The sequence below is a fragment of the Sphingomonas sp. SORGH_AS_0950 genome, from assembly GCF_030818415.1.
Taxonomy (GTDB): Bacteria; Pseudomonadota; Alphaproteobacteria; order Sphingomonadales; family Sphingomonadaceae; genus Sphingomonas.
This window is the reverse complement of sequence record NZ_JAUTAE010000001.1, coordinates 2501-233186: the sequence shown is the minus strand read 5'-3', so window position 1 is coordinate 233186 and position 230686 is coordinate 2501. Positions and strand designations below refer to the sequence as shown.

Genomic DNA, 230686 nt, shown 5'->3' with positions numbered 1-230686 from the left:
AGCAAATGACGGCTATTCTGCTGGATGTCGTTCATGCTTGCCCGGCGGTAATGCAACACGCGGCTCCTATCGCATCGGACAGGAAGTCCATCACTGCTCGGACGGCATGAGAGCGTCGCAGGTCAGGATAGGTCGCTAACCACATATCCAGGGTCGGGGGCGGTGTGTCCGGCCGCAGCGGAACCAGGGTTGGATCGGGATCACCCATGAAGCGCGGCAGTACGACCGCCCCCAAGCCCGCTCGCGCCGCTTCCACTTGACCAAACAAGTCGCTCGCTTGAAAGACAATGGGGCGCCCCGCCAGCAGAGATCGCAGCCAGACTTGCTGGGTGGTATGTTCGAGGGCGGCATCGTAGCCGATGAAGGTCCATTCCGAGGCTGGCTTCACAGCAATCTCGGGCGTGGCATATAATCCAAAACGCATGACGCCGATCAGTTTGGTGACAAGGTCCGGGTCTCTGGGCCGTGCGAGGCGTACGGCGACATCCGCCTCGCCTCGATCCAGGGCAGAATGATGCGATACGCCGGCCAGGATGGGAATGACGTTCCGATGCATCTGGTGGAAACCGGCGATCCGCGGAGCGATCAGGCGTGCTGCGACGGCGGGGGGTGCGGTGATCCTGACAGAAACGACCGTCGCCTCCGAACGACCGCGCGCGCACCGTTCGATGGCATGACTTACCTCCTCCATCTTTGATGCCAGCGCAGCGATATCCTCGCCATGGGAGGTCAGGCCGATACGGCGAGGAAGACGCTCGACCAATGTCACGCCAAGGCTTTGTTCCAGCGACGCGATGCGACGACCAACGGTCACATGATCGACGCCCAATATACGGGCGGCCGCTGAAAGGCTCCCGGCGCGGGCGAGTATGGCGAAGGCATGGACGTCTTTCCAATCGAGCATGTGTGCGTTTTTACACATGAGAGGTGCGAAAACATCGGATTTCCGCGCAGGACGAGATGCGCTTTATCGCTGCCAAGGGAGATAGAGCATGTCGATATGCGTCATGATGAATGGCCCTGGGGCACCGGACGTATTGAACGCGGTGGACATTGATGTCCCTGCGCCTGGCCCCGGAGAGGTCCGCGTCCGCCAATCCGTGATCGGGGTGAATTTCGTCGACGTCTATTATCGGACGGGATTGTACCCGCTACCCCGATATCCCGCCGTGTTGGGCTTCGAGGGCGCGGGCGTGGTGGACGCCATCGGCCCCGACGTCACATCGGTTTCGCCCGGTGATCGCGCTGCTTATCACGGCATGCCACTCGGAGCTTATGCCGAGGTTCGGCTGCTCCCCGTCGACCGGCTCGTCAAATTGCCTGACGCCGTATCTGAACGCATCGCGGGCAGCACCATGTTGCGAGGACTGACCGCACACATGCTGTTGCACAAGGTGCACGCCGTCAGCCGCGGCGAATGGATACTTGTCCATGCGGCCGCCGGGGGGCTTGGTCAGTTGGTGACGCGCTGGGCCAAGCGCATGGGGGCGAACGTCATCGGAACAGTGGGGTCCGCAGCAAAGACCGCTGCGGCCATAGCCGCGGGAGCGGATGAAGTGCTGCTGCATGGTGATGACCAATGGCCGAAGCGCGCGATGCAGATCGCAGACGGCAAGGGCGTCCACCTCGCCATCGACGGCATTGGCGGTGACATGCTGGCGAAAACTTTGGGTTCCGTCCGCCCCTTCGGCATAGTGGCCAGCCTTGGCCAACCAGCAGGTCCCATTCCTCCGGTGAGGGTCGAGGATCTCGGCTTTGCCCGGTCGATCGGGTTGGTGCGGCCCAGTTCGATCGCCTATGCCAGTGACCCCGTGCTGTATCGGCGCGGCGTGGATGATCTGCTCGCTGCCCTGGGGAATGGCCTCGTGAACCCGATCGGTGCCGAATATCCGCTTCGTGAGGCGGCCCGCGCGCATGCCGATCTGGAATCTGGGCGAACGACGGGAAGCGTGATCCTGACGGTCTGAGGGCGAAACCGATGAGCCGGTGGTCCGGCTTGCACTGAACACCGCCAGGGGCACTGCGCTCGACTGGCAAGGACTGCGCGTGGACTGCGCGTGAGAAAAGTGGAGGAGGTTTCAGAATGACGGACGTGGGGACATGGCGGTGACGCCGGAACTCGAACTGATCGCGGACGCCGACGCGCGCGCCAGTGCTTATCTGGCGACGCTGCAACAACGCCCGCCCTTTCCGGATCAGACCGCCCACGATGGCCTGACCGTCTTCGCCGAACCCCTGCCGGAGCAGGGCCATGATGCGACCGACACGCTGCGTCTGCTCGACGTTCATGGCTCCCCCGCCACGACGGCGTCGAACGGGCCGCGCTACTTCGGATTCGTGATCGGCGCCGCATTGCCCGCAGCGGCCGCAGCCGAACGGCTGATGCTGGCCTGGGATCAATGTGCGTCGTCCTATGACAATTCCCCCGTGGCCGCGACGGTCGAAAAGGTAGCGGGCGCCTGGCTTCTCGATGTGCTCGACCTTCCTCGCGAGAGCGGCGTCGGGTTCGGCACCAGTGCGACGGCCTGCACGCTGACCTGCCTTTCGGCGGCACGGCGGTCGCTGCTGGCTCGCCACGGTTGGGACTTCGACCGTGACGGGCTTCACGGCGCGCCGCAGATCAGGGTGGTCGTCCCTGACACCGTCCATATCACCGTGAAGAAGGCGCTGCGGCTTTTGGGCTTCGGCATGGCCCACCTCGTCGTGGCGCCGACCGACCCGCAAGGACGCATCGATCCCGCCCGCCTTCCCGCACTGGACGACCGCACTATCCTCTGCCTTCAGGCCGGCGAGGTCAACACGGGCGAGTTCGACCCATTCATACCTCTCATCAAGGCCGCCCATGACGCGGGCGCATGGGTCCATGTCGATGGGGCGTTCGGCCTCTGGGCCCGCGCTTCTTCGCGCCGGGTGTTGACCGACGGCGTTGAGCAAGCCGATAGCTGGACCACGGACGGGCATAAGTGGCTGAACACACCCTATGACGGAGCGGTCGCCATTTGCCGGGATGCCGAGGCGCTTGCGGGCGCGATGAACGCGGATGCCGCCTATTCAATGGCCTCCAAAGATGCCCAGAAGAACCTGACGCTGGAGTTCTCGCGGCGGGCGCGCGGCATTCCGATCTGGGCTGCGCTTCGCACGTTGGGCCGCAAGGGTGTCGCCGAACTGGTGGATCGCCACTGTGACGAGGCCGCCTGGCTGGCAGATCGGCTACGCTCTACCGGCTTCGACGTTCTCAATCGCGTCGTGCTCAATCAGGTTCTCTTGCGATTTGAAGACGATGAAGTCACCATGCGCCTCCGCCAGCATGTCTTGGCCAGCGAGGCCGGTTGGTTTGGGACAACAATCTGGCAGGGGCGGTCGGCCTTCCGCATCAGTATCTCTTCCTGGCGGACTCAGCATGAGGACGTGGTTCGATTGGCCAACGCGTTCGGGCAGGCAGCAGAAGATCGCTCGCTTCGTTAGCCGACGATGCCCGCATAGACGAAGAACGAGCCGATCATCAGTCTCAAGGCAGATCTCATCATTAAGCGTCCGGGGTCGGCCGGGTGTCGAGAGCTAGAGGCTGTTATGGACTTGAGAGGTTTGCTGGTTCATCCAAGGTGGGATGAGCATTTGCGGCAAGCCGTATCCATCTGACGTGAGCGACGAGGAATGGTTTCTGGTTGCGCCGTACCTACTGCTGCAACGCGAGGATGCCGGGCAGCGGGAGCATGACCTGCGGGAGGTGTTCAACGGCCTTCGCTACATTGTTAAGACGGGCGCGCCATGGCGGTGGATGCCGAACGATCTGCCGCCCTGGGCAGCTGTGTACCAGCAGACACAGCGCTGGCTGGCGGCGGGCTGCTTCGAGGCGCTGGTGGACGACTTGCGCGCGGTGCTGCGGCTGTCAGCGGGGCACAAGGCCGAGCCGACCGCTGCGATCATCGACAGCCGGACGCTTCGATCGACGCCCGAGAGTGGCGAGCGGGCCGGCTATGACGGGGCCAAGCGCAAGAAGGGCTCGAAGATCCCCATGGCCGTCGATACGCTGGGCCATCTGCTGGCCCTCCATGTCACGCCAGCCAGCGCCGAGGATCGCGGCGAGGTGGAGCGGCTCGCCCGCACCGTACAGGCGGTCACCGGCGACACGGTCGAGCTGGCCTGGGTGGACCAGGGCTATACCGGCGGGCGGGCCGCCGATGCAGCAGACAAGCATGGTATCGCGCTCGAAGTCGTCAAACTGCCGCAGGCCAAGCGCGGCTTTGTCCTCCTGCCGCGCCGCTGGGTCGTCGAGCGGTCATTCGCCTGGGCAACCCGCTTCCGGCGTCTCGTCAAGGACTATGAACGCTATGCCCAAACACTCGCCGGACTTCACGTCGTCGCTTTCGCCTGCATCATGATGAAGCAGGCTGCCGCGATCGCCGCAGGTTCATAACAGCCTCTAGCGCACGGAAGAGACGTCGTCAACCAATGCGAGTACTTCTGACAATCTTTCGATCACCGCGCCGGGTGGGTGAGCTGCCCCCTTCTGAGTGGTCCATCGACTATGCCAGTCTGGATCAAGGTGAGCCTCACCCCGTCTTTGGTCCGGTCTTTATGAGAAAACCGGCTCTCTTTTCGTCAGGGCAGGCATGCCTGCCCTGACGAAAAAGCGCGCTCCATCGGGGTCTGGTTGCCGAGGGAGCTATGCGGACGGTGCTCGTTGTAATCGCGCCGCTACGCCTCACATTTTACCCGTGCGTCGTCCAGGCTCAAGAACCAGTATGCGTTGGGGCATTCGGCCCGCACCCGGCCGTTGAACGCCTCCGTGAACGCATTGTCAGTCGGCTTGCCGGGGCGGCTGAAGTCCAGCACTACATCATGCTGATAGGCCCACAGGTCGAGATCCTTCGAGATGAATTCCGGGCCATTGTCCAGGCGAATGCGCTTGGGACGACCATGTGCCACGGCAATGCGGTCGAGCGTCTCGACCACGTCAGAGCCGCGGTAGCTCATCCGTACGTCGAGCGCTGGCGACACGCGCGTGAAGTTGTCGACGATCGACAGCACGCGGATCTTGCGCCCGTCGAACAGCTGGTCCGACAAGAAATCCATCGACCAGCACTCGTTGGGGGCCCTCGCCGGTGTCCGGTCATCGCGCAGCTTCGCCTCCACCTTGCGCTTGGGCGTCTTGTTGCGCAACTGCAGCCCGAGTTCACGATACAGCCGATGAGTGCGCTTGTGGTTGATCTCCCAGCCCTCCCGCCGGAGCAGCACGTGGATGCGTCGATACCCGTGAGCCGAACACGGGCCGCAGCCAACTCCTTGATCCGCATCTTGAGGCCGGCCTGATCGAGGCGGCGGGACTGATAGCGCTGGGTCGATCGATTGATCGGAAAGGCACCGCAGGCTCGCCGTTCGCTGACCTGGTAGCTCGCCTGCCAATAGCCGACGATCTCCCGGGCTCGACCAGGCCCTACATTTTTCGGCGGATGACGTCCTGCAGCATCTCCTTGTCCAGGCTGAGGTTCGCCACCAGCCGCTTCAGCCGGACGTTCTCCTCCTCCAGCACCTTCAAGCGCTTCATCTCCGACGACATCAGACCTCCGTACTTGCTGCGCCATCGATAGTAGAGTCTGCCCCGGCGTAGGCCGGGGTCTGGATCGAGATGCCGGCCTTCCGACATACCTCCTCCACGGTTGTTCCATCCTCGGCCCGCTTGAGGATGAACGCTATCTGCTGCTCGCTGAACCTCGACTTCTTCATCGGCGGATCCCCTCGTCCGGCACCTGCAAAACCTAACCGGGAATTTCTCACAAAGAATGGACCAATCCGGAGGGCTCAGGTCAACCCAGAAGGCGACATTCGGCAACCCTTTCGCGAGGCCCAATTTCGGTCGTCGTCTAATAGCGGGTTGTGCAAGCGCTTTCGCGTGAGAGACGTTGTTTGCCGGGGCACGGTCGTCTTCGCGGTCTGCAGGTGCCGCCGCATCATGGGGCTTCGCGGGATGGCCCTTCCAATGTTCATTCCGCACGCATCGAGCTGGGGCTCGTGGTGCAACGGCCGAAACGGAATGGACCAGCCTACGTCCCGGCAGGGACGCCTCGTCACGCCATAGGCGCTGTCGAGCTCTTGGATCAGGCGGTAGCGGCCGTCCTGGTGAATAGTTCGCCGGAGCGCAGCATGGCGTGCATGATGACCGCGAGCTTGCGGGCAACAGCGACGGCGGCACGCTTGAAGCCGATCTTCTCGCGAAGCTTCATGCCCCAGCTACGTAGGTCGCTATCGGCGTGGCTATGGGTCAGGATCACGACGGCCGCCTCATACAGGAGCGAGCGGACGTGCGTGTCACCGCGCCGGGAGATGTGACCGTCATAGTCGACCTCGCCCGACTGGTATCGCCTAGTGGTTAGCCCAAGCCAAGCGCCGACCGAGCGGGATCGACTGAAGTTGGCGGGGTCCTCTACCGCGGTCAGGTAAGCGGTAGCGGTAATCGCGCCGACCCCGGGGATCGACATCCGCAGCTGACATTGCTGGCTCCAGCGTGCCTCGGCAAGGAGTTGGCGCCCCAGTTCGGTCGCCTGGACGCGCAGACTCCGCCACGCCTCGAGGAGGGGCAGGATGATCCGGGCGAGTTCGGCATTGTCGACAAGCAGGGAACGAACGTTCGTCTCGAACTTGCCGCCGATGCCACGCGGTACGAGGAGTCCGAACGCCTTCATCAGCCCGCGAATCTGCCTGCTATGTCCAGCGTCGCGCGGACGAACTTCGTGCGCGCCGCAATCAGCGTGCGCGAGAGCATACTGTCGAATCCTTTTACCCGCACCTCGCGATAGAACCCCACCTCGGCAAGGTGAGCCAGGCCGTCGGCGTCGTTGGCGTCCGTTTTGTTCGCCGCCATGTCGAGTGCCGCCTTGGCATGGCGCGCATCAATGCAGATCGCTGGCAGCCCCTCCGCCGTCAGCGCGTGGTAGAACCACACCGACAGTGACCCTGTCTCGAACACCACCCGCTCCACCCCAGGGGCGTGCTTGCGGATCAGAGCTGCAATGACCTGCGGGTCTGACAAACACTTGCCGCGCCAAACACGCTTGCCGCCGCACCGGATCGAAACAGCTGTCTCTTTCAATGATACGTCGAGCCCGATATACTCACCCATGGCTGTTCTCCGTCCGATGTATGGGCCCGGCTGCCAGTCGTGAGCCCGCACCTTCATCTACATCGTCGCTGATCGAGGTAGCTCGCTCCCGCGATTACCCCATGTCCATTCACCTCCCAGTCGCTCTGCAAAAAAATTCCGACAAGTGCGGCTTGTCCGCTATTGATCAGCATACGCCGAAAGACGGATTATTCGTTGCTTTCCTGCGGCCGCCAGGCATTTTATGGCATGGCGTCCTACCATCCTCCCACGTGATCGCACTTGCGGTCATTTGCACCTACCGGACCGGCGCCGCTAACATATCTTCACGACCGCAACACAACCCTCATGATATCGTCGATAAAAGTCTCAGTTCCATCGCCGCGTGCCATGGCCTGATAATTGACGATGACCCGGTGCCGCAGAACAGGACGCGCGACGGCCGCGATGTCGTCGCAACTAACGGCGAAGCGATCGTCCAGCAGGCATTGAACCTTGGCCGCGAGGATCAGGCTCTGGACACCGCGTGGAGACGCGCCCAGCGCCACGCCGCGTTGTACCGATTCCGGCGCATAGGCACTGCCCGGCTGGGTCGCCATCACGAGGCGGATGGCATAGCTTTTCGCAACTTCGGGCACCGGCACTTGGCGCACCACGTCGCGCAACCGGCATAGCGTGGCGGCGTCCGTCACCGGGTCGATCGCCACCGCCTCGCCGCCGGTCGTTCGGTCGATGATCGCGTGATACTCCGCCTCGGTCGGATAGCCCACGAGCAGCTTGAAAAGGAAGCGATCGAGCTGCGCCTCGGGCAGCGGATAGGTGCCTTCCTGGTCGACCGGGTTCTGGGTCGCCATGACGCAGAACGGCTCCGGCATCTTCAGCGTGCGGCGGCCGACCGTGACCTGCCGCTCCTGCATGACTTCGAGCAGCGCCGACTGAGTCTTGGGCGTGGCGCGGTTGATCTCGTCGGCCAGCACCAGATTGGCGACGATCGGCCCCTGCTGGAAGGTCAGTTCATGGCCGCCTCCCTCGGCCTCGGTCAACATGGTGGTGCCGATGATGTCGGCGGGCATCATGTCGGGCGTGAACTGGATACGCGAAAATGGCAGGTCGACCGCCCGGCTGATCGAGTTGATGAGCATCGTCTTGCCCAGCCCCGGCACGCCTTCGAGCAGGACATGCCCCCCCGCCATCAGGGCGGTCAGGACGCCGTCGATCACGTCCTGCTGCCCCACCATCATCCGACGAACCTGGTCACGGATGGCCCGGAACACCGTCCGAAACTCCTCCGCCTGTTCGCGGGCGACCTGGGCCTGATCGATCATCTGCATGGATAAGGGGCTCAAATGAGAGAGATAGGCCCAAGGGGTGACACGCCCGGCTTGCACCAGCCTTGCATGTCAGTCGCCTTCGACCAGTTGATAGCCGACACCGCGGACCGACAGGATCTTCACCGCGCCGGTCTTGGCGGCGAGTGCCTTGCGCAACCGCGAGATGATCGATTCCAGCGAGTTGCCGTTGACGAACTTGTCATAGCCATAGACGCGCGTTTCCAGCGTCTCGCGCCGGACCAGCGCGCCGTCGCGCATCATCAGCGCGGCCAGGACCAGCGCCTCCGACCGCCGCAGCGACATGGGCGCATCGTTGACGAAGAAACCGCCGCCCTCGACATCGTGCAGGATCGGGCCGAACTGACGCATCTCACGCGTTTTGTGCAGGTCATGGCGCAATGCCGCGCGGATCCGCGCGACAAGCTCGCGCGGCTCGAACGGCTTGGCGATATAGTCATGCGCCCCGAGTTCCAACCCCGTCACCTTGTCGTCGATCCCGGCGAGCGCGGACAGGAGCAGGAAACGCTGCGGCCGCTTCTTCGCCTCGGCATAGCCGATCAGCGAGACGCCGTCCCCGTCGGGCAGCAGGCGATCGAGCAGAACCAGGTCGAAATCATTGTCCAGCAACGCATCCTGCGCCATCGCCAGCGTATCAGCCCGGTCGACGACGAAACCCTGCCGCTCCAGATAAGCGGTCAGGGTCTCGGCGACATCCCCATCATCTTCTACAAGCAGCAGTCTCATCGGGCGCGAACCTATACGACCGGATCGAGCGATGCGAGGGCGGCGGCCCAACAGGCAGACCGCCGCCCCGCCACGGTCAGAAGGTCAGTCGCCCGGTCAGCATCAGGCTGCGACCCTCCACGTTGTAGCGCGAGGTATCATAGGGCAGGTAGTCGACGACCGTGAAGGGCGCCGGTGCTTTGAAGATGTTGCGTCCCGCAAACTGTAGGCTGAAACGCTTCGATGCGATCCAGGACACCGACAGGTCGACGGTGGTCAACGGCTTCACGCGGGTGATCAACTCGGGATTGAGCTGCACCCCGGCCGCGTATATCGACATATAATCGTTCAGATAGCTGGGCGTGTGATACACATAGACGTTCGTACTCAGCTTGTCCCAGTTCCACTGGAGCGAGCCCACGATCTTATATTTGTCGACGCCCAGGATGCGACCCCGCTGGTCGATCTTCTGGCCATCGCTCAACCCCGTCGTTTCGGCGACGATATTGTCGACATACATGATCTTGGGCAGGAAAGTGCCGATATTGGTCGGGATCAGATAGCTCGCCTCATAGGTCAGCGAGTCGTAATTGGAACCGATGATGTTGTAGCGGACGTTGTTGAACGAGATGATCTTGTTGGTCGCCGGGTCGCGCGGATAGAAGAGCGGCAGCTTCAGGATGTCGACGGCGGGCATATAGTAGAAGAGCTCGCGCGTCGTCGCGAACTGATTGCGGATCCGGTTGCGGTTATAGGTCACGGCCAGGCTGAGGCCCGACAACGGACCGGTGGGCTGCCACGACAGGCTGTAGATCTGCTGGCGCGAGGTTTCGGGGCGAAGATCGGGGTTCGCCGCGATGACCATCGGGACGTTATAGGCCTTCTGGCCGTTGACCGGGCGAGCGCAATCGGTCGTGCAGCTATAAAGCGGATCGCCGACGATCGACGTCAGCGTCTGCTGCGTGCCCTGCACCGAATAGAGCTGGGTGGGCGGCGGCGCCTTGAAGCCGGTGGTGAATTTCGCGCGGAAGTCGATCGTGTTGGTCGGCGACCACAACATGCCCCAGGACGGCGTCGTGCGGCCGAACCGGTTCTTGCCATAGATAATCTGGCCGCCCTGATCGACCGGTACCTTGTTGACGGTGCCGATCGCGCCGACGCTGCTCGTCACGTCGCGGCGCATGGCGATGTTGAACAACAGGCGACGGGCGAATGGCAGGGTATAATCCTTGCCCAGGATCGGCAGATTGATCTCGCCGAAAAACGCATAGCGGTCCGTCGCCGGGTCGGGGCCGGCGATGCTGCTGATGAAGCTGTTCTTCAGCGTGTTGCGGGCATATTCCGCGCCGACGGCATAGCTGACCGAACCGGCGGGGAGCGCCAAGGCCTCGCCCGTGACGCGCCCTTCCAGATTGCTCAGCGAATTGCCTAGATCGTCCACGACATAGGGATAGAGGAAGGCCGTGACGCTGCTGCCGCCGCCGCTCGTCGTACTCTTCCATGGGTTGAACGCGATATTCGGATCGCTGCTGGTCAGCGCGGCGCACTGCGCCTGGAACGCCGCCTTATAGCCCGCCAGCTGATTGGCCGGAATACGATTGTTCGCCAGCTGGAAATTATAGCAGGGATAGGACACGACCCCGTTTGTGACCGTGCGTGCAAAGCTGACCAGACTGCCCAGCTGCGTTCCCGAACCCGCAGTCTCGGTGCCCGACCGGGTATAGATCAACTGCAGCTTGGCGGCCTTGCCGAAATCATAGCTGACCCCGCCATTGGCGGTCCAGCTGGTCGATGTATTGCGGATCTGCGCGGGCACCAGCGTGCCGTCCGCGATCTCGGCGCCGGGGAAATAATTGACCCGGCTGGAATAGGCCGACGACCCGAAGGTGAAGGCGGGGAACGGGTTGTAATATTGCCCCGGCGCCAGATCGACTGCCAGCCCGCCGAAGATCGCATTGGCCTGCGAATTGCGCGCCTTGGTGTAAAGGCCGGTGCCGAAGATGCTCAGGCGATCGGTGATCTTCTGCTCGAAATTGACGGTCGCACTGACCGTCCGGCTGCGCGGCCCGGCGAATTCGGGCACATAGTCGCGGCTGCTGCTCAGCGTCACGGGAATCAGATCGGACCGCTTGGGCGCGCCCGTGAAGCCCGGCGGCACGCTGAGGCCCGTGGAAGGAGAGACCTGGCCGGTGGCGGGATTATAGACGCCCGGCACAACCGTCGTCCCAGGCTGCGTCCCCGAATTGAAGGTACGCTTGTCATACGCGGCATTGCCGTTGAAAAAGGGCGCGTAGTTGTTCGTCACATAGCCGGTCTTGGCGTTCACGATCGGATCGACCCGCGCGAATTCCAGTGTGGCCGCGATGCTGCCGCTGCCCCAGGCACGGCCGGTATACAGGCTGATCCGCGTATCGTCCGCGCCGGAGCTGGTCTCGCGGTGCGAAGCAGAAATGGTCGTACCGACGTAATTCTTCTTCAGGATGAAGTTGATGACGCCGCCCATGGCATCGGCTCCATAGATCGCCGCTTGGCCGCCGGTGCTAATCTCGACCCGCTCGATCGCACTCAGCGGGATACCGTTGAGGTTAACATAGCCCTGCTCGACACCCGCCGCTCCGGCAATCCGCCGTCCGTTGACCAGGACGAGCGTGTTGCCCGCCCCGACCCCGCCCAAGTTGGCCGCCGCCAGACCCAGCCCGCCGACCTGGGAAACGATGTTCGAACCGCTGGGACCGACGTTGGAATTCAGCGGTCCCTTACCACGGCTGTTGGTGATCGCGCCGATGGTCGAGACGTTCTGCGGCAAGGTGCGCACCAGTTCTTCGACCGAGGTGACACCGCGATCGCGAATTTCCTTGGCGTCGATGACGATCAGACGGCTGGTCTTGTCGCCGTCGCGCAGACGGCTGCCCGTAACCAGCACGTCGTCATTGCCTTGGTGCTTCCTGATGACCGGGGTTCGCCCGCGGCGAAGCTCGGCCTCCTTGATCTCGGCCTCCGGGTCGCCGGCCCTGGCAGCGGGCGCGTCCTCGCGCTCGACATTCCGGCGTGCCTTCTCCTCTTCTACCGCGTCGCTGTTCTGCGGAACAGGAACCACGCCTTGCTGACTTTCAACTTGGTCGTTCGCGGCGGCACCCGGTGCCGTCGTTCGATCCTGCTGCGCGGCGGCTGCCCCGGTCGTGGCAAAATAGGCGATGAGCGAACATGCCCCCAGAAAGGCTGACTTCTTCATGATCGTACCCCCCATAGATACTATGATCGTCAACGTTCGTGATGCGATGCCTTGGCTTGTCGCTCGGTCATTCGGTCCACGAGACGCTGTTCTATGACGGAGCCATGCTGCGCGACGAGGCTTGCACCAACCTTGCAGCAAAGGATTTGGAATGTCGCAATTTGCGGCACTTGCGAAATACTATGTCCCCGGACCGCGACAGGAGACGAGGAAAAAGCTTTATGACGCAAACGTCAGGGTAAACTCGGCACCGCCGTCCTCGACGTTGCGCGCGCTCATTTCGCCGCCATGCAGACGAACGATGGCGGCCACGATCGCCAGCCCCAACCCATAGCCGCGCCGCGCCGACACGGGACGCGCAAAGGGCTCGAACAGGGCGACGGGATCGATATCGCCAAAACCGGGGCCATGGTCGCGCACCGTGATCCGTCCATCGGCGTCGATCGCCACGCGGACTGTCGTGCCCTGCGGCGCGAAGGAGATCGCGTTGTCGACCAGATTGGCGATGGCGGACTCGATCAGCGTCGCATCGCCGGGAATCTCGACCTCGTCTCTCACGCTGTCGAGCATCAGCATGACGCCCGCCTGTTCGGCAAGAAGCGCCCGCCCCCGGATGACCTTGGCGGCGGAGGCGGCCAGATCGGTAAAGCCCGTCACCTCCCGACGATTGCCGATGCTCATCAGGGTCAGCAGCTGGTTGACCAGCCGGGTCAGCCGCCGGACGTCGCCGACCAGCTTGTCCTTCTGCGCGCCGTCATCCATCAATTCCAGCCGGGTACGCAACACGGTCAGCGGGGTCCGCATCTCATGCGCCGCCGCCGACAGGAAGAAGGTCGCGCGCCGCTGGGCCGCATCGACCTGCCCGATCAGATGGTTGACCGCGCGGACGAGCGGCAGGATTTCGCTGGCCACGCCTTTTTCGGGCAGCAGGGCATCCAGGCGCTGCGGATCGATCGACCGGGCCAGCTGCGCGACGCGGCGGATCGACCACATGTGCAGCGAAAAGATAGTGGCGAAGATCAGGAAGACGCCGCCCGCCGCCAGCAGGAAGTTGCCGCTGAACGCCCATAGCCATTTGCCCCGCGCACCCATGGGCCTGGAGCGATCGATGATGACCGGGTGGCGCAGGTCGCGATACTCGAAATAGGTCAGTTCGTCGCACATGCGGAAGGACGCGTAGCCATCGCCGTCCTTGCCCTGCATGATCTTCTCGCCCTGGGTACAGATGCTGGGGTCGGCCAATGTCCGATGAACCCGCTCCAGCGCGGCGAAACCGAAATGCCGGAAGAAGGCGGGCGGCCCGTTGCCGAACGCCCGGTTGCCGACCCGCACATAGAAGCGGAAGTCGGGATTGCGCGCCTCGACCTCGCGGATAAGGCTGTCCTTGGTGATGTCGCCCGCATCCGACGGATCGTCACGGACGGTGATCATGAACTGGGCCAGGACGCTGCGGACCTCGGACTCCGTGGCCTGCAGGGGCGGCGCGACGTCGACCTGCACCGGCATGTCGGCCAGAGGCCGGATGACAAAGGCGTAAAGCCCCCAGCCGAGAAAGATCGACGTCAGCACCAGCATCTGCGCGAACATCGACTTGCGCCAGTCCCAGATGCGCCGCAGCCATCCCACCCCTGCCGTTCCCCGCCTCAGTGCGCCGCGCCCCCGTCGAGGGGCGGCATCGGCGGCAAGTCGCCCCCGTTCGGCCCCAGCTTCCGCTTTTCAAGGATTTGCGCAAGAGCGGCATAGACCCGCCGCTGATCCGCCGCGTCAGGCCACAAGCGGACTGTCGCGACCAGCCGCGCCATGGCGTCTGCCAGATCGTCGACATTATCGAGCGGCCCGGCGGGATAGAGCATCTGGAGGAAGGCGGCATCCAGCATCGCCTCCGCCTGGGGCAGCAGGCCGCTGCGCGCATAGACGCGGGCCGCCACGATCCTCCCCTCCGCCGCCATGACCGGCATCGCGCGCAGCCGCGCGTCAAGCGCGGCGCCGTCCTCCGCCGTCAACGGGGCCGCGATGCGGTCGGCTAGCGCGAGCAGGCGCGCCACCTCATCAGCATCCGCCTTCCCGGCGCGAAGATCGGCCAGCATCGTCGCCAATTGCGGCCCGCCCTCGCCACGCCGGGCAGGGCCATAGGTGATGACATCGTACAGCGTCTGCTGGCGCGCCTGGTCCTCGGGGGCCATCACGCCGGGATAAAGTTGCAACTCGACCGACATGGCTGGCTGCGCCAGCAGGGTCGCCGCTGCCCCCTGCCCCTTGGTCGCCGCCGCCAGCGTATAGACGAGCGCGCGGCGGCCTCGCCCGGTATCCCCCTCGGTGGCGATGGCATTGGAGTGGCGCCATAGCGCCCGCAGCACCCGCGATGGTGGCGTGGGATCGTCCTTGCGCGGCTGGAGCAAGGGCGCGAGGGTGGCGTCGTCGCCACGCATCACCGGCATGGCACTGCGCCCTTGCCGCGCCTCCACCGCGACCACCGCCGGGCGAGCCGGATCGTGGCGAAGATAGGCGTCATAAACACTGGCGAACAGCCCGGCGCTCCCGCCACCGCCCCCTCGCCCGCGCATCGCCCGCGCGCGGTTGAGCAGGGCGACCAGCCAATCGGGATCGTCCGCATCGACCTGCGCCGCCGTCGCCACCGCCGCCGCTTGGTCCGGCTTGTCGATCAGGCGATAGACCATCACCAGCATCGTCGCGGCGGACCGATCGTCGGGATGGCCCGTGACATAATCCCGAAGCGCAGGCGCAAGCTCGCGCCAGTCCGCCTTGTCGACATACAGCGCCAGCAAATGCTCGCGATAGGCCGGGTTGGTCGGATCGAGCGCGATCATCCGTCGGGTCAGCGCCAGCCGCTGGTCGGGCGTGGTCTGGCCTTCCTGAACGGCGAAGTGCTGATAGACCTGCGCCGCGTCCCGGGGATCGGGATGGGCATCGGCGAGGAAGGACTCGATCTGATCGCGACGGACATCGGGGAAGTGCCGGGCGATGGCGCGGTCCAGCCAGGGCGTCTGCTGCCCATTGGCGCGCATCGCCTCGCCCATCGTCGTCAGCTGGACGAACGCCTGTCGCTTGTCCCCGGCATACCAGCGCTCCAGCACGATCGGCAGCGCGGCGCTGTCGGGATAGCGCGCCGCGACAGCCTTGGCCGCGTCCAGCAGCACGTCCCGATTGGCGGCCAGCGCATCGAACTGGAGCAGCCGGGCCGCAAGCGGCGCACCGCTCCGAGCCTTGGAGTCGCGCACCACGGCTATGTCGCGGTCCAGCACCGCCGCGAGCCGCGCCTTTTGGCCTGCGTCCAGCGGATGCCGGAACAGGCCGTCCAGCGTTAGCTCGCTCAGCCCCGAATCCCCTTCGCCACGTTCCAGCTGGGTGACGAGGCCGTCGTAAAGCGTGACCAGCTGCTCGGCCGAAAACTGGTCGAGCCAGTCCATGCCCCCGCCGCCATGCCGCCGCGATACGGTCAGGCTGATGCCGAGCGGCCGATTGCTCTGCGTGATGGTCAGGCGGACCAGCGCATCGGGCGACAACAGCGTCTTGCCCACCGCCTTACCCAGCCGGGCATAACGCTCGGGTGACGCCCGGAACAGGTCGAACAGGATGCCGTCCCGCGCCGGGGACGCCTGAAGCGGCGGCCACACCCAGTCGCGGAACCGATCGGGCGGCAGCAGGTCCAGCGCGTCGCTCAGCAGCAACAGGTAGAGCGGACGACGGAAGCCCCCCTGCGGAGCGTTGAGGGCTTTTTCCTCCTCGACCAGCGACGCGCCCAACAGGCCCTGCGCCGTCGCCTGGTCCCCTCGCGAAAGGGCCAGCACCAGCGCCGCTTCGTCATTGCCGGTATCCCCCGCCTGCACGCGCAGCCCCGTCAACGGCCAATCGGGTGCGGCCGCCACCGGGTCCCCGCCGCGCCCCGTCAGATGATGGCGCAGCAGGCTCGGGCGGCGATAGGCCGGATCGCTGCCGAACCGGCCGCCCAGTGCGGCATCCCATGCCGACAGTGTGGCATCGCCGTGCCCGGCATCGATGATGCGATGCCCCAGATCGACCAGCAGCGCGAGGCGCGGATGATCAGCCAGCGCCCCCGGCTTCGCGGCATCGACCTGTCCCATCTCGGTGGTGAAGCGCTGCGCCAGATCGGCCAGCATCGGGTCGGCGGCACCCGCTTCCCCCGGCCAAGTCAGCAGCAGTCCTTCGACCATCGTGGGGTAATAACGGCGGACGTCCAGCCCCCGCTCGTCGCGCTCGCCCATCGGCGTCGCGGGCTGCCGCGCCAGCAGCGAGCGCAGGCCCCGCCAATACCAGCGCCGCGCCAGCGCGTCCTCGCCCGCGCGCTCCTGAAGGATCGCGGTCTTGACCAGCAGATCAAAATTCGACTGGTCCTGGAGCAGCGCGCGGGCATAGTTGGTCAGCGCCTGCGCCGGGCGTCCGGCGGCGGCATAGGCGTCGCCCTTGGCTTCGTCGACATTCACCAGCCCGCCCAAGCCGTTCATCATGGCAAAGGCGCGCTCGGCCCCCGCCTCGTCGCCCTGCGTCAACAAGGTGCGCGCCAGATCGGCGTAGAGGTCGGGCGGGAAGGACTTGCCAAGGGCCAGCAGGCGACGGGCATAAATCAGCTTGCGACGCGGATCGCCTATGATCGCCACCGCGCCCCCGTCGTTCGCGCCACCGCCGCTGAGCGTCGCCAGTTCGCGCAGCACGAACGCCCGCTGCTCGCCCGCCCCCGGCACCGTCGCCTCGATCGCGCGGATTTGCAGGTCGAGATCGGCATCCGCCGCCGCGATGTCGGACAACAGGCCGAGCAGCCGGGGCATGGCGCCCCCGTCGGCGATCCGCTCCAGCACGCGCCGCTCGGCCCAGTCGAGCACGCCGTTCGTGGCCGCATCGCCGTCGCCCCCGTCTGCGACCATGTCGATCAGCGCATCGATCGCGGGCAGGAACTGACGCGCATCGCCATGATCGGCGGCATATTGCAGCAGCCCGATCGCCTCGCCCCGCCGATGCTGACGCTTGAGCTCGGTGGCCAGCCGCGACAGTGCATCCGCGTCGTCGGGCCGCGCCGCCAGCCCCTCGCGCAGCTGCCGGATCGCCTGGGTATCGAGGTCGGCCTGCGCATAGACGGTGGCCTTGAACGCATGGGCGTCGCCTTCCCCGGTATCGCCCAATTGCGCCATCAGCCGGTCGAGATCCTGCTGCCGCTGCTCTGCCGAGACGCCCGCGTCTTGATGGCGCAACCGGGTCAGGATCAGCTGGCGGACGTGCGCGTCGCGATTGCCGGGGTCGAGCGCGATCAGCCGCGCCAGCGTCGTCTCCAGCCGATCATAGTCGCGGACCCGCGCATAGAGCTGCGCCAACTGGTTGAGGAGCGACACTTCGCTTTTGCCGCTTCGCGCGGCGAAACGGCGTACCGCTTCGGCAGCGGCCTCGGGCTTGTTCTGCGCCAGACGAAGCGCGACCAGCAGGTCGATCTCGCCGGGCCGGATCGTGCCCGCCTCCAGCCGCGCGGCAATGTCCTTCGCCATCGGCTCCAGCCGGTTCATCCGCTTGGCGAGCGTGACGATCTGCCGCTCGATGATGTTGCGGCGGGCGGGCAACGTCGTGTCGGCCCACAGCGCCCGCCAACGGGTCAGGGCCTCGTCGTCATGCCCGGCCTCGGCGGCGAGCTGCGCGATACGGGCGCGGACGTCGTAAGCGGGCGCGCCCTTCGCCTCCAACCGCTTCAGCAGCGCCAGCGCCTGATCGGGGCGACCCAGCCGCTCATAACCGTCGGCGACATCGGCGAGCAGCAGTCCACGGGTGTCGCCGCGCTCGACCGCCTGCAATTCGGCCAACGCCTTGGCCATCTCGCCGCGATCCAGATAGGTCTCGAACAGGAACAGATGCGTCGCCGTCGCCACCGCCGGGTCGCCTGCGCTGCCCGCCAGCATCGCGACCGCCTGTTCCTGAAGGCCCATGCCTATCATCGCGCGCGCGCCCGCCGTCAGCACGTCGGCCTGCCCGCGATTGGCGGTGAACATCTGCTGCCAGACCGCCACGGCCTGCGCCTCGTTGCCCTGCGTCAGATAGCTTCCGGCCAACCGGGCATAGAGGTCGACCTGATGCGGATCGGCCGCGATCAGGCGACGATATTCCGCCTGCGCCGCCGCCCGGTCGCCCGACAGGTCGAGCACCCCGGTCAGGCGGCGGCGCAATTCGGCGCTCTTCGCCCCCTCGATCGCCGCAATGGCGGCCTTGGTTCGACCGAGTTCGAGCAGCACGTCGACCTTCGCATTGGCGACCGGCTCGCTGGGCGGCAAGGTGTCGAGGAAGCTCAGCGCCCCGGCCAGGTCGCCCGTATCACGATACGCCTCGACCACCAGTGCCAGCGCATAGCGTCGATCGTCGGGGGTGGTCGCCGCCGCGAGCGCCGCCTTGGCCGCATCGCGGGCAGGCCCGGCCTCACCCGCCGCCAGCGCCCATTGCGCCGCCGTCAGCCGCTGCCCGACATCGCCGCCCGGTCCCGCCAGGGCCAGCGCCGCCTTGGGCCGCCCAAGCAGCGCCAGAATATCGGCAAGCCGCCGCGCCTGGGCAGGCGGCGCGCCCTTGGCATACCCTAGCAGCGTGTCGGGACGGCGGACCGCATCAATGATCGCCAGCCGCAGCGCGATCCGGCGCTTGGCCACCGGATCATGCTCCCGCTCCTCCGCCTGGCGATAGAGCGGCACCGCTTCCGCCACCCTGCCCAGCGCATCGAGCAGTTCGGCCTTGAGGCGATAGCCCTCGGCACTTGGCGCGCTCGCCAACGCCGCATCGACCGCGGCCAGCGCACCGCTGCGGTCGCCATCGCGCCAGAGGCGTTCGACGCGCCGGACATCGGTCGGGGCTGACGGGTTCGAGCCATCCGCCTGAACCGGACGAGCCATCGCCCAGGACGGGCCGGTCAGGCTGGTCGACAGCGACAGGGCCAGCAGCAGCGACCGGAAGGCCGATTGGCGGGGAGAGAAGCGCATCATCGAATTCCTGCGATGCGGCGCGAGGGCCAGCGCCGATAGCCAATGTCGAACAGATAGAGTCCCAGCGCCAGCAACGCGATCCAGGGCCAGAGGTCGATCGCGCGCAAGCCGCCGATCCGCTGCACGGCTCCCGGCGCGGTGGCGGGATCGTCGCGGTGCCATCCGCCGGTTCGCGACGACAGGCTGGCGAGCGGCAGCGCCATGAACTCCGGCATCGCATCGACCGGCCGGACATCGGACGAGGCCGGATCGGCGGTCCGGGCAAGATGGTCACCATCGCGCACCTCGATCCGGGCGGGCTCCCCGGCGGGCCACGCGATGTCCGACACGAACAGGCCCGGCGCGCGCTCCTCCAGACCGTCGATCCGGCGCTGGGGACGTCCGTTCGCGTCGACCAACGTGATCGCGGGCACGGTCCCGCTCATGGTGCCCGTCCCGTTGCGTCGCACGGTGATCGTCAGCCGATCGAAGCGCCGCAACGCCTCGACCGTCAGATCGGGTCGAGAGCGCGCGGTCATCGCCAGCAGCCGCGCCACCCAGCGGCCATAATCGGGCCAGCTCCGCCAATTCGCGGTCCCGGCCCCCAGCGGCTCGGTCATCATCGCCGTGACGCGCCCACTGCCCACGGGCCAGCTCGACACGATGGGATCGCCGCCATCGGTGCGAAGCAGGACCTGGGCGTCCGGCCGTGCGCGGGTCGGGACATAGCCGGACAGCGGTGGTGGGGCGCTTAGCGACGCGCCGTCCGACCAGCCGGGTCGCGTCTCCTCCCGCACCGCAACCGTCCCGCTGCGATAGCCGGGGTCGGGCCGGGTCTGCGGCTGTTTGAAGTCAAGTTCGACCAGGTTGAACTCGTCCGGCACTGAATAAAAGCGGCCGCGCCCCACCCGCGCCCAGTCGGCCATGCTCTTTTCGTCATCGACTTGCCCCCCGACCGCGACGGTCGAGACGTTGATCCGGTTCTCCGCGATATGGCGCAACAGCTGCTGATAGCGGTCCTCCGCCACGCCACCGTCCGAGAGGACCAAGATGTGCTTATAGCGCGCGTCCAGGTCCTTCAGCCCGTAAAACGCTTCTTGCAGCGCAGGAAACAGGACGCTCGCGCCCTGCGCCTGCATCCGCCCGATCGCTCGCTCGACATCGGGCAGGTCCGTCGCGTGGTGCATCGGCACCGACCATTGCCGCGCGCCATAGAATTCGACGACGCCGACCCAGTCATTGCCGTTCAGCTTGCGCACCGTCTGCCGCGCGACCTGCTTGGCCAGCTCCAGCCGATCCCCCTGCATCGAACCCGAACTGTCGATGACGATCGCCAGTGCGACGCTCGGGCGGACCTGTTTTTCCTGTCCGCGCGCGATGACGGGCAACGCTGCGCCGAGCGGCGTGTCGGCATAGCCGCCCGCGCCGAATGCGGCCATGCCGCCCGAGACGAACAGCCCGGTCCCATCCCGCGCCACCGCGCGGTTGAGGCTTTGCTGAGCGGCGACCGGTAGGTGCGCGGCGGGCAGATCGTCGATCATGACCAGCGGCCAGCGCGCCGGATCGAACCCTTGCGAAAGCGAGCCTGGTGCACGCTGGTCGACGACGAAGCTCGGCCCCAGCAGCCGCTGGAGCTGCCCAGCCGCGCCCTGTTGCCGCTCACCCAGATAGAGGAAATGGCGCGGCTCCTGAACCGCCGCCAGCGTCTCGAAGCCGCCGCGCCCGTCCAGCTCCACGCGCAGCGGCAGGAACCCGGCACGATCCGTCGGAATATCCACCGCGACATGGGTTTCGCCATCCGCGCGAAAAGACGGCCTGGTCACCAGCCGCCGGTCGCCGCTGAATACCGCCAGTCGATGCAGGGCGCCGTCCCCCTCGACCACGACATCCCCGCGCAACGTCTCACCGACCCGCGCCGGGGCCAGTCGCAGATCGGCGACAAAGGCGGGACGCGGGGCGATGGGAACGGCAATCGTATTGACCGGAATGCCCCGCGCGACGAACGCAGCGATACCGTCCCGCCAATGGTCGTCGGTCGACAACCCGCTCCCGATCAGCGTCACCGCCCCGCCCGAGCCGAGCGGGATCGCCTCCGCCGCCTTGCGCAACGCCAGCGACAGCGAGCCGTCCTGCACCACCACGCGCTCCTTGGCCGCCCCGCCCAGCTGGATCACCGACAGCCGGGCATCGGCGGGTGCCCTCGCCATCAGCCGGTCGAGGACGCGTCGCGCCGCCGCCTGTCCGCCCGCACCCAACACAGGCCGCTGATCGAGAATATAGACCTGTGCCCCCGCGCCATCGCGGCGCACCAGGCTGGGCTGCATCATCGCCAGGATCAGGCAGGCGAACACTCCGACCCGCACCGCCGCCTGCCGCCAATGCGGCCGCGCGCGCATCGGCCACCAGGTCACCGGCTGGACGAGCAGGAATAGCCAGGCGGCGACCGGAAAGAGGAAGGTGATGCTCACGACAGTCCGGCCCTCAAGGAATTACGCGACGCTGCACCAGCCACCACTCGATGCCGAGCAGGACGCCCGCCGCCAGCAGCAACAGCAGAAAGGGCAGGTCCGATGGCCAGATCCCAGCGCTGTTCGCCACCGCCGGATGCGCGCTGGTGTCGGCTACTGCCAGCGTGGTGGCGCGGTCGGTCAGGGATACCGTCGCTTCGCTCTTTTCCATTGGAACCGTCAGGGGATCGCCGCTGTCCCCGGCCTGCGCAAAGGAGCGCCAAGGCTGCCGCTGCCCGAGCCAGTGAATGCTCCGGCTGACGAAGACCGGCATGGCGGGGCTTTGGACGAAGGGCGAAGCGGGCGCGAAGATCGTACGCCATGCCGTGATCCGGCGCTGGCGGGCGTCGCGGACATCCACGCCGACCGGCCGGTGCAGCGCATCCGCCAGCGCCCCGGCATCGAGCTGCGCCAACCCCAAAGCATCGAGCCGCGCGGCGAGCGGCCCACGCTGACTTTCGTCGGGTCCGGCAAAGGTAAAGGTCTGCGCCGACGCATCCGACAGCATGAGGCCCGGCCGCCCGGCCACGCGAACCGCGACCGGGTTCCCCACAACGACCTGCGCCTCGGCAGCGGGCACGACGGTCAGGGACGGGTCCGCGGTCACCGCCGCACGAACGGCGGGCGGCGTACCGTCTAACAGCGCCACCTTGATCGGACGGCGATCGGCCACCCGTATCGCGGCCTTATCATCTGCCGCAAAGCCGTCGCCCTGCGCGAGTGCGACGCCGACCGCTTCACCGGCGGCGTTCATGTCTCGCGCCAGGAAGCGCCCGTCGCCCAATGCCTCGACCCGTGACGGCGTGATACGGCGCCCATTCTCGGTCCAGCGCAGACCGGCAGCGGTCGGCAAAGGCCGATCCGCCGCCGCGACCGTGACCAGCAGGTCCGCCTTGCCGACCTGCCCCGAAGCTGCCGGGGTGACGCCCAGCGCGACGATACCGCGATTGTCAGGCACGGGGTTGGCCAGATAGCCATAGCGCAGGCGCGCCGAATGTGGGGCCGCGCGTGCGGCGCCCCAGGCACCGTAATAATGAACCGTGGCAGCATCGGCCGTAGCCGCCCAGGTGGCGAAGGTCGATGGCCGGATTTCCGCCGACACCATGTCCAGTCGCCGGGACAGCAGGGACACGCTCTCCCCCGGCACCAGCAACCGCGTCCCGACCGCATCGCCCAGGATCACCTCGCGGCGGTCGGCCGGGGTCGTACGCACATCGGCCAGCAGCGCCCGCTTCGCCCGTGCGAGGTCTCCGCCGCCGGTCATCAGCGCCGAATTGTCGAGGTAGAAGCGCTGCAATCCACCACCGCTCGTCGCCGAGGCCACTTGCGGATGAGCCGCCGCGAACCATAGCAGAAGCGCGATCGCCAGGACCAACAGATAGGCCAGCCAGTAGCGGAACCGCCCCCCCAGCACACGAACCGGCGTATCGCGCAACGCCTGCGCCCACAGAGCGGCGGTGGGCAGGCGCAGCACACGCCTTTGCGCGCGCAGCCGTTGGAGCAGGAAGACGATCCCCGCCAGCGTGATCATCCCCGCAAGGGTCAGCGGCCAGCCGAACTGGGTGAAGCTCATGGCAGCACGCTCCCCGCCGTCAGCACCGGCACCAGCTGGTCGAGCACGTCGCCATCCGCGTCCATGCGAACCAGGGTCGCACCACGCCGCCGCGCGAAGGCGTCGAGACGATCGGTGAAATCCCGGTAGGCGGCGCGGTAGCGCGCGATCAGCTCGGGCGTCACGGTCATGCCTGCCCCCTCACGCTCGCCGTCCTCGATCACCACATCGCCGTCCAGATCGGCCAGCAGGGTCGGGTCCGCGTCGGAGGCGCGGACCATCTGCACCAGCAGCAGACGATGGGGCAGCGCCTCCAGCCCGGCGAGAACCCCCTCCAGCCCATCATCGTCGAAGAAATCGGACACCAGGATCACCAGACCGCGACGCAACCGCATCGACGCCAGCCTGGCGACCGCTCCGGCCAGTGCGCTGCGGCCCAGTGCCACCTGATCGGCCAGGGTATGCGCGACGCGGGCGATCCCGCCCTTGCCCGACACGCTCTTCATCGCGGTGCTCATATCGTCGCTGACCGTCATCAGGCTGACCGCGTCCTGCTGCCCCAGCGCGACGGCGGCCAGCGCCAGAACGGTGCGCATCGCCGGGCCGATGCGGGGAGGGCTTTCGACGAACATGCTGCGCGACACGTCGAGCAGGATATAGACCGGCAGGTCCTGCCGTTCCTCGAACACCCGGACGAACGCCTTGCCCAGCCGCCGATAGATGTTCCAGTCGATCGCGCGCAGATCGTCGCCCGCGACATAGGGTTTGAAATCGGCGAAGTCCGATCCCTGCCCGCGCGCCGATGTCCGCTGATCGGCCAGACGACCGCCCTTCTGCGCTGCCGCGATCCGCAGGGTGAGCGTATTGACCCGATCGAGGAAGACGGGATCGAAGAGTTCGTCGAAGCCGGGGGCGCTGGACAGGTTCACCGCCCTACTCCCGGTCGGGCGAAATAGCGTTCGAGCAGCCGATCCTCCTGCACGCTACGGGTGCGCTCGGGCAGCGATGCGTCCGGCCCCTGTCCGGCCCCGCGCGGCTGGGCCGCAACCGCGCCCGCCGTCATGGCGCGCGGAGAGGCGTTACGCGTCGTGCTGCTGACCGCCCCGGCATTGACCGTACCGATAACCCGATCCTCCATCGGTACCGCCAGCATCAGCGACGACGATCCGCGCGCCCGCTTGGCCCCTTCCAGACCATCGCCGCGATTGGAGCCTTGCTGCCCGTTATTGTTGGCTCGGCCCGAACTGCCCGAACCTTGCGATTGCTGGCCCGACTGTTGCCGGTTGCGCGAGCCCGAAGACTGCTGCCCCTGACTGCCACCCGGATTACGCGGCGCGGGCGGCGAACTGGCCGGGGCGGACACACCCGCCGCCGCGCCATTCTGCGCCCCTTGCGGCGGCATCGCACGGCTTTCGGCCGCCATGGCCTGACCATCACCGCGCGTCTTGGCATCCTCGGCGCGCTGGCCGTCCGGTCCCTTGCCCGACAGCCCGGTGCTGTCCGCCTCCGCCATGCGCCCGGTGCCCCCCACTCCGTTGCCCCGCCCGCTGCCCGACGATGGCGATGCGCCACTTCCGCCGCCTTGCGACTGACCGAGGGGCATGGCGGTATCGTCGGAACCGCCACCCGCTTTCGCCACGGCGGACGCCCCGACCGCGCTCGCGGACGAATCGCCCGCCGCGCCGCCACCCGTCGCACCCGCCGATGCATCCCGGCCGCTACCCTCCCCACCCCCGACGTTTCGGTCGACTTCGGCTCCTCGCCCATCCGGGCGAAGACCAAGGGCCATGGCGACCTGATGCAGGGCGGAGAATCCCCCCCCGCCCGACTGGACGGATAAAGGCGACCGAAGAGCCAAGGCCGCTATCAAGACGACCAACGCCAATACGGGCATGACCCATCGATACCGACCATATTGCGCAGACCGGGCTTCCCCATCGACCTGCGCCGACAGGGCACGATCCAGCCATGGCATCGCCTCCTGAAGGGCCGCTTGGCGGAAGCCGTCCGGCCGGTCATCCGCCAGGAATTCGGCCGTGATGACCGCCCGGTCCTTCAGCGCCAGCGCGCGGTCGACCGAGGCCAGCGCGGCGCGACGCTCCACCCGGAACCGCGCCATCCGCACGGCAACCACCAGCAGCATCACGACCAACGGCACGACGACAGAAAACACGATAGCCGGGAGAGCCGCCACGGGCCGTATCATCGCCCAGGCCAGCACCAGGACCGGCACGACGATCGAACTCCGCAGGGCCAGATCGCCCCCGTCACGCCAGGCCGCCCCGCGCGCGGCCGCGGCCAGCGTCGCGCGCCCCTTCTCCTCCAGCCTGTCGAGCCGCTGATGGAGCAGCCCGTCCGATCGATCGTCCATCCGCGTCCCCGCCCCCAATTCGGGACAAGCCCAAGGGTCTAAGGCGGCTGGCTTGCACCAACCTTGCCCCCTTGTCGCGCGATACCGACGAGCCCGGTTCCTGCAAGGCTGATGCAAGCAAATCATGGTTCCTGTGGGTCGTCGCCATGAACATGGGGCATGGGTCATGATGGGATCGTCGACGTGAAATCTGCCAAACGCGCTTTATGGCCTCTCTGGCTCGCCGGTACGGCGACCTGCCTGCCCGCACCCGCATGGTCCCAGACAAAGCCGACCACGCCCGTGGCCCAAGTGGCCAGCGTGGCCTTCGAGCGCTTCACCCTGCCCAATGGCCTGACCGCGCTGGTCCATACTGATCACAGCAGCCCGTCGGTCTTTGTCGGCCTGTGGTACAAGACCGGATCGCGCGACGAGCCGCCGGGCAAGACCGGCTTTGCGCATCTGTTCGAGCATTTGATGTTCCAGAGCACGGCGCATCGCCCCCAGGAATATATGGCCGCCCTGAAAGCGATCGGTGCGGTCGGTGCCAACGGCATGACCCGCACCGACGACACCGTCTATTTCGAAACGGTCCCGACCAACGCGCTCGATTCGGTGTTGTGGCTGGAGTCCGACCGCATGGGCTATCTGGACGGGGGCATCACCCAGGGTCTGCTCGACGAACAGCGTCGCGTGGTGCTGAACGAAAAGCGTCAGGGAGAACTTCGCCCCGAGGAGATGGCGTGGCGGCATTTCCTGACTGCCTTCTATCCCGCCGGTCATCCCTATGCCCACCCCACGATCGGCTCGACCGAGGATATCGAGGGCGCGACGCTGGATGACGTGAAGCGCTGGTTCCAGGGGCATTACGGCGCGGGCAATGCCGTGCTGGTCCTGTCCGGCGATATCGACGTCGCCACCGCGCGCGAGAAGATCACCCGCTATTTCGGCGCGATCCGCCCCGGCACGCCGATCAGCCGACCGCTGCAATGGACGCCGTCGCTGACCGAGACGCGGCGCGACCGCCTCTATGGCGATTTCGCGCAGACGGGCATTTCGCGCAGCTGGCCCATCCCGAACACCTCGCCGCGCGACACGACGCTGCTGCTCCTGGCCGCGCGCGCCATGGCGGGGCCGAAGGACGCGCCGCTCGTCCGGGCGCTGGTCACCGACGCAAAGGTCGCGACGGGCGTGACCGCGACCGTCAACGAAAGCGCGCTGGGCAGCATCCTGAACGTCGCGATCGCGCTGCGCCCCGGCGTTTCCCCCGAGGTCGCGGAACATGCGCTCGACGCCGCACTGGCGGATTACGCGGCCAAGGGACCGCCCCCTTCGCGGTTACAGAGCATCATCGCCGCCACGGACGCCTCCCTGCTTCGCTCTCTCGACGATCATGGCGCGGTCGGAAACCGATTGGGCGAGGGGGAAGTCGCGCATGGCGATCCCGCCTATTTCCTGAAGCAACGTACTTGGATCAACGAAGCGCGCCCCGACGATGTGCGGACGGTTGCCGCGAAATGGCTCGACCGCCCTTATTATGAGCTGGTCACGATGCCGGTCCCGGATCGGCAAGCCGCCAGCGCGGATGTCGACCGCAGCCATATGCCGCCGCCCGGCCCTTTCAAATCACAGATCGTCTTTCCTCCCGTCACCACCATGACGCTGGCCAACGGCCTCAAGCTGGTGGTCGCGCAGCGTACCGGAACCGCCACCGTAGACCTGAGCTTGCAATTCGCCGACGGCACGCTGACCGATCCGGGGGTTGCACCGACCATCGTCGCCAATGCCTTCCGACTGCTGGGGGCAGGCGCCAGGACCCGGTCGGGCGAGCCGGTCGAACAGCGACTGTCGCAACTTGGTATCCAGATGGGTGCCCAGGCTGGCCCATGGAGCAGCGCGGTTCGCTGGAGCGTGGCGAACAACCGGCTGGACGACTCCTTCGCGCTCGTCGCCGATCTGGTCCGGCATCCCAGCTACCCCCAAACCGCCGTCGAAGACGCGCGCGCCGATGCGATGCACGGGGTGGAGGCAAAGGCCCGCAATCCGTTCGCGGCCGGAATGCCGCTGCTGAACCGGGCGACCTGGGGCGACACCGATCCGCGCGGCCACATCCCCACGAAACAGGATGCCGATGCGGTTTCACGCCAGCGGCTGCTTGATTATCAAAGCGATCATATCGTGCCGGGCGATGCGACGCTCTATGTCGTCGGCGACGTTTCGCCCGAGCGGGCCAGGGCCTTGGTCGAGAAATATTTCGGCAATTGGGGCGGCCCGGCGCCGCATCCTCACCAGCCGATGCCGGTCGCGCCGTCCGAGGCCAAAGGCCCCCGCCTGATCCTGGTCGACGCGCCCGGCGCGCCGCAGAGCAGCATCACGGTCGGCACGCTCATCCCGCCCTTCGACAAGGATCGTTCGGCGGCCGAGAACCTCGCCGTCGCCGCGCTGGCCGATATCGGATCGGGGCGGCTCAACGCCAATCTGCGACAGGACAAGGGGTGGAGCTATGGCTTTGGCGGCGAAATCCAGGATGCCCCGAGCGGCAGTCGCCTCTTCGTGGCGCGCGGCACCGTGCAGGCGGATCGCACCGCCGCCAGCCTGGCCGAACTCCGCCGCGAGTTTCTGGAATTCGTCACGACGCGCCCGCCGACGGAGGCGGAACTGAATGCCCAGCGCGACACGATGATCCGCGCCGCGACGCTTCGCTATTCGCGGAACGCGGCGTTTCTGGATTCGCTGGAAACATCGGGCAGCTACCACTTGGCCTATGACCGTCCGACCACGCTGGCACAGCGGCTGGACGCGGTGACACCCCAGGCTATGCAGGACAGTGCACGCCGTCTTCTCCGGCCCGATGCACTGACCTGGGTCGTGATCGGCGACTTGGCGACCATCGAGCCGCAGATCCGCGCACTGGGCCTCGCTCCGGTCGAGGTTTGGGACGTTCACGGCCGCAAGCTACGCTGATCAACCCTTTCCCTTCTTATCGATCCTCAGGAACCGCCCATGTTTCTCCTCGCCGCCATCGCCCTGGCCCAAGCCAATCCCACCATGCGTGCATCGCCACAGCCGCCCGCCCCCGCAATGGCCCCGGCACAGGCACCGCTGCTGCACGATACGCGTGGTCGACCGGTCATGACCGTACAGATCAACGGCAAAGGCCCCTTCCCCATGGTGGTCGACACGGCGGCACAGACCAGCCTGATGAGCCGCGCCCTGGCCACGGAACTGGCGCTCAAGCCGTTGAACGGCGGCATCGGCGTGAACGGGGCGACGGGCAGCGAACAGGCGCGGCTTTATCCGGTCGACCGCATGACCAATGCACTGGTCGATGCGCGTTATGTCGCGATGGTCGAACTGGCCAATGGCAACGTGACGGATGCGCGCGGCATCATCGGCATGGAGTTCTTTACCAGCCGCAAGCTGCTGATCGACCGCAGCACGAACCGCATCGCCGCCGAACCCTCTGCCCCCGCAGGTCCCGGCTTCGCGACGATCGTGGGCAGCAGGACCGGCGAAGGTTTCGTCCAGATCCCATTGACGCTGGACGGCGTCCGCATCCCCGCCCTGATCGACACCGGCGCGGCTGTGACGATCGCCAACGCCGCCGCCTTCCGCCTGCTCGGCTGGGCCGATAATGATCCACGCCTGAGCGACGGCGGCGAAATCCGGGGTGTCTCCGCGGGTGGGCAAAAAATCCGGATCGCCCGGATCGGCACATTGTCGATCGGCAAGATCAGGCTGTCGAGCGTGCCAGTCATGATTTCGAATGACGATAATCCCAAACCATCAATTATTCTGGGCGACGACCTCCTTAATCTATTTCCTGGTTATTCAATTGATTTTCCGCGCGCCGAGCTGCACATCAAGGTACCTGCCAAAAAATTAATGCATAAAGGCTCCCTAAGTTCTGTCTGCATTTAGCGTATTCAGATCATGGCGCATGCGAGATGGACGAATCCCATGAAGGCGGAGATCGTCTTCTCGCAGCGCATGGCGATGCGACGGAAGCGTTTAAGTTTGTTGAAGAAGCACTCGATCTGGTGGCGCTCTTTATAGAGCCGCCAGTCGATTGCCGGCTTTCGGGTCCGGCTGGGATTAGAGCGTTTTCCGGCCGACCTGAGTCGAAGGGGGATTCCCATGGCCGAGCTGATCTGATTCACGGTGCTGGCTGGATGGAGGCCGGCATTGATGGGCAAGCCGTTGTCGATGGATCTACGATCGCGAGCGCTGGCCGCGGTTGACGAGGGGATGAGTTGCCGGGCTGCGGCGGTGCGGTTCGGTGTGGCGGCCGCGACGGTGATCCGGTGGCACGACCAGCGCCGCAGCACGGGCACCTATGCCGCCAAGCCGCAGGGCGGGGACACGCGGTCGCGGCGGATCGAAGCGCATGCGCCCACGATCCTGGCGCTGCACGAAGCGCGTCGCGACATCACGCTGGACGAGCTGCGTCGCGAGCTGGGTCAGGCGGGCGTGACGGTGGCGATCTCGACGCTGCACCGCTTCTTTGCCCGTCACGGGATCACGCGCAAAAAAAGACCGGGCATGCGATCGAGCAGGATCGCGCCGACGTCCTGAGTGCGCGTGAGGACTGGTTTGATGGCCAGCTCGACCTCGACCCTGCGCGGCTCGTCTTCATCGACGAGACCTGGACGGCGACCAATATGACCCGCAGCCACGGCCGCTGCCGGCGGGGCGAGCGGCTGCGGATGGGTTACCCACATGGTCATCGCAAGACGACCACGCTGGTCGCTGGCCTGCGCATGACCGGCATGATCGCGCCGATGGTGCTCGACGGCCCGATCAACGGCGACTGGTTCGAGGCCTACGTCCGACAGGTTCTCGTGCCCGACCTCGGACGCGGCGACGTGGTCATCATGGACAACCTGTCCAGCCACAAGCGTGCCGGCGTCCGTGAAGCCATCGAAGCCGCAGGCGCCCGCCTCATGTTTCTCCCGCCCTACAGTCCCGACTTCAACCCGATCGAGAAGGCCTTCGCCCGCCTCAAGGCTATGCTGCGCAGGGCCGGCGAACGCACCGTGTCGGGCTTGTGGTCCCTCATCGGCAGGTTGGTCGATCTGTTCCAACCACAGGAATGCGCCAACTACTTCACCTCCTGTGGTTATGATCCAGACTGATCAGAATCCGCTCTAGCCTTGATCTGCGCCGTTGCGCCGAGATCATCGGCAATGAAGATGCGCAGCGGATCGGCATCGTAGGCAGCATCGGCGATGACATGACCGACGCCACGCAGGCCTTTCAGCAGATCCAGCGCCTGGGGAGCGTCGCCACGTTGCCCCGGCGTCGGGTGAATACGGATCGGCAGTCCGATGGCGTCGGCAGCCGCGTGTAGCTTGGTCGTCAGTCCGCCACGCGAACGGCCAATCGCGGCAGCTTCAGCCCCCCCCTTTTGCGCCGCCTGCATCGGCATGGACCTTCGAGATCGTGCTGTCGATCAGAGACGTATTCGAAGTCCGGCGTGTCGGCCATCGCATGGAACAGCTTTTCCCAAACGCCAGCGTGCGACCAACGGCGAAAACCGTGCATGGACCCCGCTCCATTTGCCGAACGCCTCCGACAGATCACGCCAGCGTGCTGCATTGCCCGCCATCCACAAAATCGCATCCACGAACAGCCGATTATCGACCCCGCTGCGCCCACGCAGTGCATCCCGCCCAGGAGGATGTTCCGCAATCCGCTCCCATTGCTCGTCCGTCAGCGTGCGTCTGCTCATGATCTGGCTCTTTCGCCAGCCTTGAATCAGAACTCACCGACAATGGGAATCCTCAAATGCAGACAGGACCTAGGTGTTTGATCCCGCAGTGTGGTGGTACGTTGACCATCATGCATGGCGGGAGGAGCAATGGCGCAGGTTCTACACGGGAGCGCCCGCACGACGGAGGCAGTCCGTCGAGCGATACAGCGGAGTGAAGAGAGCGTAAGGGCGCTGGCGCGACGACACGGGATTAGCCCGACCACCGTGCATGATGGTCAAACGTACCACGACACTGCGGGATCAAACACCTAGCGCCTTCGCGAGAACCCCAGATCAGCGCCGCGCCGCCGCCGCCATTTCCCGATTGCGCCGTTCCGATGCCGCGAGCGTGTCGGCCATCAGCCGCTGGAGCGCATCCCCGGCATCCAAGACATTTAGCCCTTCGCGGGTCGAGCCGCCGGGACTGGCGACCCGATCGGCGAGGACGGCGGGTGACGCATCGGCACCGATCGCCATGGCCCCTGCCCCATCGACCGTCGCCAGCGCCAGTTGCCGGGCGAGATCGGGATCGAGCCCGAGCGCCACGCCCGCCTGCGCGATGGAATCGATGAAGCGGAACACGAAGGCCGGGCCACATCCGGCCAGCGCGGTGACCGCGTCGAACTGCCCCTCATCCTCGATCCATGGCGCCAGGCCGAGCGGCCGGGCGAGCGCCTCTGCCGCCGCGCGGACGGCCGGATCGTTCGAGCGGGTGAAGAACGCCGTGACCCCCTGCCCGATCGCCACCGGCAGATTGGGCATCATCCGGACGACCGCGTCCGCCGGAATGCGCTCGGCCAGCGCCCGTTCCTCGACCCCGGCCAGGATCGAGAGGAGCAGCCGGGGGCGCAGATGCGACAGGGTCGGCGCGATATCGTCAAGCTGCTGCGGCTTGAACCCCAGCATCAGGGTCGCCGGTCGCTCGTCAGTCGGTAGCGCGGTCAGCGAACGGACGCCTTCGGGCGCGCGCGTTCCGCTTCGGGTAATCACCGTGACCTGAGCGGGATCCAGCCCCTCGGAGAGCCAGCGGCGAAGCATCGCGCCCGCCATGTTGCCGCAACCGATCAGCCAGATCGGCCCGTCGGGAAAACCGCTCATGTCCCAGCTCCTCAGGCTTCGCCCTGCGTCTCGATCAGCGCGGCGGCCAATGCCTCGCGCGGGGTCTTGCCGCCCCAAAGGACGAACTGGAACACGGGATAGAAACGCTCGCATTCCTCGATGGCCGATTCGACCAGCAATTCGGTGGCGGATAGCGAGATGGTGCCCTCGTCCCCGCCATCGACCATCGCCGCGTGGCGGTAGAGCAGGATGCCGCTGTTCGACCAAAGCTCGAAATGGCCGATCCACAGCTGTTCGTTGACCAGCGCCAGCGCCTCATAGATGCTGGCGCGGCGATCCTCGGTCACCTTGATGTCGGGAAAAGCCAGGAATTGCAGCACGCTGTCGTCATCGCGCCACAGTGCGCGCAGCTCATAGCTGGCCCAGCTGCCCTTGACCGTCGCGACGATCTCTTCGTCATGGCGCTCATGCTCCCACCCATGCGCGGCGAAATACGCCTCCAGCATGTCGATGGGCGCCGATTCCTCGGTTTCGTGATCGTGCGATTCAAGCATCGTGGCTTCCTGCGAACAAAACCAGACCGTGACAGGGTGCACCCTGTCCGGCCCCGCCGCAAGCAGCGACCCCACGAAAACTGTGGATAGCTGCCCGCCCGCTGGGGACAGGCAGCGAACCGATGTTATCCGTCGGGATCAGGATTCCGCCCCGGTCACGGGCGCGCTCGCCAGCCGGGCTTCCAGCGCGTCGAGCCGTGCCTTCAGCGCATCGGCCTCGTCCCGCGCGGCGACGGCCATCGCCTTGGCGACCTCGAACTCCTCGCGGCTGACGAAGTCGAGCCCGCCGATCCATTCGCGCGCGCGCGAACGGGCGCTGGCTTCCGCCTCACGCCCCATGCCCGCCACGGTGCCGGCCAGGCCGTTCATCACCTTGGCGAAATCGTCGAACAGCTTGTTGTCGGCCTGCATGATCAAATTCCCAAAAATCGTTTCACAGCATTTGGGACGTCTGGGCGCGCGGCACAAGGCTTTCCGCATTCGGATTGAGCTGACCGATCCGCCAGTTGAGCACGCCCGCGAACGAAAGCCATACCAGATAGGGCAGCATCAGCCACGCCGCGCCGCGCCGGATACGGGCAAAGGCGAAGGTCGTGGCGATCGAGACGACCAGGATCGCGACGATCACGAACAATGCGACATCGACCAGATGTGCGCCGAAGAACAACGGCGTCCAGGCGAGGTTCAGCGCGAACTGGACGACGAACAGGCCGATCGCCACGCCCCGCCCCCGCGCGCCGCGCGCATGGACGATCATCGCCAGCGCCAGCCCGATCATGATGTAGAGCGTCGTCCAGACGACCGGAAAGACCCAGCCGGGCGGGTTGAGTTCGGGCTTGGTCAGCGTCTGATACCAGAGATTCTCGCTGCCCGAGGGCACCGCGCGGCCCGAGGCGAAGCCCAGCAGCAGGATCAGCGGCACGATCACGATGGCCCAGCGCAGGAACGACATCCGCAACTGTTCCTTTGATGCGATCGTGCCCAAGCGTGCCTCTCTTCCCATGATGGCGGTCGGTCTGCCGCAGTGCCACACAACAGTAAACGAAAAGCTGCCGCGAATGCGTCACAGCACCGTTCAATTTCGGGATGCGGCGACCAGAAACTCGATATTCCCCTCCGGCCCGGTGATCGGACTGGGCGTCACGCCGACCACCTGCCAGCCGATGCCGGTCAGCCAGGCGGCGACCGCCTCGCACACCCGCTGGTGCACCGCGGGATCGCGGACAACCCCGCCCTTGCCGACCTCGTCGCGCCCCGCCTCGAACTGCGGCTTGATCAGGGCGAGCAGCCGCGCCTCGGGTCCGGCAAAGCTCAGCGGGCGCTCCAGCACCTTGGCCAGGCCGATGAAGCTGGCGTCGCACACGATCATGTCGACCGGCTCGGGAATATGCGCCTCGGTCAGGATGCGCGCGCTGGTCTGTTCATGGACGATGACGCGCGGGTCCTGGCGCAGCGACCAGGCGAGCTGGTTGGTGCCGCTGTCCACCGCATAGACCTTTGCCGCGCCCTTTTGCAGCAGGACGTCGGTAAAGCCGCCGGTCGAGGAGCCGACGTCGATCGCCACCACGCCGCCCACGTCCCAGCCGAAATGGTCGAGGCCATGCGCCAGCTTGATGCCGCCGCGCGAGACCCAGGGGTGATCGCGGCCACGCACGTCGAGCGCGGCATCCTCGGGCAGTTGCTGGCCCGGCTTGGCGATCTTCGTTTCGCCCGAAAAGACCAGCCCGGCCATGATCATCGCTTGGGCGCGCGAACGCGATTCCACGAGTCCGCGATCCACGAGCATCTGGTCGACACGCTGCTTGGCCATAAGCGCCCCTATCCCGCGCCTCCGTCCGTCGCAAGCCGCGATCCGTCCGACGGAAAGCCTATTGCCTATTAGATTGATAGGAATATGTTGATGCCAAGGATCGGGAGTCGTGGGATCGATGCCCATCGCTCCACCGGCAACCCGGCCCTGAGCCAAGGAGATGCCATATGGGTTCGTTCGCATCCTATGAGGCGCGCAAGCCGACCGTCCTCACCGTCCCCGGCCTGGGTGGGTCGGGCCGATCGCACTGGCAGAGTTTGTGGGAAGAGGCGCGGCCCGACACGATCCGGGTCGAGCTGGGCATGTGGTCGACCCCGCACCGCAACGCCTGGGTGACGCGGCTGGACGAGGCGATCCGGCAGGCGCAGGCGCCAGTGATCCTGGCGGCGCATTCGCTGGGCTGTCTGGCGGTGGCGTGGTGGGCGGAATTGTCGCCGCAACCCTATGGCTGGCCGGTCGCCGGCGCGCTGCTGGTGGCGCCCGCCGATGTCGATCGGCCGGACGCGCCCGACAGCCTGAAGGGCTTCGCACCAAGCCCGCGCACCCCGCTTCCCTTCCCTTCGATCCTGGTCGCCAGCCAGGACGATCCCTGGATCTCGATCGAGCGGGCGCACAGCCTGGCGGTCGACTGGGGCAGCCATTTCGTCGATGCCGGGCATCAGGGGCATATTAATGCCGCCAGCGGCCTGGGTTGGTGGCAGGAAGGGCAGGAACTGCTCGGCCGGGTGATCGCGGCAAGCGGCATGGACCGGCCGACGCCTTCGGGCCCCCTACCCCCCTCCGAGGCGCGCGCGGTGCTGGCGGTGAATGCGACCGACGCGGCGCAGGCGCATTATCTGGGGCGGTCCTGACGCCGGGTGGCGGGGCGCACGCTTCGACTGCGCTCAGCGTGAACGGGTTGAAGGGATTGTGGCCACCCGCTCCCCCGCCCCGTTCAGTTACTCCCCCGCCCCGTTCAGCCTGAGCGAAGTCGAAGGCCAAGAAAGAACCTCACCACTCGGCGTACCCCGGCGAAGGCCGGGGCCCAGTTTCGATGAAGCCGAGAGGAAATAGAGACGGCGAGTGGGAGGCAAAGCCGATCGGTCGCATAGCCTCCCACGCTAATTTCCCGCGCCATCGCGGTGCCATGGAAACTGGGCCCCGGCCTTCGCCGGGGAACGGCTGCATTTATGGAATGTCCTCGGCCCTGGACTTGGATCGAACCGAACGGAGGTCCGGGTCAGGTCGAAGCGGGTTCGCCCCGATCAACCGTATCGCCTTCCCGCTCGGCATCCGCCTTCGCCGCCGCCGTGGCGGCTTTCATCCGACGCCACATGCGGACATTCACGCCCACCATCATGACCACCGCCAGCGTCGTGAAGACGATGACGGCGGTCCATCCCCGGATCACGCCCGCGCGCCTTCGGTGACATGGGTGCTGTTGTGGCGCAGCGCCTTCAGCACCGTCTCGACGATCGCATCGGCGTCGAGCCCGGCCTGCGCATATTGCACCTCGGGCTTGTCCTGATCCTGGAAGATATCGGGCAGGCGCATGGTGCGCAGCTTCAGACCGCCGTCGATCAGCCCCTCGTCCGATGCCATGGTCAGGACATGCGCGCCCAAGCCACCGATCGCATTCTCCTCGATCGTCACCGCCACCTCATGCGTGGTCAGCATCCGGCGGATCAGCGCCTCGTCGAGCGGCTTGGCGAAGCGCAGGTCGGCGACCGAGGTCGACAGCCCCTTGGCCTCCAGCGTGTCGGCGGCGCGCAGCGCCTCGGCCAAACGGGTGCCGAGCGACAGGATCGCGACCTTCTTGCCCTCGCGCACCACGCGGCCCTTGCCGATTTCCAGCCGTTCGGGCGTCTCGGGCAGCGCCACGCCGACGCCATTGCCGCGCGGATAGCGGACCGCGATCGGGCCGCTGTCGTGATGGACGCAGGTATGGACCATATGGACCAGCTCCGCCTCGTCGGCGGCGGCCATCACGACCATGTTGGGCAGGCTGGCGAGATAGGTGACGTCGAACGACCCCGCATGGGTCGCCCCGTCCGCCCCGACCAGTCCGGCCCGGTCGATCGCGAAGCGGACCGGCAGGTTCTGGATCGCGACGTCATGGACCACCTGGTCATAGGCGCGCTGGAGGAAGGTCGAATAGATGGCGCAGAAGGGCCGCATCCCCTGCGCCGCCAGTCCCGCCGCGAAGGTCACCGCATGCTGTTCGGCGATGCCGACATCGAAGAAGCGGTCGGGATAGGTAACGGCGAACTTGTCCAGCCCGGTGCCTGACGGCATGGCCGCGGTGATCGCGCAGATGGTCGGATCGGTCGCCGCCTCGCGGGCCAGCGCCTCGCCGAAGACGTTCTGATAGGCGGGCGGTCCCGGCGGCGCCTTGGCCTGGGCGCCGGTGATGACGTCGAACTTCTGGACGCCGTGATATTTGTCCGCCGCCGCCTCGGCCGGGGCATAGCCCTTGCCCTTCTTGGTGACGACATGGATCAGGATCGGGCCTTCCTCGGCGTCGCGGACATTCTCCAGCACCGGGATCAGGTGGTCGAGATTATGACCGTCGATCGGGCCGACATAGTAGAAGCCCAGCTCCTCGAACAGCGTGCCGCCCATGGTCATGCCGCGCGCGAATTCGTCGGTCTTGCGCGCCGCCTTCTGGATGGGACGCGGGAAACGCTTGGCGAGCTTCTTGAGCACGTCACGCACGCCCAGGAACTCGCGGCTCGACACCATGCGCGACAGATAAGCCGACAGGCCGCCGACGGGCGGCGCGATCGACATGTCGTTGTCGTTCAGGATGACGATCAGGCGATTGCCCGCCTGCTCGGCATTGTTCATCGCCTCATAGGCCATGCCCGCCGACATCGCGCCGTCGCCGATCACCGCGATGCCCTTGCCCGGCGTTCCCGCCAGCTTGTTCGCCACCGCAAAGCCCAGCGCCGCCGAGATCGAGGTCGAGCTGTGCGCCGCGCCGAACGGATCATATTCGCTCTCGGTCCGCTTGGTGAAACCCGACAGGCCACCACCCTGGCGGATGGTGCGGATACGCTCTCGCCGCCCGGTCAGGATCTTGTGCGGATAGCATTGGTGCCCGACGTCCCACACCAGCCGGTCGGCGGGCGTATCGAACACATAATGGAGCGCGACCGTCAGCTCGACCACGCCCAGCCCCGAGCCGAGATGCCCGCCGGTCGTGCCCACCGCCGAAATCGTCTCGGTTCGCAGCTCGTCGGCGAGTTGTCGCAACTGTTCGGGAGCCAGTCGACGCAGATCGTCGGGAGTGTGGACCGTGTCAAGCAACGGGGTCTGAGGAATATCTGCCATCACACCGGCTTATCGCAGCAAATCGGTGGTGTCGATTGCATCCGTCGGCCGGATCTTGATTGACGTCTGCGGTCATCGCGCCAGAAACGGGACATGTTTACCTTTCGCTGGGCCGAACCCAAGGACCTCGAACCCATTGCGGTCCTGATGGACCGCGCCATCGCAACGCTTCAGCACGGATTTCTTTCCCCGGCCGAAATCCGCGCCAGCCGCTCGGTCATGGGACTCGACACGCAATTGGTCGCCGACGGCACCTATCTGCTGGCCGAATGCGAGGGGCGGCTGGCGGGATGTGGCGGATGGAGCCGCCGCGCGACGCTTTATGGCGGCGACCACAGCCTGGGCCTGCGCGACGCCGCGCTGCTCGATCCGGCGACCCAGCCCGCGCGTATCCGCGCGATGTACACCGATCCCGATTTCGTTCGTCGGGGCCTGGGTCGGGCGATCCTGGCGCGGTGCGAGGAGGCCGCGCGGGCGGCGGGCTTCCGCTCGGTGGAGATGATGGCGACGCTGGCCGGCGAACCGCTCTACCGCGCCTGCGGCTATGCGGTGATCGCGCCCGTCCGGTCCGCACCGGTCGAGGGGGTCACGGTGCCGCTGATCCGCATGGAAAAATGGCTGTAATCCGCCGAGTCGCAGCCGATTCGACGCGCTGGACAAAAGGGGTACAAATGGGTAGCCGCTGCGGATGGCAGCCTCCCTGTTTCTTCTCCTGGCGGTAATCCTGGCGTTCGCCGGGGGAGGCGGGCCCTGGATCATGGTCGCGACGGTCGCGCTGGCGACGGCATCGGGCACGACCTTTCCCGATCTCGACAGCCCGTTGCGGCTCCAGCATCGCAGCGCGGTGGTGCACAGCGTGCTGCCGCTCTATATCGCGATGCTCGATCCCCGGACATGGCCGGTGGCGGCGGGGCTGGGTTTCGGGATCGGATTCCACCTGGCGGCCGACCTGTTTCCCACGACGATGCGCGGCTATGCCACCATCAAGATGCCGCTGCTGGGGTCGATCGGCGTGCTTCCGTCCTATCTGTGGATCGCCGTCCATGCGGGTGCCAATCTGGTCGGCGGGGTCCTGATCCTGGAGCGGATCGGCACGCGCCCGGCCACCACCTGCGCGCTGGCGGCGGCGGGGGTGCTGGGGGCGGCCTATCTGATGCGCACGCAGGGCGGGCTCTACGCGCTGGCGCTGCTGACCGGGCTGGGCTGGCTGATGCTGCGCTGAGCAGCGGGCCGGATCAGTCCTTGGCGCAGTCCGCGCAGCGACCGCGCACCTCGATCACCGGACGCTCGGGGCGGAACCCCGCGCCGCGCGCCGCATCGCGCACCGCGCCGGTCAGGTGATCGTCGTCGATATGCATCGTCTGCCCGCATTTGTCGCACACCAGGAAGATGCAGTCGTGCAGGCAGTCGGGATGCGCATTGGCGACATAGGCGTTGGCGCTTTCCACCCGGCGGGCGAGATTGGCGCCGACGAACAGGTCGAGGATGCGATAGACGCTGTTCGCGGCGACCCGCCGCCCCTGCGCCTTCGACATGGCATCGGCGATGTCATAGGCGCTGGCGGGCTTTTCGAACCCGGCCAGTGCCTCGAACACGCTGGCGCGCATCGACGTCCATTGTTCGCCCGCGCGTTCCAGCGTGGCTTTCGCGGCGACGGCCAGATCGGCGCCTTCGGGTTCCTGATGTTGATGCGCATGCGCCATGGCGTTGATTTAGGTGGTGGCGACACGGGGAGCAAGGTCCGCCGTCATGCCGGTGCGCGCATCCTTTCGCGAACAGGGCATTCGGTCCACTATCCGCCGCCGCCGCCGCTTCCTATGATGGCATCATGCTGCAGCCGAGCCCCGCCTTCATGATCACCGCCCGCCCCCGCGCCATTGCCCGCTGGCTGTTCGCCGTGGCGGGGCTGATCGTGACGATGGTGATCGTGGGCGGCATCACCCGCCTGACCAATAGCGGGCTGTCGATCACCGAATGGAAGCCGATCACCGGCATCGTCCCCCCGCTGACCGACGCGCAGTGGCAGGCGGAGTTCGCCAATTACAAGCGCATCCCCGAATATTGGACCTTCAACCGCGACATGACGCTGGCCGGGTTCAAGGCGATCTTCTTCTGGGAATATCTGCACCGCGTGCTGGGTCGGGTGATCGGCATGGCCTTTGCCCTGCCGCTGATCTGGTTCTGGGCGAGGAAGGCGATCCCGGCCGGGTACAAGCCGCGCCTAGTCGCGCTGCTGGCGCTGGGCGGGCTGCAGGGCGCGATCGGATGGTGGATGGTCGCGTCGGGCCTGGTCGAGCGGACCGATGTCAGCCATATCCGGTTGACCGTCCATCTGCTGACCGCATTGTTCATCCTGGCGGGGATCGTCTGGACCGCGCTCGATCTGGCGGCCCTCCATCGCAACCGGCTGGCGGCTCCGGCGCGACTGACGGCGCTGGGCGCGGGCGCGCTCGTCCTGCTGTTCGTGCAGCTGATGTTCGGCGCGCTGACCGCCGGCCTGGATGCGGGCTATGCCTTTTCCAGCTGGCCGCTGATGGGCGATGCCTGGTTCCCCGCGGGCACGCCGATGATGACGCCCGCCATCGCCAACGCCTTCGACAATCCGGTCGTCGTCCAGTTCATCCATCGCTGGTTCGCCTTTGCGGCGGCGGCGATGCTCGTGCTGATGGCGGCGCGCGCGATCCGTGCCGGCGCCCTTCGCGCAGGCTGGCTGGTGATCGTGCTGGTCGTCGTCCAGATCGGGCTGGGCATCGCCACGCTGCTGTCGGGTGTCCAGATCGACATCGCGGTGGCGCATCAGGCCAATGCCGCGCTGCTGCTGATCGCCGCGACCGCCGCCGCGCACCGGCTGGGCAGCCACCCCGACGCCCTCAAGGTATTATAATACCCGTCAGCAAAGCCGCGCTTTGCTTGACTTTTTGGGGCACCTCCAGCATTGGCCACTCGTCCGCGCCGCCCGAGACAAAGGGCGGCGTGTTGCATTTCAAACCGAAAGGTCTCACGCCCATGAAGGCGCTCATGAAGACCACCAAGGCGGCCAAGCCGCACGAGGTGGAGAAGAAGTGGCATATCGTCGACGCCGACGGCCTGGTTGTCGGCCGCGCCGCCACCATCATCGCGAACATCCTGCGCGGCAAGCACAAGCCGTCGTTCACCCCGCACGTCGATTGCGGTGACAATGTCATCGTCATCAACGCGGACAAGGTGCGCTTCACCGGCAACAAGCTGGGCCAGAAGGTGTATTACAAGCACACCGGTTACGCCGGTGGTATCAAGGGCATCACCGCCGCCAAGGTCCTGGAAGGCCGCTTCCCCGAGCGCGTCCTGGAAAAGGCCGTCGAGCGCATGATCCCCCGTGGTCCGCTGGGCCGCCAGCAGATGCGCAACCTGCGCATCTTCGCCGGCACCGAGCATCCGCACGCCGCGCAGAACCCCGAGGTGCTCGACATCGCGAGCATGAACCGCAAGAACAAGGTGGGCGCATAATGTCCGACAACCGCCAGTCGCTCGCCGATCTCGGCGCCACGCTGAACCAGCAGGCCGCCGCCGCTTCGGCGCAGCCCGCCGCCGTCACCGGTGAAGCCCCCGCCGCGCCCGTCGAGCGCGTCAACACCACCCCGCTGCGTCAGCAGGAACTGGACAAGTTCGGCCGCGCCTATGCGACCGGCCGTCGTAAGGACGCCGTCGCTCGCGTCTGGCTGAAGCCGGGTTCGGGCAAGATCACGATCAACGGTCGTGACCAGGAAGTCTATTTCGCGCGTCCGACGCTGCGTCTCGTCATCAACCAGGTGTTCGGCATCACCGAGCGCGAAGGTCAGTATGACGTCGTCTGCACCGTCAAGGGCGGTGGTCTGTCGGGCCAGGCCGGTGCGGTCAAGCACGGCATCAGCCAGGCGCTGACCAAGTACGAGCCGGTTCTGCGCGCTCCGGTCAAGGCCGCTGGCTTCCTGACCCGCGACAGCCGCGCCGTCGAGCGTAAGAAGTATGGCCGCGCGAAGGCGCGTCGCAGCTTCCAGTTCTCGAAGCGCTAATGGCGACTTGCCCTGGATGGCCCATGCCATCCGGGGACTTGCCACGGCACGAAGGGGCGGTCCGGCAACGGGCCGCCCTTTTGGCATTCCGGTCAGGTGATCCTCACCGCGACGGCCGCGCCTTGATCAGCGCCACGACCGGGATAACGCAGGCCAGGATCGCCAGGCCGAGGCCCGCCAGTGCCGCCCAGATGCCGATGGCGACACCACCATAATAGCCGCCGATCACGAAGCCGAGCAGCGGCAGGATGATCAGCGACAGGCATCCGATAACCATCATGATGCCCATCAACGACACCGCCCCCGCCCGCGTTCCGCGCGGGCCGGGCCGACAAACCCCTTCGCAGTCGCAACATGACCGCGTAGGAGCACTTCATGGCCAACCTGCTCTGGATCCCCGCCACCATCGCCGCCTCGGTCTTCCAGGTCGGCCGCAACGCGCTGCAACGCGGCGTCATGTCCTCCTCGGGGCCCTGGGGCGCGACGCTGGTGCGTTTCCTGTTCGGGTTGCCCTTCTCGTTGCTGTTCGTCGTGGTGGCGCACAGCGTGATGCCGGGCGTCGACCTGCATTGGGGCGGCGCCTTCTGGCTGTCGGCCACGGTCGGGGCCGCGTCGCAGGTGCTGGCGACCGCCGCGCTGCTCGCCGCCATGGACCGCGCCGGGTTCGCGGTGGGCACCGCGCTCCAGCAAAGCTCCTTGCCGCTCGCCGCGCTGCTCGGCCTGATCGTCTATCATGACCGGATCAGCGGCGTCGCCTGGGCCGGGGTCGCGATCACGACCGCCGGGCTGGTCGCCTTGTCCTGGCCCGCGCCCGACCAGCGGCGCGGGTCGCTGATCGGAGCGGCGCTGGGCCTGGCCTCGGGGCTGTTCTTCGGCTTCTCGCTCAACGCCTTTCGCCATGCTGCGCTGGCGCTCGACCCGGTGCATCCGATCTTCGCCGCGCTGGTGTGCGTCGCTGTGGTGCAGGCGATGCAGACGGTCGCGCTCGGCCTCTATCTGGCGTGGCGCGATCCGGCGGTGCTGGCGGAGGTGCTGCGCCGCTGGCGGCCCTCGCTGGGCGCGGGGCTGTGCGGGGCCTGCGCCTCGGCGGGATGGTTCGTCGCACTGGCCTTGTCCCCGGCGGCCCCGGTCCGCGCGCTGGGCATCATCGAAGCGCCGATCGCCGCCATGGCCGGACATCGCCTGTTCCGGGAGACGCTGAAACTGCGTCAGATCCTGGCGGGCATCGCGATCGTCGGCGGCGTGGTGCTGACCACCCTGTTCTGACGCGGACGCTATAGCCGGACGATGGCGGTGGCGATGCGCTCGGCCTCGTCCGGGTCGTGCGTCACCATCAGGATCGGGATGCCGGTGGTGTCCCGCACCGCCACCAGCGCATCCAGTATCTCGCCCCGCCGCCCCCGGTCGAGCGAGGAGAGCGGTTCGTCGAGCAGCAGGACGCGCGGCCCGCTGAGCAGCGCGCGCCCGATCGCCACGCGCCGCGCCTCGCCGCCCGACAGGGTGCGCGGCCAGCGGTCGAGCAGATGGCCGATGCCCAGCATCGCGACCACCCCGTCCCGGTCGCCGCCCGCCTGCCGCATGCCATAGCGCAGATTGGCCGCCACCCGCATGTGCGGGAACAGCCGGGGCTCCTGAAAGACATAGCCGATCCGCCGCCGCTCGGGCGGCACGTCGATCCGCGCCGCGCCGTCGAACAATGTCTCGCCATCGACGCGGACATGGCCGCTTTCGGGCCGCACCAGCCCGGCCACCATCTGCAGGATGCTGGTCTTGCCGACCCCCGATGGCCCGAACAACACGGTCGCGCCCGGCCCGGTGGCAAAGCGCGCCGCGATGACGCTCTCCCCGCGCCGGACCGAGACGTCGATATCAAAGGACATGCAGCCCCCGGCCCATCCGCCGCGCCAGCCATTCGGACGCGATCAATGCCACCAGCGACAGCGCGACCGACACCCCCGCCAGCCGCCACACCATCGCCTCGCCATCGGGCCGTTGCAGCGCGGAGTAGATGGCGAGCGGCAGCGTCGCGGTCTCGCCCGGCACGTTGGAGACGAAGGTGATGGTGGCGCCGAACTCGCCGATCGAGCGCGCAAAGCCCAGCACCAGCCCTGCCAGCACGCCCGGCGCGCACAGCGGCAGGGTGATGGTCGCGAAGACCCGCCACCGCCCCGCCCCCAGCGTCCGCGCGGCCTGCTCCAGCCGGGGATCGACCGCCTCGATCGACAGGCGGATGGCACGCACCACCAGCGGCAGGGCCATCACCCCCGCCGCGATCGCCGCGCCGGTCCAGCGGAACAGCACGCTCACCCCGAACCACGCCGCCAGCCGCGACCCGATCGGCCCGGCGGGGCCGAAGGCCAGAAGCAGCACCCAGCCCGTCACCACCGGCGGCACCACCAGCGGCAGGTGCACGATCCCGTCGAGCAGCACCCGCCCCGGAAACCGCCCCCGCGCCAGCGCCCAGGCGATGACGAAGGCGACCGGCACCGTGACCAGCATCGCCGATCCCCCGACCAGCAGCGACAGCCGGACGATCCCCCATTCCTCGGCCGACAGCATCATGCCGTCATCGCGTCGAAAAGCCGTAGCGTCGGAAGATCGCCTTGCCCTCGGCCGACAGCAGGAAGCGCCGGAACCCCTCGGCCTGCCGGTTGGTCGAGGATTTCAGCCGTGCGAGCGGATAGGTGATGGGCGGATGGCTGGCCGCCGGGAACATCCCCGCCACCCGGACGCGCGGTGCCGCCCTGGCATCGGTGGCATAGACGATGCCATAGGGGGCCGCGCCACGCTCCACGAGCGCCAGCGCGGCACGGACATTCTCGGCACGGACGACATGCGGGGCCACCATGGACCAGGCTCCTAGCCGCTCCAGCGCGGCCTTGCCATATTTGCCCGCAGGCACGCTGTCGGTGTCCGCCATGGCGAGCGGCCCGGCCGACAGCGTCCGGCCGAGCGTACGCGTCGTCACATGACCGCCCTGCCCGGCCGGGGCGATCACCACCAGCCGATTGCCCAGAAAGGCGCTCCGGGTCCGCGCGGCGAGCAGGCCACCGCGTTCCAGCACGTCCATCCATTCCTCGTCGGCGGAGGCGAACAGGTCGGCCTTGCCCCCCGCCTGAACCTGCCGCGCCAACGCCGAGGAGGCGGCGAAGGAGATGACAGGACGGACATGCCCGCGCCTGGCCCAGGCATCGGCGGCGGCGGTCATCGACTCCTGAAGACTGGCGGCCGCCAGTATCAACGGCGCGCGTTCCTGAGCCGCAGCGGGCACCGCGCCCAGTGACGCAATGAACGGCAAGACTTTGCACGCTACCAGAAGCAGCTTCTTTCGTCGGCTCGACATGTTCTTTCCTTGGTTATGTTGGCGCGGCAATTACGCGTCGACCTTGACTACAAAATGTCTGAATTTCAGACATTTGTCATTGTATCGCGCCATCTTCCCGAATAACTCCGTTATCGGAGCGGCGTAAGGACGACGCCGGACTACAGGGGAATGATAATGATGATGCAGGGACTCACTCTGCCCGCCACAGACCGGCTTCGCCGCGCGCTGATGACTTCGAGCGCGCTGCTGGCGCTGCCCGCCGCCGCACAGGCGCAAGCCGCGACCGAGACACCGCGCCCGCAGATCGCGCAGGACTATGCCAGCGCCGCCAACGTGATCGAAGCCGTACCCGGCCTGCGCGTCACCGACGAGCCGCAGATCGTGATCTCCCAGCCGGGCACCACGACCAGCGCGATCGACAATGCCGGGGGCGTCAACGGGGTCGGACAGATGTTCGTCTCCGCAGGTGGCGGCAGCCTCAGCCTGTGCACCGGCACGCTGATCAACCCGCGCACCGTTATCTTCGCCGCGCACTGCGTCAACACCCGCGCCGCCGCCGATTATGGCACGGCGCGCGGCGGTACGCCGATCTCGTTCGGGTTCAAGACCGACAATCTGACCGGCGTGCGCGAATGGCTGCTCGACACGCTGGGCGGTCGCGCCAATCCCGACCAGTTCAAGACCAAGGCCGCCAACGCGCTCTACAATGTCAACCAGGTCAGCTGGAATCCCGCGTCGCAGCGGACCGGCTTCCTGGAAGGCGATGTGGCACTCGCCACGCTCGATACGCCCGCGACCGGCATCCCGACCTGGGCGCTGCTGTTCTCCGCCCTGCCCGCCCCCACGTCCATCAGCAATGACAGCGGCACTGGCTATCACGTGACCGTCACCGGCTATGGCCGCAGCGGCGTCGGCAACCAGGGCGACACCAACGGCATCGATTTCCGCCGTCGCGTCGCGGAAAACTATATCGGCATGCTGGGCTCGCTCGACGACCGCAACCTGTGGCTGTTCGGCCAGGGCGCGAACCTGCCGCAGAATCTCTATCAGATCGACTTCGACGATCCCCGTCGCGGCACGTCCTCGGCCAGCCGGTTCGACTTCAACCTGTTCCGCGACAAGGCGCTGCCCAATGAGGGCACAACGGCGGGCGGCGATTCGGGCGGCCCGCTGATCCTCGATCGCACCTTTGCGCGGCAGGTCGTGATCGGCGTGCTGTCGGGCGGCAGCCGCTTCTATAACGCGCAGGCTTCGTCCAGCTACGGCACCTCGTCCTTCTACCAACCGCTCTACCTCTTCTGGGACTATATCGCCGCCAATAACCCCTATCGCTATGCTACCGCCAAGGCCGGCGACGGCGCCTGGGAGGATGGCACGCACTGGGTGACGACGACCGACCCGGCCTATCAGATCATCCAGAACGGCCAGCTGACGAATGGCGTTCCCACCTCGCCCGGCCTCGGCCTCGCGAACGACCCGACCAACAAGTTCGGCGACATTTGTGACGGCGTCGAATGCTATAATGTCAAGACCGGCGCGGTCACGCGGCAGGATGGCGACGGCACCGGACAGACCGGCACGGGCGAGGCCAATGCGGCGGGCAAGGCCATCCTGACCGAGGCCAGCCGCACCGCCACCGACGAAGCCCAGGCCTCGGGCAGCGCGACGGCGGCGGCGCTTCCGGCCGCGACCATCGCCAACGGCCTGCCGGGCGCGACCAACTTCGTGCCGAACAATGTCGACCCCAGCCGCACGGTCGCCGCGCGCTATTACGACGTCACCCTGTCGGCGGCGGGCAATACGACGTTGAGCTCCTCGGCGACGGTCGATCGCTTCACGCTGAACGGATCGGAGGCGCGGCTGACCGTGGCGAGCGGCGGCACCCTGTCCACGGTGGCCGAGTTCAACCATCTGGCGGGCATGGTCGCCAATAGCGGCACGATCAATGCGGGCGGCGACTATCTGATGCTCGCGGGCGGGCTTCAGGGCACGGGGCGGATCAACAGCCGCTTCTTCACCAGCGTGTCGGGCATGATCGCGCCGGGCACCACCGGCACGATCGGCACGCTGACCTTCGGCGGCAACGTCATCCTGGCCTCGGGCACGCAGTTGCTGATCGATGTCGGGCCGGGCGGCACGTCTGACAAGATCGCCGTCGTCGCCAACAATGGCAGCGGCGGGCAGCTGAACGTGGGCGGATCGGTCGGCTTCGCACCGGTCAGCGGGCAGGTGATCCGCGCGGGCGACGTCTATACCATCGCCACAGCCACCAACGGGATCAGCGGTCAGTTCAACAGCCCCGCCGCGCTGAGCGCCATCCTGACGCCGACGCTCAGCTATTCGGCCAATGCGATCACCGCGCGGATCGTCGCGGGCTCCTATGCCAATGTCGTCAACGCCACGCCGTACCAGACCGCCTATGCCCGGCTGCTCGACCAGAATCGCAGCAACCAGGCCAATCTGTCGAGCCTGTACGGCACGCTCGACCTGGCCTCGGCCGCGTCGATCCGCACCTCGCTGGAGGGGCTCGCCCCCTCGACCGAGGCGCTGAAGCGCGCGCAGGGCACGATGGCGCTCGACAACACCGCGCGCTTCTACCGCGAGCATCTCGCCACCCTGTCCCCGCGCGAGGGTCTGGGCGGCACGCTGACCATGGTCGGCCAGCCGGTGCAGGTCGCCAGCCTTGCGATGAGCAATCTTGCGGGCACCCAGCCGCAGATGGCGAGCGACAGCGGCGGCGTTTCGATGCGCGAGAATGTCCTGCCCGAAAATGTCGCGGTGTTCCTGGCGGGCGGCTATCTCGACGGCTGGTCCCGCGCTTTGCCGCAGACGACCAGCGCGAACATCCGCGACCGGTTCGACGGCTTCTATGTCGCGACCGGCATCGAGACCGAAGTGGACGAGGCGAGCATCATCGGCTTCGGCTTCTCCTACACCAAGACGACCGGCAACACCTCGTTCGGGCAATATGCGCGTGGCGACCTGTATCAGGGCACGCTGTACGGCAAGACCGAGCTGGGCGGCGTCTCGCTGGACAGCCAGTTCAGCGCGGGCGTGTTCCAGGCGCGGACGCAGCGCAACGTCTCGCTGGCGGGGGTCGCCTATGACCTGCGGTCGCGCGACAATGCCCTTGCGCTGTCGAGCGAGGTCGGGCTGGCCAAGACCTATAGTTTTGGCGGCCTGAAGATCGGCCCGCGCATCGCCGCGCGGGTCAGCCATCTGGGCTTCACCCCCACGGCCGAGACGGGCGGCGGGCCTGCCCTGCGTTATGATCGCCAGGATTATAACAGCGTGCAGGGGCGTGCCGGGCTGATGCTCAGTTCGGACGGGCCGTTCCGTCCCTATGCCTCGGCCTATTATGTCCATGACTTCCAGGATCGACCGGGCGTGTTCGGGGCGAATTTCGCAGGCGGCATCGGCCCCTCCGCGCTGTTCGCGCTGCCGGGCCAGGACAAGAACTGGGGCGAGGCGAGCATGGGCGTGTCCTATGTCGCGGGTCGGGTCCAGCTGTCGCTGGGCGCCGACACGACCTTCGAGCGCCGGGATGTCGAGAACCAGTCCTATCGCGGCACGATCAAGATCGCGTTCTGATCCGATCCCGCTGAACAGCGAAAGGCCCGTCCGGGAAACCGGGCGGGCCTTTCTTCATGAAATTGGTTTTCTGCCGACGCTGGGTATCACCGGATTTGTCTGCCTGACGCTGTTCAAGACCTGCGCGCTGATTTGGCCCCACCTGCGCGAACAGGATGTCCATCCGGTCTTCGTCCTATTGCTGATCGGCGCCACGCTGACCATTTTATGGTTCGCCGTCACGCAATCGCTCCGATCCGCATGGGTGCGGACGGTCTGCGCCTTCGCCCTCTCGGCGTATCTGGGCTATGCCATTTTCGTGAGTGTCGCCCGCGACGCCGACTATATCTGGGCCAGTGCTGCGCTGGGTGTGTTCGGCTTTTTTGCCTTTCGCTTCATCCGCTGGGCCCATGAGGCCGAAGACGAACTGGCCAGCGTGTTCTTCCTTTGAATACCGTTGAGCCGCCCCGATCCAATTCGGGGCGGCTTTCCGGATCTTACGCCTCGTCGCCCATGCGCAGCGCCGCGATAAAGGCTTCCTGCGGGATGCTGACCGAGCCGTATTCGCGCATCTTCGCCTTACCCTTTTTCTGCTTTTCCAGCAACTTGCGCTTACGCGTCGCGTCGCCGCCATAGCATTTGGCGGTCACGTCCTTGCGCATCGCGCTGATCGTCTCGCGCGCGATCACCTTGCCGCCGATCGCCGCTTGGATCGGGATCTTGAACAGGTGGCGTGGGATCAGTTCCTTCAGCCGCTCGCACATGCCGCGTCCGCGCGTTTCGGCGGTGCCGCGGTGGACGATCATCGACAGCGCGTCGACCGGCTCTTCATTGACCAAGATCGACATCTTCACGAGGTCGCCCTCGCGATAGCCGATCTGGTGATAGTCGAAGCTGGCATAGCCCTTGGACAGCGACTTCAGCCGGTCATAGAAATCGAACACGACTTCGTTGAGCGGCAGTTCATAGGTCGCCTGCGCGCGCCCGCCGACATAGGTCAGGTTCTTCTGGATGCCGCGCCGGTCCTGGCACAGCTTCAGGATCGAGCCCAGATATTCGTCGGGGACATAGATGGTCGCCTCGATCCACGGCTCGCTGATCGACTCGATCTTGTTGGGATCGGGCATGTCGGCCGGGTTGTGCAGGTCGATCTGCCCGCCGTCGTGCGTCAGTTCGATCTGATAGACCACCGACGGCGCGGTGGTGATCAGGTCGAGGTCGTATTCGCGGGTCAGCCGCTCCTGGATGATCTCCAGATGCAGCAGACCCAGGAAGCCGCAGCGGAAGCCGAAGCCCAGCGCCGCCGACGTCTCCATCTCGAAGCTGAACGAGGCGTCGTTCAGCCGCAGCTTGCTGATCGACTCGCGCAGCTTCTCGAAATCGTTGGCGTCGACCGGGAACAGGCCGCAGAACACCACCGGCTGGACTTCCTTGAAGCCCGGCAGCGCCTGCTCGGTCGGCTTCTTGGCGTCGGTCAGCGTGTCGCCGACGCGCGCCTGCGCCACGTCCTTGATCTGCGCGGTGATGAAGCCGATCTCGCCGACGCCCAGCTCGGTCAGCTGCTCGATCTTGGGGCGGAAACAGCCGACGCGGTCGATCAGGTGGGTGGTGCCCGCCTGCATGAACTTGATCTGCTGACCCTTTTTCAGCGTGCCTTCCATCACGCGGACCAGGATGACGACGCCCAGATAGGGGTCGTACCAGCTGTCGACCAGCATCGCCTTCAGCGGTGCGGCCGCGTCACCCTTGGGCGCGGGAATGTTCTTGACGATCGCTTCCAGGATGTCGCCGATGCCGATGCCCGACTTGGCGCTGGCCAGCACCGCACCCGAGGCGTCGATACCGATCACATCCTCGATCTCCGCGCGGACCTTTTCGGGTTCGGCGGCGGGCAGGTCGATCTTGTTGATGACGGGCACGATCTCATGGTCATGCTCGATCGACTGATAGACATTGGCCAGCGTCTGCGCCTCGACACCCTGGGCGGCGTCGACGACCAGCAGCGCGCCTTCGCACGCCGCCAGCGACCGGCTGACCTCATAGGCGAAGTCGACATGGCCCGGCGTGTCCATCAGGTTCAGCGTATAGGTCTCGCCGTCCTGCGCCTTGTACGCCAGGCGCACGGTCTGCGCCTTGATGGTGATGCCGCGTTCCTTCTCGATCTCCATATTGTCGAGAACCTGTTCGCTCATCTCGCGGTCGGTCAGGCCGCCGGTGAACTGGATCAGGCGATCGGCGAGCGTCGACTTGCCATGGTCGATATGCGCGATGATGGAAAAGTTGCGGATCTTGTCGAGCGGCGTGGACACGGGGGGAATGGTTTCCTGAAAAGCTATTCGATGACGCCGTTAGCAAAGATGCGGGCGGATGCCAAAGTGCTCTAGCGCGGCGATGCAATTTGCATAGCGGCTTTCGCCCTGCCCCTCGATCAACCGGTACGCCACGCCGTGCCGATCCAGTTCCGCGCGCGACAGGTCGAAGAAGCGTTGCCGCGCCGCGCGCGTACCGAACAGGCGGGTGCCGTCCTCGACCCAAGGCAAATCGGGGGCGAAGAGAAGATAGACGTCGGACAGCCGGTTCCACGTCGCGAACCAGGGATCGCGCGTGCCGAACAACATGTCGGCCCAGACGGCGGTCATCAGCGGATCGGTATCGGTCACCACCGGCCATGGCCCCTCCGCCATCGCGCGGACCAGCCGGGCATCATGCCCCTGCCCGATCGCCACCAGATCGGCCATGGTGAAGTCGGTGCCATGCGCCTCGGCATAGTCGCGGCCATATTCGCCCAGATAGCATCCGCCCAATGTCCGGGCCAGGCGCGGCCCGACGGTCGACTTGCCGGTGCTTTCGGGCCCATGCAGGCAGATGCTCGTCACGCCCGCCCCCGCCATTCGCGATAGCCCCACAGGCTCAGCCCCAGAAAGATGACATAGAGGATGGCGGTCAGCGTCAGCCCCTTCACCGCATAGAGCGCGATGGAGGAGAGATCGACGACGATCCAGAGGATCCAGTTCTCCAGCCGCCGCCGCGCCAGCAATATCTGCGCCGCGACGCTGGCAACGGCATTGGACGCATCCCAGAAGGGCATCGCCGCATCGGTCCAGTGCGCCATCGCGGCCCCCCAACCGAGCGAGGCGATCGCGATCCCCGCCAGCCACAGGCCACGCGCGCGCAAGGGCAGCGTGTCCACCCTCACCTCGCCCGCCTGCGCGACGCTGCGCCGCCAGACGATCCAGCCATAGAGGTTGAGCACGAAGAAGAAGAGTTGCAGCGCGGCGTCGCTGTACAGCCGCTCCCGCCAGAACAGCAGCGCATAGAGCGATACCATCACCAGCGCGACGGGATAGTTCCACAGGCTGCGCCGCACGACGAGCGTGACGTTCGCGACCCCGAGGACGAAGGCGATGGACTCAAGCCAGGTCATCGCACCGGGACAGGCCGGACCATCGTCAGCGGCGAATGTCCCTCGCCAGGAAGACCGGCGCTCTCCGACGCCTGCGGGCCGGAAGCGTCCTTGCCATTCCTCATCGCGGATCGGCCCGAAGTCGAAGGGTTACCATATTGGGATCGCCCGATAGGCCAGCTGCGTGCATCTGGGATAGTCACAATCGACCGCCGCGAGATCATGGCCGCAAGCCCCACCACGTGCGTTGCGCAACTCAGCATTGTGTCGGCTCTGTCGATCAATTCCGGGTCAACGGCACCGCCGCCGATCCCGTCGGTGGGGCTGCGACCTCCAACAGGCCCCCCTTCGGAAAGGGCAGGTCGGACAGAGGACGATCAGGGCGAAACTCGCGCCTTATTCCCGACATGCCATCAAGCCGTCGCCTCGCAATACCCCTTGAGAAACGCAAGATGGTCCGGGATCGACTGCAACTGCCGTGAAAGCTGCTGGTCCAGTCCGTCGAACGAATCCTTCAGCGCCTGACGGCTCAGCATTCCGGGAATGCGGTGATGGGCTTTCGGGACAAGCCCCTGCCCCAGCATCACCGAAACCCAGGAATCGATCCTGAACAGATCATCCTGCCCCTGCCACGCCCCCGCGCTTTCGGCGAACAATGCGATCCGTTCCGCGAGGGTCTCGGGGACGCGCATCGTCGAGCAGCGCTGCCAGAATGGCGAGTCCGTCCGCTCTGTCTGCGCATAATGCAGGATGATGAAGTCGCGGATATGCTCCCATTCGTGACGCGACTGGGCATTGAACCGCGTCCGCAGCGCCGCGCTGTCCTGGCCCTGAAAGGGAAAACCCTGGATCAGGCGCATGACCGCGATCATGACCAGATGGATGCTGGTCGACTCCAGCGGCTCGATGAACCCCGCCGCAAGCCCCAGCGCCACGCAGTTGCGGCTCCAGGCCCGACGACGCATCCCGGCGCGGAATTGCAGGGCGCGCGGCTCGGACAGCGGCATACCCTCGATCCCCGCCATCAGGGTGGCGGTCGCCTCGTCCTCACTCATATGGGCCGAGGCATAGACCAGGCCATTGCCCACCCGCGTCTGGAGCGGGATGCGCCAGCGCCAGCCCGCCCGGTGCGCGATCGCGCGGGTATAGGGGACCGGAGCCGCGACGGCCTCGGTCTGGACCGCGATCGCCCGGTCGCAGGCCAGCCATTCGCTCCAGTCCTCGAAACCCGTCTCCAGCGCACCCTCGATCAGCAGCGCGCGAAAGCCGGTGCAGTCGAGGAACAGGTCCCCCTCGATCCGGTCGCCCGACACCAGATGCAGCGCGGCGATGTCCCCGCCCTCGCCGTGGCGCTCGATGCTGGCGATGCGGCCCTCGACCCGGCGTACCCCGGCGGGTTCGGCGATACCGCGCAGGAAGCGGGCATAGGCGGTGGCATCGAGATGATAGGCATAGGCCAGGGTCCCGGCCTCGTCCCGGCCGAACCGGCCCGCCGCCGCCGCCCGCGCCTCGAGCGAATAGTCGGTATAGGCGCCGCCGAACCCGTGACGCCGCGCCTCCAGCCAGAAATGCTGGAAGTCGGCGATCGCCACGGATCGCCCCACGGTTCCGAACGGGTGGAAATAGCGGTCGCCGACCCGGCCCCAATTCTCGAACCCGATGCCCAGCTTGAAGGTCGCCTGGGTGGCGCGCATGAACGCCGCCTCGTCGATGCCGAGAAAGCCATGGAAGCTGCGCGCGGTGGGAATGGTGGACTCGCCCACTCCGACGGTGCCGATCTCGTCGGATTCGACCAGGACGACTTGGACGAGCGGCCCCAATTGCCGCACGAGCGCGGTGGCGGCCAGCCACCCGGCGGTCCCGCCCCCCGCGATGACGACCCGCGTCGGCGGACAGGGATCACTCATCGGTTCAACCTTTGCAGAAGATAGGCGCGAAGCCGCCGCGCCATCGCCTCGTCGAGCCGCGCGAGCGGACCGTGCGACGCCGGGGGCAGATGCGCGACGACCGCTTCGGGATCGCCAAAGACATAATGGTCGAAGATCGCGCGCCAGGCCCGCTTTTCCGCCGCCGGCCGATCGCGCAGCGACAGCATGGCGTGCATCACCGTATCCATCGGCGTGTCCAGATAAGCGGGGGCGGTGTTCCACCAGTAATTGACGAGGATGTTGAACGCCTCCAGCGCCTCGACATGATGCCACCACAGCGCCGGATAGACCAGCAGGTCGCCGGGTTCGAGTTCCGCCACCACGGCCTCGGCCATAGCGGAGGCGAAGCGGGGATAGCGATCGAGGTCGGGCCGGGCGAAGTCGACCATGCTGACGACCTGCCCCCCCGGCGTCGGGGCCAGCGGCCCGGGATAGAGGTTGGCGATCTGGTCGGGCGGGAACAGGGTGAAGCGACGCCGACCGACCGCGCAGATCGCCGCATTGTTCGCCATGTCGTAATGCGCCGAGGCGATGGTGCGATTGCCGATCCATATACTGGCCAGCGGCGGATGGCGGGCGAACAGGCCATCCGACGGCACGAGGTCGTTCTCGTCGCGAAAGCCGGGCAGATAGGCGTCGAGATCGGTCGATCCCATATAGAGCGCGGGCGCATCCCCTTCCCCGTCCGCCCCGTCGAGCAACCGTGCCAGCAGATCGCGCAGCGGCAGCGTCTGGCTCTTGAAGTTCAGTGCGGTGGCCGTCTCGTCATAATGAAAACGCCCCCGGATCGCCGCGTCGCCAACATAGCCCGTCACCGGCCGTCCGCGATCGAAGCGAAGGAGATAGTCGGCGGCCGCACTCTCGGAAATCCGCCCCGCACGGACCAGCGGCCAGTCGGCGGCATAGCCCCGCAGGATGACCGGCTCGTCCCGCTGAACCAGCGCGGCGAGATCGGGGGGCCGCATGCCGGTCATCTCGCGGGCGTGACGCGCGGCGGGCAGGCGATCAGCCATGCGCATCGCCGACCAGCTTGCGATCGATCAGATGGCGCAGATTGCCCAGCGAGGACACGATCCAGAATGCCGGGCGCAGATAATCCTGTGCATGAAGCTCGCCAAGCGCCCCGCCCTCCAGCGCCGCCAGCCGCGCGCTATCGATCGTCAGACAGTCCGGGACCTTGTATCGCCGCCCCTCGTCCAGATCGAGTTGCAGCACGGCGGGCGTCAGCAGGTCGAGCGCCGCCCAGGCCTCGTACATGGCCTGCTCGGTCTGCACGCCCTCGTAAATGCGTTGGAGCATGACCGAGACATGGTCGAGCAGCGGCGCGTTGCCGCCATGTTCGCGAAAGACGGGCATGCCGTCCGTGGTCAGTCGGGGATGCTCGGGATCGATGAAGATCATCGGTTCACCGGCGGGGTCGTGACCGATCGAAAAGGGCCCGCGCGCACGGGTCGCGGGGATGTAGCGGGCGTCCCAGCGATCGCCCTTCAGGAACAGGTTCTCGTCCGGGTCCAGGCCCAAAAGGATAGTCGCATATAGCGCACCCGCCTCGTCCCGGCGCAGCAAAATGGCGTATTCGCGCTGAAGCTCCTCGAACTCGGCAGGGAAGACGCGGGTCTGGTTGATGGCGTCGCCGAAGCGCGCATGATGCCCCATCGCGACGCGAAGGTCGCGATGGTCGATATTGTTGAGCAGGACAGGTGCGGCCATGATCGCCCCATGTACCCGGAAGACCGCGGAGGGGACAGCGGCCTTCCGGGTTTCCAAAATCAGAAGCGATACCGCGCGCCGACCAGATAGCGTGCCGAACCTTCGGCCAGATACCAGGTGTTCATGCGGTCGCGACCATAGGTCTGCACGCCTTCCTCGGTCAGGTTGATCGCCTCGAAGCCGAGCGCGAAGCGCGGCGTCAGGTCGAAGCTCATCGACAGGTCGAGCTGGCCATAGGGCGCGGTGAAGACCGGGTTGCGGTCGCCGCCACGGTTGATGTCGCTCAGGAACTTGTCGCGCCAATTGTACGACAGGCGCATCGATATGCCGTTCTTGTCGTAGATCAGCGTGGCATTGGCGGTATCCGACAGGCCGACCAGCGCGAAGGTGTTCACGCTGGGGTCCGCCGCGATATCGATGCCGATATTGCCCCGGACGAGCGTATAGCTGGCCGCGATGCCGAAGCCGGTCTCACCCAGGAAATACTGACCCGCCAGCTCGACGCCATAGATATGCGCGTCGCGATTGTTGATCGGCGTGTTGACCGCGAAATTGAACAACGGGTCGCTGGCATTGGGGCTGATGTCGACCTGGCTCAGGATCGAATCGACGAAGCCCTGGTTCAGCGCGCGGCTCTGCGTGTTGTAATTGGCCGCGAACTGCGCGTTCGCCGCCGCCACATTGCCCGCATTCTGTTGCAGCAGGGCGGTATAGGTGAACAGGTTGACGTCGGTGATGTCGGCGCCGAACGTGTTGGTCAGCTGCTCGCGCGCCGTGCCCGAGCGCGTGCCCGCTTGCCCCGAGGTCGCGTCGCGCAGCCCGAACAGGTTGCGGTTCACCACCGTGTTGCCGATGAAATTATGCACCCGCTTGTCGAAGAAGCCCGCCGACAGGAAGACGTCCTTGCGCGGATACCATTCGACCGACACGTCGATATTGTCCGACGACAGCGGCAGCAGGCCGGTATTGTTGGCCGAACCCGTCGCAATGCCGCCGATCGCGGTCGGCCGCCCCGGCGCGCCGACGCCCGTCGAGGCGAAGAGGTTGCCGTAGGGCGCCCGCGAGATCGTCTTGCTGTAGGACGCGCGCGCGAACAGATTGTCCATCACCTCGATCTTGGCGTCCACGGCGGGCAGCCAGTTGTTGTACGACCCCCGCGCCGTGATCGCCTGGCGATCGGTGCTGTTCTGGAGCACGAAGTCATTGTCCGCGGTCCACACGATCGCCAGCGGCACCGGCTGCAACGACACGGCGTGCACCTTGGTATTCTCATAGCGCAGGCCGGCCACGATCTGGGCGTTGCGGCCGAACACCTGCCCGTTCCAGCTCCCCTGGAGATAGCCCGACCAGATATTCTCGCGCACCGAATTGTCGCTGTTCGCATCGATATTGTTGCGATGGTCGACGCCGTCGTTCGTCACGCCGGAATAATAGTTGAACAGCGTGTTGTAGAGCTTGGTCGCATCCTGGGTGCGGAAGGCGATCTGGGTGTTCGGGTCGGCGTTCGGGTTGTTATGCTCGAACTTGCAGGTATTGCAGAACTGGAAAACCTGCCCCGGTGCCAGTCGCGCAATGTCGGGCGGCAGCGAGTTCCCCCAGTCGCCCAGCACCTGGCGCGTGTTGAACTGGGTCTGGCGGGTCGTCGTGGTGCGGTAATCGACACCTGCGTCGAGCCGGATCTGATCGGTGAAGTCCCAGGCGGCATCGGCACGCAGCTCGCGAATCCGCTGCGTCTGGTTCGAGGCGAATTGGCGCTGCACCGCGCTCGCCAGATCGCCGACGTCCAGCACGCCGTTGTTATTGCCCTTGATGAAGGGCTGGCCGGTCGGGGTCGTGCTCTGGGTGCCGTCGTTGATCGCCAGCGTCTGCTGTGGGAAGCCGTTCTCGGTCCAGCGCAGCGTGTGGCCGGTCACGACCGGCGCGTTGATCGCGACGGTGGTCGAGGTCTGGCCGTTGGGATTGTCGGGCAGGCTCTGCGCCTCGCCGATATGGCCGTCGACCGACAGGGTGAACCGATCGCTCGGCTTCCATTCGATGTTGCCGCCGACATCGTACAGCCGGTTCTTCTGCGCGCGATATGCCTGTTCGAAGGCCGCGTCCTTCACGCCGTTGATCGTCTCGGCCAGGAACTGGGTGGTGGCGACGCCGTTGCTGGCGTCATCGAACGTCACTTCGCTGAACGGCCGGTTGAACCAGTTGGACTGGCTCGAGCGGCGTTCCGACTGGCGCAGCTGGGCATAGAGACCATCGGCGGTGAAGGTCAGCGTATCGGTCGGGCGGAATTGCAGGATCGCCTGGCCGTTGATCCGCTCGCGGCTGGCCTCCGAGAAGTGATAACGGAAGTCGTTAGGCACCGATACCAGCGGATTGCCCGTCGGGCGGTTGTTGATCTTGGTCGCGCCGTTGACGAAGCCGTTGGCCGGGTTGAGGAAGTCGTTGAGCGAGCGGATATTCCAATTATCCGGCGCGACGCTCGCAAAGCTGAAATTGCGCTTCTGGTAGCTGCCGAACAGCGACACGCCGACGCGCTTCTCGCTGTCGGACCAGCTGACCGTGCCCGACGCCTCGGGCGTGACGCGCGCGCCGCAGTCGATGCAGTCGGCCGAGCTGTTGTCATAGCTGCCCTTGACGCCCAGCGACCCGACCAGCCCGGTATCGGCATTGTCGAGCGGACGGCGGCTGACCACGTTGACCGTTGCGCCGATGCCGCCCGACGGGATCGCGGCGCGGCCCGTCTTGTAGACCTCCAGCGTCTTCACCCCTTCCGAGGCGAGGTTCGAGAAGTCGAACGAGCGCCCGAAGCCGCCCGCACCGTCGCCGCCCTGGTCGCCGCCGACCGCGACGATATTGGACGTCGCCAGCTGGCGGCCGTTGAGCGTGACGAGATTATATTGCGCGCCGAAACCACGCACCGTGACGGTCGAGCCTTCGCCGTTGCGCCGATCGATCGACACGCCGGTGATACGCTGCAACGATTCCGCCAGATTGGTATTGGCGAACTTGCCGATATCCTCCGCGCTGATCGCATCGACGACGCCGTTGGAGTCGCGCTTGATCGCGATCGACCGCTCCAGCGAAGCGCGGACGCCGGTGACGACGATGTCGCTCGAATTGGTTTCGGGCTGGGGATTGGTCGGGCTCGCCTCGCCCGGCGGAGGCGTCTGGCTGCCGGTATCGGCCTGGGGCGTGCCTTGTTGCGGATCGGCCGGTGCCGTCTGCGCCTGGCCCTGGGAGGCCAGCAGCAATCCCGCCGTCAGCCCCAGAACCGATGTCGAGCGCACGAGCATGCGCGCAAGCGTCTTCCCCTTCATGTCACCTCTCCCTTTGCGACCTTCACGGACCGCGTTTCACCGATCGCGTCGGCGTATTATTTTGCCATATCACGCTATACGGCATGACATCGGTGTCAACAAAATTGACCGGCGCCGGGATCGCCCGGTGAATCAACCGGATGACTGTGGTTCCGCCGCCACACCCCCCTTGCCCTTCGCGACGGGAGCAGCGCGTTTCGCGGGGCGTGCCGTCGGCGTCCCGATGCTTTCCGGCTTTCGCGACGACGATATCGATCGCCCGTCTCCTATCGAGACTGCCCCTGGGGCACGGCATGATTGCGGGCCGCATCCGATTGCATAAGATGACGCCATATGGGACGCTTGCCCCCGGCGTGCCGCTCCTTGTCTTCCGGCCGGATGTTTCGATGAAGGCGCTTACCATCAAGGACGTGGCCCGGCAGGCCGGCGTTTCCCCCAAGACCGTCTCGCGCGTCATCAACGGCGAAGCGCATGTCCGCCCGGCGGTGCGCGAGGCCGTCGCGCGCGTCGTGGCGGAATTGAACTACCGGCCCAACACATTCGCCCGCAGCCTGTCGAGCACCCGCTCCTTCCTCATCGGGCTGTTCTTCGACGACCCGGCGTGCAGCTATGCCAATGACGTCCTGCTCGGCGCGCTCGAACGCGCGCGATCGCTCGGCCGCCATGTGGTCATCGAGACCGTCTCGCTCGACCGTTCCGACTGGCAGGCGAGGCTGGAGGACAGCCTGGTCGGGCTGAAACTGGGGGGTGCGATCCTGACCCCGCCCATTTGCGACTGCGCCGACCTGATCGCGATCTTCGAGCGGCATGCGGTGCCCGTGGTCCGCATCGCGCCGGGCAATGATGTCGACCGGACACCCTATGTCAGCATCGACGACCGCGCGGCGGCCCGCACCATGGCGGAGCATCTGATCGCGCTGGGCCACCGCGACATCGCTTTCATCAAGGGCAACCCGACCCATAGCGCGACCCATCGCCGCTGGCTTGGGTTTCGCGATGCCATGAACGCCGCGGGGATGCCGCCCGACGACCGGCTGGTGGTCCAAGGCGACTTCACCTTCCGGTCCGGCATCGTCGCGGCGGAGGCCCTGCTCCATGGCCCCCGCGCACCCGACGCGATCTTCGCGAGCAACGACGAGATGGCGCTGGGCGTGCTGGTGGCCGCGATGCGGGCGCAGATCGCCGTCCCGCAGAAATTGTCCATCGTCGGGTTCGATGACGCCCAGCTGGCCCGCATGGCCTGGCCACAGCTGACAACGATCCGACAACCCAATTGCGACATGGCGGCGGCCGCCGTGAGCCTGCTGGCAGACCGCAGCGATGGTCCGGAGAGCGCCCGATCCTCGATCGAGCTTCCCTATGAGCTGATCGTCAGGGCCAGTTCCTGCGGCTCTTGAGGGCGGATGGCGAATGCCAACGCCGCAAGGAACCGGGAGGGGTGAGCAGCGGAACAAGGATGCCCGCCATCATCGCGATGCAGGGCGCTATCGCACCAGCAAACGGCGTACGCGTCGGGTTTTCCCCGCAAGGGGTACGTCATGTTCGCGATGATGAAATGGTCGGGGAGAGAGGATTCGAACCTCCGGCCCCTGCCTCCCGAAGGCAGTGCTCTACCAGGCTGAGCTACTCCCCGACTAGAGAGTACGGATCGGTTTTCAGAGCCTTTCGGGAAGGCCGATCCGTGCTGGAGGCGCGCCAATAGCCAGCGGCTCGGATCGGTGCAAGAGGTTTTTTCACCGAAACGAAATTTCTCTTACAGGACCCGCTCCATCCGTCCCGCCAGATCGACGATATATTGCCAGGCGACGCGCCCCGAACGGCTGCCGCGCCGGGTCGCCCAGTGGACCGCTTCGGCTCCGTCGAACGGCAGGTCGTGGCGCTCGGTATAGGCGCGGACGATCGCCAGATAGCCGTCCTGATCGAGCGCGTGGAAGCCCAGGCTCAGGCCGAAACGGTCGGCGAGCGCCAGTTGGTCGTCCACCACGTCGCGCGGATTGATCGCGCTGTCCTGCTCGCTCAGGTCGCGGGGCAGCAGGTGGCGGCGATTGGCGGTGACCAGCAAGCGGACATGCGCGGGCCGCGCCTCCGCCCCGCCGTCGAGCAGCGAGCGCAGCTTGCGCGCCTCACCCGCCTCGTCGAAACCCAGATCGTCGATGAACAGCGCAAAGGCCCGGTCCACCCCTTCCAGCAGCGCGAACAGCGTGGGCAGGCTGTCGAGCGTATCGACCGACACCAGCGCCAGACGACCGGGCCGCGCCGCCTGTACCGCCGCGACGCTGGCCTTCACCAGCGCCGACTTGCCCGTGCCCCGCGCGCCCCAGAGCAGCACGTCCTGCGCCGCATGCCCCTCGGCCAGCCGGGTCAGATTGGTGAGCAGCGCCTCGCGCTGACGGTCCAGCCCCTGCAACAAGTCCAGCGGCAGCGGCGCGAAGCCGCGCACCGGCCGAAGCACGCCGTCACGCCACAGATAGGCGGGATGCGCCAGCGGATCGGCGGAGGCGGTGGGCGCGGGGGCCAGGCGTTCGAGCGCGGCGGCGATGCGCTCCAGCACGGAAACGGGAAGGTCGGTCATGCCCGCGCTTCTACGGCGCGGACACCCCGCTGCAAAGACCGGCGGGCGTCAGAGCGCGGCGCGATGCCCCGCAATGACCGGATTGCCGGGGGCGAGCGCCAGCGCCTTGTCGAACAGCTGACGCGCGCCATCCGCCTCGCCCGCCGCCGCCAGCGCCACGCCATAGGCATCCGCCGCCGCCGCGTTCATCGGCGCCAGCCCATAGGCCACGGCGCCGTAACGCCGCGCGACCAGCCCGTCCCCGGCCCCGGCATAGGCCAGGGCCAGATCGTGGAGCAGCGCGACGTCGTCCGGCCCCAGCTGCATCCGCAATCCTTCGAGCGTTTCGATCGCGGCATCCCATTCCCCGGCGGCCAGCTGCCACCGTCCGAGCAGACGGCGCGCGGGCACGCTCTGCGGGTTTTGCGAGAGATACAGGCCGAGGGCGACGGCGGCATCCCTGGCCCGCCCGGCTCGTCCATAGCCATCGACCAGCCGCAGCATCGTCGGCTCGTCGAAGGTCAGATCGGCCGCACGGGCATAGGGGCCCAGCGCCTCCGCCGGGCGGCCGATGGTCGCCAGCACATCGCCATAAGCCAGCAGCGCGGCCGGGGCGCCCGGCGTGGCGCGGACCAGCGCCTGCGCTTTGGCAAGCGCGCCTGCCCGGTCCCCCTGGCTGGCCAGCGCGCGAATGACCCCCAGCGCATAGGTCGGGTCGGTCGGCGAGGTTTCCGCCGCGATGGTCAGGTCGCCCAGCGGGCGGTCGGGGCGAAAGATCGCCGCTTCGCCGACATGCGCCTGCGCGATCCGGTCGACCAGGCCCGCCCCCTCCCCCGCCGGGGCCGCGAACGCCGCGAGACGCAGCGCATAGCCATCGGCATCCGCGCGGCTCAGGATCGGGCGAAGCGTCGCCAGCGCGGCCGGGCGATCCCCCGTCGCGATCTGCGCCGCCGCCAGCAGGCGACGGGCGGCAACGTTCATCGGCTGCATCGCGACCAGCCGCCCCCACACCCGCACCGCCCGCTGCGGTCGCCCCTGGGCATAGGCCAGCAAACCGTTGAGCAGCACGACGGCGGGACGATAGGACAAGGCGCCGCGCGTCTGCTCCAGCACGCCCTCCGCCAAGGCGAAACGCCCTGCCCGCGCGGCGATCACCGCCTGGAGGTAGAACGCCTCGGGACTGCCCGGCTCGGACACCAGCGCCCTGCGGGTCGCCGCCAGCGCGTCGCTCGAACGGCCGCTATCGCCCAGCGTCGCGGCATAACGGATCAGCGCCGGATGATAATAGGCATCGCGCCGCAACGCCGCCTCGAACCAGGGCAGGCTCGCCGCCAGACCATAGCGCGCGCGCACCACCTCGGCCTGCAGGGTCAGCGCCGCCGGATCGGCGGGGGCCAGCGCGGCGGCGCGTGTCGCGGCCTCGCTCGCGCCCAGCATGTCGCCCGCGCCGAACCGGCTGCGACCCAGATCGGTCCAGCTTCGCGCATCGTTCGGAAAGCGCGCCACGACCGCCTGCAACATCCGGCGAAGCGTCGCGCCACCGGCGCGGGCGGCACGAACCTGCGCGGCGGCGCGCATCATCGCGGCGTCCTGCTGCGCGGGCATGCGATCGACCGCCTCTTGCGCGCCCGCCAGATTGCCCAGCGACCAGCGCGCCTCCGCCCGTGCGGCCAGCGTCTCGACCTCCGGCACGCCGTCGGCCAGCGCGCGGTCCAGCGCCGCCTCCGCCGTCACCCCCTGCCCCAGCAACAGGCTGGTCCGGGCGAGCATCATCTGCGCCGGCGCCGAACGCGGCGCGGCGGCGGCGGCCTGGAGCGCCTGGTCGTGCGCGGCGTGATAATTGCCCGCCTCCAGCGCCACGCTCGCCTTGCGCAGCGCCAGCACGGGGTCGACCGGCGGCCTGGCGGTGAACAGCTGGACCAGCAGCGCCCCCACCACCAGCGCGATCACCGCCAACACGCCGATCAGCCGGACGCGAAGCGGCAACCGCCCCCGACGCCAGAGCCGCCGCTTGCGCCGCAGCATCGGATAGGGGCTGGCCGCCGGGGCCCCCGGCCCGGCCGCGTCGCTCACCGCGCGCCCGACGGCCACAGGATGACCCGCAGCGTCTGGAGCAGGATCAGCGCGTCGAGGAAGGGCGAATAATTCTTGGCGTAGTACAAGTCATATTCCAGCTTGTGCCGCGCATCGTCGATCGAGGCGCCATAGGGATAGTTGAGCTGCGCCCATCCGGTGATCCCCGGCTTTACCATATGCCGTTCGGCGTAAAAGGGAATTTGCTGTTCGAGCTGTTCCACGAATTGCGGGCGTTCGGGGCGCGGGCCGACAAAGCTCATCTCGCCCTTCAGCACCGACCAAATCTGCGGCAGTTCGTCGATCCGGACCTTGCGGATGAAGCGGCCGACGCGCGTGATGCGCGGATCGTCCTTTTCCGCCCAGACCGCCTGCCCGGCCAGCTCGGCATCCTGCCGCATCGAGCGCAGCTTGGGGATGTCGAACGCCTGGTTGAACAGGCCAACACGGCGCTGGCGATAGAAGACGGGCCCCTTCGACTCCAGCCGGATGGCGATGGCGGTGATCGCGATGATCGGCACCGCCGCGATCAGCAGCGCCAGGCTGACCGTGACGTCGAAAGCCCGCTTGAGGATCACCGAGCGGACGCGCCCCGACGAGAAGCCGTCGGAGAAGATCAGCCAGCTATGGCTGACCGAGGCCAGGTCGATCCGTCCGGTTTCGCGCTCCAGAAAGCTCGACAGCTCGAACACCTGCACGCCCGCCGTCCGGACACGCAACAGGTCCTGATAGGGCAAGGCGCGGCGGCGTTCCTCCAGCGCCAGCACGACCTCCACCACCTCGCGACCGACGACGAACGCCTGGAGATTGGGAATATCCTCGCGGTGGATGGCCTGTGGCAGCACCCTTTCGGCGTCAGACATGGCGATCACCCCGACGACCAGGAAATTGGCGCCCGGCCGCTTGGCCAGCTCGACGATCTGGGCGGCGCGGGGCCCCGCCCCCATCACGATCACCCGCCGCTTGAACCGGTCCCCGCCCAGCAGCCGCCCCAGCGAGCCATGCACGACGACCAGCAGAAGGATCGCGAACATCATCGCGAACAACAGGCTCGATCGCCAATAGGAGACCGCCGGAAAGAAGAAGAAGATCAGCGACAGGAAGATGACGCCCAGCGACACTGCGACCATCAACCGCGCCGCCGCGAAGCGCAGCGACAGGAAGGACGCGGTCGAATAGGCCCCCACCGCCAGCAGCGCGACCTGAAGCGGCGCGGCAAAGCTCAATATCTGCGGCCAGCGGTCGATCGCCGCACCGACCGGATAGCCGATCTGCCAGGCACGCAACCGCCACCCCAGCTCGGAGGCGAGCAGCAGCAGCGTGAAATCGACCAACCCGAGCAGCAGAACCGCATGGGGGACATAGTGTTTGAACACACGGATCATCGACCGGACGCTACTCGTCACCCCTTGAACGCACGACTGTCCCAATTTTTTTACACAGAATGACAAACGAAGCGTAAAAATATGCGTTATGGCCGCGCTATAGGCGAAACCGTCATCCGATCGGCGATGGCGAATCAATTAAAGGGGCATTCATGCACAATCCGATCGTTCCGGTCATCCTGTCTGGCGGCTCCGGCACGCGACTGTGGCCCATGTCCAAGCCGGAAATGCCCAAGCAACTGCTCGCGCTGACCTCGGACGAGACCATGTTGCAGCTGACCGCGCAACGCACCAACTCGGAAGACTTCGCGGCACCGATCATCGTCGCGGGTCAACGTCATGCCGATCTGGTCGAGAACCAGCTGGTCGCTGCGGGCACCCCGGCCCAGGCGCTGATCCTCGAGCCGGTGGCGCGGAACACCGCGCCCGCCATCGCACTCGCCGCGCTCGCCGCCAAGCCCGAGGACGTGCTGCTGGTCATGCCGTCCGACCATGTCATCGCTGATCTGGATGCGTTCCACGCCGCGATCCGTGCCGCGCTGCCGATGGTGTCGCAGGGCTGGCTCGCGACCTTCGGCATCTCGCCCGACAAGCCCGAGACCGGCTATGGCTGGATCCAGGTCGGCCGCGAGATCGCGCCGGGGGTCAACCAGGTCGCGCGCTTCGTCGAAAAGCCCCGCCTGGAACGTGCCGAAGCGATGCTGGCGCGCGGCGACTATGCGTGGAACGGCGGCATCTTCCTGTTCCGCGCCGACCGCTATCTGGAGGAACTGGGCCAGCACGCCCCCGAAATGCTCGTCGCCGCCGAAAAGGCGATGCGTGGCGCCACGCATGAGGGCAAGCGTATCTGCCCCAACGAGGCCGACTTCGCCGCCTGCCCCTCCGATTCGATCGACTATGCGGTCATGGAGCGCGCCGATCGCGTCGCGGTGGTGCCGGTCGCGATGGGCTGGAACGATGTCGGCAGCTGGGACGCGCTGCACGCGATCAGCGAGCTGGACGGGTTCGGCAATGCGCATCGCGGCGAAGTGCTGGCGATCGATACCAAGAACTGCCTGATCCGCACCGACCGGGTGCGCGTCGCGGCGGTCGATGTCGAGAATCTGATCGTCGTGGCGAGCGGCGACGACATCCTGATCCTGCCGCGCGGGCGCAGCCAGGACGTCAAGAAGCTGATCGAGGCGATGAAGCGCTGATCCCCGACCGACGGGCGGCCGTCTTGGTCGCCCGCCGGTGTCAGCCGGGGCGCCGGTCGAGCGCCGCGAGGATATCCGCGACCGTGGTGGGCAGGACGCCCCGCTCGGCCAGCCGGTCGAACACCGCATCCCACCACCGGTCGAACTGCACCCGGTCGCGCGCATCGCGGACATAGGGGGTATGCCCCGGCTCCAGCGTCGGGGAATGAAAGGAAAAGACCAGTAGGCGGACACCGCCCTGCAAGGACCGATCGATCCCCGCCAGCGCATCGGCGATGCCCACCCCTTCGGGCGTCAACGGTATCCGGTTGAGCAACCCCGCCCGTGCCAGCACTCCGCGACCATATGGGACCTGTCCCGCGCACCGATAGAGGCGCGGTCCGCATCGCCGCAAGAGCCCGTCGAACACACTGGTCAGCGGCAACTCGATCATCCCGTCACGGCGAAAGCCATGCGCCACGATGCCGCCGAAATCCATGCCACCTTCGTCGCCATAATCGTGCAGCGCGCGCATCGAGCTGTCGATCCGATAGCCCCGCTCCGCCAACAGGCCCAGCGAGGACGGCCCCAGTCCGTAGCGCCCCGACCGGAAGATGCGCGGCCCCGTGCCGAAACCCTGCGCCAGCGCCTCGGTCAGCATATCCAGCTTGGCCGCCTCCAGCGCGAGGGGCAGGTTGCCCGCATGGCTGGTGAAGGAGTCGACCACCTCCCGGTAGGGCGGGGTGACCCAGGCGTGAAGCTGCGCCCCGATTTCCGACCGCCCGTCGTTCCGGCACTCGGACAGGATCGCGACCGACGCCGGATCGACCGCGACCGGATAGTCGACCATGCAGGTCAGCCCGACGCCCGCCGCGGCAAAGCGCCGATGCGCCGCCGGGAAGGCCCGCATCGCCGTCGTCGCGCGGTGCCGCCGATCGAGCGGCGCGGACCAGTCGAATTCCTCCTCGACATCGACAGTAACGAGGAAGCGGTTGCCGAAATCGGCGGGCCAGTCGATCCGTTCCTCCGCGCTCGGCGGGTCGGGGCGCCAGGGCCGGGTCGGCATGGTCGGCTTCAGCGGCGGGACGCCTGTCCCGCGCGCTGCTCCCCGCCGAGCGGCAGCGCCAACACGACCCGGTGGAGCCCGATGGTCAGGCCGCCGCCCATCTCCGCGCCCAGCTTGTCGATCAGCCGCAGCGAAAAACCGGTGCCGAGCAGCGGCGCGCCGTCACGCTGATCCTCGTCGCCCGCCTCGCTGAGCAGCGCACCCTCGGTCTCGACGGTCAGGGCCAGCGGCCGGTCGACGCGCAGCACCGCCATGCCCTGATCGATCGCCAGCCCGGCGGCCAGCCGCTCGCCGACCACGCAATTGGACAGCAGGACCGAGAACAGCCGGGTAATCAGCCGCTCGCTCGCGCGGTCGTCCGCCAGGGCGGTGATCGCCTGCTCGGGCGCCTCGAACCGGATTTCCGCACGGCGCAACTCGGCCAGCGGGTGGAGTTCGGTCAGGATACGCCGGATCAGCGGCTCCAGCGGCACGACGGTCGGCCGCAGCTCCAGCACCCGTCCCTCGATCCGCGCCGCCGTATCGAGATCCTCGACCGAGGCGAGCAGGTCCGCCGCCATCGACCGGATGGCCGATGCCCGGTCGCGATAGACCGGCGCGACGGGGCCGAGCAGCTCGCTTTCGATCAGTTCGGCAAAGCCCGCCACCGCATTGGCGGGGGTACGGAGTTCGTGGACCAGCTGGCGCAGCGAATCGGACGAAGCCTTGTCCGACGCCGTGTCGGCGCCGACCGCATTGGCGATCTCGTCGCGCCGGGGCCGCCGCCCGCTGCCGCGATAGCCCAGAAACTGGCCGGTCAGCGGGTCGAAATAGGGCATGGCCGAAACCCGCCACGATCCCGCCGCTTCCGACGCGCCGCCAATCTCCAGCCGGGCGTCGCGGAAGGGCGAGCGGCGACGGAACGCCCCCATCGCCACGCCGTCGAACTGCGCCAGCCCCTGCATCACGGTTTCGGCGATGCTGACGCCGACCAGTGGCCCGCGCGCGACGCCATCGACGCCCAGGATCAGTCCGCGCGTGTCGGTCTCGAAATCGAAATGCGCCGGGCCCGCATGGCTCGGGGTCGCCCCCGCCACTTCTTCGCGGCGCTGGTTGAACGCGTCGATCCGGGCGACCAGATCGGCGATCTCATAGCGCGGGGGCGCGGAAGCGGGCTCGGCATGGCGCATCGCCTCGGCCATGAAGGGCAGGGTCCGGGCCACCTGCCCCAGCGCCACGAACGGCGTGGCGGGCTGGGTCGGCACGGGATCGAGCAGGATCGATAGCGGGGGCTGTTCGGCGACCGGCGGCTCCTGGGGAGGCAATGGCGCGGCGGCGGGCGGCGGCGGGGGCGTGTCGCGGGCGATCGGCCAGCTTTGCGGCTGGGATGGGGTCGGCGCCACGGTGACGGGTTCGGGCTCAGGCTCGGGATCGGCCACCGTTTCCGCGCCGAAGTGCGGCAGGACGAAATCGACCGCGCCGAAGCTCTCCAGTCCCCGCTGCACCGTTTCCGACAGGTCGCGGCGATGACGGAGGATCGATCGGATGCCGGGCGTCAGCCGGGGCAGGATCGCCAGCCAGTCCGCGTCCGCCAGGGTCACCGAGCGCAGGACCGGCCCCGCGACGGGCAGATCGTCCTGGGCGAAGAAGGCGACCAGCGCGACCGGTGCCGGGCCCTGACGCAGCATGCGGGCGCTGGCGGCGCGAACGGGCTCGGGCACGATATCGCGCAACGCCGCCAGTCGCGCCAGCATGGGCGGATCCGCGGGAACCCGCCCACGACTCATCAGGTCGACAAGCTGCCGCCAGGCAGTCTGCGCGCCGAATGGCGTCGCAGTGTCGGCCGAAAGAATCGTCGCCAGACTGTCGTCGAACCGCACAGAGCTCCCTTTACGCTTGGGCCATGGCCCCCGAGGACCCTGACGTAACGTCTTTATCCTTCCAACTGGTAACCTGCAAATATCACGCGACATGCCGTTGCAAAGTGAGACAATTGCGGTAGTGCGTAATTTTCTTATATCCAGCCGCAAACGAACATAGGGAATCGGCTTTTTATGTGGAGTATCGTGTAATGGCGCTCGATCGCATCGATCGGCAGATCCTGGCGCTGTTGCAGGCCGATGGCCGTATGACCAATGTCGAACTCGCCGAACGCGTCGGTTTGACCGCCCCGCCCTGCCTGCGTCGCGTCCGCGCGCTCGAGGAAGCGGGGGCGATCCGGGGCTATCACGCCGATCTGGACGCCGCGCGTCTGGGCTTTCCGATCACCGTCTTCGCGATGGTGTCGCTGCGCAGCCAGGCCGAGCATGACCTGGCCGCGTTCGAGGCGCATGTCGCCGGTATCCCCGAAGTGCGCGAATGCCACATGCTGAACGGCGAGATCGACTTCATCCTGAAGATCGTCGCGTCGGACCTCAAGAGCTTCCAGGAAATCCTGACCGGGCACCTGACACCGGCGCCCAACGTCGCCAGCGTCAAGACCTCGCTGACCATTCGCACCGCCAAACAGGTGTCGGGGATTCCGATCGAAGCGGACTGACCCACGGGTTTTCGGCAAGACAGGAAACCGGCTTTCCGCGAGGGGGGCCGGTTTTTTCTTGGGAGGCCCCCATTTGACGGGTGATTCCATTTTCAGGGATTCGCGTGGCCTTCGACTTCGCTCAGGCTGAACGGAGGGCGGGACGCGCGCGGCGCTTGAGGCTTCTGACCAGACAGCCGTTCGCGCTGAGCGAAGTCGAAGCGCACGCCCTGCGGCTTCCCTCTAGGCGAGCGCAATCCCGTGGCCTTCGACTTCGCTCAGGCCGAACGGAGGGCGGGACGCGCGCGGCGCTTGGGGCTGCTGACCCGACAGCCGTTCGCGCTGAGCGAAGTCGAAGCGCACGCCCTGCGGCTTCCTTCCCGGCAAGCACAATCCCGTGGCCTTCGACTTCGCTCAGGCCGAACGGAGGGCGGGACGCGCGCGGCGCTTGGGGCTGCTGACCCGACAGCCGTTCGCGCTGAGCGAAGTCGAAGCGCACGCCCTGCGGCCTCCCTCCCGGCTAGCCTATTCCCGTGGCCATCGACTTCGCTCAGGCTGAACGGCGGGTGGGAGGAAGTTTCGCACCTCTCCCCCAAACCGAAAAAGGCCCCGGCTTTCGCCGAGGCCTTTCCGCAGGACAGGACCGCGCCGACCGGATCGGCGCGGACGTTGACCTTATGCCTGGGTCGAGAGCCAGGCCTTCCAGAAGCCCGCCAGATCGGCGCGGGGGGCACCCTTCACCGCGTCGAAGGCGGCGGTGGCACCGGCCTTGTCGCCCTGCGCGGCGAGCGCGATGCCGAGGCGGGTGTTCACCTCGCCCGCATCGACACCGCCCTTTTGCAGCGCGGTGCGGTACAGCTCGGCCGCCTTGGCGTAATTGCCCTGGCCGTAATAGGCCTCGGCGGTCAGCGCGGCGAGCTTGCCGTCGCCGGCCGACTTGGCGCGCGCCTCGGTCGGGGCGAGCGAGCCTTCCTGGCGGCTCTTGGCGGCGGCGGCGGTCAGCATCGCCTTGGCGGTGGCGTTACCGGCGGGGATCTTGCCGGTCGCCATGCCTTCCTTCAGGACCGCTTCCGCTTCGGCGGGCAGGCCCTTGTCGGTCGCATATTGCGCATATTCCATATAGTCGTTCTGGTCGGCCAGCGACTTGGAGGCGCGCATCAGGCGGAACAGGTCCAGCTTCTGGTTCTTGTCCAGCGTCGCCAGCGAACCCGGCTGCAGGCCATAGATGACCAGCGCGTTGCGCCAGTTCTGCGGCGTCGGATAGGCGACGATCCACTTGCGCATCCAGGTCAGCGTTTCGGGGACCATCTTGCTCTTGTTGGCGCGACCGATGGCGTACTTGTAATAATCCTCCGGCGCCTTCTGGCCCGAGGCGTTCATCTGGTCGATGGTGGTGGCCAGCGCGGCGTTCGCGCCCGCGACGTCGCCGGTCTCCATCTTCGCCTTGACGATCAGCAGCGGCAGGTTGGGGTCGTTGTAACCCAGCTGCTGCGCCTGTTCGAAATATTTCAGCGCGATCGGATACTGCTTGCCGTTATAGGCCAGCGCGCCGCGACGATAGACATAGCGCGGCTTGTCCGTCACCGGGGTCGAGGGGCTGGCGATCAGCACGTCGAGCGGCTTGGCAAGCGGGGCCTCGTCGATCGGCGCGTTCGGGTTCGCCTGCTGCGCGGCGAACAGCTTGCCCGATTCGAGCTCGTAGCGCATCGCGGCCGCGATATACTTGTCGTCCTCGGTCTTGGCAGCGGCCTCGACCGCCGACACCAGCGGATCGGCGGCGGCATAATTCTTCTGCTGCAGCACCGGCTGTGCGGCCTGCGCTGCCTTCAGCGCCTCGGGGCTGAGCTTCAGGCCACCGGCTTCCTGCTCCTTGCCCTTCTTCTGCGCGACGGCCGGCGCGGTCAGCGCAACGCCACCTACGCCCGTCGCAAGCACCGCCGCCAGCGCGAGTTTCGGAATGATTTTCATGCGAATTCTCTCCAAGAATAGAGCCTGTCAGGTCCGGAACCGTCGATGGCGCGCTTGTAGGGACAGGTCTCGTCCCGTTCAAGCAAAGCGATGATGCGTGCCACCCTATCCGTCAGCCGCTGAACGCGGATTGAACGCGAACGCTCCGCCCGCTAGCGCGTGCGCCATCATGATTGCCGTCATTTCCCCCGCCAAGACGCTCGATTACAAGAGCCCCCTCCCCGATCTCGCCCCCACCCGCCCGCATTTCGCGGTCGAGGCGGACGCGCTGGCCGCCGCCGCCGCGGGCCTCGGCGAAGAGAAGCTGTCCGCGCTGATGCGCATCTCGCCCGCGCTCGCCAAGCTGAATGCCGAACGGTTCCGCGAGTTCGCCGACGCCCCCGAGCGGCCCGCGATGTTCGCCTTTGCGGGCGACGTCTATACCGGGCTGGAGGCCAAGACGCTGGACGAGCCCGCGATCCTGTTCGCGCAAGATCATCTGCGCATGCTGTCGGGGCTTTACGGGCTGCTCCGCCCGCTGGACGCGATGCGTCCCTATCGATTGGAAATGGGCACGCGCTGGGCGCCGCGCGGGGACAAGCTGACCGACTGGTGGGGCGACCGGATCGCCACGCGCCTGGCCGACGAGGTCGAGGCGGAGGGGACCGGCACCATCCTGAATCTGGCCAGCCAGGAATATTGGCATGCCGTCGACGGCAAGCTGCCCGCGTCCATCCGCGTGATCGGCGTCGATTTCCGCGAGGGCGACCGCTTCGTCAGCTTCCACGCCAAGAAGGCGCGCGGCGCCATGGCGCGCTGGATGGTCGAGCATGCCATCACCGACACCGATGCGATGCGCGGTTTCGATAGCGACGGCTATGCGTTCGACGCCGAGGCGAGCACGCCGACCCTATGGAGATTCGTGCGATGAGCGAGTGGAAACGGGCAATCGTCATCGGCGCCTCGGGCGGGATCGGCGGAGCCCTTGCCGACGCGCTGGAGGAAGAGGGGATCGCAGTCGCCCGCTTCGCCCGCTCGATGACCGGCGACGCGCATATCGACCTAGAGGACGAGGCCAGCATCGCCGCCGCCGCCGCGCGGATCGCCAGCGGCCCTGCCCCCGATCTGGTGATCGTCGCCACCGGCCTCCTGCATGACGGCGAACAGGGGCCCGAAAAGGCGATCGACCAGTTGTCGCCGGCATGGCTGGCGCGCAATTTCGCGGTCAACGCGATCGGCCCGGCGCTGGTCGCCAAGCATCTGCTGCCGCTGATGCCGCGCACCGGCAAGACGATCTTCGCGGCGCTGTCGGCGCGGGTGGGCTCGATCTCGGACAATCGGATGGGCGGCTGGTACGGCTATCGCGCGTCCAAGGCGGCGCTGAACCAGTTCATCCGCACGCTGGCGATCGAGCACAAGCGGCGCAACGACCGTTCGATCGTCGTCGCCCTTCATCCCGGCACCGTCGATACCGCGCTGTCCAGGCCGTTCCAGGGCAATGTCCGCCCCGGCGGCTTGTTCGCCGCCGATCGTGCCGCCGTACAACTGCTCGACGTCCTCGACGGATTGCGCGCGCCCGACAGCGGCAAGCTGTTCGACTGGGAGGGCAAGGAGGTCCAGCCCTGACCCGTCAAACCCCTTGTTACGACAACGTCTGTTACGACAACGTCATGACAGAATAGTAACATTTGCGACATGTCGCTGAAATTGCCGGGGCAGCACAAGACCCTGGCTGGTCGCCGTTTACTCCCGTCGGCGACCAGCGCCTCGAAAAGTCCCGCGATCCTGCTGCCGAGGGGGGGGAGCATAGGCGCCGGGCCCATCCCCGCCGACCCGCTCCGCGCCCGCCGTTCCTCCCGAACGGCCCCTCGCGAATGGGGTCGCGCGGGGGTGGTCAGGCGGCTCACGCTCGGCTAGTACCCTTGGTTCCCATCTGACCATCAAGCCGGAAAGCAACAGACTTTGGCCGACGAGACGACCCTCGCGGAACCTTCCGATATTTCGACGATCTCCATCGTCGACGAGATGAAGTCGAGCTATCTCGACTATGCGATGAGTGTGATCGTGGCGCGTGCGCTGCCCGATGTGCGCGACGGCCTGAAGCCCGTCCATCGCCGTATCCTCTATTCGGCCGCCGAGAGCGGCTTCGTCGCGGGCAAGCCGTACCGCAAGTCGGCGCGCATCGTCGGCGACGTCATGGGTAAATATCACCCGCACGGCGACAGCGCGATCTATGACGCGCTGGCCCGCATGGCGCAGGACTGGTCGATGCGCGTGCCGCTGATCGACGGTCAGGGCAATTTCGGCTCGATGGACCCCGATCCGCCCGCCGCGATGCGTTACACCGAAGCGCGTCTGGCCAAGGTCGCCAACTCGCTGCTCGACGATCTCGACAAGGACACGGTCGACTTCCAGCCCAACTATGACGGCTCGGAGCGCGAACCCTCGGTCCTGCCCGCGCAATACCCGAACCTGCTGGTCAATGGCGCCGGCGGTATCGCGGTCGGCATGGCGACCAACATCCCGCCGCACAATCTGGGCGAGGTGGTCAATGCCTGCCTCGCGTACATGGAAAACGGCGCGATCACGGTCGAGGAACTCAACGAGATCGTCCCCGCCCCCGACTTCCCCACCGGCGCGCTGATCCTGGGCCGTTCGGGCGCGCGCTCGGCCTATCAGACCGGGCGCGGGTCGATCATCGTGCGCTCGCGCCACGAGATCGAGGAGATGCGCGGCGACCGCCGGGCCATCGTCCTGACCGAAATCCCCTATCAGCAGGGCAAGAACGCGCTCGTTGAAAAGATCGCCGAGGCCGCCAAGGAAAAGCGGATCGAGGGGATCAGCGACATTCGCGACGAATCGAACCGCGAAGGCGTTCGCATCGTCATCGACCTGAAGCGGGATGCGACCCCCGAGGTCGTGCTCAACCAGCTTTGGCGGCACACCCCCGCCCAGACCAGCTTCCCGGCCAACATGCTCGCCATTCGCGGCGGGCGGCCCGAGCTGCTGAACCTGCGCGACATCATCCAGGCCTTCGTCCAGTTCCGCGAGCAGGTCATCACCCGCCGCTCCAAGTTCGAGCTGGCCAAGGCGCGCGAGCGGGCGCACATCTTGCTGGGCCTCGTCATCGCGGTGACGAACCTGGACGAAGTGGTGCGGATCATCCGGGGATCGGCCTCGCCGGTCGCCGCGCGTGAGGCGCTGCTCGCCCGCGAATGGCCGATCGCCGAGATCGCGCCGTACATCCGCCTGGTCGAGGCGGTCGAGAGCGAAGGCTTTGGCGACACCTATCGCCTGTCCGAGACCCAGGTCCGCGCCATCCTCGACCTGCGTCTGCACCGCCTGACGGCGCTCGGCCGTGACGAGATCGGCGACGAGCTGAAGGGTCTGGCGGACTCGATCACCGAGCTGCTCGAAATCCTCGCCAACCGCGTGAAGCTGTACGAGGTCATGCGCGGCGAGTTGGTGGCGATCCGCGACCAGTTCGCCACCCCGCGCCGCTCGGAAATCGCCGCCGCCGCCGATGGCATCGACGACGAGGACCTGATCGAACGCGAGGACATGGTCGTCACCGTGACCATGCAGGGCTATATCAAGCGCACCCCGCTCGATGCCTTCCGCGCGCAGAACCGGGGCGGCAAGGGCCGCTCGGGCATGGCGACCAAGGACGAGGACGTCGTCACCGAGCTGTTCGTGACCAGCACCCACACGCCGGTCCTGTTCTTCTCGAACCACGGCAAGGTCTATCGCTACAAGGTGTGGCGCCTGCCCGAAGGCGGCCCAGCCACGCGCGGACGGCCGATGGTCAACCTGTTACCGCTGGCACCGGGCGAGACCATCTCGACCGTGCTGCCGCTGCCCGAGGACGAGGCGGAGTGGGGCAAGCTCCACGTCATGTTCGCCACCGCCAAGGGCGCGGTGCGCCGCAACTCGATGGACGCGTTCACCAACGTCCCCTCGAACGGCAAGATCGCGATGCGCTTCGACGACGAGAGCGAGGACCGGCTGATCGGTGTCGCGCTGCTCGGTGCCCAGGACGACGTGCTGCTCGCGACCCGCTGCGGCCGGGCGATCCGCTTCGCCGCCGACGATGTGCGCGAGTTCCAGAGCCGCACCTCGACCGGCGTGCGCGGCATCGCGCTGAAGGGCGAGGACGAGGTCATCTCGCTCTCGGTCCTGCACCGCGTCGGCACCACCCAGGAGGAGCGCGAGGCGTATCTCCGCTTCGCCCCCTGGAAGGGCGAGAAGGAAGGCGAGCCCGAGCTGTCGGTGGAGCGGTACGAAGAGCTGCGCAACTCCGAGCAGTTCATCCTGACCGTCTGCGCGAACGGCTATGGCAAGCTGTCCTCGGCCTATGAATATCGCCGCACGGGCCGTGGCGGCCAGGGCATCACGAACATCGACAATATCGCCCGCAACGGCGATGTCGTCGCCAGCTTCCCTGCATCCAAGGGGCATCAGCTGATGCTCGTGACCGACCAGGCCAAGCTGATCCGCATGTCGCTGGCGTCGCTTCGCGTCATCGGGCGCGGCTCGGCGGGCCTGCGGCTCTTCAACGTGGCGGCGGGCGAGCATGTCGTCTCGGCCGCGCGCATCGAGGAGACCGAGGAGGATGCCGAGATGAACCTGGCCGACGGCACCCCCGAAATCGCCCCCGAGCCCGATGCCGAGGTGGGTGAAAACCTGGCGGCCGGACCGGAGGATGGCGAGTGAGCCATCCGGCGACCGCCTATAAGGTGCTGACCGCCGATCAGATGGCGGCGCTGGAACAGGAGGGCGCCTTTGCGGGCGCCCCGGTGGATCTGGCCGATGGCTATATCCATCTGTCCACCGCCGCCCAGCTGACCGAGACGGTCGACAAGCACTTCGCCGGCCAGGACGACCTGCACATCGCGGCGGTCGATCTGGCGGCGATGGGCGGGGCGGTGAAGTGGGAGGAGAGCCGGGGCGGCCAGCTCTTCCCGCATCTCTATGCGCCGCTGCCGCTGACGGCAGTGCTGGCCTATGGCCCGATGAAGCGCGACGAGGACGGAACGGTCCGGCTGCCTATCGCCGGGTAGTACCTCGGGAAGAACTATCGTTTCGTCACGGAAACGTCATCGATTCCTAACGGCACGTTTACCGATGGTGGCGTAGCCATGCCGCTCATGAAGCCGCCCGTCTTCTCCTCCGGGGTCGCCGTGCCCCAAGCCCCGGTGATCGACGCCGATGCGTCGTTGACGGCGGCGATCGGCCTGTTCCGGCAGCATCCCGACATGCGGCTGCTGCCGGTGCTGGACGCCGAGCGCCGCCCGGTCGGCGCGATCCGCGAGCGGGACGTGAAGGGGCTGCTCTATAATCCCTTTGGCCATGCGCTGCTGCAAAATCCCGATTTCGGCGCGACGCTGGATGGCTATGTCCGCGCCCATCCCTGTTGCGAGGTCGGGGCGAGCATCGCCGAAAAGCTGGCGCTCCATGCCGATTGGGGCGCCCCCGACGCGCTGATCCTGACGAAGAAGGGTGTTTTCGAAGGCACGCTGGATGCCGCCACGATCGCGCGGCAGGCGGCCGATGCGCAGATCGCGCTGGCGCAGGAGCGAATGGCGCGGGCGCGTCGGATCGACGGCGCGGCGCATGACTTCCTGGCCGATATCGCCATCCTGTCGGACACGCTGGCCCGCGCGACCGGGGATATGGGCCGCGTGGCGGGCGATCTGGCGCGCTATGCGGGCGAAACCCAGACGGGCGCGACATGCATGACCGAGGCGGTCGAGCAAAGCCGTTCGGCGCTGGGCGACACCGCGGCGCGCGGGCGGGGCCTGGCCGATGCCTTCGCCTCGATCACCCGCGACATGGACAAGGCGCGCGATATCCGCCGCACGGTCGGCGACCGGATCGCCGCCACCGGCCTCCGCGCCGATGCCCTGGCCGACAGCGCCACCGCGATCGACGCGCTGCTCGCGCTGATCGAGGCGGTATCGGCCCGCACCAACCTGCTCGCGCTGAACGCCGCGATCGAGGCCGCGCGCGCGGGCGAGGCCGGACGCGGCTTCGCGGTCGTCGCGCATGAGGTCAAGGCACTCGCCAGCCAGACCCGTGAAGCCGCACAGGACGCCGCGCGCAACATCGCCGAGGTCAAGACCAACCTCCACGCGCTCGTCGCCGAACAGGGCCAGCTTTGCGAGGCGGTCGGGGCGATCGGCGCCATCTCGCAGGCGATCGACCTGGCGGTGGCGGCGCAGGGCGTCGCGACCACGGCGATCGCGGGCAATGTCGAACAGTCGGTGACGGCCGCGCACCAGATCGGGCGACAGGTCGCGCAAATCCAGCAGGATGCCACCCGGATCGATCAGGAAGCGGGCGCGCTCCACGGGCTGGCGCAGGCTTTGGGCAAAACCATTGGCGCGCTGCGCGACCGCACGGCCAGCTTCGTGGACCTGGTCGCGGTCTGATCAGACATAGAGGTCGACCACCGTCATCCCCTGCCCCACCGCCTCCAGCAACAGGGTGCGATGACAATGGCAGGGATCGCGTTCGTAGCAGAGCAAGGCGGACGGCATCTCGCCCGCCAGATCGAGCATCCGCGCCGCCGCCGCCTGCGCCTCGGGCAGCGCCAGCTGGTCGTCATAGACGTCGCGCAGCGTGCCCACATCGCCCTTCTTGGCCGCATCCCGCCCGCGCTTCGGCGTGCCCAGATCCTTGAGGTGGACATAGTCGATCCCGACCTCGCGCAGGGCGGCGGCCAGCGGCGACTTGGAAAATCCGGGCCGCCGCGACAGGGGCAGCGCGCGGACGTCGATCAGCCGCGCGACCCCCGCCTGTTTCAGCGTCGCGAGGAACCCGTCGACGGTCACGCCCTCATAGCCGATGGTGAAGATGGTCGTCATGGTCCATGAGGTGGCGGCGGTGTCGCATCGGCGCAAGTGCTTCCACCCCGACGCTTCCGGGTCTAAGGCAACGCGATGACCTATGACATTCATGTGATCGGCGGCGGGCTGGCGGGCTCGGAAGCCGCGTGGCAGCTTGCGGAAGCGGGGCTGAAGGTGCGCCTGTCCGAAATGCGCGGCGGCGCGGACACCACGCCCGCCCATCATGGCGGCGATCTGGCCGAGCTGGTCTGTTCCAATTCCTTCCGCTCGGACGATGCGACCTCCAATGCGGTCGGCCTGCTCCATCAGGAGATGCGCGCGCTCGGCTCGATCATCATGGCGAAGGGCGACGTCCATGCCGTCCCCGCCGGTTCGGCGCTGGCGGTGGACCGCGACGGCTTTTCGGCCGGGGTCACGGCCGCGCTCGCGGCGCATCCCAACATCACCATCGTTCGCGAGCGGATCGATGCGCTGCCGGAGGGGCCCGCGATCATCGCCACCGGCCCGCTGACCGCGCCGTCGCTGGCGGGCGGCATCGGCGAGGCGACCGGCGCGGAGGCGCTGGCCTTTTTCGACGCGATCGCCCCCATCGTCCACCGCGAATCGATCGACATGGAGGTCGCCTGGTTCCAGAGCCGCTGGAACAAGGGCACGGGCAAGGATTACATCAACTGCCCGATGGACAAGGACCAGTATCTGGCTTTCCATCAGGCGCTGCTCGACGGCGAGAAAACCGAATTCCGCGAGTGGGAGAAGAACACCCCCTATTTCGACGGCTGCATGCCGGTCGAGGTCATGGCCGAGCGCGGGGTCGACACGCTGCGCTTCGGGCCGATGAAGGGCGTCGGGCTGGACGATCCGCGCACCGGACGCTGGCCCTATGCCGTCGTCCAGTTGCGCCAGGACAATGCGGCGGGCACGCTGTGGAACATCGTCGGTTTCCAGACCAAGCTGAAATATGCCGAGCAGATCCGCATCTTCCGCACCATTCCGGGGTTGGAAAAGGCCGAGTTCGCACGGCTGGGCGGGCTTCACCGCAACACCTTCATCCGTTCGCCCGAGCTGCTCGACGCGACGCTGCGGCTGAAGTCGCGTCCCAATCTGCGCTTCGCAGGCCAGATCACGGGGTGCGAGGGCTATATCGAGAGCGCGGCGATCGGCCTGCTCGCCGGGCGTTTCGCGGCGGCCGAGCTGACCGGCAAGACCATCGCGCCGCCGCCGGTCGAGACGGCGCTGGGCGCGCTGCTGGGTCACATCACCGGGCTGGCCGAGGCCGAGACCTATCAGCCGATGAACGTCAATTTCGGCCTGTTCCCGCCCATCCCCGGCCGGACCAAAAAGGCCGATCGCAAGAAGATGTACACCGATCGCGCGCGCGAGGCGCTGCCCGGCTGGCTCAACTCTCTTCCGCCGGGGCCGCCTCCGGTGCCTCAGCCGGTGCCGTTCGCGCCGGAGGACAGTTCGCCCGAGCCGGTCGACGCTTGACAGCAGTGGTGGCAAACTCGGCCGCGTTCATCGCGCCCGACTTGTCCCGGTCGGCGGTGGCGAACTTGGTCGTGGCCTTGATCGCCCATTCGTCGAAGGACAGCTTGCCGTCGCCGTCGCGGTCCAGCTTGGCGTAAGCCTTGCGCCGCGCGGCGAGATATTCCTCGCGCGTGATCGCACCGTCGCGGTCCTTGTCGTAGCGGTCGAAGCGTTTCTGCTCGCGGGTGCGGGCGGTGGCTTCGGGAAGCGGTGCGTCGTCCTCAGCGGTTTGCGGGGAGGGCGCCGTGGCGGCGCTCGCGGCGGGGAGCGGGGATGGCGTGTCGGGTCGGCTACCCCACAGGAACAGCCCTGCCCCCACCAGTACCAGCGTGCCCAACCCACCGGCCAGATAGCGCCACATCGGTCCCGTCTCCCCCCGTCAGACGGGCTTATGGTTAACCGGGGTTATAGGCAGGCGGCAAGGCGATTCCCTTGGCCTTCGACTTCGGTCAGGCTGAACGGGGTTTTGGTGAGCCGCCCCCACACTAGGCGTACCCCGGCGAAGGCCGGGGTCCAGTTTCTGTGCAGCCCGTGGAGCGCCAAGGATTGGCGGGGGAGGCAAAGGTCCCGCGCTGTCGATAGGGCAGTACAACTGGACCCCGGCCTTCGCCGGGGTACGGCTCCGTCCTGATGCGAACGGCTTCAGCGCCCCGTCAAACCATGCCACGCCAGCCGCACCGCGCGGAGGGGATGGCCCGGCAGGCGGTCCGGGTGGCGCAGACCTTCACGGGCCAGGACGCCCAGGCCGCTCAATCCCCGCGTCCCTCGCGCTCGCTTCGGCGACAGCGCGGTGTCCAGCTCGCCCAGGGCCTGTGCACCGATTCGATCCGCCAGCGGCTTGTCGCTGATATGCCCGGCCAGATCGGCCTTGGCCCAAGCTGTCCCGAGAGGCTCCCACCCCTCGCCACCCAGCAACCGCCCGATCGAGGCGAACAACACGCCCCCGCGCGCCTGCGCATGGCGGGCGACACGCTCGTCATCCAGCGCTTCGCCATCATCGAGCAGCGCTTCCCACCCCTCGATCATCGGCGCCAGATCCGCGCCCCGCACGCCTGCGGGCAGGACCGCCACCGCCAGCCGCTGCAAGACCGGATGCGCAGGCGCGGGCTCTCGGTCCAGCTTTTCCAGCGCCTCATACCACCAGGTCAGCCGCATCTGGCCGATCATCGGCTCGGTCGTGCTTTGCAGGATCGAGGCGAGTTGATGGTCGAGGTCCAGCAGCGCCGCGAATCCCTCACGCGTGGGGGCGGGCGCATAGCCCACCGCCAGCGCCTGTTCGCGCATCACCGCTTCGATGGCGGGCGGGGGCGTCGGGGTGACGGGGGCGTCGGTCATCCCCTGCCCTTCGCACGAATGAACCCCATGAAAAAGGGCCTCCCGGTCTCCCGGAAGGCCCCCTTCAATTCACGAAACACCCTACGGCTTAGCCGCGATAGGTGACCTTCTTGACCGCCGCGACGACCTTGTTCGCGTCAACCAGCGCCAGCTTTTCGAGGTTGGCGGCGTAAGGCAGCGGCACGTCCTCGTTGGTGACGCGCAGCACCGGCGCGTCGAGGTCGTCGAACCCTTCCTCCATCACGACGGCGGTGATTTCCGACGCGATCGAGCAGGTCGGCCAGCCTTCCTCGACCACGACCAGACGGTTGGTCTTGGCGAGCGACTTCAACACCGTCTTGGTGTCGAGCGGACGCAGCGTGCGCAGGTCGATGACCTCCGCGTCGATGCCTTCGGCGGCCAGCTTCTCGGCGGCTTCGAGCGCGACGCCCACGCCGATCGAGTAGGAGACGAGCGTGACGTCCTTGCCCTCGCGCATGATCCGCGCCTTGCCGATCGGCAGGACGAAATCGTCGAGCTTGGGCACGTCGAACGAACGGCCGTACATCAGCTCGTTCTCGAGGAACACGACCGGGTCTTCCGAACGGATCGCGGCCTTCAGCAGGCCCTTGGCATCGGCCGCGTCATAGGGCGCGATCACGATCAGGCCGGGGACCGACGCATACCACGGGCCATAGTTCTGCGAGTGCTGTGCACCGACGCGGCTGGCGGCGCCGTTGGGACCACGGAACACGATCGGGCAGCGCATCTGGCCACCGGACATATAGTTGGTCTTGGCAGCCGAGTTGATGATGTGGTCGATCGCCTGCATGGCGAAGTTGAACGTCATGAACTCGATTACGGGGCGCAGACCGCCCATCGCGGCACCGGTGCCGACACCGGCAAAGCCGTACTCGGTGATCGGCGTGTCGATGACGCGACGGTCGCCGAACTCGTCCAGCAACCCTTGCGTGACCTTGTACGCGCCCTGATACTGGGCGACTTCCTCGCCCATCACGAAGACGCGGTCGTCGGCGCGCATTTCCTCGGCCATCGCATCGCGCAGCGCTTCGCGGACGGTGAGCTTCACCATCTCGGTGCCTTCCGGGATTTCCGGCGAGGCGGGCGCATCCTGCTCGGCGGCAGCGACCAGCTTCTGCGTGCCGCTTTCCTGCTCGGCGGCGGCGGCACCTTCCGGCATCGGCGGCGAATTCGAGTCGGTCGCCTCGTTCTTCGGCGCGGCATTGGCGGCCTCGCCCGAACGGCTGCCCGAGGCAGCGGCGGTCGCGACGTCCTCGCCCTCTTCGGCCAGCAGCGCGATGGCGGTGCCGACCTTCACATTGTCGGTGCCCTCGGCGACGATGATCTTGGCGATCACGCCCTCATCGACGGCCTCGAACTCCATCGTCGCCTTGTCGGTCTCGATCTCGGCCATGATGTCGCCGGACTTGACCGTATCGCCTTCCTTCACGAGCCACTTGGCGAGCGTGCCCTCTTCCATGGTCGGCGAAAGGGCCGGCATCTTGATCTCGATCGCCATCTTAGTAACGCTCCACCAGCACTTCAGTGTAGAGTTCAGCCACATCGGGCTCGGGGGTCTGTTCGGCGAAATCGGCCGCTTCGTTGACCTGCTTGCGAATGTCCTGCTCCAGGACCTTCAGATCGGCCTCGGTCACGCCCTGCGCTTCGAGCAGCTTCTTGACGTGGTCGATCGGATCGGACTTGTCGCGCACGCCCTGCACTTCCTCGCGGCTGCGATATTTGGCGGGGTCGGACATGGAGTGACCGCGATAGCGATAGGTCTTCATCTCGAGGATGACCGGCCCCTTGCCCGCACGGACCCAGGCCAGCGCCTCTTCGGCCGCGCCACGGCACGCCAGCACGTCCATGCCGTCGACCTGGATGCCGGGGATGCGGAAGCTCTCGCCACGGCGATACAGCTGGTCCTCGGACGAGGCGCGGTTGACCGCCGTGCCCATGGCGTACTGGTTGTTCTCGATCACGAAGATGATCGGGAGCTTCCACAGCTCGGCCATGTTGAAGCTTTCGTACACCTGGCCCTGATTGGCCGCGCCGTCGCCAAAATAGGCGAGGCAGACGCCGCCGTCATTGCTGTACTTGTGCCCGAACGCCAGGCCGGTGCCCAGCGACACCTGCGCGCCCACGATGCCGTGGCCGCCATAGAATTTATGCTCGGTCGAGAACATGTGCATCGACCCGCCCTTGCCCTTGGAGATGCCGGCGGCACGCCCCGTGAGCTCGGCCATGATGACCTTGGGATCGATGCCGTACGCCAGCATGTGGCCATGGTCGCGGTAACCGGTGATCACCGAATCCTTGTCGCCGTCGAGCGCCGACTGCAGACCCACCGCCACGGCCTCCTGGCCGATATACAGGTGGCAGAAACCGCCGATCAGGCCGAGGCCGTAGAGCTGGCCCGCCTTTTCTTCGAAGCGGCGGATCAGGAGCATCTGCTTGTAGAAATCCAGCAACTGTTCCTTGGTAGCCTGGAACGGTTGCGGTTCGGCGGGACGCTCCCGATTGGGAATGGGGGGCTCGCTGGTACGGCTTGGAGCTTTTGCCACAGTCGGGAACACCTTTGTTTCCGTTAGGGAAGGATGGACGCCTATTGGCGTGCTTTGTCATGAAACTCAATTCCCCCTCTTAATTCCCATTCGGACAGAAGGAATTTAGCGGAGAATAGCTTTGCCTCGGTTGCCTTGACGGCGCGCCGCAGCCTACAACGCTCGCCGACCATGGATAGACCCAAACACCCGTTCCGCATCGCCAATTTCCGCAGCTACTGGCTGTCGCGGTTCAGCGGGACCATCGCGGTATCCGCCATGTCGATCGTCATCGGATGGCAGGTTTACAATCTGGCGCGCGAGACGATGGACGTCCGGCAGGCTGCCTTCATGCTGGGCATGATCGGCTTCGCGCAGTTCGTGCCGCTGTTCCTGCTGACCCCGATCACGGGCCTGGTCGCCGACAGCGTCGACCGGCGCTGGATCGTGCGGGCGACGACCGCGCTGCTGGTGTTGACCGCCGCGAGCCTCTGGTTCCTGACCTGGTCGGGGCATCTGACGCTGGGGGCGCTGTTCACCGCCGCCGTCGCCTTCGGCATCGCGCGGGCCTTTTCGGGACCGGCCTATTCCTCGCTCGCCCCCAATCTGGTCCCGCGCGAGAGCCTGCCCACCGCCATCGCGGTCAGCTCGATCGCGTGGCAGGTCGGCACCATCGCCGGGCCGAGCGTCGGCGGGCTGCTCTATGCGATCCATCCCGAATTCGCCTATGGCGTGGCCACCTTGTTGTTCGCCGTCGCGCTGCTGTGCATCTTCCTGATCGGCCCGGTGCCGCAGCCGCCCGCGCAGACCGACCGCCGCCCGCTGACCCGAATCGTCGAGGGGTTCAGCTATGTCCGCCGCAACCGGCTGGTCCAGGCGGCGATCACGCTCGACCTGTTCGCGGTGCTGCTGGCGGGCGCGACCTCGCTGCTGCCGGTCTATGCGCGCGACATATTGCATGTCGGGTCGCAGGGTCTGGGCGTGCTGGCGGCGGGCATGGGCATCGGCGCGGCGACCACCGCGATCTGGTTCTCGTTCAAGCCGATGACCAGCAATGTCGGCGTCAAGATGCTGATCGCCGTCGTGGTCTTCGGCCTGTCGATCCTGACCTTCGGCATCGCCAGCCATGTGACCGGCGCCCTGGGGCTCCAAAGCGGCACGGTGGCGCTGGGCGGCGTGAACCTGTTCGTCCATCCCGCCTTCCTGCTCAGCCTCGCCGCGCTGATCTGCGCGGGCGGTGCGGACATGGTGTCGGTCTATGTCCGCCAGTCGCTGATCCAGCTCCACACCCCCGATGCGATGCGCGGGCGGGTGAGCGCCGTGTCGCAGCTGACCATCTCCGCCTCCAACGAACTGGGCGAATTCGAGAGCGGGGTCATGGCCTCGATCCTCGGCCCCGTCGGCGCGGTGGTGTTCGGCGGGCTGGGCGCGATCGGCGTCACCCTGCTCTGGTCGCGGCTGTTCCCGGAACTCCGGCGTGCGCGAACCTTTGATCCGCCTGAAATCCTTGCAACCGAACCAACCCACGGAGAAGCCAAGCCATGAAGGCCAACACCATCCTGGAAACGATCGGCAACACGCCGCATGTGAAGATCCAGCGGCTGTTCCCCGGATCGGAGGTCTGGATCAAGTCGGAACGCTCCAATCCCGGCGGCTCGATCAAGGACCGTATCGCGCTCGCCATGATCGAAGCGGCGGAGGCCAGCGGCGAGCTGAAGCCCGGCGGCACCATCGTCGAGCCGACCAGCGGCAATACCGGCGTCGGCCTGGCGATGGTCGCGGCGGTCAAGGGCTATAAGCTGATCCTGGTCATGCCGGAGTCCATGTCGATCGAGCGTCGCCGCCTGATGCTGGCTTACGGCGCGACCTTCGACCTGACCCCGCGTGAAAAGGGCATGAAGGGCGCGATCGAGCGCGCGCTGGAGATCGTGCGCGAGACGCCGGGCGCCTGGATGCCGCAGCAGTTCGAGAACCCCGCGAACATCGACGTCCATGTCCGCACGACCGCGCAGGAAATTCTGAACGACTTCCGCGATTCGCCGATCGACGTCATTATCACCGGCGTCGGCACCGGCGGCCATATCACCGGCGTCGCCGAGACGCTGAAGAAGGAATGGCCGCAGCTGAAGGTCTATGCGGTCGAACCCGCAGCCTCGCCGGTCATCCAGGGCGGCCAGCCGGGCCCGCACCCGATCCAGGGCATCGGCGCAGGGTTCATCCCCGCCAACCTCCACACCCAGGCGATCGACGGGGTGATCGAGGTCGACGCCAATGTCGCCAAGGACATGGCCCGTCGCTCCGCCCGCGAAGAGGGGCTGCTGGTCGGCATCTCGTCGGGCGCGACGCTGGCCGCGATCCTGCAGAAGCTGCCCGACCTGCCCGAGGGCGTTCGCGTGCTCGGCTTCAACTATGACACGGGCGAGCGTTATCTGTCGGTGCCGGACTTCCTGCCCGAACAGTGAGCGATTTGTCCCGGCCGCGCGGCGGCATCCGCGCGGCGCTGTTCGTCATCGCCGGTACGGCCAGTGTCGTACCGGCTTTGCTCGTGGCGAACGCTCCCGCCATTCCGAAAACGCACCGCACCGCCACCGAGCGGCTGCGACAGACGCCGCGCGTCGTGCCGCCCGCCGAGCTTCCCCCAGTCGAGCCGGTGTCGTTCATCGACATGACGCCCGACGAGGCGCGTGCCTATAACGAAGGCGTCCCCTTCTCGACCGATCCCAACCCGGCCGCCCGCCCCTTCGTCTTTCGGGGCACGGCGGAGGACAAAGCGCGCGCGCTCGACTGTCTGGCGGCGGGCGTGCTGTACGAGGCGGGCGACGATGCCAAGGGCGAGCAGGCGGTGGCGCAGGTCGTGCTCAACCGGCTGCGTCACCCGGCCTTCCCCAAGACGGTCTGCGGCGTGGTGTTCGAGGGGCAGGAGCGCAGCACCGGCTGTCAGTTTACCTTCACCTGCGACGGCGCGCTGACCAAGTGGCAACCACCCGAGGCGGCCTGGACCCGCGCCCGCCAGATCGCCGCGATGGCGCTGAACGGCAAGGTCTTCCGTCCCGTGGGCCATGCCACCCATTACCATACCGACTGGGTCGTCCCCTATTGGCAAGCCAGCCTCGACAAGGTCGCACGGGTCGGATCGCATCTGTTCTTCCGCTGGGCGGGCTGGTGGGGCACCCCGCCCGCCTTCAACCGGCACCAGGTCGCGGGCGAGCCGGTCATCGAAGCCCTCGCCCCCTTCTCCCCACCGCATCGGGCGGGCACCGAAGCGACCGGCGAAGCAGGGGCCGCGCTGGCCGAGGGGGCGGTGGCAGGTGGAACGCTGGCCCCGCTGGCGAGCGACCCGGACATGTTCCTCGTCACCCTGCCCACCGGCCTGGCGCCCGAGGGCTTCGCCGCCTTCGCGCTGACCCTGTGCGGCGAGCGCAAGCATTGCACGGTCATGGCCTGGCGCGACGCCGCCGCCACCCCGCGCGCCGTGCCGCTGGCCCCGACGCAGTTGGAGACGATGGCGTTCAGCTATCTGCGCGATCCGACCACCGGACTGGAGCGGACGCTGTGGAACTGTACCCTCTATCCGGCGATGCGGGGGTCGCGCTGCATGAAGCGGCAGACGCTGACCGTCATACCCGTACCTGCGGCGACCCCGACGCCCCAGCCCGCCGCAACACCAGCACCGGGCGAACTCGGCGGCGTGAGACGCGCCAGTGCGCCATCGCCCGAGGGAAAGCCGTAGGACGCCAGGGCCCGTCCAGCCCCAACCCCGCTCCCCCCACCCCCGTTCAGCCTGAGCGAAGTCGAAGGCCAAGGGAAAACCTCTCCGACACCACCATGGGATGACGGCCCGCTTGTCGGGGCCACGTAAAATCGCTTGCGGCCAGCGCCGGGCGTGGCCTTCGACTTCGCTCAGGCTGAACGGAGGGTGGGGAATGGGGGATAGCCGCCGTATCGCGCCATCAATCGCGATGCATTTCCACCAGCGTCACGAACTCCGCCAGTTCCGCGATCGCGGCATCGATGTCGTGCTTCTGCGCCTGCAGGGCCTCGATCTTGGCGGTGCAGCGGGCGATCGTCACCTCGCGCTGCTGGCGGCGGCCGTCGCCCAGATCGTACAGGTCGATCATCTCGCGTATCTCGGCCAGGCTGAACCCCACCCGCTTGCCGCGTAGGATCCAGGCGAGGCGCGCCCGGTCGCGCGGCGAATAGATGCGCTGCGTCCCCCGCCGCTCGGGCGAGATCAGCCCCTCATCCTCATAGAAGCGCAGCGCGCGGGCGGTGACGCCGAACTCGCCGCACAATTCGGTGATGCTGTACGTGTCGCGGTCGGGTTCGGGCGGGGACACGGGATGGGCAGCGACCTTGGCCATGATGCAGGAGGCTAGGGTCCGTTTACGTCAACGTCAATCGTCGCAAAGCGCCGCGCCGTCCGCGCTGCGCAGCGTCCGCGCCTCCGCCACCGACCGGCTGATCCGTTCGACGATCAGCGCCGACAGGCTCGCGCGTCCCGTGCACAGCGAGGCGCAGGGCGCGGGCAGCGTCGCGGGAAACTGGATGTCGTCGCCGTCGAACCGCGCGGTGAAGCGACAGCCGCCCAGCGTCACGGCCAGGTCGCGCCCCGAGCGTTTGAGCGTACCGCGCGCGGTGCACCCCTGCCCCTCGCCATAATCCACCATCACGCCGATCCGCCATGATGCGTCCGACCCGCCATCGCCGGGCGGCAGGATGCACATCCGGTCCGAATCGCGCGCCCACATGCCCTCCAGCGGGACGACCGCCGGATCGGCGACGAGGCCCGCGGCGATGCTGGCGGCCTCCAGCTGCTCGCCCGCCGCATTGTCGGCATCGCCGGCGCCCGAACCGCAGGCCGCCAGCGCGGCGGCGAGCATCAGGCCCGCCCAGCCCCGTCTCACGCGACCGGCACCAGCCCGTCGCCCTCGATCCGCCGGAAGAAGCAACTGCGCGCGCCTGTGTGACAGGCCGGTCCGGCGGGGTCGCAGATCAGCCAGAGCGCATCCTGGTCGCAGTCGATCCGCATCTCCACGACGCGCAGGACATGGTTCGAGCTTTCGCCCTTCTTCCAAAGCCGTCCCCGGCTGCGCGACCAGAAATGCGCCTCGCCGGTGGTCCGGGTGGCTTCCAATGCCTCGGCATTCATATGCGCGACCATCAACAGGTCGCCGCTCACGCGGTCGGTGGCGATCGCGGTCAGCAATCCGTTGGCGTCGAATTTGGGGTCGAGCGTCAGCCCGGTGTCACGATGGTCGGCCATGACGGCATGATCTAGCCGCAACCGCGCCGCCTTCCAACCCGTCAGCCATGATCCCGAATCGCGGCGATCAGCGCCGCCTTGTCCATCTTCGACCGCCCCGCAATGCCGATCCTGCGGGCTTCTTTCAGCAGGTCGTCCTTGGTCCGGTCCTCCAGATGCGTCGCGCGGTGGTCCAGGCTGCCCTTTGCCTTGGCATTGGCGATTCTTGCCGCCTTTTCCTTGGATTGGCCCTGCTTGCGCAGCTCCTCGTACAGGGCGTCATCCTTGACCTGGGGTCCGTGGTCGCGCGCCATATGACATCTCCTGTTTTCGGTGCCGAAACGCAGCCTCCCCGAAAATGATCCCGTCAACCATGACAAACAGGCGACAAACGCGGATGACGTTCCTATATGCGCCCCGTCTGCCCCTTAGTTGCGAACGTTGCGAGCGCCTCTCCCATGCTGACCACCCATCCTTTCGACGACGACAAACTCCGCGAGGAATGCGGCATCTTCGGCGTGTCCGGCGCCAGCGGCGCGGCCGCGCTGACCGCGCTCGGCCTGCACGCGCTCCAGCATCGCGGGCAGGAAGCCGCGGGCATCACCAGCTTCGACGGCGCGCTGTTCCACACCCACCGCGCGATGGGTCATGTCGCGGGCAATTTCGACCGCGACGACGTGATCCGCGGCCTGCCGGGCGATGTCGCCTGCGGCCATGTCCGCTACTCGACCACCGGCGAGACCGCGCTGCGCAACGTCCAGCCGCTTTATGCCGACCTGTCGACCGGCGGCTTCGCCATCGCGCATAACGGCAATATCTCTAATGCGATGAAGCTGCGTCGCGAGCTCGTGCGTCGCGGTTCGATCTTCCAGTCGACCAGCGATACCGAGACGATCATCCATCTGGTCGCGACCTCGAACTATCGCACCCTGCTCGACCGCTTCATCGACGCGCTGAAGCAGGTCGAGGGCGCCTATTCGCTGATCGTCATGACGCCCGAGGGCATGATCGCCTGCCGCGATCCGCTGGGCATCCGGCCGCTGGTCATGGGTCGCCTGGACGGCGCGGTGATCTTCGCCTCGGAGACGGTCGCGCTCGACGTGTGCGGCGCGACCTTCGAACGCGCGGTCGAGCCGGGCGAGCTGGTCATCGTGCAGGGCACCGAAATCCGCTCGATCCGCCCCTTCCAGGCGGTCGATGCGCGCCCCTGCATCTTCGAGTGGGTCTATTTCAGCCGCCCCGATTCGATCGCGGGCGACCAGTCGGTCTATTCGGTGCGCAAGGAAATCGGCGCACAGCTCGCCATCGAGGCGCCGGTCGATGCCGATCTGGTCATCCCGGTCCCCGATTCGGGCGTCCCCGCCGCGATCGGCTATGCCCAGCAGTCGGGCATTCCGTTCGAACTGGGCATCATCCGCTCGCACTATGTCGGCCGCACCTTCATCCAGCCGGGCGACAAGGTCCGTCATCTGGGCGTCAAGCTGAAGCACAATGCCAATCGCGCGCTGATCCAGGGCAAGAAGATCGTGCTGATCGACGATTCGATCGTGCGTGGCACCACCAGCCTGAAGATCGTGCAGATGATGCGCGAGGCGGGCGCGGCCGAGGTGCATATGCGCATCGCGTCGCCCCCGACCCGCCACAGCTGCTTCTACGGCGTCGACACGCCCGAGCGGGCCAAGCTGCTGGCCGCCAAGCTCGACCTGGGCGGCATGACCGACTTCATTCACGCCGACAGCCTGTCCTTCGTGTCGATCGAGGGGCTGTACAAGGCGCTCAACGCGGCGCGCGACGGCAAGCCCAGCTATTGCGACGCCTGCTTCACCGGCGATTATCCCACCACGCTGACCGACCATGACGAGACGGCGCCGGTCGACCAGTTCCAGATGCTGGCCGAGCGGGTCGCCTGATGACGGGTGCGCTGTCGGGCAAGCTGGCGCTGGTCACCGGCGCCAGCCGGGGGATCGGTGCCGCCACGGCCATCGCGCTCGGCGCGCAAGGGGCCCATATCGTCCTGACCGCGCGCACCCCCAAGGGACTGGAAGAGGTCGAGGAGACCATCTTCAACGCGGGCGGATCGGCCACCATCGCGCCGCTCGACCTGACGGAGAATGAGTCGATCGGGCGGCTGGCCGGGGCGATCGGCGAGCGGTGGCAGGCGCTGGACATCCTCGTGCTGAATGCCGGGATGCTGGGATCGCTGGCCGCCGTGCCCGCCATCGATCCCAAGGAATTCGCCCGCGTCCTGACCCTGAACGTCAGCGCGCAGGCCGCGATGATCTCCGCCTTCGACCCGATGCTGCGCCGGTCGAAGGGCGCGCGGGTGATCGGCGTCACCTCTTCGGTCGGACGCCGCCCCCGTGCCTATTGGGGGGGCTATGGCGCCTCCAAGGCGGCGTTCGAGACGCTGCTCGGTGCCTATGGTGACGAGACGGCCGAGATCAGCGCGATCCGCACCGCCATCGTCGATCCGGGCGCGACCCGCACCCAGATGCGCGCCAAGGCCTATCCGGGCGAGGATCCGGCATCGGTCAAGGCACCCGAAATGGTGGCGGAGCGGATCACCGCGCTGGCGATCGACGGCTTCGCGCCGGGGCATTTCGAGCGGGTTGGTCTGTAACAGGCTATTTGGCTGGCGGTGATGCGTGGGCTTCGACTTCGCTCAGCCTGAACGGACGTAGAGGTACGCCTTTCCCACCAGCCGTTCAGGCTGAGCGAAGTCGAAGCCCAAGGGCAACCCTCACCGCAAGGTCGCGATGATCCCCGCCATCTCGAACACCGTGCCCTGCGCATCCAGCGACAGGCCGCGCGCCGCGCCCGCCAGATCCTGCGCGGCGGCATAGGCATCCAGCGCGACCTTCAGGGCAGGCCCCGACCGCGTCTGCGCCCGGCCCGCGATAAAGGCGGGCACCCGATCGAGAAACGCTTCGTAGCGCGCCTGTGCGGCCTTGCCCGCCAGCGCCTTGGCCAGCTTGACCCGCTCGGCATTGCCCGGATCGCCGCTCTCGGCAATGCGCGCGATCGTCGCGTCGAGCCCGGCAATGTCCAGCCCGGCAAAGCGCAGCGCACGGCCCGGCGCGCCATCGGCGGCGGCGACCAGCGCGGCGATCTCGTCCTCCTCGGCCTCGGGCAATTGCCCGCGCAGTACCGTGGCGACCTCGCCGTCCGACAGCCGCTCGAAACGTAGCAAGCGGCATCGCGACCGGATGGTGGGCAGCAACCGTCCCGGTGCATGGCTGACCAGCAGGAACAGGGTGCCCGCAGGCGGCTCCTCCAGATTCTTGAGCAGCGCATTGGCGCCGCCCCGCTCCAGATCGTCGATCGAGTCGATCAGGACGACCCGCGCCGGGCCCATGGCGGGCGCGGTCGCGAACATCGGCTGAAGCGTGCGGACCTGCGCGATGGTGATCGACCGCGCCAGATCCTGGTCGGGTTTGTCCGCATCCTTGGGCAGCCGCGCCAGCACGCAGAAATCGGGATGCGACCCCGCCTCCATCAGCCTGGCGGTCGGATGATCGTCGGGCACGGCGAGGCCGGGGGGCAAGCCCCCCTGCCCGCCCGCCCGAGCCAGGACGCGCCTGGCCGCCGCGCGCGCGAAGGCCGCCTTGCCCAAGCCCTCCGGCCCGGCCAGCAGCCAGGCATGGTGCAGCTTGGCGCCCCCCAGCGCGGCGGCAAAGGCGGCCTGCGCCGCCGCATTGCCGACCGGCAGGTTCATGCGATCACCCGAAGAACGAGGTCAGCCCGGCCCAGGCCCGTCCGAAGAACCCGGCTTCGCCGACATCCTTGTCCGCGACCAGCGGCAGGCGCTGCGCGGGCATGTCGGGCGAGCTGACGACCAGGTCGGCGATATGCTGGCCCGCCTTGATCGGGGCCTTGATCGGGCCCTGATAGACGACCTTGGCGCTCAGCTGCGGGTCGAGCCCGGCGGGCAGCGTCACGGTCAGCTGGCGCGGCGCGACCAGGCCGACACTGCTCGACGATCCCATCTGGACCTCGGCATCGGCGACCTTCTTGCCCTGCGCCACGACGGGCTTGGCCTGCCATGCGCGGAAGCCCCAGTTCATGAACTTCACCGATTCCTCGGCCCGCGCGCCGAAGCTGTTCAGCCCCGCGACGACCATCACCAGACGGCGGCCATTCTGCTCGGCCGAACCGGTGAAGCCGTAACCCGCCTCCTCGGTATGCCCGGTCTTCAGGCCGTCGGCCCCCGCGACGCGACCCAGCAGCGGATCGCGGTTCGCCTGGGTGATGGCGTTGCCGCCCATCGTCTTGCCCCAGGAGAAATCGCGGCGAGAATAGAATTGCTTGTAGAGCTTGGGGAAGTCTTCGATCGTGTGCTCGGCCAGGTTGGCCAGGTCGCGCGCGGTGACATAGGTCACGCCGCCGTCCGGCCAGCCGTTCGAGGTGCCGAAATGGCTGTTGGTCAGCCCGATCTGCTTGGCGGTCCGGTTCATCCGCTCGACGAAGTTCGGCTCGGTCCCCGCGATATGCTCGGCCAGCACGACGCAGGCGTCGTTGCCCGACAGGGTGACGATGCCATAGAGAAGGTTGGCGACACTGACCTGCTCGCCGGGCGACAGGAACATGGTCGACCCCGCCTGCGGGCCATGCCACTTCTTCCAGGTCTCGGGCTGGACCGTGACCATGTCGTCCAGCTTCAGCTGGCCCTTCTTCACCAGGTCGAAGGCGACATAGACCGTCATCATCTTCGCCATCGAGGCGGGCGGCATCCGGCGATCGGCGTCCCGCTGGAACAGCACCGCGCCCGACGACAGGTCCTTCATGAACGCGACCGGCGCGGGGGTATCGAACTGCGGCGCGGCCGCGATCGAGGGATAGGCCAGCGCGACGAGAGCGAGCGGGGCGGCGAGCGATGCGAACAGGGTCTTCATGGATGTTCCGTGACCAAAGGGAGGTAGGAGGTCAATCCTGATGCAGGATGCGGGCGTCGTCATAACCCGCCTGTGCCGCCGCGTCACGCAGGGCTTTGGCGGAATCGGCATTCAATGACGACCGTTCGACGCGCCAGACCCGGCCGACCCGGTGCGCCCGCGCCTCGAAGCGGCGGGCCAGCGCTTCGGCCCGAGGCTGGCTGGAGAAGCTGGCGATCTGAACGCGGTAGCGCGCCTGCGGATCGAGCGAGATGGGCTTGGCGACCGGCGGCACCGCGCTGGCCCCCGCCAGCACCAGGCCGGGATTGTCCGCGCCGGTCCGCAGCGCGCGCAGCCGGATATGGGCCACCGCCCGCCGGTTCGTCCCCAGCAGCCGCGCCGCGCCCAGCGACAGGTCGGCCAGCCGGTCGGCGCGGCCCGGCCCGCGATCGCCGACTCGCGCCACGATCGTCCGGCCGGTGTCGATGTCGGTCACCTCGACCATCGAATCCAGCGGGAGGCTGCGATGCGCGATCATCACGTCGTCGGGATCGAACCGCCGCCCCGTCGCGGTCCGCCGACCCGCCAGTTCATGGCCGTACCAGCTGGCATGGCCGCTCGCCTGGTAACCGCCGTAGCGCGGCGCCGACGCCTCCTCCGCCCGGACCGGCGCGGCAAAGCCGACCACCAGCGCCGCCAGGGCCAGGATCTCAGCCCGCAATCGCATCGGCCAGCAGGCCCACCGACAAGGCGTAGAAGTTGGAGCAGTTGTAATCCAGGATCACGCGGTAATTGCCGGTCAGCAGATAGGCGGTCCGCCCCGGCCCGTCGGGCTCCATCAGCGTGGCCAGCACCTGATCGCCGGGCCAGGCGGTGCCCTGCGGCACGATGCCCAGCGCGCGCCATTCGGCCATGGTCCGCCACCCGCTATGCCGCTCGAACACCCGCGGGCAGCGGGGGCTGACCAGCCGGTTGCGGACCTGCGACTGATCGAACCCGGCCGGCACCGTCACCGCAAAGCCCCAGGGCTGGCCCGCCCGCCAACCGGCATTGACGAAGTAGTTGCCGATCGAGGCCAGCGTATCGGCCTCGCTATTCCAGATGTCGGCGCGGCCATCGCCATCGCCGTCGCGCGCAAGGCGCAGATAGATGGACGGCAGGAATTGCGGATTGCCGGTCGCCCCGGCCCAGCTGCCCTTCAGCTGTTCGCGGCTGACGCCCCGGTCCATCATCTTGAGCGCGGCGATGAACTCGCCCTCGAACAAGGGACGCCGCCGCCCCTCATAGGCCAGGCTGGCGAGCGAGCGCAGCAGGTCGAAATTGCCGGTATAGGCGCCGTAATTGGTCTCATGGCCCCAGATCGCGACCATGATCGATTCGGGCACGCCCGTCTCGCGCTCGATCCGCGACAGGCGCGGGCGCTGCGCCAGATATTTGCTGCGCCCCCGGCCGATCCGCGCGGCATCGACATGCGCGGCCTTATAGGGCGCAAAGGGGCTGAAGCCGGTATTGCTCGGACCGCCCGGCTGACGGCGGTCGAGTTCGATGACACGGGTGTTGAGCGTCAGCGTCGGCAGCACGGCGTCCAGCGTCGCGCGGCTGACCCCCTGCGTGCTCGCGGTGCCGCGCACCTGTTGCAGATAGCGCTGGAAACCCGCCTCATCCTGCGCAAGCGCGGGCGTGCTGCCGACCAGCAGAGCCAGAGCCGAAGAAATGCCGAGGCGCCTCACGCGCCGGGTAATGTCCCCCCACATGCGGCCTGTTTGCCATAGCGACGGCGGAACCGGAACCTCGCGTCACCGCGCGCACGGCACGGATCACCCGCGGATGGCGGGATTGCCCCATCCTGGCGGACCCAAATCCAAGGGTGGATTCGCCGCCCGGCTTGGCGTACAGGCCCCTTCCGCCGATACGGAAGAGTGGCCGAGCGGTTTAAGGCACCGGTCTTGAAAACCGGCGATGGTGCAAGCCATCCGTGGGTTCGAATCCCACCTCTTCCGCCATAATCCTGCATCGGTACGCTCGTAACGTCTCAATCCCCTTGCAAACGCGGGGGTGTCGGGGATGCATGGCGGGGTATCATCACTCTGATCGACACGGCGGAGCGACACGGGAAGCCATACGGGATGGCCAATTCAGGTGGCCTATGCCCGCACCGGGTCGAAATGCTGACGCATGAAATTCCAGCTCGACGGCAAAGAGAAGCTGCTGACGTTCGTGGCGGCGGCAGGACAATGATCGCCCGCCCCCGGTCGGTGTAATCGCTCGCGCACCGCACCCTCAGCGAACCACAAGTCGTTGAAATAGTTCGACTCAATCTTCGACCAAAATCCCAGGCTTAAAACTCTCGGTCAAAACCGGGGCCATTTCACAACATTTCGCTCAGTTTCGGCGACTGTTAGCACAGCATATACCTTACGCATGCGAAACGAAGAACCTATTCCGAGTTCGTCACGGTGATTGCCCATGCCCTCCTCCCGCCGCACGCAATTTGATCTCCCTGTGGCGAAAATCCCAGACGAGCTTTCTGCGCCTATCGTCCTGGACCAGATTGCCGAGATCAAGAGCTGCGTCCGGGTCGCCATACCCGTCAATATGATGCTCGGCATGGTCAACCTCCTGGTCGCGATCAGGAGCGACCTCGCGCTCTACGGCATCGTCTGGTTCGTCGCCTCGCTCACCGTGAACCTCGTGCGTCTCTATCTTTGCTATCTGCCGGCCCCGGACGTGGGAAAGGTTTCCGGCCGAAGATCGCCGCTGCGATCGATCGCCGTGCAGAGATATCTGATGTGGACAGGAGCGCTGCTTTCGGGACTGGTATGGGCCTGGGTTCCGATCCTGTGCGCCGGTTACACCTCGCCGCAGTCGCTCTTCTATCTGACCGTCGTATGCGGCGTCACCGCAGGGGCCGTCACCCATGGCACGCCCGACGCCCGCACGCCCATGTGCTTCATCCTACCGGCTCTGGCATCCGTCGTCATCTGCCTGTTGGTGGCAGGAGGGTTCGAGCGGGCCTGCATCGCCTTCACCACGATCGTTTACATGGCCGCCCTATCGCGCAGTTCCATTCGCGCCGAAAGAACGTTCAAAGCGCTCAGCCGCGCCAAGCACGAAGCCACGACGAACGCCGCGGCCCTTTCGGCGGCGCACGATCATTCGCTGCACATCATCGACATCATGCGACATCGCGCAACGCATGACGACCTGACGGGCTTGCTCAACCGATCGGGTTTTCTCACCGAGGTCGAGGAACACATGAAGGCGGGGTCGGATGCCTATTGCCTGATGTTCATCGACCTTGACGGCTTCAAGGCCGTCAATGACGTCTATGGTCACCGCAAGGGCGACCAGGTGCTGATAGAGGCGGCCAGGCGCCTTCAGGCCCAGACCCACGGCAAAAGCCTTCTCGCGCGCATGGGCGGCGACGAGTTCGCCATCTTCCTCCCCGTCGCGGCATTTCAAGAGGCCACCGACCTCGCACAGACTGTCATTGGCGCCCTGTCGGTTCACATGGACGGCGTCGATACGGGCGCGCTGGGGGCCAGCATCGGGATCGTCATGAGCCTTCAGGCGGACCTGGCCGATGTCCTGGCCTGTGCCGACGAAGCCCTTTACGCCGCCAAGAATGGAGGCCGGAACCGCTATCACGTCTTCGACAACGAGTTGCGCGAGCGATTGGAGATGCGCCGCGACCTCGAACGCGACCTCCCACGCCATCTCGAGGACGGATCGCTGGATGTCTGGTTCCAGCCCATCTTCGCGCTCGGCCAAAGCTTGCCGAACACGATCGAAGCCCTGCTGCGCTGGCGGCATCCGCAGCACGGCTGGATCTCCCCGGAAAATGTGGTCCGCCTGGCCGCGATCAACGGACACGCCGAACCCCTGCTCCGTTTCGTGCTGCACCGTGCCAGCCAACTTCTGGAAGCCCTAGTCCAAGCCGGACTGAAGGAGATCAAGGTTGCGATCAACATATCGCCGCGCGAGATGGCGCAACTGTCGGTCGACACCATCATCCTCGAGCATTTCGAGGCGCTTGGCCTTGCGCCTCTCTTGCTCGACGTCGAAATCACGGAGGAGACCGCCTTCGAGACCAAGGCCATACAGCACAAGATACAAACGCTGTCGAAGGCGGGCGTGACGATCAGCCTGGATGATTTCGGCGTGGGCTATTCGTCGCTGGAGGCTCTGCGCCATCGCCGGGTCGATCGCATCAAGATCGATCGAAGCTTCGTATCCAACATCACCCGGTCGCCCGAGGACCAGCATCTGGTCAGCGCGATCATCGATTATGGTCGGAAATTCGACCTCGAAGTCGTCATCGAAGGCATCGAGACGCGTGAGGATTATGCGATGATACAGGGACTGGGCGGTCACCTCTTCCAGGGATATTATCTGGCGCGGCCCGTGCCTGAATCTGACTTGCTGGATTATCTCCTAGCCCGTGAGATCGAACCTTTCGGGTGATGGGTAGCCTCCCCTTCATACCGCAGGCGATACAGGCTGAGTTTCTACCGGGTTCGGGGGCGCAAAGATCAGATATTGGCGCGAGCCGATCATCTGTCCCTTGGTCGGATGCGATGATAGTATGACGAGGTCGCGGAAGGGAGCCTGTCCCCCGGCGAGGGTCTGGAACTCGACAGGGCGCAAGGGGCAGGAGCGCTCAATTGCGCCCGAATGGCGATCGCCGTTCGAAGCTTCGCTCCTGCCCGGAGCAGGTGGAACGCACAGCGCACCCCTCAAGTCATTGTCAAAACATAGATATTTCGAAAATCTTCGCAGCAAATATGCGATTATTCTGTCAGCCCGCGTCCAAGACAATTCGATGTATAGCCTGACACACTTCGCATATTTGGCGGACTGGAGGGATCATAAGCGGGAACATCTGATCGGAGCATTCGATGTTCTCCTTCCCGTCGTGCCGAAACGCCTGCCCCTCCCCCAACGGCGCCATACCCTTCCCATCGATCCGCCAAGGGCGGTCTCACGTCTTCCTCGCCATCGCGCTTGCCCTGTCCGCCTGCGGTGGCGGCAAATCCGGGTAGTCGCCGATGCGCGAGGCCGAGGAGGGTGTCATGACGCTCACGGCGCTGCCGGTAACCACCACCGTCGACTTGACCGGGAGCACGAACGCGACCAAGACCGCCGAGGTTCGCCTCTAGGTCGACGGCTTCATCAAGGCGCGACTGTTCGCACCGGACAGCCGCTCTATCAGATCGATCTCCGTGCCTACCGAGCCGCACGCAACCAGAGAGCCGCGTAACTGGCAAACGCCGAGGCCGCCGCCGCGCGGGAGGCGGAGGCGAGCGTCAAGCAATATCACCTCGCCCTGAACAGCGCGAGCGCCAATCCGGGCTTCACCCGCATCGTCGCCCCGATCAGCCGTTCGCTCTTTACGCAGGGGGCGCTGGTCACCACGGGCCAGAGCGACGCGCTGGCGACGATGCCCCACTCTACCCGATCGATCTATGCCGACATCCAGCAGTTCCTTCGCGATGCTCGACCTGCGTGCCAGCTTGGCCCGCGCCATCGATTGCCGCAATCAAACACCTAGGCCGACGAGCCCTACTCCGAAGTCGTGATCGCTGCCACCGTCATTCTTTGAACATATGCTTTAAAGCCGATGCCGCGCTTGCCGTAGTTTGAAAGCGACGCATTCACCTGACCCGGCGAAACACGATTTGCGGTGCGGACGGGCTGGTCGTTACCGCTCTTCCGGGCGGGTTCGTTCGCCATAGTCATCTGGAAACGCAAAACGTCGCGTTCGTGCCGCACGCGATTGAGGACGCGTCGCAGCCGACGATAGCGTTGTCGCGCCGCGAACCAATAGGTCATGATCCACAATCCAGGCACGGCGCCTCCCGCTGCGGCCAGCACGATCAGCCATGGGGACATGTTGTGCATCATTTCCACACCGTCGGGATGAATGCCCCCGCCCTGGTCGTGAAAGCCTGGAAAGCATGGTGAGTTGCGCCGATCCCCTCAAAGAAGTCAGGATGTGTCTCGGCGAAGGGCAGGGTCATAGGCCTGCCGTGGAAGAAGCCCTGCTGCCATATGCTTCCCGCCTCCTCGGCAATGGTTGCCTGCTCCCGGCTCTCAACCCCTTCCACGATGGTCAATGCGCCGAGGGACTTGGTTACGCCGACCAGATGCCAGAACAGGGACATCGCGGCGGCGCTTGTGCAAGCCTGTCGCACGAAGCTGCCGTCGATCTTGATGATCGCAGGCTTTAAAGCCAATGCGGTCGCTACCGACGAATGACCGACCCCAAAGTCGTCGAGGGCGATGCGCACACCGCAGGATTGCAGATGCGAACAGAATCGTGCCGACCTGTCCAGATCAGCGAACGGCGCGGTTTCGGTGATTTCGACGATCAGGCGGCTCGCAATCTCATGAGAGTTGCGCAACAGATGCAGCACATCCTCCCACCCGTCGGGGTCGGTGCTGGTGGCCGATATGTTGACGCCGAGGACCTTGAGCGGATTGGATTGCAACATATCGATTACGCGGCGGACAATGAGCCGATCGAAGGAAAGGCTTCCGCCGCAACGCTCGATCATCGCCAAGGTCGCGTGCGGGGCGGTATCCCAGCCATCGGTTTCCGGGAAACGTACCAGCGCCTCATGATACAGGATAGTGCCTCCTGGGCGGACATCTCGCACAGGCTGCCAAACTAGCGCCATCGGCACTGAAGCCGATGAGCCCTGCGGGACCAGCGGTCCAACGCACTTCCCTGCAACATAATCGGGCAAACCCTTGCCGTCGCCTTCGCCGTACTCACGCTTTGTCCATGCCGTATCGCTTGGATATCGCACCATAGTTTCATTCCTCTGTCGCGACCTCTCCGCAGATCGCCGCCGTGCGACGCAATAACCAAAACTGTATCAACCAAGGTTGTAAACCAATGGACAGCATGTGCACAGCAATCACACCGTCCGAAGCGCGGCCAAATCGTCAAGAGGTCTTTGAAATGCCTTGGTCCATGTACGATACATTCGGACAGCGTAAATATCTAACTAAAGAAGAAATGCATTCTTTCGTTATGCTATCCACAACTTTTTCAATAGACGTCGAGCTATTCTGCTCGGTCGTTGCTTATACCGGCTGCCGTATTTCAGAAGCTCTTTCACTAGGAAAAAACAACATTGACTTCCAACAACACTGCATTGTCATTAAATGCCTTAAAAAACGAAAAAGGTTAGTATTTCGCGCAATTCCGGTTAAATCCAACTTTATACTTAAGCTGAGGGATGGGCTGGATAGAGGGTTGCTCGCTCCTGATCGACTATTTCCATGGTCGAGAATGACTGGCTATCGTCGCATTCGCGAAGTGATGGAGGCTGCGGGAATTCGGGGTAGCTACGCAACTCCGAAAGGGTTGCGCCATGCGTTTGGCGTTAACGCTGTCCAATCGGGTGTCCCGCTCAACATGGTGCAGCGCTGGCTCGGTCATGCCGATATCAAGACGACCGCGATTTACACCAACGCGACGGGTGTCGAGGAGCGCAATTTGGCGATGCGCATGTGGCAGCAGAGTTAAGCCAGTCCGATTTTTACAATTACATAACTTTTTTTGCAAAACACGCCAGCTTAACGACTTGCGCTGCACCGCGACAACTTGCAAGTGATCAAAAATTACACTTTATTATCAGCCTGTTACCGTTTTTTATTGCACGCTGATACAGTTTTGGTTATTCTGTAACATAATAAACCTCGTATTATCAATGCCTTGAGTTAATTTCTAGCTGTATCATTTACCATTTTCTAGCTACGAAAAGTGCATCGGGCCCGGTTAGCCCCGACATGAGGAAGGACTTAACGCCCCGTCCGATATGTGGTTCATTACGAGTTTTTCCCATCAGCGCTACGGGATCAGTGCAGCGCCTGCTGTTCGGCGCGATGCTGGACCAACGCAAGTTGGCGCGGGCAACGCACCCTATGAGATGCCCGATTGAAAATTGAGCTTGGCGATCTCAGCCGTTGCGATTCACGAGGGTTGCGAAGACCACGGAGATCACACGGACTGGACTTAAACCGCTCGTCGCGAGCTGGACAGGAGACGGCTGCTGTACGCAAGTGACGGCACGGACGAGGAATGGGCGATCATAGCCCCGCTGCTGACACGAACCACAAAGGGGGGCGTCCACGCCTACATCGGGCAAGGGATCTTTGGAACGCGATCCAGTATCTTGCGGTGACAATTTGCCAGTGGGCGCAGCTACCCCGGGACTTCTCGCCGTTCACCGCCGTGCAGTACCTTTTCCTACCGGACGCGCGACAGCGGTATGCTCGATGCGATCAATACGGTGTTGGAGGCCTACACACGGGTCGCGGATGGCCGCGAGGCTGAACCGACCGCGGCTATTGTCGACAGTCCGTCGTCAAACCACCGAAGCCAACGGGCTGCGTGGCTATGATGCCACAAAAAAGGTCAAGGGTTGCAAGCGTCACATCATGACCGACACGGCCAGCAACCCCGCCGACATCCAAGACCGTGATGGAACGCCCGGCCTTATCGGGCGATACCGTGGCACCTACCCGTCGCTGGACCGCTTCTCCGCCGATGGCGGCTACGCCGGGCCAAGTTTGAGGGCCGCCATCGCGCATCTCTACCGCCTCCCATCGAGATCATCAGGCGTTCCGACGTCCGGCACTCGTCGCTCTGCCACGCCGCTGAGTCGTCGAGCGCACCTTCGCATGGCTCAAACGATGCCGTCGCTTCGCCAAGAGTCGGGCACCAAATGATGAAGGGCCGGCGCCCTGGCGGCCTCGCGCGAACATCGACGCCTCATGCCGTTCGCGGAAGCTTGGCCGACGCCGGTCCTTCCTATTGACACCATCGCGCCGCCGCTTTCTATCGACGGGCCGATAGGGCATTTTCGCCCCTCGCCCCCTATCCTCCAGGAAAGACCCGCTCGCGCATCATGGAAGCCTGGCTGCACGGCGGCATCGTGACGTTGCTCGGACTGGCGGTCGCGCTGTTTCTCAGCGAGGCGCCCACCCGGCCCAGTCGCTATGGCGCGGCGCTGGCCTTGGCCGCGCTGCTGGCGGAATTGGCCGGACTGCCTTTCGTGCAGGACCGGCCGATGCTCGCCACGGTGCTGCGGGTCGCGGGATCGGCCAGCCTGCCGCTATTCTGGCTCTTCGCCCGTTCGTGGTTCGACGACAATTTCCGGCCCGGCGTCGCGGAACTGGCATGTGCGCTGGGCTATCTCGGCCTGAGCGCGGCGGTGATCGGTGGCGAGCATGCGGCGCAGGCGGGGCTGCATCCGCTCGACGGCCTGCTCTACATCGCCGGGATCGCCCTTGCCGTCGATACGCTGCGTCATGCCTGGCGGAACCGGGCGAGCGATCTGGTGGAGGCGCGGCTGCGCGCGCGGGTCGCCTTCATCGTCATCGTCACGATGGTCATCCTCTGGACGATCGGTGCGGAGGTCATCGGACGGGCGCTGGGCGGTTTCGCCATGGCCGGTATCGTCGGCGCGATCGGCATGCTGACGGGGATATTCGGGCTGGCGCTGCTTCTGTTCGGGTTGCGCCACCCGGACATGTTCGCATCCGCATCGCCCGAGGACACGCCGTCCCTGCCGGTCGCCGCCGATCCCTCCCCGCCCCAGGATCTGGACGAGCCGCTCGCGCGTGCGCTGGACATGGCGATGACGCAGGAGCGGCTGTACCGCGCACCCGACCTGACCATCGGCGCCATCGCCACGCATCTGGGGGTGCCGGAATATCGGGTCCGGCGGCTGGTCAACGGCCGGTTCGGCCATCGCAACATCAGCGATTATCTAAACGGCCTGCGCGTGGCCGAGGTCTGCGCCGCGCTGGCCGACCCCGATCAGGCCGAGGTGCCGATCCTGACCATCGCGATGGATGCGGGCTTTGGCAGCCTGGCGGTCTTCAATCGCAGCTTCAAGGCGCGCCAGGGGGAGACGCCCAGCGCCTATCGCCGCCGCCATCTGGACACGACGCCCCCGTCCGACTGATCGATTTCGGAATCGATCGGTCGAAATCCGAAATCCGGGAGGCGCCGCGCCGCTTCCTCGCCATGCCCCCCCATTCCGATCCCAAGGGGGCCGCCATGCCATTTGCCCGCACGCATCGCATCGTCGCGATGCTGTTTCCCATATCCGCCCTGAATGCAGGAGGCTGTTCCTCGCCGCCGCCGCCCCAGCCCGATCGCAACGTGGCGATCGTCGATATAATCCCGGTCCATGCCGCAGGCGACGCGTTGCGCCAGTTCAGCGGCGTCGTGCGCCCCTATGGCGAGACGATGCTGGCGTTCAAGCGGCCGGGCCGGGTGCTGGCGCTGACGGTCCGGGTCGGCGATCGCGTCAGCGCCGGACAGGTGCTCGGTCGCCTGGGCCGCGCCGAAGCCGATGCCGGGGTGGCGCAAGCCTCGGCCGAGCTGACCGCCGCCACCGCCGATGCGCAAGGCGCGCGGGACGCGGCGAACCGTGCGCAGGGGCTGGACGGCCTGGGCGCGCTGTCGAGCGCCGAGGTCCGTCAGCGGGCTCTGACCGCCCGCGCCGCCGACGCCAAAATGGCGGTCGCCGCCGCCGCCGCGCGACGCAGCCGGGATATGCTGTCCGACGCCATGCTCGTCGCGCCGCAGGATGGGGTCGTCACCGCCAGGCTGGCCGAACCGGGCAGCGTCGTCGATGCGGGCACCACGGTCCTGAAGCTGGCGAGCGGCCCGTCCGAGGTGGAGATCCACGCCCCCGCCGATATCCGCCTGACGCCCGGCATGATGGCCGATGTCCACAGCCCCGGCCAGGCCATGGCGGTCACCGCCCGGTTGCGCCTCGTGTCGCCCGAGGGCGATCCGGCCTCGCATCTGCGCGACGCCCGCTTCAGGCTGAACGGAGCCGGGTCGCCACCCTATAACAGCATGGTGACGCTCAGCCTGCGAGCGTCGGTTCCGGCCCAGCGGATCCGCGTGCCCCTGTCCGCGATCGCCGATCGTGCCGGGCGACCCTATGTCTGGACGATCCTGCCGGACAGGCGCATCCGGCGGCAGCCGGTCCGGATCACCGAATGGATCGGGCAGGATGCGCTGGTCACCGGACTGCGCGACGGCCAGTCGGTCGTCGCCACCGCCGCCGATACGCTGGTCGAGGGACAGGGCGTGGTCGCGGCCGGTATCGAGCCGGGATTCCATTGATCCATGGACGGTTTCAACCTGTCCCGATGGGCCATCCGTCACCCCGCGCTGGTCGGCTTCCTGATCGCGTTGCTCTTCGTCGCGGGGGCGCTCCAATTCCTGTCGCTGGGCCGCAACGAGGACCCCGGCTTCACCCTGAAGGAGATGATCGTCTCCGCCCGCTGGGACGGCGCCAGCCCGGCGCAGATGCGGGCGCAGGTCGCCGATCCGGTCGAACAGACGCTGCGCGGGATCGACCATCTCGATTATCTCCAGACCTATTGCCTGGAGGGCGCCTGCCTCATCACCGTCGAACTGAAGGATTCCGCGCCGCCCGGCCAGGTGAAGGAAGTCTGGCGTCAGGTCCGGCGCAAGCTGAAGGACGTCGAGCCCGCCTTGCCCGGCGGCGCGTCGCTGACGGCGAGCGAGGACAATGCCGATGTCTATGGCTATGTCTTCGCGCTGACCGGAGCGGACAATGCCCGCCTGGTTCGCCTGGCCGAGCAGGCGCGCGACGCGATGCTGCGCGTGCCGGGGGCGGGCAAGGCCGAGATCATCGGCGAACTGCCCCGGCGTCTGTTCGTGGACGTCGATCCCCGGCGGCTTGCAGCCATGGGCCTGTCGCCGGGTCGCGTGGCGCAGGCGCTGGCCCAGCGCCAGGCGGTCGGCCCGGCGGGCGGGGTCCAGGGCGCGATGCAGACGCCGGTGCGGCTGGACGGGCAGGTGGACGATGTCCGCGATCTGGAGGGCGCCGGGATCCCGACCGCCGCCGGTGCGGTCCGACTGGGGGATATCGCGCAGGTGGCACGCGGCTATGCCGATCCGCCCGACGCGCTGGTGCGCCATGACGGACGCCGGGCGGTCATCCTCGCCGTGTCGATGACGCCGGGCGCGGACGGCCTGGGCTTCGGCGACGCCATCCGCGCGGCGGCCGAAGAGGTCCGCCGGACGCTGCCCGCCGGGGCGCGGCTGACACAGGTGGAGGATCAGAGCGCCAATATCCGCGAGGCGGTGAACACCTTCCTCGTCAAGTTCTTCTGCGCCTTGACCGTGGTGCTGGTCGTCGCCTTCGTCACGCTGGGCTGGCGGACGGGGATCGTCGTCGCGCTGTCGGTGCCACTGACGCTGGCGATCGTCGCCCTGTACATGGGGGTGGCCGGGATCGGGCTGGAGCGGATTTCGCTCGGTGCGCTGATCCTGTCGCTCGGCCTGCTGGTCGACGATGCGATCATCAGCGTCGAGGCGATGGTCGTCCAGATGGAACAGGGCGTCGACCGGCGCGAGGCCGCGGCCTATGCCTGGACCCACACCGCCTTTCCCATGCTGACCGGCACCCTGATCACCATCGTCGGGTTCCTGCCGGTCGGCCTCGCCCAGTCGACGACCAGCGAATATGCGGGGGGCATCTTCTGGGTGACGGGGTCGGCGTTGCTGGTCAGCTGGATCGTCGCGGTGGTCTTCACGCCGTTCCTGGGGGTGAAGCTGTTGCCGCAACCGGCGCGGGCCCATGGGCATGACGCCAGTCCTTCCGGGCCCTATCGATATCTGCGCGGCGCCATCGACTGGGCGCTCGACCGGTGCTGGCTGATCGTCGGCATCACGGTCGCGCTGCTGGCGGTCAGCCTGGCCGGGGCGATGCTCGTACGGCAGCAATTCTTCCCCAATTCCGACCGTCCCGAGGTGATGATCGACGTCGCGATGCGACCGGGAGCATCGATCGAGGCGACCGAAACCGCCGTGAAGCGGCTGGAGGACGTGCTGCGCGGCGATCCCCGTATCCGCAGCATGGACAGCTATATCGGGCGCGGTGCGGCGCGCTTCTATCTGCCTTATGGTCCGGCGCTGCCCAATCCGGCGAAGGCGACCGTGATGCTGGTCACGACCGACCTGGCCGCACGCGACGCGCTGATCCACAAGCTGGAGCGCATGCCGGGCATCGCCGGAGCCAGCCTGCATGTGCGTCGCCTGTCGCTCGGGCCGACCTTGGGTGCGCCGGTCCAGTACCGGGTGGTGGGGAGCGATCCGGCGCGGCTGCGTGCGATCTCGGAGCGGATCGCCGCCGTGCTGCGCGCCACCCCGTCGACCACCGCCGTTCAGATCAACTGGGGCATCGCCGCGCCCGTCGCGCGCTACGCGATCGATCCGGAACGGGCGGCGGCGCTGGGGGTGGACCGCGCGCAGGTGGCGGGCGACCTCGCCGCCATCCTGTCGGGCGCGCCGGGGGGCGCGGTGCTGAACGGGACCAAGCAGATCGGCATCATGGTGCGCGGCCGGGCCGAGGATCGGCACGATCTGGGCGGCCTGATCGACATGCCCGTCGCCACGTCCCATGGCATGGTGCCGCTGGGCGAGGTGGCGACGCTGCGCCCCGCCACCGAACAGCCGGTCGTCTGGACCCGCAATGCCGCGCCGACCATGACCGTGCAGGCCGACATGATCGGCGATGTCCAGGCGTCCGAGATCGTTCACGCCGCCGCGCCCCGGATCGCTGCGATCCGCGCCGCCCTGCCCCCCGGCTATCGGCTTGAGGAAGGCGGCGACGGCGAATTGTCCGCCGATGCCAACCGGGCGATCTATCGCCTGCTGCCGCTGACGATCGGGATCATGCTCGTGCTGCTGATGATCCAGTTGCAGAGCGTCTCGCGAACGCTGCTGGTGCTGGCGACCGCGCCGCTGGGCATCATCGGGGCGGTGGCGGCGCTGCTGCTGACCGGCGCGCCGTTCGGCTTCGTCGCGCTGCTGGGGCTGATCGCGCTGGCGGGGATGATCATGCGCAACACCATCATCTTGGTCGATCAGGTGCAATCATACCGCGCCGACGGGATGGCGGTGCGCGACGCCGTGGTGAACGCGACGACCGGCCGGGCACGCCCGGTCGTGCTGACCGCGCTGGCCGCCGTGCTGGCCTTCATCCCGCTGTGCTTCAACATCTTCTGGGGTCCGATGGCGATCGTGATGATCGGCGGGCTGATCGGCGCGACCATCCTGACGCTGGTCGCGCTGCCCGCCTTCTACCTGTTGCTGTTCGGGCGCGAAGACGCGTCCAGGGAGACCGCCCATGATTGACCGTCGCATCGTCGGCACGGGGTTGCTCGGCCTGTTGCTGGGCGGCTGTACGGTCGGCCCGGATTTCCATCCGCCCGTCGCCGATCTGCCCGCGCGGTGGCAGGGGGCGGCCGCATCGCAAACCTCTCCGTCCGAGCCCTGGTGGCGCCGTTTCGGCGATCCGGCGCTGGACGGGTTGGAGGCGCGCGCGCAGACCGCCAATCTCGACCTGCGCATGGCGGAGGAACGGCTGGTGGCGGCGCGGATCGCGCGCGATGCCAAACGGGGCGAAAGCCTGCCGCAGATCGGCGGGCAGCTCGGTTATAGTCGCAACCGCATCGGCACGGCGGGCCTGGCCGGGGTGCTGGCGCCGCTGCTGGGTCAGCCGCCCAGCGAGACGGAAGGCGCCATCCCGAAGGGCTATGCCTTCGATCTCTACCAGGCCGATATCAGCGCCACATGGGCCATCGATCTGTGGGGCAAGCATCGCCGCGAGGTGGAGGTCGCGACCGCCGGGATCGCGCAGGCCGACGCCGCCGCCCGCGCCGCCCGCCTGTCGGTCGAGGCGGCGGTGGCGCAGACCTATTGGCAATGGCGCGGGCTGATCGCGGAGCGCGGCCTCGCCGAGCGCGACCGCGCGCTGGGCGAGCGCAGGCTGGCCATCGCCGCCGCGCTCCGGGAACGGGGGCTGGCCAGCGGCATCGATGCCCGCGCGGTGGAAAGCGAGCAGCGGGCACGACAGGACGCCCTGATCGCGCTCGACACCGACATCGCCCGCGCCGCCCGCGCCCTGGCGATCCTGGTCGGCGACAATCCCGACACGCCGCCGCCGGACGGCGCAGGCCGACCCGCCGCGCCTGTATTGGCCAAGCCCGCGCCGGGGCTGCCCAGCGATCTCGCCCGTCGTCGCCCGGACATTCTGGACGCGGAAGCCACGCTCCACGCCGCGACCGCCGCGATCGGCGCCGCACAGGCCGACTTCTACCCCAGCCTGAACCTGTCCGGGCTGTTCGGGATCGACGTCCTGAACCTGGCCGATTTTGGATGGGACGCGCGCACCACCGGGGCGGGGCCGGTCCTGTCGATCCCGATCTTCGCGGGCGGGCGGCTGGAACGCCAATTGTCGCTGCGTCGATCCGAAGAGCGCAGCGCCGCGCTCGCCTATCAGCGGACGGTGCGCAATGCCTGGCGCGAGGTGGACGATGCGCTGGCCCTGGTCCGCGCGCTCGACCGGCGACGGGGCCTGGCGGCGGCGGACAGCGATGCGCGGCGGCAAACCGTCATGGCGGTCGAGGCGCGGTATCGGCGCGGCGACATCGCCGCCGGGCCGCTCATCGACGCGCAGGCCGCGCAGATCGCCGCCGAGCGCGCCCTTCTCCATCACACCACCGCCGGCGCGCTGGCGCGTATCCAGTTGCAGGTCGCCCTGGGCGGCTGATCGAAAGGACGATCGCATGTCGACATTCCGTATCATGGTCGCGGCGGCCGGGCTGATCGCAGCGCCGTTACCCGCGCAGGTCTCCGCCCAGTCCCGTTCCGAGCCCTCCCCCTTCGACCGGGACCGGGTCGCGGTGGGGGCCGGTCTGGCCGTCATTCCCGACTATGAGGGCTCGGATCATTACAGCCCGGTCGTCGCCCCGGCCGCGATCGGCTCGGTCGAGGGACATTCCTTCGTCCTTGCGGGCAACCAGTTGAGCATCGACCTGCTCCGCGACCGGCCGGGGCCGGGCTGGCGGTTTCAGGGCGGGCCCGTCGCCCAGGTCAATTTCAACCGCAGCACGCTAAGCGGCATCCACGATCCCCGCGTCCGCGCGCTCGGCGCGCTCGGCACCGCCATCGAACTGGGCGGCTATGTCGGGGTCCAGAAAACGGGCGTCGTGACCAGCCCCTATGACACGCTGTCCCTCACCCTGTCCTATCGGCACGATGTGGCTGGGATCCATGATGCGGGGCTGTGGCAACCCGGCCTGACCTATTTCACGCCGCTATCGCTTCATATGGCGGTGGCATTCACGGCGTCGGTCGACATGGCCGAGGATCGCTACGCGCGAACCTATTATAGCGTCTCAACCGCCCAAAGCCTCCGCAGCGGCCTGCCCGTCTACGATGCCAAGGGCGGGATCAAGAACTGGACGATCGGCCTTGTCGGGGTTCACACGTTGCACGGCGATCTGCTGCACGGCCTGCACCTCGTCGCGCTCGGCACCTTTGGCGGCATGACGGGCAGCATCGGCGACAGCCCGATCGTCGCACAGGCGGGGTCGCGCCGACAGTGGCTGGGGGCGCTGGGGCTGGCCTACAGCTTCTGATCCCCGTCGCCGCCGATCATTCCGGCCGCCCCGAAGCCCAGCGTGACCCGCAGGCCGGGTCGGGTGCTGACGATCTCCAGCGACGCATCGAGGCGCGATGCCGCAGAGCGGACGATGGCGAGGCCGAGGCCGCTGCCCTGGCTGTCGCGCGCGGTCGAAAGGCGGGTGAAGCGTTCGCCCAGACGGGCTAGGTCGTCATCCGGCAGGCCGGGGCCGTCATCCGCCACCACGATCCTGGTCCCCGCCCCTTGCTCGCCCGAGATGGTCATCATCACCTGGCCGCCGCGACGATTATAGCGGATCGCATTGTCGAGCAGGTTGGACAGGATCTCGAAAACCAGTGTGCGATGGCTGGCGATCACGAGATCGCCCGGGGCATCGAGATGGATTTCGACCCCCGCCTCGATCGCCTGCGCGATCCGGCGGTTGATGACGGCGACCGCGACTTCGCGCAGGTCGACCCGCTCGCGCGGGGGTGCGACGCCCGCTTCCTCGGCACGGGCGAGCGCCAGCAGTTGCGTCACCAGATGCTCCAGACGGTCGGCCGCATCGGCGATCTCGCCCATGGCGGTCGGGCTGCCCCGCCGGGCCAGCGCGACCTGCACCTTCAGCACCGCCAGCGGGGTGCGCATCTGGTGCGAGGCGTCGGCGGTAAAGCGCCGCATCCCCGCCGTCGCGCTGTCCAGCCGGGCGAGCAGATGGTTGAACGCATCGGCCAGCGAGCGAAGCTCGACCGGCAAGGGGCCGGTATCCAGCGGCGAAAGGTCCGGCGTCGCGCGCCGGTCGCGGGCCGACACCGCCCCCCGCAGGCCCGCCAGCGGGCGCAGGCTCCAGGCGAGCGCCGGGCGGATCAGCAGCATGGCAACGCCCACCAGCAGGATCTCGCCCAGCACCAGCGCGATCACCAACCGCCGTTGCAGCGCCCGCCGACCGTCAAGGGTCTCGGCCACCTGCACCACCACCGGCGCGTCGATGCGGGGCAGCGCGCGGCGCACCTCGGCGACGCGGATATCCTGGCCGCGATAGCGGGCGAAGCGGAAGCGCGGCGTGTCGAGCGCCAGTTCCGCGATATGCGGCGCGGGCAGGTCGCCATAGCCGGTCAGCAGGCGCCCACCCACCGCGATCCGGTAATAGACATTGTCGCGCTCGCTATTCTCCAGCATTCCGAATGCCGCGGCGGGCAGGTCGAGCGTCACCTCGCCCCGCTCCACCTGCACCGTCTCCGCCACCGCGCCCAGCGCCCCGCCGAGCACGCGGTCATTGGTGCGGCGGACGACATCGGCGATCAGCGTCGCCCCCGCCAGCCCCAGCAGCACCGCGATCGCCAGCATCGGCGCCAGCATCGCCGCGAGCAGCCGGGTGCGCAGCGCCAGCGCACCGCCGCGCGCGCGCTCAATCGGCATCGAGCATATAGCCGACCCCGCGCACCGTGCGGATCGCCGGGCCGTCGGGGGCCAGCTTGCCGCGCAGGCGGGTGATGTTCACCTCGATCGCATTGGGGCCGACCGGCTCGTCATAGCCGAACACCTCGGACTGCAACGTCTCGCGCGGCACGATCTGCCCGGCGCGGGTGGCGAGCGAGTCGAGCACCGCCCATTCGCGGCGGCGCAGGTCCAGCGCCCGCTCGCCGACCCGCGCCTCGCCGCGCGAACGGTCCAGCACTAGCGCGCCGACGACCAGCGCCGGGGTCGGATCGCCGCCGCGCCGCCGCCCCAGCGCGCGAATCCGCGCCTCCAGTTCGGCGGGGGCGAAGGGCTTGCGCAGATAATCGTCCGCCCCCAGGTCCAGCCCGCGCACCCGGTCGTCCAGCGCGTCGCGCGCGGTCAGCATCAGCACCGGCACGCGCGCGCCCCGCCGCCGCAACGTCTCCAGCACCGAGAAACCGTCCATCCCCGGCAACCCGACATCTAACACGACCAGCGCATAGGCCTCGTCCGCGATCACCATCAGCGCATCCTCGCCGCTGGCGACATGATCGACCGCATGGCCGGAGGCCCGCAGCAGCGCGACGATCCCGCGCGCCAGCGCTGCATCGTCCTCGACGATCAGAATCCGCATCGCACCACCCGGTGAAAGGTGGATGACAGCTTGCCGGCATAGTTCATGTCCATGAGCTTACCCGAACTCAGAGGCGGGAAGCGAGAGGACCTGAACGATGCGAATCCTGATTCTATCGATGCTGCTGCTGGGCGCTCCGGCGTTCGCGCAAGGCAGCGCGCCGCATCGCCCGGTCGGCTATCCCCGCTCCTATGACGCGCTGGTCGCCGATGCGCGCGCCGAGGGCGGCCTGCGCGTCTATGGCAATGCCGACACCGCCGCGATGCAGCCGCTGATCGCCGCCTTTCGCCGCACCTATCCCGGCGTCGCGGTCCGCTATGACGACCTGGAATCGAGCACCATCTACGACCGCGTCGTCGCCGAGGCGCGGCAGGGCGCGGCGGGAGCCGATCTGGTCTGGTCCTCGGCGATGGATCTCCAGGCCAAGCTGATCAACGACGGCTATGCGCAAGGCTATCTCAGCCCCGAAAAGCCCGCCTTACCCGCCACGGCCGTCTGGAAGAACATGGGTTACGGCGTCACCGCCGAGCCGGTCGCCTTCGTCGTCAACCGCCGCCTGATCCCGGCGGCACAGGTGCCCCGCACCCATGAGGCGTTCGAGCAATTGCTGCGCGGCCGTCGCGCCGCGCTGACGGGCAAGGTCGCCACCTATGACCCCGCCCGGTCCAATGTCGGCTATCTCTATCTGACCGAGGATCATGCGATCACCCGCGACACCCGTTCGCTGGTCCAGGCGATCGCGGCGACCCGGCCGATGCTGTCGCGCACCACCGAGCCGATGCTGGACGCGGTGGCGGCGGGGCGGATCGCCATCGCCTATAATGTCGTCGGCCCCTATGCGCTGACCCGCGCGCTGCGCGACCCGCGCATCCGGGTGGTGTTTCCGCGCGACTATACGATCATCGCCTCCCGCGTCGCCTTCATCACCCGCGATGCGCGGCATCCGGCGGCGGCGCGGCTGTTCCTCGACTTCCTGCTGTCGCGCACCGGGCAGACGCTCCTCGCGCGGCAATGGCTGTTGCCGGTGCGCGGCGATGTCCGCGCGCCCCGCCTGTCGTCCGAACAGCAACGCCCGATCCGCGTCGGGCCGCAGCTTCTCGTCAATCTCGATACGATCAAGCGCCGCCGCTTCCTGGCCGACTGGCGCGCCACTCTAGCCGAAGGGGCCCGAACCCGATGATCCCGTACCGAACCGCGACCGCGCTGGTCGCGTTGCTGGCCGCCACCCCCGCGCTGGCCCAGACGCCGAGCAACGACGACCTCGCCGCGCTGGTCCGCCAGCAGGCCGCCGAGATCGCGACGCTGCGCGCCCGGCTCGACCGGCTGGAGGGGACGCAGGCCCCCGCCACGGTCGCCCGCACCATGCCCGCCCCCACCACCCCGGCGGCAGCGGCGGCGACGCCCGCACCGCAACTGGCGCAGAACGACACGACCGGCCGCGACACCGTTACCCGCCCCTTCGCGCCGCAGCTCGTCCCCCCCGGCCCCGCCGAGCGCGACGTGGCACAGGCGCGGCAGGCCAATGCGGCGGGCGTGACGACCGAATGGGGGGCGGGCCTGCCCGTCTTCCACTCGGCGGACGGCATCTACACCTTCAAGCCGCGCGGCCGCATCCTGGCCGATGTCAGCTCCAGCTTCGGTTCGCGCTATGACGGGCGCAACATCACCACGACCGGCATGCGCGCGCTGCGCCTGGGCCTGGAAGGCGGGGTCGGCACCCATTTCTTCTACCAGTTCGAAACCGACTTTTCCGAAAATGACGTCGACATCGTCACCGCCTTCATCGGCTGGCGCAACCGTATCCGGCCGGGCCTGGATTACGACCTGCGCGCCGGGCATCTGTTCAACGATCGCGGGTTCGAGGGCTCGACCGGATCGGACTCGACGCCCTTCATGGAACGCACCGTCGTCGCCACCGCGATCATCCCGCAGCGCGGCTTCTACGGCGTCGGCATCATGCCGCGCCTGTTCTGGAAGACCGGCCACGCCTCGCTGACGCTGACCGGCGACCGGATCGACGGCAGCCAGGCCGCCAATGACAGCCGCACCGTGCTGGCCCGCGCGCACTGGAACCCGGTCAAGGGCGAGCGTTCGGTCCTCCATATCGGCCTGTGGGGCTTTGACGAGGCGCTGTCCTCGGCGGCGACCACGCTGACCCGCAACACGGTGATCGGCGGCCGCTTCAACGGCGCGTTGCGGGTGTCGACCGGCGCGCTGCTCGGCGGGCGCAGCACCACCGGCTATGGCGCGGAGCTGGGCGGCTATGTCGGCCCGGTCTGGGTCATGGCCGAGGCGGGCGAGCGGCGCGCGCGCCTGACCGGCGACCGCCCCGACTTTCTCAGCAAGGCGTGGAGCCTGTCGGGCGGCTGGTTCGTCACCGGCGACCTGCCTCCCTATAACCCGCGCCTGGGCAGCTTCGGCCAGCCCCGCGTGCTGAAACCGATCTTCGAGGGCGGGGCCGGCGCGATCGAGCTGACCGCGCGCTATGAAAATCTGGACTATACCAGCCTGTTGACCGGCGGGCGCGGCTGGGCCGCGACGGTCGGCGCCAACTGGTATCTCAACAGCTTCACCCGGCTCCAGTTCAACTGGGTCCATTGGGACACCGACAATCGCGCAGGCGCCTTCACCGGCGCCGACAGCGGCGAGACGATCGGCACGCGCATCGCCGTCACCTTCTAAGACACCCTCCTCCCTCACGGAGCATCCTTCGATGGATCTTGCCCTGCTTGGCTTCCTGATGGTCGCCACCTTCATGACGCTCATCATGACGAAGCGGATGACCCCGCTGGTCGCGCTGATCGTCGTGCCGACCGCCTTCGCGCTGATCGCCGGTTTCGCCTCCGGCCTGGGCGACATGATGATCGACGGCATCAAGAATCTCGCGCCGACCGGCGTCATGCTGCTCTTCGCGATCCTGTTCTTCTCGATCATGACCGATACCGGGCTGTTCGATCCGCTGGTCAACCGGCTGCTGCGCGTGGTGCACGGCGATCCGCTGGCCATCTTGATCGGCACGGTGGTGCTGTGCGCGATCGTCAGCCTGGATGGCGACGGGTCGACCACCTACATCATCACCATCGCCGCGCTGCTGCCGCTCTACAAGCGGTACGACATGAATCGGCTATATCTGTGCTGCCTGCTGATGAGCACCAGCGGGATCATGAACCTGACCCCCTGGGGCGGCCCGACCGCCCGCGCCGCGAGCGCGCTGAAGCTCGATCCCGCCACGCTGTTCCTGCCACTGATCCCGGGCATGATCGCGGGTCTCGCCTTCCTGATCGGGCTGGCGATCTGGTTCGGCCGCAAGGAGCGTCGCCGCATCGGCCATGTGAAGGCCAATGAGCCGACCGCCTTCACCGGCATGGCCGTGTCGCAATTCCCTGAGGCGCGCCGCCCGCACCTGCGCGGGTTCAACGCCGCGCTGACCATCGCGCTGATCGCGGGACTGGTCTCGGGCATCCTGCCGCTGTCGGTGCTGATGATGCTGGCCTTTGCGGTCGCCATGATCGTCAACTATCCGCAGGTCGCCGAGCAGAAGGAGCGGATCGCCGCCCATGCGGGCAATGTCCTGTCGGTCGTCTCGCTGATCTTCGCGGCGGGCATCTTCACCGGCATCCTGTCGGGCACCGGCATGGTCGAGGCGATGAGCAAGGAGGTCGTCGGCTGGATTCCTCCGGTGCTGGGGCCGTATATGGCGCCGATCACCGCCGCGCTCAGCCTGCCCTTCACCTTCTTCATCTCCAACGACGCCTTCTATTTCGGGATGCTGCCGATCCTGGCCGAGGCGGGGACGCATTATGGCGTGTCGCCGATGGCGATCGCCCGCGCCTCGCTGATGGGCCAGCCGGTCCATCTGCTCAGCCCGCTGGTGCCGTCGACCTATCTGCTGGTCAGCCTGGCGGGCGTCGACCTGGCCGATCACCAGCGTTTCACCCTGATCCCCGCCGCGATGGTCTGTGTGGTCATGACGCTGGTCGGGATGGCGGTGCTCGCCTTCCCGCTGATGGGCTGATCCGATGGAGACGCTCTGGCCGCATATCGTCGCCGACTTCGCCGCGATCGGCACGCCCGCAGCTCTGGCGGCCTTTGCCCAGGTCGTCCTGATCGACGTCCTGCTCGCCGCCGACAACGCCATCGTCGTCGGCGCGCTGGCGGCGGGGCTGCCCCCGGCGATGCGGCGCAAGGTGATCCTGGTCGGCGTGGTCGCCGCGTTGGTCCTGCGCATCGGTTTCGCGCTGGTCGTGACGCAGCTGCTCCAGATCGTCGGGCTGGTGTTGGCGGGCGGGCTGCTGCTGGTCTGGGTCGCGTGGAAGATGTGGCGCGAACTGCGCGGCGGCGATGGTGACGACGATGCGCTGGCGCACCGGGCCCCGCGCCGCTTCTGGGCCGCCGCCTGGGCGGTCGCGGTCGCCGACATATCGATGAGCCTCGACAATGTTCTGGCGGTCGCGGGGGCCGCGCGCGACCATCCCGGCATCCTAGCCATCGGCCTGATCCTGTCGGTCGCCTTGATGGGGCTGGCCGCCAATATCCTCGCCCGCGTGATCGAGCGCTATCGCTGGCTCGCCTATGTCGGGCTGCTCGTCATCCTGTGGGTCGCGGGCAAGATGATCTGGGAAGGCCTGACCGACCCGGCGCGCGGGCTGCTGACCCTGTTCACCTGACCCATCCCACCCTCACGCCCCCATCGGGAGACATTGCCATGATCCGCCACGCGCCGCCCCTCATCCTGCTGCCCGCCATGGGTTGCGACGGCCAACTCTGGGCCAGGCAGGTGATCGACCTGAGCGACGTCACCCATCCGATGCTCGGCGACCTGACCGTCGACGACACGCTGGAGGCGATGGCGGCGCGGGTGCTGGCCCATGCCCCGCCCCGCTTCGCGGTCGCCGGGGTCAGCCTGGGCGGCTATGTCGCGCTGGAGGTCATCCGCCAGGCGCCCGAGCGGGTGCAGCGGGTGGCGCTGTTCGGCACCCGCGCGTCGATGCGGATGCGACCGCGCACCGTCGCCGAGCAGGGCCTGCTCGCCACCGCACCCCATGCCGACCCGACGCTGACCCCGATCGTCAGCGGCCCCGTCCAGGCGATGGCCGAGCGCGTCGGCGCGGCCGTCTTCGAGCGCCAGCAGCGGGCCATGCTCGCCCGGCCGGATATCAGCGCGGCCATCGCGGCGGTGCGGGTGCCGACGCTGGTGGCGGTGGGCGAATATGACCGCATATGCCTGCCCGCCGAAGCGCGCGAGCTGTCCGACCAAATTCCCGGCGCGCTGCTCCACGAGATCCGCAATTGCGGGCATCTGGCCCCGCTAGAGCGCCCCGGCGAGGTCACCCAGTTGTTGCGGGACTGGCTGCAAGGCTGAACGGTCCGGAGCGCCGCCGGTGCGGCACGGCCGCGCGATCCGGACGACATGAAAAAGGGGCGCGGCGACCCGGACCTGAGTCCGGACACCGCGCCCCCTTCTCACCCTAAGGGTGGTTAGCTGGCCTGGTTGGCCGACACCGGCTTGGCGGTCACGTCGAAGCGATCGGCGTTCATCACCTTCACCCAGGCCCGCACGAAGTCGCGCACGAATTTCTCCTCGTGCCCGTTCTCGGCATAGACCTCGGCGGTCGCGCGCAGCTGCGAGTTCGAGCCGAAGATCAGGTCGGTCCGGGTCGCACGCCACTTTTCCTGGCGCCCGCCACGGTCGTAACCGATGAACTTCTCGTCGCTCGACGCATCGACCAGATCCCAGAAGGTATCATTGTCGAGCAGGTTGACGAAGAAGTCGTTGGTCAGCTGCCCCGGACGGTCGGTCAGCACGCCCTCCGGCGCATCGCCGAAGTTCGCGCCCAGCACGCGCAGGCCGCCGACCAGCACCGTCATTTCCGGCGCGGACAGCCCGAGCAGCGAGGCCCGGTCGAGCAGCAGCTCCTCGGTCTTCACCGGGTTGCGGGTCTTCAGATAGTTGCGGAAACCATCGGCCTGCGGCTCCATCCAGATGAAGCTCTCGACATCGGTCCATTCCTGCGTCGCGTCGCCGCGACCGCCCAGGAACGGGACCGCCACGTCGAACCCGGCATCGCGCGCGGCCTTCTCGACCGCCGCCGAACCCGCCAGCACGATCGCGTCGGCCAGCGACATGTCGCCGCGCAGTTCGTTCAGCTTGGCCAGGACCTGCTGGAGCTGTTCGGGTTCGTTGACCGCCCAGTCCTTCTGCGGGGCCAGCGCGATGCGCGCGCCGTTCGCGCCGCCGCGATGATCCGACCGGCGATAGGTCGAGGCCGAGGCCCAGGCGGTCTTGACCAGCTGTCCGACCGTCAACCCGCTGGAGAGCACCGCCTCCTTGAACGCCGCCACGGCCGCATCCGAGGGCACGGTGCCTTCGGGCACGGGGTCCTGCCAGATCAGCGTTTCTTCGGGCACTTCGGGGCCGAGATAGCGGATCTTGGGGCCCATGTCGCGATGAGTCAGCTTGAACCAGGCGCGGGCGAAGGCGTCGTCCAGCGCCGCCTGATCCTCGCGGAAGCGCAGCGCGATCTCGCGGAACTCGGGGTCCATCTTCAGCGCCATGTCGGCGGTGGTCATCATGGTCGGCACGCGCTTGTTGGGATCGCGCGCGTCGGGGGCCATGTCCTCGGGGTCGGGATTGACCGGAGTCCACTGCTTGGCGCCCGCCGGGCTCTGCGTCAGTTCATAGTCATATTTGAACAGCAGGCGCAGATAGTCGCCGGTCCACTTGGTCGGATTGTTCGACCATGCACCCTCGATGCCGGAGGTGGTGATATGCCCCTGGCCGATCTCCTCGCTGTCGGTCAGCCAGCCCAGCCCCTGCTGGTGCACCGCTTCCGCCGCCGGGTTCTTGAAGTGCGGGGCGGGCTTGGCGCCATGCGCCTTGCCGAACGCATGGCCACCCGCCGTCAGCGCCACCGTCTCCTCGGAATTCATCGCCATCCGCCGGAACGTCGCCTTCATGTCGCGCGCGGAGGTCAGCGGGTCGGGATTGCCGCCAGGTCCTTCGGGATTGACGTAGATGAGGCCCATCTGGATCGCGGCGAGCGGTCCTTCGAGCTCGGGCGTCTCCTCGGTGATGCGGGTCTGCGCGCCTTCATCGACCCACAGCTCCTCGGCGCCCCAGAAGGTATCGCCCTCCGACGCATAGACGTCCTTGCGGCCGCCCGCGAAGCCGAAGGTCGGCCCGCCCATGCTCTCGATCGCGACATTGCCCGCCAGGATGAACAGATCGGCCCAGCTGATATGCTTGCCGTATTTCTGCTTGATCGGCCACAACAGGCGCCGCGCCTTGTCGAGATTGCCATTGTCCGGCCATGAGTTCAGCGGCTCGAAACGCTGCTGCCCCGAGGACGAACCCCCGCGCCCATCGGTCACGCGATAGGTGCCAGCGGCGTGCCATGCCATGCGGATCATGAAAGGACCGTAATGACCGTAATCGGCGGGCCACCACGGCTTGCTGTCGGTCATCAGCGCGAGCAGGTCGGCCTTGACCGCCGCATAGTCGAGCGCGTTGAACGCCTCGGCATAGTCGAAGCCCTCGCCCATCGGGTCGGGCGAGATGCCGTGCTGGTGCAGCATGTCGATCGGCAGCGCGTCGGGCCACCAGTCCTTGTTGGTCCGTCCCAGCAGCGACCGGGCCTTGACCTCGCCGCCGCCCTTGCCACCCATCGGGCAACCGCCGCTCTTGGGCTTTTCGTAATCGGCCATCTCGGTGTCCTCTTCCTACCGATGTCACTTCACCACGGATAGTGCCGCGCCCGCAGGCAATCTGTCCAATCGATTATTCGGGATGGATAGATCATGATACTCGATCACTACCGGCATCGCGCCTCTCGGCTCAATGCCTGTCGCGGCCACCGGCTTCGACCCGCTGGAGCCGCTGCGGCATGGCGTGCAAAAGCATCGGCCAAATGCTTTTGCACGCGGGAATTCAGCTGGCGATACCAATCAGCGCGGTCGCATCGTAACCCGCCGTGACGTTGCCGCTGAACACCGGCGTCTGCTGGGCGACCTGCGCCGCGCTGTTGTCGCCGAAGATGCCGTCGCTCGACAGCGAAATACGCGCGAACTTCGCGGCGCTCGACGGATAGGTCGTGGCATCGGCATAGACGGCCGAGCAGACGGCGCTCGGCATCGCCAGCTGCGAGGTCAGGACTGCATAACGACCGCCCAGCGCGTTGGAGAGGCTGGAGAAGACCTCGAAATGCATATGCGGCCAGCGCCCGTCATAGCAGCCGGGGAAGATGGTGGTGAAGCTGACCTGGCCATTGGCATCGGTCACCTGGACCCCGCGCAGATAGCTTTCCGCCGGGGCGGTATAGAGCGAATAGAGACCCTGCCGGTCGCAATGCCACAGATAGACCGCATAACCCGCCAGCGGTGCGCAGGTGGCGTTGACGTCGACCAGGGTCAGCGTGATCTTCAGCAGGACGCCGGTCGCGACCGTGGTGGTCGAGAGGAAGCTGGGGCGGATGTCGCTGCGCACGACGCCGCTCACGGTGAGGATGTTGGATGTCCCCCCGGAGGCGGTGTTGGTGCCGTCGCCGGGATAGGGACCGGCGGTTTCGGCCGGGTCGGCGATACATGCGGCGCTCGTGCCGCTGGCGGTCGGCGTGGGGGTTGCGCTCGGCGTCGGTGTCGGCGTGGCGCTGGCGGTGGAGCCGCTTACCACCGCGACGCTGCCCGACGCCGTGTCGCTGCCGCCGCAACCCGCGACCAGCGCGGCGGTGCCCGCACCGGCAAACCACTTCAGCGCGCGACGGCGCGCCATCAGCGTCTCCATGACCTTCAGATCGTCGGCCAGGCTGTGGGCGTGGTCGGGATGGCGGTCGGACATGCACTCATACTCCTTCAGACAGAAGGAGCATGTCGGCGTGTAGGATTGCCCGGCTATGTCGGGATGCCGCCATGATGTTGCAGCGTGTGTCAGCTCGCCAGCGGCAGCACCACACGCGCCATCGCGCCGCGATCGCCATTTTCCAGCGTCGCCGCGCCGCCGTGCCGCGTCGCGATCGAACGGACGATGGCTAGGCCCAACCCGGTGCCGCCCGTGGCGCGGTTGCGTGAGGGGTCGCCGCGCACAAAGGGCTGGAACAGCCGTTCCGCCTGCGCCGGATCGATGCCGGGACCGTCGTCGGCCACCCATATGCCGACATTCCCGCCCGCAATCTCCCAGCCGATCGTCGCCCGCTCGCCATAGCGCACGGCATTCTCGATCAGATTGGAAAACAGCCGCCGCAACGCCGCCGTATCGCCGCGCACGACCGCACGCGGGCCGGGCATCAGCGTCACGGGCTGACCGGCATCGGCCATGTCTTGGACCAGACTGTCGAGCAGGCTGGCCAGGTCGAGGCGGCGCGCGTCGGTCTGGATCGCCTCGTCCCGGGTGAAGGCCAGCGTGGCGGCGATCATCGCGCGCATCTCGCCGATATCGGCGGCGGCACGGGCGCGGGCGTCCTCGGGCAGCTGTTCGACGCGAAAGGCGAGCCGCGACAGCGGTGTGCCGAGGTCATGCGCGATCCCCGCCAGCATCGCGGTGCGCGCCTCGGCATGATGCGCCAGACGGGCGTGCATCGTCGTCACCGCACGCGCCAGATCGCGCACCTCGCGACTGCCCCCCGGCAGCGCGGGCAGCGCGGCGCCGGTGCCTGCCTGATCGGCGGCGCTGGCGAGGCGGCGCAGGGGCCGGGTCAACGCGCGGGCAATGCACCATGCCGGCAGGGACAGCAGCAGGATCGCGACCAGCATCGCCAGCAGAGTGCGGACGTGCCAGCGCGTCAGATAGGGCGGCACATGGCTGCGCACGACCCACCAGCCCGCTCCCTCATGCCAGGCGAAGGTGAAGCTGCCGACAAAGGCATCGCGCTCCGTCTTGCCCGCCGTTTCGGTAAAGGCCAGGACAGCGGCGGGCGATACGCCCAACTCGGCGGCGAGGCGGCGGCGGGCGGTGGGATCGGCGACTTCCCCGCTACGGGCCATGGGCGCGGTCCGTTCCCGTCGACGCCGCGGCGGCCCCGGTCCGGGATCCTGGCCATCGGCCGCTTGCGCCACGCTGAAAGGCGGCCCGCCCCGGTCGAAGGGCGGCGGCCCCTTGCCTTCCAGCGTCATTGCGATCGAGCGCAGGCTGCTGGGAAAGTCGAAAGGGGGCGGCCCGGAAAAGGTGACCACGAACGAGATCGCCGTCGCCACCAGGACGGAGACGATGACCAGCAGGAAGATCGGCGCCGCGATCGAGGCCCCGCGCCGATCAGCGACGCTCGACATCGGCCGTGAACAGATAGCCTTCGTTGCGCACCGTGCGGACCAGATCGTCGCCGCCGCGCCCGTCGGATCGTTGCAGCTTGCGGCGCAACCGGCTGATCTGGACGTCGATCGCGCGGTCGAAATGCTCGGCATTGGCCCCGCGCGACTGGTCGAGCAGGAAGTCGCGGGTCAGGACGCGGCGGGGATGCTCGACCAGCACGATCAGCAGGCGGAACTCGCCATCGGACAGGTTGATGAGGACCTCGTCGGGATCGAACAGCTGCCGTCCCAGCGGATCGAGCCGCCAGCCCGCGAAGCGCAGATATGCACGCTCCGGCAATGCCGTCTGGGCCGAAGCGATCGCGGCCGGCCGCCCCTGGTTGCGACGCAGGACCGAGCGGATGCGGGCGAGCAGTTCGCGCGGATTGGCGGGCTTGGCGATATAATCGTCGGCGCCCATTTCCAGCCCGACGATCCGGTCGACCTCTTCGCCGATCACCGACAGAATGATGACCGGCGGCGCGGTCGTGCGGTCGAGGCTGCGAAGCACCGACAGCCCGTCCTCCCCCGGCATCATCACGTCGAGAACGACCAGCGCATAGGCATGGTGCACCAGCGCCGCCCGCATCGCCGCCGCATCCTCGGCGACATCGACGACATAGCCATGGTCGGCGAGGAACGCCGCCGTCAGCTCGCGAATGCCGGGATCGTCGTCGACGATGAGAAGGCGGGTTTCGAGGTCCATGGTCTCGATTGGTTCAGGACGGGCGACGGTCTGCATGACGCCCGGATGCCGTCCCGGTGTATCGCGCGGATTGCAGGGCTGCAACATCGGCAGAACTGGACCGGACTGTGGCCGGGACGCCACACCGGATCGGGCCGACCGAGGGCGGATCGACATTCACAATGGCGTCTTCTTCCCCTCTCCCCTGGACAGGGGAGAGGGTTAGCGGAGCTTGCCAGCCTGCTGGCTAGCGCAGCTTGGGTGAGGGGTTGAGCGAGCCCAAAGGCTCGCGCACTCGCTTCGCGAGCGCCCACCCCTCACCCAGCTCCGACTAAGCCTTTGCTCTCGCAAAGGCCAAGTCTGCGCAACCCTCTCCCCTCTGCGAGGGGCGAGGGAAGGATAAGGCATCGCTGAATGTCGATCGACCCTATGCCTTCGTCGCGGGACGCGGACCGGAGCGTTCGATCACCCTGTCGCCCGGATGGGGTAAGTGCTGGAGCCGCCCTGACCCGAATACCTCGTTCCGATCCGGGAACGAGATCGCCTTGCCCTTGTTTTCGTGGGCAAAGGAGATCGCATGAACGCCAATTCGCGCCTGACCGCCCTCACCCGGATCGGCTTTGCAACGCGCGGCCTGCTCTATCTCGTCATCGCCTTTCTCATCCTTCGCACCGGTAGGGCCGAGGACCCCAGCGGCGCCATCGAGTATCTCGGGCGGGGCGGCGGCCAGATCCTGCTGGGGATCATCGCCGTCGGTCTGGTGGCCTATGGCGTCTGGCGCCTGGCCGACGCCGCACTCGACATCGAGCGCCACGGCACCGACCGCAAGGGCGTGATGGAGCGGGTCGGCGCGGGGGTCAGCGGTGCGGTGCACCTTTTCCTGGCGTGGCAGGCCGTTGCGGTGATGCGGGGCGCGGCCCTGTCCGGGGACGGCACGCGCGAAGGGGCGCGAACGGCGCTCCAACTGCCCGGCGGCTGGGCGCTCGTGCTGGTCGGGGCGGTGGTGCTGGCGGCGCTGGGCGCGGTCCAGCTGGTCAAGGCGACCAAGGGATCCTTCCTGCGCTATCTGGACGCCTCGGTCGCGCGGCAACGCTGGGTGCAGTGGAGCGGTCGCGCGGGATATGCGGCACGCGGGCTGGTGTTCCTGGTCAGCGGCTATCTGCTCGCACGGGCCGGGATCGAGGAACAGGCGGGCGAGGCCGGCGGCATGGCGCGGGTCCTGTCATGGCTGACCAACCCGTTCGACCTGATCGTCGGCGCAGGCTTGCTGGCGTTCGGGCTCTTCAGCCTTGTCGAGGCGCGCTATCGGCGGCTGCATGACGTGCCCGTCGACGCGGCGATCCGGCGGGCGACCAGCTGGCATTGATCGGCCCGCGTCCCGCGCAGCGATGGGGGGATCAGGCCGCCACCGCCTCGGGCAGATCGTCATCGGTCAGGGTCGAGGACCGGCGGAACTGACCGGCATTCTCGTCCAGCCACGCCGCCGCCGTCGCCCGCCCCAGATCGCGCAGTTCCTGGATCTTGGACCAGCGGGTGTCGAGCTTGCTCGCCGATCCACGTTCGGCCAGCGCGGTCGGGGCCGCCATCATGTGCAGATTGGTCGCGGCCAGCGCCTGCATAGCGGGGTCGGACGAGCCTGCGCTGCGGGCGATGGCCTGCACCTCGGTCAGCGCCTTCAGGTCGCGCAACAGGCAGGCGTTGAAGCCGATATCGCTCATCCGCCCGATGATCCCGCCCAGCGAGGTCGGCGCCTCGTCCACCCCGAAGGGGGTGATCTGCACGATCAACAGGTCGGTCGCGCCATGATGGTCGAAGATCAGCGGCTCCAGCGCGGGGTTGGCGGAAAAGCCGCCGTCCCAATAGTCCTCGCCGTCGATCGTCACCGCCGCGAACAGATCGGGCAGGCAGGCGGACGCCATGATCGCATCGACCGTGATCTCGTCGTTGCGGAACAGACGCGCCGCACCGTTCGAAACTGCGGTGGCGGCGATATAGAGCGGCAGCGCCCCGTCGCGCGTCAGGGCGCTCAAATCGATGCTCGACGACACCACCTGGCGCAGCGCCCGCATCTCGCGCAGTTGCGGCGAAAGATGTGCCAGATAGCGGCTCATCATCTTCGACATTTCGAGCGAGCGCCGAAACCACGGCTCGAACAGCGGCCCGCCCCATGGATGATCGAAGGCGCGTAGCGGCGATCCGTGCGACACCGCCCTCCACAGCCGCTCCAGCCCCGCCAGCGCACCGTCCCGGCCGCCGATCGCCAGTCCCGCGACCAGCGCGGTGCCGTTCAACGCCCCCGCGCTCGCCCCGCTGACCGCGACGATGTCGATGTCCTCCTCCAACAGACGCTCGATCACGCCCCATCCATAGGCGCCGTGCGCCCCACCGCCCTGCAGGGCCAGCGCCAGCCGAGGACGAGCGGAAGAGGTCGAAGGCGATGCGGTGTCGATCATGGCGGGCTCCCGAAAGGCGTCCTCACGGGTCTGCGACGACCCATGGTCCGCTTGGGGATGCAACGAGCGCCGCCGGATTTGGATGCAGTGCAGCATAAAGCCGACCCATGGCCGGGTCGGTCACGCCCCGTTCCGCGTCAGTCGCGTGTCCTCCCGATCCGGACGTCCCGATAGCGCGGGTTGAGCAGGTGGAAGACTAAGAGCGCGACCAGATAGGCCAGGCCGCAGGCGATGAAGAAGGGCTGGTAGCTGCCCACCCGGTCGAGCAACATGCCCAGCGCCTTCGACGCGATGAAGCCGCCGGCCGCCCCGGCAAAGCCGCCCAGCCCGATCAGCGTACCTTGCGCATAACGGGGGAACTGGTCGCCGGGCAGCGCGAAGAGGTTGGTCGAAAAGCCCTGATGCGCCGCGCAGGCCAGGCCGATCATCGCCACCGCGATCCAGATGCTGCTCGCCTGCGCCGCGAACATCACCGGCAGCGCGAACAGCGCGCAGAAGAACATCGCCCGCTTGCGCGCGCGCCCGGTCGCCACCCCGGCCTTCAGCAATCGTGACGAATACCAGCCGCCGACGATCGCGCCGACATCCGCCATGATATAGATGGCGACAAGAGGCGGCCCGAAGCTCTTGAGATCATAGCCATAACGGCTGTGGAAGAAATCGGGCAACCAGAACAGGAAGGTCCACCAGACCGGATCGATCAGAAAGCGCCCGGTCATATAGGACCAGGCCTCGCGATGGCGCAGGACGGTGAGGAACCCGGCGCGGCCGCTCGTCTCGGCGGGCTCGGCCTCGATCCAGGCGCGCTCCTCGGGCGTGATGCGCGGATGGGCATGGGGCGGGTGATAGAGCCGCCACCAGGCCGCCAGCCAGACGAGGTTGAACAGCCCGGTGATGATGAACGCCCAGCGCCAGTCGAGCACCAGATCGGCGACGATGAAGCCGATCAGCAGCGGCGTCACCACCGCCCCGACATTGGCCCCGGCGTTGAAGATACCGATGGCCAGCGCCCGTTCCTTCTTGGGAAACCATTGCGACGCGGCGGCGAGCGCCGAGGGATAGGTTCCCGCCTCCCCGAAGGCGAGCGGGATGCGGGCGATCACGAAGCCGGTGGTCGAGGTGACGAGCGTCTGCGCGAAATGCCCGATGGTCCAGCTGCCCATCGCCAGCAGATACCCGGCGCGCGGCCCGATGCGGTCGATCAGCCAGCCGAACAACAGGAAGCCGATGCCATAGGCGACCTGGAAATAGCCGGTGATGTCGCCGTAACCGCTATTGGTCCAGCCATAGAGCGCGGTCAGCTGCGGCTTGAGCACGCCCAGCACCAGCCGGTCGATATAACTGAGCACCACGGCGGCGAAGAGCAGGCCGCAAATCACCCAGCGGACCCGCCCGCGCGGCGGCGGCACGGCGTGCGCGGCGGTTTCGGGGGCGGTCGCGGCGGCTTTGGCCATGTCGCTCATCTCACCAGCTCCACAGGGTGCCGTCCTCCAGCCGGTTCACCGGCAGATAGGCGCGTTGATAGGGATAGGTTTCCGCCAGTGTCTCGTCGATCTCGACGCCCAGCCCCGGAGCCTCGCCCGGATGCATCATCCCGTCCTCGAACCGGTAATGATGCGGGAAGACCGCGTCGGTCTCGTCCGTGTGCGGCATATGCTCCTGGATGCCGAAATTGGGCACCGACAGCCCGAAGTGCAGCGCCGCCGCCATGGTGACGGGCGACAGGTCAGTCGCGCCGTGGCAGCCGGTGCGGACCTGATACAGATCGGCGAGCGCGGCGATCCGTCGCAAATGGGTCACCCCCCCGGCATGGACGACGGTGGCGCGGACATAGTCGATCAGCTGGTTCTCGATCAGATGCTTGGCGTCCCAGATCGAGTTGAAGATCTCGCCCACCGCGATCGGCGTCGTCGTATGCTCGCGGATCAGGCGGAACGCATCCTGGTTCTCGGCCGGGGTCGCATCCTCGATCCAGAAGGGGCGATAGGGCTCCAGATCCTTGCCCAGCCGCGCCGCCTCGATCGGGGTCAGCCGGTGGTGGACGTCGTGGAGCAGATGCACGTCCCAGCCCAGCGCCTCGCGCGCGGCGGCGAACAGTTCGGGGACGATGCGCAGATATTTCTCGGTCGACCAGACGCTCTCGCTGGGCAGGTCGGCATCGGCGGGCTCGTAACGCTGCCCCGCCTTGGCGACGCCATAGGTCGAGGCCAGCCCCGGCACCCCGCATTGCAGGCGGATCGCGCGATAGCCTTCGTCGCGGTGGCGGATCGCGGTGGCGATCGTATCTTCGATGCTGGTGCCGTTGGCGTGGCAATAGACGAGGCAGGCGTCGCGCGCCGCGCCGCCCAGCAGCTGATAGACGGGCAGCCCGGCGATCTTGCCCTTGATGTCCCACAGCGCCATGTCGACCGCCGCGATCGCGGTCATCGTCACCGGGCCGCGCCGCCAATAGGCGCCCTTGTAGAGATATTGCCAGATATCCTCGATCCGGTGCGCGTCGCGCCCGATCAGGCAGGGGATGACGTGATCCTGCAGATAGCTGGCGACGCTGAGTTCGCGGCCGTTGAGCGTGGCGTCGCCTAGGCCGGTGGTGCCGTCGTCGCACTCGATCTTCAGCGTGACGAAGTTGCGTCCCGGAGAGGTCACGATCAGGCGGGCGGAAACGATCTTGGGCATGGCGGCGTCCTTCAGGCGACCAGAAGCGCGACAGAAGGATGGGTGCGCAAAACGGCATGGCGAATCATTCGATGCCTGCGGCTCATGACGGCCCTCTCCTGTCAGGCAGCCGGTCTGACCGGACTTGCCAATTGGTCTGATAGCGGTAACGTGCGGGTCAAGCGTCGGCTTGTCAATCGCCGACACATCGGGAGAGCATGGCATGAAACGGATTCGCGCATGGGCCACCGCGCTGTCCCTATCCTTGGTGGCGTTGCCCTTTCCGGCGATGGCGGACGATGGCTATGCGCTGTGGCTCCGCATCGCCGCACCGACGGTCGGGCAGGCCGATGTCAGGGTGTCGGGCACATCCCCGACGCTGGAACTGGCGGGCTCGGAACTGAAGCGCGCCCTGCCCTCGGGCATGCCGCCCGTCATGGTGGCGACCGTTTCGGACCCCGCCCTGCGCACGCTGCGGCTGAATTTCGGCGGGCTGGGCGAGGAAGGCTATATGGTCCGCCCGGTGACGTTGCAGGGCCGGACCATGCTTCTGGTCGCGGGCAACAGCGATCGCGGCGCGCTCTACGGTGCCTTCGCGCTGCTCCGCCATCTTGCCACCGGCGGAACGGCCGATCGGGTCGAGCTGCGGTCCGCGCCCAAGGTGAAGCTGCGCGTGCTGAACCATTGGGACAATCTCGATGGCTCGATCGAGCGCGGCTATGCGGGCCAGTCGCTCTGGGACTGGTGGACGCTGCCCGACTTCCGCGATCCGCGCTATACCGACTATGCCCGCGCCAACGCCTCGATCGGGATCAACGGCACCGTCCTGAACAACGTCAACGCCAAGGCCGACAGCCTGACCGCGCCCTATATCGCCAAGGCGGCGGCGCTGGCCGATGTGTTCCGCCCCTGGGGCATCCGCGTCTATCTATCGGTCAAATTCTCCGCGCCGATCGAGCTGGGCGGGCTGAAGACCGCCGACCCGCGCGATCCGGCGGTGGCGGCCTGGTGGAAGGCCAAGGCGGACGAGATCTATCGCGCCATCCCCGATTTCGGCGGCTTCCTGGTCAAGGCCAATAGCGAGGGGCAGCCGGGCCCGCGCGATTACGGGGCCAGCCATGCGGACGGCGCCAACATGCTGGCCGCCGCCGTCAAACCCCATGGCGGCATCGTGATGTGGCGCGCCTTCGTCTATGCCGAGACCGATCCCGAGGATCGCGCCAAACAGGCCTATACCGAGTTCAAGCCGCTGGACGGCAAGTTCGCCGACAATGTGCTGGTGCAGGTCAAGAACGGCGCGATCGACTTCCAGCCGCGCGAGCCCTTCCACCCGCTGTTCGGCGCGATGCCGCGCACGCCCCTGATGATCGAGTTCCAGATCACCAAGGAATATCTCGGCTTCGCGACCCATCTCGCCTATCTCGGCCCGCTGTTCACCGAGGTTCTCGACGCGAAGACCGGGTGGAAGCCCGGCGAGACGGTCGCCGATGTGGTCGACGGCGCGGCGGAGCATCGCGCGCTTTCGGGCATGGCGGGCGTCGCCAATATCGGGCGCGACCGCGACTGGAGCGGATCGACCTTCAACCAGGCCAATTGGTACGCCTTCGGCCGCCTCGCCTGGGACCCCGACCTGTCGGCCCAGGCGATTGCGCGCGACTGGACGGAGCAGACTTTCGGCACCGACCGTCAGGTGGTCGACACGGTCACCGCGATGATGATGGGATCGCGCGAGGCGGTGGTCGACTATACCGGCCCGCTCGGCCTCGCGCATCTGATGGCGACCGGCCATCATTATGGGCCGGGGCCATGGGTGGCCGATCTGGCGCGCCCCGAATGGAACCCGGCCTATTATCACCGCGCCGATGCGGGCGGCATCGGCTTCGACCGGACCGCGAAGGGCAGCAATGCGGTCGGCCAATATGCCGCCCCAGTCGCCAGGGCCTTCGCCGACCCGGCGACGACGCCCGAGTCGATGCTGCTCTGGTTCCACCATCTGCCCTGGGATCGCCGCATGACGAGCGGGCGCACTCTGTGGGACGAGATGGTCGCGCATTATGATCGCGGCGTCGCCTATGTCGTCCAGATGCAGCGGCAATGGGACACGCTGCGTCCCAAAATCGATGCCGAACGCTGGCAGAAGACCGCGACCTATCTCGCCATCCAGGAGAAGGAAGCCCGGTGGTGGCGCGACGCGAGCCTGGCCTATTGGATGTCGGTCAACCATCGCCCCCTCCCCGCCGGGGTCCGCGCGCCCGAGCATGACCTGGCCTGGTACAAGGCGCGGAGCTTTCCCTACGCGCCGGGCCAGGCGCACTGACCGGAGGCGGAGCGAGGCCGGACCATCGCGACGCCTTTGGTCCGGCCGCCTGTAGGGAGTCGGCGCGAGCGGACGGCATGACCGACCTGCCTTGCAGATCCCTGCGCCGACCGCACCGCGACCATGGCGCCCGCGAATGGCGGCCCGCAATCGATAACAGCTTGCAGACAAGCAAAATTCTTCGCCGGGATGCTTTGGTCTAGCCAATTTCATTTGACTTACAGACCAATAGGCCTGACGATACCGCTATCAACGAAGCCGCATCAGACGGTTGTGAGGGGAAGCGGAATGACATCCATGGCATCATCATGCCCGACCCGATCGGGCGTCACGCGGTCCGCATCATCGGCCGCCTTGCCGCACCGCTCGCCCGACGCCTGATCGCCCCGACCGCCATCAACATTCGAATAGCCGCATGTCCCGGCGAAGGGCAGCGGACCGACCGAGAGGACCTGACATGAGGACTGTGCCCCCCATCCGCCTGCGCCGCCTGGCCCTGCTGTGCGCGACCGCCGCCGGTGCCATGAGCGCGTCGACCGCGCTCGCCCAGGCGGTGCCGCCGCCGCAGGAACAGGTTCCCGCCGACGGCCAGGACAATGGCCCGTCGACGCCCCCCGCGCCGCAGACCGACCAGACCCAGGGCACGACGAGCGAGGACATCGTCGTCACCGGCTATCGCTCGAGCCTGGCCAAGTCGACCAACGCCAAGCGCGCCTCGACCGGCTTTACCGATTCGATCTTCGCGGAGGATATCGGCAAGTTCCCCGACACCAACATCGCCGAGTCCTTCAACCGCATTCCGGGCGTGACCATCACCCGCGACGTGACCGGCGAAGGCACCAACGTCGCCATTCGCGGCCTGGGGTCGAACTTCACCAACGTCACGCTGAACGGTGCGCCGATCGCCGTCGCCTCCTCGGGCGCGACCGACGCGCAAGGCACCGACCGCTCGGTCGACCTCAGCTTCTTCCCGACCGACCTGTTCACCAAGCTGACCGTGAACAAGAGCTATACCGCCGACCTGCTCGAAGGCGGTGCGGCGGGCAATATCGACCTGCGCTCGGCGCGGCCCTTCGATCGCCAGACCTCGTTCGTCGCCTATAACGTCCAGGCATCCAACCAGACGCCCGAGGACCGGATCGGGGCGCGCGGATCGCTGATCGGCAGCTGGCGCAACGACACCGTCGGCATCCTGGCGGGCGTCTCGGCGCAGCGGCTGTTCACCGACACGCGCGGCTTCGAGACGATCGGTTATACCAACCCCGCGCTGACCGCCGCGCAGTGCGGCGCGACCAGCGGATGCAACAGCACCGGCGGCGGCAACTGGACGATCCCATCGGTCGTGCCCGCAGGCGCGGGCGGCGGCCTGGTGGCAGGCACGACGATCGACCGCAACTTCCTGCTCGCCAACAATCCAGGCGCGACCATCCAGCAGATCGACAACGGCCTGCTGCCGCGCCTGGGCCGCGTCACCAGCATCCGCGGACCCCGCGACCGCATCAACGCGATCGTCAGCGCCGAATATCGCCCCACCGACCAGCTGCATTTCTACATTGACGGCCTGTACGGCTTCAAGAAGAACGAGCTGACGCGCGAGAACATGGCCTGGATCGTCCGCAACGGTGCGATCATCCCGACCAACCTGACCTTCGACAAGGCGGATTGCAGCGCGGGCTGCACCGTGACCGGCGGCACCTTCGCCAATGTCCAGTTCTTCAACGAATTCCGCCCCTATACCGAGACGACGCACCTGTTCAGCGTCAATCCCGGCGGCGAGTGGGAGATCAACGACAAGCTCAAGCTGAACATCCAGGGCAATTACGCGCGCTCGACCTTCCACCGCGAAAGCCCGACCGTCGGCATGACCACCCCGCTGGGCGCCGGCAACACCGTCACCTATTCGAACGACGGCGGCATCCCGACGATCACCAGCGCGCTCGACCTGAACGACCCGAAGAATTTCGGCTGGAATGCGGGCAGCCGCGTCAACCTTCAGGACGAGCGGCGGCTGTACATCAACAAGGGGATGCGCGGCGACCTGACCTGGGGCGACACCGCGCTCAACGTGAAGATCGGCGGCGCGTTCGACAATACCGCGCGGCGCATCCGGGGCTTCGACAACAGCCAATATTGGCAGAACGCGGTGTGCGGCAACAATCCCAACGTCGCGGTCCCCTCCCCCAATTCGCAGCCGCCCTGCGAGGGCCTGAACGCGCCCGGCGCGGCGCCCGCCGGCTATCCCACCTATCCGGGCTATGGCACCGGCTATACGGCGGGGATGAGCGGACCGGTCAGCTATGGCGGGTCGCTGATCCCTAACAGCGCCGCGTCGAGCTATCTGATGCCAGGGCCCGCCGGGTTCGTGACGGTCAACTGGCCCGCCTTCGCCAAGGCGAGCAACTATCAATTCTATCACGACAACGCCCCCGAAAATGGCGGCGCGAACACCGGCGCGAGCGCGGGCTATATCCGCGAGATCGTCAAGTCGGCCTTTGCGACCGTCAACGGCGCGCAGGAACTGGGCGGCAACACGCTGCGCTTCAATGTCGGCGTGCGCTACGTCAACACGATCCAGACGATCTCGGGCCGCGTCTCGCTGCCCGATCCGCGCAACACGACCGCCTCGGGCGCCTCGCTGCCCGATGGCAGCCGCTATCCCAGCATCGTGAACATCGCCAACACGCGCAACGTCTATTCGGAATGGCTGCCCGCCGCGACGCTGGCCTATGACATTGGCGAGCATGCGGTGGTGCGTGTCGCGGGCTCGCGGACGATGACCCGGCCCGACCCGTCGGCGCAGCTGCCGGGCGTCAACTTCGGCGCCCCCTCGGCCGACCAGGCCTCGATCGGCAATCCGGCGCTGGCGCCCTATCTGTCGACCAATCTGGACCTGGGCTTCGAATATTATACCGGGCGGGAGGGCGTGATCAGCTTCAACGCCTTCCGCAAGTCGATCGAGGGCTTCACGACGACCGCGATCTCGACGGTGCCCTTCTCGAACCTGGCGCAATATGGCATCACCTATGACACGCTGAACTCGACGCAGCAGATCGCGATCAACGCGCGCGGCGGGCCCAACCAGGCGCAGGTGCAGGTCACCTCGCAGGTCAACGTGCCCAACAAGCTGACCATCAACGGCCTGGAATTCCAGTGGGTCCAGCCGCTCGACTTCCTGACCCGCGCGATCGGCATCACCGGCTTCGGCTTCAACGCCAACGCCACCATCGTCGACCAGCGCAGCGACGGCCCCGCCGTGGCGTTCGGCGTCGCGCCCTTCACCTACAACATCACCGGCTATTACGAGAAGAACGGCGTGATGCTGCGCGTCGCCACCACCTCGCGTCAGGGCGCACAGAACAGCGGCGCGGCGCAGAACGGCATTCCCAATGCCGCACTGTTCGGCACCGACTTCACCACCTATGACTTCTCGTCGTCCTTCGACCTGGACAAGCTGTTCGGCATGCCCGGCGCGCCGCAGCTGACCATCAACGTCGCCAACTTCACCAACGCGACGCTGCGGTCCTATTTCCAGTTCGAGAACGCCACCTTCACCCAGTACAAGCCCGGCCGCCAGTTCCTGATCGGTCTGCGCGGAACGTTCTGACCCTCTGCTTCGGCAGGCCCGGCGGAGCCGATCGGCTCCGCCATCCTCTCCCGACAAACTTCGGGCTCCTTCCACATCGGTGGAAGGAGCCCGTTCTTATTCCGGCAAAGACGATCGTCAGAACTTGACGGTCGCCCCCACGAAGATGCGGCGGCCCAGCACGTCATAGACGCCCGGATAGGTGTTGCCGTTGCCGAACAGGTTCAGCACGCCCGAAGCGAGGGCGGGCGGGCTCTTGTCCAGCAGGTTGTTCGCACCGATACGCAGCGTCAGGTTGCGATTGACCTCGACCGCGCCGGTCAGGTCGAAATAGCTGTACGCCGGCAGGTGTGCGTCGATCGGATCTGACGACTTACTGTTCAGAAAGCTGTTGCTCGACGTCGCCGAATTGTTGGTCGGGCCGATATAACGCCAGTTGAGCGACAGGCTGGTCTTCCCGTCCGGCTTCCAGGTCATGCGCACATTGTGACGCCATACCGGGGTCGGCTGACCGCAGGCATAACCGAACAGGCCCTTGCAGTCATAGCTGTCGCCGCCGGGCAGCGGCTGATTCGCCTGCTGGAACAGATAGGTGCCAAGGAAGTCGCCATAGAGACGGCCCAGACCACCCAGCGGGATCATCACGTTGCTGGCGATGTCCAGGCCCGAGGTCTTCAGATAGCCGGTGTTGAGCTTGGTCGAGGTGACATAGCCGGTACCGAAGATCGAGCCGGTCACCGGATCGCGATGGAACAGCCCGCAATAATAGGGGCTGCCGGTCGAGAAGCACTGGCCGATGATCGTGTTCGTATCGATGCTGGCGATATAGTCCTTCACCTTGATGTTGAAGTAATCGACCGAGAAGGACAGGTTGCGGCCACCCTGCGGTGTCAGGATGATACCGGCGGTATAGGTATCGGCCGTTTCCGGCTTCAGGTTGCGATTGCCACCCGTTTGCCCCGTGCACTGACCGGACGGGCATTCGATGACCAGGCGGCTATTATACTGGGCGGCGGTGACGCCGGTCAGCTGACAGGCGCTGAGCGACGCGGTGGGCTTCGCACCGGCACAGGGGTCGACCGCGTTGACGTTGCCCAGCGACAGGTTGTCGAACAGTTCGCTGATATTGGGCGCTCGGATGGCGCGGTTGAAGCTGGCCCGCAGGCGGATCGGGTCGATCACCTGCCAGCTCAGCTCTCCCTTATAGGTGAAGGCGTTGTACCGCGACGAATAGCCGGTCGAACGCTGGTTGTTCTTATAGGCCGAATAGCGGAAACCGCCGTTGAGCGTCAGCGACTTGCCGATCGCGGAGTCCTGCGCGATCGGAACCTCGATCTCGCCGAAACCCTCATTGACCGCGATGATGCCGTCCGAGTCCTGCGTGCCCGCCTGCTTGGCCACCTCGTCGCCGGTGAAGTACAGCGTCTCGCGACGATGCTCGCCGCCCAGCACGATGTTGATGCCGTCCTTGGCCCAGGGGCTGGTGATGCCGAAAGTGCCCAGGTCTCCGGTGATAGCGCCCGAGATGACGTTCAGGCCGTAGCGCCCCCAGGTCGTCGTTGGCGCATAGAGATATTGCGCCTGCTGGCCGGTCAGCCCGCCCGCCTGGAAGACGTTGATCGGGGTACAGGCGGTATCGGTGCCGTTGAGTACCGACTGGCAGACCGCCCCACCCTTGCCGTCCGGCACGGCGAGCAGCGCGCGCTGCGCCTTCACGACATTGACGTCGTTCATATACTGCTCGTCATAATGCGCGACCGAGCGCAGCACGCTGACGTCATAGTTGAAGCCGTGGCCGATATCGCCGCGCACGCCGACCATCGAGCGGTAGTAATGATGCTGGAGATCGTCGCGACGCGGCAGGGTGCCGCTGCCGCCGAGGCGATAGCCGACCAGCGTATTCTGCGTCGTCGCGGTGCCGGCGGCGGCGCCGCACAGCGCCTGTTGCTGGCTGGCGCTCATCAGCGGGTTGTTGCAGGTCACGGCATAGGTCTGACCGAACCAGAGCGCGGAGGGAGCGACCTGCGAGAAGCTGCGGTCGTCCATGTACATGAAGCTGCCATAGATTTCCGCCGCCTTCGAAATGTCGAGGTGGAGGAACGCACCGGCATTGTACCGCTCGCCGCTGCGCTGGATATAGTTCAGCGGCGCGTAATTATAGGTGTAGCTGTTGTCATAGGGCACCCAGGTCTTGGTGCCGTCCTTGCTGTTGGTCAGCTTCTGCCCCGCCAGCGGACCGGCGAGCGGCGTGAAGGTACCATAGGGGGTGTTGCTCGACCCGCCGCAGCTGAAGGTCGTCAGTTCGCTGTTGAGCGCGCAGGCCGACACATCGCGGGTCGACTGGAGCACCGGCTCGGTATGGCGATAGCCGCCGAAGACGGTGATGTTGAGCCGCCCGTCGAGCATCGTCTTGCCGAACGCGGCGTTGATGTCCTGCTTCGCACCGTCGAACACATGTTCGGGTGCGGTCTGATAGCCGCGCGCCGACACGATCCCGCGCAGGAACTGGTTGTCGTTGGTGTGGTCGGCGATGCTGGTCTGCGCATCCAGGCGGAAGCCGTCGAGCTTGTCGCGCAGGATGAAGTTGACGACGCCCGACACCGCATCCGAACCATAGACGGCCGAGGCGCCGCCGGTAACGATATCGACCCGCTCCACGATGGCGGAGGGGATGAAGTTGAGGTCCATCGCCTGGGTCGGCAACAGGCGCTGGCCGTTGACCAGCGTCAGCACGCGGTTCGAGCCGAGGTTGCGCAGGTTGATCTGCGCGGTGCCGTTCGAGCTGTTCGAGACATTCTCGTTCGCGTCCGCCGTGAACTGCGGCAGGCGGTTCAGCGCGTTCTCGATATTGTTGGTGCCCTGAAGGGTCAGCTCCTGCGAGCTGACGCTGGTCAGCGGGCTGTTGCTGGTCAGGTCCGGGCGCTTGATGCGCGTGCCGGTGACGACGACGTCCTCGCCCGCCGCCGCGTCATCGGGATTGCTCAACCGCGTCTGCTGCGCCGCCGCGCCGTTCGCCGTCACCAATCCGGTCGCCAGCGCAACCAAAGCGGCCGATCGCCGCCAATTTCTGCCACATACCATGTTAGATGCCCCCTTCCGAGCAATTTTGCGTCTATTCTCCCGTTTCTGCCAACTACATTATACGATATTCAGTCAATCGAAAATTTCTTTATTTATTGGTGGATGCACGAAAAAAGCCGGACGGCGGACCGTCCGGCTTGGAAGAAACGCTGTCGGCGTTGCGGGGCGAGTCGATGGCAAAGGCCCGACCCGCTACTTCAGGTTCAGGGCTTGATCCCCCAGCGGGCATAGGTCGCATCGACCTGCGGATCGAGCAGCCGGGCGTCGCGCAGATCGGCGGCCGCCTCGCCCGCCTTGCCCAGCCGGGTCAGGACGACGCCGCGCATGAACAGGCTTTCCGCGCTCTCGGGACGCTGGTCGAGCGCGGCGTTCAGGTCGGTCAGCGCGCGCGCCTGATCGTTCTGGCGGAAATACACCATCGCCCGGCTGTCGAGCGCCATCGCGCTGATCTGTCCGCCCATCTCGATCGCGCGGTTGCAATTGGCGAGCGCGGTTTCCAGCCCGAAGTTCAGCGTCCCCGCCGTCCAGCAGCGTTCGTTGAGCAGGCGACCATTGTCGGGCTCGCGCTCCATCGCCTGGTCGATCGCGGCCAGCGCGGCCTCGCCCTTGCCCGTCGCCGCCAGCACCTCGGCCTTGGCCATCAGGACGCCGGTCAGGTTCTCGCCCCCTTCCTCGACCTGCGGCTCGATCATGGCAAGCGCGGCATCGCCCTGCCCCGCCCGCGCCATCACCAGGCCCAGACGCTGGAGATAACCGATATTGCCGGGGTCCAGATCGCGCGCCGCCTTCAGGTCGGCGATGGCCGCCGCCCGATCGCCCAGCGCCAGATGCACATTGGCGCGGTCATAGAGATAGGGCGCGCTCGCCTGGATGGCGATCGCCTTGTTCCAGTCGGCCAGCGCCTGCTGACGGTCGAGGATATGGCTCTGGAACTGTGCGCGGGCGGCATAGCGTTCGGGATCGTCGGGCCGCTCGGCGATCAGCGAGGCATAACGCTGGAGCACCGTGTCATACAGATGCGCGCGCCGTGCCGCCTCGATCCCGCGCCACGGGCCGGGATAGCCGGGCTGGGTCCGCACCATCATCCGCTTGTTGCGCAATTCCGCCAGCCGCGTCCGTTCGGCCGGGAAGTCGGCGGGTGCGATCTCGGCGCCGCTGGTCAGACGTTCGGTCCGCACCGTCAGCAAGGGGCCCGCCAGGGTCGTGGTCGTCTTGACCCGCCCACCGGGCAGCGCCGCGTCAAGCGTCGCGGGCCCTTCGATCTCGAAGCCCTGTCCATCGCCGGGCAGGCGGACCGAATAGGTGAGCAGCGCGTGGCCGGGATTGCCCGTCGCGACGGGAACATCCTTCCACGCCTCGCGCGAGCGGTCGGGCAGGCGGAGATTGGAGAAATTCTCGGTCTGGTCGCTATAGCGGCGCTGCGCATAATTCCAGGACGGGTTCGCGATCCCGCTCAGGGCCACCGTCGCCGTGCCCGCCGAATCGTCGAACGTGACGTTGCTGTCGGTCAGGACGATGTGGTCCTCCCCGACGCGCGGGGCGACATGGCCGAACAATTCGCGCAGCTTCTGCTTGTCCAGCCCGCTGGCCAGCGTCTTGATCTGCCCGGCGACACCGCCGCGAAAGGTCATGCGGATGTCGGCGGGGGCGGCGATGTTCAGGCCGCCGCGCTGGTCGATGTTGAGCGTCGCCTCCATTTCGGGCCGCGCGGGGGCGCGACTGGGCATTTCGACCAGCTGCGCGCCCTCGGCCCGCAACGGCAGGACCCAGCGGAACGGCAGGCTGTCGCCCAGATCCTCATATTGGGTGCCCGCGCCCGTCCCGTCGAGCCACAGCTTCTCGCCGCCGACCGTCGCGACGACGAAGATATGGTTGAACGCCGCGAACGACGGCAGCCGCCGCGACACCATATCGCCCCCCTCCATATTGGCGAGCGCGGGTTCCGCCTCGATCCCCAATTCGTGGAGCATGGCGAGCAGCAACAGCGTCTTGGCCTTGCAGTCGCCATAGCGAAGCGACCAGGTTTCGGTCGGTTTCTGCGGGACATAATTGCCGTTGTTCATGCCGTTGAACAGATAACGGACCTTGCCCTGCACCAGCGCCAGGGCGGCGGCGACACGGTGGCGGGGGTCCTTTTCAGCGGCGGCGATCCGGGCAACCTCGGCGGCGAGCGGGCTGCCCGCCGGGATCAGTCCGTCGGTCTTGTAGAGCGTGACCGCGACCTTCGACACGCTCGGCCAGTCGGCGAAGGTCGAAGCCTCGACAAAGCCGGGCCGTGCATAGCGTCCCGGCGCCTGCGGGGCGATGTCGGGCTGGCGCGGGAAAGGCTGGGCGAAGACCAGTTCATGCCAGCCATTGGCATCGCCGACCACGGGATCGGCCCCGGTCAGATAGGCGCGCCACTGGACCGCCGATTTCTGCGGCCAGAGCAGGCGCGCGCGTGAAAAGCCGATCTTGACCGGTTGCGCCAGCAGCGGCGCATTGCCCATGCTGTTGCCCATCAGGCTGGGGTCCTTGACGGTACGCGATGCGCGCACGTCGAGTATGTCGCCCTCCCGCAACCCCTCGACCGCCAGCGTCGCGGTGAGCATCCCGTCCATCGACATCCGCTCCAGCCCCTGTTCGCGGCGCAGGACGGTGAACTGCTTGCCTTTCAGCGCGTCGATCCGCTCCCCGTCGCGGATGATGTCGACGCCGTGGATGATCAGATCGCCATGCGCGGGTTGCCAGGACAGGCTGATCGTCCCCGCCTGCGACAGCGCCTGGACCGAATTGGCGCGCGTGGCCTGTTCGAAATAGGACCAGCTCATCCCGTCGCCCAGCCGCACCTGCGCGTCGGCGATCAGCGTCGCGGGACTGTCCGCCGTCAGACTCTTGGTATCGGGCGCGGGAGCCAGCTTCACCCAGTCCGGCACCGGCTGGTAAAGAGGTTTGTCGCTCGCCTGCACAACATTTGCCGACGACAACAGCATAGTCACCAGTAACGCACGTCCGAACATTATCGTCCCCACCCCAAGAAGGGGCCGAGCGTAGCGACTTTCCATGACGCCTCAATCGGCACAGGCAAATTTTTCTTGCCTGACGAAATTGTCATGCCGATACATATTTATAAGCCGCGCCGCCTGAACCGTCCGCGCGCCCGGCCAGGGTCAGCGATAGCGCCCCATGACGACCTTCAGGACGACGGGACGGTCGACGATGTTGATGCCGTAATCGGTCTGGTCGCCGTTCCACAGCCGGTCCATGACCCAGCGCCCCTCCGCGAAATGCCCCTCCTCGACCCGCAGCACCATCGCCCTGGGATCGGGGGTCGCAGGCTCGAAGCGGACGCGGACATGGTCGGCGGTCATCAGGAATTCGTCACGCGACAGCTGGATCACCGCCAGGCCGCCGACCGGCTCCTTGCCCCAGGGGGCGGGCTCGGACTTGAGCCAGCTCCAGCTCTTCTCGCCGAACTGCCACTGGCCGAAGCTGCCCTGGATCGACCAGTCGCCCATCACCGTCTTCACGTCGGCGCCGTCGTCGGGCTTGGACGCCCCCCAGGTCGGATGCTCGAACGCCAGCCGCGCCCAGTCGTGCATCACCCCCGCCACCGCGCCATAAGGCCCGGCAAAGGCATCGAGCGTCGCCGCGTCGAGCTTGGTCGCGCCCAGCGGATAGTTGAAGAAGCCGGTGTCATCCATGCCGAACGGCGCAAAGCCGATCGCCCCGCGCCCCAGCGCGTCGTAGAAATAGCGGCCGAACTCGCGCGCATTGCCGATCTCGGGCACCAGCAGCGGATTGTCGGGCCGGGCAAAGGCCTTGAGATACAGCGCGACATTGCCGCTGGCGCGGTCATAGATATCGGGCGCCTCGGCATCGATGGCGGGGGCCGCGACCTTCCAGATGTCGAGCACGTCCTGCTGCGGCCCGCCGCTCGCCACCCCGTCGGGGTCAGGCACGTTGGAGGGGCCCGCCAGCGCGGCGTTGACGTACATGGGCAGCGGCTTCACCGCCTTGCCCGCCGCCGCGATCTCGTCGATGAAACGCGCGGTGTACCAGGTGTTGAAGGCGCGGTCGGCCTGCGTCCCGAACACGGCGCTCCACGTCCCCGGCCGCTTGCCCAACTGGCGGACCAGCATGGCGGGGACCGGCCCGGCGAACAGCCGCTGCGCCTCCGGTCCATAGTCGCGCGGGTTGCGATAGCTGCCGACCTCGTTTTCCGGCTGGACCATGATGACCGTGTTCTGCGGATCATGGTCCTTCAGATAGGTCATCAGCCGGACGAAGGCGCGCTTGTCCGCCTCCAGCGTCGAACGGAACATCGGCGACAGAACGTAATGGTCCTTGCCGTCGCGCGTCTTCATCCGGGGAAAGCGGCGATTGTCCAGCTTGACCCAATCGGGGGTATAGCCGGGCGAGGTGTTCTTCCACGTCCCGAACCACAGCAGCACGACCCGCTTGTCATGCGCGCGCGCCTGGTCGAGCAGGGTCTGGACGAAGGAAAAGTCGAAACGCCCCTCCTCCGGCTCAACCTGTTGCCAAGCCACGGGAATCTCGACGGTATTGGCATGGATGCGGTCGAGCACCGGCCAGACCTGCGGCAGGGCGGCGGCATAGTTGCTCGAATTGTTGACCTGCCCGCCCAGCATCAGGAAAGGCCGTCCATCGACGATCAGCGCGTGGCGACCGTCGCGGGTCGCGATGCGGGGGATCTCGGTCGACCGGGCACCCGCCGGAGCCGCCGCCGCCAGCGCCAACAGAGCTGTAACCAGTTCACGGCGCATGACTTTTCCCTTCCCATCATCCGCGATCGATCGCGTTTGCGCGCTTGTGCACGGCTTGATGGTGGGGATCAACCAGCGGACACACCCTTTACGGGCAGATGGCGGTCACCGTCTGAACTCGCGCGTCGCGCGCGGCCTCGGTGCGGAGCGAGCGTTGCGCCATGGCGGACCAGGCCGCCTCCGCGCGTAGACAGCGTTCGCGCACATTGGCCAGGTCGGAGGCCGCCGCCTGGTCGCGGCAATCGGCCGCACGCTGCTGATAGAGTTCGGAATCACGCATGGCAGGATCCTTTCCGACACCAACATCAGGAACAGGCGGGACCGGAATATCGGGCCCCGCCATCGATATGCGTCAGTCGACCGGTTGCAGGTTGACCGCCGCCATCTTGCCGCGACGATCCTGCTCCAGCTCGTAACCGACACGCTGGTTCTGCTGGAGCGTGATCATCCCCGCACGCTCGACCGCCGAGATATGGACAAAGGCATCGGTGCCGCCATTATCGGGCGCGATGAAGCCATAGCCCTTGTCCATGTTGAAGAATTTGACGGTGCCGTTCTGGCTCATGATATTTCCTTCGGATCACGGTCTGCCGAGGATCGGCGGACCCGGATGCCCGGGCAGCAGGGAAAGAAGGAAAAGGGGGCCGCAAAGCGCCGAGAACCGTCGATATGCGACTAAAGCCCCGATGATATGGGGATCAGGCCGCCATTCCGCAACCATGCGCCATCCGGGGCGGCGGCGCGGCGAGCCGATAGTCCCCCGCGATCCGCAGGATTTCGGCAGGCGTATAGACCATCTCGGCGGCGCCCCGCGCGTCCTGCGGGGCTTCGCGCCAGCCGTCGATCTCGGTCATGCGGACCGGGCGGCGGGCGACCAGCCCGATCCAGTGCGCCAGCAGCACGTCGAGTTCGCGAAAGCCGTTGGCGGTCACCCGGTGGCGGACGATATGGTGGCGATCCGACAGCCCCCGGCGGTCGGCGCTCCATAGCGGCGCGATCCGTTCCTCCACCACGCGGATGCCGTCCATCAGCGCGCGATAGGCGCGGTCATGGTCTTCGATGCTCGAAGGGCGCCGGCTCATCGGCAACCCATCCGCCGCCAATAGCGCCGCCGAAGCCAGCGGGTCACGAAGCGTGCGATCATGCGCCGCCCGGTCCGTCGAGAAATAGGATCACCAGGTTGCTCCGACGCGACAAGCGGGAGCACAAGGTCTCTCAGCCGCCAGCGCTTGCGGTCGTCAAACCGGCGATGCCACCGACTAGCATGTCCGCCCCCACCCGTCGCGCTGTTTCTGCCGTCACACCGGCGTCCATGCGCCGGTCGCCACCACCGGCCCGGTGGGCAGCGGCCCCGGCGCACCGCCAACGGGCTCGATCGAGATGGCGATGGTCGCCCCGACCCGCATCCGGTCGCGAAGCGCGCGAGACAGGGCCAGCCGGGTCGCCCCCCGATCCGCCATCAGGCCCAGCGAATGCGGCACGCCGTCCGCCCCGATGATCCAGAGCTGCGCGCTTCGCCCCGCCCGGTGCTGGTTGGCGGCGTCCAGCGACAGGCGGCCGGTCCCGGGGTCATAGAGTGCGGCGATCGGCCCAGCCCCGTTGTTCGCGACGATCGTCGTCAACAGCGGGGACGGCGAAGCCACCTCGGGCCCGCGCAGGGCGACGAACAGTAACAGGCAGGCCGCGACCAGCCCCGACAGCGCCGCCAGCCCCTGCCACAGCCGGACCGACGACCGCTGCTGCGGCGGCGCGCCGAAGATCGTCGCTTCCAGCCGGGCGAGCCCGTCCGCCGGAGCGGCGACTTCGGGCCAGGCATCGAACCAGAGCGCGAAACGATCGCGCCACCGCGCCGCCTGGGCCGCGAAACCGGGATCGGCCAGCATCCGGCGGAGCGCCGTCGCCCGCTCCTCCCCCTCCAGCAGCCCCAGCGCCAGTTCGGCGGCCATCGCGTCGGGTTCGTCGCCCGTCATGGTCGGTGGCGGTGTCATCGCTCCATGCAGTCCTTCAGGCGGATCAGGCCGCGGCGGATCCAGGTCTTCATGGTGCTGAGCGGCACGGCCGACCGATCGGCCAGTTCGGCATAGGTGCAGCCGTCGAAAAAGGCGGTGCGGATCGCATCCCGCGACCGCCCTTCCAGTTCGTCGAGGCAGCGGCCCAGGCGATGCGATTCCTGCGCATCCTCGACGACCGTGCTGGCGATGGGGGCGTCGTCGACCAGCACCGGCTGTTCGTCGATCGGCGAGGCCCGGTGCCGCCCATGCGCCCGCCGCCAGTCGATCGCCCGGTTGCGCGCGATCGTCGCCAGCCAAGCCAGCGGGCTGGCGGGTCCGGGCTCATATCCGCCTGCGCGCTTCCAGACGGTCAGATAGACGTCCTGCAACACATCCTCGGCCGCCTGGCGTTCCCCGCAGATGCGCAGGCAGATGCCGAACAGCCGCGCCGACGACAGGCGATACACCTCCCGAAAGGCCGCGCGATCCTCCTGCGCGGTGCGGAGCAGCGCCTCGGCGAGACGCGAGCGGCTATCCTCTTCGATCACCATGATGCTGGTCCTTTGGCGGCAAACTATCCTATGATATTTTCGGACGCCACCAAAATGACTTAGGCGCGTTGTGTGACATGATGACCGCCAGCCGCGCTGGCCTGTCGACCGGGCCGGTTGCGTCCTGAGACCTTTTCGCGCGGATGACGGATGACCGGAATCCAAGGGAGCAGGACGGTGGCGGACAAAAGCGAATTTTCCGTGTCGCGACGCGGCGTCATGATCGGCGGCGCGGCAACCGCGATGGCGGCGCACAGCCCGGCCGAGGCGCAACCCCGAAAGGCGACCATGCCCCCCGAACCCACCACCATGCCCGTCACCCTGAAGGTCAACGGCAAGGACCGCGCGCTGTCGCTCGATCCGCGCACCACGCTGCTCGACACGCTTCGCGAGCATCTCCACCTGACCGGCACCAAGAAAGGGTGCGACCATGGCCAGTGCGGGGCCTGTACGGTGATCGTCAACGGCCAGCGGATCAACAGCTGCCTCTCGCTCGCGCTCCAGCATGACGGCGACGAGATCACCACCATCGAGGGGCTGGGCACGCCCGATCGGCTGCACCCGATGCAGGCGGCCTTCGTCAAGCATGACGGCTATCAATGCGGCTATTGCACACCCGGCCAAATCTGCTCGGCGGTCGGTGTGCTCGACGAGATCAAGCGCGGCGTGCCCAGCCATGTGCAGGCCGACATCACCGCGCGTCCGCAGGCGACCGGCGCCGAGATGCGCGAGCGGATGAGCGGCAATATCTGCCGCTGCGGCGCCTATTCCAACATCGCCGAGGCGATGACCGAGGTTGCGGGAGCCAAGGCATGAAGGCCTTTACCTATGAGCGCGCCAGGGACGCGGTCGCGGCGGCGCGCGCGGCGGCGCGACCGGGTGCGAAGTTCCTGGCGGGCGGCACCAATCTGCTCGACCTGATGAAGATCGAGGTGGAGACGCCGACCCACCTGATCGACGTCCAGGATCTGGGGCTCGACCGGATCGAGAAAACGAAGGAGGGTGGCCTGCGCATCGGCGCCTTCGCCACCAACACCGCGCTCGCCGCCGACGATCGGGTGCGGCGAGACTATGGCGTCCTGTCGCGCGCGATCGTCGCGGGGGCCAGCGGCCAGCTGCGCAACAAGGCGACGACCGCTGGCAATCTGCTCCAGCGGACGCGCTGCCCCTATTTCTACGATACCAACATGGCCTGCAACAAGCGCAAGCCCGGCACCGGGTGCAGTGCGATCGGCGGCTATTCGCGCCAGCTGGCGGTGGTGGGGGCGAGCAGCGACTGTATCGCCACCAACCCCAGCGACATGAACGTCGCGATGCGGGTGCTCGACGCCACGGTCGAGACGGTGAATGCGGACGGCCGGACCCGCGCCATCCCCATCGCCGACTTCCACCGCCTGCCCGGCAACACCCCGCATATCGAGACGGCGCTGCATCCGGGCGAGCTGATCACCGCGATCACCCTGCCCCGCCCGGTCGGCGGCACGCATATCTATGAGAAGGTGCGCGACCGCGCCTCCTATGCCTTCGCGCTCGTCTCGGTCGCGGCCGTCGTCCAGAAGGATGGCACCGGCCGGGTCGCGGTGGGCGGCGTCGCGCACAAGCCCTGGCGGGTCGAGGCGGCGGAGGCCGCCCTGCCGCAAGGGGCCAATGCGGTGACGGCGACCCTGCTCGCCGACGCCCGCCCTACCCCGGACAATGCCTATAAGGTGCCGCTCGTCGAACGGACGCTGGCGGCCGTCATCAGCCAGGCGAGGACCGCATGAAATTCACCGAGCCTGCGGGCGCCAACCCCATCGACCGCATGGCCGTGGTCGGCCGGGCGCATGACCGAATCGACGGCCCGAAAAAGGTCACCGGGACCGCCCCTTACGCCTATGAGCATCATGCCGAGGCGCCGAATGCCGCCTATGGCTGGATCATCGGTTCGGCCATCGCCAAGGGCCGCATCCGGTCGATGAACCTGGACGATGCACGCGGCGCGCCGGGCGTGCTGGGCATCGCCACCGCCGCCGATGCGGGCAAGCTGAACAAGGGCAATTTCAACACCGTCAAGCTGCTCGGCGGGCCCGAGATCGACCATTATCACCAGGCGATCGCCATCGTCGTCGCCGAGACCTTCGAACAGGCGCGCGCCGCCGCTGGCCTCGTCCGCATCGATTACGAACGCGCCAAGGGCCAATATGACCTGGACGATGCGCTGAAGACCGCGCCGCTGGCTGGCGGCGAAGAGGGCAAGCCCGGCAAGGCCGACCGGACCGGCAGTTTCGAGAGCGCCTTCGCCGCCGCGCCGGTCCAGCTCGACGCGACCTATACGACGCCCGATCACAGCCATGCGATGATGGAGCCGTTCGCGTCGATCGCATCCTGGGACGGCGACCAGCTCACCGTCTGGACCTCCAACCAGATGATCGCCTGGGGGCGCGGCGACCTTGCCAAGACGCTGGGGCTGCCCAAGGAGAAGGTGCGGCTGATCTCTCCCTATGTCGGCGGCGGGTTTGGCGGGAAGCTGTTCCTGCGCGCCGATGCGGTGATGGCGGCGCTGGGCGCCAGGGCGGTCGGGCGGCCGGTCAAGGTCGCGATGCAGCGGCCGCTGATGGCCAACAACGCCACCCACCGCCCCGCGACCACGCAGCGCATCCGGATCGGCGCGAGCAAGGACGGCAGCATCCAGGCGATCGCGCATGAAAGCGGATCGGGCGATCAGCCCGGCGGCGGCCCCGAAACGGCGGTCAACCAGACCAAGCTGCTCTATGCCGGTCCCAACCGCCTGACCTCGATGCGGCTCGCGGTGCTCAACCTGCCGGAGGGCAATGCGATGCGCGCGCCCGGCGAGGCGCCTGGCATGATGGCGCTGGAAATCGCCATGGACGAAATGGCCGAGAAGCTGGGGCTGGACCCGGTCGCCTTCCGCGTGAAGAACGACACCCAGGTCGACCCCGAAAAGCCCGAGCGCCGCTTTTCGCAGCGCCAGCTGGTGCGCTGCCTGGAGGAAGGCGCGCAGCGTTTCGGCTGGTCGCGGCGCAGCGCCAAGCCCGCCCAGGTCCGCGACGGCCGCTGGCTGGTCGGCATGGGCGTCGCCTCCGCCTTCCGCAATCATATGAACATGAAGTCGGCCGCGCGGGTCACGCTGGGCAAGGACGGTCGCCTCGTCGTCGAAACCGACATGACCGATATCGGCACCGGCAGCTATACGATCATCGCCCAGACCGCTGCCGAGATGATGGGCGTGCCGATGGACAGGGTCGATGTCCGGCTGGGCGACTCCGCCTATCCCGTATCGGCGGGCTCGGGCGGGCAGTTCGGCGCGGCCAATGCGACGGCCGGGGTCTATGCCGCGTGCGTGAAGCTGCGCGAGGCGATCGCGCAGCGGCTGGGCTTCAACTCGGCCGACCTCAGCTTTGCAGGGGGCAAGGTCACGGGCGGCAACCGATCGGTCGCGCTGCGCGATGCCGTCGCCGCCGGTCCGCTGTCCGCCGAGGACCGGATCGAGTTCGGCGAGCTCGACAAGACGTACCAGCTGTCGACCTTCGGCGCGCATTTCGTCGAGGTCGGGGTGGACGCCTATACCGGCGTCACCCGCCTGCGCCGGATGCTGGCGGTCTGCGCGGCGGGGCGCATCCTCAATCCCAAATCGGCACGCAGCCAGATGATCGGCGCGATGACCATGGGTGTCGGCTCGGCGCTGATGGAGGAACTGGCGGTCGACACGCGCTTCGGCTTCTTCGTCAACCACGACCTGGCCGGCTATGAGGTGCCGGTCCATGCCGACATCCCGCATCAGGAGGTCGTCTTCCTGGAGGAAGCCGATGACAAGGCCAATCCGATGAAGGCCAAGGGCGTGGGCGAGCTGGGCCTGTGCGGGGTCGGCGCGGCGGTGGCGAATGCGGTCTATAACGCGACCGGCGTGCGCATTCGTGACTATCCGCTGACGCTGGAAAAGCATCTCGACCGGCTGCCAGCCATGGCGTGATCGACCGTCGGCTTTCCCCTTCGCCTGATATCGTCAGGACCTATGCAGAGCATGGTCTGCCCCGCTAAGGTCATCATGATACCGCTCCCCAAAGGGGATCGGATGACAGGAGGGGGCTCGGCAGGGCGATATGAACGACGCGATCGACAGTTTCTGGCAGACGGCGGGGGGCATATTGTCGCCGCATGGCCCGGCGACCGCAGCGCAGGCGGCCAGCTATGCCCCCGGCGACTTCAGCATCCATTTCTTCCTGCAACTCGCCGTCATCCTGTTCGCCTGCCGCATCGTCGGATGGCTGGGGCAGCGCTTCCTGGCGCAACCGCCGGTCGTGGGGGAGATGATCGCGGGCGTGGTGCTGGGCCCCTCGCTGCTGGGACTGGCCTTTCCCGAGCTTCAGGCCGCGATCTTCCCCAAGGAGACGCGCAACATCCTCTATGCCGGGGCGCAGCTCGGGGTGGCGCTCTACATGTTCCTGGTCGGCCTGACGCTGCGGCTCGACCATTTCCAGTCCAAGGCGCGCAGCGCGTTGGCGGTGTCGGCCTCGGGCGTCATCGCGCCGTTCCTGATCGCGGCGGTCATCACGCCTGCGCTGCTGACCGTACCGGGGCTGTTCGCGCCGGGCATCAGCCAGGCCAATGCCACGCTGTTCATGGGCGCCTGCATCGCGCTGACCGCCTTTCCGATGCTGGCGCGGATCATCAACGAACGCGGGCTGGCCGACAGTCCGCTGGGCACCCTGTCGCTGGCGGCGGGGGCGTTCGATGACGCGACGTCCTGGTGCGTGCTGGCGGTGGTGCTGGCGACGTTCGGCGGGGGCAGCGGGGTCGCGATCCTCGCGATCGGCGGCGCGTTCCTGTATGTCGGTTTCCTGATCCTGTTCGGCCGCCGCATCCTCGCCCCGCTCGGCCGCGCGGTCGAGGCGCGGGGCGAGATGAGCATGAACGTGCTGGCGATCACGTTGATGGCCTTCTGCATCTCGGCCTTCATCATGGACGCGATCGGGGTCCACGGCATATTCGGCGGCTTCATCCTGGGCGTCTTCATGCCGCGCGGACTGTTCGTCGCCGAGCTGAAGAAGAAGGTCGAGCCGCTGGCCGTCGTCCTGCTGCTGCCGATGTTCTTCACCTATTCGGGGCTCAACACCCGGATGGACATGGTCAATTCCCTCCCGCTGCTGCTGATCGCGCTGGGCATCCTGGCCGCATCGATCGCGGCGAAGTTCGGCGCCTGCTATCTCGCGGCGCGGGTGTGCGGCGAGGACAACCGGACCGCGATGGGCATCGGCGCGCTGATGAACTCGCGCGGGCTGATGGAGCTGATCATCATCAATATCGGGTTGCAGAAGGGGATTATCGGCCCCGCGCTGTTCTCGATGCTGGTGCTGATGGCGATCGTCACGACGATGATGGCCAGCCCGCTGTTCGAGTTGGTCTATGGCCGCCGGGCGCGGGTGATGGGCGAGATGGAGACGCTGAAAAGCGCCCGCGTCTGACGGCGAAGGCTGTCACCGCATCGCCACGCCCCGTTTCGTTTACAGTCTGTCAACGGGATTGACCCAGAAGGGGCGCGGCCGACCCATTCCAACAGGATCCATCAGATGAAACGGGGCAAATTCTTCGTCATTGCGGGCATCGTGCTCGTGCTGGCCCTTCTGGCGTTCATCGCCATGGCGCTGCTGCGCCGCCCGGTCGACAAGGCCGAGCCCGCCCCCGTCTTCGTCGACCGCCCCGCCCCCGCCATAGCCCCCGCCGCCGCACAGGCCGCCGCGACCAAGGCGCCCGGCGATGCCGCCGCGCAGAAGCGCCTGGGCGATGCGATGCTCGCCGCCCGCCGCTTCGACGAGGCTGCCGCCGCCTATCGCGCCTCGCTGGCGATCGATCCCAACCAGTCGACCGCCTGGTCGGCGCTCGGCGAAGCGGTGATGCAGACGACCAAATCCAACTCCGCCGACCTCCCCGCCCCCGCCGCCGAAGCCTTTCGCAAGGCGCTGGCGCTCGATCCCCGCGACCCGCGCGCCCGTTTCTATTTCGCGATGGAAAAGGATCTGAAGGGCCAGCATGACGAAGCGGTGGGCGACTGGCTGGCGCTGTTGCGCGACGTGCCCGCCGGTTCGGATGCCGACGAAGCCGTGCGCGCGGCGCTGGCCGCCTCGATCAAGCGCAACATCGCGCTGATCCGCCAGGCCGCCGACGAGGCCGGACGCGCCCAGCCGCGCTACAAGTCGCAACCCTGATCCCCAGCCGTACGCCGCATCGCGGCGTCCGGCCCCCTCCTCGACACAAGGGCATGAGCGGCGATCCGTTCATGCCCTTTTTTTCGTGGCCTTGGGTCGTCCCATGCCCGATCATATGAGCGTTATACTCACGTCCCCTCCGGCCCCTTGCGTCGGCTGGGCAAGGCCCGTGCCGTCCCTTTGACTGATGCAGGATAACCATCCACTTTTCCGTTGTTTAATCCGGCAATCTGCCACAGATTGCCTGCGCCGCGAGGTCATAAAGGCCCCGGCATGCGGGACGCGGAATGCGGGACGGACTCTCCGTCCGGGCGCCGCTTCCGCGTTCATAAATGATAGCGCTACTAGGAGGGGATATGCTGAAACGGATGGGGATCGCCTTGTTGGCCTCGGCCAGCGTGATCGCGGGGGCCCAGGCGGTCCGGGCACAGTCGCTGGCCGTCACCCCGGCGGAGACGCTCGAGCGCCAGGGGCTGACCGTCATGGTCGACCAGAATCAGTTCAGCCCGATCTTCTTCGACGAGAAGAATGCCGGGCTCCAGATCGTCCTGCATGGCGAGCGGATCGCGACCGATGGCGCGGTGCGATTGAACCGCACGCCCGAACAATGGGACCCGGTCCCCGCCTTCATCAGCCGGACGCGCGGGACCGAGCCCAATCAGGTGGTGGTCCGATCCACCTATAAGGACGTCGATCTGGGTTATCGGGTGAAGGTGACGGCAGAGGGCGACGGGTTTCGCATCGCGGTCGACCTCGACAAGCCGCTGCCCGCGGCGCTGGCGGGCAAGGCGGGGTTCAACCTCGATTTCCTGCCGACCAGCTATTTCGGCAAGACCTATCTGATGGACAGCGCGCCGGGGCTCTTCCCGCGTCATGCCACGGGACCGATGCGCAAGGACGGGTCGGGCGATCCGATGCCGCTGGCCGCCGGGGGCAAGTCGATCACCCTGTCGCCCGAAGATCCGCTGACCCGCGTCACCATCACCTCGGACGCCGGGGCGCTGGAACTCTATGACGCGCGCAACCGGGCGCAGAATGGCTGGTTCGTCGTCCGCTCGCTGATCGCGGCCGGGGCCAGGGAGAATGCCGTCGTCTGGCATGTCCGCCCCAATGTCGTGAAGGACTGGGTCCGCGCGCCGGTCGTCTCGTTCAACCAGGCGGGCTATACGCCGGGCCGATCCAAGATCGCGCTGATCGAGACCGATCCGCACGGTTTCGCCCCCGCCGAGGCCGAACTCGTCCGCCTGGCCGCCGACGGAACCCGGCAATCGGTGCTGCGCAGCCGCGTCACCCCGCGCGGACGCTGGATGCGCTATAATTACGCCGCCTTCGACTTCTCGCAGGTCCGCGAACCGGGCGTCTATGCCATTTCCTATGGCGGCCAGGTGACCAACCCGTTCCGCATCGCGCCCGACGCCTATGACCGCATCTGGCAGACCTCGCTCGACACCTTCATCGCCGAGCAGATGGACCATGTCGGCATTCGCGAACAATATCGCGTCTGGTCCGCCCCCTCGCATCTGGACGATGCGCGCCAGGCGCCGCCCAATCACGTCCATTTCGACGGCTATAAAATGGGTCCGACCCTCGATTCGCCGTTCAAGCCGGGTGAGCATATTCCGGGGCTGGACGTCGGCGGCTTCCAGGATGCGGGCGATTACGACATCCAGACGCCGCAAAACGCCGCCGTGGTCCGCGATCTGGCCTGGGGGCGTGAGCTTTACGGGCTGGACTGGGACGAGACGAGCGTGGACGAGGCCGCCCGTGCGGTCGAAATCCGCAAGCCCGACGGCCAGCAGGACGCGGTCCAGCAGATCCGCCACGGCGCGCTGCAACTGCTCGCCCAGTACAAGGTGTTCGGCCATGCGATCGTTGGCATCATCGACCCCGTCCAGCGGCAATATGCTCATCTGGGCGATGCGGGGTCCCAGACCGACAATCTGACCTATGACGCCTCGCTGGGCGTGGCGGAGCGGCGCGGCGGATCGTCGGGCGCGCAGGACGATCGCTGGGCCTTCACCACCGATCTGCCCGCCAACAATCTGGCGGTGGCGGGCGCGCTGGCCGCCGCCTCGCGCGCGCTGGCCGACAGCGACCCGACCATGGCCGCCGAGGCGTGGGATGCCGCCAAGACGCTGTGGTCCCGCCAGCAAAAGGGCCCGGTCAAGGCGGGTGACGGGCGCGACGATTCGGGATCGCCCTGGTCGGCGGAGGGCGCCAATGTCGGCGCGACGGTGGAAATGCTGATCACCAGCAAGGGCGACCGCGTCTATGCCGATCGCCTCCGCGCGCTGATGCCGGTGGTGGCCAAGAGCTTCGAATGGGTCGGGGCCTCGGCGATCCGCGCCCTGCCCTTCATGGACGCCAAGTACCGGGCCGCACTGGTGCCGCTGGTCCGGCAGGCCAAGGCGACGCTCGACGCCGATCTGGCCAAAAACCCCTTCGGCGTACCGATCAGCGAAGCCAATTGGGCCGGATCGCATCAGGTCGTCGCGTTCGGATCGAACATGTACCTGATGCACAAGGCGTTCCCGGAGATCGTCGGGACCGAATACACGCTGAACGCGATCGACTATGTGCTGGGGCGGCACCCGGCGAACAACCTGTCGCTCGTCTCGACGGTGGGTACCGCGTCCAAGCTGATCGGCTATGGTCACAACCGCGCCGATTACGGCTTCATCCCCGGCGGGCTGGTGCCGGGCGTGCTGATCGTGAAGCCGGACTTCCCCGAGTTGAAGACCGACTGGCCGTTCCTGTGGTTCGAGAACGAATATACGGTCGCGACCACCTCGGCCTATATCCTCGCCGCCAATGCCGCGATCGCGGCGACCCGCGAAACCCACTGACCCGAACGGGGCGAGACGCGATCGTCTCGCCCCACCGCACCCGCTCGACCATGACAAATACGTCATGATGGCATCCATAAATTGACTGCCGTGGCAGCTATTGCCATGGCAGTCATATGGCTCACCAAGATACTGCCCATTTCGATCCCGAACGCTCGGTCGGTTATCTGACCAAGCGCGTGTTCCAGCTCGCCCGGATCGGGATGGAGCCGATCTTTCAGGATGAGGAAGTCACCCATGTCCAGTGGAGCGCGCTGATGACGCTGCTCTGCGGTTTCGGGGAGACGGCGGCGGAGATGTCGCGCCACCTGTGCCACGATACCGGCGCGACGACGCGGATCATCGACACGCTGGAGGAGCGCGGCCTGATCGCGCGCCGCCGCTGCACATCCGATCGCCGGGTCGTCCGCCTCGCGCTGACCGAGGCCGGGCGCATCGTCGCGGAACGCTGCAAGGTCAAGGTCGTCACCCTGTGGAACGACTGGATGGCCGACTGGTCGCAGGAGGATGCCGACCAGCTCGTCGCCCTTCTCCTCCGGCTCCGCGACCGTCTGGAGACACAGGCATGAAGCGGTCGGCATTCCTCACCGCCCTTTTGCTGGCGGGCTGTTCGGTGCCGCAGGCGCATCCCGCCATCGCCCCGGTCGCGACCGACACGCTGGGTCTGGGCACCGCGCAGGCGCCGCTGGTGGCGACCGAGTGGTGGCATGGGCTGGGCGATCCGCAGCTCGACCGGATCGTCGGCGATGCGCTGTCCGGCAATCCGTCGCTGGAGATCGCGATGGCGCGGCTGCGCCAGGCCGAGTCGGTGCTGGCCAGCCGCCGGGCGGAGGACGGCCCCGCCGTGTCGCTCGACGCGCAGGAGCAATATAGCCGCATCTCGGGCCGCTACACCATTCCGCCGCCCTATGCGGGGACGACCCAATGGCTGGGGCAGGCACAGGCCAGTCTCAACTGGACGATCGACCTGTTCGGGCGACAGGCCGCCGCGATTCAGGCGGCGCGCGCCTCCACCCGCGCGGCGATGCTCGACGTGACGGCGGCGCGGCTTGCGCTCGCAGGATCGGTCGCGCAGACCTATGTCGAACTCGCCCGTGCCGAGCGTCAAGCGGCGATCGCGCGCCGGACCATCGATACACGCACCCGCTCGCTGGGGCTGGTGCAGGCGCGCATCCGCAACCACCTCGCCAGCCAGCTCGACGCCAGCAGCGCGCAGACTTTGCTCGCCCAAGCGCGGGTCGCGCTGGCAAGGGCCGAGGCACAGGCGGCGCTGGCGCGCAACGCGCTGGCGGCGCTGGCCGGGCGGGGCCTCGACTATCCCGCGACGATCGCGCCGACGCGGATCGCGCTCGACACCGCGCTCCCCATGCCGGGCATCGTGCCCGCCGACCTGCTGTCCCGTCGCCCCGACATCGCCGCCGCGCTCGCCCGGATCGAGGCCGCGAAGGGCGGGCAGGAGGTCGCGCGCAAGGCGTTCCTGCCCAATGTCAATCTGATGGCGCTGGCGGGGTTCCAGGCGGTCGGGCTGGGCAATCTGTTCACCGCCGATGCCGGGACCGTCGGCGCCGGGCCCGCCATCCACCTGCCGATCTTCGACAGCGGGCGGCTTCGCGCGGGCCTGGCCGGCGCGACCGCCGCGCTCGACCTGGCGACCGCCGATTATAACGACCGGGTCGTCGGCGCGGTGCGCGAGGCCGCCGATGCGGTGACGCGCAGCCGCACCCTCGCCACCGAGCGCGCCCGCCAGAGCGAGGTCACGCGCGGACTGGCCGAGACGCGCCGCCTGAACGCCATTCGCGTATCGAGCGGGCTGCAATCGCAACTGGGGTTGATCGACCCCGATATCCGCCAGCTGGAGGCCGATCAGGCCGACGCCAATCTCGCCGCCGACGCGGTCCAGGCGCGGATCGCGCTGGCCGTCGCCCTGGGCGGCGGTTTCTCTCCTTCCACCGAAAGCACGCCCCGATGAGCGACACCGCCACCGCTGCCCCCTCCCCCGCGCCCGCTGGCAAGCCCAGGGCGCGCAAGACCGGCCTGACCATCCTGGCGGTCGTCGTGGTGATCGCCGCGATCGTCTGGGCCGTGTTCCACTTCCTGCTCGCCAAGCCCGAGGAAGAGACCGACGACGCCTATGTCGCGGGCGATGTGGTGGCGATCACCGCGCGCGATCCTGGCACGGTGCTCGCCATCCATGCCGACAACACCCAGACGGTGAAGCAGGGCGCGCCGCTGATCGACCTGGACCCCGCCACCGCCGATGTCGGCGTGGCCTCGGCCGCCGCCGAGCTGGCGCGCGCGGTCCGCGCGACGCGGGCGGACTTCACCAAGGTCAACCAAAGCGGCGCGGCCATCGTCCAGGCGCAGGCCGAGCTGACCCAGGCGCAGGCCGATTATGCCCGCCGCCGGGGTGCCGCCGCCGAGGGGGCCGTGTCGGGCGAGGAGCTGTCGCACGCCGCCGACGCGGTAAAGGTCGCGACCGCCAACCTGAACCTCGCCCGCGCCCAGGCGGCGCAGGCGCGCACCGCCGTGCAGGGGACCGAGGTATCGACCAACCCGTCGGTCCTCGCCGCGATCGCCGCCTATCGCCGCGCCGCCATCGCGCGCAGCCATATGCACGTCGTCGCCCCGATCACCGGCGTCGTCGCGCAGCGCACCGTGCAGGTCGGCCAGCAGGTCGCCGCCGGAACCCCGCTGATGGCGGTGGTGCCGCTCGACCGGCTCTGGGTCGACGCCAATTTCCGCGAGACCCAGTTGAAGGACCTGCGGATCGGCCAGCCCGCGACGATCGTCGCCGACATCTATGGCGGCAAGATCGTCTATCACGGCAAGGTTATCGGCCTGGGCGCGGGCAGCGGCAACGCCTTCGCGCTGCTGCCGCCGCAAAATGCCAGCGGCAACTGGATCAAGATCGTCCAGCGCGTGCCGGTGCGGATCGGGCTGGACGCCAATGAGCTTCGCCAGAACCCGCTGCGCGTCGGCCTGTCGGCGACCGTCACGGTCGATACCGCCGACCAGCGCGGCCCGCGCATCGGTGCCCCTGCAAGCCAGACCTATCGCACCCCCGCGACCGACGGCAACGATCCCGCGATCGAGGCGCGGATCGCGCAGATCATCGCGGCCAATCGCTGATGGCGGGCGCCCCTCCCCAGGCGGGCGCGGGGGACGGCCCCGCTCCGCTGAAAGGCGCCTCGCTGGCGCTGATCGCCTTCGCGCTGGCGCTGGGCACCTTCATGCAGGTGCTCGATTCGACCATCGCCAACGTCTCGCTGCCCACCATCGCGGGCAATCTGGGCGTCAGTTCGGACAACTCGACCTGGGTCGTCACCGCCTTCGCCGTCGCCAACGGCGTGGCGGTGCCGCTGACCGGCTGGCTGATGGGCAAGTTCGGGGTGGTGCGGACATTCTGCGTCTCGGTCTTCCTGTTCACCATCGCCTCGTTCCTGTGCGGCATCGCATGGGACCTGTCCTCGCTGATCGGTTTCCGCGTGCTTCAAGGCGCGGTATCGGGGCCGATGATCCCGGGCAGCCAGGCGCTGCTGATCTCGATCTTCCCGCCGCAGAAACGCTCGACCGCGCTCGGCATCTGGTCGATGACGACGCTGGTCGCGCCGATCATGGGGCCGATCCTGGGCGGCTACATCTCCGACAATTATCACTGGAGCTGGATCTTCCTGATCAACGTGCCGGTCGGCCTGTTCTGCGCCGGTGTCTGCTGGCGCGGCCTGTCGAGCCGGGAAACGCCGACCCGCAACCTGCCGATCGACAAGGTCGGGCTCATCATGCTGGTCGTCTGGGTCGGGGCGCTCCAGATGATGCTCGACCTGGGCAAGAATGATGACTGGTTCCATTCGACCCGGATCGTGGTGATGACGGTGATCGCCATCGTCGGCTTCGTCGCATGGCTGATCTGGGAGATGACCGACGCCAACCCGGCGGTCGACCTGTCGCTGTTCAAGGGGCGCAATTTCAGCATCGGGACGCTGGCCTTCTGCCTCGGCTATGCCGTGTTCTTCGCCAACACGCTGCTGCTGCCGCTCTGGCTCCAGACGCAGCTCGGCTATACCGCGACCTGGGCGGGGCTGGTCGCCGCGCCCAGCGGGGCGGTGGCGGTGGTCCTCACCCCCATCGTCGCGCGGCTGTCGGGCAAGGTCGATGCGCGGATCATGGCGACCATCGCCTTTGCCGCCTTCGGCCTGTCCTACTGGATGCGCTCGGGGCTCAACACCTCGGCCAGCTTCAGCGACTTCGTCCTGCCGCTGATGGTTCAGGGGATCGCGATGAGCACCTTCTTCCTCGCGATGCTGACCATCGCGCTGGACGGCGTGCCCCAGCATCGCATTCCGTCGGCGACCGGCATTTCCAATTTCGCGCGCATCACGGCGGGGAGTTTTGCCGCGTCGCTGACGACGACGATGTGGGACCGGCGCGAGGCGCTGCACCAGGCGCATCTGTCCGAGGCGATCGGCCAGAATCCGGTGTGGCAGATGGCGCGGACGGGTCTCAACCATCTGGGCCTGACCGATACCCAGGCCGCCGCCGCCGTCACCCGGCAGATGGTCGGCCAGGCCTATCTGCTGGCCTCGACCGACATCTTCTATGTGTCGGCCTGGCTGTGCATCGTGCTGGCGGCGCTGACCTGGTTCACCCGGCGACCCAAGCCGCATGACGGCCCGATCGCGGCGGATTGACGAAACGAGGCGCCCGGGGCTTTCAACCTCGGGCGCTTTGGCGTTAGGCTCCCGGAAAAGGGAGATGGATGATGCTGAAAACATGGGCGATCCTTGCCGCGCTGGCGACTGCGCAAGTCCCGGCCGATCCGCATCTGCCCGGCCGCGTGAACGACAGCATCGCCCCCACCCTGCCCGCCGGATTGCAGCGCGGCGTCCTGATCGTCTCCAAGACCAATGGATGGCGGCATATCGAGCATATCCCGCACTCCAATACCGTGCTGGCCGGGATCGCCAGCGAACTGGGCCGCGCCAGCTTCACCACCGAGAATGCCGCCATCTTCAACGACGACCAGCTATCGCGCTTCTCGGTCATCGTCCTCAACAGCGCCAGCGGCGATTTCCTGAGCGCCGAGCAGCAGGCGGCCTTTGCGCGCTTCGTCGCGCGCGGTGGCGGGGTCGTGGCGCTGCACGCGGCGGGCGACGACAGCCACAAGGCGCCCTGGTATGCCGATACGATCATCGGCACGACCTTTATCGGCCATCCGGGCGGCGCGGATCACATCCAGCCCGCGCGGGTCGTCGCGGTCCGGCCGGACCATCCCGTGCTTCGCGGCGTGACGATGCCCTGGGTCGCGCGCGACGAGTGGTACAGCTTCGACGCCAATCCGGCGGCGCGCGGCATGACCGTGCTCGCCCGCGTCGACGAGGGCAGCTATCGCCCCGGCGAGCGGCTGCGCATGGGCGCGGACCATCCCGTGCTGTGGATCAACCCGCGTAGCAGGGGGCGGGTCGTCTATTCCGCGCTGGGGCATGAGCCGCAGCTCTATGACGATCCCGCCTATCGCCGCATCCTGACCAACGCGATCCGCTGGGCGGCGCGCTGACCCGGCGGGTCAGCACTCGACGACGTTGACCGCCAGCCCGCCCAGGCTGGTTTCCTTATATTGCGACTTCATGTCCTCGCCGGTCTGGCGCATCGTCTCGATCACCTGATCCAGGCTGACGATGTGCCGCCCGTCGCCGTGCAGCGCGAGATAGGCGGCGTTGATCGCCTTGATCGCGCCCATCGTATTGCGCTCGATACACGGGATCTGGACGAGCCCGCCGATCGGGTCGCAGGTCAGCCCCAGATTATGCTCCATGCCGATCTCGGCGGCATTCTCGACCTGCGCGGGAGTGCCGCCCAGCGCCGCCGCCAGCCCCGCCGCCGCCATCGAGCAGGCGACGCCGACCTCGCCCTGGCAGCCCATCTCCGCCGCCGATATGGAGGCCCGCTTCTTGTAGAGCATCCCCACCGCCGCCGCCGTCAGCAACAGGGTACGAACCCCGTCGCGCGTCGCACCATGGACGAAGGCCTCGTAATAGCGCAGCACCGCCGGGATGACCCCGGCCGCGCCGTTGGTCGGGGCGGTCACGACCCGTCCGCCCGCCGCATTCTCCTCATTGACTGCCAGCGCCCACAGGCTGACCCATTCGAACACCAGGCTGGGATCGGTGCGCGGCCCCCGGTCGAGCAGCTTCTGCTTGATCGCCTGCGCACGGCGCTGGACCTTCAGCCCGCCGGGCAGGATGCCCGTCGCGGTACAGCCGCGATCGATCGCGCCCACCATCGCATCGCGAACCCGGTCGAGAAACGCGTCCGTCTCCGCATCCTCGCGCCACGCCGCCTCGTTGGCGCGGACGATCTGCGCGATCGACAAGCCGGTATCCCCGGTACGCTCGAGCAGTTCCGCACCGGAAGCGAAGGGATAGGCCAGTCGCCGGTTGGTCCGCGCCAGTTCGGCCCCCTCCATCCGGATCGCACCGCCGCCGATCGAGTAGAAGCGCCGCACCACCGAACTGCCGTCGGACAGGAAGGCGGTGAAGACCATCCCGTTGGGATGGGCGGGCAGGAAGCCGGGGCGGAACAGCAGATCGGCCTCGGGATCGAAATCCATCGCATGCCGCCCGTCGAGCGTGATCCGCCGCGTCTCGCCCGATCCGCGCGAGCAGTCCCTCAACGGCGTCGGGATCGATCGTCTCGGGCGTCTCCCCCGCCAGGCCCAGCAGGACGGCACGGTCGCTATGGTGCCCGCGCCCGGTCAGCGATAGCGATCCGAACAGCTCGGCCTGCACCCGCACCGGGATCAGCCCGGTGTCGAGCATCTCGACCGCAAAGGCCTTGGCGGCGCGCATGGGCCCGACCGTGTGCGAACTGGAAGGGCCGATACCGATCGTGAACAGCTCGGTCACGCTGACCGCGGCGACACTGTCTTCGCCACGCGGCAGCGCGGTCACGGGAGGGACTGGCAGGGTCAAGATCGTTCCATTTGTAACGAATAGACCCATGGACTAGCCCAGCCGGTCGCCCCTGGCCACCCCGCGATCAGGCGAGCGGCGCCAGCACCTCATAGGCGTCCTGCGCCAGCGGAGTCTGGAACTGGCACCCCGCCGCGAAATCGTCCGCCCAGACGATCCGGGCGATCACCTGCCCCACCTTGGGCAGCCGCAGCCAGATCGTCATCCCGCTGCGCAACTCGGTATAGGTTTCCAGCCGGGCGCCGTGGGTCGAAATGTCGAGGACGCGGCACAGCGCGCGGGCCAGGCCGTCGCCCTCATAATCGGCCTCCACCTTCACCTCCGTCCGCTTCGAGCGACGGCGGGCCGGGATTTTCAAGGGCTCGAATTCGGCGGCGAACATGCAGGCAATGCTAAAGCGAGGTGGTAAATACATCGCAAACGATTTGCCCGCCGCGCGCGGCGGATACAAAAAACCCGGCCCCTCCGCATGGGAGGCGCCGGGTCCTTTGCGACGGCACGGCCCCGCAGGGCCAGGCCATTACTTGCGGAGCGTGAGACCGCCACCGAAGCGCTTGTTGAAGCGCGCGACCTGACCGCCGGTGTCCAGCATCTGGCCACGACCGCCGGTCCAGGCCGGGTGCGCCAGCGGATCGATGTCGAGCTGCATCGTGTCGCCTTCCTTGCCCCAGGTGGAGCGGGTTTCGAACACGGTGCCGTCGGTCATCTGGACCTTGATCATGTGATAGTCGGGGTGCGTATCGGTCTTCATGATATTGCTCCGGAAAATGGCTGGTTCCGACCAGCCTTAAAGCTCAAGGCGCGGCCCATAGCGGACCGCGCCCCGATAGTCAAAAGCGACGTGAGCCCTTACGCCTCGGCGGGCGGATCGGCGATCATCGCGGTGAAATTGGCCTCCGCCACGGCGACGCCGTCGATCTTGGCGACACCCGCGAACTTGCACACGCGGGTCCGCTTCGACACGAACTCCACCTCCAGATGGAGGAGGACGCCGGGTTCCACGGGCTTGCGGAACTTCACGCCGTCGATCGACATGAAATAGACGAGCTTGCCCGAATTGGCGAGGCCCAGGCTTTCCACGCCCAGGACACCGGCGGCCTGCGCCAGCGCCTCGACGATCAGCACGCCGGGCATGATCGGACGGCCAGGATAATGGCCCTGGAAAAACGCCTCGTTGATCGTCACCGCCTTCACCGCGCGGATCGACGTGTCGAGGACCAGTTCCTCGACACGATCGACCAGCAACATCGGGTAACGGTGCGGGATCGCCGCCATGACCCGCGTGACGTCCAGCGGGCCGAGGACGGTCTTCGCCTCGTCGTTCACAACGTCGCTCACGAAGCGATTACCGGCCGCTGTTCTGGCGACGCGCGGGCGCCGGAGCCGGGGTGGCGGCCGGAGCGGCGGCGGGGGCGGCGCCCTGCTGGCCACCCTGCTGACCGGGCTGCCAGCCCGCCGGCGGGGTGATGCTGACGGTCGGGACCAGCTTGTCCAGCTCGGCCGTCACCGCCGAGGTGATGTCGGCGGTCGGCTGCATGAACAGCACCGCCTGCGGGCTGACCAGCAGACTGACATTCTTGGCGCGGACGGCGTTCTGCACCGCTTCGCCCAGCTTGGCCTGGAGCTGCTCGACGGCATAGGTCTGCGCGCGGACGGCGGGCTGGGTCAGGCGGGCCAGTTCCTGCTCGGCGGCCTGCTGCTTGGTCTGGATCGCCTGCGCCTGGGTGCGCAGCGCCGCTTCGTTGGCGTTGGGGGCCGAACGCGCGGTCTGGAACGCCTGGACCAGCGGGTTCAGCTCGGCAGCGAGCGCGGTGCGGCGGGTCTCGGCCTGGTCGAGCTGCGCCTTGTAGGTCGTCTCGATCTGCTGGCGGGCGGTCGCCCAGGCGCGCGAACCGGCGATCGCACCCTGCGGGTCGGCCACGGCGACGCCGTTCACCTGCGCACTCGCGGTCGTCGCGACGGTCGCGGCCGGGGCCACCAGGGCCGCCGCGAGGAGGAGCTTGGAAATCGTCTTCATCAGAACTGCGTCCCTACGTTGAAAGTGATGAGCTTGGGGTCGTCGCCCGGCTGCGTGACCAATGCCTTGGCCAGGTCGATGCGCAGCGGTCCAAATGGTGAATTCCAGTTCACACCGATGCCGATCGACACGCGCGGACGCCAGGTGCCGCCGTAGAACTGCTCTTCGGCATAGTTGGTATTCTGCGCGATCGTGTTGGTGCTGGTGCCCGAGCAGGTTCCGCCCGACGTCGCCGAGAAGCCGACCGAGCAGGTGGTGAACTGCCCCGCATTGTCCGACCCGGTCGGCACGACGTAGAGCTGCCGCCCCTGCCCGTCCTTGAGCAGCGAGGGGGCGAGCGTCTTCGACCCGTCCTTGTTGAACAGCAGATTGCCGTTGGCGTCGCGCGCCTGCGGGAAGTCGAGCGACGGCAACGGGCGGGTGATGCCCCACAGGCTGCCCGCCTGGACATAGATGCTGGGCCGCAGACCCATTTCGCGCGCACCCGAGCCCAGCGGAATCTCGAGTTCGGCGCGCGTCAGATAATAAGCGCGGCCGCCCAGCGCGTCGTCGACGATCTGGTCGCGATCGGTCTGACGCGACTGCGATCCGTCGGTGCCGATGACATAGGGCACGCGCAGCACGCGCGGACCGACGCCGCGAATGTCGAAGCCACGGAACTGCGGCTCGCCCAGATAGAAGCGGTCGACGATACGCACCGGGTCGATGCCGGGACCGCGGCTGTCCTCCAGCGAGTGGATATAGCCGCCCTCGCCCAGCACCGAGAAGACGAAGCCCTTGCCCAGACCCCAGAACTTCGCGCCTTCGCCACGGGTGCGGATATATTTCACGTCGCCGCCCAGACCGGCAAAGTCCTGGCTGAACGAGAAACGCTGACCCGCGGTCGGACGCAGACGGCTGTTCAGGCTGTCATAGATCAGCGAATAGCCGACCGACGAGGTCCAGCGATTGCCGATCGCGTCGCAAAGATAACGGCCCGCCGTCTGGAAGTTACAGCTGCCATCGGCGTTGAAGAAGGACGAGGCCAAACCGACCTCGTCATAGGTCAGGCCATAGCGACCCGACAGCGACCAATATTCGGTCAGCGGCACGCCCGCGCGCACCTGGAAGCCGGTCGACACCTGGCTATAGGTCGTCTGGCGGGTGGTGCCCAGATAGTTGAACGAGTTATAGTCGCGACGGAACACGTCGACGCCCAGCGCGACGTTCTTGTCGAACACATAAGGCTCGGTGAAGCCCAGCTCGATCGACTTGGAATAGGCCGAATAGTTCACGCCCGCGCGCAGTTCCTGGCCCTTGCCGCGGAAATTGCGCTGGGTGATGTTCGCCTGGATGATGAAGCGTTCCAGCGACGAATAGCCCGCCGACAGCTGGAGCGAGCCGGTGGACTGTTCCTCGGTGTTGGTTTCCAGCACGATTCGGTCGGGGGTCGAGCCGGGGTTCTGCTTGACCTCCAGCTTTTCCTGGAAATAGCCGAGCGAATTGATGCGGTCCTGGCTGCGGCGGACCTGGAAGCTGTTGAACGCATCGCCCTCGGCCACGCGGAACTCGCGGCGGACGACCTTGTCCTGGGTCTGCGTGTTGCCGTTGATGTCGATCCGCTCGATATAGGTCCGCTTCGCCTCGGCGATGTTGAACGTGATCGACATGGTCAGCGTGTCCTTGTCACGCTGGAACTCGGGGTTCACGTCGGTAAAGGCATAGCCGAACAGGCCCGCCGTCTGGCTGAGGCTGTCGATCGAATCCTCGATCAGCTTGGCATTGTACCAGTCGCCCTTCTTCATCGGCAGCGACTGGGCGAGCTTTTCATTGTCAAAGTCGCGGATCTGGCTGTCGACCTTGACGTCGCCGAACTTGTAGCGCGGGCCTTCCTCCACCACATAGGTGATGATGAAATCCTTCTTGTCCGGGGTCAGCTCGGCCACCGCGCTGGTCACGCGGAAATCGGCATAGCCGTTGGACAGATAGAAGGCGCGCAGCTTCTGCTGGTCGGCGGCCAGGCGATCCTGGTCGTAGCTGGTGGCCGAGGACAGGAAGCGAAACCAGCGCGACTGCTTGGTGTACATCGCACCGCGCAGCTCGTCGTCGGAGAATTTCTCGTTGCCGATGATGTTGATCTGGCGGACCTTGGACTTCGGCCCCTCGCTGATCTCGAACACCACATCGACGCGGTTCTGGTCCAGATTGACCATCTTGGGGTCCACCACCGCGCCGAACCGGCCCTGGCGGCGGTACAGCTCGACGATGCGCGCCACGTCCTGGCGGACGGCGGTGCGGGTGAAGATCTGCCGCGGCGCGAGCTTGATCTCCTTCTTGATCTTGTCTTCCTTCAGGCGCTTGTTGCCCTCCAGAATGACCCGGTTGATGATCGGGTTCTCGCGCACCCGCAGCACGATGTCACCGCTCTCGACGCCCGAGATCGAATAGTCGGCGAACAGCTCGGACGCCTGGAGATCCTTCAGCGCCTGGTCGAGCGTTTCGGCCGAATAGGGAATGCCCACGCGCAGCTTGGTGTAGGAGAGCACCGTTTCGGGCTCGATCCGCTGCGCGCCCTCGACCCGCAGCGTCTTGATGATCCGCTGCGGCGCGGGCGTGGCGGCGGGCGCCGCCGCCTGTGTCGTCGTCCCGGCGGGCGTCGCGGGCGCGACCTGCGCCATGACGGGGACGCCCGACAGCATCGTGCCCGCCAGCAATAAGGCGCCTGCGCGCACAGTCTTGATACCCGTCATTGCTGTCACCAAACCCACCCCAGAAAAGTCGAACCGACCCCTGTCGTCCTCGCGCCCTGCCCCATCGGCGTCAGCCGATCAAGCCAGCGATATTTTTCCAAAGCCCCAAATTGCCCAGATCGTTGAACGTCACGAAGAGCATCAGGGCCAGGATCGCCACCAAACCGCCACGGAATGCCCATTCCTGGGCCACCGGCTCCAGGGGGCGACGTCGCACCGCTTCGATCGCATAGAAGAGAAGATGACCGCCATCCAGCATCGGCACTGGCAAGAGGTTGATGAACCCCAGATTGATGGACACCAGCGCCACGAAGAAAACAAAGGCGTCGAGGCCCAGCGCCATCTGCTCGCCCGAGACCTTGGCGATCGACACCGGCCCGCCCAGTTCCTTGACCGAGCGGCGGCCGGAAATCACCTGCCCCAGCGTCTCGACCATCATGCGGACGATTTCGCCGGTGCGCTTTACCGCCACCACCGGCGCGCGGAGAAGACCGACCGGGCGGACATCGACCGTGCCGGTGCCGCGCACGCCCAGGCGGCCGATGCGATAGCGGTTGCCGAAGCGATCGCGCTGCTCGTCGGTGCCGACGGTGACGTCGGTCGTGAACGGCACGCCGCTGCGCGTCGCCTCGATCGTCACCCGCTGTCCGGCGCGGATCTGCACATAGCGCGCGATATCGGCGAAATCGGTGACGGTGCGCCCGTCGATCGCCGTCACCCGGTCGCCGGGGCGCAGCGCCGAAGAGGCGGCGGCGCTTCCCGTCACGACCTCACCCACCACCGGCGGGATCACCGCCTCGCCATAGGCACAGGCAAAGCCCGCCAGGATCAGGATCGCCGCGACGAAATTGATCGCGGGGCCCGCCGCGACGATGATCGCGCGCTGCCACACCGGCTTGGCCTGGAACGTCCGTGCGCGCTCCTCGGGCGGGAGCGAGAGCCAGGCCGCGTCGGGCTGGCTGGCGGGGTTCATGTCGCCGGCGAACTTCACATAGCCGCCCAGCGGCAGCCACCCGATCTTCCACCGCGTACCGCGCCGGTCGGTCAGCCCGAACACCTCGTGCCCGAAGCCGATCGCGAAGGTTTCCGCCTTCACCCCGAACCAGCGCCCGGCGAGGTAATGACCCATCTCGTGCACGAACACGAGCGGACCGATGGCGAGAACAAAGGCCAGGATGGTCAACAACAGGCCGGGGGTTTCGATCAAACGACGCAATCCTCAACGCGCTCGCCCGCCAGCTCCCGCGTCTCCGCATCGATCGCGATCACCGCGTCGAGCGTTTCCGGCGGGGCCGGGTCGTAGCGATGGAGAATATCCTCAACGATTGCGGCAATTTCGAGGAAGCCGATGCGACGGGCGAGAAAAGCCGCAACCGCGACCTCATTGGCCGCATTCAGAATAGCCGGAGCCGCCCCACCCGCCTCCAGCGCGGCACGCGCCAGTCGCAGCGCGGGAAAGCGCACAGGGTCGGGCGCGGCAAAGTCCATCCGGCCCAGCGCGACCAGGTCGAGCGGCGCCATCGGCGTCGGCATCCGGTCCGGCCAGGCCAGGCAATGCGCGATCGGCACCCGCATGTCGGACGGCCCAAGCTGCGCCAGCATCGAGCCGTCGACATAATCGACCGCCGAATGGATCACCGATTGGGGATGCAACACGATCTCGATCCGGTCGGAGGGGACCGGGAACAGCCGGGCCGCCTCGATCAGCTCCAGCCCCTTGTTCATCATCGTCGCCGAATCGACCGAGATCTTCGCGCCCATCGACCAGTTGGGATGCGCCACCGCCTGTTCGGGGGTGACCTGGCGCATGGCGTCGGTGGTCCAGGTGCGGAACGGGCCGCCGCTGGCGGTCAGGACGATCCGGCGCACCCGCTCGGGTCGCGCAAAGTCGAAACATTGGTAGATGGCGTTGTGCTCGCTGTCGGCGGGCAACAGCGTCGCCCCCGCCTTCGCGGCCGCTGCCAACACCACCTCACCCGCCGAGACGAGCGGCTCCTTGTTGGCCAGCACCACCGTGCCGCCCTGGGCGATCGCGGCCATGGCGGGCTCCAGCCCGGCGCACCCGACGATCGCCCCCATCGTCCAGTCCGCGCCGCTCGCCGCCGCCTCGATCACCGCGGCACGTCCGCCCGCCACCCGCGTCCCGGTCCCCGCCAGCGCCGCACGCAGATCGGGCAGGCAGCGTTCGTCGGCGACCACCGCCAGCTCGGCATGGGTCCGCTTCGCCGCCGCCGCCAGCTTGGCGACATCACCATTGGCGGTCAGCGCGCGGACGCGGTAGCGATCGGGCTCGCGCTCGATCAGGTCCAGCGTCGAGGTGCCGACCGAGCCGGTCGCGCCGAGAATCGTCACGCTTCGCATCAGAACAGGTCCGGCAGAAAGATCAGGAGAGCCGCGATCGGGGCCACGGGCACGATGCCGTCGAGCCGGTCCATGACGCCGCCATGGCCGGGCAGGACATTGCCGCTGTCCTTCACCCCCGCCCGCCGCTTCAGCCCGCTTTCGAACAGGTCGCCGATCTGCGCCAGCACCGCCAGCACCGGGGTCGCGATGACGAGGTGAAAAGGCAGGCCATGGTAGGCGCGCATCAGCACCGCCAGCAGGGTCGCCGCCGCCACGCCGCCGATCAGCCCCGACCAGGTCTTGGCCGGGCTGATGCTCGGTGCGAGCTTGGGTCCGCCAAACTGCCGCCCGACGAAGAACGCGCCGCTGTCGCAGGCCCAGACCAGCGCCATCGTCCACAGCGACAGCGCCAGCCCGTCGTCATGCAGACGGATCGCCAGCAGCGAGAAGACCGGCAGCCCGACATAAAAGGCACCGGCCCCGAATGCCGGCCGCCGCGACACGATGGTCAGGAAGAAGAAGGTTGCCGCGATCAGGCCCAGCGCGAAAAAGCCAGGCCCGGCCGCCAGTCCCGGCGCCATGATCGCGAGCGGCACCGACAGCGCGAACTGGGCCAGTCGCTTCTGCTTGGCGTCGACCTTCAACAGGTCGGACCATTCGGCCATCATGAACAGCCCGACGACCACCGCCAGCAGCCAGAAGGCCAGATCGCCCAGCGCCAGGCACAGGCTGGCCACCGCGATCATCACGATGCTGGCCAGCACCCGCTTGGTCAGATTGGACATGGGCTTGGCGGCGGGCTCGACCGGCCTTGCCGCGGGTTCTGAATCGCGATCGATCACAGGCCGCCGAAACGCCTGTGCCGTTGTCCGAAGGCGGCCACCGCATCGGCCAGCGCGGCCTCGTCGAAATCGGGCCAGAGCGTGTCGACGAACATCAACTCGGCATAGGCGGCCTGCCACAACAGGAAGTTGGACAGCCGCTGTTCGCCCGAGGTGCGAATGACCAGGTCGAGCGGCGGCAGGCCGTTCGTCTGCAACTCGCCCTCGATCGCCTCGGGCGTGATGGCGTCGGCGGTCATCTCGCCCGCCGCGACCTTCATCGCCAGCCGCTTCGTCGCCTCGACCAGCTCGGCCTGCGCGCCATAGTTCAGCGCGATGGCCAGGACCGGCCCGCTATTGACCGAGGTCCGGGCAATGGCGTCGTCGATCATCGCGACCAGATCGGGCGCGAAGCGGCGATAGTCGCCGATCACGCGCAGCCGGACATTGTCCGACACCAGCTCCGCCAGATCCTTGCGCAGGAAGATGCGGAGCAGCCCCATCAGGTCGCTGATCTCGGTTTCGGGCCGCCGCCAGTTTTCCGAGGAAAAGGCGTAGAGCGTCAGCGCCTCGATCCCCATTGCCCGCGCCGCGCGCGCGATGCGACGCACGGCATCCACCCCAGCCTTGTGACCGGCGAAGCGGGGCAGCAGACGGCGTTTGGCCCAGCGGCCATTGCCGTCCATGATGATCGCGACGTGACGCGGGACCGCACCCGTATCGGGCACGGCCACCAGCGACCCCAGAGCCGTCTGGGCCGAGGCGGCCGGAGGACTCACTTGCCCAGGATTTCCTTTTCCTTGGCCGCCGCCGCCGCATCCAGCTCGGCGACGGTGGCGTCGGTCAGCTTCTGGACCTCGGTCTCGTGACGCTTGCGCTCGTCCTCGCCGAAGACGCCCTTCTTCTCGTCGGTCTTCAGGCTGTCCATGCCGTCGCGACGCACGTTGCGCACCGCGATGCGCGCGCCCTCGGCATATTTGTTCGCCAGCTTGGCGAGCTCCTTGCGGCGCTCCTCGGTCAGGTCGGGGATCGGCAGGCGCAGCGTCTGGCCGTCGTTGATCGGATTCAGGCCCAGACCGGCAGAACGGATCGCCTTTTCCACCGACGACACGTTCGACTTGTCCCACACCTGCACCGACAGCATGCGCGGCTCGGGTGCCGAGACGGTCGCGACCTGGTTCAGCGGCATATGGCTGCCATAGACCTCGACCGTCACCGGATCGAGCAAGGCGGTCGACGCACGGCCGGTGCGCAGACCGTTCAGGTCGTGCTTCAGCGATTCGACCGCGCCCTGCATACGGCGCTCGAGATCGGACTTGTCATAGGCTGGCATGGGTTAAGCTCCTGCGTTCTGAACGACCGTCGACACACCCTGACCGGCGAGCACGGCACCGAAATTGCCATGTTCGCGGATGTTGAAGACGACGATCGGGATATTGTTGTCGCGGCACAGCGCGATGGCCGAGGCGTCCATGACCTTCAGGTCGTCGGACAGGACCTTGGAATAGCTGACGGTTTCGTAACGGGTGGCGGTCGGCACCTTCTTGGGATCGGCGTCATAGACACCGTCGACGCTGGTGCCCTTGAACAGCGCGTCGCACTTCATCTCGGCGGCGCGCAGCGCGGCACCGCTGTCGGTGGTGAAGAAGGGCGATCCGACGCCCGCCGCGAAGATCACCACCCGGCCCTTTTCCAGATGCCGCTCGGCGCGACGACGGATGAAGGGTTCGCAGACGCTGGCCATCGGAATCGCCGACTGGACGCGCGTGTCGACGCCGATCTGCTCCAGCGCGTTCTGCACCGCCAGCGCATTCATGACGGTCGCCAGCATGCCCATATAGTCCGCGGTCGCGCGTTCGAACCCCTTGGCCGCCGCCGACAGGCCGCGGAAGATATTGCCGCCACCGACCACGATGCACAGTTCATAACCCTGCGCCCGGACATCGGCGATCTCCTGCGCCACGCGCGCGGTGATCTCGGGGGAGATGGACAGCCCCCCCTCGCCCATCAGCACCTCGCCCGAGAGTTTCAATAGGATACGTTTGAAGCGCGGGCTGGTCATCGTTTCTCGGATCTTGATGGTGAAAGTGCCGCGGACCTTAGGCGGCGGGCGGGCGGCGGGCAACCGTGGAGCGGCGGATCGCGGGGATTTTCGTGGGCCTGTCGTGTCTCACAAAAGCGACTCGGCATTCGCCCCCCGCCCCGTTCAGGCTGTGCGACGTCGAAGCCCATGGGACTTCGCCGACCCCGCGCCCTTCGATTTCGCCCAGGGCGAACGAAGCTCGGGAGCGATCGTCTTCCCTCAAACGCAAAGGGAGCGACCACCTCGCGGCGACCGCTCCCCTTTGCCGTCACCGTCCCATCGAGGGACGGCACGGATCGTTACGCCTTCTGCGGAACGCCCGAGGCCGCGGCGACTTCGGCGGCGAAGTCCGACGCTTCCTTCTCGATGCCCTCGCCCAGCTGGAAGCGGACATAGTCCACCAGCTTGATCTCGGCACCGGCGTCCTTGGCGGCCTTGGCCACCACGTCGCTGATCTTGGTCTTGCCGTCCATCACGAACAGCTGGCTGACCAGCGCGTGCTCCTTGCGGTACTTGGCGATGCCGCCCTCGACCATCTTGGCGATGATGTCGGCGGGCTTGCCCGATTCGGCGGCCTTTTCGGTCGCGATCGCGCGCTCACGCTCGATCTCGGCCTCGTCCAGGTCTTCCTCGTTCAGCGCCTTGGGGAAGGCGGCCGCGACGTGCATGGCCAGGTCCTTGCCCAGCTTCTGCAGGACCTCGTCCGACGCGTCCGATTCGAGCGCGACGAGCACGCCGATCTTGCCCAGGCCCGGCGCCTGCTGGTTGTGGACATAGGACACGACCGCGCCCTTCGACACTTCGAGGCGCTTGGCGCGACGCAGCGACTGGTTCTCACCGATGGTCGCGACGTTGTTGGTCAGCACTTCGGCGACGGTGCCGCCCTGCGGCATCGCTTCGTTCTTCAGCGCCTCGACATCGTCGGTCGACTTCAGCGCGATCGCGGTGACGTCCTTCACGAACGACTGGAACTGGTCGTTCTTGGCGACGAAGTCGGTTTCCGAGTTCACTTCGACGGCCGCGCCGACGGTGCCGCTGGTGGCGACGCCGACCAGCCCCTCGGCTGCGGTACGGCTCGACTTCTTCTGCGCGGCCGCCAGGCCCTTCGTGCGCAGCCAGTCCAGCGCGGCGTCCATGTCGCCATTCGCCTCGGCCAGCGCCTTCTTGCAGTCCATCATGCCCGCGCCGCTCTTTTCACGCAGGTCCTTGACCATCGCTGCGGTGATATCGGCCATTGTCTGATTTCCTCTGTCTGAAAAGGGGGATGCGGGTAGGGCCGCCCCATCGGAGGCGGCCCTTAGCACGGCTTGCATGTCAAGCCGATGTCATCGACCGACGGGTTGCCCCATCCGGTCGATGATCGCCCCGCCCGCACCGCGGGGCTTTCTCACGCGATTACGCGTCGATCTGGCGCTCGGCCTCGACCGCCTGCTCGGCGACGTCCGCCGGGGCGACGGTCAGCGCTTCCTCGACGGGCGGCTCCGCCATCGCGCCGAAGTCCGCACCGCCACGGCGCTGCTGCTCGTGACCGCCACGGGTCGCGGCGATGGCAACGGCTTCGCAGTACAGACGGATCGCGCGGCTGGCGTCGTCATTCGCGGGAACCGGGAACGCGATGCCGTCGGGCGAGACGTTCGAATCGAGGATCGCGACGACGGGGATGCCCAGCGTGTTGGCTTCCTTGATCGCCAGCTCTTCCTTGTTGGCGTCGATCACGAACATCACGTCCGGGATGCCGCCCATGTCGCGGATGCCGCCCAGCGACAGCTCGAGCTTGTCGCGCTCGCGGGTCAGGTTCAGCACTTCCTTCTTGGTCAGGCCGTGCGTGTCGCCCGACAGCTGCTCCTCGAGGGTCTTAAGGCGCTTGATCGAGTTCGAGATCGTCTTCCAGTTGGTGAGCATGCCGCCCAGCCAGCGATGGTTGACGAAGTGCTGGCCCGCGCGGCGAGCGGCCTCGGCGACCGGCTCCTGCGCCTGGCGCTTGGTGCCGACGAACAGGACCTTGCCACCGCCCGCGACGGTCGAGCTGATGAACTCCAGAGCGCGCGCGAAGAGCGGCACGGTCTGCGACAGGTCGAGGATGTGGACGCCGTTGCGGTCGCCAAAGATGTAGGGCTTCATCTTCGGGTTCCAGCGGTGGGTCTGGTGGCCGAAGTGCGCGCCGGTCTCGACCAGCTGCTGCATGGTGACGACGGGTGCCGCCATAGTGATATTCCTTCCGGTTGGTCCTCTGGGAAGCGGATGACGCGGCGGGCAAAGCCCATGCGCACCGAAATATGATGCTTCCCATGCGGTGTTGAGGTGCGCGCCCTTAGACGATGGTCGACCGCTTGGCAAGCCACCCTTTGCGTTCACTTTTGTTCCGCCGCCGATTGACTCTGGAACATCGATGGAACATAAGATGACCACAACAGGGAAACGGGACGGATCGCCTTATCACGGATTCGCAACATCGGGGATTTGGCACGGCTCGCCCTGATGTTGCCGCGATGGCGACGGAACCGGACGAAAAAATCAACGGTTACGGTTCGGTTAATGGCCGCACCGTATGGGAACGGCAGGAGGCAGGCATCATGATTATCGTGGTGAGTGTTCTGGTTTTCATGGGCGCGCTGGTCGCCTCGCTCGGCACCATCGTCATGATGGTCGCCCCCCAATGGCGGCGTATTCTCCATCTGGCGACCGGACATGCCGAGCCGGCCTTCACGCCGCTCGCCACGCTGGTGGTGGCCGAGCGGCGGATCGCGGTCAGGCGCTGGGCGGCGAACTCGCCTGCCCCTTCGCTGGTGCGCCGCCGCGCGGCCGCTTGATGCGGGCATAGGCGAGCATGGTGAAGGGGATGCTCGCCAGATAGGCAAGGCATATCGCCGTCAGGGCATGCCAGGGCGCGGAGATCAGCGCCACGCCGACCAGGACGATGATGGCCAGTGCCTCGAACCTGATATGACGCCGCAACCGGAACGAGGTCCATGACAGAGTGGCGATGCTGGACACCATCAGCAGCGCGACAAAGGCCACCCATGGCGCGACGAGCAATGGCGAGGCGAAGATCGGCTCGCCGGTCCAGAACCAGAGATAGAGAGGCAGCATCGCCAGCCCCGCTCCGGCGGGTGCGGGAACGCCGGTGAAGAAACCCGCCGTCTTGCGCGGCTGGTCGATCACGTCGAGCTGGGAATTGAACCGCGCCAGGCGAAGCGCGCAGAAGACCGCCTGGAGCAGCGCGCAGATCCAGCCGATGCGAGGCAGGTTTTGCAGCGACCAGAGATAGAGGATGAGCGCAGGCGCGACGCCGAACGAAATCGCGTCCGAGAGCGAGTCCAGCTCGGCGCCGAACCGGCTCTCCCCGCGCAGCAGCCGCGCAATTCGACCGTCCAAGCCATCGAGCGCCGCCGCCACCATGATCATCGTGACCGCCGCTTCCCACGATCCCGCAATGGCGAACTTCACGCCGGTCAGGCCGGAGCAGAGCGCCAGCGCGGTGACGGCATTGGGCGCGATGGCCCGGAGCGGCAGGCCGCGCGGCGGGCCTCGACGGGCGAAGCGGGGGGAGATGGCCATCGGATCGGTTATTGCGCGATGCCGCTCATCGGCTTGCCGCCGACACGCCCCAGCACCGTCTCGCCCGCGACCGACCGCTGGCCCAGGCAAACCTGCGGCGTGACGTCGTCGGGCAGATACACGTCGACCCGGCTGCCGAACCGGATCAGGCCGACCCGCTGTCCGGCGGCGACCATGTCTCCGGGCTTCACGAAGCCGACGATGCGACGCGCGACGAGGCCGGCGATCTGGGTGAAGCCGATCTTGCGACCGTCCCGCCCCTCGACCACGAAATGCTGGCGCTCATTCTCGTCCGACGCCTTGTCGAGGTCGGCGTTGAGGAACTTGCCCGAGATATAGACGACCTGGCGGATAACGCCCGCGATCGGCGTGCGGTTGATGTGCACGTCGAACACCGACATGAAGATCGACACGCGGACCAGCGGCGCCTCGCCCAGTTCGCCGACCAGCTCGCGCGGGATCGCGACGCGCTGGATCATGGTGACCAAGCCATCGGCGGGCGCGACGATCAGGTCGTCGCCCTGCGGCGTGGTCCGGACGGGATCGCGGAAGAACGCGGCGATCCAGATGCACAGGCCGACGAACGGCCAGAACAGCACCTTGGTGATCAGCGTGGCGAGCAGGGTCAGGCCCGCCCCGATCAGCACATATTTGCGCCCTTCGGGATGGACGGCGGGAAAACGCCACTTGACCGTGGTGGTGGCGATGGGAGGCTTTTCAAGCGAAGGCATCGGGCCTGTCTACCTGTCCACCGGCCATCGCACAATCTTTTCGGTTCGCCCCGGCCCCTTCGCGGATCGCGCAGGGTGGTTGATCCGCCGCGCCCCCTCCCCTAGACGCGTTGCCAAACCTGCCAAATCTAAGGATGCGCATATGGCGAAGATCAAGGTGAACACGCCCGTCGTGGAGATCGACGGCGACGAAATGACCCGGATCATCTGGGAGTGGATTCGCGAACGCCTGATCAAGCCGTATCTCGACATCGAACTGGCCTATTACGACCTGTCGGTGCAGAATCGCGACGCGACCAGCGACCAGGTGACGATCGACAGCGCCCATGCGACCCAGAAGTACGGCGTCGCGATCAAGTGCGCGACCATCACCCCCGACGAGCAGCGCGTCGAGGAATTCGGCCTGAAGAAGATGTGGAAGTCGCCCAACGGCACGATCCGCAACATCCTGGGCGGCGTGGTCTTCCGCGAGCCGATCGTCATCAAGAACGTTCCCCGCCTGATCCCCGGCTGGACCCACCCGATCGTCGTCGGCCGTCACGCTTTCGGCGACCAGTATAAGGCGACCGACTTCAAGGTGCCCGGCAAGGGCAAGCTGACCATGAAGTGGGAAGGCGAGAATGGCGAGACGATCGAGGAGGAGGTGTTCAACTTCCCCAGCTCGGGCGTCGCCATGGGCATGTACAATCTGGACGAATCGATCCGCGACTTCGCGCGCGCCTCGATGAACTATGGCCTGGGTCGCGGCTGGCCGGTCTATCTGTCGACTAAGAACACCATCCTGAAGGCCTATGACGGCCGCTTCAAGGACATCTTCCAGGAGGTGTACGAGACCGAGTTCGCCGACCAGTTCAAGGCGGCGGGCATCGAATATCAGCACCGCCTGATTGACGACATGGTCGCCTCGGCGCTGAAGTGGCACGGCGAGTTCGTCTGGGCCTGCAAGAACTATGACGGCGACGTGCAGTCGGACCAGGTGGCGCAGGGCTTCGGCTCGCTGGGCCTGATGACCTCGGTGCTGATGACCCCGGACGGCAAGACGATCGAGGCGGAAGCGGCGCACGGCACCGTGACCCGTCACTATCGCCAGCACCAGCAGGGCAAGGCGACCTCGACCAACCCGATTGCGTCGATCTTCGCCTGGACCGGCGGCCTGAAGTATCGCGGCAAGTTCGACAACACCCCCGACGTCGTCCGCTTCGCCGAGACGCTGGAAAAGGTCTGCATCAAGACCGTCGAGAACGGCCAGATGACCAAGGACCTCGCCATCCTGATCGGCCCGGACCAGCCCTGGATGACCACCGAGCAGTTCTTCGAGGCGATCCGCGTCAACCTCGAAACCGAAATGGGCAACTGGCAGTAATCCTGCCGGCTGTTGCGTAGAAGGGGCTCGGAGGCATTGTCTCCGGGCCCTTTTTCGTTCCGCCCCAGCCGCGTGAAGTCGAAGGCCGAAGAGATAATCCTGTCTCGCGCAGAGGCGCGGAGGACGCAGAGAGGAAGCCCCCCCTACGAACCTCCTACCACCCGGACGCAGGCCGGAGTGGAGGGCGAGAGCAAAATCTTCTCTGCGCCCTCCGCGCCTCTGCGCGAACAACGTCACAGGTCTTCGCCCCGAATTCTATTCCGCGTGGCCAGCCAGAGGCTCAGGCTCAACAATGGGGATATAACCGAATACCCCCTTGACCGAACCTCCGTTCACGCCGAGCGAAGTCGAAGCGCACTTCCAGCCCTCGCTGCCTAGGGCCGATCGACATTCACGATTGCGTCTTCTTCCCTCTCCCCTGGACAGGGGAGAGGGTTAGCGGAGCTTGCCAGCCTGCTGGCTAGCGCAGCTTGGGTGAGGGTTTGAGCGAGCCCAGAGGCTCGCGCGCTCGCAAAGCGAGCGCCCACCCCTCACCCAGCTCCGACTAGGCCTTTGCTCTCGCAAAGACCAAGTCTGCGCAACCCTCTCCCCTCTGCGAGGGGCGAGGGAAGGAAGAGCATCGCCGAATGGCGATAGACCCTAGATCGGCCGTTACTCCCGCCCTTCCCGCTCCAGATAGGCAATCACATCCGCCCGCGCGAGCGGATCGGGCAGGCCCGCAAAGGTCATTCTGGTCCCCGGCGCGAAGCGTTGCGGCGAGGTGAGCCAGCGATCCATCGTCGCCCGGTCCCAGCGGCCGCCGACCCGCATCAGCGCCGCAGTATAGCCGAAGCGTTCGCTGCCGCCCGCCACCGGCTTGCCCATGATCCCGTGGAGATTGGGCCCGCCGCGATCGAGTTCGCCCTTGCCGATCGTGTGGCAGGCCAGGCACTGGCCGAACGTCTTCGCCCCCGCATCGGCATTGGCCACCCGCATCAGCGCATCGAGCGACGGGTTCGGACCCGCCGCTTTCAGCCGCGCCTCGCGGTCGCCATCCCCGCATCCCGTCAGGGCAAGCATCGACAAAAGAGGCAGGAAAGCGAAACGAAAGGCCATGGTCATCGCCGCCCCCTAGCCTCGGGAGACGCCCGCCGTCAGTGGACCGATCGTCCCATCACCGTTTCGCCCGATTAACGACCTGACAAGCGCGATCAACCCGGGTTAGGTTGCCGTCATGGCATTACGGCTCGACAATCAGGGTTTCTCCGACGCGCTCGTCATCCTCGGGTCGGCGGGGATCGTCATCCCGGCCTTCGCCCGTTTCCGGGTCAGCCCGGTCATCGGCTTCATCCTGGTCGGCCTGCTGGTCGGCCCCGCCGGGTTGGGATCGCTCGTGCCCCAAGCACCGTGGCTCTATTATCTGACCATCTCCAACCCGGAATCGATCGAGCCCTTTGCCGAGTTCGGTATCATATTATTGCTGTTTTCCATTGGGTTGGAACTATCTTTTCGCAGGCTTTGGGCAATGCGACGGCTGGTCTTCGGAACCGGCGTGGCCGAGTTGCTCGGATCGGCGGTGCTGATCGGAACGGCGTTGAACCTGCTGGGACAGGGCTGGGCCGGGGCGATCGGGCTGGGGCTGGCGCTGACTCTTTCCTCGACCGCCTTGGTGTTGCCGCTGGTTGGCACGACCAGCCCGGTCGGTCGCGGGGCGTTCGCGATGCTGTTGTTCGAGGATCTGGCGCTCGTGCCGATCATCTTCGCACTGGGCGCCATGGCACCGACCGCAAGCGACGAGGGATGGGTCGGGATTGCAGGTGTGGCGCTGCGCGGCGGGCTGACCGTGGTGGCGATGTATCTGGGCGGGAAATTCGTGCTGCCGCGCCTGTTTGCCCAGGCCGCACGGACCAAGAGCCCTGAGCTGTTCCTGGCCGCCTCGCTGCTCGTCGTCATCGTCGCGAGCGTCGCGACGACCGCCGCCGGACTGTCGCCGATCGTCGGCGCGCTGCTTGCCGGGCTGCTGATCGCCGAGACCGAATATCATTCGGAGGTCGAGGTGATGACGGCCCCCTTCAAGGGGCTGGCGCTGGGCGTGTTCCTGATTACCGTCGGCATGAGCCTGGACCTGCGGCTGATCGCGCGGAACTGGGATACGCTGCTGCTCGCGGTGATCGGGGTCGTCGCGGTCAAGGCGATTGTCACCTATCTGCTTCTCCGCGTCGCCCATGCGCGACGCGGGGTCGCGGCGGAGACCGGGCTGCTGATGGGCAGTCCGTCCGAAACCACGCTGATCGTGTTGGGCACCGCGGCACAGGCACAGTTGATCCTGCCCTCGACCGCCGCCTTCTGGCAGACCGTGACCGCGATCGGGCTGACCATCACGCCGCTGCTCGCCAAGGCGGGTCGCGTCATCTCCCGCCGGATCGAGGCCCGCAGCACCGATGGCCCCGCCCCGCCCGAACTGGAGCATGATGGCGGCCGGACCGTCATCATCGGCTTTGGCCGCGTCGGCAAGATGATCGCCGATATGCTGACCGTGCATGGCCAATCCTATGTCGCGGTCGAGGCCGATATCGATTCGGTCAGCGACGCCCGGCGTGCAGGCTATCCGGTGCTGTTCGGCGACGTCGCACGGGCGGAGCTGGTCGACCGGCTCAACCTGCCCGCCGCCCGCGCGCTGATCCTGACGATGGACGACCCCGTGCTAACGGTGCGGCTGGCACGGCGCATCCGCAAGGCGACGCCCGACCTGCCGATCATCGCCCGTGCGCGCGACATGGCGCACGCCACCGAACTCTACCGCGCGGGCGTCAGCGAGGCGGTGCCCGAAACGCTGGAAAGCTCGCTGCAATTGTCGGAGGCGGTGCTGGTCGACCTGGGCGTCGCGATGGGGCCGGTGATCGCATCGATCCATGAGAAGCGCGACGAACTGCGCCAGGTCATCCGGCGCGAGGCACAGCTGCAACGCGAACCGCGCATCCGGCGGCTGCGGCGGCTGGGGGAACAGGGGTAGGAGCCGATCCTCCCCAGGTCATGCCTGGGGAGGGAGACCGTCGCGGCGGCGCAGGGGCGAGACGGAGGCGCCTTGCCCCTCCACCACGCCCTGCGGGCGCGGTCCCCCTCCCCATGCTGCGCATGGGGAGGATCTTTCGGTCAGCCCAGGCGGCCTAGCGCGGCGTGCAACCGGGCGGCCTCGGCCATCTTGTCGGTATGGTCGGCGCGGGCCTTTTCGACCGCTTCGGGCTTGGCGCGTTCGACGAAGCTGGCATTGCTCAGCCGACTGCCCAGCGCGTCGCGTTCCTTTTCGACCGCCGCGATCGCCTTGGTCAGGCGCTGGCGTTCGGCGGCGAGATCGATCACGCCTTCCAGCGGCAGGACGAAGGTCGCCTCGTCCACCACCACCTGCGCCGCACCGCCCGACACTTCGCCATCGGCCGCGTCGACGCGCGCCAACCGCGCCAGCGCCGAGGCCTGGCGGACCAGCCGCGCCGTCGTCGCCTCATTCGCATCGCGGACATGCATCGGCAGACGCGCGCCCGGCGGCACGTTCAGTTCGGTCCGCGCGGCGCGGATCTCGCTGACCAGACGGATCAGCCAGTCGATCTCGCGCTCCGCCTCGGGGTCGAGCGCGCGGGCATCGGCCATCGGCCAATGCGCCACGATCAGGTCGTGATCGCGCGCGCCCATGGCGTGCCACAATTCCTCGGTAATGAACGGCATGAAGGGGTGGAGCAGGACCAGGATCTGGTCGAGCACCCAGCCCGCGACCGCGCGGGTTTCCTCGCCACCCGCTTCGCCGCCCTGGAGCACCGGCTTGATGAGTTCGAGATACCAGTCGCAGAAACGGCTCCACACGAACTGGTAGATCGCGTTCGCCGCGCCGTCGAAACGGTAATCGGCCAGTGCGAGGTCGACCGCCTGCACGGTCTTCACCGTCTCGGCGATGATCCACTTGTTGACCGCCAGCGTGGCGTTCGGCGCCTCCAGCGTCGCCGACGCACCGATGCCATTGGCCTGGGCGAAGCGCGCCGCATTCCACAGCTTGGTCGCGAAGTTGCGATAGCCTTCGACGCGGCGTTCATCCATCTTGATGTCGCGGCCCTGGCTCTCCATCGCCGCCATGAAGAAGCGCAGCGCGTCGGCACCGTACTGGTCGATCAGGCCCAGCGGATCGACCGTGTTGCCCTTCGACTTCGACATTTTCGAGCCGTCGGCGGCGCGAACAAGACCGTGAAGATACAAGGTCTTGAAGGGCACATCTTCCATGAAGTGCAGGCCCTGCATCATCATCCGCGCGTCCCAGAAGAACAGGATGTCAAAGCCGGAAATCAGGACGTCGTTCGGGTAACGCCCCGCCAGCGTCTTGTCGCCATTATCGGGCCAGCCGAGCGTCGCGAAGGGCCAGAGCGCCGAAGAGAACCAAGTGTCGAGCACGTCCGGGTCGCGGGTCAGGGTGACGCCCTCCCCCGCTTCCGCTTGCGCCTCTTCCTCGCTCTCGGCGACGAACACGCGGCCGTCCTCGGCGAACCAGGCCGGGATCTGGTGGCCCCACCAGAGCTGGCGGCTGACGCACCAGGGCTGGATATTCTCCATCCAGTTGAAGAAGGTCTTCTCCCACGCCTGCGGCACGATCTTGATATCGCCGCCGCGCACCGCCTGGATCGCGGGCTGGGCCAGCGTCTTGGCATCGACATACCATTGGTCGGTCAGCCACGGCTCGATCACGACGCCGGAGCGGTCGCCGAACGGGGTCTGGATCGTGCGCGGCTCGGCGTCATGCTCCTCGCCGTCCTTGTCGATATGCGGGATCAGGACGCCCTCGTCCTTCAGCCGCGCGACGACGGCCTTGCGCGCCTCGGCGGTCGACAGGCCCAGGAACGCGTCGGGGATCAGGCCGTCCGCCGTCTGGACGATGCACGCCTTGGCATCGAGCATGTTGAGCATGTCACGCGCTTCGATACCGGCGCGGCGGCCGACCTCGAAATCGTTGAAGTCATGGCCCGGCGTGATCTTGACCGCGCCCGATCCCAGTTCGGGGTCGGCATGTTCGTCGGCGACGATCGGGATCAGGCGACCGGTGATCGGCAGGCGGACCTGCTTGCCGATCAGCGCGGTGTAGCGCGCATCGTCCGGGTGCACCGCGACCGCCATATCGGCAAGCATCGTCTCTGGCCGGGTCGTCGCGACCTCGATAAAGCCCGAACCGTCGGCGAGCGGATAGCGCAGGCGCCAGAAGCTGCCCTTCACTTCGCGCGTCTCGACCTCCAGGTCGCTGATCGCGGTGCCGAGCCCGGCGTCCCAGTTGACCAGTCGCTTGTCGCGGTAGAGCAGGCCCTGACGGTACAGATCGACAAAGACCTTCAGCACCGCCTTGCTGAAGCCCTCGTCCATGGTGAAGCGCTCATTGGCCCAGTCCATCGAGCAGCCCAGGCGGCGCAGCTGGCCGGTGATCTGGCCTCCGCTCTCCGCCTTCCACGTCCAGACCTTTTCGAGGAACTGGTCGCGGGTGAAGTCGGTGCGCTTCTGCCCCTTCGCGTTCATCTGGCGCTCGACGACCATCTGGGTCGCGATGCCCGCATGGTCGGTGCCGACCACCCACAGCGCGTCCTTGCCCTTCAGCCGGGCATGGCGGACGAGGATGTCCTGCAACGTGTTGTCGAGCGCATGGCCGATATGCAGGTTGCCGGTGACGTTGGGCGGCGGGTTGACGATCGTCCATGGCTCGGCATTCGGGCGGTCGGGGCGGAACAGGCCCTTTTCCTCCCAATGGCCATACCAGCGGGCTTCGATTGCGGCGGGGTCGAACGTCTTGGGCAGCTCAGTCATGACGCTGCCTTAATCAGCCTGAGGCTGGGACGCCAGATGCTATCAGGTCCGCGCGCCAGGCCGGTCGAGCACCGCGCGGATCCGCTCGTTGAGTTCGGCGCGGCGATAAGGCTTGCGGATCAGCTCATAGGAGCGCGCGCCCTCGTCGATCGCCTCGTCGGCAAAGCCCGTGGTCAAGAGCACCGACAGGCGCGGATAATCGCGCCGCACCGCCTGCGCCAACGCCACCCCGTTCATCCCGCCAGGCATGAGGATATCGGTGAACAGTAGCGAAAAGTCGCTATCCTCGGCCAGATGGTCGAGCGCCTCGCGCGCGCTGCGGGTCAGGACCACGTCATAGCCCAGATCCTCGAGCATCGACTTGCCCAGATCGCCGACATCCTCCTGATCCTCGACCATCAGGACGCGTTCGATCCCGCCGCTGCGCGCGGGCTGGGTCGGCGAAGGCCGCCGCTCGGTCACGCCCGCCGCGCGCGGGAAATAGAGCGACAGCACCGCGCCGCCCTCCTCGCCCGCCTCCACCGAGGCCAGCCCACCCGACTGGCGCATGAAGCCATAGACCATCGCCAGGCCCAACCCGGCCCCCTTCCCCATCTCCTTGGTAGTGAAGAAGGGATCGAAGATCTTGTCGGCGATGGCCGGATCGATGCCGGGGCCATTGTCGCCGATGCGGACCATAACATATTCGCCGGGTTCCAGATTGGCCGGCCCCTCGGGCTGATCGGCGGACTGGATCATGTTGCGGGTGGACAGCATGATCTCGCCATGACCCTGGTTGCGCGCGATCGCCTCGCGCGCATTGGTCACGATATTGATCAGCGCCATTTCCGCCTGGACCGGATCGATCCGGCAATTCCAGAGATTTTCCTCCAGCTTCTGGCGGACCGCCAGCCCCTCGCCCGCTGTGCGGTTGATGATCGGCCGGAAATCCTCGATCAGCTGGTTGAAGTTGAGCAGCCGGTCGCGCAGCTCCTGCTTGCGGGCAAAGGCGAGCAACTGCTGGGTCAGCGTCGCGCCGCGTGCCGCCGCCGCCGCGATCGCCTCGACCGCGCGCCGCCCGCTGCGGTCGCCCTGATCGACGCGGGCCTCCAGAATATCGGCATATCCCAGAATGACTTGCAGCAAATTGTTGAAGTCATGCGCGATGCCGCCGGTCAACTTGCCGACCGCTTCCATCTTCTGCGCCTCGTGCAAGGCATCCTCGGCCTCACGACGGCGCGAGATGTCGAGTTGGCTGCTGAAGAAATAGACCAGCTCGCCCGCATCGTCATAGACCGGCGAGACGAACAGCGCGTTCCAGAAGGTCGAGCCGTTCTTGCGATAATTCAGCAGTTCGACCGCGATCTCATCGCGGCGTTCGACCGCCGCTCGGACCTGCGCCACCACGTCGCGGTCGGTTTCCGGCCCCTGCAGGAAACGACAATTGGTGCCGAGGATCTCATCCTCGGAGTAACCGGTCATGAAGCTGAAGGCTTCGTTGCAGAAGACGATCGGGTTGTCGGGCTGGCGCGGATCGGTGACGATCATCGGCATGCGCGTCGTCTTGACGGCCGCGAAGAAAATGTCCGACTGGCCCGTATGCGGCTGCCGCGCGTCCGAGATGGGTGGTGACGACACGAGCGAGCGCGGCGATTTTTCCATCTCGGGCGTCTCGTCTCTCGGGGCCATGCGCATCGAACCCGGTCAGGTCACGCGGGTTCCGCCCGCACAACGGCACGGGCGGAAATCGACGGGAATTGCGTGGCTCAGCGCCCTTCGCGGGTGATCCGGGCAATCTCACGCGCGACCATCGCCTCGACCATCTCGGGCAGGTTCGCGTCGAGCCAGTCGCGCAGCATCGGGCGCAACATGTCGCGGACCAGCCCCTCGAGGGTGCCGTCGCTGCTCGGTTCGGGCTTGACCATCATACGGCTGAGCGCCTCCAGGGAACCACGGCTGGCCTCCGCCGCGCGAGGGCTGACGATCGCTTCCTCACCGTCATCCGCCTCGATCCCGTTCTGTGCCGCCACGGGGGCTGCGGGTGCGGGAGCGGGGGCGACCGGCTCGGGCTTGGCCGCCGCCGGTTCGGGCGCGGGACGGGGGGCGAGTTCGGCGCGCAACGTCGATTCGGCGGCGCGCGCGGCGGCGGCCTCCACCTTCATGCGCAGCGGCATCGGGTCGCTGAGTTCGAGGACCTCGGGCGAATCCTCCTCGACGGCCGGTGACGGCACGGGGCGCGCAGGGCGACGCTGGCGCGTCGGGGCCTCCCCTTCTTCGGCGATGATGCGTTTGATCGAGGAGAGGATCTCCTCCATCGACGGTTCGGCGCTGATATCACCCATGACCGCAAACCCCATTTCAGCCCCCCAAGGCCCCCAAAGGCCGCAGCCGACCTTATTGCCGGCTTGGTGCCGATGCACCTGTGGTTAATGCGGGGCTTCTGTCAACAGGGGCGTTGACGTCGGGGTCGAGCGGACGGGTGATCACCGCCGTCTGCGCGGGCGTTCCGGCGGTGGTCGAGGCCACCGGCGCGGGCTCGCCATCGCCGCCCCAGTCGTTGATCTTGTTGCGCACCCGCTTGTAGTTGGCGACCGGGTCGTAGAGCGCCCCGCCGTCCAGCCCCAGGTCGCGCGCCTCGGCATTGCCCATCGCGGCGATCAGCGCGAAACCGGCGACATAGGCATCGCGGCGCGCGGTGACGAGCGTCACCTGGCTGTTCAGCAGTTCCTGCTCGGCATTCAGGATGTCGAGCACGGTGCGGGTACCCACGCTGTTCTCGGCGCGCACGCCCTCCAGCGACAGCGAGTTGGCGCGCACCGCCGATTCGGCCGACAGGATCACCTCCTGCGAGGATTGCCACACGGCATAGGCGGAGCGGACCTGCGCGACGACCTGCCGCTCGGTCGCGGTCGCATTCTCCAGCGCCTGCCCGCGCAGCGCCTCGGCCTGACGGACCTGCGCCGCCGGGCGGCCGCCCTGGAACAAAGGCATGGACAACTGCAGGCCGACCGTCGCGTTGACGCCCGAGGACGGCACGGTGGCGACGTTCAGCGAGCCCAGATAGTTGAAGTAGTTGCCGCTCGACACCGCCGACACGCGGGGCAGCCGGTTGGCGCGCGCGACGTCGATGTCATAGCGGGTGGCATCCGCGCTGCGACGCGCCGCGATCAGCTGCGGATTCTGGTCGAGCGCGATGCCGACCGCCGCATTGGGCGAGGCGGGCAGGCTGGGCAGCGCGGGCGGCTGTTCCAGCCCGACCGGCTCGACCCCGACGATGTTGATGTAATTCTCGCGGCTGGAGATCAGATTGGCCTGCGCCGATTGCAGCTGCGCGCGAGCCTGCGCCAGACGCGCCTCGGACTGGGCGACGTCGGTGCGGGTCAGGTCGCCGACCTGGAACCGGTCGCGCGAGGCGCGCAGGTTCGTTTCCAGCACATTGACGTTCCGGGTGTTGAGGTTGACGATCGCCTCGTCCCGGATGACGTTCATATAGGCGCCCACCACATTGGTGAACAGATTGGCCTCGACCCCGCGCAGCTGCGCCCGGCCCGCATCCACCCGCGTCTCGGCCGCGCGCACCGCATTCTTGACCGCCCCGCCCTGATAGAGCGGCACCGACAGCTGCACCGCGCCGGTCGCCGTCCGTTCGGGGTTCAGGAAGTTGTTGTTGGCGACCACGATATTGTCGGTGATCTGCCCGGTCGACTGGAGCGAGGGCAGTCCGCTGGCCCGTGCGATCGGGACATTCTCATCCGTCGCCCGCTGCGCCGCGCGCTGGCCGGTGATCGTCGGATTGCTTTGATACGCCCGTAGCATCGCCTCGCGCAACGTCTCCGCCGAAGCGGTGCTGCCGAGCAGCGCCGCCCCGATCAGGACACCAGAGGTCAGGCCAAGGTTAAGATACGGGCGCATAGACACTCAGAATTGGAAGGCGCGGGGACGGGCAAAGCCCGGCAGGATGGTGCATTCGGCATCCGCGAAGGGGCGCACGCCGTGGCCGCCCTCGGTCCGGCGACCGCTGGCCAGACGGGTGACGCCGTTTTCGACCAGGCCCGTGACGATGCGGCCATCGACCTTGACCTGCTCGACCAGGGCGGCGGGCAGTTCCTCGACCGCGCCGTCGACGATCAGCACGTCATAGGGCGCACCGGCGGCATGACCGGCCTTGAGCGATCCCTCGACCAGCGTGACCTTGCCCTGCCCGGCCAGCGCGGTGCGCGCGGCGGCGACCAGATCACCCTGTTCCTCGACCGCGACCACCTCGGCCACGATCTCGGCCAGCAGCGTGGCGGTATAGCCGGTCGCCGCGCCGATCAGCAGCACGCGGTCGCCCGCCTCCAGATAGGCCTCGGTCAGCAGGCGGCCGGTCGCCATCGGCAGGTTGATCGCGCGCCCCTGGCCCAGATCGAGCGTCCCGTCACGGTAAGCCACCGCGCGAAGCGCCTCGGGCACGAAGGTTTCGCGCGGCACGCGGGCCATCGCGGCGACGACGCGCTGGTCGCTGACCGCCGTGGTGCGCAGCTGGCTCACCACCATCGCGTGGCGCATCGCGTCGAAATTCGAGGAATCATTGCTGATCGTCATCATGGCCCATCCCTGTCGCACAACCGTTTTAGCCGTGCAATACACTAAATCAATCCTGCCGCTTCTATCGCGCGGGCCCGCCCTCGCCAAGCGGAGTACGCGATCAAGCGGGGTCATGACCTAGCGGGTTTTGCCAAGAATGCGACATTTGGATGAATGAGCGGTTGACGCCGCCCCAAAAGCTGCGCAAAGGGCGCGCCTCACCGCATCGAGGCGCGATGGCGGAGTGGTGACGCAGAGGACTGCAAATCCTTGCACCCGGGTTCGATTCCCGGTCGCGCCTCCAGTTTCCCCCGGAAATGGACGAATGATGCGGGCGGGCGACGATGCCTGCCCCGGACGGGGATATGCCGCCCCCCCCGCCCTGCCCCTCGCTCGCCATGCCGGTTCGGAAAAGCGATGGACCCCGTCGCCCCGCAGCGCCTAGATCGGGTTTCTCGACGCTTTGCAGGGGGATATATGCGCAACGTAACGATGGCCGCGACGATCGCGCTGGCGCTGGGCGGACTGTCACCCGCCACGGCCTGGGCACGCGACACGGCTGCGACGACCGCGACGCGCGCGCCGGTCGACTATGACATTGCCTTCCCCCATCCCGAGCATCACGAGGCGCAGGTCAGCGTCACTTATCGCGGTCTGGACAGCGCCCCCGTCCGCTTCCAGATGGCGCGCTCCTCGCCCGGCCGCTACGCGCTCCACGAATTCGCCAAGAACGTCTATGCGGTATCCGCCACCGACGGCGCGGGCCGCCCGCTGAGCGTGACGCGCACCGATCCCTATGGCTGGACGGTGGCGGGGCATGACGGGACGGTCACGGTCCGCTACACGCTGTTCGGCGATCGCGGCGACGGCACCTATGCGCAGATCGACCCGACCCATGCCCGGCTGAACATCCCCGCAACCTTCCTCTGGGCGACCGGACAGGACGACCGCCCGATCCGAGTCCGCTTCCACCCCCGGCCCGACTGGAAGATCGCGACCCAGCTCGCCCCGACCGACGATCCGGCCGTCTTCACCGCGCGCGACCTGCAATATTTCATGGACAGCCCGGTCGAGCTGTCCGCGCATGACGTGCGCAGCTGGACGGTGGCGGACGGAGCCAAGCGCTATACCATCCGGCTGACCGTGCATCACGACGGCAGCGCCGCCGATGTCGACCGCTTCGCCGCAATGGCCAAGAAGGTCGTCGCGCAGCAGATCGCGATCTTCGGCGCGCCGCCGCCCTTCGACTATGGCAGCTATACCTTCCTGGCCGACTATATGCCGCAGATCAGCGGCGACGGGATGGAGCATCGCAACTCGACCGTCATCAGCATGCCCCGCTCCCTGGCGGCCGCGAATTTCCAGCAGATCCAGACGCTCAGTCACGAATTCTTCCACGCCTGGAATGTCGAGCGCATCCGCCCCGCCGAACTGGAGCCGTTCGACTTCACCCGCGCCAACGCCACGCCGTCGCTCTGGCTGGCGGAGGGCTTCACCCAATATTACGGCCCGCTGGCGGTGCTGCGCGCGGGCGAGATGCCGCTGGCGGATTATATCCGGCAATTGTCGGGAACGCTGAACGGCCTGCTCAACACCCCCGCGCGCCGCTATGGCGGACCGCAGGAGATGAGCCTGCGCGCGCCCTTCGTCGATGCGGCGCAGTCGATCGACCCGACCAATCCCAATATCTTCGTTTCCTATTACCCCTACGGCGCGGTCATCGCGCTCGCGCTCGACCTGGAACTGCGCCAGGCCTTTCCGCGGCTGACGCTGGACGATTACATGCGCCAGCTCTGGCGGAACCACGGCCGGAACGAGCGTCCCTATCGCCCCGACGATCTCCGCCGGGCGCTGGCGCAGGTGACCGGCGACCAGGGATTTGCCGACCGCTTCTTCGCGCGCAGCGTGACGGCCAGCGGGCTGCCCGACTTCGCGCCGCTTCTGGCGCAGGCCGGACTGACCCTGCGCCCGGCCCATGCCGACGCCGCCTGGGCGGGCGCGACGCCGGTCGCGGGGGAAGACGGCCTGACCCTGGCCAGCGCCACCGCGCCGGGCACGCCGCTGTATGATGCTGGACTCGACAAGGGCGACCGGATCGTCAGCCTCGACGGCAAGCCGCTGGCCGATGCCGGGACATGGACCGCCCTGCTCGCCGCCCATGCGCCGGGCGACCGCCTGCCCATCGTCTATCGCCAGCGCGGCGCCGAGCGCCGCGCCATGCTGACGCTCGGCGCCGATCCCACGATGCAGATCGTGCCCGACGAGACGCTCGGCCGAACCCTGACGCCCGCGCAAGTCCGGTTCCGTCGATCCTGGCTGGGCGAGACGTCGGTCGGCACGACCCCCGCATCACTCGCCAAGACAACGGGATGATGTCGTTTCGGATCGGGAACGGATTTCCGATCCGGGAAGTTTATCCATGTGTCTTTTTTCGGGGCCAGCCGCGTTCACGGTCCTTGCGATGGGGCAGGCGCCATGCGAATGCGCGTTAGGGAGCCAGTTTTGCTGCACAATCTCGACATTCCGACCCAACTGGCCGCGTATCTGGACCAGTCCCCGATTGCCCTGGCACTGGCCGATGCGCGCGACGACAATCCGTTGATCTTCATCAATCACGGGTTTCGCGAACTGACCGGCTATACCAGCGAAGAGGTGATCGGCGAGAATTGCCGGATGCTGCAACGCCATGCCGACAATCGCGAGGCGCGCGACCGGATCCGCGAATTTCTGGCCAATGATCGTCAGGTCAATGTCCGCACGACGCTGATCAACTTCCGCAAGGACGGCTCGCCCTTCGTCAACCTTCTGTACATGTCGAAGCTGCGCCAATTGGGCGGCGACATGCCCTATATCTTCGCCTCGCAATTCGACATCAGCCGTTCGCATCCCGACCGGCTGTCCGCCTATGACGCCGAGCTGGGACGCACGCTGGGACGGCTGACCCCGATCCTGGCGGAAAGCGGCATGGTCCTGGAGGGATCGCTGACCGCGATCGCCAACACCGCAGCGACCATCGCCCAGGCCAAGCTGACGCTTTCGGACCTCGACCGAGCGCCCTTTCCGTGAGTGCGGGGCAGCCCGCCGCCGGGGATCACGACATGCCGGATCATGACAGCCTGAGCGTGCCGGTGGTCGGCATCGGCGCCTCGGCGGGCGGGCTTGAGGCGCTTCGCGAGATGCTGACCCCGGCGCGCGCGCCGACCGGCATGGCCTTTGTCGTCGTCCAGCATCTCGACCCCAATCATGAGAGCATGCTGGCGCAACTGCTCGACCGGCACACCAATCTGGCGGTGCGTCAGTGCGAGGGGTTGGAGCGGATCGAGCCCGATCACGTCTATATCATTCCGCCCGGCCGGGGGCTGGCGATACGCGGCGGCGTGCTGGAGTTGACCGACTTCATCCAGCCGCGCGGGCTGCGCCGCCCCATCGACGATTTCTTCCTGTCGCTGGCCAGCGACCAGCAGGCCAATGCCGCCTGCGTCATCCTGTCGGGCACCGGCGCGGACGGCACGACCGGGCTGCGCGCGATCAAGGAAAATGGCGGGGTCAGCGTCGTCCAGAAACCCGAAAGCGCCCGCTATGACGGCATGCCGCTTTCGGCGGTCGGCACCGGCTTGGTCGATTTCGTGAAGCCCGCAGGCGAGATACTGGATTGTCTCCACGCCTTTTTCGCGCGCCGTTCGGGCGACCCCAAGGAGGAAGAGGCCGAGGTCGTCGCCGATCATATCGACGATCTGTGCCGGGTGCTGCGCAACGCCATCGGCCACGATTTTTCGGGCTATAAGCGCACCACGCTGGTCCGCCGGGTCGAGCGGCGGATGCACGTTCTGGGCATCGCGACGGGCTCGGCCTATCTGGCGCGGGTCAAGAAGGATGCCGACGAGTGCGAGGCGCTGTTCCGCGACCTGCTGATCAACGTCACGCGCTTCTTCCGCGATGCCGAGCTGTTCGACACGCTGAAGGCCAAGGCGATCCTGCCGCTGACCCGCGCGCGCGATCCGGACGAAGATATCCGCATCTGGATTCCCGGCTGCTCCAGCGGCGAGGAAGCCTATAGCATCGCGATACTCTTCGCCGAGGCCGCGCGCGAAAGCGGACAGCCGCTGGCGGTGCAGATCTTCGCGACCGACATTGACGAGCAGATGCTCCAGATCGCGCGCGAGGGCAGCTATCCCGCCGCCGCGCTGGCCGACATTCCGGCGGCGCTGCGCGAACGCTACACGATGCCGCATGCCGAGCGGTTCACGATCAGCGCGCAGATCCGCGACATGATCCGCTTCTCCAACCACAGCCTGGTCAAGGACCCGCCCTTTTCGCGGATCGACCTGGTGTCGTGCCGCAACCTGCTGATCTATTTCGACGATCGGTTGCAGCAATCGGTGTTGCCGCTGCTGCATTATGCGCTGCGGCCGGGCGGCTATCTGTTCCTGGGTCCGTCCGAGAGCGTCGGGCGGTTCGACCATCTCTTCCCCGCGATCGACGGCCATGCCCGCCTGTTCGAACGCTCGCCGGGCTCCCCCTCCTATCCGATCGACCTGCCCGGCGGGACGAGCCGCAGCATCCGGCGGCGCGGCGAGCGCGGAGAGCGGGACCATGGCGCGCCGATGGGCGAGGAAAGCCTGGCGGCCCGCCGCATCGTCGATCGCTATGCCCCGCCCAGCATGGTGGTGGATCAGGACGGCGGCATCCTGGCCGCGTTCGGCAAGCTCAGCCGCTATTTCAACTTCCCCGTCACCCGCGCGGGCGGATCGAGCGCGGTGACGCTGGCGCGTACCGGCCTGCGCGAAGTGATCGGCCCGATGCTCCGCCAGGCGCGCGACGCCCGCAAGCGGATCGCCGCGCGCGACGTCGCGGTGACGACCGAATATGGCGTCCAGAAGGTCGAGGTGATCTGCGATCCGCTGACCGACGGATCGCTGCTGTTCCTGTTCCGTGATACCGAGCCGTTCAGCCCGATCGAGGCGAGCGACCTGGCCGATCTGGAACCCGGCGACGATCATATCGAGGCGCTGGAGGAGGAACTCCGCCTGACCCGCCACCGCCTGCGCTCGACGGTCGAGGAACTGGAGACGGCGAATGAGGAGCTGAAAAGCTCCAACGAAGAAATGATGTCGATGAACGAGGAGCTTCAATCGACCAACGAGGAATTGTCGACCGTCAATGACGAGCTGAAGACCAAGGTCGACCAGCTGACCATCGCCAATTCCGACCTGCGCAATTTCTTCGAATCGACCGACCTGGCGGTGGTGGTGCTCGACCGGCACCTGCGCGTGCGCAGCTATACCGAGGCGGCGCGCTCGATCTTCCCGCTGCAACCCAGTGACCGGGGGCGCCTGCTGGCCGATGTGTCGACCCGGCTGAGCAACACCGACTATCTCGACGGCGCGGCATCGGTCGCGGCGGGCGGATCCCCGTCGCAGCAGCGCGTTACCACCCGCGACGGCGCGCGAACGCTGTCGCTGCGCATCCTGCCCTATCGCACCCAGTCGGACGGGATCGAGGGGGCGACGCTGGTCCTGACCGACATCACCGAGGCGCTCGGCATGGAACGCGCGCTGGCCGCCGAGCGCGAGCGGCTGGACCTGGCGATCAAGGCGGGCGGCATCGGCGTCTGGGAATATCGCGGCGACACCGGCGAGACCTTTCTGGACGACACCGGCCGGGCGCTGTTCGGCCTGGGCGCGGAGGATGACGGGGCCCGGATGGGCCGCTGGCTGGAGCGGATCGTGCCTGAGGATCGCGCCGGGGTCGAACTGGGCATGGCCGAGGCGATGGCCGGGAACGGCGATTTCGAGATGACCTTCCGCCTCGACATCGACGGCACCCAGCGCTGGATCAAGGGCTTCGGCCGCCGCGTCACCACCAGTCCGCCGCACCGCATGGTCGGCGTGTCGATCGACGTGACCGCCGAATATGCCATCGCCGAGACGCGCGAGCTGATGCTGCGCGAGATGAACCACCGGGTGAAGAACCTGTTCGCGATCATCTCGGGGATCGTGTCGGCGGCGGCGCGTTCGCATGAGGATGTCACCGAGCTGGCCGACGATGTCCGCGAGCGCATCGCGACGCTGGGCCGCGCGCATTCGCTGGCCTCGCCCGCGGGCGAGCAGCAGGCGATCGAGCTGCGCGCCTTGGTGGAGGCGACGATCGCGCCCTATAGCGGCCAGTCGAAGATCGCCATCGACGGCCCGCGCCTGCTGGTCGACCGCCGTTGCCTGTCGCCGCTGGCGCTGATTCTGCACGAATGGGCGACCAACTCGGTCAAATATGGCGCGCTGGCGCATCGGCTGGGCGAGTTGTCCATCCATTGGACGCTGGCCGGGGGCACGCTGTCCATCGAATGGGTCGAAACCGGCGGTTCGCCGACCGACAGCGACGCGGCGCACGGTTTCGGGACACTTCTCGTCCAGACTTCCTCACGACAATTGGGTGCGCGGCTGGAGCGGAATTACGCCGATGGGCGTTTCATTCTTAACTTAGCTCTACCCGAAACGGTCCTCGCGCATGACTAAAACGATTTTGCTGGTCGAAGACGAATTTTTCGTAGCTCTGGACATCCAGAATATCATCGAAGATGGCGGCTATGAGGTCGACGGCCCTTATGTCAGCGTGGAAGAGGTTCTGGCGCATCTCGACGGCGATCGTCCCGACCTGGCCTGCGCGATCCTGGACGTCCGGCTGCGCGACGGAGAGGTCTTTCCGGCGGCGGAGCGGCTGCGCGAGGCGGGCGTGCCGTTGATCTTCCACTCGGGCCATGCCGACGAGCAGGCGCTGCAAAATCGCTATCCGGGCTCGGCGGTGTGCGGCAAGCCCTGCTCGCCCTCGCTGCTCCGCCGCACCCTGTCGATGGCGGTATCGGGCCCCAGCGAAGGCGACCGCGAAGCCAGTTGAGGCGGGTTCGCACTCAGTCGAACGCGCCCCGCCCCATCCGCCCGGTCGCGCGCAGCAGCGCGGCCTGCGCCGTCAGCACATCGACCTTCGCCCGCGCCACCGCCAGCTGCGCCGAGCGATAGCTCTGGTCGGCGACCAGAATGTCGATGGTCGATCGGAGCCCGAACCCATATTCTGCACGCACGCCCTTCAGCGCGAGGTCGGCGGCGGCCAACCCCTCGACACTGGCCTTCAGCCGTCCCTCGGCCGCGATCAGCGAAGCCCAGGCGGTATCCGCGCTCCGGACCGCATTGCGCGCCGCCGTCTCGACATCGAAACGCTCCGCCCGCCGCACGGCCTCCGCCTGCCGGACATGCGAGGCGACCAGCCCCCCGGTCAGCAGCGGCACCCGCAGGCCCAGCCCCGCGCTCGCGGCGCTGTCGAAGCCGGTCCAGCGGCCGCCCGCCACCTGCACCCCGCGCCCGTAATTTCCGGTCAGATCGAGCGCGGGCGCGCGTTCGGCGCGGGCCTGATCGACCCGCGCCGACGCCGCCTCCACCCGCTGTCGCTGTGCCAGCAGCAGCGGGTTGGCCGCCTCCGCCGCGCCGCGCGCATCGGCCAGGGTGCGGGGCAAGGCCGTGGGCGGCGCGATGGTCGCATCGAGCGCCCCCGCGTCGCGCCCCACGACCGCACGATAGCTCGCCGCCGCCGTCGCCGCCGCCCCTTCGGCATCGACGAGGTTGGAGACGACGCTGGCCCGCTGCGCCTCCAACTGGGCGATGTCGGTGCGCGTCGCCTGCCCCAGGCCATAGCGCGAGCGGGCCTCCGCCACCTGCCGGTCGAGCCGCTCGATCCCGACCCGCGCGATCTCCACCGCCTGTTGCGTATAGAGCAGGTCGGCATAGGCGCCGACGACACGCTCGAGCACATCGGCCTCGACATCGCGCAGCGCCTCGCCCCCCGCCGCGACATCGCCGTCCGCCGCACGCACCGCCGCGCGCACCCGTCCGCCGGTCCAGATCGGCAGGGTCGCCGTCACCGCGCCGGTCCCGCTCGACGCGCCCGAACGCCTGCCCGTATCGTCATAGCCCAACCGGTCATAACCCGCGCCGCCCGTCGCGGCTGCGGTCAGCCGCCCGGCCGCGCGCGCCTGGTTGGGCGTCTCGGCCAGCGCCTCCTGCCGGGCGCGCGCGGCGGCGAGTTGGGGATTGCCGTCCCATGCCGCAGCAATGGCATCGCGCAGGGTTTCACCCGACGCGGGCACCGCCAGGGCCAGCGCCGCCCCCGTCAGAAGCCACCGCTTAGTCATGACGCAGCGCCCAGGCCGGTGCCGCCCGGCTGGCCCGCAGCGACTGACCCAGCACGGTCAGCACCGCGATAGTCAGCGCCAGTGCGGTGGCGGCGAGGAAATAGAGCGGCGATAGGCTGATGCGATCCTCGAACCCAGCCAGCCATGTCCGCATCGCGACATAGGCGAGCGGCCAGGCGAGGAGATTGGCCAGGATGACGGGCCGCAGGAACTGCCCGACCAGCAGCTTCACGATCGCCGCCGACGATGCGCCAAGCGTCTTGCGGATCCCGATCTCCTTCACCCGCCGCTGGGTGTTGAACGAGGCCAGGCCCCAGAGACCGACGCAGCCGATCAGGACGGCGAGACTGGCACCGATGCCGAACAGACGGGTCGCCCGGTCGTCGGCCTCATAGAAGTCGGCAAGGCGGTCGTCGGCGGTCTTGGCATCGAATGGCACCTGCGGCACCATAAGCTGCCATAGGTCCCGCAGCCGCTTGAGCGTGACTCGTGGGTCGCCAGCCACACGAATAGTCACGACCGAGGTGCCGATGGTTTCCGCCGGTCGGCGCGTATAGACATAATAAGTTGCGGCTAAAGGATTACGGGGACTATCGAAACGCAAATCCTCGACCACGCCGATGATCGTGCGTGGACGGTCGCCCCCGAGCGTCTTACCAATCGCCTCCTGTGGCGTCCGAAAGCGCAACGGGGTCAGCGCGCGGCGATTGATGACGATGTTCGCACCATCCGCCGCTTTCCGGCCCGTTATGTCGTCGGCACCATGCGCATCGTCGAACCAGCGTCCCGCGAGCAAACGCGCACCATGGGTCTCGAAGAAACGCGGAGATACCATGACCCACGACAGCGATGGTCCTGGACCGACGACGCCGGGCAGGGGCACATTGGTGTTGTTGCTTTCTCCACTGCCGCCGATCGCAGCGTTGGCGATGGTCGCGTCCTTGACCTGCGGCAAGGCGCGGATGGCGGTGAGGATCGTACTCTTGCGGTCGTCGGGCACAGCCGAGTCCGCCATAGCGGGCAACACCAGCAGAGAAGTCCGCTCGAACCCCAGATCGGTCAGGCGGACATGCCGGGTCTGTGCGACCAATATTGCCGTCCCGATCATGAAGGCGATTGCCAGGCCGAACTGTCCAATTACCAACAGTTCGCGAGTGCGCGTCCCCGCGCGCCCGCCGCCGGGTGAGCGGGCAGAAGCCAATACGGCGGCAGCGGGAAAGCGCGACAGCAGGATTGCGGGATACACACCGGCCAGAAGCCCTACGATCACTGTCAGGAGCGCGAGCCCTGGGACCACCGTGCCATAAGGAATGGTCAGCGCGAGACCGCCTGCCGCGTTAATGATCGGCAGTCCCAGTTCCGCCAGGATCAATCCGCACAGCGCAGCAATAGCAACTGTCAACACTGCTTCGCCGAGGAATTGGCGGATCAAGACGCCCCGATCGGCACCCAAAACCTTGCGCATAGCCACTTCGCGGGCGCGGAGACCAGCTCGGGCGGTGGCAAGGTTCACATAATTAATGACAGCGATCAGCAGGGTCAGAACCCCGACCAGCCCTAATGTCACGATAGTCATCTTCGCATTGCTACTATCCTGCCCCTGTGGCTCGAGGTGCAGGTCAGCGAGCGGCAGCAATTGAAGATGCTGGACATCCGATGGTTTGCCACCGGGATCGGCCAGCTCCTTGCCACGCCGGTCGACGAAGGCGTTCAGCTTGCCTTCGAACGCGCGCGCGGCGGCGGGCGTGTCGAAGCGCAGGACGGTCCGAAGCGACGAACTGCCCCAATGATACCAGTATTGGTTGGCCATCTCACGCGTGAGAGGCATCAGCACCGATAGCTTGAAATCCGTATTCTTGGGCAAATCGCGGAACACCGCGCTGACACGATAGGTACGAACCTTGTCCATCGACACGACCAAGGTCTTTCCGATGGGGTTACGATCTCCGAAATATGTGCGTGCGGTTGTCTCATCGATCGCGACATTTCCCGGCTGCGCCAAGGCGCTCGCACGATCGCCTGCGACAAGCGGCAAAGGAACTACTTGAAAGAAGTTGGAGTCGACCTGTGCGGAATTCACGGTCGTCGCGCGGCCTTTGGCAAGGATCGTGCCGCCACGATCGCCACCGTTGATACGCGCACCGATCACGCCGGGAAAGTCCTCGCGCATCTGGTCGATCAACCCACCCATAGTCCATGCGTAGGTACCGTTTGCAGGACTGTCCTGCATGGTCCACACCGTCTGCACGACATAAACCTTGTCATAATCCGGCAGCCATTTCTCATACCCCGTCTCGAACCGGACATAGAGGCCCAGCACCAGGAACACGGCGATACCCACCGCCAGCCCCCCGATGTTGAGCGCGGCGTAAAGCTTGTGGCGCACAAGCGAGCGATAGAGCGAGAGAAGTGCGTAGCGGTTCATGATGACTGCCCCCCGATAATCCCGGCGTTCAGCCGCAGGTGACGCGGGCGAGCCCGCTCTTGCCCACCGTGCAGCGCGGATGGCCCGCGACGGTGACCTTAGCCATGCCGCTGGCATCGATCCGGGCCTGCTCGGCGTCCCCGGCCTGGATGCTCGCGGTGCCGCTGGCGGAGAGCGCCATGTCGGGCGCGGAAAGCGTACGGGTGTGGGCGCTGCTCGCCCCGCTGCCGCCGATCGTCAGACGGCCGACATCGCCCTCGGCCTGGAACTCGCTGGCCCCCGACAGGTCCAGGGTCAGTGCGTCGCCATGAACCGCGCGGACGGTCGCGTCGCTGGCCCCGGAGAGGTCGAACCTGGCCGATCCACCGCGCCAGGCGGCGATGCGCAGCACGCTCGCTCCGCTGGCGCGCGCCTCGAACAGGCGGACGTCGAGCGCTGGCAGGGTCAGCTCGGTCGCACCGCTGAGGCTGACGGCGGCCAGCGACGGCATGGTGATGGCGATCACGACACGGCGATCATGGCCGTTGCAGCTGTTGTTGCGGCGACCGATCCGCAGCGTCGACCCGATCGTCTCGACACGGACATTGTCGATATTCGCCGCCCGGCCCTGTACCGTCACCGCATAGGCAGCCCCCAACGTGACGGTTGCGACGTCGCAGCCGCCAAGGTCGATCCGGTCGAACCCGCGCACATCGAAGCTGCGCGAGGTCTGGGCAGTGTCCTGCGCGGAGGCGCCAACGGCGGCAAGCGACAGCAGGGCGATGGCGGGGATCATGGTCTTCATCACAAATCCTTTCAGATCGCGCGCATGGCGCTGGCGACGATGCGGCCGTCGAGCATGTCGATGCGGCGCTTGGCGAGGTCGGCATGGCTGGGCGAGTGGGTGACCATGACGATGGTCGCGCCCGCATCGTTCAGGCCGGTCAGGATGTTCATCACCTGCTCGCCATTGGCGGTGTCGAGATTGCCGGTCGGCTCGTCCGCCAGGATCAGCTTGGGATCGCCGACGATGGCGCGGGCGATGGCGGCGCGCTGCTGCTGGCCGCCCGACAGCTGGTGGGGAAAGTGGCGCGCGCGGTGGGCGATGCCGACCTTGTCCATCGCCGCCGCCACCCGGCCGCGACGATCCCCCGCATCGCTCCGGTACGCGAGGCCGAGCGCGACATTCTCCTCGATGGTCAGTTCGTCGATCAGGTTGAAGCTCTGGAAGACGAAGCCCAGCGTCTCGGCGCGGAACTTCGCCAGTTCCTTTTCGTCCATCGCCGCCAGATCGCGGTCGCCGAACAGATATCGCCCACCCGTCGGCCGGTCGACCGTGCCCAGCGTGTTGAGCAAGGTCGACTTGCCGCAGCCCGAGGGGCCCATGATGGCCAGGAACTCGCCCGCCGCGACATGCAGGTCGATATCGTGCAGCGCGGTCGTCTCCACCTCGTCGGAGACATAGCGGCGCTGAATGCCTTCCAGTCGGATCATCTGTCGGCCCCCCTTATCGGATGTTCAGTATGTCGCCCTTCACGGACGATGTGTTGCTGGTGACGATGCGCTCGCCGGGGTTCAGGCCGGACAGGATCTCCACCTGTTCGGGATTGCGGCGGCCGATGCGCACGGTGCGGCGACGGGCATGGGCGCCGTCGGGATCGAGGACGAAGGCCGAGCTGCCGCCCGCCTCCAGCCAACCGCCGACCGGGGCGACCAGCGCGCGGCTCGCGGCGCCCAGCGTGATGCGGATGTCGATCGTCTGCCCGCGATTGAGCCCGGCGGGCGCGCGGTCAAAGGTCAGCTCGACCTGGAACCGCCCGTCCTTCACGGCGGGCAGCACCTTCGACACGGTCAGCCCGACGCCGTCTGAGGTCGTCGCCTTCTGCCCCACCGCGACACGGCCCAGATAATATTCGTCGACCTGCGCGACGAGCTTCCACGACCCCTCGCTGTCGACCTGGCCCGCCGGATCGCCAGGCTTGAGCGTCTGGCCCGGCTGGATCGTGAAATTGGTCAGCCGTCCGCCCATCGGCGCGCGGATGGTCAGCGCCTCCAGCCCGGCGCGCACCGCCGCCAGATTGCCCGACAGGCGCGTCTGCGTGTCGGACAGCCGCGCGGATTGGGTCGCGGTGATCCGCGCCTCGGTTGCGCGGCCGGACCTGAGCTGGGCCAGGCGCTTTTCCTGATAGGCAGCCTCCTCCTCGAAGCTGCGGACGCCCGCATCCGACAGAAAGCCCTGATCGTGAAGCTGACGCCGGATACCCAGATCGCGCCGCGCCTTGATGAGGTCATATTCGGCCTGCGCCACCTGCCCCGCGCGGTCGAGCTTGTTGCGCTCGATCCCCAGCCCCTCGCTCGCCACGCCGCCCAGCTGGCTGGCGATCTGCGCCTCGCGGGTCAGCACGTCGAGCTTGAGCTGCGGATTGGCGAGGGTGGCGAGCGGCTGTCCCTCGCGGACCATGTCGCCGTCCTGCGCCAACAGCTTCTCAACCTGTCCGCCCGCCAGCACGCCGACCAGCGTGGTGACGCGCGGCGTCACCGTGGCGCGGACCGGCAGGTAATCGTCGAACGCGGCGCGCGTGACCTCGCCCGTGTCGACATTGGCGGCGGCGATGTCGGTCGATCCGGCGGCGGGCAGGAAGCGCCAGACCAGCCCCGCGCCGATCACCACCAGCATGGCGATCACGACCGCGCGGCGACGCCACCAGGGGACGGGCTTTCGCGCGATCCGCCGGTCCATCGCAGCCCCCGGCGGGGTCCCCGAAACGCCTCCGCCATCCCCGCTGGCGGAAGTGATTGCGCCTGTCATCTGTTCGGTCATCATGGGACGAATGTCACCCAGGACGGTCGAAAAACCTAAAGCCCTATGAAACCGCCACTTTCCCCGCCGACCGCCGAATCCGACCGTTCGCGTCCGGACAGCCTGTCCGGAAATGGACGGTGCGGGGCGTCGTCAAGCGCGCTGTCGATCCTGGTCATCGACGACAATCCGCGCATCGCCGAATCGCTGGGCATCGCGATCGAGCTGGCCGGACACCGGCTGGATATCGCATCGGGGCCGGAAGAGGGCTTTTCCCGTCTGGCGGCACAGCGGTACGACGCGATCCTGCTCGACCTCAATTATGCCGCCGGACGCACCGATGGCGCGGAGGGGCTGGCCATGCTCGCGCGGCTGCTCGCCGACGATCCGGCGGCCTGCATCATCGTCATCACCGCGCATAGCGGCATACGCCTGGCCGTCGCCGCGATGCAGGCGGGCGCGCGCGATTTCGTCATGAAGCCGTGGCGCAATGCCGAGCTGATCGCCAAGATCGAGGTCGCCGCCGCCCGCCCCGCCCCGCGCGCCGATCGTCCCCATGCCTATGGCGGCGAGGTTCCCGGCGGCGAGCCCGCCCGGCTGTTGGGCGACAGCCCCGCGATCGAGCAGGTGCGCGCGCTGATCCGCCGCGTCGGGCCGACCCGGGCGGGGATCGTCGTCACCGGCCCGTCGGGCGCGGGGCGGACGCTGATCGCCCAGGCGGTCCACGCCGCCTCCGGTGATGTGGACCGGCCGATGGCGCGGCTGGACCTACGCGATACGGCGGCGTGGGACCGGCTGGCCGGTGAAGAGGCCGGGACCTGGCTGTTGCGCCATCCCGACCGGCTGGACGAGGTCGCGCAGGCGCGGCTGCTCGATCGGCTGCCGATGGCGGCGCGCTTCATCGCGATCGCCGACGATCCGGGCGGGATCACCCCGGCGCTGGCGCGGCGGATCGCGACGGTGGAGATCGCCGCCCCCTCGCTCGTCCAGCGTCAGGCGGACATTCCCCTGCTCGCACGCCATTTCGCCCGGATCGCGGCCGAGCGGCATGGTCGCCCGGCCCCACGCTTCACCCCGGCGGCGGAGGCGCTGCTGATCTCGGCGCCATGGCCCGACGAGACGCGCGGCCTGTCCGCCGCGATCGAGCGGGCGCTGCTGCTGGGGGATGGCGGCGTGATCGAGGCGGCGTTGCTCGCCCCTGCCGCGCCGGTCGTCGCCGCCGCCGCCCCACGCTCCAGCTTCGACCTGGACGAAACCGAGCGGGGGATGATCGAGGCGGCGCTGATCGAGCATCATCACAACGTCACCCATGCCGCACAGGCGCTGGGGCTGAGCCGGGGCGCGCTGTATCGTCGCATGGCGCGCCATGGGCTTTGATGCGCCCACCCGGCGGGTCGTCGCCATCCTTCTGTCGGGACTGATGCTGACGCTGTTCGGCGGGCTGATGGTGGTGGCGTGGCAGAACGGCATGCTGGGGTCGATGCTGGGGCTGGGCCTGGGCACCGGCTGGCTGATCGGGGCGATCGGCTGGGCCGCCGCGCGGACGCCCCTCCTGCCCCCCGCCCCCGCGCCCGCCGACATGGCGCCGCGCGGGCCGCCGCTCCATGCGCTGTTCGACCAGATCCCCTTGCCGCTGCTGCGGATCGAGGGGCGATCGGCACGGGCGCTCAACCGCGCCGGCCGGACGCTGTTCGCGACCGACGACCGCCTGTCATCGCCGCCGCCCGCGCTGTTCGAGCCGCAGGAAAGCCGGTTGCGGCATGAGGGGCGAAGCTGGCGGATCGAACGGGTCGAGGCCGGGCCCGAGCGCGCGCTGGCCATGCTGATCGATGTCGAGGCGGAGCGCCGCACCGCCGAGGCGCATGCCGATAGCGAGATGATCGACATATTGGGGCATGAGCTGCTGAACGGCCTGTCGCCGATCGTGTCGCTGGCCGACAGCGCGGTGATGGCGGCGGAGCGGCAGGATGCGCGACTGCACGGCATCCTCGCCACCCTTGCCCGACGGATCGAGGGGTTGGAGCGGTTCACCCGCGCCTATCGCACGCTGGCCCGGCTGCCCGATCCGGTCCGCAACCCGTTCAAGGTCGCCGAGTTGGCCATGGATCTGGCGCGGTTGTTCGAGCAACGCTTCGCAAGCGAGGTCGCGCTCTCCATGGCGGTGCCGGACGGACTGATCGGGCGATGCGACCGCGATCAGATGACGCAGGCGCTCTGGGCGCTGCTGCAAAACGCGGCCGAGGCGGCGCTGGGCGGAGCGGTCGCGCCGCAGGTGACGCTGACCGCCGCGATGGACGGGCCTAGCCTGCGCTTCGCGATTACCGACAGCGGCGGCGGCGTAGCGGGGCCAGAGCGCGCGCGGATCTTCCGCCCCTTCCACACCACCAAGCCCGACGGGTCGGGCATCGGCCTGACCCTGGCCCGCCGTATCGCCCGCGCGCATGGCGGCGACCTGACGCTGTTGCCGGTGGCGACGACGACGTTCGCACTGGCCATACCCGGCAAATAGGGCGACCTTGCCGCTTTACTTGTAGGACATAATGATCGATCCTCGCCTGCAATCACAGCATCGGGGAGCGGGAATGTCGGGCAGGATACCGGGATTGGGGCGCGGGCAAGGGCTTTTGCTGGCGTTGGCCAGCGTCGCCATCACTCCGACATGGGCGATGCCCGCCGCACCCACGCTTCCGACGACAGCGCCCGCCGATCACGCGACGGCGCTGGCGCACCGGGTGGCCGATGCGATCCGTCGCGATCCCGCGCTGACCGCGCCCATCCGGGGCAGCATCACCCTGCCCGATACCGCCGCCGATCTTGCCGCCACGTCCGACGACCCGCAGGCGCGTCTCGTCACGATAGGCTGGCGTTCGTCGGACCCGGCGATCCTGTCGGACCGCGACCGGGGCCGGGGCGACGATCGGGTCCGCAAGGGCGTGGTCCATCGCGGCCGGACCGACCGCCGGGTTCGGCTGACCGCGACCGTGACCGCGCCGGGGGCCGCGCCGGTCATGGTCCCGCTCGACCTGACGGTCCTGGCCGCCGCCGCGCCGCGTCCCGCCGACATGAGCGCCTATATGTTCGTCTATTTCCATTCCGACACGGTCGAGGGTGAGAAGCTGCGCTTCGCGGTTTCGGACGGCAACAACGCGCTGCGATGGCGGGAGTTGAACGGCGCACGGCCGGTCCTGGAGTCGAGCAAGGGCACGATGGGCCTGCGCGATCCGTTCATCCTGCGATCGGCGGAGGGCGACCGCTTCTTCCTGCTGGCGACCGACCTGTCGGTGGGGCGCAGCGGCTGGGGCGGCGCGACCGACAAGGGCAGCCATTACCTGGAAATCTGGGAATCGACCGACCTCGTCCACTGGAGCGAGCAGCGTCATGTGAAGGTCAACCTTCCCCAAGCGGGCATGACCTGGGCGCCCGAGGCGACCTACGACCCGACGATCCAGGCCTATGTCGTCTATTGGACATCGACCCTGTTCACCGATGCCAGCCACCGGACCAGTGACGGCAACGGGCCGCAGATCCTGATCTCCACCACCCGCGACTTCCGCCATTTCACCCCGCCCCGCCCCTGGTTCAAGGCCGCCGACCTGCCCTTTCTGGTGAAGGACAAGGGCATGATCGATTCCACCGTGCTGAAGGACGGCGCGGACTATTACCGCTTCACCAAGGTGTCGGAGGTGTCGGGCTGTCCTTCGTCGGACATCATGGGCCAGCGTTCCCGCACGCTGCGCGCCACCGGCCATTCGGGTGCGTGGCGCACCATCGACCGCTGCATCGGCCGCAAGGCGGGGACGCCCGAGGTCGAGGGGCCGAGCGCCTTCGTCGCCAATCCGGGCGACACCAGCGGGTTCCGATATTTCCTCTGGGTCGATAATTATGGCGGCGTCGGTTACATCCCGCTCGCCACCCGGTCGCTGCGGGGCACCATCCGATGGACCTATCCCAAGGATTTCCGCCTGCCCGCCTCGCCGCGTCACGGCTCGGTCCTGTCGATCACCGCCAGGGAACGGGACGCGCTGGTCGCCCGCTGGAGCCCCACCGCGCCGACCAGCGGTGCGGCACGATGAGCGGGTTGCTTCGCGCCGCCGCCTGGCCGCTGATCGTCATGGTCGCCCCCGGCTTCGCCCAGCCGGTTGCGGCGCAAGCGGCCCCCTGGATCGTGCCGCCGGTCATGGCATCGGGCAGCCGCCTGCCCGTCTCGCCGGAGGGAGCGATACGCTGGTCCGCCGACCGACCGGTCCTGGATGGCGATCGCCTGGTCCTTCGCGGCGATCGGCCGGTTCGCGTCACGCTGACCGGGCGTCGCGTCATGGCCGGGGCGGGGACCGAGGAGAAGCCCTTCACCGTCACCCTGTTGCCCGGATCCGCGCCGCGCCTGTCGGCCTATGGTCGCAGCCCGACCGATGCGCATGACGCGAACCAGCCGATCATCGCCCGCTCGGTCCATCTGGCGCTTGCCACCGGCGTTGGCGCCGCAACCCCGCTCAACGGGAATTACGGCATCCTCTTTCCCATCGGCGAATATGTCGGGGTCGACCGGATCGAGCATCGCGGGATCGTCGCCCCTTCGCTGTTCCATTTCGCCGATGGCAGCCTGGGCGTCATCGCGACCCGGGTCGATCTGGCGGGAAAGCCGGATAAGTCGCAGCGGTCGAGCGCGCTGGTGTTCAAGAGCGATCCCGCCAGTCCCGCCGACTTCACCGAATTGGGGCTGATCGACCTTGGCACGACCGGCGGCGTCGTCGCGCCGCGCGCGATCTGGGACAGTGCCGCGCGGCGCTATCTGGTCGCCTGGCGTGACGATGCGGGCAAGCCGCATTGGGCCAGCGTGGCCGATCTGGCACGGACCGAGCGGGTGGCGACGCCCTTCTTCCCCGATCATGACGGACGCCGGATGCGCATCGTCGCGGCGGGCAATGTCGGCGCGGTGCAGGCGGGCGAGGTCACCGGAATGGCGGAGGACGACGCCGCCCTGCCGCTCGACAGCCGGACCGCCGCCGCGCTGGCCGATCGCTATGGCCGGATCGTCAACCTGCGAGCCATGGTCGACCCGCGCCGCATCACGATCGCGCAAATCCCACAGCTGGCGGAAACGCGGGCGCGCCTCACCTATTCGGACGGATCGTCCGCGACACGGGGCGTCGACTGGGACACCGCCGATCTGGCGCGGATCGCACGCGGCGGTCCGGGGCATTATGTCGTGCGGGGGACCGTCCGCCAGCCCGTCTATCCGGCCATCTTCGCCTATAATCGCGCCGATCCGGTCATCTATCGCTACGCACGGGACGGCCGGGTCCGCTATCTGTTCATCGCGACCGACGATACGAACAACGACAATGTCGGATCGGTCCATCTGCCGATCCGGGTCGCGGACAGCATCGCGGCGCTGGCCGACGACCATGGCGGGCGGGCGCGCGAGGTGGACCTGCTCAACCGCCTGACCCGGCGCGACCGTACCGCCGAGGGACGCGTGATCGCCGGATGCTATTGGGCGCCCGAACTGCACGAGATTGGCGGGCGACTGTCCATCCTGTTCGCGCCCTGCTTCAACCCCAGGGACGATCAGTCGAACAAGGATGGCGCCTGGGACCGGGTGGCCTCGCATATCATGCAGTTGCGGCCCGGCGGCGATCCCGCCGACCCCGCCGACTGGTCGCGCCCCGCCGCCATTCGGAAGGCGGACGGATCACCGCTGGGCCGCGCCGAATTCGCCCGCAACATCAGCCTCGACATGTCCTATGTCACGATCGGCGGGAAGGCCTATTACACCTGGTCGCAACGCTACCTGCCGGGCCAGGGCCCGCTGGGCGATCCGCTGACCTGGATCGCACGGGTCGATCCGGCGCATCCCACCCGCCTCACCTCCGCCCCGCGCCCGATCGTCGCGCCGACCCGGTCCTTCGAGGAAAATCTGTCCGAAGGGGCCTTTGCCCTCCATCATGGCGGACGCACCCATCTGATCTATTCCAGCTCGGGGGTCAGCCCGACCTATGTCGTCGGCGGCGCCTGGCTGCGCGACGGCGAGGACCCGACGCGGATCGACAACTGGCACAAATGGAGCGCCCCGCTCCAGCATAGCGAGCCGATGCCCAAGGGCGTCATCGACTATCGCCGGTACGAACAAGGCGTCGGCCACGGTGCGTTCACCACCGACGAGGACGGCAATCCGCTCTACGTCTATCACAGCTGGGGCGACGGGGTGGGCGGCAATGGTCGCGACACGCGCGTGCGCCGGGTCCATTGGGCCGCCGATGGTCGCCCCGTCCTCGACATGACCCGTGACGAGGAAGTCGCGCCGTCGCAGCGGAGCGTGACGATGCGGGTGACGGTCACGCGCGGCAAGGCCCGGCGATGACGCTTCGGTCCGCCCGCTTGCCGGACGACCGCTTTTCCCGCAAGCTACCGAAATCATGACACTCTCCCGCCGCTCCGTGCTTGCAGCCGGCCTCGCCATGCTCGCCGCGCCCGCCGGTGCGGAGACGCCCCCGCGCCTCCGCCGCCTGTCGCCGCGGCTCGACCGGATGATCGCGCCGGGGACCGAGCCGGAGGTGATCGCGACCGGCATACGCTGGGCCGAGGGGCCCTTATGGGTGCCGCATGGCGGCTATCTCCTCTTCTCCGATCCGCCCGCCAATATCGTCCGCCGGTGGCAGCGCGGCCGCGCGGTGTCGGTCGTGCTCGATCCGTCGGGCGCACCGGGCACCGATCCGGCGCTGGTCCGCGAACCCGGCGCCAACGGGCTGGCGCTGGACAGGGACGGTGCGCTGCTGATCGCCAATAGCGGCGGGCGCTCGATCGACCGGGTCGACCTGAGCACCGGCCGCCGCACCGTGCTGGCCGATCGCCATGCGGGCAAGCGCTTCAACAGCCCCAACGATCTGCATGTCGCGCGCGACGGGACGATCTGGTTCACCGATCCGCCCTATGGCCTGAAGGACGGAGACACCTCGCCGCTGAAGGAACAGGTGGTCAACGGCGTCTACCGCCGCCGCCCCGATGGCCGGATCGACCTGATCGACGGCGAGTTGACCCGCCCCAACGGCATCGCCTTGTCCCCCGACGAGCGCCGACTCTATGTCTCGGTTTCGGACGAAGCCGCGCCCCGGATCATGGTCTATGATCTGGACGCCAAGGGCATGGCGCGCGGGCCACGCATGCTGCTCGATGCGCGGCCGATGCTGGCGGCGGGCGGCGCCGGACTGCCCGACGGCATGAAGGTCGCGCGCGACGGCACGCTGGTCTGTTCGGTGCCAGGCGGCATGATGCTGATGACACCGGAGGCCGAGCCGCTCGGCCTGATCGAACAGGATGCGCCGATCGCCAACTGCGCCTTTGGCGAGGGCGGCCGCGCGTTGTTCCTGGCGGCGAACGACCGCATCCTGCGCGTGGCACTCCGCCCGGGCTGGCAGGGATAAAGCCGTCCGGCGCGGTCCGGCATCACCAGCACCGCGCCCTGCCCCCGGATCGCCGTCCGGCGTGTTTTCATGACCGGACGCCATGCCGAACGCGAACGGCCGACCGGGTCGACCGCGCCGCCGATTCGCGTCGTCGCGCCCCGGTGGCCCCGCCGTGTTATTTTGTCTGATGAAAACGCTGTAACGACTCATTCCCGTTTCAGCGGCGCTCGCAGATGCTCGGCAAGGACATCCACAACGCTCGCCGTCATGCGCAAGACACACCCGTTCTGACATTTTTTCCGTTGAAAAATGAGCAATTTGCCTCCCTGTTCTTGATCCGAGCAGGTGACGGGCCGCAACTTCCATTTGTCAGGCATTTACCGATATGACATGTTCCCAGTCGAGCCGCGAAGAGCGGCCGGACATTGGGGGAGGATATATGCGAGATTTGCAATCGCGCTGGCTGATCGGTGCATCCATGGCGGCTCTGGCCATTGCCGGGTTCAGCGGCGGCGCACAGGCGCAGACCGGCGACGCGACACCGATGCAGGGCGGCGGCCTGCGCGTCGAGGCGGGCCGCGACCCGACCAAGCCCACCGGCGCGCTGAACGCCACCCAGGTCGCGCAGGGCGTCTCCGACCAGGACATCGTCGTGACCGGCGTGCGCGAGTCCCTCCGTTCGGCGCAGGCGCTCAAGCGCAACGCCAATCAGATCGTCGACTCGGTGCAGGCGCAGGATATCGGCAAGCTGCCCGACGCCAACACGACCGAGGCGTTGCAGCGCATCACCGGTGTCCAGATCCAGCGCCGTTACGGCGAAGGCGCGACCGACTTCGACCACCGCACCTCGCCCGCCATCACCGTGCGCGGTTTGACCCAGGTGCAGAATTTCCTCGACGGCCGCGCCATCTATTCCGCCTCGGGCGGTCGCGCCTTCGACCTGGAGGGGATTCCGCCCGAATTGCTGGCGGGCATCGACGTGTACAAGAACGCCCCCGCCAACATCATCGAGGGCGGCGTGGGCGCCGCGGTGAACCTGCGCACCCGCCTGCCCTTCGACAAGCCCGGCCAGACGATCAGCGGCACCATTCGCGGCAATTACTATGACCGCGCGGACAAGTTCGGCTATTCCACCTCGGGCCTGTACAGCAACCGGTTCGACACCGGCATCGGCGAGATCGGCTTCCTGGTGAACGCGGTCTATTCGACCAGCTATTATCGTCAGGACGGCATCCTCGCCAATCCGCAGCAGCCGATCCCCGCCGGATCGATCGCGGGCGCGCCCGCCAATGCCAAGGCGCCGATGGGCATGCAGGTCTATGACGATCTGGGCGACCGCCGCCGCCTGGGCGTCGCGACCGCGATCCAGTGGCGCGCCGCCGACAATCTGCTGATCACCGGCCAGTATCAGCTCGCCAAATACTGGTTCAACCGGCGTGGCGCCTATTTCTACACCGTCAATGGCGGCAGCCAGTCGAGCCCGCTGCTCGGGTCCAATTTCACCTTCAACAAGGACGGCTACGCCACATCGGGGTCGCTCCAGGGGCAGAATTTCGAGTCGGGTCGCTTCGACCAGCAGCTGTGGAGCCAAAGCCAGAATTTCACGCTGGGCGCCGACTGGCAGGCGACCGACCGCGCCAAGGTGCATTTCGACGTCCAGTATCTGAAGAGCTATTACAACGCCGACCGCAACGGCCATGTCCTGACCCTGTTCACCGCGACCGGCCAGAATACGACGACCGGATCGCCGCATCCGTCGACCATCGATTTCGATCTGCGCGGCAGCCGTCCGCAATGGGATGTCCGCGACAAGGCGTTGCTGACCAACCCGGCCAATTACGCCACCCCCTATATCGCCGATGCGTTGCAGCGGAACGACGCCGACACGCTCGCACTGGCCTATGACATCGACTATGATCTGGAGGGCGGCTTCCTGCAGAAGCTGCGCGGCGGCGCGCGCTATTCGGACAATTCGATCAACCTGCGCGGTACCTGGAACGGCGTCTGCCTGTACGCCACCGGCCCCGACCCGTCCTGTTCGGCCCCCGACGGCACCGCGCTCATTCCGCTCAGCCGCAATCCGCAGCTGGCGATGCCGGGCCCGTCCAAGAATTTCTTCGACGGACGCACCGTCACCGGCGGGTTGCTCTATCCCGCCTTCCCGGCGGGCGACGGGGTCTGGGCGCAGACCAAGGCGCTCTATGCGCTGTTCGGCGCCAAGACCAAGGATGCGTTCACGCCGGGCGACCTGAATGCCCAGACCGAAAAGACCTATACGGTCTGGGGCGCGGGCGACTTCGCATTCACGGCGGGGGGCGTGCGCTTCGACGGCGGCGCGGGCGTCCGGCTGGTCAAGACCGACCTGACCTCGTTCGGGACGCAGTTCAATTCCAACGGCACCACCTCGCCGCTGGCGGTCCAGAAAAGCTATACCCGCGCGCTGCCCAGCGTGAATATCCGCGCCCGGCTGACCGACGAGTTCCAGATGCGCTTCGCCTATTCCAAGGGGCTGGCGCGGCCGAACTTCGACCAGCTGTCGACCAACCTGACGCTGAACAATCCCAACCAGGTCAACCCGATCACCGGCCGCCCCAGCGCCAGCTCGGGCAATCCGCGCCTGAACCCGATCTCCTCGGACAATTTCGACCTGACGGCGGAATGGTATTTCGCACCGACCGGCTCGCTGACCGGCGGCCTGTTCTACAAGAAGGTCGACGGCTTCCTGGCCAGCGGCGTGGTCGTCCAGAATTTCCAGGGGCGCGCCTATGACGTCAGCACGGTGCTGAATTCGGGCAAGGGCACGATTAAGGGCGCCGAGATCGGCTATCAGCAGTTCTTCGACTTCCTGCCGGGGCTGCTCAGCGGGTTCGGCGTGCAGGCCAACTATACCTATGTCGACTCCAACGTGACCAACCCGTTCGCGGTCGCCGGATCGGGCATGTCGACCCAGCTGCCGCTGGAGAAGCTGTCCAAGCATAATTACAACCTGATCGGCCTGTACGAAAAGGGGCCGCTGACCGCGCGCCTCGCCTATAACTGGCGGTCGAGCTATCTCGACCAGACCTTCGGCGCGGGCACCAACCAGCCGCAATATGCCAAGCCCTATGCCTCGCTCGACGCCTCGGTCAGCGTCAATGTGAACAGCCATATCGCGCTGTCGGCGGATGCGGTGAACCTGACCAACCGCATGAACGTCACCTATATCGGCACGATCGGCCAGCCGCTGCAATATCAGCTGAACGACCGCCGCTTCGGCCTGTCGCTGCGCGCGACCTATTGATCCCCGACTGCCGGCATGTCCTTATCGCAAGGACATGCCGGTATTTTTTGCGGGACGATCGCCATGGCAACCTTGCCGCCCCCGGCATTCTCCTTCTTCGGCGACGAGGCCGCCTTCACCCTGTTGCGGATCGGGCGGGAGCGCGAACCCGTGCTGATCGTCGACCGGGCGTCGGGGCAGATGGCGGCGCTGCGCGATTTCGCCGCCAGCCGCTCCGCCTTCGCCCCCGCCGCATCGGTGGGCAGCGGCTATCCCGGCCTGCTGGGGCCCGCGCCGGTCGCCTATATCGACGCGATGGTCCGCGCGGTGCTGCCGCTGATCGCCGCGCATTTCACCGGCGCGCCCGTTCGTCCGGCCCGTGCCCGCGGCAATTTCTCGCTCGTCACCACGCCCGCCGCCGATCTGAGCGAGGATCAGCGCGCGCCGCATGTCGACACCGCCGACCGCCTACAATTCGCGACCGTGCATTTCCTGTCGGCCGACCATGCGGACGGCACCGCCTTTTTCCGCCACCGCGCGACGGGGTTCGAGACCATCGATGCCGAGCGCCTGCCCGCCTATCAGGCGGCGCGGGCGGCGGACCCCGCCCCGCCGCCGGGCTATTGCACCGGCGATGATCCGGCCTTCGTGCGGATCGAGGCGATCCCCGCCCGGCCCGACCGGCTGATCCTCTACCGCGCGGCGCTGCTCCATTCGGGCCAGATCACCGCGCTGCCCGATAGGGCGGCGGACCCGCGCCATGGCCGGTTGACCGGCAATCTCTTCCTGCAATGCCGGATGGACGCATGAGCCGACACGACGACCAGGACGGACCGATCGCCCGGATCGCGATCATCGGCGGCGGGACCGCCGGATGGATGGCCGCCGCCGCGCTGGCCCGCGTGCTGGGGCCGCAGGGCCCCGCCATCACGCTGGTCGAGTCCGAGGAGATCGGCACCGTCGGTGTCGGCGAAGCGACCATCCCCCCGATCCAGGCGTTCAACGCGCTGCTCGGCATCGACGAGGACAACTTCGTCCGCGCCACGCAGGGCACGTTCAAGCTGGGCATCGAGTTCGTCGACTGGCTGCGTCCCGGCCATCGCTATTTCCACCCCTTCGGCGTGCACGGCGTCGACCGGGGCGCGGTGCCGTTCGAGGCGATGTGGCAGCGGTTGCGGCTGGCGGGCGAAGCCGCGCCGCTCGAGGCCTATTCGATCTGCGCGGCGGCGGCGCGAGCGGGGCGGTTCATGCGGCCGCAGCCGGGCAATACTCCGCTTGCGCATATCGGCTATGCCTTTCACTTCGACGCGGCGCTCTATGCGCGGTTCCTGCGCAGCCATGCCGAGGCGCAGGGCGTGGTCCGGCAAGAGGGGCGCGTGGTCGAGGTGGCGCGCGACGCCCGGCCGGAGCGTATCGCGGCGGTCGTGCTGGCCGACGGCACCCGCATCGCCGCCGACCTGTTCATCGACTGCACCGGCTTTCACGGCCTGCTGATCGGGGAGACGCTAGGCGCGGGGTTCGAGGATTGGGGCCATTGGCTGCCCAACGACCGCGCGGTGGCGGTGCCGACCGCTCCGGCGGGACCGCCTGTCCCCTTCACCCGCTCCACCGCGCATGGTGCGGGATGGCAGTGGCGCATCCCGCTTCAGCACCGGACCGGCAACGGCCATGTCTATGCCAGCCGTCATATCTCCGACGACGAGGCGACCGCGACGCTGCTCGCGCATCTGGACGGCGAGCCGCTGGCCGAACCGCGGTTGCTGCGGTTCCGCACCGGACGCCGCGACCGTTTCTGGATCGGCAATTGCGTGGCGCTGGGGCTGGCGAGCGGGTTCATGGAGCCGCTCGAGTCGACCAGTATCCATCTGATCCAGGCGGGGATCGCGCGGCTGCTGGAAATGCTGCCGACCCGCGCGTTCGAGGCGGCGGACACCCGCCGTTACAACCGGCTGATGGCGGCCGAGTTCGAAAGCATCCGCGACTTCCTGATCCTGCATTTCCACGCGACCGAACGGCGCGACACCCCCTATTGGCGGCAGCTGGCGGCGATGCCGATCCCGGACTCGCTGGCCGAGCGGATCGCGATCTACAACCGCACCGGGCGCGTGTTCCGCGAGGCGGACGAACTGTTCACCAAGACGAGCTGGCTGGCGGTGATGGATGGACAGGGACTTCACCCCCGCGCCTATGACCCGATCGCGGCAGGCATCCCGATCGAGGAACTGCGCGCCCGGCTGGATCGGATCGCGACCGTGACCCGCGCGGCGGTCGGCCATATCCCCGCCCATGCCGACTTCATCGCCCGACATTGCGCCGCCGGGCGGTAACGCGTCGGGTCGGGGCGGGACGATCAGGCATGACGCCTGTAACGGCGATCGGCCCTAGCGGTTGTACGCCACCATGTGACGCAGGAACGCATCCGCCTCCAGGGGGCGGGCGATCAGGTAACCTTGTGCCTGCGACCAGCCATGCGCGCGCAGCCATTCCAGCTGCTCGGGCGTCTGGACGCCCTCCGCCGTCATCGTCATCGCAAAGGCGCGTCCCATCTCGCACGCCGCGCGCACGATCGAATCCGACTGGGGCGATCGGCCGATGTCATCGACGAAGCAGCGATCGAGCTTCAGCTTGTCGAAACGGAAACGACGCAAATAGGAGAGCGAGGAATAGCCCGTCCCGAAATCGTCGAGTGCGATGCGAACGCCATGTCGGCGCAGGCGATGCAGCTTTTCCATGGTGCCGTCGCTGTCGCTCATCAGGATCGACTCGGTGATTTCCAGCTCCAGCCGCTCCGCCGCCAGCCCCGATCGCGACAGCGCGGACAGCACCCGCGACGGCAGCAGGTCGTCGCGCAACTGCACACCCGACAGATTGACCGCGACGGTCGCAGCGCCGGGCCAGTTCACGGCATCGCGGCATGCCGTCGCCACGACCCAGTCGCCGATCGCCACGATCTGGCCGGTCTCCTCGGCCAGCGGGACGAAATCGGCGGGCAGCACCTCGCCACGGGTCGGATGATGCCAGCGAAGCAGCGCCTCGGCCCCCGTGATCCGCCCGGATTTCAGGTCGAGCAGCGGTTGATAGACCAGCCGTAATTCGTCACGCGAAAGCGCCGCTTCCAGATCATATTTCATGACCTGGCGGTCGCGCACGCGCGCCGCCATCGGGCAGTCGAAGACGCGGATCGTTCCCCTTCCCGCCTCCTTGGCGCCGTAGAGCGCGATATCGGCCGATTTGAACAGCTCGTTCGCCGAGCCTTGCGCCTGGACCGAGGACGCCACGCCGATACTGGCCGCCAGCCGGATCGCTGTATCCTCCAGCGGGAAGGGCGCGGCGAAGCAGGCGAGCAGCCGATGCGCCAGCGCGATCGCGCTGCCCCCCGCCGGATCGGGCCAGTGGATGACCGCGAACTCGTCACCGCCCAGCCGCGCGAGCACGTCCCCCTCGCCCGTCACCGACCGAAACCGCTCCGCGACCGCGCACAATACCGCATCGCCGACCGGATGGCCCAGCGTGTCGTTGACCTCCTTGAACAAATCGAGGTCGAGCATGAGGACATCGACCGGCCGTTCGGTCCGCCCGGCAAAGGCGCTTTCCAGCACCTGGTTGAACAAGGTCCGGTTTGCCAATCCGGTCAGCGGGTCGCAATGCGCCAGCCGGACGAGCCGCTCGCGGTCGCGTATCCGCCTGGTGATGTTGCGAAAGAAGATCGCCAGCCCCTCGGCGACCGGACAGGCATGGATATGCAGCCAGATATCGGGGTCGGACAGGTGCATCTCGAACCGCTTGGGCTGGCCGGTGCCGATCGCCACCTTCAGGCGCTGGGCCAGGTCGCTCTTGCGAAACTCGGCGAAGCGATCCCAGACCGCATCGCCGACCGCCGCCGCGCGGAACGGGCGAAAGAATTTGGACGCCCGCGCATTGAGATAGGTGATCCGCCAGTCGCGATCGATGACTACCACGCAATCGGTCGTGCTTTCCAGCACGTTGCGGGTAAAGGCCGCGCTTTCGCTCAGCGCCTGCTCGGCCATGACGCGATCATGGATATCCTCGATCGTCCCGTACCAGCGATAGATCGAACCATCCTCCCCCAGACGCGGGGCGGAGCGGGTGTTGAACCAGCGATAGGCCCCGTCCTGCATCCGCACGCGCGCATCGACCCCCGTCGAGGCTCCGGTCGACAAAGCCCGCTGCCACGCCGCAGCGATGACGGGCAGGTCGTCGGGATGAACCGCACTGGTCCAGCCCTCGCCCAATATCTGTTCGGCCGTGCGCCCGGTCAGGGTCAGCCAGCGCGGGTCCACCTCGCGGATGCTGCCGTTCGGATCGGCGGTCCAGGGCATCTGGCGGTTCAACATGCGGGCATGCGCGCCATGATCCGCCAGTTCGTGCAGTTCCCGCCGCGTCTCGGCCAGCTGATCGCGGAGCCGGGCGGTGGTAGCGGCGCTCTCTGCCTCGCGCTGCCACAGGGCCGCCGCGTCCGCTGCCAGCCGTTCGAGCAGCGCCGACGACCGCGCGTCCCAACGCCGTGGCTGCCGGTCGCCGAGCGCCAGCACCCCCGCGCATCCGCCATCCGCGCGCATCAGCGGTGCCGCGGCCCGAAAGGTCGTGGTGCCGCCGTCTTCCTGCACTCCGACCGCCCTCGCCGCGTGACAACACATCACCTCGTCATGCAGAATGCGATCGTCATCCCGATCCTCGCCCCGCGATCCCGCGACGAGGTGGTACTCGCCCCCCTCTTCCAGCAGGACAAAGGCATGGGGCATGGCGAAAAGCTGCCGGGCCAGCGCGCAGAAGCGGGAAAGCACCGTGCCGCCGTCCACGTCCGATCCGTCCATAGAGCATGCAGCCAAGAGGCGATCCTGGTTCCAAGAAAAGCGGGAGAAAGGGTCAGATCCGCCCGAGGCCGGGCGCGACGGCCGCCTCCATAAACTATGTTAACGCAGAATACCGCATCGCCATTTGCGGCCGAAAGGGCCGGTCTGTCCCACTCGGGGGCAGCCCGCCCGCCATTCGGGCTTAGTGGTGGGCTGCCACCACCTGCGCCACGTCATTGGCCGCGGCCGGTCCGGCGGCCACGCGCAGGGAATCGGCCATCAGTCCGGGTGCGGGGCGTCCGTAGAGGAACCCCTGCCCCAGCTGACACCCCAGGTCGCGCAGGCACAGCGCCTGCGCCTCGCTCTCGATCCCTTCGGCGACGACGACCTTGCCCAGGCCGGTGCCCATGCCGACGATCGCCCGGACGATCGCCATCGTCCCTCCCTCGGACTGCTCGATGCTCGACACGAAGGAGCAGTCGATCTTGATCCGGTCCACCGGCAACTGGCGGAGATGCACCAGCGAGGCATAGCCGGTGCCGAAATCGTCGAGCGCGATCGTCACGCCCGCATCGTGCAGGATGCGGAGATTGGCCAATATCGTGTCCGCCGTCCGGTCGAGCATCACCCCCTCGGTCACCTCGACGCACAGCCGCGACGCCGCGATACCGTGATGCGCGAGCCGGTCGAGGACATTGCGCGCCGAGCGCGGGCCCGAGAGCTGGGCCGAGGTGAAATTCACGCTCAGCACGCCCATCCGCTCGCCATGCTCGCGCAGCTGGAGCAGCGCGAGTTCGAGGACATGTTCCTGGATGCGCAGGCCGATCCGCTCCGCCACCAGCACATCGGCGAAGCGATCGGGCGCCATCAGGCCGTAACGCGGGTGGTTCCAGCGGAGCAGGGCTTCATAGCCGCAGACCCGCGTGGTCTCCAGCGAGACGATCGGCTGGAGATAGAGCTGGAACTCGCCCCGCTGGAGCGCGGCCTCGACATCGCTGGTGAATTCCAGCTGCAGGTCGCGCAGGCTGCGCTGCAAGGGGTCGAACCGGATATAGCGCGCGCGCCCGAGCCGCTTGGCGGTATAGAGCGCCAGATCGGCATTCTGATACAGCATGTCTAGCGCGTCGGCATCGTCGGGATAGCGCGCCGCGCCGATGCTGAGCGACAGGGTGCAGTTGCTGTCGGTCGGGTGCCAGCGGTCGCCTTGGACGGTCATGATCGCCTCGGACAGCGCGGTTTCGGCCTCGACCGATCCGGGGCACAATATGGCGAATTCGTCACCGCCGATCCGCGCCACCCGGACGTCGGGCAACAGCCGGGTGGCCTGGGACAAAGCGGAACCAACGCTGAGCAGCAGGGCATCGCCGCTGGCATGGCCCAGCCGGTCGTTGACGTCCTTCAGATAATCGACGTCGATCAGGAACAGGCTGAACGGGACATGGCCCTTGATGAGGTCGTTGGCATGCTGCTGGAACGCGGCGCGGTTGCCCAGCGCGGTCAGGAAGTCGGTATGCGCGGCGATCCGCAGCGTCTTGGTCTCCGCCATGTCGACCTCGCGGCGCTGGCGCGCGAGTTCGAGCTGGTGGCGGATCAGGCGGAACCGGTCGGCGATCGCCAGCGACAGGACCAGCGCCTCGAAGGCCAGCGCGGCGAAGGTCGCCAGGTCGACCAGATCATTTTGCGGCGCGAAGCCCAGGTTGCGCGCGAGGCGCAGCAGGAACAGGCAGATGACCGGCCCCCAGCCGATCATGTAGAACCAGATGACCCGGCTGCCGCGCCGCACCGCGATGCCGCAGGACAGCGCGATGATCGCCGAGGTTCCCGCGATGACATAGTTGAGCAGGCGGTCGGTGAGGATGACCGGAAACCACATGTCCGCCGCCGCCACGAAGCCCATGACCGCCCCCGCCACGGCCAGCACGCGCCCCGCCCGGACGAAGCCGCGCGGCAATATCCCCTCCTCGATCACCGAGAAGAAGAACATGTTGCACGCCGCCACCATCAGGCCGACCAGCACATAATCCAGCCGGAACGCCACCGGGCCCACCAGTTGCGGCACCACAAAGGCCGCCGCATTGGTCCAGACCAGCCCATAAGCGAGCGAGACGGAGACCCAGAGCAGATACCAGCGCTGAAACGCCAGACGCCGCCCGGTATGGATGACGAGATTGTAGAGGAAGGCCGAGAGCAGCGTCCCGGTGAAGAGCCCGATCAGCAGCAGCCACTTCACCTCGCCCGTGGTCAGCGCCGAACCCGGCATCGCCACGACCTTGCGCATCAGCGACAGGTCGTCGATCCGCCGAAAGCCCAGATACAGGCCGCGAATGTCACGACCGGGCACCGTCATCGGGAATTTCAGCAGTCCCCCCGGCGCCCAGTTGCCCCCCAGCTCGGAGGACGACCAGCTCCGGCGCGTCATGCCCCGGTCGGTCACGGTCATCACCGCGATGCGGTCGAACCGCACCTGGTCGACCAGCAGGCTCCACGGCGAGGCCAGCCCCCCGAGATGCGACGGGTCCAGCCGCAGCCACAGCCACTGGTCGCTGTCGGTCGGGGCATCGGCGCCGCAGCGATAGGACGCGGCGGCGATCGCGGCATCGCCCGCCATGTCCGGCAGCGCCGCGCTACACACCGAGCGATGGAGATCGACGCCGGCGGCCGACGCGACTCCCGGCGCAAGGCCGATCAGGACGGCCAGCATGACCAGCCGCAGCGCTTTGAACATGGACAGCAATTTTTGCGGCCCCCACCGCCGATCGATAACGAACCGTCACTAAATTGGACATCTTAACAAAGATGAAAACGCGTCCTATCACGCGGCGTGCCAAGGTTGCTAGGCCGGATTGCCCGAAGAAAACCGGGACATACCGGGTGACCTTGCCCCATGGCGAGACTATCAGGCGCCCTGCGACGCGGCCGAGGACGGGCCGAGGCTGCTCGGCCATAACATGCCGCTCGAGACGGGCGAAGGACAGGACCAGACGTAATGACGACGACCATAGCGCTTCGCCCCGAGGCGCATTTGCGCACCGACTGGACCCGCGCCGAGATCGCCGCGCTGTTCGACCTGCCCTTCACCGAGCTGCTGTTCCGCGCGGCCGAGGTCCACCGCGCGCATCATGCCGCCGACGAGGTGCAGCTGTGCACCTTGTGCTCGATCAAGACCGGCGGCTGCCCCGAGGATTGCGGTTACTGCTCGCAAAGCGCCTCGGCGGAAAGCGACGTGAAGGCGGAAAAGCTGATGGACGTCGACGCGGTACTGGCGGCCGCCGCCGAGGCCAAGGCGGCGGGATCGCAGCGTTTCTGCATGGGGGCCGCTTGGCGTTCGCCGAAGGAGCGCGACATGGACAAGGTCGTCGCCATGGTCGAGGGCGTGAAGGCCATGGGGCTGGAGACCTGCATGACGCTGGGGATGCTCGACGCCCCCCAGGCGCAGCGGCTGGCCGCAGCGGGGCTCGACTATTACAACCACAATATCGACACCTCGCCGGAGAACTACGCCAACGTCATCACGACGCGCTGTTTCGAGGACCGGCTGGAGACGCTGTCGAACGTGCGCGAGGCGGGCATTTCGGTGTGCTGCGGCGGGATCGTCGGCATGGGCGAGACGCGCGGCGACCGGGTGGGCTTCGTCCATGCGCTCGCCACCTTGCCGCGCCACCCGGAAAGCGTGCCGGTCAATGCGCTGGTGCCGGTCAAGGGCACGGTGCTGGGCGACATGCTCGCCGACACGCCGCTCGCGCGGATCGATGACATCGAGTTCGTCCGCACCGTCGCGGTCGCGCGCATCACCATGCCGATGAGCATGGTCCGCCTGTCGGCGGGCCGTGAGAGCATGTCGGCGGCGACGCAGGCTTTGTGCTTCCTGGCGGGGGCGAATTCGATCTTCACCGGCGACAAGCTGCTGACCGCGGGCAATGCGGGCGACGATGCCGACACCGCGCTCTTCGCCAAGCTGGGCCTGAAGCCGATGGAAGGCGCCGAGCCCATGCGGGTCGCGGCGGAATAATCCTCGAGCCCCCCGGCGCGAACCGGGGGCCACCGCCGCTCACCCCTGACGCAGCGCCCAGGCCGGAGTCGCGCGGCTGGCGCGCAAGGCCTGCCCCAGCACCGTCGCCACGGCGATGACGACCGCCCCCAGGCTGGGCGCGGCGAAATGGAGCGGCGACAATGCGATCCGGTCGCCGAACCCCGCCAGCCACAGGCGCAGCGCCACATAGGCCAGCGGCCAGGCCAGCAGGTTCGCGATCAGGATCGGCCGGAGGAAGCGGAGCAGCAGCAACCGCACGATATCCGCCGACGACGCCCCCAGGGTCTTGCGGATACCGATCTCCCGCACCCGCCGCGCGGTGTCGAACGAGGCAAGGCCCCATAGGCCGACACAAGCGATCAGAACCGACATGGCCGCCCCGATCGCGAACAGGCGGGCCGCCTGATCGTCGCTCGTATAGAATTCCGCCAGCCGCTGGTCGGCGGTCCGCGCGTCCAGCGGTATCTGGGGCGCCAGCCGACGCCAGGTCGCCCGCACCCGCGCCAGCATGACCGACGCGTCCCCGGTGTAGCGGATGGCCGCGATCGCATTCGGCGGCCCGTCGCGATGATATTGATAGAAGGTGACCATGTCGGGCGCGCGGGGCGAGCCGAAGCGCAACTGGTCGATCACCCCGATGATCGTCCGGGGATTGCTGCGCCCGACCGTCTTACCGATCGCCTCCGCCGGCCTGCGGAAACCCAACGCGCGCGCGGCGGTCCGGTTGATGACGACGTTGCGTCCGTCCTTCCACCGGGTCCAGTCGCTGGCGTCGTCGGCGCGGTGAGCGTCGTCGAAGACGCGCCCGGCGAGCAATATGGGGGCATAGGTCCGGAAGAAATCGGGCCCGACGATCAGATTGCCGATCGTCAGCGGCGCTCGTCCCGGCAAGTCGAGCATGTCCACATTCTCCGATCCGCCCCCCGGTGCCGAGGAAGCGGCCCCGACCGAGACGACACCGGGCAGGCGGCGAAAGGCCGCCAGGATCGGGCGTGCCTGATCGGGGAAGATGCGCTTGTCGGCGAGCGAGGGAATAAGCATCAGCCCCTCGCGCCGAAAGCCCAGATCGGATCGCCGCACATGCAGCGTCTGCGCGACCAGAACCGTCGTGGCGATCAGGAAGGCGATGGTGAGCCCGAACTGGATCACCACCAGCGCCTCACGACCGCGCATCCCCGCCCGCCCACCCCCCGGCGCGTGCGCGGAGGCCAGGACCGCCGCCGCCGGGAAGCGCGACAGGACCATCGCCGGATAGACGCCCGCCATCCCCCCGACGGCCAGCGCCATGCCCGCCAGGATCGGCAGGGCCAGCGCATAGGGAAAGGCCAGCGACAATCCGCCCGCCGCATTGACCAGCGGCAGGCTCAGCTCGGCCAGGATCATGCCGGCCAGCGTCGCGACCGCCGCCATCGCCACCGCTTCGCCCAGGAACTGGCGGATCAGCCGGGCGCGATCCGCCCCCAGCACCTTGCGCATCGCCACTTCGCGCGCCCGAAGCCCCGCCTGCGCGGTCGCCAGATTCACATGGTTGATAATTGCGATCAGCAGGGTCAGCAGGCCGACCAGCCCCAGCGTCACCACGGTCAGCTTGCGCGCGCCGACCTCGGCACCGCCCGGCGGCTCGAGATGGAAGCGCGCGATGGGCAGCAGCGGCAGGGAAATCACCTTGGCGGGATCGGGGCCCAGATCCTGTCCGGCATGGCGCCGGATGAAGGCGGGCATCCGCGCCTCGAACGCGCGCGCGGCCGCGGCATCGGGAAAGCGCAGATAGGTCATCGCATCGACCGTGCCCCATTTGTACCAATCCCACCGCGCGGGCGGCGGCTTGCGCGGCATCGGGATCAGGATCGAGATTTGCAGGTCGCTGTTCCGGGGCAGATCCTCGAAGATTCCCGCGACCCGATAGCTTTCGGGGGTATCGACCGCGATGGTCAGGCTCTGCCCGATGGGGTCGGCATCCCCGAATAGCCTGCGCGCCTCGGTCCGGCTGAGCAGCGCGCCGGACGGGTCCTTCAGCGCGCGCCGCCCGTCGCCGCGCAGCATCGGCAGGTCGAAGACATCGAAAAAGCCCGGATCCACCTGCGCGACATCGGCGACGATCGCGTCGTCCTGTCGCACAATGCTGCCCCCCTGTCTGCCGCCCCGGATGCGCGTGCCGACCAGCGCCGGAAAATCCTGCCGCATTTGTTCGAACAGGCCCGCCATCGTCATCGGATAGGCACCGTTGAACGGACTGCCGGGCAGATGCAGCTCGGTCCGGACGAGATAGATATGCCGATGATCGGGAATCCATCGCTCGAAGCTGCATTCGAAACGGACATAGAGCCCCAACACCAGGAACACCGCGATCCCGACCGCCAGCCCGCCGATGTTGAGAAGGGCGTGCCCCATATGGCGGGTCGTCGCCCGGTAGAGCGCGGTCAGGGCCAAGCTGTTCATCGACGCCTCTCCGTTCGAAAGCCGATCCTTTCGCGGGCCGAGCGCGCCCTGTCGCCGCCCCTTGCACGTCCCGGATGATCGGTCATCATGGATGGAGTGTCACTGTCCAGCGCCGGAAACGCCAACCCCTTATGAACAAAGACTTCTCCTGTCCGGCGTCGACCCAGGCCCAAGCAGGACGGAACATTATGTCCGCCGACGGACAGTCGCCCGACCTGTCAAGCCCATGGACGATATTGCTGGTCGAGGACGATCCGGTCGTGGCGGGCGCGACCGATATCCTCTTTCGGCTGGCCGGACACCGGCTGGACATCGCCGCCGATCCCCAGGCGGCCTATTCGCTGCTCGCGCGGCGTCGCTATGACGCGATCCTGCTCGACATGAACTTCACCGCCGGTCGGACGAACGGCGAGGAAGGCCTGTCCTGCATCGCGCGGATCATGGCCGAGGACCCTGACGCGCGGATCATCGTCATCACCGCGCATAGCGGCATCCGGATCGCGGTCGCCGCGATGCAGGCGGGCGCGCGCGACTTCCTGATGAAACCGTGGCGCAAGGACGATCTGCTCGCGAAGTGCACGGCCGCGATCGGCGCGCGCGGTCCCGCCGCAAGTCCGTCTGTGGATCGATCGGGTGGCGGCCTCCTGCTGCTGGGCAATTCGGTCGCCATGGAAAGCATGCGCGCGACGATCCGGCGGGTCGGGCCGACCGTCGCCAATATCTGCGTCACCGGCCGATCCGGATCGGGCCGCACCCTGGCGGCCTTGGCGGTCCATACCGCGTCGCGCGAGGCGGACCGCCCGCCGCAGCGGATCGACCTTCGCGATCCGGACCAATGGCCGTCGCTCGACGGTGCGCACGGCACCCTCCTCCTACGCCACCCGGAGCGGCTGGACGCGGTGGCGCAGGCGCGGCTGCTCGACCGCCTGTCGCCCGGATTGCGGTGTATCAGCGTGGCGGACGGGCTGGGATCGCTGACCCCTGCGCTGCACCGGCGCCTTTGCACCCTGGAGATTGCGGTGCCGCCGCTCCAGGCGCGGCGGGACGATGCGGTCGTCCTGGCGCGTCATTTCGCCCAGGTCGCGGCAGAGGCCTATGGTCATGCCTCGGTCCGGCTGACGCCCGCCGCCGAAGCGGTCTTGGCCGCGACCGACTGGCCCGACGAGGTGCGCGGGCTGGCGGCGGCAGTCGAGCGCGCGGTCCTGCTGTCCGATGACGGGGTGATCGACGCAGCCGCGCTCCGCCCCGTCGGCCCCCTTTCGCCGTCGGTCGCGACCGACGCGGCGCCCGCTTTCCGCCTGGAGGATGCCGAACGATCGATGATCGAGGCCGCGTTGAAGGAGCATCGGCACAATATCTCGCGCGCGGCCTCGGCCCTGGGGATCAGCCGGGGCACGCTCTACCGACGCATGGCGCAGCATGGCCTCTAGCGCCGGGCGATCGGCGATCGCGACGGCGCTGTCCCTTGCCATGGCGGGGGCGGCGGCGGGCCTGGCATGGGCGCATGGATTGTGGCTGGCCATGGCCGGCGCGTTGCTCGTCATCGCATGGCTGACGCTGCGCAGCCTGCTGGCGACCGGGCGCCCCGCCATCGCCGCACCGCCGACCGCGAGCGAGGCGGATCGCGAGGCCCTGGTCCACGGCGCATTGCTCGACGCCTCCCCTACCCCCTTGCTGCTGGTCGATGGAGGGGATGCCCGCGCGCTCAATCGCGCCGCACGCCGCCTGTTCGATACCGATGACTGTATCCTGCCGCCCCCGCCATCCCTGTTCGATCGCGAGGCCACGCATCTCCGCCATGCCGGGCGAAGCTGGCGCGCCAACCGTGTCGAACTCGGCACGAGATCCGTCGTCGCGCTGGTCGATGTCGAGAGCGAGGAGCGGACGGCGGAGGCGCGTGCCGGGGCCGAGATGATCCAGGTGCTGGGCCATGAGCTGCTCAACGGCCTGGTGCCGATCGTCTCGCTCGCCGAATGCGGACTCGCCGCGATCGAGGCGAAGGGCGACGAGCGCCATCTCCTGCCGGAGATCCTGACGACCCTCGCGCGCCATGCCGAGGGGTTGCAGCGCTTTGCCGAGACCTATCGGTCGCTGGCCCGCCTGCCCCCACCGGTCAAGCAACCGGTCCGCCTGAATGACCTGATCGAGGATCTGGCGCGGCTCTTCGCCAGCCGCTGGCCCGACGCGGTCCTGACGATCGCGATCCCTGTGCCCCGGACCGGAATGGTCGACCGCGACCAGCTTGCCCAGGCGATCTGGGCACTTCTGCAAAATGCCGTGGAGGCGGTGGATGCCGACAGGGCGGCGGTGACCGTGTCGGTAAGCGGACAGGACGGGTTGGTCGCCATCGACGTCACCGACAATGGGCGAGGCGTTCCCCCCGACCAGGCCACCGCCATCTTCCGCCCCTTTGCCACGACCAAGACCCATGGCACCGGCATCGGCCTCAGCCTCGCGCGCCGGATCGCCCAGGCGCATGGCGGGTCGCTCGACCTTCTGGCCCTGACACCCGCCACCTTCCGCCTGCGGGTGCCGGGTGCGTAACCCCTACTGGCGATCATGCCGGGTCGGGTGATAGCCGACAGCGAATGTCCGCCGCGTTACGGCTCTCGAATATCGGGAAAGCTGTAAGCCGACGGTTCGTCCTCCGCCGTCCCGGTCGCGAACACCGCGACGTCGTCCTGCACCACCTCCAGCCGCGCCCAACGGTCCCACCCGATATGGATGAAGTCGGGCGGGCCGAAGACACGCACGGCGCGGACATATTCCTCACCGCGAAAGCCGACGAAGTGAAGCGCCATCGCTCGGGCTCAAGCGCCCTCGCGCCGTGCACCGGCGATCATGCGGCGTGCGATCGCCTGGACCGCCGCATCATCCTTGTCCACGCCGTCCGCCGGATCGCCGAGGTGTTCGAGGCTGCCCTCCAGGAAATCGAGTAGGCCGGGATGCTGTCGCTCGACATATTCCATCGTCTTGAACAGCAGATGTTCGGTCGCGATCTCGCGACGGCGGGTCTGGGTGGCAATATCGGTCATCCTGTCCTCCTGTCGGTCAGCGGTTCGGGCGGGCGAAGAGGCGGGACACGCCGAACCCGGCCAGCGCGCCGATGCCCGCAAGGCCACCGCCGACGCCCAGCTTGAGCAGATCGCGCTGCCGCGACGTGAAGAACTCGCGTCGATGGTCGATCGCTCGATCGGTCGAGTCGCCGTCGATCCGCGCAGGACCGGCGACCGGCTGATCGAGATTGCCCGGCTTGTTGCTGGCCGGGGCACCCAACTGGTCCTTGGCAAAGCCGCTCGCCTGCCGATCGGCGAAACCGGGAGCCAGCGACTGGGCGATCGCCATCTGGATGGTCGATCGGCCGACCCAGATCTCACGCTCCGGCCTGTCGATCGCCGACAGGATCGCCTCTGCACAGACACGCGGATCGAATAGCGGATCGGGCAGCACCTGCTCGCGCCCGGTATGATTGCGCGCCCAGCCGGGCTGCGGCGTGTTGACGGCGGGCAGATAGACGACGGTCAGCGTCACCGGCACCTTGTCGGCGATCAGCTCGGCGCGCAGCGCGTCGGTGAAGCCCGAGACGGCGAACTTGGCCGCGCAATAGGCGGCCTGAAGCGGCACCGCCCGGATGCCAAGCCCCGACGAAACCTGGATGATAGCCCCGCGCCGCCGCGGTTTCATATGCCGCAGCGCGGCCAGCGTGCCATAGACCTGACTGAGATAGGTGGTCGCGGTGACGCGCTGATATTCCTCCGCACTGATCCGGTCGGCGGGCGCGACGACCGTCGACATCGCGTTATTGACCCAGGCTTCGATGGGCCCCAACTCCCGCTCGATCCGGTCCGCCGCCGCATCGACCGCCGCCGCGTCGGCAACATCCGCGCTGATCGCCAGAACTCCGCCGCCATGCTTGACCAGCATGGCACGCGCCTCCTCCAGCCGCGCCGCATCCCGCGCGATGATCGCGACATTCCATCCAGCCTTCGCCAACGCCTCGGCCGTCGCCAAGCCGATGCCCGCGCTCCCACCCGTCACCACCGCCGTTCTCGTCATCGCCTGTCCTTCCCGTTGCGTGGGTGGGACGCGCGTGGAAAGGGTTGGTTGCCGCGAAAAATGCGCGAGGGTGATGCGGCATGGAGGCGGGGTGATCTACGGCTTAGACATCCCATTGCTATTAGGCGATTTTTATTCGCCTGAGCAGATAGACCGGACCATGGCGGACTAACGGCTATGTGAAGACCATCGGCCCGACTTCAGCCCCGTTCACCCATTACTGGCGGATCGTCGCGGATCTGGGCGGGGGCCGGACGGAGGTGTTCTGGGGTCACGCGAAATCGCGGAAAAAAGCCATGGTGCATGACGCGTCGCTGGCGGAAGCGGCACGCAAGCGCGGCTGGGTGGGGCACAGATTCGAGGTGGTGGAATTGGCGGAGAGCGAGGATCCGCCAGCGGCCCTGCCGCCGAGGAGGGGCGGGCGTCGTCGCTGAGGCGTGAACGCGCCAATCCGCCACCAGCTATGCCGTGGCGGTTTCGTATGGGATGATGTGGGGTGTGTATGGTTGCGGGGGCAGGATTTGAACCTGCGGCCTTCAGGTTATGAGCCTGACGAGCTACCGGGCTGCTCCACCCCGCGACTGAGCTGAGCCGCACGGCGGCACGCTTCATGCGTGGTGTCGTGGGGCTGAGCGCCCCGGGCTGAGTGCCCGAGGAAACAAGTGAATGGGTTTTGTGTATACGCGGACTATAATGCCTGGCGACGCCCTACTCTTCCACTGCTTGAGCAGTAGTACCATTGGCGCAGTCGGGTTTCACGGCCGAGTTCGGGATGGGATCGGGTGGGACACCGACGCTATGGCCACCAGGCAATAGAGTCCGCGAATACTGACCCCGCTTTGTGGGCGGGGTGATGGGTATAAAATCGATGCGTGCACTGGCTGTATTGATGACCGCACCCTGCCATCTAGCCCAGGGCTGATGGTGGGGGTGTGGAGCTCTCAAGCGCGAATAGGACAATTAGTATCGGTTAGCTCCATGCGTTACCGCACTTCCACATCCGATCTATCGAGGTCGTGGTCTTCGACCGTCCTGAGAAATCTTATCTTGAGGGAGGCTTCCCGCTTAGATGCTTTCAGCGGTTATCCCGTCCGTACATAGCTACCCTGCTGCGCCGTTGGCACGACGACAGGTACACCAGAGGTACGTTCAACCCGGTCCTCTCGTACTAGGGTCAACTCCTCTCAAATTTCGACGCCCACGGCAGATAGGGACCAAACTGTCTCGCGACGTTCTGAACCCAGCTCACGTACCACTTTAATTGGCGAACAGCCAAACCCTTGGGACCTGCTCCAGCCCCAGGATGTGATGAGCCGACATCGAGGTGCCAAACAACCCCGTCGATATGAGCTCTTGGGGGTTATCAGCCTGTTATCCCCGGCGTACCTTTTATCCGTTGAGCGATGGCCCTTCCACGAGGGACCACCGGATCACTATGACCGACTTTCGTCTCTGCTCGACTTGTCAGTCTCGCAGTCAGGCTGGCTTATGCCATTGCACTCTAACAGCCGGTTTCCAACCGGCCTGAGCCAACCTTCGCGCGCCTCCGTTACTCTTTAGGAGGCGACCGCCCCAGTCAAACTACCCGCCACAGAGGGTCCCTGTACCGGTTTCACGGTACGAGGTTAGACATTAAACAACAACAGGGTGGTATTTCACCTATGGCTCCACATCGGCTGGCGCCAATGCTTCAAAGCCTCCCACCTATGCTACACAGTTCTTGTCCAATGCCACTCTGAAGCTGCAGTAAAGGTGCACGGGGTCTTTCCGTCTAACCGCGGGTACTCCGCATCTTCACGGAGAATTCAATTTCGCTGAGCATGTCCTGGAGACAGTGGGGAAGTCGTTACGCCATTCGTGCAGGTCGGAACTTACCCGACAAGGAATTTCGCTACCTTAGGACCGTTATAGTTACGGCCGCCGTTTACCTGGGCTTCATTTCAGAGCTTGCACTCCTCCACTTAACCTTCAGGCACCGGGCAGGCGTCAGGCCCTATACGTCGTCTTGAAGCCGACTTAGCAGAGCCCTGTGTTTTTGCTAAACAGTCGCTACCCCCTGGCCTGTGCCCCCCATGAGAGCTTGCGCTTACATGGGGCCTCCTTCTTCCGAAGGTACGGAGGCAATTTGCCGAGTTCCTTCAGGACACTTCTCTCAAGCGCCTTGGTATACTCTACCTGACCACCTGTGTCGGTTTCGGGTACGGTCTATACGGTGGGGCTATTTCCCGGGACCTCTTCGAGGCACGTCCAATCCGATAAGGACGTACAACACACGAGATCCGTCACACACCACCAGGCCCACGAATATTAACGTGGTTCCCATCGACTACCCCCTTCGGGCTCGTCTTAGGGGCCGGCTCACCCTGCGCGGATTAGCCTTGCGCAGGAACCCTTGGTCTTTCGGCGAGAGGGCATCTCACCCTCTTTATCGCTACTCATGTCTGCATTCGCACTTCCGATACCTCCACGACCCATTACCAGATCGCTTCGCAGGCTTACGGAACGCTCCGCTACCGCGTACACAAAGTGTACACCCTAAGCTTCGGTGCGTGTCTTGAGCCCCGTTACATCTTCGCCGCAGAAACCCTTGTTTAGACCAGTGAGCTGTTACGCTTTCTTTAAAGGATGGCTGCTTCTAAGCCAACCTCCTGGTTGTTTTGGGATTTCCACATGCTTTCCCACTTAGACACGACTTGGGGACCTTAGCTGTAGGTCAGGGCTGTTTCCCTTTTGACGACGGACCTTAGCACCCGCCGTCTGTCTCCCGAGTATCACTCATAGGTATTCGGAGTTTGGTTAGTATTGGTAGATCTCGCGACCCCCGCAACCATCCAGTGCTCTACCCCCTATGGTGTCCGCTCGAGGCACTACCTCAATAGTTTTCGCGGAGAACCAGCTATTTCCCGGCTTGATTGGCCTTTCACCCCTAAGCACAACTCATCCGGTAACTTTTCAACGTTAATCGGTTCGGACCTCCAGTGCGTGTTACCGCACCTTCATCCTGGTCATGCATAGATCGCCGGGTTTCGGGTCTAATACTTCAAACTAAAGCGCCCTATTCAGACTCGCTTTCGCTGCGCCTACACCTATCGGCTTAAGCTTGCTTGAAACATTAAGTCACAGACCCATTATGCAAGAGGTACGCAGTCACCCCACGCTGTCCGAAGACTTGGGAGGCTCCTACTGCTTGTAGGCAATCCGTTTCAGGTACTGTTTCACTCCCCTCATCGGGGTGCTTTTCACCTTTCCCTCACGGTACTAGTTCGCTATCGGTCATGTACGAGTATTTAGGCTTGGAGGGTGGTCCCCCCATGTTCAGACAGGATTACACGTGTCCCGCCCTACTCGAGTCCTGACACATCACTTTCGCATACGGGGCTGTCACCCGCTATGGCCGAACTTTCCAGATCGTTCTGCTAGTTGAATGTCAGGCACTGGCCTGGTCCGCGTTCGCTCGCCACTACTAACGGAATCTCGGTTGATGTCTTTTCCTCCGGCTACTGAGATGTTTCAGTTCACCGGGTTCGCTTCTCGAAACCTATGTATTCAGTCTCAAGATACCTGAACCAACTAACCCTTACAGAGCCGAACGTCAGCACGCGTGAAGCGTGCCGCCGAGCGGCTCAGCTAAGGATTAATCGGATAGGTGGGTTTCCCCATTCGGAAATCGTCGGGTCAAAGGTTGCTCACACCTCACCGACGCTTATCGCAGCGTGCCACGTCCTTCATCGCCTGTACATGCCAAGGCATCCACGAATTGCCCTTACCTCACGCTTGAGAGCCCACACCACCACCATCAA

At 67.1% G+C, this 230686-nt stretch carries 175 protein-coding genes, 4 tRNA genes, 2 rRNA genes and 6 pseudogenes; 79 read left to right on the top strand and 108 right to left on the bottom strand.

All coding sequences use genetic code 11. The features are described 5' to 3' along the window. Positions 1-31: 31 nt before the first annotated feature. On the bottom strand, positions 32-904 hold the full coding sequence (locus QE385_RS00945; RefSeq protein ID WP_307098157.1) for a LysR family transcriptional regulator: 873 nt from the start codon (positions 902-904) through the stop codon (positions 32-34). Positions 905-992: 88 nt separating this feature from the next. Here QE385_RS00945 and QE385_RS00940 point away from each other — a divergent pair, with 88 nt between their 5' ends. The 3 genes from QE385_RS00940 to QE385_RS00930 all read left to right on the top strand — a co-directional run bounded on the left by QE385_RS00940 (position 993) and on the right by QE385_RS00930 (position 4417). Beyond that, positions 993-1967, top strand: a complete 975-nt coding sequence (locus QE385_RS00940; protein ID WP_307098154.1) for a quinone oxidoreductase — start codon at positions 993-995, stop codon at positions 1965-1967. 133 nt (positions 1968-2100) lie between these two features. After that, positions 2101-3465: a pyridoxal-dependent decarboxylase gene (locus QE385_RS00935; RefSeq protein WP_307098152.1), complete on the top strand. Its 1365-nt coding sequence runs from the start codon at positions 2101-2103 to the stop codon at positions 3463-3465. 142 nt (positions 3466-3607) lie between these two features. Continuing rightward, positions 3608-4417 carry an IS5 family transposase gene (locus QE385_RS00930; RefSeq protein ID WP_307098150.1) on the top strand — a complete coding sequence of 270 codons (810 nt, stop codon included), beginning with the start codon at positions 3608-3610 and terminating at the stop codon, positions 4415-4417. 185 nt (positions 4418-4602) lie between these two features. Here QE385_RS00930 and QE385_RS00925 read toward each other — a convergent pair. The 11 genes and pseudogenes from QE385_RS00925 to QE385_RS00875 all read right to left on the bottom strand — a co-directional run bounded on the left by QE385_RS00925 (position 4603) and on the right by QE385_RS00875 (position 25777). After that, positions 4603-5727: pseudogene (locus tag QE385_RS00925) on the bottom strand (IS3 family transposase). A gap of 371 nt (positions 5728-6098) precedes the next feature. Next, positions 6099-7120: pseudogene (locus tag QE385_RS00920) on the bottom strand (IS110 family transposase). Between the two features lie 305 nt (positions 7121-7425). Then, positions 7426-8430 carry a MoxR family ATPase gene (locus QE385_RS00915; RefSeq protein ID WP_307098149.1) on the bottom strand — a complete coding sequence of 335 codons (1005 nt, stop codon included), beginning with the start codon at positions 8428-8430 and terminating at the stop codon, positions 7426-7428. A 69-nt stretch (positions 8431-8499) separates the two neighbouring features. Beyond that, positions 8500-9174, bottom strand: coding sequence for a response regulator transcription factor (locus tag QE385_RS00910; protein ID WP_307098147.1), 675 nt, complete (start codon positions 9172-9174; stop codon positions 8500-8502). A 76-nt stretch (positions 9175-9250) separates the two neighbouring features. Beyond that, the gene (locus tag QE385_RS00905) at positions 9251-12385 is read right to left on the bottom strand and encodes a TonB-dependent receptor domain-containing protein (RefSeq protein ID WP_307098146.1); all 3135 of its coding nucleotides are present in this window, start codon (positions 12383-12385) and stop codon (positions 9251-9253) included. 219 nt (positions 12386-12604) lie between these two features. Further along, positions 12605-14011 (bottom strand): cell wall metabolism sensor histidine kinase WalK, encoded by a 1407-nt coding sequence (locus tag QE385_RS00900; RefSeq protein WP_307098144.1) that lies wholly within the window; start codon positions 14009-14011, stop codon positions 12605-12607. 17 nt (positions 14012-14028) lie between these two features. After that, on the bottom strand, positions 14029-19365 hold the full coding sequence (locus QE385_RS00895; protein ID WP_307098142.1) for a hypothetical protein: 5337 nt from the start codon (positions 19363-19365) through the stop codon (positions 14029-14031). Beyond that, a complete protein-coding gene (locus QE385_RS00890) occupies positions 19365-21815 on the bottom strand; it encodes a VWA domain-containing protein (RefSeq protein WP_307098140.1) in 2451 nt (816 codons plus the stop codon). Before QE385_RS00890 ends, QE385_RS00895 begins: the two co-directional genes overlap by 1 nt. A gap of 13 nt (positions 21816-21828) precedes the next feature. Continuing rightward, positions 21829-23427, bottom strand: coding sequence for a hypothetical protein (locus QE385_RS00885; RefSeq protein ID WP_307098137.1), 1599 nt, complete (start codon positions 23425-23427; stop codon positions 21829-21831). Continuing rightward, complete coding sequence (locus QE385_RS00880) at positions 23424-24335, bottom strand: DUF58 domain-containing protein (RefSeq protein ID WP_307098135.1); 912 nt, start codon at positions 24333-24335, stop codon at positions 23424-23426. The genes QE385_RS00885 and QE385_RS00880 overlap by 4 nt, the downstream gene beginning before the upstream one ends. Further along, on the bottom strand, positions 24332-25777 hold the full coding sequence (locus QE385_RS00875) for a hypothetical protein (RefSeq protein WP_307098133.1): 1446 nt from the start codon (positions 25775-25777) through the stop codon (positions 24332-24334). The genes QE385_RS00880 and QE385_RS00875 overlap by 4 nt, the downstream gene beginning before the upstream one ends. 183 nt (positions 25778-25960) lie before the next feature. On the opposite strand from QE385_RS00875, the gene QE385_RS00870 reads away from it, so the two are divergent. Further along, complete coding sequence (locus tag QE385_RS00870) at positions 25961-28720, top strand: pitrilysin family protein (RefSeq protein WP_307098130.1); 2760 nt, start codon at positions 25961-25963, stop codon at positions 28718-28720. Between the two features lie 39 nt (positions 28721-28759). Next, complete coding sequence (locus QE385_RS00865; protein ID WP_307098129.1) at positions 28760-29677, top strand: retroviral-like aspartic protease family protein; 918 nt, start codon at positions 28760-28762, stop codon at positions 29675-29677. Positions 29678-29682: 5 nt separating this feature from the next. Here the strand turns inward: QE385_RS00865 and QE385_RS00860 are convergent, their stop codons facing one another. Further along, a complete protein-coding gene (locus QE385_RS00860) occupies positions 29683-29895 on the bottom strand; it encodes a transposase (RefSeq protein ID WP_373424704.1) in 213 nt (70 codons plus the stop codon). Positions 29896-29944: 49 nt separating this feature from the next. On the opposite strand from QE385_RS00860, the gene QE385_RS00855 reads away from it, so the two are divergent. After that, positions 29945-30891, top strand: a protein-coding gene (locus tag QE385_RS00855) for an IS630 family transposase (RefSeq protein ID WP_307098127.1) whose coding sequence is annotated in 2 segments (ribosomal slippage) — positions 29945-30281 and positions 30281-30891 — 948 coding nt in all. Because the reading frame shifts where the segments join, the coding sequence is not laid out codon by codon here. Positions 30892-30908: 17 nt separating this feature from the next. Here the strand turns inward: QE385_RS00855 and QE385_RS00850 are convergent. Further along, positions 30909-31487 (bottom strand): annotated as a pseudogene (locus QE385_RS00850) (IS5 family transposase); the annotation flags it as partial. 129 nt (positions 31488-31616) lie between these two features. On the opposite strand from QE385_RS00850, the pseudogene QE385_RS00845 reads away from it, so the two are divergent. Further along, positions 31617-31736 (top strand): annotated as a pseudogene (locus QE385_RS00845) (IS481 family transposase); the annotation flags it as partial. Between the two features lie 66 nt (positions 31737-31802). Here QE385_RS00845 and proC read toward each other — a convergent pair. The 5 genes from proC to QE385_RS00820 all read right to left on the bottom strand — a co-directional run bounded on the left by proC (position 31803) and on the right by QE385_RS00820 (position 34931). Beyond that, positions 31803-32606 (bottom strand): pyrroline-5-carboxylate reductase, encoded by an 804-nt coding sequence (gene proC, locus QE385_RS00840; RefSeq protein WP_307098125.1) that lies wholly within the window; start codon positions 32604-32606, stop codon positions 31803-31805. A gap of 11 nt (positions 32607-32617) precedes the next feature. Continuing rightward, positions 32618-33121: a YbjN domain-containing protein gene (locus tag QE385_RS00835; protein WP_307098123.1), complete on the bottom strand. Its 504-nt coding sequence runs from the start codon at positions 33119-33121 to the stop codon at positions 32618-32620. 138 nt (positions 33122-33259) lie between these two features. Then, the gene (locus QE385_RS00830; protein WP_307098121.1) at positions 33260-33532 is read right to left on the bottom strand and encodes an accessory factor UbiK family protein; all 273 of its coding nucleotides are present in this window, start codon (positions 33530-33532) and stop codon (positions 33260-33262) included. Between the two features lie 22 nt (positions 33533-33554). Next, a complete protein-coding gene (locus QE385_RS00825; RefSeq protein WP_307098119.1) occupies positions 33555-34073 on the bottom strand; it encodes a TspO/MBR family protein in 519 nt (172 codons plus the stop codon). A gap of 123 nt (positions 34074-34196) precedes the next feature. Then, positions 34197-34931, bottom strand: a complete 735-nt coding sequence (locus QE385_RS00820; RefSeq protein ID WP_307098117.1) for a TlyA family RNA methyltransferase — start codon at positions 34929-34931, stop codon at positions 34197-34199. A 167-nt stretch (positions 34932-35098) separates the two neighbouring features. Here QE385_RS00820 and QE385_RS00815 point away from each other — a divergent pair, with 167 nt between their 5' ends. Beyond that, the gene (locus QE385_RS00815) at positions 35099-35782 is read left to right on the top strand and encodes an alpha/beta hydrolase (RefSeq protein WP_307098115.1); all 684 of its coding nucleotides are present in this window, start codon (positions 35099-35101) and stop codon (positions 35780-35782) included. A gap of 368 nt (positions 35783-36150) precedes the next feature. On the opposite strand, the gene QE385_RS00810 is transcribed toward QE385_RS00815, so the two are convergent. Next, complete coding sequence (locus tag QE385_RS00810) at positions 36151-36321, bottom strand: hypothetical protein (RefSeq protein ID WP_307098113.1); 171 nt, start codon at positions 36319-36321, stop codon at positions 36151-36153. Continuing rightward, entirely contained in the window at positions 36318-38243 is a 1926-nt protein-coding gene (gene dxs, locus QE385_RS00805) for a 1-deoxy-D-xylulose-5-phosphate synthase (protein ID WP_307098110.1), read from the bottom strand. Before dxs ends, QE385_RS00810 begins: the two co-directional genes overlap by 4 nt. A gap of 93 nt (positions 38244-38336) precedes the next feature. Here dxs and QE385_RS00800 point away from each other — a divergent pair, with 93 nt between their 5' ends. Then, entirely contained in the window at positions 38337-38867 is a 531-nt protein-coding gene (locus QE385_RS00800) for a GNAT family N-acetyltransferase (protein WP_307098108.1), read from the top strand. Positions 38868-38931: 64 nt separating this feature from the next. After that, entirely contained in the window at positions 38932-39465 is a 534-nt protein-coding gene (locus tag QE385_RS00795; RefSeq protein ID WP_307098106.1) for a hypothetical protein, read from the top strand. A 13-nt stretch (positions 39466-39478) separates the two neighbouring features. Here QE385_RS00795 and QE385_RS00790 read toward each other — a convergent pair whose 3' ends face one another. Beyond that, positions 39479-39946, bottom strand: coding sequence for a Fur family transcriptional regulator (locus tag QE385_RS00790; protein ID WP_307098104.1), 468 nt, complete (start codon positions 39944-39946; stop codon positions 39479-39481). A 125-nt stretch (positions 39947-40071) separates the two neighbouring features. On the opposite strand from QE385_RS00790, the gene QE385_RS00785 reads away from it, so the two are divergent. From QE385_RS00785 to rpsI, 3 genes are all read left to right on the top strand, one after another. Beyond that, a complete protein-coding gene (locus QE385_RS00785) occupies positions 40072-41127 on the top strand; it encodes a COX15/CtaA family protein (RefSeq protein ID WP_307098102.1) in 1056 nt (351 codons plus the stop codon). Positions 41128-41249: 122 nt separating this feature from the next. After that, on the top strand, positions 41250-41729 hold the full coding sequence (rplM, locus tag QE385_RS00780; protein WP_037568175.1) for a 50S ribosomal protein L13: 480 nt from the start codon (positions 41250-41252) through the stop codon (positions 41727-41729). Beyond that, on the top strand, positions 41729-42274 hold the full coding sequence (gene rpsI / locus QE385_RS00775; protein WP_307098100.1) for a 30S ribosomal protein S9: 546 nt from the start codon (positions 41729-41731) through the stop codon (positions 42272-42274). The genes rplM and rpsI overlap by 1 nt, the downstream gene beginning before the upstream one ends. A 103-nt stretch (positions 42275-42377) precedes the next feature. Here the strand turns inward: rpsI and QE385_RS00770 are convergent, their stop codons facing one another. After that, the gene (locus tag QE385_RS00770; protein WP_307098097.1) at positions 42378-42551 is read right to left on the bottom strand and encodes a hypothetical protein; all 174 of its coding nucleotides are present in this window, start codon (positions 42549-42551) and stop codon (positions 42378-42380) included. A gap of 98 nt (positions 42552-42649) precedes the next feature. Here QE385_RS00770 and QE385_RS00765 point away from each other — a divergent pair, with 98 nt between their 5' ends. Further along, positions 42650-43540 carry a DMT family transporter gene (locus QE385_RS00765; protein ID WP_307098095.1) on the top strand — a complete coding sequence of 297 codons (891 nt, stop codon included), beginning with the start codon at positions 42650-42652 and terminating at the stop codon, positions 43538-43540. An 8-nt stretch (positions 43541-43548) separates the two neighbouring features. Here the strand turns inward: QE385_RS00765 and QE385_RS00760 are convergent, their stop codons facing one another. The 3 genes from QE385_RS00760 to modA are packed head-to-tail and all read right to left on the bottom strand — an operon-like array spanning position 43549 to position 45617. After that, on the bottom strand, positions 43549-44154 hold the full coding sequence (locus QE385_RS00760) for an ATP-binding cassette domain-containing protein (RefSeq protein ID WP_307098093.1): 606 nt from the start codon (positions 44152-44154) through the stop codon (positions 43549-43551). Beyond that, positions 44144-44833 carry a molybdate ABC transporter permease subunit gene (gene modB, locus QE385_RS00755; protein ID WP_307104498.1) on the bottom strand — a complete coding sequence of 230 codons (690 nt, stop codon included), beginning with the start codon at positions 44831-44833 and terminating at the stop codon, positions 44144-44146. Before modB ends, QE385_RS00760 begins: the two co-directional genes overlap by 11 nt. A gap of 7 nt (positions 44834-44840) precedes the next feature. After that, positions 44841-45617, bottom strand: coding sequence for a molybdate ABC transporter substrate-binding protein (modA, locus tag QE385_RS00750; protein WP_307098091.1), 777 nt, complete (start codon positions 45615-45617; stop codon positions 44841-44843). Between the two features lie 162 nt (positions 45618-45779). Here modA and QE385_RS00745 point away from each other — a divergent pair, with 162 nt between their 5' ends. Both QE385_RS00745 and QE385_RS00740 read left to right on the top strand, forming a co-directional pair. Beyond that, on the top strand, positions 45780-49190 hold the full coding sequence (locus tag QE385_RS00745; RefSeq protein WP_307098089.1) for an autotransporter domain-containing protein: 3411 nt from the start codon (positions 45780-45782) through the stop codon (positions 49188-49190). Then, positions 49144-49620 carry a hypothetical protein gene (locus tag QE385_RS00740; protein WP_307098087.1) on the top strand — a complete coding sequence of 159 codons (477 nt, stop codon included), beginning with the start codon at positions 49144-49146 and terminating at the stop codon, positions 49618-49620. The genes QE385_RS00745 and QE385_RS00740 overlap by 47 nt, the downstream gene beginning before the upstream one ends. A 46-nt stretch (positions 49621-49666) precedes the next feature. Here the strand turns inward: QE385_RS00740 and lepA are convergent, their stop codons facing one another. From lepA to QE385_RS00705, 7 genes are all read right to left on the bottom strand, one after another. Continuing rightward, complete coding sequence (gene lepA, locus QE385_RS00735) at positions 49667-51478, bottom strand: translation elongation factor 4 (protein WP_307098085.1); 1812 nt, start codon at positions 51476-51478, stop codon at positions 49667-49669. 39 nt (positions 51479-51517) lie between these two features. Then, positions 51518-52045 carry an AAA family ATPase gene (locus QE385_RS00730; RefSeq protein WP_307098083.1) on the bottom strand — a complete coding sequence of 176 codons (528 nt, stop codon included), beginning with the start codon at positions 52043-52045 and terminating at the stop codon, positions 51518-51520. Next, the gene (gene pnuC, locus QE385_RS00725; RefSeq protein WP_307098081.1) at positions 52042-52593 is read right to left on the bottom strand and encodes a nicotinamide riboside transporter PnuC; all 552 of its coding nucleotides are present in this window, start codon (positions 52591-52593) and stop codon (positions 52042-52044) included. The genes QE385_RS00730 and pnuC overlap by 4 nt, the downstream gene beginning before the upstream one ends. Before the next feature lie 392 nt (positions 52594-52985). Beyond that, positions 52986-54479, bottom strand: a complete 1494-nt coding sequence (locus tag QE385_RS00720; protein ID WP_307098079.1) for a tryptophan halogenase family protein — start codon at positions 54477-54479, stop codon at positions 52986-52988. Next, complete coding sequence (locus QE385_RS00715) at positions 54476-55513, bottom strand: cupin-like domain-containing protein (RefSeq protein WP_307098078.1); 1038 nt, start codon at positions 55511-55513, stop codon at positions 54476-54478. Before QE385_RS00715 ends, QE385_RS00720 begins: the two co-directional genes overlap by 4 nt. Continuing rightward, on the bottom strand, positions 55506-56210 hold the full coding sequence (locus tag QE385_RS00710) for a SapC family protein (RefSeq protein ID WP_307098077.1): 705 nt from the start codon (positions 56208-56210) through the stop codon (positions 55506-55508). The genes QE385_RS00715 and QE385_RS00710 overlap by 8 nt, the downstream gene beginning before the upstream one ends. 59 nt (positions 56211-56269) lie before the next feature. Next, entirely contained in the window at positions 56270-59521 is a 3252-nt protein-coding gene (locus QE385_RS00705; RefSeq protein WP_307098075.1) for a TonB-dependent receptor, read from the bottom strand. Between the two features lie 386 nt (positions 59522-59907). Between QE385_RS00705 and QE385_RS00700 the strand changes: the two genes are divergently transcribed. Further along, positions 59908-60918, top strand: a complete 1011-nt coding sequence (locus tag QE385_RS00700) for a LacI family DNA-binding transcriptional regulator (RefSeq protein ID WP_307098073.1) — start codon at positions 59908-59910, stop codon at positions 60916-60918. Between the two features lie 159 nt (positions 60919-61077). On the opposite strand, the gene QE385_RS00695 is transcribed toward QE385_RS00700, so the two are convergent. From QE385_RS00695 to QE385_RS00680, 4 genes are all read right to left on the bottom strand, one after another. Continuing rightward, positions 61078-61154: transfer RNA gene (locus QE385_RS00695), tRNA-Pro, on the bottom strand. 120 nt (positions 61155-61274) lie between these two features. Continuing rightward, on the bottom strand, positions 61275-62093 hold the full coding sequence (locus QE385_RS00690) for an ATP-binding protein (protein WP_307098071.1): 819 nt from the start codon (positions 62091-62093) through the stop codon (positions 61275-61277). A 48-nt stretch (positions 62094-62141) separates the two neighbouring features. Continuing rightward, positions 62142-64145, bottom strand: a complete 2004-nt coding sequence (locus QE385_RS00685) for a tetratricopeptide repeat protein (RefSeq protein WP_307098070.1) — start codon at positions 64143-64145, stop codon at positions 62142-62144. Then, positions 64142-65530, bottom strand: coding sequence for a TIGR03013 family XrtA/PEP-CTERM system glycosyltransferase (locus tag QE385_RS00680; protein WP_307098068.1), 1389 nt, complete (start codon positions 65528-65530; stop codon positions 64142-64144). The genes QE385_RS00685 and QE385_RS00680 overlap by 4 nt, the downstream gene beginning before the upstream one ends. 152 nt (positions 65531-65682) lie before the next feature. Here QE385_RS00680 and QE385_RS00675 point away from each other — a divergent pair, with 152 nt between their 5' ends. Next, positions 65683-66726: a mannose-1-phosphate guanylyltransferase/mannose-6-phosphate isomerase gene (locus QE385_RS00675; protein ID WP_307098067.1), complete on the top strand. Its 1044-nt coding sequence runs from the start codon at positions 65683-65685 to the stop codon at positions 66724-66726. A gap of 40 nt (positions 66727-66766) precedes the next feature. Here QE385_RS00675 and QE385_RS00670 read toward each other — a convergent pair whose 3' ends face one another. After that, positions 66767-67771 (bottom strand): polysaccharide deacetylase family protein, encoded by a 1005-nt coding sequence (locus QE385_RS00670; protein ID WP_307098066.1) that lies wholly within the window; start codon positions 67769-67771, stop codon positions 66767-66769. A gap of 8 nt (positions 67772-67779) precedes the next feature. After that, a complete protein-coding gene (locus tag QE385_RS00665) occupies positions 67780-69504 on the bottom strand; it encodes a HAMP domain-containing sensor histidine kinase (RefSeq protein WP_307098065.1) in 1725 nt (574 codons plus the stop codon). Positions 69505-69821: 317 nt separating this feature from the next. On the opposite strand from QE385_RS00665, the gene QE385_RS00660 reads away from it, so the two are divergent. Then, positions 69822-70289, top strand: coding sequence for an Lrp/AsnC family transcriptional regulator (locus QE385_RS00660; RefSeq protein WP_042487895.1), 468 nt, complete (start codon positions 69822-69824; stop codon positions 70287-70289). A gap of 654 nt (positions 70290-70943) precedes the next feature. Here the strand turns inward: QE385_RS00660 and QE385_RS00655 are convergent. Next, positions 70944-72236 carry a tol-pal system YbgF family protein gene (locus QE385_RS00655; RefSeq protein ID WP_307098064.1) on the bottom strand — a complete coding sequence of 431 codons (1293 nt, stop codon included), beginning with the start codon at positions 72234-72236 and terminating at the stop codon, positions 70944-70946. A 169-nt stretch (positions 72237-72405) separates the two neighbouring features. On the opposite strand from QE385_RS00655, the gene QE385_RS00650 reads away from it, so the two are divergent. From QE385_RS00650 to QE385_RS00630, 5 genes are all read left to right on the top strand, one after another. After that, positions 72406-73146, top strand: a complete 741-nt coding sequence (locus QE385_RS00650) for a YaaA family protein (protein ID WP_307098063.1) — start codon at positions 72406-72408, stop codon at positions 73144-73146. Continuing rightward, a complete protein-coding gene (locus QE385_RS00645; protein WP_307098062.1) occupies positions 73143-73841 on the top strand; it encodes an SDR family NAD(P)-dependent oxidoreductase in 699 nt (232 codons plus the stop codon). The genes QE385_RS00650 and QE385_RS00645 overlap by 4 nt, the downstream gene beginning before the upstream one ends. A gap of 336 nt (positions 73842-74177) precedes the next feature. Then, positions 74178-76928 (top strand): DNA gyrase subunit A, encoded by a 2751-nt coding sequence (gyrA, locus tag QE385_RS00640; protein ID WP_307098061.1) that lies wholly within the window; start codon positions 74178-74180, stop codon positions 76926-76928. After that, positions 76925-77275 carry a DUF952 domain-containing protein gene (locus QE385_RS00635; RefSeq protein ID WP_373424602.1) on the top strand — a complete coding sequence of 117 codons (351 nt, stop codon included), beginning with the start codon at positions 76925-76927 and terminating at the stop codon, positions 77273-77275. The genes gyrA and QE385_RS00635 overlap by 4 nt, the downstream gene beginning before the upstream one ends. Positions 77276-77353: 78 nt before the next feature. Continuing rightward, positions 77354-78646, top strand: coding sequence for a methyl-accepting chemotaxis protein (locus QE385_RS00630; RefSeq protein ID WP_307098060.1), 1293 nt, complete (start codon positions 77354-77356; stop codon positions 78644-78646). Here the strand turns inward: QE385_RS00630 and QE385_RS00625 are convergent, their stop codons facing one another. Beyond that, a complete protein-coding gene (locus QE385_RS00625) occupies positions 78647-79081 on the bottom strand; it encodes a DUF488 family protein (RefSeq protein WP_307098059.1) in 435 nt (144 codons plus the stop codon). Between the two features lie 75 nt (positions 79082-79156). Here QE385_RS00625 and trmFO point away from each other — a divergent pair, with 75 nt between their 5' ends. Then, complete coding sequence (gene trmFO, locus QE385_RS00620; RefSeq protein WP_307098058.1) at positions 79157-80548, top strand: methylenetetrahydrofolate--tRNA-(uracil(54)-C(5))-methyltransferase (FADH(2)-oxidizing) TrmFO; 1392 nt, start codon at positions 79157-79159, stop codon at positions 80546-80548. On the opposite strand, the gene QE385_RS00615 is transcribed toward trmFO, so the two are convergent. The 4 genes from QE385_RS00615 to pdhA form a co-directional block, all read right to left on the bottom strand. Next, positions 80460-80948 carry an EF-hand domain-containing protein gene (locus QE385_RS00615; protein ID WP_307098057.1) on the bottom strand — a complete coding sequence of 163 codons (489 nt, stop codon included), beginning with the start codon at positions 80946-80948 and terminating at the stop codon, positions 80460-80462. The genes trmFO and QE385_RS00615 overlap by 89 nt on opposite strands. A 281-nt stretch (positions 80949-81229) precedes the next feature. Then, positions 81230-81922 carry a squalene/phytoene synthase family protein gene (locus QE385_RS00610; RefSeq protein ID WP_307098056.1) on the bottom strand — a complete coding sequence of 231 codons (693 nt, stop codon included), beginning with the start codon at positions 81920-81922 and terminating at the stop codon, positions 81230-81232. An 88-nt stretch (positions 81923-82010) separates the two neighbouring features. After that, positions 82011-83441, bottom strand: a complete 1431-nt coding sequence (locus tag QE385_RS00605; protein WP_307098055.1) for a pyruvate dehydrogenase complex E1 component subunit beta — start codon at positions 83439-83441, stop codon at positions 82011-82013. A gap of 1 nt (position 83442) precedes the next feature. Beyond that, complete coding sequence (pdhA, locus tag QE385_RS00600) at positions 83443-84486, bottom strand: pyruvate dehydrogenase (acetyl-transferring) E1 component subunit alpha (protein ID WP_294235726.1); 1044 nt, start codon at positions 84484-84486, stop codon at positions 83443-83445. Between the two features lie 171 nt (positions 84487-84657). On the opposite strand from pdhA, the gene QE385_RS00595 reads away from it, so the two are divergent. Genes QE385_RS00595 through QE385_RS00585 form a run of 3 tightly spaced genes read left to right on the top strand, consistent with a single transcriptional unit; the run spans position 84658 to position 88195 of the window. Further along, entirely contained in the window at positions 84658-86010 is a 1353-nt protein-coding gene (locus tag QE385_RS00595) for an MFS transporter (protein ID WP_307098054.1), read from the top strand. After that, a complete protein-coding gene (gene cysK, locus QE385_RS00590; protein WP_294235727.1) occupies positions 86007-86927 on the top strand; it encodes a cysteine synthase A in 921 nt (306 codons plus the stop codon). Before QE385_RS00595 ends, cysK begins: the two co-directional genes overlap by 4 nt. After that, positions 86924-88195 carry a cell wall hydrolase gene (locus QE385_RS00585; protein ID WP_307098053.1) on the top strand — a complete coding sequence of 424 codons (1272 nt, stop codon included), beginning with the start codon at positions 86924-86926 and terminating at the stop codon, positions 88193-88195. Before cysK ends, QE385_RS00585 begins: the two co-directional genes overlap by 4 nt. A 220-nt stretch (positions 88196-88415) precedes the next feature. Here QE385_RS00585 and QE385_RS00580 read toward each other — a convergent pair whose 3' ends face one another. From QE385_RS00580 to QE385_RS00565, 4 genes are read right to left on the bottom strand one after another with little or no spacing between them, the layout of a single operon-like run. Next, the gene (locus QE385_RS00580) at positions 88416-88826 is read right to left on the bottom strand and encodes a MerR family DNA-binding transcriptional regulator (RefSeq protein ID WP_307098052.1); all 411 of its coding nucleotides are present in this window, start codon (positions 88824-88826) and stop codon (positions 88416-88418) included. Between the two features lie 33 nt (positions 88827-88859). Beyond that, positions 88860-89369, bottom strand: coding sequence for a hypothetical protein (locus QE385_RS00575; RefSeq protein ID WP_307098051.1), 510 nt, complete (start codon positions 89367-89369; stop codon positions 88860-88862). Continuing rightward, positions 89366-89728 carry a phosphoribosyl-AMP cyclohydrolase gene (hisI, locus tag QE385_RS00570; RefSeq protein WP_307098050.1) on the bottom strand — a complete coding sequence of 121 codons (363 nt, stop codon included), beginning with the start codon at positions 89726-89728 and terminating at the stop codon, positions 89366-89368. The genes QE385_RS00575 and hisI overlap by 4 nt, the downstream gene beginning before the upstream one ends. A 41-nt stretch (positions 89729-89769) precedes the next feature. Further along, positions 89770-90021, bottom strand: a complete 252-nt coding sequence (locus QE385_RS00565) for a Rho termination factor (protein ID WP_307098049.1) — start codon at positions 90019-90021, stop codon at positions 89770-89772. A 144-nt stretch (positions 90022-90165) separates the two neighbouring features. Here QE385_RS00565 and purF point away from each other — a divergent pair, with 144 nt between their 5' ends. Together purF and QE385_RS00555 are read left to right on the top strand one after the other, a co-directional pair. Then, a complete protein-coding gene (purF, locus tag QE385_RS00560) occupies positions 90166-91617 on the top strand; it encodes an amidophosphoribosyltransferase (RefSeq protein ID WP_307098048.1) in 1452 nt (483 codons plus the stop codon). Continuing rightward, positions 91617-92327 (top strand): SDR family NAD(P)-dependent oxidoreductase, encoded by a 711-nt coding sequence (locus QE385_RS00555; protein ID WP_307098047.1) that lies wholly within the window; start codon positions 91617-91619, stop codon positions 92325-92327. Before purF ends, QE385_RS00555 begins: the two co-directional genes overlap by 1 nt. 120 nt (positions 92328-92447) lie before the next feature. Here the strand turns inward: QE385_RS00555 and QE385_RS00550 are convergent, their stop codons facing one another. Genes QE385_RS00550 through QE385_RS00535 form a run of 4 tightly spaced genes read right to left on the bottom strand, consistent with a single transcriptional unit; the run spans position 92448 to position 96332 of the window. Then, on the bottom strand, positions 92448-93422 hold the full coding sequence (locus QE385_RS00550) for an AAA family ATPase (RefSeq protein ID WP_307098046.1): 975 nt from the start codon (positions 93420-93422) through the stop codon (positions 92448-92450). Between the two features lie 4 nt (positions 93423-93426). After that, positions 93427-94599 carry a D-alanyl-D-alanine carboxypeptidase family protein gene (locus QE385_RS00545; RefSeq protein ID WP_307098045.1) on the bottom strand — a complete coding sequence of 391 codons (1173 nt, stop codon included), beginning with the start codon at positions 94597-94599 and terminating at the stop codon, positions 93427-93429. A gap of 31 nt (positions 94600-94630) precedes the next feature. Beyond that, entirely contained in the window at positions 94631-95305 is a 675-nt protein-coding gene (locus QE385_RS00540) for a septal ring lytic transglycosylase RlpA family protein (RefSeq protein WP_307098044.1), read from the bottom strand. Beyond that, the gene (locus tag QE385_RS00535; RefSeq protein ID WP_373424601.1) at positions 95289-96332 is read right to left on the bottom strand and encodes a lytic transglycosylase domain-containing protein; all 1044 of its coding nucleotides are present in this window, start codon (positions 96330-96332) and stop codon (positions 95289-95291) included. The genes QE385_RS00540 and QE385_RS00535 overlap by 17 nt, the downstream gene beginning before the upstream one ends. A gap of 159 nt (positions 96333-96491) precedes the next feature. On the opposite strand from QE385_RS00535, the gene QE385_RS00530 reads away from it, so the two are divergent. Both QE385_RS00530 and QE385_RS00525 read left to right on the top strand, forming a co-directional pair. Beyond that, positions 96492-96581, top strand: a tRNA-Ser gene (locus QE385_RS00530). Positions 96582-97044: 463 nt separating this feature from the next. Further along, positions 97045-99042, top strand: coding sequence for a bifunctional diguanylate cyclase/phosphodiesterase (locus QE385_RS00525; RefSeq protein ID WP_307098042.1), 1998 nt, complete (start codon positions 97045-97047; stop codon positions 99040-99042). A gap of 1098 nt (positions 99043-100140) precedes the next feature. Here the strand turns inward: QE385_RS00525 and QE385_RS00520 are convergent. After that, positions 100141-100470 (bottom strand): hypothetical protein, encoded by a 330-nt coding sequence (locus tag QE385_RS00520; protein WP_307098041.1) that lies wholly within the window; start codon positions 100468-100470, stop codon positions 100141-100143. Positions 100471-100478: 8 nt separating this feature from the next. Beyond that, a complete protein-coding gene (locus QE385_RS00515) occupies positions 100479-101393 on the bottom strand; it encodes an EAL domain-containing protein (protein ID WP_307098040.1) in 915 nt (304 codons plus the stop codon). Between the two features lie 164 nt (positions 101394-101557). Here QE385_RS00515 and QE385_RS00510 point away from each other — a divergent pair, with 164 nt between their 5' ends. The 7 genes and pseudogenes from QE385_RS00510 to QE385_RS00485 all read left to right on the top strand — a co-directional run bounded on the left by QE385_RS00510 (position 101558) and on the right by QE385_RS00485 (position 111072). Next, complete coding sequence (locus QE385_RS00510) at positions 101558-102115, top strand: site-specific integrase (protein WP_307098039.1); 558 nt, start codon at positions 101558-101560, stop codon at positions 102113-102115. Positions 102116-102623: 508 nt separating this feature from the next. Then, a pseudogene (locus tag QE385_RS19825) lies at positions 102624-103447 on the top strand (IS5 family transposase). A gap of 52 nt (positions 103448-103499) precedes the next feature. Next, the gene (locus QE385_RS00505) at positions 103500-104561 is read left to right on the top strand and encodes an AraC family transcriptional regulator (protein ID WP_307098038.1); all 1062 of its coding nucleotides are present in this window, start codon (positions 103500-103502) and stop codon (positions 104559-104561) included. 95 nt (positions 104562-104656) lie between these two features. Next, positions 104657-105739: an efflux RND transporter periplasmic adaptor subunit gene (locus QE385_RS00500; RefSeq protein WP_307098037.1), complete on the top strand. Its 1083-nt coding sequence runs from the start codon at positions 104657-104659 to the stop codon at positions 105737-105739. A gap of 3 nt (positions 105740-105742) precedes the next feature. Further along, positions 105743-108784: an efflux RND transporter permease subunit gene (locus tag QE385_RS00495; protein ID WP_307098036.1), complete on the top strand. Its 3042-nt coding sequence runs from the start codon at positions 105743-105745 to the stop codon at positions 108782-108784. Then, entirely contained in the window at positions 108777-110201 is a 1425-nt protein-coding gene (locus QE385_RS00490; RefSeq protein ID WP_307098035.1) for an efflux transporter outer membrane subunit, read from the top strand. Before QE385_RS00495 ends, QE385_RS00490 begins: the two co-directional genes overlap by 8 nt. A 16-nt stretch (positions 110202-110217) precedes the next feature. Further along, positions 110218-111072: a MipA/OmpV family protein gene (locus QE385_RS00485; protein WP_307098034.1), complete on the top strand. Its 855-nt coding sequence runs from the start codon at positions 110218-110220 to the stop codon at positions 111070-111072. Here QE385_RS00485 and QE385_RS00480 read toward each other — a convergent pair. Continuing rightward, entirely contained in the window at positions 111060-112475 is a 1416-nt protein-coding gene (locus tag QE385_RS00480; RefSeq protein ID WP_307098033.1) for a sensor histidine kinase, read from the bottom strand. The genes QE385_RS00485 and QE385_RS00480 overlap by 13 nt on opposite strands. Continuing rightward, on the bottom strand, positions 112465-113130 hold the full coding sequence (locus QE385_RS00475) for a response regulator transcription factor (RefSeq protein ID WP_307098032.1): 666 nt from the start codon (positions 113128-113130) through the stop codon (positions 112465-112467). Before QE385_RS00475 ends, QE385_RS00480 begins: the two co-directional genes overlap by 11 nt. 97 nt (positions 113131-113227) lie before the next feature. On the opposite strand from QE385_RS00475, the gene QE385_RS00470 reads away from it, so the two are divergent. The 5 genes from QE385_RS00470 to QE385_RS00450 are packed head-to-tail and all read left to right on the top strand — an operon-like array spanning position 113228 to position 118492. Continuing rightward, positions 113228-114310, top strand: coding sequence for an ABC transporter substrate-binding protein (locus QE385_RS00470; RefSeq protein ID WP_307098031.1), 1083 nt, complete (start codon positions 113228-113230; stop codon positions 114308-114310). Next, on the top strand, positions 114307-115812 hold the full coding sequence (locus QE385_RS00465) for an OprO/OprP family phosphate-selective porin (protein WP_307098030.1): 1506 nt from the start codon (positions 114307-114309) through the stop codon (positions 115810-115812). The genes QE385_RS00470 and QE385_RS00465 overlap by 4 nt, the downstream gene beginning before the upstream one ends. 31 nt (positions 115813-115843) lie before the next feature. Then, positions 115844-117145: a CitMHS family transporter gene (locus QE385_RS00460; RefSeq protein WP_307098029.1), complete on the top strand. Its 1302-nt coding sequence runs from the start codon at positions 115844-115846 to the stop codon at positions 117143-117145. Between the two features lie 4 nt (positions 117146-117149). Then, complete coding sequence (locus QE385_RS00455) at positions 117150-117797, top strand: YjbE family putative metal transport protein (protein ID WP_307098028.1); 648 nt, start codon at positions 117150-117152, stop codon at positions 117795-117797. A 38-nt stretch (positions 117798-117835) separates the two neighbouring features. After that, positions 117836-118492 carry an alpha/beta fold hydrolase gene (locus QE385_RS00450; protein WP_307098027.1) on the top strand — a complete coding sequence of 219 codons (657 nt, stop codon included), beginning with the start codon at positions 117836-117838 and terminating at the stop codon, positions 118490-118492. A gap of 116 nt (positions 118493-118608) precedes the next feature. Here QE385_RS00450 and katG read toward each other — a convergent pair whose 3' ends face one another. The 4 genes from katG to QE385_RS00430 all read right to left on the bottom strand — a co-directional run bounded on the left by katG (position 118609) and on the right by QE385_RS00430 (position 124114). Next, complete coding sequence (gene katG, locus QE385_RS00445) at positions 118609-120834, bottom strand: catalase/peroxidase HPI (RefSeq protein WP_307098026.1); 2226 nt, start codon at positions 120832-120834, stop codon at positions 118609-118611. A gap of 223 nt (positions 120835-121057) precedes the next feature. Further along, on the bottom strand, positions 121058-121963 hold the full coding sequence (locus QE385_RS00440) for an intradiol ring-cleavage dioxygenase (protein ID WP_307098025.1): 906 nt from the start codon (positions 121961-121963) through the stop codon (positions 121058-121060). A gap of 89 nt (positions 121964-122052) precedes the next feature. Then, positions 122053-123390 (bottom strand): ATP-binding protein, encoded by a 1338-nt coding sequence (locus tag QE385_RS00435; RefSeq protein ID WP_307098024.1) that lies wholly within the window; start codon positions 123388-123390, stop codon positions 122053-122055. Beyond that, the gene (locus QE385_RS00430; RefSeq protein ID WP_307098023.1) at positions 123374-124114 is read right to left on the bottom strand and encodes a response regulator; all 741 of its coding nucleotides are present in this window, start codon (positions 124112-124114) and stop codon (positions 123374-123376) included. Before QE385_RS00430 ends, QE385_RS00435 begins: the two co-directional genes overlap by 17 nt. 556 nt (positions 124115-124670) lie before the next feature. Here QE385_RS00430 and QE385_RS00425 point away from each other — a divergent pair. Then, positions 124671-125459, top strand: a complete 789-nt coding sequence (locus QE385_RS00425; RefSeq protein WP_307098022.1) for a DUF1206 domain-containing protein — start codon at positions 124671-124673, stop codon at positions 125457-125459. A 31-nt stretch (positions 125460-125490) separates the two neighbouring features. Here QE385_RS00425 and QE385_RS00420 read toward each other — a convergent pair whose 3' ends face one another. From QE385_RS00420 to manD, 3 genes are all read right to left on the bottom strand, one after another. Continuing rightward, positions 125491-126546 (bottom strand): patatin-like phospholipase family protein, encoded by a 1056-nt coding sequence (locus tag QE385_RS00420; protein ID WP_307098021.1) that lies wholly within the window; start codon positions 126544-126546, stop codon positions 125491-125493. Between the two features lie 137 nt (positions 126547-126683). After that, a complete protein-coding gene (locus tag QE385_RS00415; RefSeq protein ID WP_307104494.1) occupies positions 126684-128000 on the bottom strand; it encodes an MFS transporter in 1317 nt (438 codons plus the stop codon). A gap of 10 nt (positions 128001-128010) precedes the next feature. After that, positions 128011-129222 (bottom strand): D-mannonate dehydratase ManD, encoded by a 1212-nt coding sequence (manD, locus tag QE385_RS00410; protein WP_307098020.1) that lies wholly within the window; start codon positions 129220-129222, stop codon positions 128011-128013. 202 nt (positions 129223-129424) lie between these two features. Between manD and QE385_RS00405 the strand changes: the two genes are divergently transcribed. From QE385_RS00405 to QE385_RS00395, 3 genes are all read left to right on the top strand, one after another. Continuing rightward, entirely contained in the window at positions 129425-131518 is a 2094-nt protein-coding gene (locus tag QE385_RS00405; protein ID WP_307098019.1) for an alpha-glucuronidase family glycosyl hydrolase, read from the top strand. 308 nt (positions 131519-131826) lie between these two features. Then, positions 131827-131979: a hypothetical protein gene (locus QE385_RS00400; protein WP_307098018.1), complete on the top strand. Its 153-nt coding sequence runs from the start codon at positions 131827-131829 to the stop codon at positions 131977-131979. Continuing rightward, positions 131976-135122 (top strand): TonB-dependent receptor, encoded by a 3147-nt coding sequence (locus QE385_RS00395; RefSeq protein WP_307098017.1) that lies wholly within the window; start codon positions 131976-131978, stop codon positions 135120-135122. Before QE385_RS00400 ends, QE385_RS00395 begins: the two co-directional genes overlap by 4 nt. A gap of 117 nt (positions 135123-135239) precedes the next feature. On the opposite strand, the gene QE385_RS00390 is transcribed toward QE385_RS00395, so the two are convergent. The 8 genes from QE385_RS00390 to QE385_RS00355 all read right to left on the bottom strand — a co-directional run bounded on the left by QE385_RS00390 (position 135240) and on the right by QE385_RS00355 (position 145490). Next, the gene (locus tag QE385_RS00390; RefSeq protein ID WP_307098016.1) at positions 135240-138182 is read right to left on the bottom strand and encodes a TonB-dependent receptor domain-containing protein; all 2943 of its coding nucleotides are present in this window, start codon (positions 138180-138182) and stop codon (positions 135240-135242) included. Positions 138183-138385: 203 nt separating this feature from the next. Then, positions 138386-141085 carry a DUF3857 domain-containing protein gene (locus tag QE385_RS00385; protein ID WP_307098015.1) on the bottom strand — a complete coding sequence of 900 codons (2700 nt, stop codon included), beginning with the start codon at positions 141083-141085 and terminating at the stop codon, positions 138386-138388. Positions 141086-141331: 246 nt separating this feature from the next. Beyond that, positions 141332-142948, bottom strand: a complete 1617-nt coding sequence (locus QE385_RS00380; protein WP_307098014.1) for a DUF5597 domain-containing protein — start codon at positions 142946-142948, stop codon at positions 141332-141334. Between the two features lie 88 nt (positions 142949-143036). Then, on the bottom strand, positions 143037-143228 hold the full coding sequence (locus tag QE385_RS00375) for a hypothetical protein (RefSeq protein WP_307098013.1): 192 nt from the start codon (positions 143226-143228) through the stop codon (positions 143037-143039). Between the two features lie 72 nt (positions 143229-143300). After that, positions 143301-143513 carry a cold-shock protein gene (locus QE385_RS00370; RefSeq protein ID WP_307098012.1) on the bottom strand — a complete coding sequence of 71 codons (213 nt, stop codon included), beginning with the start codon at positions 143511-143513 and terminating at the stop codon, positions 143301-143303. A gap of 133 nt (positions 143514-143646) precedes the next feature. Then, on the bottom strand, positions 143647-144030 hold the full coding sequence (locus QE385_RS00365) for a hypothetical protein (protein ID WP_307098011.1): 384 nt from the start codon (positions 144028-144030) through the stop codon (positions 143647-143649). Positions 144031-144246: 216 nt separating this feature from the next. Continuing rightward, the gene (locus QE385_RS00360; RefSeq protein WP_307098010.1) at positions 144247-144936 is read right to left on the bottom strand and encodes an anti-sigma factor domain-containing protein; all 690 of its coding nucleotides are present in this window, start codon (positions 144934-144936) and stop codon (positions 144247-144249) included. After that, positions 144933-145490 (bottom strand): sigma-70 family RNA polymerase sigma factor, encoded by a 558-nt coding sequence (locus QE385_RS00355; RefSeq protein WP_307098009.1) that lies wholly within the window; start codon positions 145488-145490, stop codon positions 144933-144935. Before QE385_RS00355 ends, QE385_RS00360 begins: the two co-directional genes overlap by 4 nt. 177 nt (positions 145491-145667) lie before the next feature. On the opposite strand from QE385_RS00355, the gene paoA reads away from it, so the two are divergent. The 11 genes from paoA (at position 145668) to QE385_RS00300 (ending at position 160093) form a co-directional block, all read left to right on the top strand. Continuing rightward, entirely contained in the window at positions 145668-146306 is a 639-nt protein-coding gene (gene paoA, locus QE385_RS00350) for an aldehyde dehydrogenase iron-sulfur subunit PaoA (protein ID WP_307098008.1), read from the top strand. Then, positions 146303-147253, top strand: a complete 951-nt coding sequence (locus QE385_RS00345) for a xanthine dehydrogenase family protein subunit M (RefSeq protein ID WP_307098007.1) — start codon at positions 146303-146305, stop codon at positions 147251-147253. Before paoA ends, QE385_RS00345 begins: the two co-directional genes overlap by 4 nt. Then, positions 147250-149460 carry an aldehyde oxidoreductase molybdenum-binding subunit PaoC gene (gene paoC / locus QE385_RS00340; RefSeq protein WP_307098006.1) on the top strand — a complete coding sequence of 737 codons (2211 nt, stop codon included), beginning with the start codon at positions 147250-147252 and terminating at the stop codon, positions 149458-149460. The genes QE385_RS00345 and paoC overlap by 4 nt, the downstream gene beginning before the upstream one ends. Before the next feature lie 130 nt (positions 149461-149590). Beyond that, positions 149591-150952, top strand: coding sequence for a cation:proton antiporter (locus tag QE385_RS00335; RefSeq protein WP_307098005.1), 1362 nt, complete (start codon positions 149591-149593; stop codon positions 150950-150952). Between the two features lie 105 nt (positions 150953-151057). Further along, complete coding sequence (locus QE385_RS00330; protein ID WP_307098004.1) at positions 151058-151693, top strand: tetratricopeptide repeat protein; 636 nt, start codon at positions 151058-151060, stop codon at positions 151691-151693. A 356-nt stretch (positions 151694-152049) separates the two neighbouring features. Then, the gene (locus QE385_RS00325) at positions 152050-154539 is read left to right on the top strand and encodes a glycoside hydrolase family 9 protein (protein ID WP_307098003.1); all 2490 of its coding nucleotides are present in this window, start codon (positions 152050-152052) and stop codon (positions 154537-154539) included. Between the two features lie 116 nt (positions 154540-154655). After that, entirely contained in the window at positions 154656-155108 is a 453-nt protein-coding gene (locus QE385_RS00320; RefSeq protein ID WP_307098002.1) for a MarR family winged helix-turn-helix transcriptional regulator, read from the top strand. Further along, positions 155105-156508, top strand: coding sequence for an efflux transporter outer membrane subunit (locus QE385_RS00315; protein ID WP_307098001.1), 1404 nt, complete (start codon positions 155105-155107; stop codon positions 156506-156508). The genes QE385_RS00320 and QE385_RS00315 overlap by 4 nt, the downstream gene beginning before the upstream one ends. Further along, the gene (locus QE385_RS00310) at positions 156505-157668 is read left to right on the top strand and encodes an efflux RND transporter periplasmic adaptor subunit (protein ID WP_307098000.1); all 1164 of its coding nucleotides are present in this window, start codon (positions 156505-156507) and stop codon (positions 157666-157668) included. The genes QE385_RS00315 and QE385_RS00310 overlap by 4 nt, the downstream gene beginning before the upstream one ends. Further along, positions 157668-159227, top strand: a complete 1560-nt coding sequence (locus QE385_RS00305; protein ID WP_307097999.1) for a DHA2 family efflux MFS transporter permease subunit — start codon at positions 157668-157670, stop codon at positions 159225-159227. The genes QE385_RS00310 and QE385_RS00305 overlap by 1 nt, the downstream gene beginning before the upstream one ends. 68 nt (positions 159228-159295) lie before the next feature. After that, positions 159296-160093, top strand: a complete 798-nt coding sequence (locus QE385_RS00300) for a ThuA domain-containing protein (RefSeq protein ID WP_307097998.1) — start codon at positions 159296-159298, stop codon at positions 160091-160093. 9 nt (positions 160094-160102) lie between these two features. On the opposite strand, the pseudogene QE385_RS00295 reads toward QE385_RS00300, so the two are convergent. The 14 genes and pseudogenes from QE385_RS00295 to rpsB all read right to left on the bottom strand — a co-directional run bounded on the left by QE385_RS00295 (position 160103) and on the right by rpsB (position 173705). Then, positions 160103-161384, bottom strand: a pseudogene (locus QE385_RS00295) (L-serine ammonia-lyase). A 190-nt stretch (positions 161385-161574) separates the two neighbouring features. Next, positions 161575-161889 (bottom strand): PilZ domain-containing protein, encoded by a 315-nt coding sequence (locus tag QE385_RS00290; protein WP_307097997.1) that lies wholly within the window; start codon positions 161887-161889, stop codon positions 161575-161577. Positions 161890-162027: 138 nt separating this feature from the next. After that, positions 162028-162258 carry a 50S ribosomal protein L31 gene (rpmE, locus tag QE385_RS00285; RefSeq protein ID WP_007404343.1) on the bottom strand — a complete coding sequence of 77 codons (231 nt, stop codon included), beginning with the start codon at positions 162256-162258 and terminating at the stop codon, positions 162028-162030. Between the two features lie 98 nt (positions 162259-162356). Next, positions 162357-162845 (bottom strand): 3-hydroxyacyl-ACP dehydratase FabZ, encoded by a 489-nt coding sequence (gene fabZ / locus QE385_RS00280; RefSeq protein ID WP_307097996.1) that lies wholly within the window; start codon positions 162843-162845, stop codon positions 162357-162359. A 7-nt stretch (positions 162846-162852) separates the two neighbouring features. Next, positions 162853-163524: an OmpH family outer membrane protein gene (locus tag QE385_RS00275; RefSeq protein WP_307097995.1), complete on the bottom strand. Its 672-nt coding sequence runs from the start codon at positions 163522-163524 to the stop codon at positions 162853-162855. After that, the gene (bamA, locus tag QE385_RS00270; RefSeq protein ID WP_307097994.1) at positions 163524-166253 is read right to left on the bottom strand and encodes an outer membrane protein assembly factor BamA; all 2730 of its coding nucleotides are present in this window, start codon (positions 166251-166253) and stop codon (positions 163524-163526) included. Before bamA ends, QE385_RS00275 begins: the two co-directional genes overlap by 1 nt. A 70-nt stretch (positions 166254-166323) precedes the next feature. Then, positions 166324-167460, bottom strand: coding sequence for an RIP metalloprotease RseP (rseP, locus tag QE385_RS00265; RefSeq protein ID WP_307097993.1), 1137 nt, complete (start codon positions 167458-167460; stop codon positions 166324-166326). Beyond that, positions 167457-168614, bottom strand: coding sequence for a 1-deoxy-D-xylulose-5-phosphate reductoisomerase (dxr, locus tag QE385_RS00260; protein WP_307097992.1), 1158 nt, complete (start codon positions 168612-168614; stop codon positions 167457-167459). Before dxr ends, rseP begins: the two co-directional genes overlap by 4 nt. Further along, complete coding sequence (locus QE385_RS00255; RefSeq protein ID WP_307104492.1) at positions 168614-169381, bottom strand: phosphatidate cytidylyltransferase; 768 nt, start codon at positions 169379-169381, stop codon at positions 168614-168616. The genes dxr and QE385_RS00255 overlap by 1 nt, the downstream gene beginning before the upstream one ends. A gap of 53 nt (positions 169382-169434) precedes the next feature. After that, positions 169435-170103, bottom strand: coding sequence for a polyprenyl diphosphate synthase (gene uppS / locus QE385_RS00250; protein WP_373424703.1), 669 nt, complete (start codon positions 170101-170103; stop codon positions 169435-169437). 89 nt (positions 170104-170192) lie between these two features. Then, positions 170193-170750 (bottom strand): ribosome recycling factor, encoded by a 558-nt coding sequence (frr, locus tag QE385_RS00245; RefSeq protein ID WP_307097991.1) that lies wholly within the window; start codon positions 170748-170750, stop codon positions 170193-170195. A 3-nt stretch (positions 170751-170753) separates the two neighbouring features. Continuing rightward, complete coding sequence (gene pyrH / locus QE385_RS00240) at positions 170754-171479, bottom strand: UMP kinase (protein ID WP_307097990.1); 726 nt, start codon at positions 171477-171479, stop codon at positions 170754-170756. A gap of 320 nt (positions 171480-171799) precedes the next feature. Continuing rightward, positions 171800-172735 carry a translation elongation factor Ts gene (gene tsf, locus QE385_RS00235; RefSeq protein WP_307097989.1) on the bottom strand — a complete coding sequence of 312 codons (936 nt, stop codon included), beginning with the start codon at positions 172733-172735 and terminating at the stop codon, positions 171800-171802. Between the two features lie 160 nt (positions 172736-172895). Next, positions 172896-173705: a 30S ribosomal protein S2 gene (gene rpsB / locus QE385_RS00230; RefSeq protein WP_307097988.1), complete on the bottom strand. Its 810-nt coding sequence runs from the start codon at positions 173703-173705 to the stop codon at positions 172896-172898. A gap of 284 nt (positions 173706-173989) precedes the next feature. Here rpsB and QE385_RS00225 point away from each other — a divergent pair, with 284 nt between their 5' ends. Further along, on the top strand, positions 173990-174310 hold the full coding sequence (locus tag QE385_RS00225; RefSeq protein ID WP_307097987.1) for a hypothetical protein: 321 nt from the start codon (positions 173990-173992) through the stop codon (positions 174308-174310). Here the strand turns inward: QE385_RS00225 and pssA are convergent. Both pssA and QE385_RS00215 read right to left on the bottom strand, forming a co-directional pair. Next, positions 174249-175058, bottom strand: coding sequence for a CDP-diacylglycerol--serine O-phosphatidyltransferase (pssA, locus tag QE385_RS00220; RefSeq protein WP_307097986.1), 810 nt, complete (start codon positions 175056-175058; stop codon positions 174249-174251). The genes QE385_RS00225 and pssA overlap by 62 nt on opposite strands. Before the next feature lie 8 nt (positions 175059-175066). Further along, positions 175067-175789, bottom strand: coding sequence for a phosphatidylserine decarboxylase (locus tag QE385_RS00215; protein WP_307097985.1), 723 nt, complete (start codon positions 175787-175789; stop codon positions 175067-175069). A 142-nt stretch (positions 175790-175931) separates the two neighbouring features. On the opposite strand from QE385_RS00215, the gene QE385_RS00210 reads away from it, so the two are divergent. Then, the gene (locus tag QE385_RS00210) at positions 175932-177152 is read left to right on the top strand and encodes an NADP-dependent isocitrate dehydrogenase (protein WP_307097984.1); all 1221 of its coding nucleotides are present in this window, start codon (positions 175932-175934) and stop codon (positions 177150-177152) included. Between the two features lie 651 nt (positions 177153-177803). Here the strand turns inward: QE385_RS00210 and QE385_RS00205 are convergent. Further along, positions 177804-178247 carry a cytochrome c family protein gene (locus tag QE385_RS00205; protein WP_373424702.1) on the bottom strand — a complete coding sequence of 148 codons (444 nt, stop codon included), beginning with the start codon at positions 178245-178247 and terminating at the stop codon, positions 177804-177806. 118 nt (positions 178248-178365) lie between these two features. On the opposite strand from QE385_RS00205, the gene QE385_RS00200 reads away from it, so the two are divergent. Next, positions 178366-180144 (top strand): cation:proton antiporter, encoded by a 1779-nt coding sequence (locus tag QE385_RS00200; protein WP_307097982.1) that lies wholly within the window; start codon positions 178366-178368, stop codon positions 180142-180144. Positions 180145-180284: 140 nt separating this feature from the next. On the opposite strand, the gene QE385_RS00195 is transcribed toward QE385_RS00200, so the two are convergent. From QE385_RS00195 to QE385_RS00175, 5 genes are all read right to left on the bottom strand, one after another. After that, on the bottom strand, positions 180285-182957 hold the full coding sequence (locus tag QE385_RS00195) for a valine--tRNA ligase (protein WP_307097981.1): 2673 nt from the start codon (positions 182955-182957) through the stop codon (positions 180285-180287). Between the two features lie 42 nt (positions 182958-182999). Then, on the bottom strand, positions 183000-184598 hold the full coding sequence (locus QE385_RS00190) for a histidine kinase famiy protein (RefSeq protein WP_307097980.1): 1599 nt from the start codon (positions 184596-184598) through the stop codon (positions 183000-183002). A 104-nt stretch (positions 184599-184702) separates the two neighbouring features. Then, positions 184703-185278, bottom strand: coding sequence for a DUF2497 domain-containing protein (locus QE385_RS00185; RefSeq protein ID WP_307097979.1), 576 nt, complete (start codon positions 185276-185278; stop codon positions 184703-184705). 52 nt (positions 185279-185330) lie between these two features. Continuing rightward, positions 185331-186848, bottom strand: a complete 1518-nt coding sequence (locus QE385_RS00180) for a TolC family outer membrane protein (protein ID WP_307097978.1) — start codon at positions 186846-186848, stop codon at positions 185331-185333. 6 nt (positions 186849-186854) lie between these two features. After that, entirely contained in the window at positions 186855-187523 is a 669-nt protein-coding gene (locus QE385_RS00175; protein ID WP_307097977.1) for a protein-L-isoaspartate O-methyltransferase, read from the bottom strand. A 209-nt stretch (positions 187524-187732) separates the two neighbouring features. Here QE385_RS00175 and QE385_RS00170 point away from each other — a divergent pair. From QE385_RS00170 to QE385_RS00150, 5 genes are all read left to right on the top strand, one after another. Beyond that, a tRNA-Cys gene (locus QE385_RS00170) sits at positions 187733-187806 on the top strand. A gap of 173 nt (positions 187807-187979) precedes the next feature. Next, positions 187980-189875, top strand: coding sequence for a M61 family metallopeptidase (locus tag QE385_RS00165; RefSeq protein WP_307097976.1), 1896 nt, complete (start codon positions 187980-187982; stop codon positions 189873-189875). Between the two features lie 129 nt (positions 189876-190004). After that, on the top strand, positions 190005-190568 hold the full coding sequence (locus QE385_RS00160; protein ID WP_307097975.1) for a PAS domain-containing protein: 564 nt from the start codon (positions 190005-190007) through the stop codon (positions 190566-190568). Further along, positions 190565-194014, top strand: a complete 3450-nt coding sequence (locus QE385_RS00155; protein WP_307097974.1) for a CheR family methyltransferase — start codon at positions 190565-190567, stop codon at positions 194012-194014. The genes QE385_RS00160 and QE385_RS00155 overlap by 4 nt, the downstream gene beginning before the upstream one ends. Next, a complete protein-coding gene (locus tag QE385_RS00150; RefSeq protein ID WP_307097973.1) occupies positions 194007-194393 on the top strand; it encodes a response regulator in 387 nt (128 codons plus the stop codon). Before QE385_RS00155 ends, QE385_RS00150 begins: the two co-directional genes overlap by 8 nt. Before the next feature lie 13 nt (positions 194394-194406). Here QE385_RS00150 and QE385_RS00145 read toward each other — a convergent pair whose 3' ends face one another. Genes QE385_RS00145 through QE385_RS00125 form a run of 5 tightly spaced genes read right to left on the bottom strand, consistent with a single transcriptional unit; the run spans position 194407 to position 200825 of the window. Then, on the bottom strand, positions 194407-195681 hold the full coding sequence (locus tag QE385_RS00145; protein ID WP_307097972.1) for a TolC family outer membrane protein: 1275 nt from the start codon (positions 195679-195681) through the stop codon (positions 194407-194409). After that, positions 195674-198106 carry an ABC transporter permease gene (locus tag QE385_RS00140; RefSeq protein ID WP_307097971.1) on the bottom strand — a complete coding sequence of 811 codons (2433 nt, stop codon included), beginning with the start codon at positions 198104-198106 and terminating at the stop codon, positions 195674-195676. The genes QE385_RS00145 and QE385_RS00140 overlap by 8 nt, the downstream gene beginning before the upstream one ends. A gap of 28 nt (positions 198107-198134) precedes the next feature. Then, the gene (locus QE385_RS00135; protein WP_307097970.1) at positions 198135-198890 is read right to left on the bottom strand and encodes a GIN domain-containing protein; all 756 of its coding nucleotides are present in this window, start codon (positions 198888-198890) and stop codon (positions 198135-198137) included. 11 nt (positions 198891-198901) lie between these two features. Beyond that, on the bottom strand, positions 198902-199579 hold the full coding sequence (locus tag QE385_RS00130; protein ID WP_307097969.1) for an ABC transporter ATP-binding protein: 678 nt from the start codon (positions 199577-199579) through the stop codon (positions 198902-198904). A 13-nt stretch (positions 199580-199592) separates the two neighbouring features. Further along, positions 199593-200825, bottom strand: coding sequence for an efflux RND transporter periplasmic adaptor subunit (locus tag QE385_RS00125; RefSeq protein WP_307097968.1), 1233 nt, complete (start codon positions 200823-200825; stop codon positions 199593-199595). 126 nt (positions 200826-200951) lie between these two features. Here QE385_RS00125 and QE385_RS00120 point away from each other — a divergent pair, with 126 nt between their 5' ends. The 8 genes from QE385_RS00120 (at position 200952) to QE385_RS00085 (ending at position 213874) form a co-directional block, all read left to right on the top strand. Continuing rightward, positions 200952-202262 (top strand): sigma-54 dependent transcriptional regulator, encoded by a 1311-nt coding sequence (locus QE385_RS00120; RefSeq protein ID WP_307097967.1) that lies wholly within the window; start codon positions 200952-200954, stop codon positions 202260-202262. Then, positions 202252-203394 carry a PAS domain-containing sensor histidine kinase gene (locus QE385_RS00115; protein WP_307097966.1) on the top strand — a complete coding sequence of 381 codons (1143 nt, stop codon included), beginning with the start codon at positions 202252-202254 and terminating at the stop codon, positions 203392-203394. Before QE385_RS00120 ends, QE385_RS00115 begins: the two co-directional genes overlap by 11 nt. Positions 203395-203467: 73 nt before the next feature. Next, positions 203468-204958 carry a glycoside hydrolase family 43 protein gene (locus QE385_RS00110; RefSeq protein ID WP_307097965.1) on the top strand — a complete coding sequence of 497 codons (1491 nt, stop codon included), beginning with the start codon at positions 203468-203470 and terminating at the stop codon, positions 204956-204958. Further along, entirely contained in the window at positions 204955-207246 is a 2292-nt protein-coding gene (locus QE385_RS00105; protein ID WP_307097964.1) for a family 43 glycosylhydrolase, read from the top strand. The genes QE385_RS00110 and QE385_RS00105 overlap by 4 nt, the downstream gene beginning before the upstream one ends. A gap of 55 nt (positions 207247-207301) precedes the next feature. Further along, entirely contained in the window at positions 207302-208306 is a 1005-nt protein-coding gene (locus QE385_RS00100) for an SMP-30/gluconolactonase/LRE family protein (protein WP_307097963.1), read from the top strand. A gap of 421 nt (positions 208307-208727) precedes the next feature. Then, positions 208728-211568 (top strand): TonB-dependent receptor, encoded by a 2841-nt coding sequence (locus QE385_RS00095; protein ID WP_307097962.1) that lies wholly within the window; start codon positions 208728-208730, stop codon positions 211566-211568. Between the two features lie 63 nt (positions 211569-211631). Then, positions 211632-212357: a DUF6445 family protein gene (locus QE385_RS00090; protein ID WP_307097961.1), complete on the top strand. Its 726-nt coding sequence runs from the start codon at positions 211632-211634 to the stop codon at positions 212355-212357. Continuing rightward, complete coding sequence (locus tag QE385_RS00085) at positions 212354-213874, top strand: tryptophan halogenase family protein (protein ID WP_307097960.1); 1521 nt, start codon at positions 212354-212356, stop codon at positions 213872-213874. Before QE385_RS00090 ends, QE385_RS00085 begins: the two co-directional genes overlap by 4 nt. Positions 213875-213928: 54 nt before the next feature. Here QE385_RS00085 and QE385_RS00080 read toward each other — a convergent pair whose 3' ends face one another. Together QE385_RS00080 and QE385_RS00075 are read right to left on the bottom strand one after the other, a co-directional pair. Beyond that, a complete protein-coding gene (locus QE385_RS00080) occupies positions 213929-216397 on the bottom strand; it encodes a bifunctional diguanylate cyclase/phosphodiesterase (protein WP_307097959.1) in 2469 nt (822 codons plus the stop codon). A gap of 166 nt (positions 216398-216563) precedes the next feature. Further along, positions 216564-219086, bottom strand: coding sequence for a bifunctional diguanylate cyclase/phosphodiesterase (locus QE385_RS00075; protein ID WP_307097958.1), 2523 nt, complete (start codon positions 219084-219086; stop codon positions 216564-216566). Between the two features lie 261 nt (positions 219087-219347). Between QE385_RS00075 and bioB the strand changes: the two genes are divergently transcribed. Next, complete coding sequence (gene bioB, locus QE385_RS00070; RefSeq protein ID WP_307097957.1) at positions 219348-220370, top strand: biotin synthase BioB; 1023 nt, start codon at positions 219348-219350, stop codon at positions 220368-220370. Positions 220371-220409: 39 nt separating this feature from the next. On the opposite strand, the gene QE385_RS00065 is transcribed toward bioB, so the two are convergent. Then, a complete protein-coding gene (locus QE385_RS00065; protein WP_307097956.1) occupies positions 220410-222830 on the bottom strand; it encodes an ABC transporter permease in 2421 nt (806 codons plus the stop codon). Between the two features lie 188 nt (positions 222831-223018). On the opposite strand from QE385_RS00065, the gene QE385_RS00060 reads away from it, so the two are divergent. Beyond that, positions 223019-224260: a sigma-54 dependent transcriptional regulator gene (locus QE385_RS00060; protein ID WP_307097955.1), complete on the top strand. Its 1242-nt coding sequence runs from the start codon at positions 223019-223021 to the stop codon at positions 224258-224260. Then, positions 224250-225374 (top strand): PAS domain-containing sensor histidine kinase, encoded by a 1125-nt coding sequence (locus QE385_RS00055; protein WP_307097954.1) that lies wholly within the window; start codon positions 224250-224252, stop codon positions 225372-225374. The genes QE385_RS00060 and QE385_RS00055 overlap by 11 nt, the downstream gene beginning before the upstream one ends. Before the next feature lie 56 nt (positions 225375-225430). Here QE385_RS00055 and QE385_RS00050 read toward each other — a convergent pair whose 3' ends face one another. From QE385_RS00050 to QE385_RS00040, 3 genes are read right to left on the bottom strand one after another with little or no spacing between them, the layout of a single operon-like run. Continuing rightward, a complete protein-coding gene (locus QE385_RS00050) occupies positions 225431-225631 on the bottom strand; it encodes a hypothetical protein (RefSeq protein WP_307097953.1) in 201 nt (66 codons plus the stop codon). Between the two features lie 9 nt (positions 225632-225640). Further along, positions 225641-225865, bottom strand: a complete 225-nt coding sequence (locus QE385_RS00045) for a hypothetical protein (protein ID WP_307097952.1) — start codon at positions 225863-225865, stop codon at positions 225641-225643. A 16-nt stretch (positions 225866-225881) separates the two neighbouring features. Next, positions 225882-226886 carry an SDR family oxidoreductase gene (locus tag QE385_RS00040; RefSeq protein WP_307097951.1) on the bottom strand — a complete coding sequence of 335 codons (1005 nt, stop codon included), beginning with the start codon at positions 226884-226886 and terminating at the stop codon, positions 225882-225884. 179 nt (positions 226887-227065) lie between these two features. On the opposite strand from QE385_RS00040, the gene QE385_RS00035 reads away from it, so the two are divergent. Then, positions 227066-227320 (top strand): hypothetical protein, encoded by a 255-nt coding sequence (locus QE385_RS00035; RefSeq protein ID WP_307097950.1) that lies wholly within the window; start codon positions 227066-227068, stop codon positions 227318-227320. 69 nt (positions 227321-227389) lie between these two features. Here QE385_RS00035 and QE385_RS00030 read toward each other — a convergent pair. From QE385_RS00030 to QE385_RS00020, 3 genes are all read right to left on the bottom strand, one after another. Continuing rightward, a tRNA-Met gene (locus tag QE385_RS00030) sits at positions 227390-227466 on the bottom strand. Positions 227467-227581: 115 nt separating this feature from the next. Further along, positions 227582-227696 (bottom strand): 5S ribosomal RNA (gene rrf, locus QE385_RS00025). A gap of 130 nt (positions 227697-227826) precedes the next feature. After that, positions 227827-230663 (bottom strand): 23S ribosomal RNA (locus QE385_RS00020). Between the last annotated feature and the right edge of the window lie 23 nt (positions 230664-230686).

Excerpts from the sequence above, each read along its gene's own strand:
- QE385_RS00945 (WP_307098157.1), bottom strand. The coding sequence starts at position 904 with ATGCTCGATTGGAAAGACGTCCATGCCTTCGCCATACTCGCCCGCGCC.
- QE385_RS00940 (WP_307098154.1), top strand. The coding sequence starts at position 993 with ATGTCGATATGCGTCATGATGAATGGCCCTGGGGCACCGGACGTATTG.
- QE385_RS00935 (WP_307098152.1), top strand. The coding sequence starts at position 2,101 with ATGGCGGTGACGCCGGAACTCGAACTGATCGCGGACGCCGACGCGCGC.
- QE385_RS00930 (WP_307098150.1), top strand. The coding sequence starts at position 3,608 with ATGAGCATTTGCGGCAAGCCGTATCCATCTGACGTGAGCGACGAGGAA.
- QE385_RS00915 (WP_307098149.1), bottom strand. The coding sequence starts at position 8,430 with ATGCAGATGATCGATCAGGCCCAGGTCGCCCGCGAACAGGCGGAGGAG.
- QE385_RS00910 (WP_307098147.1), bottom strand. The coding sequence starts at position 9,174 with ATGAGACTGCTGCTTGTAGAAGATGATGGGGATGTCGCCGAGACCCTG.
- QE385_RS00905 (WP_307098146.1), bottom strand. The coding sequence starts at position 12,385 with ATGAAGAAGTCAGCCTTTCTGGGGGCATGTTCGCTCATCGCCTATTTT.
- QE385_RS00895 (WP_307098142.1), bottom strand. The coding sequence starts at position 19,365 with ATGCGCTTCTCTCCCCGCCAATCGGCCTTCCGGTCGCTGCTGCTGGCC.
- QE385_RS00885 (WP_307098137.1), bottom strand. The coding sequence starts at position 23,427 with ATGAGCTTCACCCAGTTCGGCTGGCCGCTGACCCTTGCGGGGATGATC.
- QE385_RS00875 (WP_307098133.1), bottom strand. The coding sequence starts at position 25,777 with ATGGACGATCGATCGGACGGGCTGCTCCATCAGCGGCTCGACAGGCTG.
- QE385_RS00865 (WP_307098129.1), top strand. The coding sequence starts at position 28,760 with ATGTTTCTCCTCGCCGCCATCGCCCTGGCCCAAGCCAATCCCACCATG.
- QE385_RS00860 (WP_373424704.1), bottom strand. The coding sequence starts at position 29,895 with ATGGGAATCCCCCTTCGACTCAGGTCGGCCGGAAAACGCTCTAATCCC.
- proC (WP_307098125.1), bottom strand. The coding sequence starts at position 32,606 with ATGAGCGGTTTTCCCGACGGGCCGATCTGGCTGATCGGTTGCGGCAAC.
- QE385_RS00835 (WP_307098123.1), bottom strand. The coding sequence starts at position 33,121 with ATGCTTGAATCGCACGATCACGAAACCGAGGAATCGGCGCCCATCGAC.
- QE385_RS00830 (WP_307098121.1), bottom strand. The coding sequence starts at position 33,532 with ATGCAGGCCGACAACAAGCTGTTCGACGATTTCGCCAAGGTGATGAAC.
- QE385_RS00825 (WP_307098119.1), bottom strand. The coding sequence starts at position 34,073 with ATGTCGTTCCTGCGCTGGGCCATCGTGATCGTGCCGCTGATCCTGCTG.
- QE385_RS00820 (WP_307098117.1), bottom strand. The coding sequence starts at position 34,931 with ATGGCCAAGCAGCGTGTCGACCAGATGCTCGTGGATCGCGGACTCGTG.
- QE385_RS00815 (WP_307098115.1), top strand. The coding sequence starts at position 35,099 with ATGGGTTCGTTCGCATCCTATGAGGCGCGCAAGCCGACCGTCCTCACC.
- dxs (WP_307098110.1), bottom strand. The coding sequence starts at position 38,243 with ATGGCAGATATTCCTCAGACCCCGTTGCTTGACACGGTCCACACTCCC.
- QE385_RS00800 (WP_307098108.1), top strand. The coding sequence starts at position 38,337 with ATGTTTACCTTTCGCTGGGCCGAACCCAAGGACCTCGAACCCATTGCG.
- QE385_RS00795 (WP_307098106.1), top strand. The coding sequence starts at position 38,932 with ATGGCAGCCTCCCTGTTTCTTCTCCTGGCGGTAATCCTGGCGTTCGCC.
- QE385_RS00790 (WP_307098104.1), bottom strand. The coding sequence starts at position 39,946 with ATGGCGCATGCGCATCAACATCAGGAACCCGAAGGCGCCGATCTGGCC.
- QE385_RS00785 (WP_307098102.1), top strand. The coding sequence starts at position 40,072 with ATGCTGCAGCCGAGCCCCGCCTTCATGATCACCGCCCGCCCCCGCGCC.
- rplM (WP_037568175.1), top strand. The coding sequence starts at position 41,250 with ATGAAGGCGCTCATGAAGACCACCAAGGCGGCCAAGCCGCACGAGGTG.
- rpsI (WP_307098100.1), top strand. The coding sequence starts at position 41,729 with ATGTCCGACAACCGCCAGTCGCTCGCCGATCTCGGCGCCACGCTGAAC.
- QE385_RS00770 (WP_307098097.1), bottom strand. The coding sequence starts at position 42,551 with ATGGTTATCGGATGCCTGTCGCTGATCATCCTGCCGCTGCTCGGCTTC.
- QE385_RS00765 (WP_307098095.1), top strand. The coding sequence starts at position 42,650 with ATGGCCAACCTGCTCTGGATCCCCGCCACCATCGCCGCCTCGGTCTTC.
- QE385_RS00760 (WP_307098093.1), bottom strand. The coding sequence starts at position 44,154 with ATGTCCTTTGATATCGACGTCTCGGTCCGGCGCGGGGAGAGCGTCATC.
- modB (WP_307104498.1), bottom strand. The coding sequence starts at position 44,833 with ATGCTGTCGGCCGAGGAATGGGGGATCGTCCGGCTGTCGCTGCTGGTC.
- modA (WP_307098091.1), bottom strand. The coding sequence starts at position 45,617 with ATGTCGAGCCGACGAAAGAAGCTGCTTCTGGTAGCGTGCAAAGTCTTG.
- QE385_RS00745 (WP_307098089.1), top strand. The coding sequence starts at position 45,780 with ATGCAGGGACTCACTCTGCCCGCCACAGACCGGCTTCGCCGCGCGCTG.
- QE385_RS00740 (WP_307098087.1), top strand. The coding sequence starts at position 49,144 with ATGTCGAGAACCAGTCCTATCGCGGCACGATCAAGATCGCGTTCTGAT.
- pnuC (WP_307098081.1), bottom strand. The coding sequence starts at position 52,593 with ATGACCTGGCTTGAGTCCATCGCCTTCGTCCTCGGGGTCGCGAACGTC.
- QE385_RS00720 (WP_307098079.1), bottom strand. The coding sequence starts at position 54,479 with ATGAGTGATCCCTGTCCGCCGACGCGGGTCGTCATCGCGGGGGGCGGG.
- QE385_RS00715 (WP_307098078.1), bottom strand. The coding sequence starts at position 55,513 with ATGGCTGATCGCCTGCCCGCCGCGCGTCACGCCCGCGAGATGACCGGC.
- QE385_RS00710 (WP_307098077.1), bottom strand. The coding sequence starts at position 56,210 with ATGGCCGCACCTGTCCTGCTCAACAATATCGACCATCGCGACCTTCGC.
- QE385_RS00705 (WP_307098075.1), bottom strand. The coding sequence starts at position 59,521 with ATGAAGGGGAAGACGCTTGCGCGCATGCTCGTGCGCTCGACATCGGTT.
- QE385_RS00700 (WP_307098073.1), top strand. The coding sequence starts at position 59,908 with ATGAAGGCGCTTACCATCAAGGACGTGGCCCGGCAGGCCGGCGTTTCC.
- QE385_RS00690 (WP_307098071.1), bottom strand. The coding sequence starts at position 62,093 with ATGACCGACCTTCCCGTTTCCGTGCTGGAGCGCATCGCCGCCGCGCTC.
- QE385_RS00680 (WP_307098068.1), bottom strand. The coding sequence starts at position 65,530 with ATGATCCGTGTGTTCAAACACTATGTCCCCCATGCGGTTCTGCTGCTC.
- QE385_RS00675 (WP_307098067.1), top strand. The coding sequence starts at position 65,683 with ATGCACAATCCGATCGTTCCGGTCATCCTGTCTGGCGGCTCCGGCACG.
- QE385_RS00670 (WP_307098066.1), bottom strand. The coding sequence starts at position 67,771 with ATGCCGACCCGGCCCTGGCGCCCCGACCCGCCGAGCGCGGAGGAACGG.
- QE385_RS00665 (WP_307098065.1), bottom strand. The coding sequence starts at position 69,504 with ATGCTGGCGCGACTGGCGGCGTTGCGCGATATCGTGCCCGAGCCCGTT.
- QE385_RS00660 (WP_042487895.1), top strand. The coding sequence starts at position 69,822 with ATGGCGCTCGATCGCATCGATCGGCAGATCCTGGCGCTGTTGCAGGCC.
- QE385_RS00655 (WP_307098064.1), bottom strand. The coding sequence starts at position 72,236 with ATGAAAATCATTCCGAAACTCGCGCTGGCGGCGGTGCTTGCGACGGGC.
- QE385_RS00650 (WP_307098063.1), top strand. The coding sequence starts at position 72,406 with ATGATTGCCGTCATTTCCCCCGCCAAGACGCTCGATTACAAGAGCCCC.
- QE385_RS00645 (WP_307098062.1), top strand. The coding sequence starts at position 73,143 with ATGAGCGAGTGGAAACGGGCAATCGTCATCGGCGCCTCGGGCGGGATC.
- QE385_RS00630 (WP_307098060.1), top strand. The coding sequence starts at position 77,354 with ATGCCGCTCATGAAGCCGCCCGTCTTCTCCTCCGGGGTCGCCGTGCCC.
- QE385_RS00625 (WP_307098059.1), bottom strand. The coding sequence starts at position 79,081 with ATGACGACCATCTTCACCATCGGCTATGAGGGCGTGACCGTCGACGGG.
- trmFO (WP_307098058.1), top strand. The coding sequence starts at position 79,157 with ATGACCTATGACATTCATGTGATCGGCGGCGGGCTGGCGGGCTCGGAA.
- QE385_RS00615 (WP_307098057.1), bottom strand. The coding sequence starts at position 80,948 with ATGTGGCGCTATCTGGCCGGTGGGTTGGGCACGCTGGTACTGGTGGGG.
- QE385_RS00610 (WP_307098056.1), bottom strand. The coding sequence starts at position 81,922 with ATGACCGACGCCCCCGTCACCCCGACGCCCCCGCCCGCCATCGAAGCG.
- QE385_RS00605 (WP_307098055.1), bottom strand. The coding sequence starts at position 83,441 with ATGGCGATCGAGATCAAGATGCCGGCCCTTTCGCCGACCATGGAAGAG.
- QE385_RS00595 (WP_307098054.1), top strand. The coding sequence starts at position 84,658 with ATGGATAGACCCAAACACCCGTTCCGCATCGCCAATTTCCGCAGCTAC.
- cysK (WP_294235727.1), top strand. The coding sequence starts at position 86,007 with ATGAAGGCCAACACCATCCTGGAAACGATCGGCAACACGCCGCATGTG.
- QE385_RS00580 (WP_307098052.1), bottom strand. The coding sequence starts at position 88,826 with ATGGCCAAGGTCGCTGCCCATCCCGTGTCCCCGCCCGAACCCGACCGC.
- hisI (WP_307098050.1), bottom strand. The coding sequence starts at position 89,728 with ATGGCCGACCATCGTGACACCGGGCTGACGCTCGACCCCAAATTCGAC.
- QE385_RS00565 (WP_307098049.1), bottom strand. The coding sequence starts at position 90,021 with ATGGCGCGCGACCACGGACCCCAGGTCAAGGATGACGCCCTGTACGAG.
- purF (WP_307098048.1), top strand. The coding sequence starts at position 90,166 with ATGCTGACCACCCATCCTTTCGACGACGACAAACTCCGCGAGGAATGC.
- QE385_RS00555 (WP_307098047.1), top strand. The coding sequence starts at position 91,617 with ATGACGGGTGCGCTGTCGGGCAAGCTGGCGCTGGTCACCGGCGCCAGC.
- QE385_RS00550 (WP_307098046.1), bottom strand. The coding sequence starts at position 93,422 with ATGAACCTGCCGGTCGGCAATGCGGCGGCGCAGGCCGCCTTTGCCGCC.
- QE385_RS00545 (WP_307098045.1), bottom strand. The coding sequence starts at position 94,599 with ATGAAGACCCTGTTCGCATCGCTCGCCGCCCCGCTCGCTCTCGTCGCG.
- QE385_RS00540 (WP_307098044.1), bottom strand. The coding sequence starts at position 95,305 with ATGCGATTGCGGGCTGAGATCCTGGCCCTGGCGGCGCTGGTGGTCGGC.
- QE385_RS00535 (WP_373424601.1), bottom strand. The coding sequence starts at position 96,332 with ATGTGGGGGGACATTACCCGGCGCGTGAGGCGCCTCGGCATTTCTTCG.
- QE385_RS00525 (WP_307098042.1), top strand. The coding sequence starts at position 97,045 with ATGCCCTCCTCCCGCCGCACGCAATTTGATCTCCCTGTGGCGAAAATC.
- QE385_RS00520 (WP_307098041.1), bottom strand. The coding sequence starts at position 100,470 with ATGTCCCCATGGCTGATCGTGCTGGCCGCAGCGGGAGGCGCCGTGCCT.
- QE385_RS00515 (WP_307098040.1), bottom strand. The coding sequence starts at position 101,393 with ATGGTGCGATATCCAAGCGATACGGCATGGACAAAGCGTGAGTACGGC.
- QE385_RS00510 (WP_307098039.1), top strand. The coding sequence starts at position 101,558 with ATGTACGATACATTCGGACAGCGTAAATATCTAACTAAAGAAGAAATG.
- QE385_RS00505 (WP_307098038.1), top strand. The coding sequence starts at position 103,500 with ATGGAAGCCTGGCTGCACGGCGGCATCGTGACGTTGCTCGGACTGGCG.
- QE385_RS00500 (WP_307098037.1), top strand. The coding sequence starts at position 104,657 with ATGCCATTTGCCCGCACGCATCGCATCGTCGCGATGCTGTTTCCCATA.
- QE385_RS00495 (WP_307098036.1), top strand. The coding sequence starts at position 105,743 with ATGGACGGTTTCAACCTGTCCCGATGGGCCATCCGTCACCCCGCGCTG.
- QE385_RS00490 (WP_307098035.1), top strand. The coding sequence starts at position 108,777 with ATGATTGACCGTCGCATCGTCGGCACGGGGTTGCTCGGCCTGTTGCTG.
- QE385_RS00485 (WP_307098034.1), top strand. The coding sequence starts at position 110,218 with ATGTCGACATTCCGTATCATGGTCGCGGCGGCCGGGCTGATCGCAGCG.
- QE385_RS00480 (WP_307098033.1), bottom strand. The coding sequence starts at position 112,475 with ATGCCGATTGAGCGCGCGCGCGGCGGTGCGCTGGCGCTGCGCACCCGG.
- QE385_RS00475 (WP_307098032.1), bottom strand. The coding sequence starts at position 113,130 with ATGCGGATTCTGATCGTCGAGGACGATGCAGCGCTGGCGCGCGGGATC.
- QE385_RS00470 (WP_307098031.1), top strand. The coding sequence starts at position 113,228 with ATGCGAATCCTGATTCTATCGATGCTGCTGCTGGGCGCTCCGGCGTTC.
- QE385_RS00465 (WP_307098030.1), top strand. The coding sequence starts at position 114,307 with ATGATCCCGTACCGAACCGCGACCGCGCTGGTCGCGTTGCTGGCCGCC.
- QE385_RS00460 (WP_307098029.1), top strand. The coding sequence starts at position 115,844 with ATGGATCTTGCCCTGCTTGGCTTCCTGATGGTCGCCACCTTCATGACG.
- QE385_RS00455 (WP_307098028.1), top strand. The coding sequence starts at position 117,150 with ATGGAGACGCTCTGGCCGCATATCGTCGCCGACTTCGCCGCGATCGGC.
- QE385_RS00450 (WP_307098027.1), top strand. The coding sequence starts at position 117,836 with ATGATCCGCCACGCGCCGCCCCTCATCCTGCTGCCCGCCATGGGTTGC.
- katG (WP_307098026.1), bottom strand. The coding sequence starts at position 120,834 with ATGGCCGATTACGAAAAGCCCAAGAGCGGCGGTTGCCCGATGGGTGGC.
- QE385_RS00440 (WP_307098025.1), bottom strand. The coding sequence starts at position 121,963 with ATGTCCGACCGCCATCCCGACCACGCCCACAGCCTGGCCGACGATCTG.
- QE385_RS00435 (WP_307098024.1), bottom strand. The coding sequence starts at position 123,390 with ATGTCGAGCGTCGCTGATCGGCGCGGGGCCTCGATCGCGGCGCCGATC.
- QE385_RS00430 (WP_307098023.1), bottom strand. The coding sequence starts at position 124,114 with ATGGACCTCGAAACCCGCCTTCTCATCGTCGACGACGATCCCGGCATT.
- QE385_RS00425 (WP_307098022.1), top strand. The coding sequence starts at position 124,671 with ATGAACGCCAATTCGCGCCTGACCGCCCTCACCCGGATCGGCTTTGCA.
- QE385_RS00420 (WP_307098021.1), bottom strand. The coding sequence starts at position 126,546 with ATGATCGACACCGCATCGCCTTCGACCTCTTCCGCTCGTCCTCGGCTG.
- QE385_RS00415 (WP_307104494.1), bottom strand. The coding sequence starts at position 128,000 with ATGGCCAAAGCCGCCGCGACCGCCCCCGAAACCGCCGCGCACGCCGTG.
- manD (WP_307098020.1), bottom strand. The coding sequence starts at position 129,222 with ATGCCCAAGATCGTTTCCGCCCGCCTGATCGTGACCTCTCCGGGACGC.
- QE385_RS00405 (WP_307098019.1), top strand. The coding sequence starts at position 129,425 with ATGAAACGGATTCGCGCATGGGCCACCGCGCTGTCCCTATCCTTGGTG.
- QE385_RS00400 (WP_307098018.1), top strand. The coding sequence starts at position 131,827 with ATGCCCGACCCGATCGGGCGTCACGCGGTCCGCATCATCGGCCGCCTT.
- QE385_RS00395 (WP_307098017.1), top strand. The coding sequence starts at position 131,976 with ATGAGGACTGTGCCCCCCATCCGCCTGCGCCGCCTGGCCCTGCTGTGC.
- QE385_RS00390 (WP_307098016.1), bottom strand. The coding sequence starts at position 138,182 with ATGGTATGTGGCAGAAATTGGCGGCGATCGGCCGCTTTGGTTGCGCTG.
- QE385_RS00380 (WP_307098014.1), bottom strand. The coding sequence starts at position 142,948 with ATGCGCCGTGAACTGGTTACAGCTCTGTTGGCGCTGGCGGCGGCGGCT.
- QE385_RS00375 (WP_307098013.1), bottom strand. The coding sequence starts at position 143,228 with ATGCGTGATTCCGAACTCTATCAGCAGCGTGCGGCCGATTGCCGCGAC.
- QE385_RS00370 (WP_307098012.1), bottom strand. The coding sequence starts at position 143,513 with ATGAGCCAGAACGGCACCGTCAAATTCTTCAACATGGACAAGGGCTAT.
- QE385_RS00365 (WP_307098011.1), bottom strand. The coding sequence starts at position 144,030 with ATGAGCCGGCGCCCTTCGAGCATCGAAGACCATGACCGCGCCTATCGC.
- QE385_RS00360 (WP_307098010.1), bottom strand. The coding sequence starts at position 144,936 with ATGACACCGCCACCGACCATGACGGGCGACGAACCCGACGCGATGGCC.
- QE385_RS00355 (WP_307098009.1), bottom strand. The coding sequence starts at position 145,490 with ATGGTGATCGAAGAGGATAGCCGCTCGCGTCTCGCCGAGGCGCTGCTC.
- QE385_RS00345 (WP_307098007.1), top strand. The coding sequence starts at position 146,303 with ATGAAGGCCTTTACCTATGAGCGCGCCAGGGACGCGGTCGCGGCGGCG.
- paoC (WP_307098006.1), top strand. The coding sequence starts at position 147,250 with ATGAAATTCACCGAGCCTGCGGGCGCCAACCCCATCGACCGCATGGCC.
- QE385_RS00335 (WP_307098005.1), top strand. The coding sequence starts at position 149,591 with ATGAACGACGCGATCGACAGTTTCTGGCAGACGGCGGGGGGCATATTG.
- QE385_RS00330 (WP_307098004.1), top strand. The coding sequence starts at position 151,058 with ATGAAACGGGGCAAATTCTTCGTCATTGCGGGCATCGTGCTCGTGCTG.
- QE385_RS00325 (WP_307098003.1), top strand. The coding sequence starts at position 152,050 with ATGCTGAAACGGATGGGGATCGCCTTGTTGGCCTCGGCCAGCGTGATC.
- QE385_RS00320 (WP_307098002.1), top strand. The coding sequence starts at position 154,656 with ATGGCTCACCAAGATACTGCCCATTTCGATCCCGAACGCTCGGTCGGT.
- QE385_RS00315 (WP_307098001.1), top strand. The coding sequence starts at position 155,105 with ATGAAGCGGTCGGCATTCCTCACCGCCCTTTTGCTGGCGGGCTGTTCG.
- QE385_RS00310 (WP_307098000.1), top strand. The coding sequence starts at position 156,505 with ATGAGCGACACCGCCACCGCTGCCCCCTCCCCCGCGCCCGCTGGCAAG.
- QE385_RS00305 (WP_307097999.1), top strand. The coding sequence starts at position 157,668 with ATGGCGGGCGCCCCTCCCCAGGCGGGCGCGGGGGACGGCCCCGCTCCG.
- QE385_RS00300 (WP_307097998.1), top strand. The coding sequence starts at position 159,296 with ATGATGCTGAAAACATGGGCGATCCTTGCCGCGCTGGCGACTGCGCAA.
- QE385_RS00290 (WP_307097997.1), bottom strand. The coding sequence starts at position 161,889 with ATGTTCGCCGCCGAATTCGAGCCCTTGAAAATCCCGGCCCGCCGTCGC.
- rpmE (WP_007404343.1), bottom strand. The coding sequence starts at position 162,258 with ATGAAGACCGATACGCACCCCGACTATCACATGATCAAGGTCCAGATG.
- QE385_RS00275 (WP_307097995.1), bottom strand. The coding sequence starts at position 163,524 with ATGAAGACGATTTCCAAGCTCCTCCTCGCGGCGGCCCTGGTGGCCCCG.
- bamA (WP_307097994.1), bottom strand. The coding sequence starts at position 166,253 with ATGACGGGTATCAAGACTGTGCGCGCAGGCGCCTTATTGCTGGCGGGC.
- dxr (WP_307097992.1), bottom strand. The coding sequence starts at position 168,614 with ATGCGAAGCGTGACGATTCTCGGCGCGACCGGCTCGGTCGGCACCTCG.
- QE385_RS00255 (WP_307104492.1), bottom strand. The coding sequence starts at position 169,381 with ATGTCCAATCTGACCAAGCGGGTGCTGGCCAGCATCGTGATGATCGCG.
- uppS (WP_373424703.1), bottom strand. The coding sequence starts at position 170,103 with ATGGACGGCAATGGCCGCTGGGCCAAACGCCGTCTGCTGCCCCGCTTC.
- frr (WP_307097991.1), bottom strand. The coding sequence starts at position 170,750 with ATGCCAGCCTATGACAAGTCCGATCTCGAGCGCCGTATGCAGGGCGCG.
- pyrH (WP_307097990.1), bottom strand. The coding sequence starts at position 171,479 with ATGACCAGCCCGCGCTTCAAACGTATCCTATTGAAACTCTCGGGCGAG.
- tsf (WP_307097989.1), bottom strand. The coding sequence starts at position 172,735 with ATGGCCGATATCACCGCAGCGATGGTCAAGGACCTGCGTGAAAAGAGC.
- rpsB (WP_307097988.1), bottom strand. The coding sequence starts at position 173,705 with ATGGCGGCACCCGTCGTCACCATGCAGCAGCTGGTCGAGACCGGCGCG.
- QE385_RS00225 (WP_307097987.1), top strand. The coding sequence starts at position 173,990 with ATGGCGACGGAACCGGACGAAAAAATCAACGGTTACGGTTCGGTTAAT.
- pssA (WP_307097986.1), bottom strand. The coding sequence starts at position 175,058 with ATGGCCATCTCCCCCCGCTTCGCCCGTCGAGGCCCGCCGCGCGGCCTG.
- QE385_RS00215 (WP_307097985.1), bottom strand. The coding sequence starts at position 175,789 with ATGCCTTCGCTTGAAAAGCCTCCCATCGCCACCACCACGGTCAAGTGG.
- QE385_RS00210 (WP_307097984.1), top strand. The coding sequence starts at position 175,932 with ATGGCGAAGATCAAGGTGAACACGCCCGTCGTGGAGATCGACGGCGAC.
- QE385_RS00205 (WP_373424702.1), bottom strand. The coding sequence starts at position 178,247 with ATGGCCTTTCGTTTCGCTTTCCTGCCTCTTTTGTCGATGCTTGCCCTG.
- QE385_RS00200 (WP_307097982.1), top strand. The coding sequence starts at position 178,366 with ATGGCATTACGGCTCGACAATCAGGGTTTCTCCGACGCGCTCGTCATC.
- QE385_RS00195 (WP_307097981.1), bottom strand. The coding sequence starts at position 182,957 with ATGACTGAGCTGCCCAAGACGTTCGACCCCGCCGCAATCGAAGCCCGC.
- QE385_RS00190 (WP_307097980.1), bottom strand. The coding sequence starts at position 184,598 with ATGGAAAAATCGCCGCGCTCGCTCGTGTCGTCACCACCCATCTCGGAC.
- QE385_RS00185 (WP_307097979.1), bottom strand. The coding sequence starts at position 185,278 with ATGGGTGATATCAGCGCCGAACCGTCGATGGAGGAGATCCTCTCCTCG.
- QE385_RS00180 (WP_307097978.1), bottom strand. The coding sequence starts at position 186,848 with ATGCGCCCGTATCTTAACCTTGGCCTGACCTCTGGTGTCCTGATCGGG.
- QE385_RS00175 (WP_307097977.1), bottom strand. The coding sequence starts at position 187,523 with ATGATGACGATCAGCAATGATTCCTCGAATTTCGACGCGATGCGCCAC.
- QE385_RS00165 (WP_307097976.1), top strand. The coding sequence starts at position 187,980 with ATGCGCAACGTAACGATGGCCGCGACGATCGCGCTGGCGCTGGGCGGA.
- QE385_RS00150 (WP_307097973.1), top strand. The coding sequence starts at position 194,007 with ATGACTAAAACGATTTTGCTGGTCGAAGACGAATTTTTCGTAGCTCTG.
- QE385_RS00145 (WP_307097972.1), bottom strand. The coding sequence starts at position 195,681 with ATGACTAAGCGGTGGCTTCTGACGGGGGCGGCGCTGGCCCTGGCGGTG.
- QE385_RS00140 (WP_307097971.1), bottom strand. The coding sequence starts at position 198,106 with ATGAACCGCTACGCACTTCTCTCGCTCTATCGCTCGCTTGTGCGCCAC.
- QE385_RS00135 (WP_307097970.1), bottom strand. The coding sequence starts at position 198,890 with ATGAAGACCATGATCCCCGCCATCGCCCTGCTGTCGCTTGCCGCCGTT.
- QE385_RS00130 (WP_307097969.1), bottom strand. The coding sequence starts at position 199,579 with ATGATCCGACTGGAAGGCATTCAGCGCCGCTATGTCTCCGACGAGGTG.
- QE385_RS00125 (WP_307097968.1), bottom strand. The coding sequence starts at position 200,825 with ATGGACCGGCGGATCGCGCGAAAGCCCGTCCCCTGGTGGCGTCGCCGC.
- QE385_RS00120 (WP_307097967.1), top strand. The coding sequence starts at position 200,952 with ATGAAACCGCCACTTTCCCCGCCGACCGCCGAATCCGACCGTTCGCGT.
- QE385_RS00115 (WP_307097966.1), top strand. The coding sequence starts at position 202,252 with ATGGGCTTTGATGCGCCCACCCGGCGGGTCGTCGCCATCCTTCTGTCG.
- QE385_RS00110 (WP_307097965.1), top strand. The coding sequence starts at position 203,468 with ATGTCGGGCAGGATACCGGGATTGGGGCGCGGGCAAGGGCTTTTGCTG.
- QE385_RS00105 (WP_307097964.1), top strand. The coding sequence starts at position 204,955 with ATGAGCGGGTTGCTTCGCGCCGCCGCCTGGCCGCTGATCGTCATGGTC.
- QE385_RS00100 (WP_307097963.1), top strand. The coding sequence starts at position 207,302 with ATGACACTCTCCCGCCGCTCCGTGCTTGCAGCCGGCCTCGCCATGCTC.
- QE385_RS00095 (WP_307097962.1), top strand. The coding sequence starts at position 208,728 with ATGCGAGATTTGCAATCGCGCTGGCTGATCGGTGCATCCATGGCGGCT.
- QE385_RS00090 (WP_307097961.1), top strand. The coding sequence starts at position 211,632 with ATGGCAACCTTGCCGCCCCCGGCATTCTCCTTCTTCGGCGACGAGGCC.
- QE385_RS00085 (WP_307097960.1), top strand. The coding sequence starts at position 212,354 with ATGAGCCGACACGACGACCAGGACGGACCGATCGCCCGGATCGCGATC.
- QE385_RS00075 (WP_307097958.1), bottom strand. The coding sequence starts at position 219,086 with ATGTTCAAAGCGCTGCGGCTGGTCATGCTGGCCGTCCTGATCGGCCTT.
- bioB (WP_307097957.1), top strand. The coding sequence starts at position 219,348 with ATGACGACGACCATAGCGCTTCGCCCCGAGGCGCATTTGCGCACCGAC.
- QE385_RS00065 (WP_307097956.1), bottom strand. The coding sequence starts at position 222,830 with ATGAACAGCTTGGCCCTGACCGCGCTCTACCGGGCGACGACCCGCCAT.
- QE385_RS00060 (WP_307097955.1), top strand. The coding sequence starts at position 223,019 with ATGTCCGCCGACGGACAGTCGCCCGACCTGTCAAGCCCATGGACGATA.
- QE385_RS00055 (WP_307097954.1), top strand. The coding sequence starts at position 224,250 with ATGGCCTCTAGCGCCGGGCGATCGGCGATCGCGACGGCGCTGTCCCTT.
- QE385_RS00050 (WP_307097953.1), bottom strand. The coding sequence starts at position 225,631 with ATGGCGCTTCACTTCGTCGGCTTTCGCGGTGAGGAATATGTCCGCGCC.
- QE385_RS00045 (WP_307097952.1), bottom strand. The coding sequence starts at position 225,865 with ATGACCGATATTGCCACCCAGACCCGCCGTCGCGAGATCGCGACCGAA.
- QE385_RS00040 (WP_307097951.1), bottom strand. The coding sequence starts at position 226,886 with ATGACGAGAACGGCGGTGGTGACGGGTGGGAGCGCGGGCATCGGCTTG.